This is a genomic window from Pseudovibrio sp. Ad46 (assembly GCF_001623065.1).
Taxonomy (GTDB): Bacteria; Pseudomonadota; Alphaproteobacteria; order Rhizobiales; family Stappiaceae; genus Pseudovibrio.
The window spans coordinates 114,836-345,521 of the sequence record NZ_LMCG01000050.1; the positions used below are offsets into that span (position 1 = coordinate 114,836).

Sequence of the window (230,686 nt, forward strand, 5' to 3'; positions counted from 1 at the left end):
GGATCGGCGAGGTCTCACTCAGACCATATCCTTCAATGATGTGGTGACCGGTAATCTGTTTCCACTTATCCGAAATCGCCCGCTGAATGGCTGATCCACCGCCCATGGCAAATTTGTAGTTGCTGAAGTCCAGCTCATCAAAGCCCGGGGTATGCAGTAGACCATTGAAAAGCGTGTTCACCCCGGTGATCACGCTGAACTTCCACTTCTTAAGTTCTTCGACAAACCCCGGCATATCGCGTGGATTGGTGATCAGCACGTTGCGGGATCCTAACCAGTAAAATGACACGCAGTTCACCATCAACGCGAAGATATGATAGAGCGGGAGCGCCGTAATCACGATCTCCTCACCAGCCCGCATAAACCCGTCTGTCGCCGCATCAAACTGTGCGATATTGGCAACCAGATTGCCATGGCTCAGCGCAGCGCCTTTAGAAAGGCCCGTGGTGCCGCCCGTATACTGCAGGTAAATCAGATCACTCGGATTAATCTGCGGCGGCGTAAAGTCCAGCTGCTCACCTTTTTCAAGAACATCTGAGACTGTCAGGCGGTCTGCAAACATCTCGTGTGGAGGCGGTGAGGGCATGTCCACACCAGACGCATCGCCCACATTGGCAATCACCACATTTTTGATTGGTGTATCCGCAACAACCTCTGCAAGCGTCGGGCTGGAGCCCGAGAAAATAAAGATCGTATCAGTGTCCGCATCGTTGAGCTGGTGTTTCAGCTCGCGCGGTGTGTACATAGGGTTGACGTTCACCTGCACCAGTCCGGCGCGCAATATGCCGAACATGAGAACCGGAAACGCCAGAATATTTGGCAGCATAATGGCGACGCGGTCGCCTTTCTTCAGGCCCAGCTCATTCTGCAAATAGGCAGCAACTGCGCGAGACCTCTCATCAACGTCTTTAAATGTAAGTGACTGGCCAAAATTGGTGAAGGCGACATTGTTTGCAAATCGGCCATTGGCCTCTTCAAATATCTCGATCACAGACCTGTAACCGTTCACATCAATTGGCTTGGTGAATACAGTAGGTGTCCAGGTTGGAGCACTAAGTGTATCAGTCATAATTCCTCCCAAAATTAAAACCTATACGCGTATATTAGAATATTCTTTCAGCTTACGCTTTAGGAATATCGTTCATCATTCAATATCTTATGAATTTTTTCTTTTTCCTCTTCAAAATCCCTAGGAGGAGCAAGGCCAAGTGAGCCCATAGCTGCCATGAAAAGCATATCAACCATTGCCTGCGATCCAAAACGGGCAGGGCCGGCATTGCGAATGGCTTGATTGGCGGTGAACCCGGTAATGAGCTGAACCGTCTGCCGCACCTGCATCTCCCAGTCCTCAAATGGAATCTGGTCCTTATAAGGGGTGCTGAGTTCAAGAATACGCTCTGCTGTCATGATGGTCAGCTGCTGGAAGCGCTTCCAGGTCTCAGGCTCCTTTGCTGAGATTTCATGAGCGGCGCGATACAGGCCAACATTCTCTTGCAGCAGTTTGTGGTTCAGAGCTGTCACAAAGTAGATAGTACTCTCAAGCGAGCCGAGGGGATCCTGCAGATCCTGAATAAGGCGTTGAGCATGCTCCTCGTAAATCTCAAAAAGGCGCTCGAACAACATTTCCTTGTTCTTGAAGCGAAAGTAGAAATTACCCGTAGACGAACCTGCAAGTTGAACAATGTCTGAAACCCGCGCCCGCGCCACACCCTCTTTGGCAAAAATCGTTTTTGCAGCTTGCAGGAAATTCTGCTCCGCCTCATAGCCTCGTTTTTGTTTTGGCTTATAAGATTTCATTTTACACTCAAACTAGACGATAAGTTCTGTTTTTGATAATGATAATTGTGTTGCCAAACTATAACATCTCTTGGCTTGGGGCCACTGATAATAGCAGAATGCATGTGTGATTTGGGAACATATTGGGGGGACTATGAAATTACGCGAATTATTGCTGGGGGTGGCCTTTTCATTCACTGCATTTGTGGGCGTGGCACAGGCTGCCAAAGAGCTAAAAATTGCAACCAGTGCGCCTTTAGGTACCCCATGGGTCAACCATGTGGAGGCCATTGCGAGCAAAATATCGGCCAACTCAGACGGGGCAATAAGCGCGAAATTATTTCATGCAGGTCAACTCGGTACAGAACCGGTTATGGTCCAAAAAGCCATTCGCGGAAGGATCGATATTCTCGGCAGCTCCATGACGGCGTTCTCCACGGTTGTCCCGGAAATGGCTCTCATGGGGGTTCCGTTCCTGTGGGACAGCTATGCGCAAATTGATTGCGCAATGGACAAACACCTGACGCCTGTTTTTGAACCTCTCTTTGAGAAAAAGGGTTTCAAGTTCCTGCAATGGAATGAGTTGGGCTGGATTCATACCTTCAGCAAAAAACCATTTCTGGCTCCTAGTGATGTGAAAGGCGTGAAAGTACGTGCAGCACCTGCCAAATACTCGGTCAACTTCTGGCAGGGTATGGGCGCAAACGGTGTCGTTCTACCACTTGCTGAAACGCCGTCTGCACTGCAAACCGGCATGGTGGAAGGCGGAACACTGCCAGCCATGACCTACGTGGCCATGGGCATGGGCAAGATGGCTCCACATCTCACGCTTTCTGCGCACCTACACCAGTCCGGAGCACTGGTCATGAGCATGCGCACTTGGAAAAAGTTGAGTAAGAACGAGCAGGACAGCATCACCAACGCTCTGGTGCCTGTCCAGGGTCTTCGAGATGAAGTCCGCTCCATGGCAAAGGACATGCTCGCAGGTTTTCAGGAAAAGGGTGGGCACGTCCATAAGCTTTCAGCCGAGCAACGCGAAGAATGGAAAACAGCCGTCCTGCCATTGCGTGAGGAACTGGTAAGCTCAATCGGCGGGCAGGCACAAGAAGTCTGGCCTAAGATTCTAGAGGCAAAGAAAGCCTGTCTGCTTTGATTCCATGATACCTGAAAGGAAGAGCCCACTACATTTTGAGGGCTCTTTTCAATTTGCATGAAGCGATTTTTCCAGCTGCTGTACCGATTTGAAGCGACACTTGCTGCTCTGGCCTACATTATCGTGGTGTTAGCCATGCTGGCTGATGTCGTTGCACGAGAGTTTTTTGATCTCTCATTGATGCACAGCAGCAAGATCGCGCTGTTTGCAGCTATTTTTGCTGGCATGCTGGGCCTTGGCCTTGCAACATTCACCGGCAACCACATCCGCCCCAAGATCACTGACCAGCTGTTGCCGGCAACATGGCAAAACCTTCTGCAGCGACTGGGAGACGTTTTGAGCGGGGCGCTCTTCCTGCTCGCGGGCTATGTCTCGTTTGGGCTCGTGCAGTCCTCCTATGAAATCGGGTTCCTGGTGCCCGTGGTGGATTGGCCGCTCTGGTGGTTCCAGTCCATCATGCCCTACGCCTTCTGCTCCAATGCCCTCAGATATTTCGGCTTTGCGCTGTCGCCCTCTTTGAAGCCAGAAGAGGCAGATGCGGCATGACCTATGCGCTCCTTCTCACACTCGCTGTTCTGGTGATGCTGATCTTGCGGCAGAACCTCATTGTTATCTTGATGGTGCTCGGCGGGGCAGTACAGCTCCTTTATAGCGATGGCGAGCTGATGTTCATGGCGGAGGACTTTTGGGCCGCGCTGGATCGCGAAGCGCTTCTGTCCATTCCCGTTTTCTTGCTGTGCGGCTCCATCATGAGCCGCGGTGCCATTGCGGAGCGGCTCGTCACAGTCCTCAAAGCATTGACTGGATCTTTGTCAGGAGGTCTCGGTGTAGCAACAATCCTCTCCTGCGCTTTCTTTGCTGCAATCTCGGGCTCCTCCATGGTTACGCTGTTGGCGGTTGGGTCTGTGCTGTACCCGGCACTGCGAGAGCAGGGGTACTCCACCAGTTATTCTCTGGGTGCGCTATCGAGTGCAGGAACACTCGGTGTTGTCATCCCGCCCAGCATTCCCATGATCATTTACGGTCTGGTCACAGAAACCTCGATCACTGACATGTTTCTGGCGGGCGTCATTCCAGGGCTTTTGCTTACCATCGCTTTGGCGATCTATTCAGCCTGGGCCAACAGAACGATCCCGCGCACAGGCTTTGACGTGAGCGCAGCAGGCAGTGCAATCACCAACGGAATTTGGTCCCTGCTCATGCCGGTCATTCTGCTTGGGGGCATTTACTCCGGATACTTCACAGCCACAGAAAGTGCTGCCATCGCCTTGGCCTATGCGCTCGTTGTCGAGCTGTTCATTTATAAAGAGCTCACACTGGCCCAGCTCTGGGATGCTGTCATTCACACAACCCAGATGCTCGGTGGCCTGCTCCCAATTCTTGCCATCGCCGCGACTTTGAACATGGTGCTGACAACAGAGCAGGTGCCAAGCCAGCTGGCACAATGGCTGTCCGCGCACGTGGAAGAAAAATGGATGTTCCTGATCGGCCTCAACATCCTTCTGCTGATGGTTGGGTTCTTTATGGAGATCATCTCTGCACTGCTGATTATGGCACCCATTCTGCTTCCCGTCGCAACAATCTACGGCATCAATCCAGTGCATCTTGGTGTGATCATGATCATCAATCTGGAGATTGGCCTGCTGACACCACCTGTCGGCATCAATCTCGTGGTTGCTTCCCAGGCGTTCAGGGAAAGCTTCTGGACTGTCACAAGGTCAGTCATTCCATTTGTCCTGATCATGCTCTGCGTGCTGCTGCTCGTTACCTTCCTGCCTGATCTCTCACTCTTTCTTGTAAGCTGAGGAACTCGTAAATGATTGAAAATATCTTCAAAATGACGGCAATCGAAGTTTCTCAAGCAATCCGTGACAAGCAGATCACATGCAGTGAGGTGATAGAGCAGCATCTGACGCGCATTGATGAAACCGCGCATCTGAATGCCATCACCACCCGCTTTGATGATCAGGCCCGTCAGGCAGCAGAGCAGGCAGACCAGGCGGTGCAGCGCGGTGAGCCGTTAGGTCCACTCCACGGCATTCCCGTCACCATCAAAGAAAACATCGATCAGGCTGGCGCCTCCACAAACAACGGTGTGAAAGCATTTGCTGGCCTGATTGCTAAGCAGGACGCTCCCCTTGTCCAGAGATTGAAACAGGCAGGAGTAATTCCGATTGGGCGCACAAACACACCAGAAATGTCATGGCGCTTTCATACGGACAACACTTTGTTCGGCCAGACCCTCAACCCGTGGAATACATCCCGCACACCAGGCGGTTCAAGCGGTGGAGCAGGGAGCTCACTGGCAGCTGGCGTCGGATACATCGCCCATGGGTCCGACCTCAGCGGTTCCATACGCCTGCCAGCCTTTTGCTGCGGTGTGCTGGGCTTGCGCCCCTCTCATGGACGCATACCGTTTTACAATGCCACCGGAGCTGCAGAACGCCCAATCACCATCCAGCTCTCCTCAGCACAAGGACCACTCGCACGCTCGCTTGATGATCTCAAACTCGCTTACGATGTGATGAAAGGCTATTCCGATCTGGATACATGGTCACTGCCGGATATGATTGAGGATAAGATCTTCCCAAACAGGGTCGCACTCATCACACCACCGGATGCTGACCCGAAAATCAATGAAGCTCTGAAGCAAGCAGGCGAGGTACTGGCGCAGCAGGGGTACAAGGTGGATAACACCAGCATTGATTTTATCGAAGAAGCCTACACACACTACACATCGCTTTTGATCACCGAAGTCGCACTCCAGAAGGAGAGCGTGATCGACCGTTTTGGCTCAGAGCAACTACAGGCAATATTTGAGTACTACACGCAATTGGTGCCGCCCATGGACTATCACGGTTATGCGCAGGCTTTGGCCGCTAGATCGCACTACCATCGCCTGATTGACCAATTTCAACGCAAATATCCCGTAATCCTTTCACCCGTTTGCACAAAAAACGCATTTGAGGCAGGTGCAGATATCAAATCCGTTGATAGCCTTAAAGAGATAGCAAAAACAAACACCTACCTCGGCTCTGTAAACTTTTTTGACCTTCCCGCCATGAGTATCCCCACACGTGACACCCAGGACGGCATTCCAATCGGTATCCAGCTCATCGGCCCGCGTTATGGCGAAGAATACCTCTTTATAACGGCTAAGATTTTGGAGAATAACGGGTTTATCTCTTCTAAACTGGCGTCGGCAACAGAGGTGATGGCGTAGCCAATACGTGCGATTTTGAGGTCAATAATACAAAACAGAGCCAGAATTGCCGTGGTTTCCGGAAATTTAGAATAGAAAACAGGAAGAAAAGAGAGGCGCTGATCCATAGTTTTTCATCAAAGGACAGCTCAGAGACGCCCGTCTCAAGGCTGTCTGGTTATCCCCTCAAGAACTATGCAATCTGAAGTGCTGGCGAGCTCTTCAGAAAATGGGAGAAAAGCATGGCCCGAAACCCCAAAATCACCTTTATTGGTGCCGGTTCCACCACGTTTATGAAGAACATCATCGGTGATATTCTGCAGCGTCCAGCGCTCTCTGGAGCGCATGTTGCTCTGATGGATATCAACGAGGAACGCCTTGGTGAATCTGAAATTGTAGCGCGTAAACTGATTTCGACGCTGGGAGTGAGCGCAACAGTTTCAACGCACACCAATCAGATGGAAGCGCTTGATTCTACTGACTTTGTAGTCGTTGCTTTCCAGATTGGTGGCTTCGAGCCGTGCACGGTCACCGACTTCGAAATTCCAAAGAAATACGGCCTTCGCCAGACCATCGCGGATACCCTCGGCATCGGCGGAATCATGCGCGGCCTGCGCACCGTTCCACACCTCTGGAGTATCTGCGAAGACATACTCAAAGTATGCCCGGATGCGGTCATGCTTCAATACGTGAACCCAATGGCGATCAACACCTGGGCCATCGCGCATAAATACCCACAAATCAAACAGGTAGGCCTCTGTCACTCTGTTCAGGGCACTGTCAAAGAGCTGGCGCACGACCTTGATATCGATCCTGCAAATATCCGCTTTAGATGTGCAGGCATCAATCACATGGCGTTCTATCAGTATCTGGAAGAGATCAAAGAAGACGGCACATTTGAGGATCTCACTCCAAGGCTGATAGAAGGCTACCGTGAAGGCCGCTATCCGAAACCATCCACGTGGAACCCACGCTGTCAGAACGTAGTGCGCTACGAGATGTTGACCCGTCTTGGCCATTTCGTAACGGAGAGCTCAGAGCATTTTGCTGAGTATGTTCCGTGGTTTATCAAACGTGACCGCCCAGACCTGCTGGAGAAATTTTCCATTCCGCTCGACGAATACCCGGTCCGCTGTGTGGAGCAGATTGAACGCTGGAAATCTCAGGTGGAAGACTACAAAAATGCAGAGAGCATTGAAGTAGAGCGCAGCCATGAATACGCCTCAACGATCATGAACTCCATCTGGACTGGTGAGCCAGCAGTTATTTACGGCAACGTACAAAACAAAGGCTACATCACCTCGCTGCCACAGGATTGCGCAGTTGAAGTGCCGTGTCTTGTGGATCGCAACGGCATCCAGCCAACGCACATTGGAAAATTGCCAGCGCAATTGGCTGCTCTGATGCGTACAAACATTGGCCCTCAGGAGTTGACTGTTGAGGCACTCATGACGGAGAAGCGCGAGCATATCTATCACGCTGCAATGCTTGATCCGCACACCGCTGCGGAGTTGGATCTGGACCAAATCTGGGCCATGGTGGACGAGCTTCTGGAAGCGCATAAAGACTGGTTGCCAGCTTGGACGCAGAAGCAAGTGCTTGAAACTGCATAGCAAGTGCGCTGCCAATTAGAGAATGCGATGACATAAGCGGTTGCCTGAAACGAGGCTGCCGCTTATGTATATTCTGATATATCAAAGATGAGTGCCAAGCACTCCCTGGGGGAATAAATGTCTGGGAACGTCACCTTCCATGATCTGAAGGACGCAAGTGTGTTCATCACCGGCGGCGGAGCAGGGATCGGCGCAAGCCTCACTGATGGCTTCATGCAACAAGGTGCCAAAGTCGCCTTTGTACAACGCTCTGATGCTTCAGAATTTGCCGAGCAGATGAAGGAAAAACACGGTGTCGCACCTTTGTTCATCAAGTGTGATGTCACCGATGTTGATGCTCTTCAAGCTTCCATCAAACAGGCGGAAAAGGCCCATGGCCCGATTACCGTACTGGTCAACAATGCTGCCAACGACACTCGCCATACCCTTGAAGAATTTACGGTAGATCAATGGGATGCGTCTATGCATGTGAACTTGCGCCCTCATTTCTTTACCGCTCAGGCCGCTGCCGCAGGCATGAAAGCAGCTAGTGGTGGTTCCATTATCAACTTCTCATCCATTTCCTACATGATGGGCAACGCAGGTTATCCGGCTTATGAAGCGTCCAAAGCAGCCATCACTGGTCTGACCAGAGCTTTGGCGCGTGAGCTGGGACCAGACAACATCCGCGTCAACGCTTTGATGCCGGGCTGGGTCCTCACACAGCGCCAGAAAGACCTTTGGGCAACACCGGAAGATCTGAAAGCCCATCTGGGCCGTCAGTGTTTGAAGGAGCATCTGGAACCGGACGATATTATTGATGCAGCACTGTTTTTGGCATCTAAAGCCAGTCGTATGATGACCAGCCAAGCCCTTGTCATTGATGGCGGCGTTGTCGTGACAGGTTAAAGAAAAAGTAGCGGGTAGGCAGCTGCCCGCTATATCTTGCCAATGTTTCTGGCCTTTTTGCGAAACGCAGCTGGAGACGTGCTGAAGTGGTTTTGGAACGCCTCATAAAAGCTCGAAAGAGACCTGAACCCGGCATCCATAGCGATGGACAAGATCTTCATTTCAGACTCAGCAAGCAACATGCGTGCATGGGATAGCCGGACGCGCGTCAAATGTTCCTTGATCGGTAGCCCTACAATGCGCTTGAACAAAGTCATTGCATGGCTCGGCGATAAGCCAACACATTCAGCAACATCAGAGACAGAAATGTCCGAGGTGTGGTTCTCTGAAATGAACCGCAACATCTCTTCCACATGCAACATGGACTTTCCGCGACCAACCACCGTGCTGGACTGACGGTAGTCATGATGCAGTGTGTTCCAACCGTCCAGCGCCAGACGCGTAAACCGCGACGAGATCTCACTCAGAACCAGTTTGCGCCAGTTGATGTCATCTCGTTTGAACTCGCTTGCCCAATGGCCAAAGCGCACCGCATCAATCGGGCAGGGCGCCTTGTTGCAAATCACATCTCCTGAAATGAGTGCATCAGTGATGCGTGTGGGCAAACCCCACTGCAATATTTGTGCAAAGGAGATGTAGAGATTGACCATATCGCCATCCCCGCGCACCCCAACAACACCGTGCGGCGCGGCGCCCCAGAAGCAAATCATGTAACCGGGGTGAACAGTCACATGACTTCCTGAGAAGGAATAGTCCATTTCACAGTTAATCAGGAAGTTCACTTCAATAGAGGCATGGTGATGATAAGGCCTTTTGGAGAATACGTGAGGCTTATGGCGCATAATCAGGAAATTATCTGTCGAGGGTATGACACTCTGATCCAGATATTGGCGATATATGTCATCGCTAATACTCAATTACACATCCTCCTCTTGCGTCAATATTTGAAAAGCCGAATGAATCGATATTAATACGAGAGTTCGGCTCTCAATATTCTCCCATGTGTATAGTATAGAGAAATACGCAGTTTAAAAGCATCTACGAAGAAAATCGGAATTTATGAATAGAAAGCCGGAGGAAAAGAGACGGCGCGGGTGGCCATGATGGTGTTGGGAGTAATGAAATGGGGGAGGAATTGATGTCTTCAACAAACCTTGTGTCTAAACTTTGCTTAGCAGCAGGTGTAAGTGCCTGTGCAATCGCGGCAAGTTCAGCACTGGCCGACAAAATGCCGGTTGAGCAGTCCATGTCCACATTGGAATATGATCTGCTGTCTCGCAGTGATTTGTGGACCTATCAGAAACTGGAGGGCTATAGCGAAGCCCCGTTCCTGAGTGGACTGGTCAAGGCAGGCAAGTTGCCACCTGTTGGCGAGCGACTACCAGCAGAGCCGCTGGTTATGTCAACCAAAGCCATGTCTGAGGGGATCGGCGTTTACGGCGGAGTATTCCGTCATGTCATCGGCGGTCGTCCGGAAGGCTGGAACTGGCTCGCTGGTCAGCATCAGGGCTGGGGCGGCATCAATATGGCCATTCAGGAATGTCTGGTACGCAACGGCCCGCTCTGGCAGGTAAAGGCAGAGGAGCAGTCCGGTCCGCTACCAAACCTAGCTAAAAGCTGGGAGTGGAGCGACGACAAAACCGAACTGACCATGCATCTGGTTGAAGGCATCAAATGGTCCGATGGTGATCCCTTTGATACAGAAGACATCCGTTTTTGGTGGGACGACAACGTTCAGGATGAGAACATTGCATCCCGTCTGCCAAAAGGTGGCCTTGGTGAGGGTACAACGCTTGAAGTGATTGATGCTTACACATTCAAGTTCACTTTCGCCAAACCACAAGGCCCGGAAATCCTGAAATCTCTGGCCTATATTCAAGGCTGCCCCGGTCCCTCGCACACACTCAAAACGAAACATCCCAAATACAACAAGGATGCCAGTTACGAAGACTATCGCAATGCAATGCCTGCGGACGCAGTTCCACCAGTTGTTCTGGGAGGCTGGGTGCCAGTGCGCCACAAGGCGGATGAACTGGTGATCTTGCGCCGTAATCCGTTCTATTGGAAAACAGATGAAGCTGGCAATCAGCTGCCATACCTGAACGAGATGCACTTCAAACTGTCCACTTGGTCAGACCGCACAACGCAAGCTGTCGCCGGGACTGCTGATTTTTCCAATATGGAAAACCCGGGCAACTTCGTGGAAGCACTCAAGCAGACATTGTCTGCAGATGCACCGGTTAAAGCCAACTTTGGCCCACGTGTTCTCTCGTGGCGTCTGGAACTGAACTTCTCTGAAACAAACGGTGTTCAGGATGAAGTGGACGCTGAACTCCGCAAGTTCTTCCGGCAAAAAGACTTCCGCGTTGCTCTCAGTCATGCGCTTGATCGTCAGGCGATCGGCCAGTCAGTAGCGCGTGGTCCGTTCATGTATCCATATTCTGGTGGCTTCTCCAGCGGATCTCCGTATTACGATTACGACAGCACCGTCTACTACCCGTATGATCTGGCAAAAGCCAACGCCATGCTGGATGCTTTGGGCCTCAAAGACACCGATGGCAACGGCATTCGCAACATGCCAGGCTCAGGGTCTGATCTGGAAATCGACATGATGACAGATCGCAGACAGGTCACTGAGAAAAAACAAGCAGATGCCATCATTCTGATGCTGGCAGAAGCAGGCATTCGTGTGTTGATCCGCAACGTGGATACAATTGATACAGCGTCGAAGAACGGCGACTTCAACATGTTGATACGCCGGAAAGAATGGGCGCTTCCAACTCGTGAAACCTGTTTCCATCTGCCAATCGCAAACAGCTGTCCTGACCGGCATCTTCCAGGTTCAGATGGCACGCGCAACCTGATGGATTTTGAAATCGAGATGGTCGATGCCTATCAGACCATTCTGTCCACCTGGGATGCGGTTGAAGCAGCTGATGCAGCCAAAACCATCCAGCGTCTGTGGACTGAGAATGCCTACACCATTGGCACCGTTCAGGCTCCTGCTGCGCTTCTCGTCAACAAACGCATCAGGAACGCGCATCCGGGCACACCCGTCAACATGTTTGAATGGGCAGAAGATGGTGTTGTGCGTGAGCGCCTCTGGACACCAAAGGATCAGCAGTTGAAAGAACTCCTCCCAGGAATGATCGCTGAATACTAGAGCGCGTTCCGTTTGATTGGATTCAATCAAACGACAAGAATTCGCTCCAACAAAGATGTTAGAGCGCGATGCATGAATGTAAATGAACGCGACGTGCACTAAGGCAGGCAAGGCGGGTCAATTCTGGCCCGCCTTCCAACGCAACAAGCAATAAATGCTCAATAGCTGGGAGGGCTAGATAAATGGGCTTGTTACGCTTTTTAGCGCAACGTGCAGCTGCAACACTGGTCTTGTTGGTCGGGATCTCCATTGTTTCCTTCGCGATCATACAAGCTGTTCCAGGTGACTATGTTGACATGTGGATGGCGACAACTGCCGCCCAAACCGGACAGTCACGTGCAGTTTTGGAACCTCAGGCGGAAATTTTACGCACACAGTTAGGGCTGGATCAGCCCGTTGTCGTGCAATACTGGCGATGGATTGTCGGCATCGTCACTGCTGGCAATTTCGGAGACTCGTTTTTCTTCTCCAAGCCGGTCACAGAAGTCATCGGTCTGCGTCTGCCGCGCACACTCGCTCTGGCCTTCACTGCCATGGTGCTGGCTCAGTTCATTGGCGGTGCGCTTGGTGTTTACGCAGCCATGAACCAGTACAAGCTCGGCGATACCATTTCGACAATTGTTGCCTTCCTTGGCATTGTTATTCCGAAATTCGTTATCTCTCTGATAATTCTGTATTATCTGGCCTTCGTCTGGCACTCTCCTTACATCGGAGCACTGCAATCACCCGAGTATCTCCTGCAGGACTACTGGTCACTCGACAAGCTCTGGGATTTCTTCAAACACGTCTGGCCAATCTTGCTCATCTCCATCTGGGCCGGGCAGGCTTATACCTTGCGCATGATGCGCGGCAATCTGCTGGATGTGATGAAATCTCAATACATCGAAACAGCTCGCGCCAAAGGCCTGTCTCGCAGTCGCATCATCTTGGTGCATGCCATCCCCAATGCGCTGCACCCTGTCATCATGAACATCGGCAGCCGCTTTGAGTACATGGTCAAAGGTGAGATTGAGATCGCAATCGTTCTGGGCGTTCCAACCATCGGCCCGCTGATCCTCTCCTCAGTTGCCGAGCGCGACATGTATGTGGTCGCTGCAATCTTCATGCTCGTTGCCACCATTATGGTTGTCGGAAATCTGGTTGCGGATTTGCTACTAGCTCTCATTGATCCGCGTGTCCGTCAAGCTGCTATGGAAGGAAATGCGTGATGACCCAGATCGACACCGACGCAATCGAACACGGCAGCGTAGACGCTCAGCAATTGGCAGAAGATCGGCCCTCTATTTCCTATTGGGGCCTCGTTGTTCGCCGCTTCATCCGCAACAAATACGGCATGGTAGGTTTCATCGCCTGTATGCTGATCTTCCTGACAGCGATCTTCGCTGGTTTCATCGCGCCTTATGGACCGCAGACTGCCAACCGGGCAGCACTGTATTCACCACCGCAAACGCTCCATTTCTTCGCGCCTGATGGCAGCCTGACAACGCCGTATGTCACGGGCTTTAAGGAAGAAATGAACATGCAAACCTTTGAGATCACGTTTATTCCTGATTTCGATAAAATCTCGCATGTTGCTTTGTTCGTGGAAGGAGAACCCTGGCAGTTTCTGGGTCTCACCTTTACAACACACCTGTTTGGCACAGCAGATGGCAGTAAGTTCCATATCCTCGGCACTGACAATCTGGGCCGTGACGTCTACTCACGCATGATCTTTGGCACACGCATCACGCTGCTCATGGCGCTCATGGTGATGGGATCTGCCTGCGTGATCGGGATCATTCTTGGAGTGAGTTCAGGATACTTCGGTGGCCTGTATGATCTTGTGGTTCAGCGAATGGTCGAGTTCATCAAGGCCTTCCCCGATCTCCCACTTTATCTGGCTTTGGTCGCCTTGTTGCCGCGCCGTGCGGAGCCGGTCACGATCTTCATCATGTTCGCCTGCATCCTCGTCTTGCTCAGATGGGCAGATCTGTGCCGCGAGCTGCGCGGGAAGGTCTTCTCCATGCGCAATCTGGAATACGTCCGCGCAGCAGAAGCCGTTGGAGCCTCAAGCAGCCGTATCATTGGCGCACATATCGTTCCCAACACATCTTCGCACATCATTGTCTGGGCAACCTACCAGCTGCCCGAGATCATTCTTCTGGAGAGCTTTCTGTCGTTTCTGGGCGTGGGCATTCAGCAGCCGATGGTGTCCTGGGGCAGCATGCTCAACCAGATTCTCGACTTCCAGTCGTTTAGCGCTGCGCCGTGGATGATGGCGCCAGTCGGCATGATCATCATTTCCGTACTCGCCTTCAACGCCGCTGGCGATGGCCTTCGTGATGCAATGGATCCCTACAGCAATGCCTAGTATCGACCAAACACAACACAAAGACCTGCTCACCATCCGCGATGTGGCCGTCACCTTCAAAACAGTGATCGGAACCGTGGAAGCGGTGAAAGGGGTGAGCTATGCCGTGGCAAAAGGCGAGACATTGGCCATTGTCGGGGAGTCCGGTTCCGGTAAATCTGTGACTGCCCGCGCAATCATGGGCATGCTCGCCGAAAACGCGACACTGGCTCAAGGTTCTATGATCCGTTTCGAGGATCGAGACCTGACGACCATGAGTGAGTTGGAGCTGCAAAAGATCCGCGGCAATCGCATCTCTATGATTTTTCAAGAGCCTCTGACAAGCCTCAATCCAGTGTACCGTATTGGGGACCAGATCATTGAGATGATCCGCTCACACCGCAAAATCTCCAAGGCTGACGCTAAAAAAGAAACGCTCCGGCTGTTGGATGAGGTGAAGATCCCAGACCCAGAGGCCAGATTCAGTCAATATCCGCATCAGCTTTCCGGCGGTCAGCGCCAGCGTGTCATGATCGCGATGGCACTGGCAAACGAGCCTGACCTGCTCATTGCAGATGAACCAACCACCGCTCTTGACGTGACTGTCCAAGCTGAAATCCTCAAACTCATGCGAGAGCTGCAAGAGCGTCACCGCATGGCGATCATCCTCATCACACATGATCTGAATGTGGTGCGTCAGGTGAGTGACCGTGTCTGTGTGATGCGCGCAGGAAAGATTGTTGAAACCGGACGCACCCATAAGGTCTTTGAGACACCATCTCATCCATATACTAGGCACTTGATTGAAAGTGAGCCATCCGGTGTGCCAGATAAACTGGAGGAGGGCCTCGATGAGCTATTGGATGCAGATAAGGTCCGTGTCACGTTCACCTCAAAACATGGTGGCTTGTTCAGGCGCAAAACCAAAGAACTGGTGGCCGTCAACGACATCTCGCTCAACATCAGATCAGGCGAAACGCTTGGCATTGTTGGCGAGTCAGGTTCCGGAAAGTCCACATTGGGCATGTCCATCCTTCAGCTCTTAAAAGCAGATTCTGGCACTATCACCTTTGATGGAAACAGGGTCGACAACCTCACCAGAAAAGAGCTGAAGCCTCTCAGAACTGATCTGCAGGTTGTGTTTCAAGACCCGTTTTCCTCGCTTAATCCCCGCATGGTTGTGGGGGAGATTGTGGGTGAGGGCCTTAAGGTCAACGGCATCGGTGGAAGCCATAAGGAACGGCAGGTCATGGTGGCCGAAGCGCTAGATGCTGTGCAGATGCCACGCAGCACCATGGACCGCTTTCCCCATGAGTTCTCAGGAGGTCAGCGCCAGAGGATCGCTATCGCACGCTCCATCGTTTTAAAGCCGAAATTCATACTGCTGGATGAGCCGACCTCTGCGTTGGACCTGTCCATTCAGGCGCAGATTATCGAGCTGCTGAAAGACCTGCGAGAGAAGCTGAAGCTGAGTTATCTCTTCATCAGTCATGATTTGAAAGTGGTGAAAACACTCTGTCACAACGTCATGGTGATGCAGCACGGAAACGTTGTCGAAGCTGGCAATACGCTCGATGTTTTGCATCGGCCGCAGACAGAATACACACAGCGACTGGTCTCAGCGGCTTATCTGTAAATGTTCAGGATGGCGGCGATAACCGTCGCCATCAAACTCTAGTGTGCTGCTTTCAGCCTTCTCAATGCGTACCAAAGCACACCAACCACCAGCGGCACAGATGCGGCCATACCAACAGCCGGATCAAGCGGGGAGCCAACAGCCTTGGCACCTTTCAAAGCGTATCCGATCAGGCTGATGACGTAGTAAGAGATAGCAGCAATCGAAAGCCCTTCCACCGTCTGCTGCAATCGAAGTTGAAATTTTGCACGCTGATCCATCGACTTCAGTAAGTCTCGGTTTTGTCGTTCAAGCTCCACATCCACCCGGGCGCGCAACAGGCCGACAGCTCGTGTCAGCTTTCGCGAAAGGTTGGCTTGTCGCTCTTCAATAGCACGGCACGTCTGCATAGCTGGCGCGAGCCGCCGGTTGAGAAACCGCCCGATCATGTCGTAACCAGAGACGTTGCTCTCCCCAAGAGTGTCCAGACGCCGCCCGACAATATCGGAATAGGCCCGTGTTGCCCCAAACCGGAAAAGGCTTTCCATCGCAGAAGCTTCCAGATCTGCCGCAAGAGAAGAAAGATCTGCCAGCAGCTCCTCGTTATGCGCCAGAGAATGTGCTTCTGCGTCTCCTGAATTGCGCAGTTGAGCGGTTATGCCCACGAGTTCCTGCTCAATGCGGCTTACAACGATCTGCTGCTTCCGCGCTTCATAAAGCCCCAACAAAGAGAGAGTCCGGTAAGTCTCCAGTTCCAGAACACGCCGCACGGTTGCTCCCAGTTCCAACGGAGACAGCCCATGATCCAGCAGCAGAAACGAAACAATGCCATCATCACCGGCCTTGAAGTCGGTGACCAGCGTTGCACGTCCTTCAATGATTTGGGAAACACTCAGGCTTGCCAGATCAAACCCATCAGACAGATCTCCAGCCTCGGGATGTTCCGCAGCTTTTATCGTAAGCTGAACGGCTGCAATCAGTTGCCCCGGAGGGTTGAGCTGGCCCTTGGCAAAGAGAGCAACATCTTGTGCGCGAAAGCTTGAGGGAAGAGGCTGTTCTACAGCATAGGTAGAAAACTCGCTGTGTTGCTCCCAGCGTAAAGAATAGCCTTCAAAGGCCTGATGCAGATAGTGCTCTGAGGCTTTTGAAGTGGTGCTCGTTTCCTCTGAGATGAAACGAAGCACAGCTTGCTGTTCTGCTTGCTTGTTATCCTGTTCGACCATGAAGGCATATTGCAGAATTTGCCACTCCCCATGCATGGGGACGAAGGGCCGGGCATGAACTTCTGCAAGAATGGCCTGGCGCAGCGGATGTTCGGGAAGGTGCCGCGCAGTACAAGGCTCCTCCAACATGTCATCAATCTTACCCAAAGCGTGCCCCTCATGGTTTTCAAGCCAGAAAGTCCAAGTGTGAAGCAGGCAACTCTGGTGATCTACATAAAAATACGTATTGCGCCGGATTGTCGCAGAAGGAGCCGGAGACGTTGCAATCAAGATGAAAACTAACTCGAATTCTTCCTGTTCAGCACAGCTAACCCTAAGAATTGTAAAGTACACACTGCGCCCGAAACATCACCTTTTGAGGATTTGAAATGAAAACGCCACTTGTTGCGCTCCTGCTGGCCTGTTCCGCATCCTATGCTTCGGCAGAGACTGATTTCCCTCAAAAAAACAACAGATGGTTTGAGGCCGCAGAGACGGAGATTGAGAGCAAACTTGCTCAGCAGCCGATCACCAAACCGGCTAAAAATATCATTTTGATGATCGCGGATGGCAACGGCATCTCAACAAACTATGCAACGCGGGTCTTTCAGGGGCAGCAAAATGGATTGCTGGGCGAAGAAAATGTTCTGCCACAAGAGGCCTTTCCGCACAGCGCACTGGTCAAAACCTACAATGTGAACGCCCAAACGCCAGATTCTGCGGGAACCGGTACAGCATTCCATTCAGGCGTGAAGACCAAAGCCGGTGTCCTCGGTGTCGATGAAACACTAAATGTTGGTGACTGCTCGGCTGTCGAAAGCGCCAGTGTCGCAAGCATTGCAGAAGTGATGGCTGCAGAAGGCAAGGCGGTCGGCATCATCTCAACTGCAAGCCTCACGGACGCAACACCAGCCTCAGCCTACGCCCACGTCGCCAGTCGCAGGTTTGAAGACGATTCTGACGTGCCAGAGGGATGCGATGTGCCGGATATTGCAGCGCAGCTGCTTGAGCAGATCAAGAACGGCACCATTGATATCGCTTTTGGAGGAGGGCAGCGCCATATGCTGCCTGAAACCAAAAAGACCATCGAGGGCACTGCTGGAAATCGCAAGGATGGACGCAACCTGATCGAGGAAGCCAAGGCGTTTGGTGCATCTTATGCTTGGAATGAGGCTTCCTTTAATGATCTTGATCCGTCTGGAGATAAACCTGTCCTTGGCGTCTTCGCAGCAAACCATATGCAGTATGAGTATGACCGGAAAGATCAGCCCTCCCTGGCCGAAATGGTGAAATGGACCATCGAAGCGTTGCAGGATAATGAAAACGGCTTCTATCTTACGGTAGAAGGTGGTCGTGTCGATCACGCCAATCATGCCGGAAATCTCTATCGTGCCCTCACAGACGGTGTCGCATTCGCGGACGCTGTCGCCATGGCCAAAGAAATGACCAGCGATCAGGACACTCTGATCATCGTCACTGCGGATCATGCCCATACTTTGTCGTTCAACGGCTATTGCGGACGCGGTACGCCGATCAACGGGCTGTGCATGGGCATCGACAATAATGGCGTCAAACACACCAATGAAATGCACCTGATGCTGGATGGAAAACCATACTCTGTCGCCAGCTATCTCAATGGTCCCGGCTCAATTCTCACAGAAGAAAACAACTGGTTCGGCACGCGTTCAGTGTTGTCACAGGAAGAGGCAACAGACCCAGACTTCAAACAGCAATCCTTGCTTCCAACGCCCTCAGAAACCCATTCGGGAGAAGATGTTGCGGTCTATGCAAGAGGTCCATGGGCGCACTTGTTTGATGGTACAATCGAGCAGAATTACATCTTCAATGTCATGAACTACGCTGCAAACGCTAAAAACCGCTAGCATGATAAGGAAGTGTTGTCGTGATGCTTGGTTATATCATGTAAGCGGCGATCGTTAACTTCAGTCTGAGCCCGCGGAATTTTATCGGGGGTTCAGACCAGTTTTGCCTCGAAATGCACACTGACCTGACGTAGGTTTCGGGCTCATTTGATAACTGTGAGTTCCGATGATTGAGTTCGAAAAGAATTTGGAAGCGGCGCTGAAAGCGCACGATCAGAGTGATGATGCCAGCCATGATCTGTACCATGCACGCCGCGTAAAACTGGCAGCGCTGGACATCGCTCAGCGTCGCGGTGAGGGCGATGAGGAGGTGCTGATCGCAGCTGCCTACTTGCATGACCTGGTCAATGTCCCCAAGAACTCTCCGGACCGTGCAAAGGCTTCCAAGCTGTCAGCTGATGCCGCTGAACCGATCCTGATTGAGCTGGGTGTTTCAGCAGCAAAAATCGAGAAGATCAAGCACGCCATTGAAGCGCATAGCTTTTCAGCTGAAATCGAGCCGCAAACGATTGAAGCCAAGATCCTTCAGGACGCGGATCGCCTGGAATCCCTCGGGGCAATCGGTATTGCCCGCACCTTCTATATCGCCAAAACCATGAACTCCAACCTGTTCCATGGCGGCGACCTGTTCGCCAGCGACCGCGACCTCGACGACAAGACATTCGGCGTCGATCATTTCGCACTCAAACTGCTTAAACTGCACAAAACCATGCAGACCAAGGAAGGCCGTGAAGTCGCACGCGAACGCACCGACTACATGATCGGCTTCCTGAAGCAGCTGGCCGCAGAAACAGGTTTTACCTATCCGGAAGGCGATGACCTCTGGATCGAAGAGGAAGCACCGAAAGTCGCGTCCTGAGAACTCAGTCCTGATAGGATTTGAGAGCTGGGAATGTGATGTCCGGGTCCTGGATGGTCTGTTCAAACGGACCGTCCGGGTGCAACATCGTCTTCAGCAGATTTGCTCCCAGCAAAGCACCGGCCTGCCGAATATCCTCGCTGATATTGTCGATCTGTGAATCAATCTGATGCAGCGTTTGTGAACTTGATTTCACAACCGCATCAAAATCACGCCCGCGCTCTTTACCTGCCTGCCGGTACCCGTTCGCAATCGCAAGGAAAGAAGTCTCACCTGGGCAGATAAATCCATCCGGTGCATCACTTGTCCCGGCAATCGTCTGTGCCCATTCAAAAATCTCAGGCATATCTGAATCAAGGTTGATGCCCTCAGGAATGTAGCACTGCAAACCTTCTTGCCGAATAGCCCGCATATACCCGTAATTCAGATGCTGATGGAACGTAAAATGGTTGGGCGGTAGAATAACGCAAATCCTACGCCGCCCTTTTTGCATCAATCGCAAGACAGATTCGTAAGCGAACTTCTCGTTGTCATAATCCACATATGAGTGTTGATAGCCGAATTCAGTGCGTCCATGTGTGGTGAACGGAAAGCTGCGCTCCCTCAAAAAACGCACCCGCTCATCAAAAGGCCTCGTCCGCGAAAAGATGATTCCGTCAGCCAGCTTGTTGCGAACAATGTATTCAACAGGCTCAATCGGATCACCGCCAAGGAACTGTGGTGTCACATTAAGATGGTAGTCCGTACCAGCCAATGCATGAGCCACACCTGTGATCAGCGAGTTCCCAAACCCCAGAATCTCGTTATGGGGGTCAAGAATCAGTGAGATTACTTTAGTCTTTCCGGTGCGTAATCTTTGTGCCGCGCGGTCCGGAACATAGCCGATTTCTTCAGCAACTTTACTTACGCGCAGCCGGGTTGCCTGTGCAATCTTTTCATCACCCTGAAGTGCCCGCGAGACAGTTGTCACCGCAAGGCCGGTGATCTCCGCAATTGTCTTCTGCGTAGGTTTCGAGGTGGTATGAGTGGAGGAATTCGGCGGTTTTTGTGTCGACATGTGAAGCCAGTTACCTCCCGTAAATCAGTTAGATCTTCGTTATAACGATACAACAAAATAGGTGAGTATCATTTGATACAAAAAAGATCATTCAAGTCAATGGGTTCACTTTTTGCATTGACAGATCCGATATTTGTAACGTTATAAGTACTATGTTAGTCGTATTTTTGTGTAGAAATTTTAAGTTGTGATCGGGAGGCAACACATGCACAAACTACTAGTAAAAACCACATCGGCTCTGGCTCTGTTGGCAGCAACAGCTGCTCCATCTTTGGCAGCAGACGTGGAAGTCCTGCATTGGTGGACAGCAGGTGGCGAGGCAGCTGCGCTTAACGTTCTTAAGCAGGATCTGGAAACTCAGGGCATTGGCTGGGCGGATATGCCTGTAGCTGGCGGCGGCGGCGAAAGCGCAATGACTGTTTTGCGTGCACGCGTAACCGCTGGTAACGCGCCAACCGCAGTTCAGATGCTTGGTTTCGACATTCAGGACTGGGCAAAAGAAGGCGCTCTGGCAGACCTTAACGCTGTTGCAGCCAAAGAAGGCTGGGACGAAGTTGTACCTGCAGCACTTCAGCGCTTTGCAAAGTACGATGGCAAGTGGATTGCTGCGCCGGTAAACGTACACTCCACCAACTGGGTATGGGCAAACAAAGCAGTGCTGGATGCAAACGGCATTGCAACTCCAACCACTTGGGAAGAGTTCACCGCAGCGCTTGAGAAGCTGAAAGCAGCTGGCGTAACGCCGCTCGCACACGGCGGTCAGGCTTGGCAGGATGCAACTCTGTTTGATGCAATCGTCATGGCCACCGGTGGTGCAGACTTCTACAAAGCTGCCTTCATTGATCTGGACGAAGCTGCTCTTGGTTCCGACACCATGAAGGAAGCGTTTGATCGCATGTCTGTTCTGCGTGCAAACGTAGACGACAACTTCTCTGGTCGTGACTGGAACCTTGCAACTGCAATGGTCATCAACGGTGAAGCTGGCTTCCAGATGATGGGTGACTGGGCAAAAGGTGAGTTCCTCGGTGCTGGCAAAAAGCCAGGCGAAGACTTCCTCTGCTTCCGCTTCCCTGGCACTCAGGACAAGGTAACCTTCAACGCTGACCAGTTCGCTATGTTCGATCAGGGCGGTGAAGTGTCTAAAGAGCAGGCAGCTCTTGCAAGCGCAATCCTGTCTCCTGCCTTCCAGTCTGCATTCAACGTGGTCAAGGGCTCCGTTCCTGCACGCACAGACGTTTCCGACGAAGCGTTTGATGCATGTGCAAAACAGGGCATGAAAGATCTGGCTGCAGCTGCTGCAAGCGGCAACCTTTACGGTTCCATGGCACACGGTCACTCTGCACCAGCATCAGTTAAAAACGCCATTTATGACGTTGTAACAGCACACTTTAACGGTGAGTTCGATTCCGCTACCGCTGTTGATGAGCTGGTAGACGCTGTCTCCATCGCTAAGTAATTTTAAGTGGGGCCGACGATGTGTTGGCCCCATTTTTCCCAAAACAACATAGAATCTGGGGGCAGGGATCATGGTCGATCAGACCAACTCATCCGTTGCCATGGCCGCTGACTATGCGACGCCAACGGCAGTAAAACCGGACCTGCGGACAAGACTCCAAAATCTCATTCCCAAACTGGTGTTATCACCCTCGTTGGCTTTGATCTTGGTCTTTGTCTATGGATTTATCATTTTCTCCGTATACCTTTCCTTCACAGGAAGCCGTATTCTGCCAGTTTATGACTGGGTCGGACTGGAGAACTATGAAAAGCTGTTCCGGCTACGGCATTGGTCCATTGCCATCAAAAACCTTGGCATTTTTGCAGGTTTGTATATCGCAATCTGTACAGCCATCGGCTTGGGCCTTGCGATTTTTCTGGACCAGAAGATCCGCGGAGAAGGCTTCTTGCGTCCAATCTTCCTGTATCCGATGGCACTCAGCTTCATCGTAACGGGAACAGCATGGAAGTGGTTTCTCGATCCGGGCATCGGCCTTGAGCACACAATGCACTTGTGGGGCTGGGAGAGCTTCGAATTTAACTGGATCAAGGACCGTAACTTCGCCATCTATACGGTTGTGATTGCAGCTGTCTGGCAAACAAGTGGCTTCGTTATGGCCATGTTCCTGGCCGGACTGCGTGGCATCGACAACGAAATCCTGAAGGCCGCACAAATTGACGGGGCATCCAACTGGAACATGTATCGCCGGATCATTATCCCGCAACTGCGTCCAGCCTTCCTGTCTGCTTTCGTGATCCTGTCTCACCTTGCCATTAAGTCCTACGACCTTGTCGTGGCATTGACGGGCGGTGGACCGGGCAGAGCGACGGAAGTACCGGCAACCTTCATGTATTCCTACACCTTTACCCGCAACCAGATGGGCATTGGCGCCAGCTCCGCTGTTATCATGCTCATGACCATCGCTGCGATTATGGTTCCTTACCTTTATGCCGAACTGCGGGAGAAGAAATAATGTCCGTAGCCTCGACAGATAATGCCATCAGCACAGGTCGCATCACCCGTGCATTCATTTACCTGATGCTGATCCTGTTCGCGACATTCTACCTGCTGCCGTTTGGCATTATGGTACTCAACTCCGTTAAGCCTCTTTCAGAGATCACTGGCGGAAATATGATGTCACTGCCGCAGGTCTTCACGCTGGAACCCTGGTTTAAAGCCTGGAACAGCGCACAGATCGGCGTAGAACCTACAGGTCTGAAGCCGTACTTCTGGAACTCCCTCAAAATGGTGTTTCCGGCAGTTACGATTTCAACCGTATTGGGGGCTTTGAACGGCTACGTGCTGACCAAATGGCGCTTCAAGGGCGATACCATCCTGTTCGGTCTGATGCTGTTTGCCTGCTTCATTCCATTCCAGATCGTTTTGATCCCAATGGCGCGTGTGCTTGGCTTCCTCGGCATTGCAGGGTCAACGCCGGGTCTGGTGCTGGTACATGTGGTTTACGGCCTCGGCTTCACCACGCTGTACTTCAGGAACTATTATCAGGTGTTCCCGACAGAGCTGATCCGTGCAGCTCAGATTGATGGGGCAGGGTTCTTCCGCATCTTCTGGCGCATTATGCTGCCAAGTTCCGGTCCAATCATTGTTGTTTCTGTCATCTGGCAGTTCACCAACATCTGGAACGACTTCCTGTTCGGTGCCTCGTTTGCTGATCTGGATAGCCAGCCAATGACGGTTGCGCTGAACAACCTCGTCAGTTCGTCAACGGGCGTCAAAGAATATAACGTTCATTTTGCCGGAGCGATCCTCGCCGCATTGCCGACACTGCTCGTGTACATCGTGGCTGGCCGCTACTTCGTAAGAGGCCTGATGGCCGGATCGGTGAAGGGATAAGACCTATGAGCTTTCTGAAAATCAACAATGCGACCAAGTCTTACGGCTCAACCAAGGTGCTTCACAACATCGATATCGACGTGCAGGAAGGGGAATTCCTCGTGCTCGTCGGGCCGTCCGGTTGCGGAAAATCCACTCTGCTCAACATGATTGCCGGTCTGGAGGATATCACCTCCGGCACCATCGCCATCAAAGGGCAGACCATGAACGGGGTACACCCGTCCAAGCGCAACATCGCAATGGTGTTCCAGTCCTATGCTCTGTACCCGAACATGACGGTCGGTCAGAACATCACGTTCGGTCTGGAAATGCATGGCGTTGCCAAGCCAGCGCGTGAAAAGGCAATGAGCGACGTTGCCGAGATGCTGCAGATCAAACCGCTGTTGGATCGCAAGCCGGGCCAGCTCTCCGGCGGTCAGCGCCAGCGTGTGGCCATGGGCCGTGCATTGGTGCGTGATCCGGATGTGTTCCTGTTTGATGAGCCACTCTCCAACCTTGATGCGAAACTGCGCGTTGATATGCGCACGGAGATCAAGAAGCTGCACCAGAAGCTTGGAACAACCATTGTTTACGTGACCCACGATCAGATTGAGGCAATGACGCTGTCCACGCGCATTGCTGTCATGAACGGCGGGTACGTGCAGCAGTTGGGCACGCCAAAAGAGATCTATGACAACCCGGCAAACCTGTTTGTCGCCAGCTTCATGGGCTCTCCAAGCATGAACCTTGTTCCAGCTAAGGTTGTTGCCAACGGTGATGGCATCTTCGCCCAGCTTCCAACGGGCCTCAGTGATCAGGTGAACCTCAAGTTCTCCAATCCGACCGAAGCTTTGAAAGGCTTTGATCAGAAGGAAATCGTGCTGGGCATCCGTCCAGAAGCGATTACCGACCCTGAAGGGGCTGACCGCAAGGCAAACCACATCGAGCAGATCACAAACCGCGTCATCGTAACGGAGCCAGCTGGTTCTGATACCTACGTAATGTCATCTCTCGGCGGCAAAGACTGCAATGCACGCATGCGTGCGGATGCGCAGGTCGTTGCCGGGCAGGAAGTGCCATTCGCGATCAATATGGACAAAGCCATCCCGTTTGATCCTTCCTCAGAAATGCGCATCGCGTAAGTCTCAGGAATGCAGAATTCTGAAAGCCGGGGTGGAAACACTCCGGCTTTTTGCATCAGCGTTCCAGCTCTGCAATCTTCTCATCCATCAGAGCGTGCCATTCAGGCTGGGTGACCTCAACAATCTCATAGTTCCCCATGGCGACACTGCAAAAGATCACATCTACCGGCAGGTCCCGCAGGTTTTTCAGTGAGGTGACGAGCTCTTGCTTGTTGCCGCCATCACTGGACATGATCAGTGTTTTGAAACGACCATTGTCCAGATAGATCGTGTCACCGGTAAACAGATAATTCTTGCCAGTGGGTGAGGGGTAATAGAAGCAAAGGTTGTTGTCCGTATGCCCCGGAGTGTAAATCGCCTGAAATCCGTCAGAGCCCACAAATGGCCCTGAACCCCTTAAAAGCAAATCTGGCTGGACATCACCACTAAAGAACTTCTGAATGTTTTCATGTCCGATCAGCGTTGCACCAAGAACGAACTTCAGCTCGCTTAAACCCTCACTGATCTCGTGATTGTGCGTGAGATAATGCTCATTGACCCCACCTAACTCGCGCAACTGCGCCGCCTCATCCAAATTCTCAAAGGCTGAGACAAGGATGTTTCTGGATGGCGTTTTTAAAAAATATGCATGCGAGAGGAGCGTTCCGAACCGCTTTTCGAGCGGGACTTGCCACAGGTCCGCGTAAATAGTGTTCATCTGCCATTCCTTATTGGGTCTTGATTACTGTCATGATCTCTTCTAATTCCTCAAGTATTGTTGAGGTCAAGGCGAAAAATAGAGGAATGACAATGGTCTCCTTGCAAGGATTAACCGTCGGGCAGGTCGCAGAGCGCAGTGGCATTGCAGTCTCTGCTGTTCACTTCTATGAGGAAAAGGGGCTCATCAGCTCCTGGCGCAACAACGCAAACCATAGAAGATACTCCGCAGCTGTCCTGCGTAAGATCGCTGTGATCAAGGCCGCGCAAAAGCTGGGCGTGTCTCTTAAGGAAATCAAAGCGGCCATGGATCAACTGCCCAACGAGAAGAAGATCTCGGCAGCGGATTGGGCCAAACTTTCCACGTGGTGGCAGCAGGATCTCGACAACCGCATTGCAGAGCTTCAGGACCTGAGAGCAGGCCTTGATGAGTGCATCGGCTGCGGTTGCCTCTCCCTGACCGACTGCCATCTCCTCAACCCGGAAGACAAACTCGGCAGTGATGGAGCAGGCGCCCACTTACTCGGGTGGCGTCGGAGAATGCTGGCAGAAGAACACTGACTCAGCGGCATCAGACATGTGCAGTCATGAGCTGAATCTGATTCAGAACTTTAACTGCATGAAATTACAGCAGGGCAGTTCCCACACTCATCCCACCACAGACAAACAGTGTCTGCCCTGTGATGAAGCTGGACTTGGGATCGGCAAAGAACATAAAGGCATTGGTGATGTCCTCCACCGTGCCGATGCGGCCAATAGGAATGCCATCCGCCAGCTTTTGCTCCTGTTCACTGCCCTTAGGAATGATGCCCCAGAAGTTATCTGTCTTCACCGGACCCGGCGCCACCACATTCACCGTAATCTGATGCTGTGCCAACTCCAGAGCCCACGTGCGCGCCATGCCAATCATACCAGCCTTGGACGCACTATACGCCGTCCGTGTCTTTGCTCCCAAAGCAGCACGGGAACCGTTAAACAGCACGCGCCCGAACTGATTGGCCTTCATGCTCGGCAAGAAGGCTTTGAGCAGCGTTAATGCTGACCCCAGATGAAGCTGGGCAAGTCCGGTGATATCGTCAGCTTCCGCTTCTTCAATCAGGTTCGGGAAGATGAGCCCCGCATTGTGAATGAGATGCGTGACTTCATGCTCATCTGCAATCGCCTCAGCCGCAGCGCTCACTTGCGCCTGATCCAGCAAGTCCGTCTGATGGAAATGCAGTTTGGGATGCGTAAACTCAGGCTCGCGGCGAGATAGGCAGATGACCGTATAACCAGCCTCCAGCATCTCTTGAGCCAAAGCAGCCCCAATGCCCTTGTTGCCGCCTGTGATGACCGCTGTGAAATCTTCAGACATCAACGGCCTCCCTTCGGCACCAGCGCCAGAACGCGCAAGGGGCTGCCTGTCCCATTTTTGATCTTCAACGGCGCACATAAGATCATGGCACCCGTGGCGGGCAACTGGTCCAGATTACACATGCATTGCAATCCATACTTGCCAGCTCCGTGCAGATAAAAATGCGCCGGATAGGGCGGCGTATAATGCACACCTTGGCCCGCATCCGTTCCCACAGTCTCAGTCCCAAACCCGCGAATGCTGCGTTCTTCAATCAGAAACCGAATTGCGTCCGGCGTAGGTCCAGGCGAATGCGGCCCGTCATCGCGCATATTCAGATAAGCCGCACCACTGCGCTTACTCCAGTCCGTGCGCATAAACACCCAGCTGTCCGCCGGAATCCGACCATTTTCAGCTTCCCATCCTGCAATGATCTCTGGTGTCAGCTCAAAGTCATCATCCTGCGCAGATCCTTGCGAGCAATCGATCACCACCACAGAACCAACAAAGTGCTCAGGGGGAATGGAGTCCACCGTGTTATTGGGTAAGTCCTTGCCAGAAATCCAATGGATCGGCGCATCAAAGTGCGTGCCTGTGTGTTCAGAGCAAGTGAAGGTGTTCCACTTCCACGCCGGACCGCGATGATCATAGGCGGAGATCTCTTCCATGCGAAAGCGCGCGCACTGCCCAAATTCGGGCGGTAGCACGATCACGGGAAAATCCGGATCAAGGGTGTGCGTCAGGTCCACCACTTCCACATCACCGGAAAGCAAAGCAGAGCTCAGAAGCTCAACCGGGTTCACCAGTTTCTCTTTCAAGGCTTCCATGGTCAAAGCGCCTCCAGGCTTGTCATTTCTTTTTCAAGCACCTTCGGGCTCTCCATGAACTTGCGCCGGATGTCCTTGGCAATGTCACCCACATACACATCTTCCAGCCCTGCTTGCAGCGCCTTCACCAGCTCCCTTGCCAGCGCACCCGCAGGCACCTTGGGCGGTGGCAAAGGCTGATGCCATTCATCCTCGGTCGGTCCGCAATAAACATTCACCACCCGCACACCAGAGGATGCCATCTCCGCTCGCAAACACTGTGAGAGCGAATGCGCTGCTGCATTGGAAGCTGAGAAGCTGCCAAAGCCGGGGTTGCTCACCAACGAATAGGCGGAGAGCATATTCACCCACGCCACAGCACTGTTCACCCCATCCGCACTGCGTCCGGCCATGGCAGGGGCAAAGGCCCGCGCCAGGCGCATCATACCGAAGTAGTTGACCTGCATCTCATCCATTGCAAAGCCCACGTCCCCACGACCCTGAATACCACCGGGCCGCACAAAGCGGGCATTGTTGATCAGAATATCGACCTTGCCGCCAAACTCGCCTGCAAGCTCCTGAACGGAGGAAGTGTCAGTCACATCTAAAGAAACCAGCTCAACACCCTGAAGAGACTCAAGTTTGGCGCGGTCTGGGTAGGGGCGCCAACTCTCAGCCTCTCCAACAAACACCGCAGAAGCTCCAGCCTCCAGCAGGCTCTTTGCCAGCGCATAAGCATTCGGATTGCGGGCATCCGTAATCAGAACACGCCGGAACTTCGGATCACACGTCAATTCACGAAGCTGCATATCATCCTCCTGCAACTGGCCTTTTTCCAGGGGCAACGCCAACAAAACGCTCTGTCCGGATTTATCGAGCCGGTTGATCAGCTGCACCTCATCCCCCACTGCTACCTCACTGTGAAGGTGACACATAACGGAGGGGCCAATCTCAAGATACACCGTCCCAAGCCGCCACGGTGTCCGCTCACGGAAATAAGTGTTGGTGCTCGTACGCACGGTAGATGTCGCAATCAGCTTTCCGCGCGAAGACACATCCTGCCAAACGAGCCGATCAGACAAACAACAACTGCAAGCATCCCGCGCAGGATATTGAACTGCCGAACACTCCGGCTCAGCACAAACCTGCAGCATAAATCTGCCTTCAGCCGCTGCTGCCGCCATAAACAGCGCAGATCGGCTACGATAATGCGAAGGCAAGGTCGGCACACGAGTGCGGACCTGCGGGTTCTTTCTCGGAGGCTTTTGAAGCGGTGTCACCATCAGCTCACCCCTTCCAAAATCGCCGCACTGGTGCACACGCCGCGGTCGTAATTGATCACCCCAAAGCCGGAAACCAAAGCCCGCTTGGCATCCGCCACCTGCGTTGCCCCAGCCGTGTCCGTCACCTGCCGGATGGCCTCAACAAGTCCAATAAACCCACCAGCAGCCCCGGCCTGACCAGCAGACAGCTGCCCGCCGGAGGTGTTGTGCGGAAAGTTACCGGAAACCGTTAGGTCCTTATCTGCAATAAACCGGGCCGCTTCGCCTTTTGCGCAAAAGCCCAGATCCTCCAGTTGCATCATCACGATGACCGGATAGTCATCATAGGTCTGCAACAGATCCACGTTCTCCGGTCCATGGCCCGCCATGCCGTAAAGCTCATCAATATCCATCTCCCAGCCACCACGCATCTGGATTGGATCTTCAGCAAAAGCATTGTGCCGCTCAATGGTCGCGCTGATACGCGCATGCGGAATCCCAGAGGCGACCGCATCTTCTTCGCGCATCACCAAAAAAGCCTCAGCACCAGCAACAGGCATCACGCAGTCAAACAGGGTAATTGGATCACTGATCTCACGCCCTGCCAGATAAGCCTCCATGGTCAGTGGCTTCTTCATCACCGCATTCTCATTACGCAACGCATTGTCCCGCTGAGAAACGCAGATCCGACCAAAATCTTCGCGGCCCACGCCAAACTCACGCATGTAATAGTCAGTCAGCAGCGCAAAACAGGCATTCGGCCCGCCAGCGCCGTAAGGGTAAGAGGCATCCTGCGCGAACCGAGAAAAGCTGGAAAGCATGCGCCGGAAACTGTCCACGTGGTTGGTATCCCCGGCAACGCACGCCACCACAGAGGCATCTCCACATTGCACGGCACGAGCAGCCCGGCGCAGTGCACTGGGCCCACTGGCGCCGCCCTGCGGAATATGATCCAGCCAACGCGGAACAAGCCCCAGATGCTGAGTCAGGCCAACAGCCGTATCAGGAAACAGCGAGAAACTGGCGACAGAAAACCCGTCAATATCGCGCGGTTTAAGACCGGCAGATTTGATCGATTGCCGCAGCGCTTTGGCAATCCACCAATGGGCGGTTTCAGTAGAATAGCGTTCATAGGGCGTGCTGGCAGGTGCTGCCACGACAACCCCGTCATACCCCATGCGTTTGCGTGGCTTGATCATGAAACCAACTGCCTCCGCTTCAAATGGATGGTGTCGAACGCCTCTGATGCTTCAAGCAGTTCAAGTGCCATCTGCTTTTGGGCTGCCCGCTGGATTTTCTGCGTGCCAGTCAGCTTCAATGAACTGCAAAACGCGATGTAGCCGGGCACCTTGTAATAGGCCATTCGCTCCAGCCCCCATCGCACAATCGCTTCTGCGGCATCCTTCGTTTGCTCGCCGCGCCAGACAATAGAGGCAAACACCTCATCCCCGCGAATGGCGTCTGGTACCGGACAAACAGCAACCGCCTCAATGTCCGGATGTTGCATGAGAACAGATTCCACATCCACTGCGGCAATGTTCTCGCCACTGCGCCGGATCACGTTCTTCTTGCGGTCCACGAAGAAGAAATCTCCATCCTCATCCCGCCGAACAATATCGCCCGTATGAAACCAGTTGGCTTTCCATGCCTCATTGGTCGCTGCATCATCCTTGAAGTAATGGGAGAAGAACCCGACACGCGGATCATCGCCCTTGCGCCGCACCAGCAACTCACCGGGGTCGGTTCCTGTAACAGGCACACCGTCATCACCCATGATGCACACATCCATCTCAGGTCCGGGCTTACCAAGGCAGTTCATGCCGCGCTTACGAGGCTCCTGGTTGGCCGCAATCACAGATCCAGCGCCGGTTTCCGTCATGGCCCATGCTTCCACCAGAGGAATACCAAAGCGCTCCTCAAACGGAACATGCAGCTTTGCATCAATACCCGCCCCAAAACCAAAGCGAACCGAATGGGCTTTGTCTTCCGGCGCTTCTGGTAGGCTCATCAGGATCGATGGCATAACGCCCAGATAATGCAGGCAAGTCGCGCCACTATCCCGCACATTCCGCCACCAGGAACGGGGGTGGAAGCGGTCCAGAACTGTCAGGCTCCCGCCAACAGCAATCATCGCCATGGCAGAATATGCCATTGCATTCATATGGAAGATCGGCAGCGGCGTAATCATCCGCTCGCCATCCTCATTCAGCGCACACGTGCCACCTGCATTGGCGTACCAATGCCCCGCTTCCAGAAAGTAGCGGTTAGCCAGCACACAGCCTTTCGGGCTCCCGGTGGTGCCAGAAGTGTAGAGCATCGCCGCAGGGTCTTCTTGCGCAGGCGAATAGACCTCATCCGAAGGCGTGCGCACAACGGGCAGGGCATCATCCAGTGTGGCACAGGCAAAACCTTGCCCGCTCTCACGCGCTGCCTGTTCCATATCCGCTTTGCGCTCACACGTTGAAATAGCCAGAACAGGCTCTGCATGTCTGCCGATGTATTCAAGCTCAGAGCTTTGCAGGTCAGGATTGATCGGCACGATAACCACGCCAAGAGCGTTGAGGGCCAACCAGTGCAGAAAGAAGGCAGGGCGGTTTTCAAGCAGAACCAGAACACGGTCTCCAGCTTGAAGGCCAGCTTGCCGATAGCGCGTCACCGCACCCTGCGCCTGAGCCAATGCTTCTGCGTAGGAGGTCTCTCCAGCCTCAATGCCGTAAAGCTCGGCAGTCTCAGCCAACACATTCACAAACGGACGGTCTGGCCACTTTTCAGCAGTGGCGCAAAATGCATCGAAAACAGATTTATGTTCAATCATTCAAACAACCTGTTTTCTCAAATGAACAGCTGGATGTTGCCAAAGGCAGCATCACAGTTGAGCAGATCAACCCGCTTCAGCTTAATTTTCAGCTCATCCTCCACCATCTCAAAATGATGATGAACCGTAGCCGCCAGCAAGAACTGGTCATCGAGCCGCGTCTCCACATAATGAACGGCAGTGCGGGTGATAAACTGGCCCGCCTTCGGATCAAAAGCCTCGATGCTTGGACGGTTTAAAACATGAGAGCAGCGGCTCTTAGGTTTTTGCGAAAAAGTGCGCAGGCCATTGAGGCGCTCAACACGAAGCTTCCGCAAAAAGGCATCCTCATACATAAGCGAGGTCATGTTTTTTGGATTGTCCTGCTGATAATCCAGCGGCATCCAGTAGTAGCTGTCAGAGCCCCAAAGCTCCAGCCACTCATCAAAGCGGCCTTCATCAATCACCCGGGCTTCATGGTAGACAAAGTCGATCAGGTCATCACGCGTCGGTAAGGTCACGAGCTTCGGCCTCCATGCTTGCAACAACAAACTTCTTCCAGGCATGGAACTGATTGCGCATCTGGCGTTCCGTCGTCCCGTTCTCAACGGCTTCGACATCCAGGTCTTCGTCAGCATCATAAAGGCGCTGCACATTCACCCACTCAAGTTCCTGAGAATGCAGGCCTTCCTGCGCACGCTCATACATCTCCAGATCATCGTGCCCAACAATGGAGGTTGGTGCGTTGATCAGGCGGTTGTACATGGCCGTGCGCTCAAGCAGCATGTCCGGTGCATCAACAAGGCGGAAGATATAGCTTTCAACCAGCGTCTTATTGGCGGCCAGTGGAATGAACACACGCAACTGCTGGATAGGGCCTTTGATCATGATGTTCGGAAAATAGACCGTGTTATGCCGGTTCTCACCCAAAATGACCTTGGCACGTTCTTCGCCGTAGGCCTCCACCATCATCTCCAGATAACCCGGAATAGCAGAGTAATCCGAGTGAATGGAATGATGCACACCTGTATGACCATGACCATTCGGCCAGGTGCGAATACCCATATCCTCAAAGAACTCGTAGGGCGACATGAATGGCGCAATCACCTCCATCGCCATAGGCGTTTTGGTGTTCTCGTCCTTGTCTATGCTCTCCCAGATCTCAACCGCGGTGCCAGCGGAACTTTCATGAGCAACCATCGGGTGACAGGTGTCTGTCTGGTTATCGACCAGCATCTTCCAGTTGCAATTGTGCATGTAGCGCAGCGGCGGGCCAGCTACCTCCAGCTTACCAATCGGAGAGCGGTCCACCATATTGTCGAGAGAGGAGAGGGAGCCGCCGAAGTACTCCTCAAAGCTGATGCCCTCTTGGTTCATGCGCACAAAGATAAAGCCGCGATAGTTCTTCACCGCGCCCACTGGAGGCAGACCGCTTTGCCCAGCCTCGCTCTGCTCAAAACCGGTGTCTTTGTACCCCTTCTTCAGCGGGATCGCGAGCAGCTTGCCATTGGTGCGGAACGACCACGCATGGTAAGGACAGCGGAAAAACTTGCCCGTGTTGCCAGAGCGATCAATGACGATCTTGGTGCCTTTATGCGGGCAGCGATTGTGCAGCACATACACTTCGCCATCCGTATGCCGTGCCAGCAAAATAGGCTGAGCAGCAACATCGGTCGCGAAATAATCACCAGCATTGGGCACCTGACTTTCATGCCCCACATAAACCCATGTGGAGGCAAACAGATGCTTCATCTCCAGGGCAAACACTTCATCGTCGATGTAAAGATCACGATGAACCTCAGCGGGGCGCACAAGGTTGGCCACCGCCTGCGGGTTATCTTTGTATTTCATGGTCATAAGCTCCCCTCCCAAAAAGCTTAGAGCGCATACTGACCGGAGCTAAAAATGCGTCCCTCCGGAAAATACGCGAAATTATCTTTTACAAATCCAGCACCAGTCGTTTGGACTTGGCACGCGATACGCAAATATGCATCACGTCACCAGCCGCTTTCTCATCATCACTCAGCACTACATCCCGGTGGTCTGGCTCACCCTCAAGCACATCCACCTGACAAATCCCGCAGTCCCCGCGCTGGCAATCGTAAACAAGGTCTACGCCGCCGTCTTCCAGCACATCCACGATGGATTTATCCTGCGGCACCCAAAACACCTCGCCAGAGGATTTAACCTCCACCTCAAACCCGCCGCTGACATCATCGCCTGAAGACGCAGCGCTTGCAAACAGTTCAAAGTGGATCTGCTCTTTGCCAAAGCCAGCAGTCAGCGCCGTCTCGCGCACGGCTTCAATCATTCCCTTCGGGCCACATACATAGATATGGCTGCGAGTATCGAGCGTTGGAATGAGAGCGCCAAGATCCAGACAGCGCTCAGGATTGTCATCACTATGGATGTTCAAAGCATCACCGCAGAGGTCTGCAAGCTCATCCTTGAATGCCATCCCCTCCAGCGTGCGGCCAGAGTAGTGCAGGGCATAGGCTTTGTCTGCGCGCTTCAACGCAGCAGCCATGCTGATGATCGGCGTCACACCAATGCCGCCTGCAATCAGAACAACCGGTCTGTCGTCTTCAATCAGCGGAAAATCGTTCTTTGGTACGTCAACCTGAACAGCGTCGCCCACCTGCAAAGAGTGCATGTAAGCCGAACCGCCACTTCCGTCTTGCTCCAAAAGTATACCGAGCGTGTATCGCTGATTCTCGTAGGGTAAGTTTTCACCAAAATCGATCAGAGAATATTGACGAGAAGAGCCATCCTTAAGTTGAACTGCGATATGTGCACCAGCTTCAAATTGCGGAAGCTGCGCATTATCTTCGGCTTTGAGAACAAACTGTTTGATTTTTGGGGCGGCCGTCCGAACCCCCTCAATAATAAGTGTTTTCATGCTTTTTGGCGTCCTCCCTCAGAGCCAAAACAAGGAGAGTCTCCTCTCGCATAAATGAGAAATATAATATGCGATATCATATAAAACAATGTCAATGCATGAACTGGAAATAGTTTCCATTTCATATTTGTGCTTGATTAACCCACGGTATGTGTGCACATTTTTCTCATTCATCCTGTATTCTCTGGGGAGGGAGAACATGAATAAGAAACTCAAGATATTTGCAGCTGCAACTATTGCCGCGCTCTCTGTCAGCGCATCTGCCATGGCGCAGGAAACCGTATTGCGCATGTCCAGCTGGCTGCCGCCGGCACACCCGATCGTAAAAGGCATGATGGTGCCTTGGGCGGCCAAAGTGAAGGAAGTCACAGAGGGACGCGTCTCTGTGCAAATCCTCGACGCACCGCTCGGCCCGCCACCAGCCCACTTTGACCTCGCCGCAAACGGCATTGCGGATCTCACATACGGCGTGCACGGTTACACACCGGGCCGCTTTAAACTCACACAGATCGCGGAATTGCCTTTCCTTGCAACGGACGCCACCAGCCTGTCCGTTGCCTACTGGCGTCTCTATGAAAGCACGCTGGCAAAAGCCAACGAGCACCGCGGCTCAAAGGTTCTGGGTGTCTTCACCCACGGTCCCGGCCTGCTTTACACAACCGACCGTGCCGTCTCACCTTTGAGCGAGCTGAAAGGCGCAAAGATCCGCGTTGCTGGTAGCATTACCAACCAGCTGGTTCAGGCTATGGACATGGTGGCCATCCAGGCACCAGCACCGCAGTCCTATGAGATCCTGTCCGGCGGCATTGCTGACGGCATCGTGTTCCCGACTGAATCCATCCCGTTCTTCAAGCTGGATGGCCTGCTTAGCAACGGCCTGCGCGTAGAAGGTGGTCTGTACAACGTCTCCTTCTTCTTCATCGCCAACAACGCCAAGTTCTCCAGCTTGTCAGAAGCGGATCAGAAAGCCATTGAGGCCATCTCTGGCGAAGCCTTCTCCCGTCTTGCGGGCGCCGCATGGAATGCTGCGGATGCATGGGGTCTGGAGCAGATGGAAGGTAAAGTGACCATTCACGATGCCACCGCAGAAGAGCGTGCTCAACTGGAAGAAGCCACCCGTCCAATGTTTGACGGTGTTGCCAAATCCTACGGCGAAAAAGGCATCGACTTTGAAGTTGCCATGGACATGCTCCAAAAAGAAGTTGCAGCGGTTGCCTCTGAAAAATGAGTGGGAATCTGGTTGATCTAGCAGCGCGCGCCCGACGAAAGCTTCGTTCGGGCGCCTCTGTTCTCTGCGGAATACTGCTTCTGGCGCTGGTCGCAGTAACGGTCATTGATGTGATTGGCCGTTACCTGTTTGCAAGCCCATTGCCCGGAGCGCCGGAATATACAGAACTGCTGCTCATGGCGGTGATTTTTACAGGCCTTCCAGCGGTGTGCCTGGATGATGGGCACATCACGGTAGACCTGTTCACCTCCAAGTTCAAAGGCGGAGTAGCCGCCCTGCAAATGTTCTTTTCACGCATGTTTGTAGCTGTGGTCCTGTCCGTTGTGGCCTGGGAGCTCTGGCAACACGGAACGCAGCTTGCGAGTTATCAGGAAGTGACGGTGTATTTACGCATCCCTCTTGCTCCATTTGCAAAAGCAGCCGGTGTCATTTGTGCGTTTTGCGCATTCATCACATTCGTGCTTGCCGTTTTGAGAATTCCTAGAGGTGTTGGGGGCGGTTCCTGATGGAATGGTATCTGGGTCTTGCCATCCTGATGGCATTGATTTTTGTAGGCGTGCCAATTGCTTTTGCAATGGCAGCCGTTGGTTTCTTTGGAGTGGCCTCCATCATTGGATTGCCACCTGCATTTCACCTTGTCGGACAGGTCTATTTTGACAGCGGTCGAAGCTACACCCTGTCGGTCGTGCCCCTGTTCCTGCTCATGGGCAATCTCATCGTCCAGTCTGGCATCGCCAGCGACATGTATACGGCGGCAAACGCATGGCTGAGACACCGTAAGGGCGGTCTGGCCATGGCAACCATCGTTGCCTGTGGTGGCTTTTCCTCGGTTTGCGGATCATCTCTGGCGACCACCGCAACCATGGCACGCGTCTCTCTGCCAGCCATGCGCCGGTTTGGGTATTCGGACCGCTTGGCAACATCTTCCATCGCAGCAGGTGGAACGCTGGGTATTTTGATCCCGCCCTCCGTCATTCTTGTCATCTACGGCATTCTCACGCAGCAAAACATCGGCGCGCTGTTCCTGGCTGGCATTTTGCCGGGCCTCGTCGGTGTCATCGGCTATATGCTTGCCGTGCGCTTGTCGCTCTTCATGTTTAAGGAGGAGCTGGAAGTTCAGAGCAAGCTGCCCCTGATAGAGCGGATCATCGCTCTGCGCGGTGTGTCCTGGGCATTGCTTTTGTTCGTCTGCGTGCTGGGAGGCATCTATCTCGGCGTCTTCACAGCCACTGAAGCGGCTGGCATCGGAGCAGGCGGAGCACTGGTTCTGACTGCAATGCGGGGCAAACTGACTTATCGGGAGACGCTCAATACCTTATTCGAGACAGCCAAAACCACAGCTGTAATGTTCTTCATTCTGTTCGGGGCGCTCTATTTCCTGAACTACGTGAACATTTCCGGTCTGACGACGGACCTGCGCACATGGGTAAACGCCCTCGGCGTCGGGCCTTATGCCATCATCACCATGATCGTGCTGATCTATCTGGTGTTGGGGTGCCTGCTGGAAAGCCTGTCCATGGTCACGCTCACAGTGCCGATTCTCTTTCCAATCGTCACAGGTCTTGGGTTTGATCCAATCTGGTTCGGTATCTTCGTCATTATCGTCACGGAAATGAGCTTCATCACGCCTCCAATCGGCATGAACGTGTTTGTTATGCGCTCAGTTGCGCCTGAGGTGCCGGTTGAAAAGATATTTGTCGGTGTAGTTCCATTTGTTGCTATGGATGTTGTGCGCTTGATCCTGCTAATTGCAGTTCCGGGACTCGCACTTATCATTCCGTACTCAATGTAGCGCGGCAAAAACAAAAGAAGAGGCTGGCCGGTGGACGCAGACCTGAATGAAATCGACACGCATGAAAAGGAATCCGGCTTTGTAGACGGGTACCTTTTGTATCTGCTGGCATCGGCAAGCCATCTGGCCAGCGGGCAGTTTCACGAAGAAATCCGGGGCGCAGGCGTACGCGTCCCGGAGTGGCGCGTACTGGCGTGTCTTCGAGACAATGACGGCCAGATGGTCACTCAGTTGGCCCGCTTTGCTTTGATGGAGCAATCTCACCTCACCAAAACCATTGATCAGATGACAGAAAGAGGGCTGGTGACACGCCGCTCTGATGAAGCAGACCGCCGCCGTGTCCGCATCTTTTTGAGCGAGAAGGGCAGGGAACTCGCCGGTCAACTCGTCACGCAGGCCAGTGCTCATGAAGAGCGGTTGATCCGTCAGCTTGGCATGAATGATATCGCGCAGGTGAAAGGTTTTCTCTCTCGCATGATCGAGACTCTCGAAAACAATGAATGATCACATATTTACGCTATAATCTACAGGATTGCAGTTGATATAAATATGTAAATGCATATAATCATTTTCAAGCTCTACGAGAGAGGTGGGGCTTGTTCAAAAAAGAAAGAGTGCACCACATGAACGAGATTCTCGGTGATCAAGCTCCCGAAACTGAACAGGACGGACAACACTCAAAACCAGTATCCACGCCGAGATCTCTGGGTGAAGTCGGGCTGGGCCATTTTGCGCCCTATCTGATGAACCGGATCATGGGCAGATACAACGAGAGTCTGCGCGAAAAATTGAGCAGATCAGGGTTGTCGGTCGCCAAGATGAGAGCACTTGCTGTGTTGTCAGTCGTGGACGGGCTGATGATCAACGAACTCTCGGTTTATTCGGTGATCGAGCAATCGACTTTGAGCCGCACGCTGGATGCGATGGAAAAGGAAGGTCTGATCCACCGTAAAGCGAGCGAGCAGGACAACCGCGTGCGCCATATTTTTCTGACTGAGGCTGGACGGTCTGCCTTTGCAGAAATGTGGCCGCATATGCGCGATGAATACAGCACAATGTTCACTGGCGTCTCGCAAGCCGAGCATGACGCCTTTTTGGTGACGCTGCGCAAGGTGCTGGCAAACATACGAAAGCACGACTTCTAGGGCGCGTTTCTCTTCATTGAGCTCGCACCAACTGGATCTGTCATGCTTTCTGGGGAGAGAGTATGGCAGAAAGATCTTTTGTCAAAGAGGTCGAAAAACTTCGCGCAGGTGAGGGCGAAGTGTTCCGCGGTGAAGGCATTCTGGCCATCACCAAAGCGCTGCTGGAAAATGGCGTAGGCTATGTTGGCGGCTATCAGGGCTCGCCAATCAGTCACCTCATGGATGTTCTGGCTGATGCGCAGGATATTCTTGGCGAGCTTGGTGTGCACTTTGAAGCCAGCGCCAGCGAGGCTGCCGCCGCCGCCATGCTGGCCGCGTCTGTTCACTATCCCATTCGCGGCGCAGTCACCTTCAAGTCAACAGTCGGCACCAATGTTGCCTCTGACGCATTGGCAAACCTGTCGTCCGGTGGTGTCACCGGTGGTTCCCTTGTTATTGTCGGAGAAGACTACGGCGAAGGCTCTTCCATCATGCAGGAGCGCAGCCACGCCTTTGCAATGAAAAGCCAGATCTGGCTGCTCGATCCGCGTCCCAATCTGCCGTCCATCGTCAAAGCCGTTGGCGATGGTTTTGAGCTATCCGAAGCCTCCAACACACCGGTTATGCTTCAGGTGCGCATCCGCAGCTGTCATGTCCATGGTGAGTTCACCACCAAAGACAACCAGCGCCCATCCATGAGTGTGGCAGACGCGCTGGAGAACCCAAAGCGTGACCTGAACCGCATTGTCTTGCCACCAGCCTCCTTCCTCCATGAGCAGGAGAAGGTAACAAAGCGCTTACCTGCCGCGCTGAATTATATTCAAACGCATAAATTGAATGAGTTGTTCGGACCAGAGGGCCGCAATGTCGGGATTATCCTGCAAGGCGGTATGTATAACGGCGTCATCCGCGCATTACAGCGTTTGGGCCTTGCCGACATCAACGGCGAAACGCAAATCCCGCTCTACGTCATGAATGTAACCTATCCGCTTGTTCCAGCTGAAATCAACGAGTTCTGCCGCACCAAAGAGGCCGTGCTGGTGGTGGAAGAGGGCTATCCTGATTATCTGGAGCAAGCCGTCGGCGCCATGCTGCAAAAGGAAGGCCTCACCACCAAACTGGAAGGAAAGGGGCCATTCCCCGAAGCTGGTGAGTATACCGGACAGGTGATGCTGGACAGCATCCAGACCTTCCTTGCAACCCACTGCGATGCGTTGCCCGGCAAAGGACGCGCACCAAACACACCTGGAGCCCTGCCAGATATCAAAGAGCTGCAAGAGGTCGTTCCCATGCGCCCGCCCGGGTTCTGCGTGGGGTGTCCGGAACGCCCAATTTTCGCTGCCACCAAACTGGTGGAAGATGAACTTGGCCCGCATCACATAGCTTCCGATATCGGCTGCCACCTGTTCTCCATCATGCCCCCTTTTGGCATTGGCTCCACCACCATGGGGTATGGACTAGGCCCGGCCTCGGCCTCTGCATTCAACACAACAAAAACGGATCGCAGGTCCATCTCGTTCATGGGAGACGGCGGCTTCTGGCACAATGGCCTGACCACCTCTATCGGCAATGCGGTCTTCAATCAAAATGATGGCGTGATCGTCATTGTCGACAATTACTATTCAGCGGCCACAGGCGGGCAGGACATCCTGTCCTCAAGGGCAAACAACAAAAGCAAGTCCACCAAACACCCGATCACCGAAGCGGTGAAAGGCGTTGGTGTCAAATGGGTTCGTCAGCTTGACCGCACCTATGACGTCACCCAGATGCAATCGGTCCTGAAGGAAGCGTTGACCACCGATATCAAGGGACCAAAGGTCATCATTGCGTCCTCGGAATGCATGCTCAACAAACAGCGCCGCGAAAAGCCAATCATCAATCAAGCCGTGAAAGAGCAAAAGCGCGTCGTCAAAACCCGCTTCGGTGTTGATGAAGATGTCTGTACAGGGGATCACGCCTGTATGCGCTTGTCCGGTTGTCCCTCTTTGACAGTCAAAGATCTGGACGACCCGCTACGCGATGATCCCGTCGCGCATATTGACCAGAACTGCGTGGGTTGCGGCAATTGCGGAGAGGTTGCGGACGCCGCCATCCTCTGCCCATCCTTCTATCAGGCCGACACCATTCACAACCCAAGCAAATCCGAACGCTTCTTCAGTAATATACGCGGTCGCATCATTTCTGCGCTGCAAAACTGGCGAGAGCGACGATCTCTGATCATTGAGGAGGCATAAGTATGGATATCGACACTCAATGGCAGGCTTTGGGAACAGGCGAGGATGAAACCCGCACCATCACGAAAATCGCCATCTTCGCCGTTGGCGGGCAGGGCGGCGGTGTCCTCACAGACTGGATCGTCAACTTAGCTGAAGCCAACGGCTATAAAGCCCAGTCCACCTCTGTCGCAGGTGTCGCCCAGCGCACGGGCGCAACAATCTATTACGTCGAAATGGCACCTGATACTGGCAAAGCCCCTGTCTTCTCCCTCAGCCCAGCGCAAGGCGATGTCGACACCGTGATTTGCGCCGAACTCATGGAAGCAGGCCGCGCGGTTATCCGTGGTTTCGTGACTGCTGATAAGACAACGCTCATTGCCTCATCTCACCGCATTCTGGCAGTCTCGGAAAAGATCGTGCCGGGTAAAGGGGAGCAGGACAGTGATGTCGTCCTCTCTCGTCTCGGAAATGCCTCCCAAAAACTGGTCGCCTTCAATATGGAAGAAGTCGCTGCAGACAATGGCAGCGTCATCTCCTCCAGCCTGTTCGGCGCACTTGCCGGTTCCGGCGCATTGCCATTTCTCAAAAGCACCTATGAAGACACCATCCGCAAAGGCGGTAAAGGCGTCAAAGCAAGTCTGGCGTCTTTCAATGCGAGCTTCGAGCACGCCCAGTCATCAGCTGCTGCTGGAAGCGCTGGTACCAAGCGACCAGAACAAACCAAGTCTGAGAAGATACTCACAGTCCGCGGGCCTGAGAAAAAACGCGCAGCCTGGCAACTGCTTTTATCCCGCATTGAAGCGCTCCCCAAACAGGCTCACGAGATGGCGCTGGCAGGGCTGCGCAAGACCGTTGAGTTTCAGGATCTGGAATACGGTGAGGAGTATCTCAATCACCTCGAGATTGTACTCGCAAGTGATACCGAAAATGGCAACTGGGAATTCACCAGAGTTGCGGCCAAGTATATCGCAAATGCTATGTGTTATGACGACACAATCCGTGTTGCCGACATAAAAACGCAAAAAACACGCTTGCAACGCGTTGAAAGGGAAATCGGGTTAGGCGCAGAAAATCAGCTGGAACTGACCGAATATCTCCACCCACGCATGGAGGAAATCTGCGGAACTCTGCCAGTTCGACTTGGCAAATGGGTCGAAGCCCGTCCTAAAGTGTTCAACTGGTTGGATAGAAGGGTGAACAAGGGGCGACGCATAAGAACGCACTCCGTTCGAGGCTTCCTCAGCCTCTGGCTCATCAGCAGCCTGAAACCCTGGCGCCGCAGTTTTCTGCGCCATGAAATTGAGACAGAACATCTCCAAAACTGGCGGGATCTTGCGATTAAGACCGTGCATTCGGACTATGATCTTGCTGTTGAGATCCTCACTTGTCGCCGGCTCATCAAAGGATATTCGGACACACATAAACGCGGGCACTCCAAATTCGACCGGGTTCTTTCCTCTCTCACACTCCTGAAAGACAGAAAAGACGCCGCAGATTGGCTCAGACGTCTCAGAGAAGCCGCGCTTTTGGATGAAAAAGGCGAAGCTTTGGAAGGTGCAATGAAGACAATTCAAACCCTCTGATTGAAAACAGGGGGAAAGAATGTCGCATTTGAAATTTTTCCTCCGATTATAATTAATGTATGCATTTGTGTGCCTTAGCGAAAATACGGTGTTTTTCCGAGCGCACAAAATGCGCGTGCAAGGGGCATATTGTCATCATTTGAGGACAGGTGAACGCATTAGATTCAGGCATACACCTGAATGCAATTTTACTTATGCGAATTACTCAAATGACGCCAAAGTACCTCTAGGTCAGTGATATACGCTTGGGAAACAGTGTGTTGACTGCATATATTAGAATGCGCGTATATTGTGTGAACTGTAGGTTTGACGAAGAGCCAAAGCTGATTAATAGGAGTTCGGTGAAAAATCCTATTTAATATAATTATTTACAGCGCCGCGGCAGATTGTTGCACGCGCACTGGGGGCTCGCGCTATTAAACTGAAGTCGTATTCAGTATCGCTGCGTTATTATGGCGCGCAGGATGTGTATTAAAACGTATGGTCTTAAAATTTTAACATAAGTATATCAGGTCCCCGTCCTAGAGAGATTGGGAAATTCTCCTAGGGCACATGAGTGGCACATGGGGAAATAAAAGAAATGTCAAGCATCAATGCGACCGAAGTCGAAGTCGCCCCGAAAGAAACGGTTAAATATACAAAAGAAGATCTTACCTGGTCTTTGTCCATGTTCGGTACCGCCGTCGGTGCCGGTGTTCTGTTTCTTCCAATCCGTGCAGGTCTTGAAGGCTTCTGGCCGCTGATCCTGATCGCAGCTCTCGTAGGTCCAATGACCTACTTCTCTCACCGCGCATTGGCTCGCTTTGTTCTTTCCTCCAAGAACAAAGACGCAGACATCACAGACGTGGTTGAAGAACACTTTGGTAAAGCAGCTGGCCTGCTGATTACCTTCTTCTATTTCTTCGCGATTTACCCAATCGTGTTGATCTACGGTAACGCGATTACCAACACCATCGACAGCTTCATCGTCAACCAGTTGGCAATGCCTGCAGTTCCACGCTGGCTCCTCTCTGGTATTCTCGTTGCAATGATGATGGGCGTAATGATCCTTGGTCGCCGCCTGATGCTCGTCGCAACTGAGCTTCTGGTGTACCCACTGGTGATCATCCTGTTCGGTATGTCTGTATACCTGATCCCATCCTGGTCTTTTGAAGCCATGAGCTTTGATATGATCCCAGAAACCGGCACTTTGTTGACAGTGGTGTACCTCACCATTCCAATGCTTATCTTCTCCTTCAACCACAGCCCAGCCGTCTCCTCCATGGCTCTGGCTCAGCGCGAAGCACATGGCGATAATGCGGTGGCAAAGTCCGATATCATCCTGAAGCGCGCATCTGTGATGCTCCTCGGCTTCGTTATGTTCTTCGTATTCAGCTGCGTTCTTGCACTGACACCTGAACAGCTGATGGAAGCAAAACAGCAGAACCTGCCAGTCCTGTCTTACCTTGCAAACGTGTTTGACAGCCCGCTGATCTCCTTCATGGGCCCACTGGTTGCGTTCCTTGCAATCTTCTCTTCCTTCTTCGGTCACTACCTTGGCGCAAAAGAAGGTCTTGCAGGCATTGCTAAGAAAGCTGCTCCAAAAGCTGTTGAAGGCTTGGGCGAAAAGAAATTCAACACACTGCTTGTTGCATTCTTCTTCTTCTCCGTCTGGGGTGTTGCAATCATCAACCCATCCGTTCTTGGCATGATTGAAGGCCTGGGTGCTCCGTTCATCGCAGCAATCCTGTTCCTGATGCCAATGTACGCAATCAAAAAAGTCCCAAGCATGAAGAAGTACGACGGTGCGCTGTCCAACATCTTCATCACCATCATGGGCATTGTCGCAATCTCTGCGATCGTAAAAGGCCTCTTCTAAGAAGGCCAACTAACAAAAATAAACCGGTGTCTTCGGACACCGGTTTTTCTCTCCCACTGAGGTTCACGTTATGTTCAGCGTTTTTGACATCTTCAAAATCGGTGTAGGTCCATCCAGCTCCCACACAGTCGGGCCTATGAAAGCGGCAAAGCAGTTCATTGATAGCCTGCGTGCTCAGGATAAACTGCGTGATGTGACGCGTATTGCAGTTGACATATACGGCTCTCTGTCTCTGACAGGCAAAGGCCACCACACAGACACAGCAATTATTATGGGGCTTGGTGGCAACTCTCCGGAAACCGTTGATATTGACAGCATTCCAGAGTTCATTCAGCGCGTAGAACAAACCGGTCGCCTCCCGGTTGGCATGCATTGCCACGTGGTTGACTTCCCGAATGATGCAATCACATTTAATCGTCCAGCACTTGAGTTGCATGAAAACGGCATGTCCATCCATGCCTTTGCAGGTGGAGAAAAGATCTTCTCCAAAACCTACTATTCCATCGGCGGTGGGTTCATCGTGGATGAAGAGAATTTCGGTAAGGCTTCAGAAAACGAAGTTTCGGTGCCTTATCCATACAAATACGCTTCAGAATTGCTGGAGCATTGCCGCCAAAACGGTATGAGCATTTCCGCGCTTGTTCTGGAAAACGAAAAAGCATTCCGCAGTGAAACAGAACTGCGTGAGAGCTTTGGTCGTATCTGGAATGTGATGCGCGATGGCATAAAGCGTGGCAGCAACACGGAAGGTCTGCTGGCGGGTCCGCTCAAAGTCCCACGCCGTGCAGCAGCACTACGCCGTCAGCTGACGGCGACAGAGCGCAGCAGCAACGACCCGATGGCGACGGTTGACTGGGTCAACATGTTCGCGCTGGCCATATCAGAAGAAAATGCAGCAGGTGGCCGCGTTGTAACAGCACCAACCAACGGTGCAGCAGGTATCATTCCTGCGGTTCTCGCGTACTATGACAAGTTTATTGAGCGTCTTGAGCCTGAGCACTACACAAAATTCTTCCTCGCCTCAGGCGCCATTGGAGCGCTGTATAAGACCAATGCATCCATCTCCGGTGCAGAAGTTGGCTGTCAGGGTGAGGTTGGTGTTGCGTGCTCCATGGCAGCAGCAGGCCTTGCAGAGCTGCTGGGTGCGAGCCCGGCTCAGGTCTGCATTGCAGCTGAAATCGGTATGGAGCACAATCTGGGCCTCACATGTGACCCTGTTCTCGGGCAGGTTCAGGTGCCTTGCATCGAGCGCAACGCAATAGCCTCTGTCAAAGCGATCAACGCAACACGTATGGCTATGCGCCGAAACTCAGATCCATGTGTTTCTCTCGATAAAGTCATCGCGACCATGTACGAAACCGGCAAGGATATGCTGGCAAAATACAGAGAAACCTCACAGGGTGGTCTTGCGCTTAAAGTGGTGCCGGTCGCAGCAGAGTAAGCAGCAACCAATGTGTTTAAGATAGGAAAGCTGGCCTTTAGGTCAGCTTTTTTTGTTTTGCTCAGCCATTTTGCGGAAACACTTAAAACTGCAAGAACACTCGGAACGGGCCACTAACCCATGTTTGGTACTCCCAAAAGAAAAAAGGGAGAAACCCATGAAATCCTTGCTACTGGGTGCAACGATCATCGGATTGGCCATGCCGACAGCCTTTGCTCAAGACAAGCCTGTCACGATCGTCAGTTACAACGTGCAAAATCTCTTCGACACCATTGATGATGAGAACAATCCACGAGATGACACCTACCTTTCCAAAGAAGCAAAAGAAGCCCGTGGTAAGGATCATGAAGACGCGTGTGAGAGCTACAATGATAAAGGTTCTCACTATTACAAACAATGCATTGAGCTGAACTGGGGCGAGGAAAGCTACAAGCAAAAATTGATGACACTGGGCGCTGTCATTCGTTCCTTCCCGGAAACGCCGGACATTTTGGTTTTACCTGAAACAGAAAACAAAAAGGTGCTTGATGATCTGGTCAATAAAGCACTGGCCGGTCTGGACTACACCTCAGTCATTCAGCTGGACACCTCCAACAATGAGCACAATCGCGGTATTGATGTTGGCATCATCTCGCGCTTGCCGCTTAAGGGAGAACCGGAGACAATTAAAGTGTTTGGCGAAGATGGCGACAATCCCCACGATTGCCATCCAACCCGTGATATTGTGAAAGCTCAGTTTGAGATGCCAGACGGCGAAACAATGCATGTCTTTGGTGTTCATTTTCCATCTGGCGCGGCCTATCAATGCCGGAAAGATGCGATGGAAGTGCTGAACAAAGAACGTGCAAAGCTTCCTGATGACGCAAATGCGGTTGCTGCTGGCGACTTCAATTTTAATTGCACAGACATTCAAAATGGTGAGTTTCAGGCCCTGGCGAGAGAAGGGAACTGGAGTTATCCGCCTGAGATAGTCGGGTGTGCAGCCCCGGGCAGTGCATTTTACTATAAGGATCAGAGCTGGTCATTTTTGGATATGATCCTCGTTTCCGGTGCATTGCGTCCCGATCAGGACAGCAACAGTACATGGTTTGCTGATTTGGGTAGCTTCCACACAGTTGTCACGCACCCGAGCCAGTACGCACAGGATGCAAGAAACAGAGTACGCCCAAAGCGCTTTAATCCCGACAATAATCAGGGCGCCAGCGATCACTGGCCAGTCTTGATGCGGTTCCTGAAACGTTTCTGATAGCCGCTTACAACACTGCAAAAAAAAAGAACCGGCCTGAAAGTTCAGGCCGGTTCTTTGCTGTTTACGTTACGGGGTGGATCAGGTCTTATAGAGCTTCAGATCTGCCGTGATTTCACGGTGTACGAGCTCAATTTGAGCTGACATCGCATCAACAACGGCTTCCATCTCTGAATGACGTTGCCCTGCTGACCACTTCTCGATCTTGGGGTTTTCCGGCTTGTCTGTCACCGGAGAGTAGGCATCCAAAGCCTTCTTCAGGTTATCCAGCTCTGTATCAACCTGTGTGGCATAATCAAACACCGCTTTCATACCATCCGGTTTGCTCAGTTGCTCATCCCGCACCTCTGGGTACTTGAATGGGTCGCCATTACAAAGGTTATGCAGCTCCTTGATGGAACGATCAATGTTTGGTGTCAGACAACTGTCTCTGGCCATTCGTGGATAGGCTCGCGTGGTAGCTGCCTTCTTGAACAAGAACCAGGACTTCAGGGTCAGATCAGGCGTACAAGGATGCCAGTTCTCCACCTTTGGCACTCGGCGCAGTACAACAGGATCATCGCTGTAAAGCGTCTCAAAGTACCGCACAACTGCAGAACATACATCTGTGCTGGAAACCAGCACCTCCGGCGTCAAACCACTGTTCCGGCCAACCTGGCGGGCAATGGGGTCTTTTTCCTCCACAATTCCGTAGGCGAGCACACACTTGGCAAGCGTGGAATTGCCTGCAATCGCAGCACGTGCCGCTTTACGGTTTGCAGGGTCCATCCGCGCTTCCTGATACTTCTTCCAGCCATAAATAATCTTCGCGCGGCCATAGGTTTTATAACCGAAATCAGATAGCGCACGGCCCATGTTCATACCTGCCGAGATGCCGGCAGAAGCCTGTGTTGCATCAGCCAAGCGCGCAATTTCAGCGGCAACACCAACAACGGAGAAGAAGGTGTTCAGCGTCTTCTGGCTCACCTGAATAGCGGCCTGTGTATGTCGCTCTTTGATTGCATGGTAATAGACCGAGTTACTCGCTTCAGCCATGTTGACGTTCTTGCGCCATTTCTCGACCTCAGCAGATTTCTTCGCCAACGCGATTGCATCCATGGTCAATTTTCTGATCGCTTCTGCAAGGCCTGTTGCAGGGAAGATCGTTGTGACTGCCTTTACACCACCACTCGCAATGGTCTCGATCATCTTGATCTTCATTTGAGAAGCTTTGATATCAGCAAGCAGAGTGTCGATGGCCTTCAAAGATTTCTCGACGGCCTTTTCATCATTCGGGTCATCAGGTGAGGAAGCTTCTGCAATAAGATCTTGCAGAGCCTTGTGCTCCTCATCTGCGCGCTTCTCGATTTCATCCATGTATGCTTTGCGCTCTTTAGGATCAGCAAGCTTTTCCTTCAGACTAGCAAGTGCATTGCCTGTTTTTTCTTCTTCGATCTTTTTCAGCGCAGCTGCTGTATTCTTCTTGACGATCTCAGCGTCTTTTTCATCGCGGCCTGGCTTCTTGAACTTATCGAGACCGCCGGTCAGCAAAGCGTTGACATTTGCCATGATGTCTTCGTCAGAAAGAAGCTCCATGCTCTTCTCAACGCTCTGGACACCCGCGCTTGGACCAGCAAGTTTCAGCTTTTTCTCAAGAATTTGCTGCGGTGTCAGGCCTTCAGTCTCAGCTTCGCCTTCTTCTGTCAACTCACCTTGATCTGGCTGAATCTTGCTCGTGATGGCATCACCAATGGCATCAGAACCAGTAGTACTGGCGAGGTTTGCCAGGCCTCCTGTGAGGGCTTCTGCAAAGGCTTGATAGTCGCCATCAATCAACGCTTTTGTCGCTGTACCGGCATCAGTCGTTGCAATCATTGCAGCTTTAAGCGCTTCACCAACAATCTCGGGAGTAGTGGATTCCGTACCGCTCAACTGCGAGCCCGACGAAATTGCCGTGGAGAGGGAATCTGCAAGTGTTCCGATGATGGACATCACCGCTTCTTGCTTGGCGTCTTTGTCAGGAGCTTGTGTAGCCTGCAAAATTTTCTCTGAAACGCGCCCGCCAGCCATAGCAACATCAATCAGGCCAGAAACACCTTCAAAGATATTGCCGTGGTCATCCTCGCCTTTGCGGTCAGACGCGGATTTGTCAAAAGCAGCGCCAGCAGAGAGAACCTTTTTGATCTCTTCACCAATCATCTCGCCAGCTTCGTTCGCAAAGCTCAGCTTATCTGCGGCTGTTTTGCCTTTCTGCTCTGAAAAGACAATACCTTTTTCCGCAGCTGCAAGACCGGTGTCGAGCAATGTAGTCGTTGCAGTAAACAACGCACGCTGTTCAGCCACCCAATTGGCGTCCTTTGAGAGATTTTCTCCCAGCGAGTTTAAAGCTGAATCAATATTGGTTACCTTCTGAAGCTGATCTCCATACTTCCCGGCATCTTTTGCTGCTTTGATGACATCCTCTGAGCTTGCATTCGCATCCATTCCAAGCGACTTGCGCAAATCGCCTGTTACCTGGCCTTTCTGGTTGTTCAGGACATCCTGTTTGGCAGAAATCTGGTCTTTGTCAGGCGCATCACCCGCAACTGTATTCAGATTGGCCAGAGTGATTGCATTGGATCCGATAGATGAGGCAAGCGTCACGACATCACGCGCAAAACCAATGGCTTCTAATGTATTTTCGTGTTTGGAAGCGGTTTCGCTATGTTCATCAAGCTTTTGCTCATAGATTTTTGCACCACCCTTGAACATCTTCTCAAACTGGCTGTAGCGGGAAGGGACCAGGTTTGATGGAATGATCCCTTCACGAACCAGCGGAGTCCAGAGTTCGCGTGTGATGTCCTCTTCAGAAAACATCTCGTTGCCATCTTTATCTTTGGCCGCAATCATCTCGGCTTGTCGTGCCAAAATGCGTTCAAAGGAAGCGTTGAGCTTCTTCAAAGTCTCAGCATTAATTGCCCCGCTATCGGCACGAATATCAGCGCGGGTGTCAATCTCTGTCTGCATATCCCCGGTCATCCAGGGCATTTTAGTACCCGAGCCGGGGAGCTTGAACCATTTTTCATTCCGCGCCAGCGTTACTTCAAAGTTCTGTGCCTCGCGAATGGTTTCTTTGTCTCCATCCAGCTTGGTCATAATGTCATTCAATCGTCCAGCTTTGGCTGCAACACGTTCGGCATTTTGTTCAAAATTGCCGGCGCCTTGTTGCGCTGTTTTGAGCCAATCGAGCTGTTTTCCGGTAAGGGGCATGACAAACTCCAACGTGTTCAGGAGAACGGGTTAAGAACTATAAGTCTTCACATCTGCTCTGGCATCGCGGAGGATCAACGTTGCTTGTGCTCGCAAAGAATCCGCGACTTCCATCATTTCGGTATGTAATCGGCCACCCGTCCAAGCCTGTGTCTTCTTGTCTTTTGGTTCAGCAGTGACTGGGCGATATCCCTTGAACTCCAGTTCAAGAGTCTCAAGATGCTTTTGAACATCCTGAGCGTAGGTCAGGATCTTTTCCTGCCAGTTATCTTCGGAAATCATGTCATCCCGAACAGAAGGGTAGTTGAACGGATCTCCACCACACAAGGTGTGCAGTGCCTTCAAAGCTTGCTCGATAGCTGGTGTCTTACAGCATTCTTTAGCCATCAAAGGATAGGCTTTCTTGGTCGCTGCACGTTTAAAGCTGAACCAGCTCTTGAGTGTCAGATCCGGTGTTCCAGGGTGCCAGTTTGCGACCTTCGGAACACGTCGTAAGACGACAGGATCTTCACTGTAAAGCGTCTCAAAGTACCGCACCACCGCAGCACAAACATCACTGTTTGATACCAAGACCTCGGGTGTCAAACCGCAGTTGCGGCCAACTTGCTGTGCGATAGGATCTCGTTCTTCAACAATGCCGTAGGCAAGCACACACTTGGCAAGTGTCGAGTTCCAAGCAATTGCCTCGCGGGCCTTCTTGCGGTTCTCTGGATTTTTGCGGGCATCAAGATACTTCCGCCATCCAAAAACGACCTTAGTGCGTCCGTAAGTTTTATAGCCAAAATCAGAGAGCGCCTGACCCATGCTCTTTGCAAGAGAAAGCCCCGTAGAGGCTTGCGTTGAATCTGCCAGGCGCGTGGCCTCTGTAGCCACGCCAATGATAGATAGGAAGGTATTGATTGTCTTCTGACTGACTTGAACCGCTGCCTGTGTATGACGCTCCTTACAAGCGTGGTAATAGGGCGAATTGGCGGTTTGTGCCATTTTCACGTTCCTGCGCCACTTTTCAACTTCAGCTGCTTTCTTACCAAGAGCAACTGCGTCAAACGCAAGTTTTCTGCAAGCCTCAACCATGCCCGTTGCCGGAACAACACGCACCAGAACCTGAACACCACCCTTAGCAATCTTTTCAATCAGCTTGTACTTCATTTCAGAGGCTTTGATGTCAGCAATCAGTCTTTCGACCGCTTCCATTGATTTCTGAAGAGCCTTCGTGTCTTCAGGATCAGGAGGAGGGGAAGCCTCCTCAATCAGGTTTTTCAGCGCTTTTGTTTCTGCTTCCACATCCGCTTCGAGTTTTTCCATAAACTCTTCGCGTTCTTTCTTGTTGGATTGCTTCTTCTTAAAGTCGGCAAGTGCGTCCCAGGATTTCTTCGCTTCCATCTTCTGAATGGCAGCATTCGTTCGCTTTACCGTTTCAGCATCCATCTTCTTCTTGTCATTTGCCTCACGGAAGGCATCTTGCATTTCACGCATATTATTCGTGATTTTGTGCAAGTATTGTGGATCTTGAAAACCATCAAGAAACGCCTCGCGCTCCGTTCGTTTAAACGTACAACCAGATCGTTCCAGCTTCCGATCCATAAGTTCACGGGCTGAGAGCTCACTAAGTTCTTCTTTTTCCTCATCAGTGTTGAGAGGAAGATCAGGCTTGGCCATTGCGGCGAGGGGGCCTGTGGTAGCAGAAGAAGCTAGCTGCATTAAACCTAGAACAAGGGATTCAGAAAAGGCTTTGTAATCCTTATCTTTGAGCGCTTTAACAGCAGTGCCGGTGTTGACACCTAAGACAAAAAAAGCCTTGATTGAAACACCAATCAGTTCGGTCTGGTCATTTTCATTTCCAGGACCAGGCGCAGGGTCACCGTAGGCATATGCTTTGCTTTCATCCTTGAGAGTCAGTGCAGAATCTTGTTTACCCGTATCGACATGGCCTTGAACGTCACCTGCTGCAAAAAAAGCCTCAGCAAGGGAGTCTGCGATAGACCCAGCAATTTGCAAAACTGCATTCTCTCGCTCTTTGTTCGTTTTTGCTTGCGTTGCTAAGGCAATCTTCCGCGCAATTTGGTTGGCTTCAATAGCGACACTCACAGCGCCTGCAGCATAAGAAATATTCTGGAGCGTATCCTTATCTGCAGCGCCTTCAAACTCTATCTGGTCTGTGGTTTGGTGCTCTTCTTGCTCGTAGGTTTTGCCTGTTGCTTCCAATGCAAGCTTAAGTTGGCCAGCAACGATATCAGCAGCGTCTTGGGCAAAGGCGAGTGTGTTTCTTGCGTTCTTTTGTCTCTCCGAAAACTGGATACCTTTTTCTGCCATGGCAAGACCGCCATCCAGCAACGACGTGGACATCGTCAGTAAAGCTTTTTCCTCTTCGAAAAGCTTGTTTTGCCCCATTAGCTGCTCAACGAGCTGTGATTGGGCTGCTTCTACATTCTGGTAGCTTTTGATCTCGCAACTATATTCACCACGTCGGGCAGCTTCTTCCAGCACCTCTGCATCCGAAGTGTTTGCACCCATTTTGAACTCAGTCCGAAGGTCTCCGGCAATCTGACCCTGCTTCCCCTTCAGAACCTGACGTTTGGCTGCAATTTCGCGTTTTTCTGCTAGTGAACGAGATTGGTCTTCAAAGTTGGCAATGGTCAGTGCGCTACTGCCAAGACTTCCGGCCAGTGAGACGACATCACGGGCAAACCCAATGGCTTCAAGCGTGTTCTCATACTTTGAAGCCGTTTCACTATGTTGCTCCAGCTTTCCCTCATAGATCTCAGAGGCACCCTGGAACATCTGCACAAATTGACTGTATTTATCCGGCACAATGTTGGAGGGAATGATCCCTTCGCGAACCAGCGGAGTCCAAAGTTCCCGGGTGATATCTGCATCACTGAAAAGCCGTGTCTTCTCATCCTTCTTCTTCGCCGCAATCATTTCTGCCTGCCGCTCGAGGATTTTGCCGAAAGCGGCATTGAGCGCATCAACATTTTCAGATTGAATGAGAGGCGTTTCAGAAGTCACGTCCGCGTAGGAATCTACCTCGGTTTTCATATCACCGGTCATAAAGTCCATTTTGCTTTTTTGCAGCTTGCGCTTAAAAACATTTGGACTTCGGGCGAGCTCAATTTGAAAATCCTGAGCTTGGTGAATAACCGACTTATCTGCATCCAATTTAGCTAAAATATTGGTCAGTTCTGCAGATTTCTTCTCTTCGTTTTCACTATCAGATTCGAAGTTCTCCACGCCGCCTTGGGCCTGTGAGAGCCAGTCAATTTGAGACGGAGTTAACGTCATGATAAACTCCAGTGTGGGATCGTTTTCGATCCTTCTTGTTGTATCTTAGCCACCAAGAGAGAGCAGCTTCACTTCCAGCTGAATCAGCTCAGGACGCAGTATGTTCAGATCATTCGGCAGATCGCTGAAGGGGTGTCGCATATAGAGCTGAATAGCCTGACTGTTGTCCAGTTGCGCAATCAGTGGCCGCACTTGCCTTAGGGCATTTTCGCGGGCTTTCTTGCGCTCTTTCAGGTCTTTTGATTTGTCAGCAATAGCTGCAACTTGCTTTGGCAACTCTGCAAGGGCCAACGGTTGAGAAATGCACGACGAGAACTTTCGCAAAGCAGCGACATCCACCGCTTCTTCACCGGCATCCTGCTTGTCTTTCACTGCATTGACAAAAGAGCTGTCGATATACTGCTTGGCTTTGATCAGGCGTGCGATGCATTTATCAGAAAACGTTGAGATGTCTCTCGCAATGTCCTCTCTGAAGCCCGTAATTTCACCACGCATTGCATCCAGAGCACCTTCCAGCTCTTTCAGTTTAGCAAGGTTTTCTTTGTGCGTATGAGAAGCGTCAGACTGATCTTCCAGCTCCGCGATTTCCATGCGAAGTTCTTTCAAACGAGATGTATCAAACTTGCTGGGGTCAACGCGATCAACACCCTTGTAGTAAGCAAGGATACGCTTGATGGAGATATCTTTCGACGTCATCATATCCAGCTCATCTTTAAGCGGGCCGGATTTGGTGAGGAAGGCGTTCTTAGCTTCCTTCTGATCTTTCTGTCGGGCAACACCCTTCTTGTAGTCGACTTCCAGTTTTTTGAAGTACTTCAGCTCTGCCTTACTGAAGCGATCTGCATCTGTGATTTTCTCGCCTTTCTTCTCCATCTCAGCAAGCTTGTGAAGATGGCTCAACTGGCCTTCCAGTTCGTGGACAAAACGGTCGACGCGGAAGATCAGGCGGTTCGCCAGATCAAGTGAATGGGCAAGTTCGTCATTGGTGGTTGCGTTGTAGGCAAGGTCTTTCGCTTGATCGAAAAAGACATCCAGATCACCATGATATTGCTTGATCTCATCTGGCGCGAATAGAGAACCAACCATCTTGGCAAGGCTGGGATCTGCTTTCCCCATTTGTGCGAGCAGTTTTGGAATTTCTGTAAACTGGTTCTCGATGATCTTAACTTTGGTGTCGAACAATTCTCGGTTTTTGACAGCCTTGCGAACACCTTCTTCGAGTGGGTGTAATTGCTTGGCTTCCATCTCAGTGCATGAAGCCAGTGCTTTTTCGATGTTCATGGAGAGGGCTTCTTCTTCCAGTTCATCGATGTCATCCGTGAGACGCAACCGCTCTTCGATGTAATAAGCACCTTCCTTGCCTTTCGAGATCTTGTCGATTTTCTCGCGTAGCTTATCTAGGTTTTTAGTCAGCTTTTTATAGGCACCGGGATCCTTCTGAATACCGGAAAGGATTGCTTCAGCTTTCAGGAACTCCTCAACAGCAATATCTTCCACACCTGTCACACCGGATGCTTTCAACTCATCAAGAAATTCAAAGGTTTGAAGAAGACTGTCGATGGTTTTGCGCGGAATTTCCTTCGCATCTTTGGGGCGACGTGGAATTTGGATCATCACGTCCTGATTCAAGCCAGGGACATCTCCCGCACGTTTGATTGCACGACGTTCATCAGGTTTGGTGACCAGATTTCCCTGCTTGTCGTAAAGGACCAGTTTCTTCAAATCATCGCGGAAGCGCTCTGTACGCTCACCAAGCTGCGCTGCATCCCACCGCGCTTCTTTTCTCATGCTGTTCTTGTGTGCTGCGGAGGCTTTGAGTGAACTAAGCAAACTGCGAATGGTCGGGACCGTTCTGGAGGCGTCCGACATGTAATTATCAAGTGTGGTTTCAATGTCGCCAGCAGCGTCCGCAACACCGGAGTTGCGCAAACTTGTCGCCAGCTTTTGAATATGGTTCTTGAGCTGGTCAAACTCCCCAACCGCAGCCATGGCCATTTCATTCTCATAAAGTAGAATTTCCCAGGCAGGATCGTCTTTGGGCACCTTCGCTGCTCTGACGTCCTTCAAGGTTTTTCCAAGGCGTGTTGCTGGTCCGGAAAATCCAATGCCGGTCATCGATTTGATACCTTGACCAACTTCCATGACATATGGCTTCAACTCAGCCGGAACAGGAGGTTCTGCTGGTTTGCTCTTGGCCGCGGCTACAACGCCTTGCCAAAGCGTCTGCATATCATCAACGGTGGATTCGGCATCTATCAGGCTGTTATGTGCACCATCCGTATCTTTGGTTTTGATCTCCAAAGCAGCGGTTTGAATGAGCGCTTTCGCATTTTCATAGCTTTTATCAAAAGCAATCGCTTCGCTTGGATAATTCTCAAAATCCTTTTTATGTCCGTAAATAGAGTTGAGACGTTCCAGAAGCTGCTTACTCTGGCTTGCAAGCGCTGCCAGAGCATCAGCATCGGTGTCTTCATTCTCATGAACAAAATGATCTTTAACGTCGGCCTTTAACTCAGAGAGTTGCGCAGTGACATCTTTGAGTTTTTCATCACTCTCTGCCTTTATGCGCTCAGCAGTTGCTTCTGTAACAGCCGCTTCGACTTTTTTGTCGTCTTCAGCTTTTGTCTTAGCTGTCGCCTGTGCAATCTCTTTCTCTTCTTTTTCTTTGATTGCTGCGGCTGTCTCACGCTCAGCCTCATCCTGTTCCTTAAAGGTCCAGCCGAGTGCTCTATAAACTGATTTCACCCACTCAAGTTGTTGGGGCGTTAGTTGATCGTCAGACATTCGAGGCTCCAATTGGTTTTATTATTATCGAGAACCACTAAACCTGTATTTTAGGTATTGAGCTCCTTAGGACAGGTGAAATTCTGAAGCAGCCTGGCTGAGAATGGATTGTTCACGCTGTTGGCCATGAGGTTGAAGGTGGCAAATCGATTTCCAAGCGTAAATCTCACCTTGTATTGATCGGGTAGCTCAGTTTTTGTCACGCTTGCCTTTTCCAATAAACGAAAGAGGGACCATGGTCCGCTGAGATTTATGGAGTTCGGTTCTCCGGCAATCGCAGGGAAAAATGCGAGACTTGCAGCTGGTACACCTTCGCCAGGCCAATTCAACTCAATCGGGCGTGTTGGACCATGCGCATAGCTCACTGTTGTCCCATCCACGGTGAGGGCAACTCTGGTTGATCCGACGTCCAGATCCAAGGGTGTCATCGTGAATGCAACAGATGGTTTATCCCCCCCATTTGCGAAATATGCGTTGCGAATATTGTTAGCTTTTTCGAAGACTTGAAGGCTGTCTTTTGAGACATCAATCTTGGCATTGTCGCTCTCTCTCCATTTCCACGGTGTGGAGGAGGTGTCGACGAATGATTTGATGTTGGTATTGAAAAACGCTTCAATCTTGCCACCCGGTTTGAACAGGGTCGAAAAATCGTCCAGCATCACCGAGGCTTGCTGACCATTTGCCACCGGATAGCGGCCAGAAAGAGCATTGCTGCACAAAGGTAAAACCTCTGAATCCCAGGTTGCATTGATGGCTTTTTGAGCATCGTTTACGGTAACTTGTGAGGAGAACTGAAGCATTTCCAGTATCCAACTTTGCAGCGGCATAGGAACGTTAGGTGCTTCATCCTTCAGTGTTTTAACCGCATCACTCCCGCCGCCAAGAATATAGCTCAGGGCGTCTTGCTGAGTGTTGTTAGCCAGCAAAATCCGGTTAAGTTCACGATAAAGATCAGTGACCTTCATCAACAAAGCGTCGAGCGGAGTGGTGCCACTCCCTGACCCTAATGTGAAACTATCAAGAGGCTCAAAGCGCGCCTGCACAGAAGTGCCCGGTGGAACCGGTTTCGGGCCACCTTCACTCGTCGGAACAGCTTCACCAAGCACTTCAACAAGCTGCTGCTGTCTCAGGTTGGTGGTCGCGCGGGCTTCTTCCTGCGCAATACGAGCTGCTCCGCCTGCAACGTTCTGGGCAACGCCGGTAGCGCTGGATGGAGCTTCAGTCCGTGTAAGCTGAGTTTGCTCAGCCACTGAAACGAGAAGATTACGGATAGGTGAATTCGGGCCGGAAGCCGTATTAATGACGTCTGTCGCCTGCGACAGGCTTGTAAACTTCACAATGCGCAGGTCAGCCAGCATCGCATCCCACATGCGGGCGTAGTCATCCAGATAAAGCCCTAAAACGCCACGTTCGATACGGGTGACAGTCTCTTCTTTGTTTTCCAACTGACCGTTTGGACCGAGCACCCAGCTTTCTCGAACGAAGCTCTGAATGCTATCAACCAACTGAGGAAGGAACACACCACGGAAACCTTCATAAGTGTAAAGGCCAGGAATACCTTCGCTCAAAGGTTTGCCTGAGGATCGTGTGAAGACCCGAGTTACAGCAGAGCCTGCAGCTTCGTCAGGACGCCACTCCGGAAGACTTTGAGCGGCTTGTCCTGCTTTGATAAAGGAATAAGCCAGCTCCGCGATTGGAGTTGCATTCAGAATCTCTCGAACCTGACTAACCAACTCTGTATTCACATCAATTCGGACCTTAAAGGGCTGGTCCAGCAACGCTGCAAGATGATTTGAAAGTTGGTCACGCTCTGTCACTTGCCGAGGGTCACTGTAAAGGGACTGCCAATCAGTTTCTTCCCAACGCTGAATAACTTCCGGTTCCAGCGGACCTTTATCCGCCAGTTCCAGATAAATCCGTAAGGCTTCAAACAGGAATTCTGGATTGTCTATGTTTGCGACCATTTGCTGCTCAAGGCGGAGCATCATGCGTGGTCGCAAATAGCGCTCCAGTCCGTTGTGATAAAGCGCATCCGCATCCTCTGAAACATTCGGAATCTGGTTAAGGCCCCAACGTTCATTTTGAGGCGGTTTTTCTTGCTGATCCGCAAAACCACCTGGCAGGTCTCGAAGGTAGTTTAGCAACGGCAACACAGATAGATAGTTGGCATCATTGACGCGCACAGCATCAATTCGGTCAGCAAATTTGGGGTATTCTTTCAAGTCAGCTTGGGCGCGGTTGATGATGTTTTCCTGGTTCATCTCATAGCTGATGACCCAAACCGTTGTTAAAAATGCAAGAACGATCACACAAGCAGCAAAAGAGAGGCGTTTGCGGATCTTCTGCTTGCGCATCACTTGCTTGCTCTCGCCCGCAAGGTTGCCTTCGCCAAAAATCAGGTCAAAGAACAAGCGCTCCAGAAAATACGCGTGTTTCTCGTAGGGAGCAGAGGGAAGTGCCTGTCGGCCAATCCCATAGGCATGCGCAATCGAACCTGCAAGCAAGTCAACAGGTTGACCTTCCTGGGTGGCAGAGGTGAAATAAACCCCACGCAAAAAGCTGCGGTCCTCATAACGATTAGGACGGAACATCTCGGTCAGGAAATCATTCAGCACGGTTCGCAGCGAGGCCATTTGTTGCGGGAAGCTGAAGATCAGACTTCTGTGCTGTATGTCCGTTTCTTTATTCAGGTAGTCGTAGACGCGCGAGTTGAGCTGCTCCATGAGCAACTCATATTCCTCATCGAAATGACTGATCGCATTCTCGGAGGATTTGCCGTCATCAACGGGGAAAGTCATACCCCAGGCTTGGTGTCGCTCATCTCTGCCAAGGACTTGGAAGTAGTCGGCAAAACCGGCGATCAAATCAAGCTTAGTGAACATCACGTAGATGGGAAAGCGAAGGCCCAGTTGCTTCTCAGCTTCCTTGAAGCGTTGTTTGACCGTCCGCGCCATATCCAGACGCTGATCCGAACGCATTGTTGCGAGCTTTGCAAGATTGATCGCAATGATCATGCCGTTCAGCGGCTGACGGCGGCGGTTTTTCTTAATCAATGAAAGCAGTGTGTTCCAGCCAGAAGCATCGATGACCTCATCTTGGTCCTGCATGGTATAACGGCCAGCGCTGTCAACGATGATCGCGTTGTTGCTGAACCAGTATTCGCATTCTGCAGTGGGCTCAATCGTCGCTGCATCCACTTTCTGGCCCAGTTTGTGAGCCAGTGGAAACTTCATTCCAGAACGTAAAAGAGCAGTGGTCTTGCCAGATTCCTCTGGCCCAATCATCAGATACCAGGGCAGCTGATAGATCACCTTACGGCCTAGTTTACCATCGACACTTGCCGTTTTGAGAATGTTCAGACTCTTCTCAACCTTGCCAGAGACCAGCGCTGCTTCATTCTTCGCCAGCTCTTCAGGATCGACTTCAGGCTCTTCTTCTTCCTCTTCTTCTTCGTTCTTGGCTTCTGCTTCTCTTGCTCGCCGGGAAAGGCGTCCAATATTGATCGCGGCCCAGATCATCAAAAGGCCCATGACGATCAGCATACGAACGACAGCCATCGCAAAAGGTTTTGCGCCGAAGATCGATAGACTTGGGCCATAAATCCAGATGACCGCACACAATATTAGTGTGATGAGGAGCGTAACAAACCAAAAGGGGAAAAAGCGTTTGAGTTTCTTCATTGCTGGCCTCCCTGGCCAGAAGGCGGAATAAGCGTAATATCAATGCGCCTGTTCTGAGCACGCCCTTCAGCTGTTGCATTGGTCGCAATTGGATCAGCTGATCCTCTGCCGATGGCTTTGACACGTGTCCTGTCTGTCAGTCTGACCTTGATGAGATCTGCAACTGTTTGAGCACGCGCCTTGGAAAGTGCAACATTGTTCGGATAACGGGCATTTCGAATTGGAATATTGTCTGAAAAGCCAACTACATTGATGGTACCAGGCTGCGTGTTCACCGCTTCAGCGACACGATTGACGACTGGAATAAAGCGGGCAGTGAGCGTATCTCTAGCAGTTGCAAACATGCCAGAACCTGTCAGGCGTATCACCACGTTGCCTTGCACATCCATCACGACGACAAGACCTTGCCGGATCTCAGGAGCAAGGAACCTGCTAACTTGCAGATAAGCAGGCAACGTGCTGTTACGAACGACTTGAGGTGAGGAAGGTGTTCCAGGTGCTGCCTGTTGTTGTGGCAAGTTCGGTAGAGCTGCTCGTGGCGGAGCAGGTTGGTGAGTCAGATCAATTGGGCTTGTGTTGATTAAAGACTCATACTGGAACGCAATGCGCTCACTTTTCTCTCCAAGCCAAAGCGCAAGCACAGCATAAATCAGCAGGGCGAGGAGTGCTGCTCCAAAGAAGATACCCCATACAGGAATAGACCACTTTAAAGGTCGATACGCATCTTCAACACCTCTCCAGTGAGGTGATAGATCAGTTTCCTGATCTCCTCGCAGCGAGCGAATGAGGCGTGATATGCCATAACGCAGGCGCGACATCGTATTGCTGCCTTGCGGCATGATCCGCAAGCGACCTTCAAACCCCAAAGAAATACAAAGATACAATAATTCCAGAAGATCTTTGTCACGACTTGGGTTGGCCTGCGTCTTCCTCAATAGATCATAAAATCGATCGCCACCGGACACGTCCTTGTGGAAGTTACTGACAAGGCTTTGCGTTGCCCAAATGCTGCGACTACCCCACGGAGTATTGAGAATTATGTCATCAAGGGTTGCACAGACCACATATCTGGCAATGCGAATGGTCTTAGAAGAAAGACCGTTTAGCATAGCGTTGTGTTCGAAAGAGCGGATCTCGGAAATAACATGAGAGCGCAGGGCATTCACATCACGATGCTGAGCGTGATTTCGCAAGCGGGCAGCTAAGGCCAACAAACTGGAGGCTGCTTTGATAAGAGGATTATTCCCAAGTGGGACAAATTGAATATCGTCAGCGCCAAGGAACCAATAGCCTGCAGGCGTTTGCGCCGGAAGGTTGGTACTACCTGCGTCAGGATGATCAGGATTGGGTGCATCAGTCGAGATGACAGTGTCGACTGAGTCCACCGAAAGGGCAGTGAAATCCTTCTTTGCCATAATCTCAACTCCTCAGTCCGTTAGCCGCTTATTGCTCTCTGATCGCCCAGAGTTCCATCACAAGTTTCGGGAAATCACCCGCGACATGCATCGCTAGACCGCCAGAAACACGGATTTCGTCCCAATGTGATGAGGCCGGATCCAGTTCGAAATATGCTGTGCCCGTGTGGTACGGGATCTGTCTTGGCGCGACTGGCAGTTGCTTCACTGCGATGCCGGCCAAAGCGGAATTCACAAAGTCTCGGATCTGTTCGACAGATCCAATCGTAATCTGCCCCGGGAAGTGTCGATTGATCACTTCCGATGGCAGGTCAGCACTAACAGCAAGCACAAACCGAGCCGACTTGATCAGGCTGCGATCGAGCAGCATGCCAACACGAACGCCGTACTTGCGCTCTTCCAGCGGTATCGGCACGGCAGTCTGTTCCAGAACAGCAGAAAGGTGCTGTCGCAAATGAGCAATCACAGGAGCAAATGTCTCTGTCAGGGCTTCGTGCCGATAAGGCTGAAGTGTTGAGGGGCGCCGTGCTGCCGCTGTAAATGTTGCAAGCTCACCAACCAGCTGGATCGAAATCCGGTACAGCGCTTCAGGATGGAGCGAGGGTGTTTGCGCAAAGTGGGCGTAGAGTGGTTCATAGCGATTGACGGTCTGCAAAAGCAGAAAGTCCGAAATCTCTGCAACACCCTTACTGCCGGAGTTCGAAACACGCCCTGCAAGTGCATCTGCCCGGTGGCTCAGCATGCCCCAGATCTCGCGAATGTATCCATAAAGCACTGAGGAGGAATGTGAGGCGAGGCACGTGGAGATGTACTCGTCATCTAAAATAACTTGCTTATCTGCCCGTACTTCAATCACACGAGCGATAGGCAAGCAGATCCAGCCTTCCAGATCCTCAAAGTCGAACTTAAAAGAGAACCGTAGCCGACCAGTTTCCATCTGGACGCTGGCGTCACTGCCGGTGATTGCATCTCGCGCCTCGGATTCATGCACCACATAGCGCGCAGCGGTTTCTTGCACACCTGGATATTCATATTCGTAGGCACCAGGTTGGCGAATAGGCAATGCAAGATAAACGACCGAGTTTTTTACGCTTTCAGGAACTGGAATAGACGCAGGAGCGTCACATTCCTGTGGCATTTTAAAAGGCGTACCATCCGGCATCAGACCGCTGGCAAAATTGAGTGCAAACTGGCCCAGTTTCAGGGCTTCCTGATTTATTTTCATCTCTGTATGGCCCCAGGGGTGAGGGCGAATGCTCGAGATAGTGTCACTGACCAGCTGTTCCAGATAGCGATCATGCTGCTGAAAGTGCTGCGGCTGTAGAAACAGACCTTCTGACCAGACAACTTTGTTATGAGTGGTCATTAATAGAACCATCCTTCTTTTACTGTCTTGTCGGGCTGCAGAGTAATTTCAAGCTTGCTCAAATACGCAATGAGGCTCGATGGCTGATTGTTTGGAACCATAATCACCGAACTCCATGTTCCTGTATCCACTTTCCGAAAGGCACCGAGCACAGCGACAAATGCCACACTGGGGTCAACCTTGACTGCTACCTTCATGATCTTGTCGGGAGCTATGAAAACTTCCTTCATAGCAAGCAGGTTTTTGCCGAGAACCTGGTCTCCTTTTTCAAACAAAGTGAAAAAGTCATGAGTTTTAAACTCGGCATCAGACGTAAGGTAAAAGATCTTCACCTGAACAGGCGTCGACATCCCATCTGCGTTCTGGTTCAACTCCTTGTCCGCGATGACTGTCGTCGTGATCATGACAGGCATCGGCATCTCGGCGGAGCAGGAGGCCAGACCGATACTCAAAAGCAAAATGTACGCAATGCGTTTGATGTGGCTAATCGTCATTTGGTTTACGAGCTTTGTTCTGAATGTCTTTTTTCGGGGCTACATCCCAGTCCTCAGGAATGGTCTGGTGATGCGTTCTGGGCAATTTAAATGAATCGGATTCCGTGCGGTTGTGATCCCACGCACTTGCACCTTCCTCACTCGAAATGCCGCTTTCACTTTCAAACGGTACTGAGCTGGAATATTTGTATCCTTCAAATCCATAACTAACTGGCGGAATAGGTTCTTTCCCAGCGCTGGCAGGGTAGGAGTCCAGTGTTTCAGTCGCTTTTCTGAGAATAGATTCTGGAGACTCCAGTGGGTCATTCAGAACCTCGGAAAGTTCGTCTTCAGGGGTAACGATCTGGTCATCGACCCAGTCGTCATCCTCCATGTCGAGTTCTTTAGGAAGAAGATTTGCAAGTGGATCAGGGTTCTCAGGTTCTGCAAGAAAGTCATCCACTTTCAGACGGGCATCAGCATCTTCTGGCAACATTTGTGCGCTGATGTAATAGTTTCCGACCCTGATAACATCGCCATCCTGAAGGCCACAGGCCTCACCGTTGGGAACTGGTTCGTCCCAATCATTAACAAAGGTTCCATTGGAGCTGGTATCGACGACGCGGTAGGCCCCGTCGTTCCACTCAACGACACAATGACGGCGCGAAAGCTGGTTTGCAGGATCGGGAAGAATCCAATCCGCACTGCTTCCACGTCCAATGACGCAGCGTTCCTGTCGCAGTATGCGCGTGCATTTTCCTGTGTCGACCAACTCATGCCCCTTGGTCAAAATGAGTACTAAAACCATGCTCGTGTTATCAGTCATATCCTTAGCCCCCGATTAAAACTGTGGGCCAGCCAAGGATGATGGTGCCGCCGTGAGCAGTGACATCCAGCATGCGCGCCGCCGGCAGTCCGGCGATCAAAGTGGTGACACTGCCTTTCATAATTGTATCTGGAGGCCCAACACACACGCACATGTCAGTCATGCGCGCCGCTGGTAAGTTTCCGATCAAAACCGTCGGTGCTCCAAGAGATATCGGGCCTCCTACGTGAGGAACGATACCGGTCACCATTGGACAGACGTGCATGTCTGTCATGCGTGCTGCTGGGAAACTCATAGGGCCTCTATTTCATTATCTGCGAGCGCTCGTCCCAACTTGTAAGCTTTGACTAAGAACTCTTCAGGGTCCTCCACGTTACTGTCGTATACAGACAAAACTATAGATGACCCTACAGCAATACTAGTTAGGTTTTCTGGGGGAGGTGCAGGGTCAAATTCGGGAGATCCCATACTACCGCCACTCCAACCAGCCGCTGCCGCGGCAAGAGAAGCGGCGCTTTTATATCCTCCGTCATCAGCAATTTTCATTGCTGCACGGCGCATGTCTTCTTCGGGTTTGCGGACCCAATCCTCGGCGGCTTTCAGCGCTATTTCGTCTTTATCGGGTGGTTGACTGCCTTCCGGAAAGGTCGCTCTGCTGACTTGACTGGCCCACCACACTGCACGTGGTTTACTCAGGGCGTGAGCAAGAACCTTAATGGCGTCAGACATGAGCTCCGCTTCTGCCAAGGTATCCACAACTTCGATAGAAGGCTTCTGTCCCTCTATCAATGGTACTGCTTCATCTCCAAGTTCTAAAGGTCTTTTTTCCAGTAGATCCTTGTAGGAGTTGAGGAGCAGTGTAGTATTTGTCACGATATTTTCCATAATGCGCCTCAGTTAATCTTGACGAGAGCACCTTGTACCGTCGTGATGCCAGCACCTTTTAAGGTGGTCAATGTCCCGTCAACGGTCGCCTGAACATCACCTTTTACGGTCACCATCAAGCCTTTCAACTCAGCCTGAGCGGCCTCAAGTTTGAGAGAGCTAGGGCCAGCGGTAAGGGTGATGGACATGGGATCCATTTTGATCGAGCTGCCACCACAGGTGAGCTCAATGGCTTGGGTTCCGGAGACCTTCACAGATCCTGCAGATGCGTCCACTTTCACATCGCCGGTTTGCGAGGTCACACCGATGTCTTTCATGGCTTCAACAGTCTGCGCACCTTGCTTCATGGAGATGCTCTGGTCACCGCTCTCAACTGTAATAGTGTGATTGCCAGACTTGACTGAGAGGGCATCGTCTTTTTCGACAGTTGTGGTTCGGCCACCGGTCTTGATTGTGTAGGTCTCGTCACCCTGATCAACCGTCAGATTGCGATTGTTATAGACCTCGATTGTCTGGTCACCATCTTCTTGCTTGTCGAAACCAATCTTGACGGTTTCATTGTTTTTAACGGTGCGCTCGTAGTCCTTCTCAGCTGTGAGCTGAACGAGTTCCTCATCTTTCTTGTCTTCAAACAAGAACTCGTTGTTCCCGCCGCCTTCCTTGGATGTCTCGCTCTTAAGTGTAGACTTTGTGGCTTCACCGGGCAGGTCATAAGGAACAGTCTGCTCTCCATTGTAAACGCTGCCCACAACAATAGGTCGGTCGGGATCACCATCTAAGAAATCAACGAGGACTTCCTGCCCAACACGGGGAATGTGGAGACCGCCCCAACCTTTACCTGCCCACATTTGCGCTACACGCACCCAGCAAGAAGATTTATCATCGTTCTGTCCGTCACGATCCCAATGGAATTGCACTTTGATCCGGCCATACTCATCGGTCCAGATCTCTTCACCATCCGCGCCAGTAACAACTGCGGACTGCAAGCCATTCATGTTAGGCCAGGGTGTAGTAGAGGCTTTACGGTATTGAACGCTGGAATCGACCGCCTCAATCTCATAGGTGATTGCGTCATAAAATTCCTGCTCTTCATCGCGCGCAAACTCGATTGAGACCTCACAGATCGCCTTCGTGATCAGGTATTCTTTTTCCTGACTTGGGTCGTCTGAAAACTGATCCAATTTGAAAAGGTATCCGGGTCGCAATCCACGTACGTTGCCGCGCGCATATACCTTAGCGTAAGCCGCACTGGCTTCTTCAACGCGCACCTTGGCTCGCTTTTCACCTACACTGACTTCCTCGTAATGGCCGGGATACATGTAACGTGTCCGGCCAGAAAGTTGGTGGGACTTCTTTTCGCTAGCATTAGCTTTCAGATCACTCGTGGGCTTAGTGAAATCATAGTCATTGATTTCAACTTCATCCGTCTGGATCTCTTCATTGTGTCGCCAATCCCAAAAGTGATCAGCTCCGCGACGGAAATGGTCTTCCTCAGAATAGAAGGGAAGGCTGGACTCGCCTTTGATGTCTTCATGAGCGCTATAGGAATCTGCCAATACCATCGTGTGTTGGCCATCCTCATGCTCAAAGTAATAATAGATCCCTTCCTGCTCCATCAGGCGGCAGATAAAGTTAAAATCGGTTTCTTGAAACTGCGCGCAATAGGGCCGAGGATCATAACTGTCACTCAGCTTGTTTTTGAAGTCGGTAAAACCTGCTTCCTGAAAGACTTCCTTCAAGATATCTGGCGTCGACTTTTCCTGAAAAATCCGGCAGTTGCTGGTAAGGGTCAAAAACCAAAGCCACGGGCGTACAATAAGCCGGTAAGTTGAATAGCCATGATCTTGTCCCGTATAGATGGCTTTGGTTACAAACCCATTCAGATACTGGTCAGAAGACAGGCTTGTGCCGGACACTTTTTTCATTTCAAGCGTAAGCGTCTGCCCAAGCATCTTATCAAGGCTCAGGTCATGCTCGAATGATCGGCAATCTACGACCATTTCGTAGAGCTCACTCATTTCGCTGGTCATCTTCATCTTCCAAAGGTGGAAGCTGTCATCTCCACCATCGAAGCTGATCGTGAACAGCCGATTTTCAGTTACTTTGCTCGCACACATTCCAGGACCTGCCTATTTCTAAAACGTTTCTCGTTCGGTCTCAGGCGTTGAAGCTGTCTGAGGTCAGTTTGCGATTGTCTCGTTCCATCCGTTCAACAATGCTGGGATTGAGGATCCAGGGCATGGAGCCCCCGGTATTCTCCCAATTCACGAGAACCTCATCCCAGGTTTTGACGGATTTGATGAGTACGGGGAAGCTGAGTGGCTCTTTGCCAAACAGGATTTGGTCAAGGTAAGCAGCGCCGCGAACAAGGTAATAGTTGCCGCCGTATTCCATGACGTAAATCTCAGGTACTTCTTCTATCTCAATGAGTTCGGCCATTTGAAACTCCGTTATCAATTGTTACAGATCAGCAAGCAGTGCTTCGAGTTCCGGATCCATACCCTCTTCATCCGCTTCTTCTTCATCATCTGCTGAAAGATCGGCTAGGAGGTTGTCCAACTCTGTTGTGTCATGGACAGGTGCAGGCGGGGCAGCTGCTGCGGCTGGCGCAGGTGCTGGTGCCTCTTCAACTTCGTCTTCTTCGTCCTCTGCCGCTTCAGGTTCACTCACCTGAGGTTCTGGCGGATCAGCCTCAATTCTGAAGATGGTTTCTGGTGTTTTCTTAGGATCAATGATGGTCTCGACAACAACAGCACCTTTTGTTGCCTGAATGCCTGGGGTTAAGCCGTCGCCACCACTGATGCTGACACGCGCACCAGCACTTGGGCTTGGTGCCTCGGCAGCTTTGGTCACTGCAATCTGATCGCACCAGCGTCCAGAAATCGTGTCACCGGCCAGGCCATTAAGAGAGGCTATGCGAACTTCGGGCTGCCCCTTCATAGACACAATGGGCATCCAGCTCTGTCTCATAAGTGGCTCGACGCTGCGATGACTGATCATGCGATCCGTACAGGGCAGGGCAACCTGATCACCATACTGGTCGTGAACGTAGTGGAAGGGCATTTCGTTGAGTGTCAGGATCGATCCTGGCTTCATGCCGCCGCCATTGGTCTCATAGTCTTTTGCAAGCACAAGACCAATCAGGGCTGCAGGGTTGCCCCACAACATGGCTTTCAGGCCAACTTGCTCGTCAAACTCTTCAAAGCTGAATGCATCAATTGGGTCGGTCTTTGCGCCATAAGGCATTCGAAGCATGAAGCGTGGCAAGCTCAGGCCAATGTAATTGCTTTCTGGCATGGCACGCAGACTCTGCCACGTCTTTTCGGTAATCTTAGGAAGCTCAGCAAATTTTCTGGTGGCATTGTTGCGGTCCAGGGATGTCAGGAAAGGTGCGTGCGCATGCGCACAGATCTTTGACATACGCCCCAGAAGCTCTGCGTGAGGTGGCGTCATGTCGAATGTGTAAAGGCCAACAATAGCACTCGGCGTGCCAACACCTTCATCCTGCAACGCATTTTCTACGAACAGACGATACAAACCTGTTTCTTCAAGCTTGTTGGTGGCGCTGAGGTCTCTTGCAAAATCTTCCGCAGAAATGTCATAGAGCGTTATCTTGAGCGCCGTTGAGGTCTCAATTCGGCGTGACAACATATCAATAACGCGCCAAACACTCTCCAAAGACTGGAAGTCAGCGTTTTGAAGGATTTTACGCAGTGTTGTGGTCATCACAGCCTCGACGATCTCAAGGTAATCATCGAGCTGTGGGTTGTCGGCTGGAGTAATGTGGGGCGAGACAATCTTACCAATCAGATCTGTAAAGTCGTCGGCCTCTTCATGTTCTTCAACGGGGCGATCAATGAGAGCTGAAAAGTCACTCAGCTTCTTGTCAACTGGAATGACTGATCCACGCGAGTTGCGCTGTGAGACAGGCTTTTCGCCTTTGTTCTCCAGCCACTCATCAATGGTTGCAGCCGCATTGCTGAAAGTTCCGGGGTTCTTGAGGGAAGAACGCAGCGCCTTCAGCTCATCAAATATCTCGAATTCATCGATTATTTCGTCAGGGTGGAAGTCTTCAATGCAGTTCGGTTCAAACCGAATGACTTTTTCATCACCAGCAAGGTCAAGTTCAATGTTGATCTTGAATCGGGCAGGGAGATCTTCTGCAGTATCGACATCAACATTATGCCCCTTGAGCACAGCAAGCTCTTCAGCATCGTAAAGAGCCATACGGTTGGCACGACCAGAAAAATCACCGATCACAGCAAGATGGAACGGACTATCCAGCGTGATGTTGAGCTTTGGGGCTTCACATGTGACCTCGCCAAAATCTGGCTCAAAAACACTTGCAGATGCACCTTCAGCGGTTTCACCTTCTGTGGGAGCATCACTTTCCTCTATGATGTCATTGAGCAGTGCATCAAGATCATCGTCCTTGTCAGAGTCACTCATCAGAATCTCTCTTATTGGTTTCTATCTGGTCCTCAAGACGTTCGAGGGTTTTGATTACCTGTAACTGCGCAGCTTCCAATTGAGCGGCGATTGCACGGTTTTCTGCGGATACGAGGAGGCGAAGTCGTTCGACGTCTTCACTGTGTTCTTCCTGATAGATGCCCTGCATGGAGCTGACGATCAGACCGATAAACAGGTTGAGCACCGCAAATGCAGTCAGGAAGATAAAGGGTATGAAAAGAGCCCAGGCGTAGGGATAGATCTTCATTACGGGACGCACGATCCCCATGGACCAGCTCTCTAACGTCATGATCTGGAACAGCGAGTACAAGGATCGACCAATGTCCCCGAACCAGTCCGGGAAGCTTGCGCCGAACAGGCCAGTCGCCATCACCGCAAACACATAATAAATCAGCGCCAGAACGATCATCACGGAGAACATGCCGGGCAGCGCGTCCAACAGCGCCTGCATCACTTGCCGGTATTGTGGCAGGAAGGACAGGACACGCATGGCCCGCATAACCCGAAGGGCACGCAAAACGCTGAGATAACCCGACTGTGGGAGCAGTGAGAAGCTAACCACTGAAATGTCGAAGATGTTCCACCAGCTTTTGAAAAAACGCGTGCCAAAAGCCATGATTTTCAGAACAAATTCCAAGATGAAAAGTCCGATAATCACATCATCAAAAATGATCTGACCATCTCCGGTCAAGCGTCGCACGGAGGGAGACGTTGCCAGACCCAGGCTGATGGCGTTGACAACAATCAAGATGAGAAAGGTGTACTGAAAGGCATCAGAACGAACAATACGGCGCAAAGTAAGACGCCACGCAGGAATGCGTGTCGACCGTCTCCTCGCCGATTGTTTAACTTTCTGCATCGTTGGACTCCTCGTCACTTGGAAAAGTAGTTCCGACGTGTTTTGTTTCAGTTAGTTTCTGTGGTAAAAAAAGTAATAAGCCTATGTTTTGATTTTGCTTTCAGATTTATCTGAATGGTCTGTGAAAGGCCTATTTCTTCTTGTGTTTATCTTTTTTAGCCACAGGTGACTTCTTGAACTTGTAATCAAATGCATCACCATCAGTCAGAACCTTGAGTTCTGTGATCTTCTTGTCTTCACTCATATTCTTCAGGAACTCTGTACTGATATCCGGGAGAAGGGTGTTGGTCAGGATCGCATCGATCATTCGGCCGCCACTCTCAATTTCCGCGCATCTGCTCTCAATCAAGGCAACAACTGAATCATCCCAAGTAAACGTCACATTGTGGTTCTCAAGGATACGATCACCAATCCGGCCAAGCTGTAGATTGATGATTTTATGAATGACAGGTGAACTTAGCGGGTAGTAAGGCACGGTTACAAGTCGGCCCAAAAGGGCTGCCGGAAAGGCCTTCAGGAGTGGGGGTCTTAAAGCCTTGGCAATTCCCTCTGGATCCGGTGTCAGATCTTCGTCTGCGCACATATCCAAAATGAGGTCACTGCCCACATTGGCGGTTAGCAGGATCAAAGTGTTCTTGAAGTTGATCTTCCGGCCTTCGCCATCCTCCATCATGCCCTTGTCGAAGACCTGGAAGAAGAGTTCGTGCACATCAGGGTGGGCTTTCTCCACCTCATCCAGCAACACAATGCTATAAGGTCTGCGGCGCACAGCTTCCGTCAAAACGCCGCCTTCACCGTAACCCACATAACCTGGAGGAGAGCCCTTGAGCGTGGAGACTGTATGGGACTCCTGAAACTCACTCATGTTGATGGTGATTAGGTTCTGCTCACCGCCATAAAGGGTCTCTGCAAGCGCTAAAGCTGTCTCGGTTTTACCAACACCACTTGGGCCAACCAGAAGGAACACACCAATAGGACGACTTGGGTTATCAAGATTAGCGCGGGAGGTTTTTACGCGGCGAGCGATCACCTCCATGGCGTGATCCTGACCGATGATCCGTTTCCTCAGGATATCGCTCAGATGCAACACAGTCTTAATCTCATTAGAGACCATGCGCCCGGTTGGGATACCCGTCCAGTCAGAAACAATCGTTGCGACAGCTTGGCTATCTACTTCAGGAAGAATGAGGGGATGCTCACCTTGAAGTTCGGTCAGTTCCTCAAGTTTCTGATCCAGCTCTTTCTTGATTGGAGCCGTATCTGCATTCTCATCTCCATTGGTCTGGCGGAACACCTCACGCAGCTTGAGAATTTCTGTGACAAGTGATTGCTCTTTCAGCCATTCTGCTTCAAGAGCCTCGCGTTCTTTCTCAAGCTCTGCAAGCTTCTTGTGCACGTCAGTTAGCTTGTCTCCAACATCAAACCCGGACTGCGCTTCTCGTTCAAGGATATCTCGCTCCGTCTCAATCATAACGAGACGCTTACGGCAGTCGTCTACCGCGGCTGGGGTCGCATGCTGTGAAAGAGCAACCCGGGCACACGCTGTATCAATCAGGCTGATTGCCTTATCTGGTAGCTGCCGTGCCGGAATAAAACGCATCGCCAAATGTACGGCAGCCTCAAGCGCTTCATCTAGAATCTGGACCTGATGATGCTCTTCAAGCATCGCAGTCACACCGCGCATGATAGCAACGGCTTTATCTGGATCAGGTTCTTCAACCAAAATGTTCTGGAAGCGGCGAGCAAGGGCAGGATCCTTCTCAATGTGCTTCTTGTATTCAGACCATGTTGTTGCGGCGATCGTCCGAAGCTCACCACGGGCAAGGGCTGGCTTCAAGAGGTTGGCTGCATCACCGGTTCCCGCAGCACCGCCTGCACCGATGAGCGTGTGAGCTTCATCAATGAACAAGATGATCGGTTGCACAGAGGAGCGCACCGCATCCAGTATCTTGCGCAGGCGATCTTCAAATTCACCTTTTACGCCAGCACCAGCCTGCAATAACCCGACATCAAGCAATAGAACGCGCACATCCTTGATGGATGAGGGCACGTCGCCCTCTGCAATGCGGATGGCCAAACCTTCAACTACGGCCGTTTTACCAACCCCGGCTTCACCAGTCAGGATCGGATTGTTTTGACGACGGCGCATCAGCGTATCGATGATCTGGCGAATTTCTTCTTCACGGCCAATAACCGGATCCAGCTGTCCAGCTTTTGCTTTTGCCGTGATGTCTGTGCAGTAGGCGTCTAACGCCTCATCAGCAGACTTGAGACCCGGAGCAGTGGCTTTCTGTTCACCAGCATCGAGTTGCGTTCCATCCTTGGCTTTTCCCTCTTCAGGAGAGCCTTCTGTGATCTTTTTGTATCGTGTCGAAACATCATCAGCTGAAATGTTCTCAAACAGACGCGAAATGCCAAAGAGCGTATTGCGAAGGCCCGGTGTCTTTAGGATGCCAATCAGAAGGTAACCGCTGCGGATGGCATTATCACCAAACATCAAAGTGGCATAAACCCAACCGCGTTCAACGGCCTCTTCCACGTGCTGAGACAGATCGCTGACAGAACTGGCTCCTCGGGGCAACTTGTCCAAGGCTTTGGTGAGATCACTCGCGAGCCGGGCCTCATCGATCTCTGCATCCCGCAAGATGCGGTGCAGATCTGAATCTTGACCACTCAACAACTGCTGGAACCAGTGCTCCAACTCCACATAGGGATTGCCACGCATCTTACAAAAGGTCGTAGCGCTGTCGATTGCCTGATAGCAGGTCGGATTCAATTTACCGAAGAGGGACGCTCGTTTGATATCACTCATGGGAACTCCTAGGCAGCCTTCGCACGATTGTTGTTGTGAACAGATGCTTTTGATTTTTCAGTGACTTGTCGTGGGCGTAAATTGAGATCTCGAACCGGATCGCCTTGTTTTTTGGGTGACAACCAGGTGGTCCAACCAAGCTTCCCATATTGTCCAAGCCGGGTAGTCGGCACCTGATTGCGCTTAAGGACAAGAGCTACGTCCCACTCCAGCTCATCGCCGCAATAGGCTCTGACGGCTGAAAGCAAACGCGGCATGGAAACACCATCAGGAAGCAGACCTTCATAGTCACGTAAGCTCAGAGGACCGAACGCCACACGGAACTTTGTGTCGCTGGACCAAACACGCCCTCCCAGTGCAGCTCCAACACCGAGAAGACCGGCATTGCGAAAGCCGTTGAGGGCAGTCACTTGATTTTTGGGAAGATACAGCCATTCTCCGATGAACTCTTCCAGAGCGACGGGAAGGTTGAAGTAACAGCTTAAAATAGCCAGTAATCCATCAGCCCCGCGCGTTTGCAAGGCGAGACGGCCTGCGAAGTGGTACTTCACCACATCCGGCAAATCATCACGATGCCGAAATTCAGTCGGTCCAAACCCCGCGAGTGCTCCGGTATAGATCGAATACCGGTCTTGTTCGGGGCGATCAAAGCTGAACGCGGGCTCCCCCGTAATCGCCGCGCGGTAAAATAAGCTCAGGATACGGTGGTGAAAGACATCCGCGAATGCACGCATAGTTGTATCGCGGTGTTGATGTTCCCGCTTAAAGGCATACTCAGTCAGATGAAGCGGCATTGGACCGTTGGGTCCAAATAGCCCTAAAAACCTGCTGGTTAACCGGCTGGGTTTTGCTCCAACACCTTGCTTGAATGCTGTGATCGTTGAGGCTTCAAACTGCAAATGCGGTTCATGAGAAAATCGAACAGGATCATCCTGACAGCGCCGTGACGTTCCGATCCGAGGCATTTCCGGGTTAGAACACTCAATAAGCCGCACCAAAGGCAAAAACTCGTAACTGAGGTAATCTTTCTCAGCCGAGCGCAAACGCTGCTTCCACAGAGCTTCAGGCGTTACGTCTGCCTTAACCGGTACGGGCAGAGTGCCTTGCCCATCGCGAGGTTTGGGTGGACCAGAAGAGCTGGGAGGGGGCGGTGTTTGCGAGCCGGTCATAGTCTGTGACGCCTCCCGATCTGGCAGGGCCAGCGCATAACTTCACCGCGTACGTTGGATCTGATCACCGTCTCGGTGAAGCTGTTGATCGAAACGTAACGGGCAAAGAACTCATTGAGCACAGCACCAAGCAAGAACACACCCGTGCCTTCAAAGGCGGCTTCATCAAGCGTAATATTGAGCTCAAGTCCGCGCGCCACGGATGAAAGGCCTTGTCCAGGGAGGCGGCGAACAGCTCGTGTGGAGTTGATTGAGCGTACGCCGTCGATCTGTTGTGTTGTGGAACTGTCACCCAGTGGTGCATACAAATGTAGGATGGAACGCAGTGCTTGCGCACCATCAGTATCGTTGTTGTCTGCAATGCTGAGGTAATTCAGTGAGAGATGATTGATGAAACGCCATGCGGTCTCACCAAAGATGTTCGAAGGACGTGGCCGACTAGGACCATCAATGCATTTGACCGCTTCAACAGGCCCACCTTCTGGAAGGGAGAAATCCGACTTTCCCGCACCAATCGGCATCATCAATGGCAGATCCCGGTTTGTACAAAGCGCGCGGATGCCCAGCTGGTTGAGTGCCAGATTATAGGGGGCATCTTTCGCATCTACGAGACTGACAAAAATTTCGGTGCCAAGATAATTACTCCGCCCACCTGTCATCTGACGTTTGGCCGTCGCAAGCCGCTGTTTGCGGTTCACTGTGTAGTAGGCGCCTTCACTTTGTAAGTCTTGCGTACTTGATAGGCTGTAGAACGGCTTAAAGATCTGTGGGGCATCGCCTTGCGAGCTGAACCCTTCAACCTCTTGTAACTGATAAATCTCGTAGTCCAGCGGTTTCGATCTGTCTGGCACCACATGATGATCACTGCGCTTGTCGTTGATATGCAAACGATCAAGGCGCGTTGAGAACAGATTGATTGCAGGCGTGCAGAACAATGAGATGTTGGCGCGATCAACAGCACGTTCCAGATCTTTGTCAATCCGATCAAAGAGCAGGAAGATATCCATTTCATCCGTCTCGCATTGACGAACGGCAGGTTGCAGATTGGTCAGTTCAACAAACAGGAAACGATGCGGAAATGCGAAGTACTCCTGCAACAGACGGTACCCGCTGAAGGATTGTGGACCATAAGGAAGAAGCGCATCTTCGTCTCCATATCCACGCGTGTTCACGATCTCGGAGGAAAGGCTGATTTCCCAGGGAGTAGGCAAACTTGTTGGACGGATCGAAACGCCAGTGCAATTGCCAATGATTTGCTCATAAAGCTTCACCGGTTGCGAGCCTCCACCGCGCAGATACAGCGGCAATTCATCCAGTGCGAGCTCATTAAACGGGATGTTGCCAACCGTTTTTAGTCGAATACGAAGTCCAGCTTTTGCTCCATTTTTCACTTCAACTTTCTGAGCGGCCAGTTCACTTGGGCTCGCCAGATAATCGATGGCCTCTATCGTAATTGGCCAAAGGGTTGTTTCATGGGCAGTGTTATAGATGCAAGGCGTCGCTCCGCGGGCACTCTTGCGGCTGCGTAACTGCGTTCCGCGAGGGATCACATACCCATCCTTCAGGGAGCCTTGCGTCATATCCGGCTCTAAACTTGCGATAAGCATGGATGGAACTGGCGCCAGAAAGTGAGGATACACCATTTCCAGAAGGTGCTGCGTAAACTGAGGGAATTGAGCGTCCAGCTTGTATTGAACACGCGCAGTCAGGAATGCAAAGCCTTCCAGAAGACGTTCAACGTACGGGTCTGCACAGTCAAAACCGCTCAACCCAAGGCGTCCGGCGACTTTGGGGTAAGCCTCTGCAAATTCAGAGGCACTTTCGCGAATATGCTGTAATTCTCTGTTGTAATACGGAAGCAGCCAAGGCTTCATGTCAAGAACCTCGCTGGCGCGGTTTAGCTATTTGCACCGCATGCACATCAAGGTCGAACTCAGTGCGCAGGTACAAGGCTTGTGGCAAAGGTTGAGACCACAGCTGCCCCTCAATCTGGAAGTCCAGACGATTGGAGCGGCGTGGCTTATTAGGTTCAACGATAGACACCAAAAGACTATCTGCGATAAGGCGAGGCTCGAAATGTACGATTGCCTCATGCAAGATGTCTTCAATCTCTTCAGCACTTTTGCTTGTCATCGCGCCTAGGTCTGGAATTCCAAAATTTAAGACGGAGGACTGGACTTCGGGATAGGGTGTTAAATCAATGTCTGATGCCAGGCGGGTTGTGTTAAAAAGCCACTCCAAATCACGTTGAATGGAATACCGAAGATTAACCGAACTGGTGACACGGGCTTCACGAGGCTCCACCTGCTGAAACGGGTTGTCATCTGTAAGACGATCCAACAAAGACGGGACTAACCGATCAGCAAGAGGGCGTTCAGCCATGGCCTCCCTCCGTCGAAGATGCGGCATCATCTGCGCTCGTTACGGGGCCAATGTCCTTATGAATATCCAGTTCAGTGTCGAAGTTGATCGCTCGCACCTCAAGCAGAGGGATCTCTGCGCTTTCATGCGCAAACATACGTTGCCCGATCGGTCTGTCTTCGTTCCAGGTGGTTAAACGGGAAAGCTTGAGGTTTGGGTCGTCTGAATGAACAGTCTCAACGTAACGTGTTGGAATGAAACCATTTGCAGGGCCACCATTGACCCAAAGAAGGTTCACAGGTGTCCAGCACATGTCCCGCAGATCACGAGGCTCTGGAATTCTGATGGATTTGATTGCGGAGTACGGAACCCAGTAATAGGCGTTGCTCATCATAAGCTCAAGAACGGGGCCAAGCCGCGGGTCGGCATCTGCCAGCCACTCGAACTTTTCACCATTGATGGTTCCGGAAATAGCGTCTGCTTCTTCAAAGGCTTTATCCCGAAGCTCAATTGCCGCTTGTTCGTTCTTCTCACTATCGAACTTGAGGGCTTGAACCAGGAAAGAAAGCCATTCTTTGGGTTCACCAAAGAGCAGGGGCGTCTTGTCGCCTGAAAAGACTTCTTCGCGCAATTGCTCCATATCCAGCAAGCGGGAGTAAGTCTCCACCATAGGCACGGCACTTTCATCAAACTGCCGGATGATTGGAAGTTGTTTTTTGGCTTTGAGCCAGTCTCCATTGACGCAATAGAGCTGGAAAAGGAGGATGCGTTCTTTTACGTCCTCAGGCTTTTTTCGCACTTGCTCCTGAGTGATCTTGAGCGCTTCTTGTAAATTACCTGTGGCTAGATGTTCCTTCGCAGGCATACGGGATCACTCCAGACTATTGCGATGAGGAAGGTTTGCCGGGGAAACCCCGGCAAACAGATAAGGTAGGAAAATACTCGATTATTTGACGACGAGGTCGCGAGTATTCTTGATGCGGCTCCACTTTTCGGTAAGTGTCTTGCCCATCGCACCAGTGGTATCCATCATGGTGTAATCAATCTGAACAGCACCGTATTCCATCTGGATGGATTCTTTACACTCTTCGTCGTTACCTTCCCAACTGATTTCCTTGATGGCAACCAGCTTCATTGTGAAGGTAAGGAAGATCACACCAGCCTTACCGGATGCACCACCTGAACGGCGAAGCAAAAGTGTCACGGTCTCGTAAATACCACCGTTACAACAAGCAAGGAAAAGGCCTGGCGAACCGCGGTCACTTTTCTTTTCAATCTGGAATTCTTTAAACTTCACGCGACCAGCGCCAGAACCGCCACGCATGGAACCGATGTCCATAGTGTTTTCAGCACCCATGCTGAAAGTGGCGATTTCGAAGGCCTTTTTTTTGGCCATTTCGTCATCTTGTGTTTCGCCTTCAATGGCGATAGCACCGGCACCGGGCCCCTCGAAGATTACATATGCATCAATTGACATGACGCTTGCTCCACTTTTTGTTGCTTACGTTGTTGTGGCACTAAACGGCTTGCCGCATGAGGCGTAGTGCCGATTAACAGCGTTTTGGATGGGTTGATAAAAAACGCTGCCGTCTTCCGCGTCAGCCTGAGGTTTATCCTCCCTTGGCTGACGGAAGCTTTGAAACCAGTCGCAAGGAAACCGTCAGACCTTCTAACTGGTAATGAGGACGCAGGAAGAACTTCGCGCTGTAGTAGCCTGGGTTTGAATCGTCGGCTTCGACGACCACTTCGGCTGACGCCAAAGGCTTTTCCGCCTTTGTCTGCTCACTGGAACCTGCAGGATCGCCATCTACGTAACGCATGATCCAATCTTGCAGCCAGTTCTGAAGATCCTGACGTTCTTTGAACGAGCCAATCTTGTCTCGAACAATACATTTTAGATAGTGAGCGAACCGACAACTTGCAAATAAGTAAGGTAACCTAGCTGCAAGGTTCGCATTTGCTGTCGCATCAGGGTCCGTATACTCTGCTGGTTTCTGCAAAGACTGTGCACCAATGAACGCGGCTAAGTCTGAATTCTTACGGTGTAACAATGGCATCATGCCATTCTTTGCAAGTTCAGCTTCACGGCGGTCAGTGATAGCAATCTCGGTTGGACACTTCATGTCCACGCCGCCATCATCCGTTGGGAACGTATGTGAAGGCAGACCTTCAACAGCACCACCAGATTCAACACCTCTGATGCGGGAGCACCAGCCGTACATCTTGAATGAGCGGGTGATATTGGTTGCCATTGCAAAAGCAGAGTTGGACCAGACGTACTTTGAGGAGGAGGCACCTGATGTGTCCTCTTCAAAATCAAACTCATCCACTGGCTCAGTAAGCGGACCATAAGGCAGCCGGGCCAGAAAACGCGGCATTGCAAGACCGATATAACGGGAATCTTCAGATTCTCGTAGTGATCGCCATGCGGCATATTCTGGTGTCTGGAAGATTTTGGTGAGATCGCGGGGGTTTGAGAGTTCTTGCCAGGATTCCATTTGGAAGAGGCTAGGGCTTGCACCTGCAATGAACGGAGCATGAGCCGCCGCGGCGATCTCTGCCATTTCGTTCAAAAGTGCCACGTCTGGTGGCGTATGGTCGAAGTAGTAATCACCAATCAGCACACCATAAGGCTCACCACCGAACTGGCCGTATTCTTCTTCGTAGATTTTCTTGAAGACCGGGCTCTGATCCCAAGCCGTACCCTTGTATTTTTTCAGGGTCTTACTCAGTTCTTTTTTGGAGATATTCATCACCCGGATCTTCAGCATTTCGTCAGTCTCAGTATTATTGACGAGATAATGAAGTCCGCGCCAGGTACCTTCCAGGCTCTGGAAATCTTCGTGGTGAAGGATCGTTTGAATTTGCTCGGAAAGCTTGCGGTCAAGTTCGGCAACAATTGACTCGATTGACTTCAGCGTATCGTCTGAAATCAGCGTCGTGTTTGCCAAAGCCTGCTCAGCCAGTGTTGCCACTGCACCTTCTACGGCTTCTTTTGCGCTGTCTGACTTGGGTTTAAATTCTTGAGTGAGGAGAGATTCAAAGTTATTGGGATCAATAGCTTCAACCTGTGCCTCTTCGGCTTCGACTTCCGGTTGTTTTTCAGCTTCAGCCATTATTTTCGTCCTTCTCTTCAGCAGCAGCATCACCTTCCTTCGGTGTGGCAGCTAGTGTTTGCAAAAGGGCAGGATCATTCAAAACCTTACCGATCAACTCCTCGGCACCGGACTTACCGTCCATATAGGTCATCAGGTTTGCAAGTTGAGTACGGGCTTCCAGCAAGGTACGCAAAGCGTCTACTTTGCGGGCAACGGCTGCTGGAGAAAAGTCGTCCATACTCTCGAAGGTCAAATCAACACTGAGATTGCCTTCGCCTGTGAGGGTGTTGGGAACCCGGAATGCCACACGTGGCTTCATCGACTTCATGCGTTCATCGAAGTTGTCGACGTCGATCTCAAGGGCTTTACGATCCCCTACAGGAGGAAGTGGATCTTCGGGCTTGCCAGAAAGATCAGCCATCACGCCAGCCACGAAAGGCAGCTGGATGGTCTTCTCTGCACCGTACAATTCAACATCGTACTCAATTTGCACTCGAGGGGCTCTGTTCCTCGCTATAAATTTCTGACTACTTTGTTTTGCCATGTGATCGGGTTCCCGGTACTTTTGTTCTTATTCAGACCTGGGTTATTCGATTGAACCAGAATGCTCGTCATCGTCGTCGGGGCGTACCCCTCTGATATTCAAAACTTGTGCTTCCCCATCTGGAGCGAGGTCCTTGATGATGGAATAAAAGTCGAGATCAACAAGACGTCGGGCCCGACCCAGTAGAAGTGGAACCGGACTTGAAGGTTCGCTACGCTTGTAATACGCACAAACTTCATCAAGAGCCCTTAACACGTCAGTTCGGTTTATAACTGTTCCAGTAAAACTTGCGCTTTTCTTGCCTGTTCGGGCTTTGACTGGTCCATCTTCCTCAGAGTCAGGTTCTCCATCTTCCTCCTCCTCTTCCTCTTCGATTTCCAGTGCTGGAGCCAATAAAAACTGCGCTTGACGCAACTCTCGCAGCAGGTCGTCAAGGATCAGGCCACCGTGCTGCGCGAAAAAATCCCGGATATGCTCGGATGTTTTGATCGCGGTTTCGATTGCATTAACAACCTCTGCAATGTTTTCGCGATCAGTCTCTCTGAGAGCAGCGTCATAAGAGGCAATGTCCGGCCTATCACGACCATCAGGCAGTTCAGTCTCCCCGCGGGCAATAGCGATCTCGTTGAGAGACCATGCTCCGAAGATACGAGACTGAACTAAAGCGGCATTTCTGATCAAAGCAAGCGTTGTGCGTCTGTCGTTGAGAGCGGAAAGGACATTCGCACGCATGATCGGGTCATGCCCCTCTGCAGGATCAAGTTCTGGATGTAGCGTATCCCAGAAAGAATCCAGCATTTGTGCAATGAAATCCATGCCTTTGGCGAAGCCTGGATATCCTTCAATTGCAATTAGAGATTGTGCGTGAATGATGGCAACGCGAAGATCGTAGGTCCGTGTAAGCAGTTGGGTGGAGAGGCGTAGCGCCTCCTTCCAGTCAGGCTCTTCCCCTTTGATAATGGCTTCCCCGATCTGGTGATCTTGGGTGCCACTGGCAGCAGTCTCCATCGTCAGGAAGTCAGGATCGTATTCAAGATCCGGCCCGCAAGGTGCATTCTCCTCAATAGGTTGAAGGGAAGCCGTTGGATCCATTCGAAATCTATCCCGCTCTGCTACTGCTTATTGGGACTGGAAGTCCGATCACTACCAAGTATTTGCGCATAGGATTGGTAGAGGTTGCCAAATGAGTGGGGCGACCACTCGAGATGGGCCTATAATATTCCGCAAGATCATTTCATTGTGTGTACAGTATAAGAGGAACTGGTAATATCGTTATTAACTCGTTGACTTGATAGGGAAAAGTATCTCTGCAACCAGAACACTCTGACAGATATGAGGATATTGTGTTGGAACCTGCAAAGAACACATCAACAAGCACTGTCAGGTTTTACAAGTGCCCGTCGACAAAACGCATGTTGGCAGAGAAGACGCTCATCTCACCATCTGCTCCGCAGCAACTTTTTTTTAGAGAAGCAAAAGCCCTGCAGCGCCTGTCAGGCACCATTGCGCCAAAGTTTGTGGAGCTGAAATCCGAAGACGGAAACATCAAGCTGGTGATGGAGTTGGTGGAAGGCCAAACTCTTGCCGAAAAGATGAGTAAGGCGTTGCTGTCCTCAAAAGAATGTGTCCAACTCTGTAAACAATTGGTTCTGACGATCAATCATCTCCATAACGCAGGGATTGCTCACCTGGATCTCGCTCCCAACAACATCATGCTAAGCAACCAGGGAGAGCATGGCTTAGTCATTCTGGATTTTGCCTATTGTGCCTTTACTGACGAGCTGCCGTTTATAAGACCCCGTAGCAGTTTTACTGGTCATTTGAACTATGCCGCTCCAGAACAACTCGGGTTAGGCACGGATCAAATCACCGAGAAAGCAGACCTGTATGCACTCGGCTTGATTATACGCGAGATGTTTGGAAATCGGGATCATATCAAGGACACATATGAAGCTGCCATTGCGTTTCGGCAGAGCAATCCCGACCTCAGAAAACTACCGCCAGACTGGCGGCAAATGGTTACTCAACTGCTGAAATTTGTGCCTGAAGAACGCGTTAGAATATTAACGCACAGCGACTACAGCACCTAGTCGTGGGCTTGATGTTAAGAGCTGCGGAGAGCGCATAGGCAAGCCCAATGGCAGCCTCCGTTCGGGCAAATAAACCCGCATTGAGGCGTGCGGATGCTCGAAGTGATGCGCGTGCAGATGCCCTCATGGAAATACGGTTTGCATTGCGAAGCCAGTCAGCCTGACCAATGTTCAGGTCAAGATCACTCAGATCCACTTTCGCTGTCGGCAGTTTCAGGTTCAGCTGTGGTAGTAATCTGGAAAAGAGGCTTAGCTTTGCAGTAATGCGGGCCCAGGCTTTGACGTTTCCTGAAAACAGGCTTTCGCCAAATGCCAGCTGCAAAAGACCAATGATGTTCAGAGCTGCCAAAATTTTGAATGCTGCTTTCAAATCGAACTTGAAGCCAAGGTTCCAGTTGCCAAAGTCAGCCAACATCTTAGCAAGAGCCTTCAGATCAGCCTGAGCGTTCATATTCAAATTCTGCTTCAGACCCAGATCAACGAGCCCAAGCAAAGGCAGATTGATTTTGGCCTTCGGGAGAATGAGATTTAGCTTGCCAAGATTGAGATTAAACGGGTTCAGTCCGAGCCCCTTAATCTGAAGGATGAGTTGCGCGGCAAGCCCCAGCTTTGCAAGGATATGGCCGGGAAGGGAACCAAGCTTCAGCGCAAGAGGGAGTGCGAACTTCGCTGAGGTTTGCGCAAGCTTTTTCAGTTTTAGCTTGGCAGCGGGAAGTGTCGCAGACTCCGTCACCCGAAGAGCCAGGTCGGCAGCTGCAGTTAGGCGATGATTGATGCTGGCGTTCAACGCCAAAAGTTGCGCAAGGCTCAGGAAGTTGAACGGACGAAACCGCATGAACAGATGGGGGGATGTGACACGAAGAGAAGGTCCTTTGATACGCGGCAAGGCCGTCGCTTCTCCTGCCTTCAACACAAGAGGAACAAGCAGGTTGAGGTTGATGTCGGGAATGATATCTGGACAAAAACAGAAGCAAGGCAATGCGGGGTGCTCCTTCGGCTTGTTCCCGAAAACAAAGGTCGCCCCATGCTACAAAGACCGCAGCATGGGGCGTTTAGATCAGATAGAAATCTTCTGTTCGATATCTTTCAGCGCAGCTTCAATCGGCTTCTTGATTGAAACAGTTACACCGAGTGGATTTTTCTCGAGCAAGTCGATCAGTTTATCTGAGGCCATATGCTTGTTGAGCGTTGTGATACTTGCAGAGAGTTTTTTCGCAACAGCAACTTTCTGCTTTGGATCAGCTGCGCCCCAGTCTTTCAGACCAGCGAGCACCGCATCCAGATTCCCTTGCAGGACACTGGCTGCACCAGTCAATGCTTGAGAGGGTCCCTTAGCCTGAATGAGCTGCATCCGTGGGTCTGAATGTGCTTTTAGCTTGGCAAGGAGGCTACCAATTTCTGTTTCAACATTTGCACGTTGAACCTGAAACTCTTTGATCGCGGCAAAGACCTCTTTCTGGTCGACCTTCTCTGGTGTTGGAGCTTGCGCCAACAGAGCAAGCATCGCTTTCACACCTGATTGCGTACCGGGATCGTCCAGCGCATTGACGGAGGCTTCAACCGCTGCAAGTTGCTGCCTCAGCTTGCCATCATATTCTTCATCTTTGCCGAGAGCTTTCTCAACTTTATGGGTGAGTGCAGCCAGGATCGACGTCAGCTTGTCACGTAGTATTTCTTCTTGTGCTGCGTCTTCCGCGGCAGCTGCTGCGGCATCTTCAGCAGATGTGTCCTCGTCGTCTTCAGTGTCTTCCAGACTTTCGCCGCTGGCAGCCAGTTCTTCATCAGTAAAGGCTTCGTCACTGCCGGAGTCTGAAACTTCATCAGTTTCATGAGAGAACGTATCCAGCATATGATCTGGAGTCTCTGCACCTTCTTCCTCTGCGTGATCAGAGTGAACGGTGTTGCCCTCTTCATCTTTTACATGGATCTTGAAGTTCAGCTTTTGGCTGATTAGGAACTTACGCATCATCTTGATAAGCCCTTGAGTAGGTGGCTTACCAACGCATTCGATGGTCATTTCCTTACTTTTGATGGTCACAACCCCACACATGCTCTTGGGGTTCTGGGTCTCTTTCTTCACCGCGACCAAAAGCATCTTTGGCTTTTTCCGCGGGTGAATCATCAAAGCGTCGTCTTCCTTTGGATTCTTGTTTGGCGAATACGCAAAGTTGACTTCTTGCTTACGTGCCTTCTGAATGCCTGCTTTTAGCTGTTGTAGTTCTTTGGGGTCCATTGGGTAACCTCGACGTTTGATCTTCCGACTACTTACTAAACTTCCTTTTATGTACTTTACATAAAACAGGTCTCGACGGTTTTAAATAAAGAGTACTGTCTGGGCGCACGTCATCAGTGTTGAGCGTTTCAAAATCAAACATGGTACACAATCGCGCGATCACTTTAATTCCAAGGAAGGTGACGTAGCTGGCGCCCGTACACATTCTCGGGCCCAAACCAAAGGGGAAATAGCTCCCAAGTGTTGCTTTCGCTTCTCCGCGCGAAAATCGATCAGGATCGAACATATCTGGATTTTCCCAGAATGAACGGTGGCGATGAACAACCCATGGACTGATGATTACCATGGATTCTTTAGGGATTAGAGTGTCCCCAAGTGTCGTGTCTTCTCGGGCAACGCGGGAAAGATAAAGCACGGGTGGATAAAGACGCAGGACCTCTTTAAAGACGTCACGTGTAAAACGCAGACGGGGCAGGTGCTCATAAGAGATACGGCCACAAGCTGTCACCAGCTGCACTTCTGTTCGAATGCGCTCAACTATCTCTGGGCATTGCGCAAGAATATAGACAGACCAACACAACGCTGCAGATGTTGTTTCGTGGCTGGAGAGGAAAATGCTAGCGACCTGGTCAACAAGTTGTGATTTCGTAAAACGCTTGCCGGTCGATGGAACACGGGCATCCTGAAACACTTGAAAGAAGTTTTGAGAGTTCGGAGGCTTGTTATGCATGTGCTCGTCAATGATCTGCGAAATGACAGCACGCACGTCTTCTGCGGTCTTCAAGGCAGCTTCTGTAAACACCGGCTGTGATCGACCGGTAAAGCGCTTCAGATCTAACGCTGTCCCGGCAACTTCCTCCTCATATTTCATTATGGAGTCGAAACATTGATGCTCCAGCTGGATCTCAATGGGCTTTGAGAACACACAGCGGAAATTAACATCGGCAACCAGAAAGTTGATCTCTTCAGCCAGTTTGACGGTTTGACCAGTCTCAGCGTGTTGCTGAAAACGCTCAACAAAGGAGCTTAGTGCTTCTTGCAGATAGCCAAACGAGATGCGGACGCTTGTGTTGGAAAAGATAGGCGCAACCATTTCATGCTGGTCTTGCCAGTCAACACCTTCTGCAGAAACCAGACCATTATGCAGGATCGGCTTCAATAGCTCTGCAATTCCGCCACCTTTTGGGAAAATCGCTTGTTGCTCTTCCAGGACTCTGGACAGCAACTTGGGCTCATTTACGAGGAATTTACGCGGGTCATCATCGTCAAACTGAAAAATCGCGCACTCGTACAGCTCCTTTGGGATGACACCAAGAGGGTCAGAGCTCAAATAATTACTGAAGTTTCTCCAGCCTTCTGCGGCTTCTCCCGGATAGGGTGCTGGCGGACGATATAATGAAATCTTGTTTTCCATTATCTACATTCATGTTGCGGCGGAAATTGGAATACTTCCGCACATTTCCCAACATCATCAGCGCAAGCCGATAGGAGAAGTAGGTGAGAACCCATGCGCAATAGTGCTTTGCGGGAATATAGAACAGCCCTCTTAGAGATTTGCTTTCGGGACGCCGCAAATTTTGTTTGATTGCTAATCAAGAGAAAACACTCTGAGTAACCAATGGTTTTGGTCTCATCAGACACAGCGGTAAAAGTAAGAGCTATAGGGCTTTAGGCCTGATGTGATGACAATAAAAAGCAAGGTAAACCCGCCAAAATATGGCTGCAGAAAACGTCTTCTAACCTTACTTGAATCTAAAAGAGGTCCCCTAAGGGAACGTGTTGGCGTGTTATGACTTGGAAAAAGACGAGTTTGGGATGCCCGTACTGTTGCGCAGGATCAAGCGGCACCCAAGCTCCACGCGGCGCGCACTGCGCTCGCTATCAGGCAGGGTTAAAGCTTCTTCCAACAGATTCAGCGCGACGTGACCGATCTCTTCCATGGGAACGTGGATGGTAGAGAGGGAAGGGCTGGACAGTTCGCCAAACAATGCATTGTCAAAGCCCATAATTGAAACATCGTTGGGGACAGAGTAGCCGTGGGTCTGTAGGGCTTTCATCGCACCAAGCGCAACGTTGTCTGCTGAGCAAAAGAACGCTGAGTAAGGGGAAGGACCATTGTGTTCGCTCAGCCATTTGCTGAAGTTGATCTCCACCACATCCTGCTGATAGTCGCCAACATCAATAATATCGGAGACAGGAACGTCGAGCCCAGCTTGTCTGAAGGCATCCAGAAACCCTTCAGTCCGTTGTTTCGCAACCCGCCGATTGCCCCAGGTGAGCAGCGCAATCTTTTTATGGCCCAGCTCCAGCAGGTGATCAGTCGCCAGCTTTGCCCCAAAACGATTGCTGGGGGCAACAGTATCCACTCTCATCGACTGATCCTGCCCACTCAGGATAACGGAGGCAGACGGCAGTTTGTAGAGCATATCGATGAGACATTGCCTGTCATCCTGCATGACTGCGATGCCTTGGGGGCGGTGTTTTGCAACGGCCTCTACAATATTGTCCGGATTGATTTCATTTTCTTCCTCGATCTGAGGAATGAGGCGAATACCACGGCTTTGGCATTCTTTCCTGAAGGCGTTCAGCATGGTCCAGGCCACGAAGTTGCGATCAGACTTAGGGAAGGCTTTCTTAGTGCCAACCAGTAGCACTGTAGAGAGCAGGGAGATAGAAGCTTTGCGTCTCCGCTTGGCGAGGTAACCGGTCTCACGCGCGATGCCCAACACACGTTCCTGCACTTCACTGCCGATGGGAGCAGAAGCGTTTAAAACGTGGGAAACAGTGCTGATTGAGACGTTCGCAAGTTTTGCGATCTGCTTGATACCCGTTGCCACGCGACTTCCACCATTCATCAATAGGACAGGCAATTATTGAATGAAAATCTTTTCATGTGCAACGCCTACGTGCGTGCTGCTGTGTATCACTGAAAGGAACTGATTGATGAATATTACTTATCCAATACGCATTTGATACTCAGACAACTTCGCAGTCGCATTCGTGATTATGATCTAAGGTGATGAATAAATTTAAGAAAATCTGCATTGCTCAACTTTTGGTGGCAAATGAGCCAGATTGAGTGATGACCTTCAAGTAAGTTGAAGAACCAATCATGAAAAAGTTTTCATAAAGGCGCCTTGTTGTCAAACGGTGCTCCTGTCATCTTTGCCAGGTAACCGATTGTCAACAAGGTCATATTCGGGCTGCCAGGTGCAGTGGGGTGGGCTTGTTGCATTAATAGAAGTAATGCGTTTTGGCGGGGAGGATCTGGCAAAACGTGTTGGGGGAGAATTTGATGAAGAGCGTTACACTCACGTCGATTGCTGCTTTGACGCTGCCGTTTCTGGCCGCCAATGGCTGGGCCTATAACGAGGCGCCCATGCTCAAGCAGTTGGTTGAAGCTGGTCAATTGCCACCGGTTGAAGAGCGTCTGCCGAAAAATCCACGCGTTATTCCTGTCTACGACAGCATCGGCACCTATGGTGGTGTCCTGAAGCGTGCGTTCAAAGGCCCGAGTGACCGTTGGGGGCCAACCAAGCTCATGGAAGAGCGTGTGGTTGAAACCTACATGGACGGCGACAAGAACCTGTCTCTGGTTCCAGGCTGGATCGGCGAATACTCTGCAAGTGAGGACGCTCGTGAGTTCACCTTTACAATCCGCGAAGGTCTGCGCTGGTCTGACGGAGCACCCGTCACCACCCGCGATGTTCGGTTCTGGTATGAAGACGTCTTCCTCAATGAAGACCTGATGCCCTCCATCAAAGCGCTGTACACCTCCAACGGTGTGCCAATGAAGCTGTCTTTTGCTGATGATTACACCTTCACTGTTTCCTTTGAGAAGCCATACCCGCTGTTCCTGACCGTTCTGGCCAAGGAAAGCACGGGCCGTCCGGGTCTGGATCGTCCTGGCTTCATCGAGCCCTTCCACTACCTCAAAGACTATCACCCAGCCTACGCTGATCCTGCCAAGCTGGAGGCAGCCATTGCCAAGTATGGCGCCAAGAAATGGACAGATCTCTGGGATTCCAAAGGCCAAATTCAGGCGTGGTGGTTCAACCCGAATATGCCGGTTCTCACCGCATGGCGCGTGAAAACACCGCCGCCTGCTGATACCGTGGTCATGGAGCGCAATCCTTATTACTACGGCGTGGATGCAGAAGGAAACCAGCTTCCTTACATCGACCAGATCGAGCACCGCCTGTTCCAGGATCCACAAGCCATCAACTTCATGGCGATTCAGGGCGAGATTGACCTCCAAAACCGCCACATCAACGTGGCCGACTTCACGCTCCTGAAAGAGAACGAAGCCAAGGGCGACTACACCATTGAAAAATGGACCAAGGCGCTGACATGGTCGATCATTCCGAACCTCAATTCCAAAGATGAAGTCAAGCAGGCTCTGTTCGAAGACATTCGCTTCCGCGAAGCACTAAACATCTCAGTTGACCGCGAAACCATCAACGAACTGGCGTTCTCCGGTTTAGGTGAGGCGCGTCAGGCTTCGCCGATCTCCGGCTCTCCATTCTACGATGAAGAAGCTGAAGCGCGTTGGACAGAGTATGACCCGGACAAAGCCGCAAAGCTTCTGGATGCGATTGGCCTGACCGAGCAAGATGGGGATGGCTATCGTCTGATGTCAGATGGCCGTCGCCTCAGCCTCGTGCTGGAAACTCGCTGGGACATCCAGGGCGAACTGCTCGAAGTGGTCCGTACCTACTGGCAGGATGTTGGCATTGAAGTTCTGGTGCGTATCATCGACCGCACGCTCTACCAGCAGCACGTTGATACGGCGGACTTCGATATGGTCCTCGACACGTTTGATCGTTCCTCCGTCATTACAGCTGACCCGCTTCGGTTCCTTGGTCGCTATGGCTTTGCACAGAGCTACTTCAACTGGTGGAGCACCAACGGTAAGGCCGGTGAAGAGCCGCCGAAAGATCATCCGATCAGAGAAGTCTGGAAAGCATGGGAAAGCGCCCAGACTGCACATAGCCTTGAAGAAGCTAATACCTATGCGCAGCAGATGGTGACCTTGCACAAACAATACGGTTGGCATGTGGGGCTCGTTGGTGAAACGCCTGCAATCTACGTGCGCAAAAACAGCCTGAAAAACTTCCCTGCGGGGTTCGTCCACGACGACGCGTTACGCGGCGTTGGCCTCGCATATCCGCAGCAGCTCTATTTCTCCCAAGATTAACCTGCCTTGCGGTTGAACTGGCGGTGGCGATCCCGATGCCGCCGCCAGTTCACAACTTCAATGCGTCCTTACAAGTACAATAAAACGGAAAAGGGATATGGCAGGTTATATTGCGCATCGCCTACTGTGGTCGATCCCGACATTGATCGTTATCACGATTGCCACATTCGTTATCATTCAGCTTCCACCGGGTGATTATGTAACAGCATACATTGCAGAACTGGTAGAAACTGGTGAAGTTATTGATGCGGAAACAGCTGCTCACATTCGTCATGAGTTTGGTTTGGACCGTCCAATGTACGAGCAGTTCCTCACATGGATCGGCGGAATCCTGCTTCATGGTGACTTCGGGCTGTCTCTCGACTGGAAACTTCCGGTATCTGAGCTGATCTGGGATCGTATCGGTCTCACCCTGCTGATCTCCATGCTCTCATTGTTGATGACATGGACGATCGCTATTCCAATCGGCGTATATTCCGCCACGCGTCAGTATTCATTCCTTGACCATCTGTTCACCGTTCTTGGCTTCCTCGGGCGCGGTATTCCAGACTTCCTACTCGCCTTGGTGCTGATGTGGATGGGCTTCCTCTACTTCAACTTCCACGTTGGCGGATTGTTCTCGCCAGCCTACGAAAATGCACCGTGGTCCTTTGCCAAATTCGGCGACCTTCTCTCCCACCTTTGGGTACCCGTTCTCGTACTCTCTACCGGTGGTGCAGCTGGCCTGTTGCGCATCATGCGCGCCAATATGCTGGAAGAGCTGGGCAAACCGTATGTTGAGACCGCCTATGCACAAGGCTTAAGCGAACGACAGGTCGTCTGGCGCTACCCGGTGCGCGTTGCTCTCAACCCGTTCATCTCCACCGTAGGTTGGGCATTGCCTGCACTCATTTCTGGCGATGTCATCACAGCAGTGGTGCTGAACCTCCCGACAACCGGCCCACTGCTTCTGCGCTCCTTGCAGAACCAGGACATGTATCTGGCTGGTGGCTTCATTCTCATACTGAGCGTCTTCACCATCATCGGCACGTTGCTTTCAGACATCCTGCTGGTGCTGACCGATCCACGCATTCGTCATTCGTGAGGGCACTATGTCAGAGCAAACTTTAAGTGATACTGTTGTTGAACCTGCAGTCGAGGTGAAGGAGAACTCCTCCTACACCGCCAAGCCACTGACCCTGATGTGGTGGCGTTTCAAAAAACATAAACTGGCCCTGTGGTCTCTGGGCGTGATCATCCTGCTTTATCTGGTTGCTGCATTCGCTGGTTTTCTGGCGCCGTATGATCCATTCAAGCACAACAGGCTTCACCCGTTCGTGCCGCCGCAGTCCATCCACCTGTTTAGCGAGGATGGCACGTTCCAGGGCCCGTTCGTCTATGGCCTGAAGCGCCAACGTGATCCGGAAACCGCTCGTCTTTCTTTTGAGGAAGATACCAGCAAGATCAATCGCATTCGGTTCTTCGTCGAAGGTGACAAATACAAGTTCTGGGGTCTCGTCCCAACCAAACTGCGCTTGTTCGGCGTCGAAGGTCGTCGCAACCGGGTTTACATCCTGGGGACAGACAAACTCGGTCGTGACCTGTTCTCTCGTTTGGTCTATGGCGCTCGTGTCACGCTCTCCGTTGGTTTGATCGGCGTGTTCTTCTCCTTCGTGATCGGTATTACACTCGGCAGTCTGGCAGGTCTCATCGGCGGAACAATTGATACCGTCATCCAGCGCATGGCCGAACTCGTCCGCTCCATTCCAACCATCCCGCTCTGGCTTGGTTTGGCAGCTGCTCTTCCGGTGAATTGGGATCCGATCCTCGTTTACTTGCTCATCACGGTCATTCTGGCATTAATCGGCTGGACCAACCTTGCCCGTGTGGTGCGTGGCCACTTCATGACCATCCGCAATCAGGATTTCGTGCTGGCAGCTCGTCTGTCTGGTGCTTCCAAAACCCGCATCGTGACCCGTCACATGCTGCCATCCATGACGTCCTATGTGATCGCAGCAATCTCATTGGCAATCCCGGAAATGATCCTCGGTGAGACAGCACTCAGCTTCCTTGGTCTGGGTCTGCGTCCTCCGGTCATCAGTTGGGGCGTGCTGTTACAGGATGCTCAGAACCTGCGCTCAATCGCTCTGGCTCCGTGGCTCCTCATTCCTGGCGTGGCGATTGTAGTGACAATCCTTGCTTTCAACTTCCTCGGCGATGGCTTGCGTGATGCTGCCGATCCCTATCAGAAATAAGGAGAACGGATCATGCAGGATGAAACCATTCTCGAAATCAAAGATCTCAACATTTGCTTTGAAATGCGTGAGGGGACCGTCAATGCCGTTAATGGCGTCAACTTTTCGGTCAAACCAGGTGAAGTGCTCGGCATCGTAGGCGAAAGCGGCAGCGGAAAGTCCCTGAGTGCCCGCTCCATCATGAACCTGCTGCCCCGCAACGCAACAGTCACCAATGGTTCTGTAAAGTTCCGCAAGAGCGATGGCGAAGTTGTCGATATCCTTGCTGAAAAGCGAGAAAGCCGGAAGATGCGTGAACTGCGCGGTGGTCATGTAGGTATGATTTTTCAGGAGCCTATGACAGCTCTCAGCCCGGTGCATTCCATCGGCAAACAGATCATGACCACGCTAAGCCTGCATACGGACCTTCCCAAAAAGGCGCAGGTAGAACGGGCAGCAGATCTGTTGGCTATGGTGCAAATGCCAAAGCCTATGGAAATGCTGAAAAAGTACCCACATCAGCTCTCTGGCGGCATGCGTCAGCGTGCCATGATCGCCATGGCACTCTCCTGTAACCCAAGCCTGTTGCTGGCTGATGAGCCCACAACCGCGTTGGATGTGACCACTGAAGCGCAGATCCTCGATCTCATCATGTCCTTGCAGGACGAATTGAACATGGCGGTGATCTTCATCACCCATAACTTCGGTGTGGTGGCAGAAATCGCAGATCGTGTCTCGGTTATGTATCTGGGCAATGCGGTGGAAACGGCTGCCGTAGATGACATTTTCTACAATCCAAAGCACCCGTACACCCGTGCACTGCTGCAATCCATCCCGCGTTTGGATGGGCAAAAGCGTCGCCGTCTGCAAACAATCGAAGGCATGGTGCCTGATCCGTTCAACCTGCCAACAGGCTGCGTGTTCCACACGCGCTGCGCTGAAAAGGTGGCAGGCAAATGCACCAGCCAGATCCCTGAGCTGACGTATTTTGAAAACGATCAGATGGCGCGCTGCCATCTCCATCAGGCATAAGGGCGAACTCTCATGACAAATATTCATGTACCTGATGATGCGCTGATCAGTGTTGAAAAACTGCAGATGCACTTCCCGATTAAAAAGGGATTCCTGGGCAGAGAGCAGGGCGCAGTCAAAGCCGTAGATGACGTGTCTTTTTACATCAGAAAAGGCGAAACTCTGGGTATTGTGGGTGAAAGTGGCTCCGGAAAATCCACCACCGCACGTGCTTTGCTGCGAGCTTATGAACCGACCGGCGGGAAAATACGCTTCAAAGATCCGGATGGTGTCTGGCATGACCTGACGCACAAGTCCGAAGCTGAAATGCGCAAGTTACGCCAGCACATGCAAATGATCTTTCAGGATCCTTATGCATCGCTCAACCCACGTATGACACTGCTGCAATTGGTCAGCGAACCGCTCGTCAACATCGGCTTGACCAACAAGAGCGAACTGGAAGACCGTGTTGCGGATCTGTTAAGCAAAGTGGGCCTGCGCCCTGAGAACATGAGCCGCTATCCTCACGCATTCAGTGGTGGTCAGCGCCAGCGCATCGGCATTGCCCGCGCCTTGGCACTGAACCCGACATTCATCGCAGCTGATGAATCCGTATCAGCTCTGGATGTGTCCATCGCCGCGCAGACCATCAACCTGCTTCAGGACCTGCAAGAGCAGATGGGGCTGACCTATCTCTTCATCACCCATGATCTGAGCATGGTGGAACACATCAGTGATCGCATTGGCGTGATGTATGCTGGGCGCTTGGTGGAGGTAGCAGACACAGCCAGCTTCTTTGAACAGCCGCTGCATCCGTATTCGGAAGCTCTACTGGCCGCTATCCCAATCCCTGACCCAAAGCGTGCCCGTGCCAAGAAACGTGGCCTCGTGAAAGGGGAGGTAGCTGATCCGGCGAACTTGCCAGTGGGCTGTGCGTTTGCCAGCCGGTGTCCGCATGCATCTGAGCATTGCCACATGTCCAATCCGGAATTGACTGAAACAGCAGGTGGTCGGTTCGTCCGCTGCCATCACTCTGCTGACCTGAAGCTACAAGGGGCCAACTATGACCAATAAAAACGGAAGCCTCATTGCCTTGAGGCAGGGTCTTCAGGAAACCGACGAACTTAACCTTGCGCGTAAATTTGCACCAGTGCTGCGACTGGACAGATCAGAACCATGGCGCCCGACCGCTATCGGGTTCACGGTCTTTTTGGAGGCAGGCAAGTCTCCAAGTAGCAAGTTTGAGATTGCGCCTAAAGCTGACCGCGTCATCGAATACGCGATCTTCTGGGACTATGACATTCAGCATCTTTACGACCTGGAACACATCTGGATTCATCTGGGTGCAGACGATCAGGTTGTCGCCGTTGAAGCATCTCAGCACGGCAAGCGCGTTGAAATGAAGAACGGTGACGCACTGCCAATTGAAAATGGCCGAGTCACGCTTTGGGCGGAACCTGGCAAACACGCCCACTTTGCATCCTGTGACGCCATGAAGGAACGCGAAGCTCACACCCGTTACGAGTGCTCGTTGGGGGCGGGGTTACATGGTGTTCATATGGGGAATCCATTCTCGCAAGAGTTTGGTGAGGTCACTCCATATGAACACCGCCTCGCACGCCTGCAAATGCAACGTTTGGTGATGGAACCATCCTACGGCGAAACTCTGCGCTGGGATTGTGCTGAAGACGATCTGGTGCCATGGGCTCGTTCGGAGAGCTGGATCCCTGAGCGGGTGAAACACCTCATCAACGACCTGCGCAAAACCCTTCCGCATCTCAAAGCCATCTTTCTGGATTGTGGTGACACGCTCATCGATGAAGGCACTGAGATTAAAAAGGAAGGCAGTGATGTTGCCTACGGTGCTGAGCTCCTGCCACATGCCCGTGAAGCGCTGAACACGCTGGTTGCCCGCGGTTACCGCCTTGCTCTCGTGGCTGACGGCCCACGCGCAACCTTTAAGAATATTCTGGGACAGCACGACCTGTGGGATCATTTCGAAAGCCACACCATTTCAGGTGATGTGGGTGTTCTGAAACCAGATTACAGAATGTTTGAGTGCGCCATGTCTTCACTCGGGCTGAGCGAAACAGATGCTGGCAGTATCGTTATGGTTGGCAACAACCTTGAACGTGACATCAAAGGTGCGAACGAAGCAGGTCACAAGAGCATCTTCCATAAGTGGACGCAGCGCAGAAATGTGGATCCGCAAGACGCCAGTGAAGAGCCTACTCGGATCATCGCTTCGCTTCACGAGCTGGTCAGCTGTATCGAGCAAATCGAGCTTTCGCTTACCTGAAGTCCCATAAAAGATACCCCATTTACAAGGAGTGGTTTTGTGCCAAAAACACAATTCCCCTGGCAGATCAAAAAGGGTGAGCCCTTAAGCTATTGGGAGGTCTCTGGGCTGACGGAGACACCCTTTGCTGGCGAGGCAGATACTTTGCCCGACAAAGTGAACTACACCTACATCAACGGTTTTACCGATGTCGGCGACCTCCCATGCCGCATTGCCTTCTGGAATGACATGAAGGGCAGGGATGTTCCGTGTCCGCATGATTCCCAACTGGCTGAAACTCGCATCCAGTCGTCACAGTCCGTGTTGGACTTCAGCGGCTTTTGGTTCTGTCCAACCCATCTGCAACGCGTTTTGCGCTGTGTGGTGAACGCACCAGCTACAGGGAACTATCAGTTCCGCGTCCGCACAGCCGGCGGTGTACGTGTCTGGTTGAGCGGTGAGCCCGGTTTTGCATTCGAGCCTCTGGTTCGCAATAAACCGCAGGAAAGCCTCGAAACGCTTGCTCTGTTCAAAGGTGCGAATGAAATCATCGTGCATCTGGAAGACATTGCCGAGCGCGACACCGTTTATTCTCTCGAGCTCCTCTATGAGGGCTCAGAGGAAACTGACGCTGATTTGCAAGTCGGCCTCAGTACCACATACGATGCAAAGGCCTTGAGGGTAGCTGAAGCGTTTATCTCCAGCATCCAACCAGACAAGCTCTATTACTCTGAAGGAGATGTGGAACTGCAGTTTGAAGGTTCCTTGCCAGAAGACGCTCAGGTCCACGTTGAAACTCTGCCACTGCTTAAACCAACTCTGGCGGGCAGCAAGGGCACCTATACCTTGCCCAAAGGCGCAAATCGTCTGGTCGGTCCACGTGTCGATGATCTGGCTCCGACCACCAATCTCGTGCGGGTCACCTTGTTCACCCAAGGCCTTGGTGTTGCACGGGAAGTGGGCGTTGTCTGCCTGAAGGATCTGGAAAAGGGCACTGGCTCAACACTGGAAGAGCGCCGCAATGAGCTTTTAACAGCCAGCGCACAGACTGGCGAAAGCCATCTCTCCCATGCTTTGGCAAAGCTACATGCGGGCATTGATCTGGACACAGCCAGGAAGCTGCTTCTTGAAGCGCTAAGCAAGATTTCCCGCCGCGAAGATTGCGCCGACTTTGCGTTCCTGCCATTGCTCTGGATCTGGAAAGATCATGCATGGACAAAGTTCACAGAGCAAACCTGGCGCCGTGTCCGCTCTACAATCCTCGGCTTCCGCTACTGGTTTGATGAACCGGGCAACGATGCCATGTGGTTCTGGAGTGAAAACCACACGCTCTGCTTCCATGCCTCCCAGTACCTTGCTGGAACCATGTTCCCGGAAGATCTCTTCCTCTGCTCTGGCAGACAAGGCCAGCATCAAAAGCAGGTTGGCTATGAGCGGCTGTTGATGTGGTTTGAAACCGTGGAACGGGACGGTCTGGCAGAGTGGAATTCTATTCCATACTACCCGATCGACTTTATCGGCCTGACAGCACTGTATCATCTGGCACCGGATGCTGACATCCGTGATCGCTCCAAAGCGCTCATGGACTCTATATTCCAAATGATGGCCCTGCACACCCAGTCCGGCCTGCCTGCTGGCTCCATGGGGCGGTGTTACGACAAGGATATCTTCGCAGGCCCGGCAAGCGAACTGGCAACACTCTGCCATTTTGCATGGGGTAACGGCTTCGTGTCCTCCGGCAACTTCGCCTCAACGCTGATTGCGCTGAGCGACTACGTACCGCCGGAAGAAACCAGCACATATGCGTCGGTACCTGAAGGACGTGCTCTGGAAACCAACTACACGCAGGGTCATGAACACGCAGGTAAGCTTAAGCTTTATAAAACTGCGGACGCACAGCTTTCCACCGTCGTAGACCACAAAACCGGGCAACACGGCCACCAGCAGCATGTGCAGGATGTCATGCTCGCAGGCAATCCATACGCACGGTTCTGGATCAACCATCCAGGTGAAACTCAGGTCTGGGGCAGCGGGCGACCTTCTTACTGGTCCGGCAACGGAACGCTTCCGCGTGCGGATCAAACGGGCCCGGCGGGTCTGATGATTTTCAATGCCGCCGAAAACGAGGTTGACTTCACCCACCTCTATGCGCCTTTGCACATCTGCGATGAGCATGAGCTCACTGGCAACTGGCTCTTTGCTCGCGTCAAAGACGGTTTCACCGCCTTCTACACCGCAAATGGCATGGAGCCACTGCAAACCGGCTGCTTTGCCGGTGTTGAGTTCCGCAGTTCAGGGCGCCGCAATGCGTGGGTGACTGTAACAGGCTCAGCTCAAACCGAAACCTTCGCAGAGTTCAAGGCACGTCTGCTCGCCAGCAACATCAGCTGGAATGCAGAAACATTGTCCTTAAGCGTTGAGATCAACGGGCAGGGCAACCTCTCGCTCAACTGGGAAGGCGAGTTGCTCGTCAACGGCAAGCAAAGTGTCTTCGAAAACCTCAGCCCGGTTCCACGCATCGGTCTGAAACGGCTTGATCAGTCCAGCTTAACTCAGGAGGCAGCTCATGTTTGAGACATCCAGGCTTGAAGACGCTCTGGCTCTGACTGCAGATGGCTTCCGCAGTCTGAAGGGCATCAACGATACCCCGTCAGAACTCGACAATGACGGCTCCATTCACTTTGATGAATGGGACTGGGAAGTCGGTGTAGGTCTCTACGGCTTTTACAAGCAGGCTTGCAAGACCGGCGATGAGCGCATGAAGCGCAACCTCGCCAACTGGTATGACATGCAGATTGCCCGTGGCCTGCCATCGCGCCAGATCAACTCCACAGCCCCCATGCTCTGCCTTGCTTTGTTGGCTCGTGAAACCAACAACCAGCGGTGGAAGCAGATCGTGACCGATTGGGCTGAGTGGTTGATCAACGATATGCCCAAAACCGTTGATGATGGCTTCCAGCATCTGGTCAAGGAGCGCGAGAACGACGGTCAGCTCTGGGATGATACGCTGTTCATGGCAGGTCTGTTCATGGGGGTGGCTGGCGATTGGCTGAACCGCCCTGATTGGGTGGAAGAAGCCTACTACCAGTTCCTTGTCCATGGCCGGTACCTGTCAGATCCGGTGAGCGGCCTCTGGTATCATGGCTGGACCTTCCTGGGGAACCACAACTACGCCGAGGCCTTCTGGGCCCGCGGCAATGCGTGGATCACGATAGCCGTGCCGGAACTGTTTGAGCTGGTTGGTGAACGTTATGGTCCGGCAGCGCGCCAGATCAAGGCGCTCTACTGCCGTCAGGTGGAAGCCTTGCTGCCTCTCCAGTTGGAAGACGGCATGTGGCCAACTCTGTTGGATCAGCCGGATTCCCCACCAGAAACCTCCGCCACCGCAGGCTTTGCCTACGGTCTGCTGCGGGGCGTGAGAACAGGCATCCTGCCGGAAAGCTACTTGCAACCCACACTCAAGGCTGCGGCTGCGGTTCTGCAGCGGATAGATGCAGCTGGGATCGTGCAGGAAGTCTCCGATGGCACGGCCATGGGGCATGATTTTGAGTTCTATCGGAACATTCCGAACACTCCCACACCATACGGGCAGGCACTGGCAAGCCTTCTTTTGATTGAACTTCTTGCCGCTGAGGAATTATTGCAAGATGTCGCTTAATACACACCATGTCACTGTCACAGACGGCGAAAAAGACATAACGCAGGCCGTCCAGCAAGCAATTGACGCAGTTCACGCAGCTGGCGGTGGTCAGGTCGTGCTGCCAAGAGGGAAGTGGGTCTCAAAGGCGCTGAAACTAAAGTCTTTTGTAGACCTGCACCTGCCAAACGGTTGTGAGCTTTCCTGCTCCACCGACTATGCAGACTATGAAGCCGGCAAGGTCTCCGTCATTGCGGAAGATTCTGACCGTGCTTTCATCACAGCGCGCGATCAGCAAGGCATCTCCATTTCCGGCAGCGGTACCATTCATGGCCACAGTGCAAAATGGTGTGGTCGTGAAGGTCTCTTTGAAGGGACGTTCTGGCCCAAGATGCTACGCCCGCGTATCGTCGTCTTCGAAAACTGCAAAGACGTCAGCCTCACAGGCATTTCTATTGTTGAAGCGCCTATGTGGACCATCCACCTGATCGCCTGTCATCAGGTGAAGGCAGAAGGTCTGCGCATTCTCAATGATATGCGTATGCCAAACACCGATGGCATCAACTTCGACAGCTGCACCGATGCCTCTATCTTCAACTGCGTGATCCGCGCAGCCGATGATGCGGTTTGCGTAAAAACCTGCCGCAAAGAAGATGAAAGCCTCAATGGGCCGGCAGAGCGGATCATCGTCAGTAACTCCATCCTCTCCTCAAAGTCCTGTGCTTTGAAGATCGGCACGGAAACCTATCAGGATGTGCGGGATGTGCTGTTCACCACCTGCACAATCACCGAGTCCAACCGCGCCTTCGGCATCTTCTCCCGCGATGGCGGAGATATCGAGCGCATTCGCTTCTCCAACTGCACCGTTCAATGCGAGCAGACACCAGACGGGTTCTGGGGCAGCGGCGAGGCGATCACCATCAATGCCCTGCCGCGTGTCGCTGGCGACGTGCCGGGTTACGTGCGTGATGTATCTGCTGATGGCATCACGGGCCGGGCACAAGGGGCCATCAACATTGTCGGTCACGAAGCCCAGAAGATCGAGAGTGTTTCGCTCAGCAACATCCAGCTCACACTGGAAACCGGCAAGTTCTCGGATTCCTACTATCTCGACCTGCGCCCAAGCCCGCACGATGTAAACCTACTCGATAATCCCGAGCAAGGCCGCCGCAACGCATGGGTCAAAAACGAGGCAGGGCAAGTCCTTGGCCTTGAGCCCTATCCGAACGGATTGCCGGGTCTCTGGCTGGATCATGCCAACAACGTCCGTTGCAACGATGTTGTGATCCACAGACCCGCACCGCTGCCGAAAGGCTGGTCGACGGAAGAGGCGGAACTCGGCCACGTCTCCAACGTTTGCTTCAGCAAACCTGCAAGTTCTCACAGTGTTGTTTAGGAATAGGACATATGCTGAAACAGTTTGATTTAAATGGAAAAACCGCAATTGTAACCGGCTGCGATACAGGTCTCGGTCAGGCCATGGCCGTTGGCTTGGCAAAGGCGGGCTGTGATGTGGTCGGCGTCAACGTGGTCGAGCCAAAAGAGACAGTGGACTTGATGGCGGATACTGGCCGCAAGTTCTTCGATCTGCGTGCCGACCTGAGCAACAAGGAAGCTCTACCGGGCATCGTTGCTGATGCTGTCGCGGCCACTGGACAGGTTGATATTCTCGTCAACAACGCAGGCATCATCCGCCGCGAAGAGGCGCTGGACTTCTCAGAAGACGACTGGGATGCGGTGATGAACCTCAACATCCGCTCGCTCTTCTTCCTCTCTCAGCTGGTTGCAAAGCAGTTCGTGAAGCAGGGCACCGGCGGCAAAATCATCAATGTTGCCTCCATGCTTTCCTATCAGGGCGGCATTCGCGTGCCATCCTACACCGCCTCCAAAAGCGCAGTTCTGGGCCTGACCCGTGCATTAGCAAATGAGTGGGCAAAGCACGGCATCAACGTCAACGCGATCGCACCCGGTTACATGGCAACCAACAACACCGCAGCGCTCCGGGCGGATGCTGATCGTAATCAGGCCATTCTGGACCGCATTCCGGCGGAGCGCTGGGGCGAACCGACGGATGTCGCAGGACCATGTGTCTTCCTCGCGTCTGAGGCAGCCTCATATGTCAACGGCTTCACCATTGCTGTCGATGGCGGCTGGCTCGCCCGCTAACTGAAACACAAAACCAAAAGCAAACAACGCGCAGTTGAAAAGTTGAGCGACTGGAAAAGTGTGCTCAATTGCCGAATTTTAGGAGATCACCATGGAAGTAAGACAAGCAATTCACAGCGACCACGCTAAAACATTGGATACAGAAGGCTTGCGCCGTGAGTTCCTCATCGAAAGCATATTTGCTGCCGATGAAATCACCATGACCTACAGCCACGTAGACCGCATCATAGTAGGTGGTGTGATGCCGGTGAACACAGAAGTCGTCTTGGCGGCAGACTACGGCAAGAAGCTGGGCGTTTCCTACTTTTTGGAACGCCGCGAAATCGGTTTCATCAACGTGAGTGGCCCGGCTGTCATCACAGTAGATGGTGAAACCTACGAAATCGCACAGGAAGAAGCGCTTTACATTGGGATGGGTGCAAAAGATGTGTCTTTCAAAAGCATCGATAAGCAGAACCCGGCCAAGCTCTATTACAACTGCGCCCCTGCTCATAAAACCTATCCAAACAAGAAGGTAACTCTGGCAGAAGCCTCTCCGGTCACTCTGGGCGATGCTGAAAACTGCAATGAGCGCACGATCAATAAGTACTTCGTGCCGGATGTACTCCCAACCTGTCAGCTGCTCATGGGCATGACCAAACTGCATCAGGGCTCCATCTGGAACACCATGCCAGCGCATACCCATGATCGTCGTATGGAAGTATATTTCTACTTCAATATGAAGGAGGATGCCGCAGTGGTGCATATGATGGGCGAACCGCAGGAAACCCGCCACTTGTTCGTTCACAACGAGCAGGCAGTGATCTCCCCAAGCTGGTCCATCCATAGCGGTGTCGGCACCCAGTCCTACACCTTCATCTGGGGTATGATCGGTGAAAACCAGGAGTTCACCGACATGGACCACATCGCAGTTCCTGATCTGAAGTAAACAACATCTAATCTTTGAAATGCCACAAGCCCCGCTCTGAAAAGGAGCGGGGCTTTTTGCTTGCCTGAAGGATGCTTGGCTCAATATCCCCAAGATCTAAGTATGGAAAAATAGGCGCAAATTGTCTCAGTTGTCGGGCAGGCTCTTGCCTTTAGCGTGCTTCGGGTGGCCAGAGTGCATCCGCAATAAAGCCATATAACCTCTGATATTTTTGCACTTACCTCTCATTGTTCAGGTCAGGCGCTCTTTCAGTATGCCTGAATTAAACTGGAAGAATTCTAGAAATTGACTCGCGCAAACGTTTGCGCAAACGGTTGCGTAACCCATACGCGCATGCTAACGTCTCTTCAATCGAGACAACGCGGAGGAACTGCTGCAATGAAGAAGGGCGTACTTTTAAACGCTCCGGTCTCTAGCATTATCTCTCATATGGGCCATGGGGATGGTCTGTGTGTTGGAGACGCCGGGCTCCCAATTTCCAAGGATGTCGAGCGCATCGACCTTGCCATTACAAAGGGTTTGCCAGGCATGCTGGAAACGGCAAGCGCGATCACAGCTGAGATGCAGGTAGAGCGGGTTGTCATTGCTGAAGAGCTGATTGAACACCAGCCAGCTTATCACTTGCGTCTGCGTTCACTCATTGCCGAAATCGCAAAGTGTCAGGGCAACAGCGTAGAGACCACAACTGTCTCTCATGAGGAATTCAAGGCATTAACTGGTAAATGCCGGGCGGTGGTGCGCACGGGAGAATGCACGCCCTACGCCAATGTGATTTTTTATTCAGGCGTAACGTTCTGAGGGAAATCTGAGATAATTCGGGCTTTGGGAGAGGACACCCAGTGACAACCCTTCTTGAACTTCAGGGAATTGAAAAATCCTTCTCCGGGATCAACGTGCTCAAATCCGTTGATCTGACGATCCGGGCTGGGCGCGTTGTGGCGCTGGCCGGTGAAAACGGAGCCGGTAAATCAACCCTGATGAAAATTATATCGGGCATCTATCAGCGCGATGCAGGCACGGTGATCTATAAGGGCAATGAGGTCAAATTCACCACAGCACGTCAGTCCATGGATGCCGGAATTGGCATTATCCACCAAGAGCTTAATCTGCTGCCTGAACTGTCCGTTGCTGAGAACATCTATCTGGGCCGGGAACCCACCAACCTGGGCAAAATCCAGTGGGATGTGATCGAGCGGGAAAGCAAAAAGTACCTCGCTCAGCTGAAACAGGATATCGATCCTAAAATGCCACTGGGCAAGCTCTCCATCGCGCAGCAGCAAATGGTAGAGATCGCCAAAGCGCTCTCGCTGAACGCTGAAGTGATCATCATGGATGAGCCAACCGACGCGCTCACCGATATTGAGACAGCAATCCTGTTTGAAGTCGTGGACGAGCTGCGGGCGCAAGGCAAAGGTCTCGTGTTCATCTCGCACCGTTTGGGTGAAATTTTCCAGATGTGTGATGACATCGCCATTCTGCGCGATGGTGAGATGGTCCATCAGGGGCCGGTCTCTGAAATCACCGAGGACGACCTGATCCGCCATATGGTGGGCCGTGAACTTTCCGATCAGTATCCTTTCGTTCCAGCCGCTCCGGGTGATGTGCGTATCGAGGTTGAGAAACTGACTGCGCACGGCGCAAAAGAGGTCTCCTTCACAGCCAATGCTGGCGAAGTTGTCGGGTTCGCAGGCCTTGTTGGAGCAGGGCGAACAGAACTTGCCAAGGCAATCTTTGGCGCAAACCCAATCGACAGCGGCACAGTTAAGATCGACGGCAAAGAGATCCGCCTTAAATCACCACAGGATGGTGTCAAAGCGCAGATTGGCTACGTCACTGAAGACCGCAAGCAGGAAGGTCTCGTCCAGTCACAGGAGTTGAGCACCAACATGTCCCTCACAGGGCTGGACCGGTTCTGCAACGTGCTCGGGTTCGTCAACAAAGCCTCTGAAGCAGTCACCATCAGCGAGTACATCGAAGCGTTTGCCATCAAGACCAGAGATGCAAACACCATCATCTCCAATCTGTCCGGCGGCAACCAGCAAAAGGTCTCCATCGCCAAGTCATTGGTGCCGGAACCAAAGGTCCTCATTCTTGATGAGCCCACGCGCGGCGTGGATGTAGGCGCAAAACGCGAAATCTACACACTCATCAACAAGCTGAAAGCAGAGGGTCTTTGCATCCTGCTGATCTCCTCCGACATGCCAGAGCTTCTGGGTATCTCTGATCGCATCCACGTCTTGTCCAGCGGCAAGTTGACCGGATCGTTCTCACGAGCCGAAGCCACTCAAGAAAACATTATGCGCTGCGCCGTTGCTGGCCAAACGAACGGGTAAAACAGATGAAGCTCAACGACTTTATCAGTGAAAATAAGTCTCTGATTGGCCTGATCATCCTGATGGCCGCAGTGTCCTTCGCCAATGCCAACTTCCTTGGCATCGATAACATGCTCAACATCCTGCGTCAGACCTCGATCAATGCAGTCATCGCTATGGGCATGACCTTTGTGATCCTGACGGCGGGCATCGATCTGGCGGTTGGTTCCATTCTGGCCTTCGCTGGTGCCATCTGCGCAAGTCTCATTGGCATGGATACGCCGCTCATCATCGCACTGATCGCCACCATTATGGTTGGTGCGGGCCTTGGTGCAACAAGTGGCGTAATTATCAGCTACTTCAACGTTCAGCCGTTCATCGCAACACTGGTTGGCATGACCATGATCCGCGGCGCGACACTGGTTTATACGCAAGGCCGCCCAATCTCTACGGGTTACTTTGATGTGGCCGAAAGCTTCTACCAGTTCGGCGGCGGCTACATTCTCGGCATTCCGAACCCGGTGATCCTGATGGTGGTCATCTTCGCGCTCTGCTGGTTCGTTCTCAGCCAGACCCGTTTCGGTCGTTACGTTTACGCCATTGGCGGCAATGAAAACGTGGCTCGTCTGTCCGGTATCAATGTCAAAAAAGTCAAAATTCTTGTCTACGCCCTCAGCGGAGCGCTCGCCGCACTGGCAGGCATCATCCTGACAGCACGCCTTGAATCTGCCCAGCCAACAGCTGGTCTGGGATACGAGCTCGATGCGATCGCAGCCGTGGTTCTCGGCGGCACAAGCCTTGCTGGCGGTAAGGGGCGGATCTTTGGCACCATCATCGGTGCCCTCATTATCGGTGTATTGAATAACGCACTGAATATTATGGATGTTTCATCCTACTACCAGATGATCGCGAAAGGTGCGGTTATCCTTCTGGCGGTTGTCGTCGACAGCCGTGGCAAATCAAACGCGTGAGCAATCAAACTGAACCTCGGGAGGTTTCTATGAAAAAACTAGTAAGTTTGGCAGCAGGTGCTGCTCTTCTTCTCGGCTCTACAGCAGTATCAATGGCACAGGACACACTGGCTCTGGTCGTGTCCACCCTGAACAACCCGTTCTTTGTGACCTTGAAAGAAGGTGCTGAAGCACGCGCAAATGAGCTCGGCTACAAAATTGTTGTTCTCGACAGCCAGAACGATCCAGCAAAAGAACTGGCAAACGTGGAAGATGTGCTGAGCAAGAACGTTTCGATCCTGCTCATCAACCCAACAGACTCTGACGCTGTTTCCAGCTCCATCCGCGCTGCAAACCGCAAAAACGTACCAGTGGTCACTCTGGACCGTGGTGCAGCACGCGGCAAAGTGGAATCCCACGTGGCATCCGACAACATCCTCGGCGGCGAAATGGCTGGTGAGCTGATTGTTGAAACTCTGCGCGGCAGCGGTAAGATTGTTGAGCTGGAAGGTGTTCCAGGAACATCTGCTGCGCGTGATCGCGGCACAGGCTTCAAAAAAGCAATGCACGGCGCCTCTGGTATTGAACTGGTTGCAGTTCAGCCAGCAGATTTCGACCGCACCAAAGGCCTGAACGTGATGGAAAACATCCTGCAGGCACAGCCAGAAATCAACGCTGTTTTCGCACACAACGATGAAATGGCTCTGGGCGCAATCAAGGCAATTGAAGCGGCAAACCGCGACATCCTCGTTGTTGGCTTTGATGGTACTGATGACGGCGTAAAAGCTGTTGAAGAAGGTACAATGCTGGCAACTGTTGCACAGCAAGCTGGCATGATTGGTTCCATCGGCGTCGACACTGCGGACAAAGTCCTCAAAGGTGAAAAAGTTGATGCGTATACCCCAGTTGCGCTGAAGCTTGTTACCAAGTAAGTGCAAGTAATCTGAATAAGATCGGGTTTGGCGTAAGCGCCAGACCCGACCCTTAAAACCGGAGCGGAAATGGTCAGTATCAAGGATGTTGCACAAGCTGCGGGGGTATCCGCATCTACAGTGTCTCACGTGATCAACGAGACGCGCTACGTTGCACCCCTGACCAAACAAAAAGTCGAGGAAGTTATTCAGGCTCTCGGCTTCCAGCCAAGCATGATGGCGCGCGCGCTCAAGGTAAAGCGCACCAACATCATCGGTATGCTGGTTTCAAGCAGCTCCAACCCTTTCTTTGCTGACGTTGTGCGCGGTGTGGAAGAGGGGTGCTACCAACACAATTTCAGTCTCATCCTGTGCAATTCAGGTCATCAGTCCGACAGGCAGCTGGCAAACCTCAACACCTTGCTTCAGCGCCGCATTGATGCCCTCATGGTGATGACCACCAAGACAGACCCGGCGCTGTACCAGCAAATCAGCAAGCTCGGCAAACTGCCCAAAGCCATTCTGGATTCCGCCCCGCACCCAAACGCCTGCACTTTGCAGGATGACTCTGTACTGGGCGGCAGATTGGCTACAGAACACCTGATCAAGCGTGGCCTGACCAAAATCGGTTGTCTTATGGGGCCGGAAGATCATCCCCGTTCTATTGAACGCTACAAAGGTTTTGAAAATGCCATGTACGCTGCCGGGTTGCCGGTAGAAAGCAAGTGGCAAGCCGCAGGCCTTCTCACCGCATCCAGCGGGTATAAGGGCATGAAGCAGATATTGGACGCCGATAGCCAGCCCGAAGCCATCTTTGCCTTTAACGATTTGATGGCAATGGGGGCGTACCGCGCCATTCACGAACGTGGCCTGCGCATTCCAGAGGATATCTCCGTCATCGGCTATGATGATGTCGAGTACGCCTCCTACATGGCGCCAGCGCTCACAACCATCAAACAGCCCAGCTTCGAGCTTGGGTTGAGCGCTGCAGAAGCGCTGATCAATCATCTGGAAGAAAAGACAGAAATGCCACCAGTCATCCAATTGGTGCCTGAACTGATCGTCCGCAGCTCTGTTGTTAACTAGGAAGTATTCATGTCCATCGTCATTGTCGGTTCCATCAATGTTGATATCACAACCCGTTCTGACCGGCTGCCACAGCCGGGCGAGACGCTGCATGGACACAGCTACGCTATCAACCTGGGCGGCAAAGGCTGCAATCAGGCCGTTGCAGCATCAAAGCTGGGTGGTGATGCGCAACTGGTAGGCCGCATCGGTAAAGACGGGTTTGGCGACATCGCAGCCCAGCACCTGAAAGACATGGGCGTCTCAACCGAACATGTGCATCTGGATGAAAACCACGGCACCGGCATCGCGGTGATCGGTGTGGATGCAAATTCCGAAAACAGCATCACCGTGATTGGTGGCGCAAATCTTGCTATTGACGAAAGCGATCTGGAACGCACGTCAGATGTGCTGAAGAACGCTAAAATCATGCTGATGCAGCTGGAAATTCCGGTCGCAACGTGCCTGAGCGCCGCTAGAAAAGTCCGCGCCTCAGGCGGTAAAGTGATCTTCGATCCAGCGCCTGCACCCGTGGATGGTTTGCCCGAAGGTTTCCTGCAAAACGTAGATGTTGTAACGCCCAACGAGACAGAAACCGAAATCCTCACTGGTTTCCGCCCATCCAATGCAGAAGAAGCAGCCCATGCTGCAAACCTGCTGCGTGAACAGGGCGTTGCAGCTGCCGTTGTGAAACTGGGCGCACGCGGCGTTTACTTCAAGGATGAGACAAGTGAAGGATTCGTGGAGCCGTTCAAGGTGAACGCGATCGACACTGTGGCAGCAGGAGATTGCTTCAACGGCGGTCTGGCGTATGCGCTGGACAGCGGCAAATCTCTGGCTGAAGCAGTCCGTTTCGCAGCAGCGTGCGGTGCACTCTCCACCACCAAACATGGTGCAGCCACATCCGCGCCAACACTGGTTGAAGTCGAAGCTCTGATGGGTGCATAGAGCGCGTTCCATTTGGTTGAATTCAATCAAATGACAAGAATTCGCTATGCTCTAAGGCCTTTCAGAAAAGCAAAGTTGGGGTTGGCAGCCTTTTCGCAACCCCAACTGAGTACATCCTAAACAGATATTTAGCCGCGACCGCGATAGGTCGGCACGCCCTGTTCTGGAATCCAGACGCCTTTTGGCTCTTCGCCGGTCTGGTAGAACACATCAATCGGAATACCACCGCGCGGATACCAGTAACCGCCAATACGCAGCCAGATCGGGTTCAGTGTGTCCACCAGACGCTTACCGATGGACACAGTACAATCCTCATGGAACGCACCGTGGTTGCGGAAGGATGTCAGGAACAGTTTCAAAGACTTGCTCTCAACCAACCACTGATCCGGCACATAATCAATCACCAGATGAGCAAAATCCGGCTGATTGGTGATCGGGCACAGGGAGGTGAACTCAGGTGCTGTAAAGCGAATTGCATAAGGCGTGCCCTGCTGCGGGTTTGGAACCCGTTCCAGAACCGCTTCTTCAGGGGACTGCGGCTGAACAGTATCACCGCCCAGCATGGTCAGATTTTTATAGATATCGTCGTTGCTCATTGTTCTCTCGAATTCTTCGTTCTCATGCATTTCCGTCATCAAAGACTGATCATCAACTTGCCGGAATATGCCTTAAACGCCGCGCTTGTTGCCCCACAGCAGCACATGCAGCTGTGGCAGAATGCGTGGCTTGAACCATTGGTCGGAAACAGTTTTGTCCACCAGCCAGTGCATGCGATCCATGATGCCGTCCATGTCAATGGTCGCATCATCATCCTCGGGTGGAGGAGGGGTATGGTTCCCCGGTTGCAGGTACATCGGCAGATAAGGGTAGCGCTCACCAACGTCCTTGGCCCAGTCGTAATCGACGTCATCAAACACAACCACTTTGATCACACAGGTGGCCGAGTTGAGGGCTGCATCCAGACAGGCATCAAACTTGTCCCAATTGACAGTTTCACCAGAGGAAGGCGGCTTCGGGCTCAGCACCAGCGTGTCCAGATCTGCAAACCAGTCCCGTGCAACTGATCCTTGCGTCTCGATTGCGAATTTGTAACCCTTCGCTTTACCGAGTGAGATCAACTTTGAGAAATCCTGAATGGCAGGATTGCCGCCAGAAAGGGAAACCGTGATCGGTTGATGACCGGACAGTTCCTCAATCTTGTGCCAGACGTCCGCACTGTCCATCTGATCCCAGGTATGACGATAAGCGCTGTCCACCGCATGCAAGGTATCACACCAGCTGCAACGATAATCACAGCCGCCAGCGCGTACAAACACGGTTGGCTCACCAATCAAAGCACCTTCACCCTGAATGGTTGGTCCAAAGATCTCACTGATACTGAGTTTACTCATGGTCGGTATTCCGCCCATGTTTTCGGCGTTTCACTCACACGCACAGCGCAGGTCTCCACCCAGTGCCCTTTGCAGAACTCGTAGATGGTCCTGGCGAGATACTCAGAGGTGACCTGATCGTGTCCGAACACCTCATTCAGGTGGCGGTGATCCAACTCATCATCAATGAAACGCTTGAGCGGCTTCAGTTCAGTGAAGTCCACCACAAAGCCGTGTTCATCCAGATCCTTGCTGGCAAGTTCAATCACCACAATGTAGTTGTGGCCATGCAGGCGCGCACAGGGATGTCCCTCCGGCATTTCGCAGAGTTGATGCGACGCCGAGAAGTGAAATTCCTTTGTGATTTTGTACATTATGGTTCCGCTCGTTCCACCACGGATTTCCAGTAGTCGGGATCCGCGTATTCTGTTGGGTCCTCAACACCTGCCAGATCAAAGGCTTCTCGCCGTTCGACACAGGTGCCGCACCGCCCGCAATGTTTCTCTCCGCCTTTGTAGCAGGACCACGTGTCCTCAAACGGCACGTTGATCCGGGCACCTTCTGCAACGATGGTACCTTTGGAGATTTCTACAAATGGCGTGTAAAGGCTCACATTGGCATAGCCGTCCAGAGCCAGCTTCTGCATGGCTTCAAAGCTTTTGATAAAGCCAGGGCGACAGTCCGGGTAGATGAAATGATCACCCCCATGAACCGCCGCAGCCACAGCATCGGCCTGCTGAGCAGCCGCAATGCCAAAGCCGATAGACAGCATGATTGCGTTTCGGTTGGGAACCACAGTGACCTTCATGTTCTCTTCGGCATAATGGCCGTCGGGAACATCAACATCATCGGTTAGAGCGGAGCCACTTAAATGCGCTCCTATCTGGCTCATGTCCAGAATATGATGTGGCACACCAAGCTGCTTTGCAGCATGTGCTGCATAGTCCAGCTCTTTTTTGTGCCGTTGGCCGTAGTCAAAAGAGACGAGGCCGAGCAATTCGTTTTCACGCGCAACCTTGTAGGCAAGCGTGACCGAATCCAATCCGCCTGAGCAGATTACGATAGTCTTCATAAGGTTTAGTCCTTGTTTTCGCTGTTGCCGGGTAGGCTGCGACCGGCACTCATTGCTGAGCAAATCGGTAACTACCAGACTAAAACCTCAAGGAAAAGGACTAATTCACCCTCTGCATACATCTCATGGATAACCTGCTGAGTATAAATGCAAATCACACTTTAAAGTTGCGTGTAATGTGCCCCGCGCCCACATGCAGTGCCGCAGGGTTCGTATGCATCAGGACGCGAGAGTCAACAATTTAACTTCAAGCTGCACCAGAACGGGCCTCAGGACATTTATGTCATTGTCCAAACCGAACGGATGGCGACGATAAAGCTTGATGGCCTTGTCGCTGTCTAGCCGTGCCAGCAAAGGCCGCACAAGGCGCAAGGCATCTTCACGGGCCTTCTTACGCTCTTGAAGTGATTTCTTACTGTCACCGATGATCTGCGCGTATGTCTTCAATTCACCCGGTACAATTGGTTTTGATACGCAGGTGGTAAACCGCTTCAAACTACTGGTATCGACGTAGTTTTCATCAGCCTCCTGCTGGCCGGCAACGCCGGTGATGAAGTCGCCTTCAGCAAAGGTCTTCGCAGACTCCATACGAGCAATAGCCTTTTCAGTGGCCTTGACCACATCCTTGGCGATGTCCTCTCTAAAGCCTGTTAACTCGCCGCGCATGGCATCATACATGCCCTTCAGCTCTTTCAGCCGCCCCATATTTTCTTCGTAAGAGGAGTTGACCGCACTTTCCTGTTCAAGCAGCTTCACTTCTTCCAAGAGATCCTTGAAACGGGTCGGATCATAGTTAGTTGTATCAATACGTGGGAACCGTGTCAGAAGCGCCTTTGCCCCTTTCCAGCTCTTTGCCTTTGCCGTGAGCATTTCCAGCTCATTCTTCATAGGACCAGAGGTTTCATTGAACTTACCCTTGGCAACCTTGCGGTCAATCTCAAGCTGAATACCATTTTTGTAGTCTTCTTCGATCTTCTCAAAGAACTCATCCTGCTCTGGGGTGGTGGCAGGTCCATCCACATCTTCGCCGAGCAGCGCAATGCGAGCTTTTAGTTCTTCAACATACTTATCTGCTTTAATCTTAACGGTGTTCACCTGTGAGATGGCTTCTTTCAAATCATCGACGGTGGCAGCGTTATGAGCGGTCACTTTGGCCTGTTTCAACTCCAGTTCCAGCTCACCGTGATAAATTTTTTCTTGCTTGGGCTGCCAAACCTTTTTGAACTTCATAGCAAGCTCTGGGCGGGCTGCTCCCAACTTAGCGAGCAACCTAGGAATTTGCTTGAAAAACTTCTCAATCGGATCGACTTTCATGTCAAAGACTGCTCTGAAGCCGACGGCTTCATCGAGTTGTCTCAAGAGTGGCTGTAATCGCGATCCTTTCAGGTTACGACACCGACCAAGAGCCTTGTTGATGTTCAAATCGGGTGCTTGCTCTCGCAAAAGACGAACATCTTCTTCAAGGTTCATCTTGGCTTCGATATAATAGATCGCTTTCTTACCGGATTTGGTGGCAGCAACCTTATCGAGAATATCCTGGGTGTCCGTCTGAAGGTCGTCATACCCGGTCGGATTAGTATTGATGCCTTCCAAAATGTCTTCTGTCTTGATGAACTCTTCAAGGGCAATGGCTTCCATGCCAGTCACACCAGATGATCGTAACTCATCCAAAAACTCAAAAGATTCCAGCAGCTTGTTAATCGTTGCACGGGGAACTGCCTTAATACTCCTATCTCTGGGTCGCTTTGGGATGGTTGCCATCACATCCTTGTTCAGCCCTTCAGTATGAACGGCACGTGCACGAGCTTCCGTTTTGCTCTCTTTCGTAACCACCTGGTGGTCTGCATCGAACACGACGAATTTCTCAAGCTGTTTTCGATAGGCTTGGGTACGTATATCCAGATTTTTCTGTGCCCATTCGTCTTGTTTGATCCACCTTTCTCGGCGGGTCGCTACGCCCTTCAAAGTTGTGACAGCACGCAGGGTTGCTGACAGATCGCGAGAACTGTCACTTTGATAGTCGTGAAGATCATCAAGCGTATCTGTTGCCGCAGTGGTTGGCTGCGCCATGGTCATGCTTTCACACAGGGTCTCAATAAACTTGGCCGAATTACGGAGTTCCGGCAGCGCTTTTTTACAGGCCTCCGCATCAGACATAAGCTCTGTCCAGCGCGCATCGGATGGCCGTGACACCGCATCCTGATACTGGTTCATTTCAATGAGCAGGCTTGTTCCCAATCCAGTATAACCAGCGTCCTGCAAATTGAAGATGATCTCCTTCACCTTCTTAACATCCTGACCAATCAGAACCTGATCTTCGTTACTGACATAGGTTGCTGGATGCACTTGGGCATCTCGAAGAAGATTTTTCATGTCTTTGAGCTTGCGTTCCATCTCGGACAGAGTCACTTCGCAAGCGGCAAAGTTGTAAACGCCGCTTTGAATATAGGCTTTGTCTATAAGCATCCCAACCAGCTCATTAGCGGTTGTGAAAGCCAGCTTCTCAGCTTCCAGACCCTTAAAGACCTGAACTTCCAGAAAAAGTTCTTCCTTCTGCAATTTGAAAGCTGCGATCTGATCGATGATCACCTTACTCAGCGACATGTCAGGTGAATCTGGCATGTCGATCGCTTCCATGGGATTGGATTCGAGTATGGTCATCTCATTTTTAAGTTCGAAGAAACGTTCACTATCCTCAAATGCCAATGTAGAAGCAGCATCGTGTCGTAACTCCTGCTCAGCCTGACGACGGTCATCTTCATCCATTCGGGCTGTTGCCTGTGCAAGCTCTTCCCGTTCCCGTTCTCGTTCTGCTTCATAAACTTCGCCAAATGCATCTGCCCAGGTTGGAAGCATTTCGCCCCATAGCTTATAGATTTGCTGAGCCCAGGTTTCTTCGCTCTGGTTCATTTGGTCTTCTGCAGGAATAGGATTGGTGTCAGTGCCAGTATCGGTATTTTGATTTCCGGGCATCGGAGGTTCACTCACCTTAATTATGAGAGGTACACAAACAGGAAAACCAGCGGGCAGACGCACATGGCATCTCCGCAAGGCTCCACTCCAACAAGTCGTCGCGCGCACGCGCACCAGATTGTTATGACGGACCCAGATGAAATATGCGTTGTGATAAATGGTTCGGTTTTCTCTTATTCTTGATCTAATTCTGCAGCGCACAGCAACAACGGGGAACCGCAAACACCACGCCAGACTTTCTTAGGACAACAGCGTATAATCTGAGCACAATCCAAGCCTGCGTGAGAAGGAATGCCCTCATGAAAGCAATGGTTCTGACCGAAATTGGAAAGCCACTTGTCTTGCAGGAACGTGCTGCGCCGCCAACACCGCGCACCGGCGAAATCCTGATTGAGGTTGAAGCTTGCGCGGTTTGCCGGACAGACCTTCACGTCGTGGATGGCGATCTGACGAAACCAAAGCTCCCGCTCATTCCCGGTCATGAAATTGTCGGCAGGGTGCGTGCATGTGGGGCAGGTGTTGATGACCTCACAATCGGCACGAGAGTGGGCATTCCCTGGCTTGGGCATACGTGCGGCTGTTGTTCCTTTTGTCAAAGCCATCAGGAAAATCTCTGCGATCATCCCATATTCACGGGCTACACACGCGATGGCGGCTTTGCGACCCACACCATCGCAGACCGACATTTTGCATTTGAGCTGGATGAAGACGCAGATCCGGTATCGCTTGCGCCACTTCTGTGTGCCGGCTTAATCGGCTGGCGATCTTTAAAGAAGGCTGGCAAAGGCAGAACGATAGGTATTTACGGCTTTGGTGCCGCCGCCCATATCATCGCGCAGATCTGCATCTGGCAAGGTCGTGATGTCTATGCCTTCACCAGATCAGGAGACACACAGGCCCAGAACTTTGCAAGAGAACTTGGTGCCATTTGGGCAGGAAGCTCTGAAGACCAGCCACCAGAAAAACTGGATGCAGCCATCATCTTTGCCCCCGTGGGTCCACTCGTTCCAGCCGCGTTGAGTGCTCTGCGCAAAGGCGGGCGTGTGGTGTGCGGTGGCATTCATATGAGCGACATCCCGCAAATGCCCTATGCATTATTCTGGGAGGAGCGGGAGGTTGTTTCCGTTGCCAACCTGACCCGAGAAGACGGGCTGGAGTTCTTTCCCCTCGCCAAAAAAGCAGGTGTGAAAACTCACTGCATTCCCTACAGGCTTGAACAGGCCAATCAGGCACTGGAAGATTTGCGAGAGGGACGACTATCCGGCGCAGCTGTCCTCGTGCCGTAACACGAAAAACAACTGCCACTGGCCAAATCAAACAGGATCAGGCTTGGTGCCCGCCTGCATAACCGCTGCGTTTTGCGGCGGACCAGCCTTTCAAACTACCCTCTTCCGGTTTGAAGATCTCGACAAGAAGCGGATAGCACGGCGTATTGTCATCAGAGTGACTGCTGCCGCAATCACCACCCGGACAGGTAGAAAGCGCGCCCAGAAGATCGATCTCCGCAAAGAACTCAATAAAATCACCCGGACGAACAGGGCTGGCTTTCATGAAATACTGGTGGGTATCGCGGGTAAAGCCCGTGCACATGAAGACGTTCATCACATCATGCACATGAGGCTCAGCGCCATCTATCGAGAGACCCTTTGCATCTGCCAGTGCGCGGGTCAGGTTAGAGTGGCAACAATGGTTGTAATCCACGTTCTTGAGCATATGGTTGGTGTAAGGGTCGCAGCGTGTCCCAATCACATCATGGACGCCCGCACCATCCTCATCCCAACCGTACCAGTCCAGCGTATCCTGTGTAATCGTCGCCATCGGACGCAGATACGGCATGGTGCTCCAGAGCCGGTCTCCGGTTGAAAGGTGCGAGGCATGCAGCTGACGGGTCTTGCCGCTGAAAAACCGCTCATTAATGTCATTGGCATTCCACAAATTGAGATCGCCAACCTGCGGGCCTTCAACGCTCACAATCCGGAAGAAGTGGCCAGCAGGCACCTTGAAATGACCGCCATCACGAGGTGGCACCACAACTTCCCCGATCTTCTCCAGACTCTCCTTTGCCTGCTGATAAAGCTCAGCGTTATAGGCAGGCAAATGATCGACTTCGTAACAAACAATAGGAGACTTGGAGCGACGATCTTCGGAAGGAGCAGGGATGTCGGTCGTAATCGAGCGGGAGGCGATTTTTGTCATGAGCCAATGATCCTAAAAAGAGCAGAATTATTGGTTCTGATTGAACCCTCCAAATCTCAATTAATATATTGATTTAATTTCACTGATCCCTTCAGTCCCGGCACCTTTCGAAGGCACCATGAAGCCAGAGAACTAAACCTTGCACCTAGCTTGAAGGAGCGGATCGCCGCACCGCCAGGCAATGCAGCGATCCTCATGTTGGCCAAGCTCTACTTGGCCGGGGCGAACTTGCCGGAATGCCGGTTAACTTGCTGAAGCAGAAACTTAAACAGCTTTCGAAAACCAAGGCCGGAGCGCATCTGGAATTCTTCATAATGAAACAAGCGCATTGGGTACTTCAGGGCTTTCAGATCCCGTATCAACGCTTTGCGCATAACTTCTGGACCACAAAACGCAATTGGCATCACATCAAAGAATTTTCCCTGCAGGATTTTCAGCAACCGCGCGTCGATGTACTCACCCATGTCAGACTCAAAGTACTGTACATGAAGGTTCGGCAGACGGCTTTGCAGCGCGTCCAGCTCCTCCTCAAACGGGTTCTCCAACCGGTTACGGACGCCATAGTAAAGATAGAACTGTCCGGTCTCATCCCCGCTCAAAGTCTGAGCCCACGACAGGAAAGGTGTGATCCCGACACCGCCCGCAATCCAGATCTGGTCCCGATTGGAAGCAATTGGGCGGAACCCGCCATATCCCTTGCTGATTTGAGCTTTTGTGCCGACTTGGAGCTTGTGCACACGAGATGTGTAATCACCCAGCGCAGAAATGCAGAACCGCAGTCTTCCGTCTTCGCGCGGTGCAGATGCAATCGTGTAAGGATGCACTTCGCCCATGCCCTCCTGATCAAAGGAGAGGTAAGCAAACTGACCGGCATCATGAGAAATTGGCTTGCCTTCAGGTTTCAGTGTCACACTGGTGATGCGCCCGTAAATCTGAACATCTTCTACCTCATAGGTCTTTGTGCGCCCGGCCATGCCTTTGTAAGTCAGGTACAAGAAGGACGCGACACCGGCAAAACAGAAGAAGGCGACGTAAAGTCCAAGCGGATCACTCCAAGAGAACACGTTGGGGATCATCAGGAAGTGCGCAGCAGCAAGGGCGAAGAAAATACCGATCAAACGGTGGGTCCAGCGCCAGATATTATAGGGGATGAAGGTCGCCAGAGAACCAAGGCCGAGGATTAAAATACCATTATACCCGATCTCACCCAGCTCTTTCGCCAGTCCATCCGTATCGCCGCTTGAAAGCGCATCTGCATCAATGCTTTCATGCAGGAAAGCAGCAGCAATTGCGAAAATAGCCAGCCATTTATGCAAGACATACACACGGTCCAGCGGGCCAAACAGAGCCTCAACGCCTTTCATCCGTGTGGCCATCACCTGAACCAGCCCCATGAAGATCAGTGAGACCATGCCAAAATACTGGCTCAGCAAAGCACCTGAGTCTGCTTGGCTACCAAACTGGGAGAAGATCAAAAGGGGGACTAGGATGCTGGCGATAATGAAGGTCAGGCCAATCGGTTTCATTCCGGTACGCTCATCTGAGTTAACGATGCGCACTCAGATGAAACTCTGGCTATGAAAGGTGAGTGACACCGTTGGGGGGCATCGCACACCATTCATAATCAGATCACCCCAAATGAAGCTACAGATGCAGCCTCGGAGTAGGTTTCAATCTGAGTGCTTCCCCTAAATTCACTTGGAAGCTGAAACCTACCTGAAGTTTACGACACTACCTTTTCAGTTTGAGCATAAAACAGGCTCCGCCCAGTCGTTCACTATTGCCAAGGGAAATCTCGATCCCATTGCGGCGACACAGAGTTTGCGTAATAGACAGGCCAAGGCCTGCACCTGAACTTGATTGCCCCGGCATGCGGAAGAACCGCTCAAACACCTTCTCACGGTATTTCTCAGGCACACCCGGTCCGCTGTCTTCAACACTCAGTTGAATATGATCATCACCGCGCTCAAGAACCACGATAACCTCACCATCAGACGGTGTATGACGGATTGCATTGCCAATCAGATTACCAAGCACAGCGCTCAGATCTTCCGGATCAACAACAGCTGCCACATGTTCTGATTGAAGCAGTTGCAGCTCCACATTTTTATCAAGTGCCGCATGGGCCTGCTGTGCAAGGCTTTCCTGAAGAACAGGCAGCAAGTCGTGCTCTGTTATCTCTTTGTGGGCATCCTGACCTGCACGGGCATGTTCCAAAAGCTTGGCGGCCAGATGTGTAGCCCGGTCAACGCCTTCAATGATGTTGTCAAACCGCAGCCGTGTCGCATCATCCAGCGCGTCCCGCTCAATCACCTGACATTGGGCCTTCACCACGGTCAGCGGTGTTCTGATCTCATGCGCCGCATCATCAATAAACCGCTGCTCGCGGGCAAGGTAGTCTTCAATCTTGTCAAACAGCATGTTCAGGGAGTTCACAATCGGCACAAGCTCATCTGCCTGCTTCTCCGTTGTCAACTTGCCAAGACTCTCAGGCTCCCGAGTTTGCAGTGTCTCAGAAAGAGTGGTGAGCGGACGTAACCCGCGTTTGACGATGAAAACCGTTGCGATGATGGAAAACACCAGCACCAGCCCCAAAGGGATGGAAACGGTGGCAACAGTCTGGTCGGCCAGCTCAATGGCTTCATCAAACACGATACCGATGATGTATTGCCTGTCAGTCTTTTCACCCGGAAAACTCCAGATCACCCAGCTGTCGCCCTCATGCTCAATTTCCTGAGCACCCGGCCTGAGATACTGGGGTAGCTGTACTTGGTCGGATGACTTATATAAATCGTTGCCGTCTCCATCGCGGATGACCACGAAGTAATCATTAAGTTCATGATGATCATCCAGATGCTTGGGAGAAATGGTGTCCCCCTCCAGCTGTGCAATCGCGCTGACAAGCTGAAAGGCTTGCGCATCATGGGTCTCGTAAAGCTCTTCCTCTGTCATATTGTAGACAATGGCGGAAAAGACGCCCCAGACCACAAACAGCAGCGGGATCAGAAAGATGAGGATGCGGCTGCGGATGGAGGACAGTTTCATGCCGGTATGTCCTCATCAACAATATAGCCTACGCCGCGGATGGTCCGGATTAGTTTGGACGTGGTCTTCCTGCGGGTTTGCGAGACATAAACCTCAAGCACATTGCTCTCCGCATTCTCTTCCCAGCCATAAAGCTTTTCCATGAGATCAGACTTGGAAACTACACGGCCCCGCCGCTCCAACAAAATGGTCAACAAGCGAAAGGCGAGGGGCTGCAACACCACCTCAGCCCCGTTGTAGCAGGCTTTTTTCTGGTCCAGATCTAGCGTCAGCGCCCCATGCTGCAACAACATGCGCGTACGCCCAACAGAGCGCCGCACCAGCGCGCGGCAGCGGGCCAGAAGCTCTTCCATGTCAAAAGGCTTGGTCAGATAATCATCTGCACCCAGATTAAGCCCGTCAATCCGGTTCTTAGTGGTCTCCCGCGCAGACAGGATCAGGATAGGTACATCTGCCTTGTCATCACGAACAGCCCGCAAAAACTCCAGACCATCCTGACCCGGCAACCCCAGATCCAGAACAACCAGGTCGAACTCTCCGGTTCTCAGAGCGTCTTCTGCCAAAAGACCATCATCGACCCAGTCCACTATAAATTCATGCCGCTCTAGAAAAGCCTTGATCGCATCCGCAATCAGCCGCTCATCCTCAACCAACAATACGCGCATGTGTTCCTTCCACTAGGGCGAAGTATACCCAATATTTGCCTCAACTCTTTCACATCTACAAAGAACATGAAACTGAATTGTGCCTGAAGAAATCGCATAAGCGGTTACAATTGACGGATAATTGGTAGCACGACATATGGTTGGTCAAGGCGGCCCAATCGACACGCTCAAAGCGGCCTTGGCGCAAAACACCTCACGGATGAAAGTTTTGATACTGCGCGGTGGGCGCCCGCAGATTGTAGAAACGGCATCCGTTGTGAAGTCCCCCCAACCACTGCAATAGGCCTGCGCATAATCGCGAGAGATGCCTGCAATCCACTCATCCCAACCCGCACCAACAATACCATCATACACATCCTGCGGCATGACAGGCACATAGGTGATGGTGCGCTTGAGTTCTTCGCTGAGTGCCGACGCAACATCAAAATAAGAAAGGCTCTTTGCTCCCGTTACCTCAAAGATGTTGCCGTTGAAATGATCACTCAGCACGCATTCTGCGGCGCACTCAGCCACATCGCGTGTGTCTACCATCCCCATCCGGGCATCACCCATGCCAAAGAAGAAGCTGCTATGTTCTGCTATGGTTTGCGTTGCCAGAAACATGTTCTGCATAAAAAGGTTAGGCCTCAAGATTACATACTCCATCTTTGAGCGAACAAGCTCATCCTCGGTTGCTGCATGCAACACAGTGTTCGCTGTTGGCCCAGTAGCACCTGCCTTGATGGCCGAAATGCGAACCACTTTGCGCACTCCGCTCTCCAATGCCGCATGAAGCACAGCTGAGGCCTGTTGTGCTGCCTGTGGGTTGGCCGAAGTGATCAGTACCAGTGTGTCAATGCACGCCATCGCCTCAAAGAGAGAAGGCAGATCAGAAAAATCTCCCCGAACCGCCTCAGCGCCCATGGATGAAACCAGCCGTGCATTTTCCGCACTGCGCACCAAAGCACGCACATGCCACGGTGTTTGCTTTAACTCTCTGAGGAGATGCAGGCCGATTGTCCCGTTGGCTCCGGTGACCAAAATACGCTTGTTCATGACGAAGCCTCCGTCCACACCGCAAGTTCGTTCCCGTTGGGATCTGCAAAATGAAACCGCTGCCCGCCAGGGAACGAATAGATGTCCTGCAAGATCGCCGCACCAGCTGCACGGACGGCCTTTAGCGTGCCCTCAAGATCCGCCACATAAAGCACCACCAGCACACCGGGAGCCTGAACCGGTGTTCCACTTTCTCCATTAAAACCGCCTTCCACACCAGCACCGGAAAAGCTGATGTAGCTTGGCCCCCAGTCTTCAAAGACCCAGCCGAACACAGAGCTGTAGAAGCTCTTGGTTTCTTCATTTTTCAGCAGAGGAAATTCGATGTAGTTGATGGATTTATCCTGGTTTCCCATCCCGCGTTCCTTTCATGTTTTGATTGGAACGCATTCTACTATTCTTCTGAATGTGGTAATATTGCTTGAAGTGGGAATGATAATTCCAAATATGGGAATATGATGCGAGACCTGAATGCAATCGCGATATTTGCTGAAGTTGCCAAAGCAGGCAGCTTTTCCGGAGCTGCCAAGGTGTTGCGCCTGCCGCTCTCAACCGTCAGCCGAAAGGTGGCGGATCTGGAAGCGCAGATGGGCGCAAAACTGCTGGAACGCACGACGCGGCGCATGCGCCTGACGGAAATCGGCGACCAGTTCTATCAAGCCTGCCTACCGGGATTGGAAGCCTTCAAAGCAGCAGATCGCGTGGTGGAACAGCGCCAGTCAGCTGTGTCGGGAGACCTGAAGGTCACCGTGCCACCCAATCTGGCCGAAGCTCTCTTCATTCCCGTTATCGGGCAGTTTCGCCTGCAATATCCGCAGGTACGCATCCACATGATCGTATCAGAGCGCAATCTGGACTTTATCGAGGATGATGTTGATCTGTCTTTCCGCGTCGGTCCAAAACCAGATTCCGGACTGACACTCACAAAGCTCGCCGCCTACCGCCACGTTCTGGTCGCTTCGCCTTCTTACATCGCAGAGCAGGGAACTCCGCAGCGCCCTGAAGACCTGACGCAACACGCCCTGATCGGCTTCGGGTTCTGGCAAAAGCCGGAAATCAGCTGGCAACTGAGCAGGAAAAGCGAAGAGCGGACCATTCGCTTTGCACCAGACATCGCCATCAACGACTACTCAGCGCTTCAATCTGCGATTAGGTCCGGCCTGGGAATAGGGGAGCTGCCATCCATTCTCTGTCAGGACGCGTTGAAAAGGCGCAGTCTGGTGGAGGTGCTGCCGGAGTGGAGGTTCCCTGAAATAGACCTGCACGCCATGCACACTGGCAAGCAAAATCAGTCCCGGCTCACACGCCTGTTTCTGGAAACCTGCGTGAGCATGATCCGCCCGAAACTCCGCCAGTTTGCGTGAGAGCTTCAATAAGACCCGTAACGCACCAGCTGGCTGAAGGCCTCAACGATCTCTTCGACGCTTTCCTCGACAGGTTTTTCAAAGGTGTCGACCACAAGGCGGTGCTTTTTCCACGGCTCATAGCGTCGCCGCTGTACATCCTCCCAGCTGGGCAGGGACATAGCGGAGATATCGTTGTGTCTGGTCTCAACACGTGTCTTGTGCTCAGCCTCATCAGAGCAGATCACCTCAATGTTGAGCGCTTTCACCTTAGCGCCAAGCGCCGCTTCCAGCCAGATGTTGCGGGTAATCTCGATCGGATTCACCGCATCCGCAATCACATTGTTGCCCAGCAGCAAATTGTCTTTGGCAACGGCTGCTGCTGCAACATAACCGGCATCTTCTGCTGGTGAAATCGCAAGAACGGAGGTCTTGAGGGCAGCCTCAAGTGAATCAATACGTAAATGAACGGCTTGCAGGCGCGGAGAAAGGGCCTTTGCCAAGGTCGTTTTACCAACACCAGGCAATCCCGAAAGAACAAATAGAATAGCCATGCCGGGCTCTTACCAGCCCAAGGTTTCATGAAGCTTTCTTCATGAGAGGCTAAATTAGGGCGCCCTTAAGCAATCCCACGCACTTCCATCGGCGTCTTACCTGTCCAGCTGTGAAATGCGCGAAAGAACGAGCCGGTATCCTTGTACCCAAGCAGATAAGAGATTTCCGGAATGCTCAGCTCACTACGCACCAGATAGTGCTGGGAGAGTTCAGCGCGGGTTTCACTCAAAATATCCTGAAAGCTCTTGCCTTCTTCCTTCAGCTTGCGTTGCAAGGTCCGCTTGCTGGCGTTCAGGTTCTGGCTGATCACGTCAATGGTGTTCTGCCCCGCTGGCAGGCTTTCCAGCAACGCATTCTTCACCCGGCGGGACATCTCGTCAGAACTGCCCGTGCTCTGTAATTTCTGGCGCAGCCCATCTTCAAACGTGTCCCACATGCCTTCCATCTGTGTGATCAGCGGACGAGTGGCATCCTGCAGGGAAAGGGTGATGTGCGCCACCGGAGCAGGGGTTGCCTTCACCCCGCATTCCGCTTCAACAGCAGACCAGTCCAGATCTCCAACAGGGCCTCCCACACTGAGCGGCACAATCTGCTCTCCGGTAAAGGTGCGGCTGCAATTGGTGAAGTAGACAATCTCGAACTGAGCCAGAATTTCAGGAAACGGTTCCGTCGGATCGCTGGAAGTAAACAAGATTGACACTGTGCTGTCCGTACGCTCAACTTCCAGCCGGATCGGCGCAATCAAAGGCTTAAACAGCGCAAGACGCTTCACGCCTTCCTCAATGTTTGGACTGCAGGAAAACGCAAAGGCGTGTGGAACAAAACTGCCCTGCTTGATGGTGTGCCCAAGTTTGATTGCCAGATCGTTGCCGCCATATTCCTGATGCAACGCATGCCAGATGGCGAAATATTGCGCCTGCGTGATGCCCTTGGCCGCCGGACCCAGCTGCTCAATGGAAACTCCGGCACGGCGCATCACCCGGTCAACAGATAGGTCAAGGTACTGAATGATTTGCGCCATCATGGCAGCGCCTGGGTAAAGATGTGCGTGTTTTGTCATGCTCGGCTCGGTCTCATTGGTGTTGCCACTCTTTCATCTCGAATTTTTGCTAGGTGTGCCAGTACCAATTTACATAGTGGCGCGATATGGCAGTACTTTGGCGCGATTTGCCACTGAAAGCGAGAGAGGCGAGTGCTAGGGATAACTACAGATCATTTGTTTCAGGCTCAAAAAGCAGAAAAGCGCATTCCGCATACAACACTGTCCCATTCAAACAATGCCTGAGATTATTGCTGACCCAGCCAACCGCTACGGATCAAAAAAGGGATTTTTTTTGATGGCAATTTCTTTAAAGCTGAACGGCCAGACGCATAAGGTCGATGCCGAACCAGGAACCCCGCTTCTTTGGGTGATCCGCGATGAACTCAAGCTCACCGGAACAAAATTCGGGTGTGGTGTCGCCTCATGTGGGGCGTGCACCGTTCATCTGGATGGCGAGCCGGTCCGCTCCTGCCAAACGTTTATTGAAGATGTGGAAGATTCTGAGATCACCACAATTGAAGGCCTGAAGTCCACGCCAGCACAAGCCGTGCAACAGGCATGGACAGAGCTGGACGTGGTCCAGTGTGGTTACTGTCAGTCCGGCCAGATCATGTCTGCCGTTGGCCTGCTCTCTGAAAACGCAAAGCCGACACTGGAAGAAATTGACGATTACATGGACGGCAACGCCTGCCGATGCGCCACCTACCAGCGCATTCGTTCCGCTATCGTACGTGCATCAGAAATTATGGAGGCTTGATATGAGCGTGTTGTCCTCTCGTCGTGGCTTCCTCAAAGGGGCAACAGCCTCTGCTGCCGCCGTTCTTGTTATTGGTGTGGCCCCATCCGGCTCTATGGCCGCTGCAAATGCTGCAGACACCACCATGCTCAATCCGTTTGTAAAGATTGCAGCAGATGGCACCGTGACTGCGATCGTCAAACATTTTGAAAAAGGGCAGGGCCCGGCAACCGGCCTCACCACACTCATTGCAGAAGAGCTGGGCGTCAGCATGGATGCGATAGAGTATGAGTTCGCCCCATCCAACCCGAAGCTTTACAACAACACGGCATTTGGACCTATTCAGGGTACCGGCGGCTCCACCGCCATGTTCAACAGCTTCAAGCAGTATCGTCAGGCAGGTGCTGCCGCCCGTGAAGTGCTTTTGCAAGCCGCATCCCTGGCATGGGATGTGCCCGCCGCCCAGCTCAAGCTGGAAGATGGCGTGATCTCAGGTGGTGACAACAAAGCGCCAATCGGCGAGTTCGTAGCCGCCGCGAGCAAGCTGACAGCCCCTGAAAACCCGCGCTTGAAAGATCCATCCGAGTTTAAGTTGATCGGCAACGCCAGTGTGCGCCGCAAGGACACACCGCCAAAGATCAACGGCACCGCCAAATACGCGATGGACATCCAGCTTGATAATCAGATGGTCGTCACCATCAAACGGGCCACCCGCAAAGGTGCAACTGTCACATCCTTTGATGACAGCGCCGCGAAGGATGTCAAAGGCTTCATCCGTGCAGCCACACTGCCCAACAAGGCGGGCGTTGCGGTTTACGCAGAAAACACATGGGCCTCTCTTCAGGCACGTGAAGCTCTGGAAGTCACCTGGGACAACTCAGCAGCTGAAAGCCGCAGTTCTGAAGACGTCTACAAAGAGCTGATAGCTGCGCTCAACACAGCGCCGGAATACAACCTGACCAAAAACGATCAGGCCGAGATTGCAGGTGCGATTGAAAACGCAGACAAGGTGGTGGAAGAGACCTTTTACTTCCCACTGCTCGCACATGCGCCAATGGAACCGCTCACCTGCACCATTGAGGCGACGGAAGATGGCGGTGTGATCCTGCATGACGGCTGTCAGATGCCAACCTCACCACATGCAGCGATTGCGCAAATCCTTCAGGTGCCAATGGACAAGGTGCAGGTCAACACCATGTTCGCTGGCGGCTCGTTCGGTCGCCGTGCAACACCAACGGTTGATTATCAGGTAGAAGCAGCGCTTTCCTTTGTGATGACGGATCGCCGCCGCCCGGTCAAACTGGTGTGGTCCCGCGAGGATGACATCACCGGTGGCTACTACCGCCCGGCATTTGCGCACAAAGTTCGTGTTGGTCTTGATGCAGATGGCAACATCGCTGGATGGGATCACCGCGTTGCAGGTCAATCCATCTCCAAGGGCACCCCGTTTGAGGCGTTCTCGGTTCATGATGGGGTCGATCATCTTTCCGTAGAAGGCGTCACCCCGACGCAGTACTCCATTCCGGGCATGTTTGCTGGCCTGACGGACATCAAACCAGCCACAACCGTTTTGTGGTGGCGCTCCGTTGGTCACACCCACACCGCCTACGTCATGGAAGCCATGATGGATGCCGTTGCAACAGCAGCGGGTCGTGATCCGGTTGAGTTCCGTCTGGCACATCTGGCAGGCGACACGCCAGATCAAAAACGACTGACGGGCGTTCTCAAACTGGCTGCTGAAAAAAGCAACTGGGGCAAAGGCGCTGAGGGGCGCTCTCAAGGCGTTGCGGTCCACAAATCCTTTGGCAGCTATGTTGCCGAAGTTGTCGAGATTTCAGGTGATGCAGAAAACGGCGTAAAGATCGAAAAAGTCACCTGCGCAGTTGATTGCGGCATCCCGGTCAATCCGGATGTGATCAAGGCACAGATGGAAGGCGGCATCGGCTACGGCCTTGGCCACGCCATGCGCGATGAGATCACGCTGGAGAACGGTGAAGTTATCCAACAAAACTTCCCGGACTACGAACCGCTCCGCATCGGGGATATCGGCGAGATTGAAACGCACATTGTCCTCTCCACCGAAGCCCCAACAGGCGTCGGCGAACCGGGCACACCACCATCCGCTCCAGCACTGGCAAATGCCATTGCAGCAAAAGGACCACGCGTGACCGAACTCCCAATGACCAAGGCAGGCGTCACCTTCGCCTAAACTGATTTGACAGAGCAAACGGCAGGCTGAGTATTCATCAGTCTGCCGTTTGCGTGTTTAGCAAAAAAACGCAGCTCACACGTAAAAAACGCAAACCAACGCACAAAAACACGATCATTTTTCAGCTCACAAGGCATTTAGTGTGCAATGCGCACTAACGATCTGATGTTACTTAGTAATTTCAAGAGGCCTCAGATTTGTGAAGCAAAATCAGCTTCCGGCAGATGAAACTTTTTCAGCTCACTTTGTGAACCTTCAATTGTCGCAAATTGAAGCCTGCCTGCACCCTATGTTCCCCTTAAAAGCGCGGAGCAGTGCTCCCGAATTCTGTCTTTATCCCCGTTGATGGAATGGGCTTTGGGAGCTGAGCAATGGATTTCCTGCAACAAACCTGCAAAAGCCTTTATCTGGCTCCAAACTCTGGCGACAACGCCGGTGGTTTTGCGTTTGTTGTCAGCAAGGTAGCCTCCCGAAAAGCCAAACTCCCCAAGCGCATTTCGCTCAAAGACGCGCTCACCAGCAAAACCTACTCCGGCTCCTTCATCTACTGCCCGGACCCGCTGGAATGTGGAGGCAAAGAGAGCAGTCAGCAGGACCTGGTATCCGGCCTGCATGCCTACTTGCAAAGCATGAATGTATTGCGCGGTTTCATGTGGCTTCCCAGAGACTTAACGCCGCTTCCAGTCCCTCATGACTATACCGGCCAACGCCCGGCCTTCTTCTCCATTAATGCAGCGGGAACAGTGACAACCAGCAGTCTGTCCTACCTTCTGGCACCCGAACTCACCATCGAGTTCTATTCAAGCGCTTACATTGGTGTTTCTGAAGATGAAGAGAACCTCCAACTCTCGGAATCTGCCATCCAGTTGGGAGGATATCTCAGTCCGGACACGGGGTCGGTGAGCAAGGCAGACATCCGCTGCTCCGGTCCGGATCGCGGTGCCATTGTGTTTGATGCCGAGTTCGAGCGCGGCGCCCTTCATGATCAATGGAATCTGGGTTTTCAATGGGTTACGAAAGATGCGGAGACCAAAACCGGCGTCAATGGTCAACGCTTCGCCTTGGGCACAGGCGAAAATGACAGCCGTAATCCTCTGCCTATGACGCTCATTGTGGACGTCACCGACGCGCTGAACATCTATCCGACGCACAATCGAACAGATCCCAACCGCTGCGCCTTCTATTTCCGCGCCGAAGAGGAAAGCGGGCAGGGTCCAACCCTGAACAGCTTCTACCGGACCACCTACGGCGCTCCTGTTGTTTTACAGAGTATCACCGCTGACAGTCATATGACTGATGCACAGCCTGCAGGAATTATACTCATCCCGAGCTACGAGAATACCTCATCGCTTCATAGCTTTATCGCCAGTCCTGTTGGTGATTTCCTCGTCTGCGCACCGGCCGCGAAAGACGATACAAAAGCCCGCTTCATGTGCGGATTGGGCGGCACAGAGTTTCTGGAAGTCCCTGGCGCAGCAGAACACGCGCTCTCTGAGGGAGCACGGCTGCGGTTTATACCCGATCAGCCTGCCTACGCACCGGTTTTCCCGTTGCCTTTGTCATCTCCCGTTGGGCGCCCCGCACCCAAAGGAGCCCCCCTCAAAGGCAACTACAAAACGTCGTATGTACAGGTGTTCCCGCCAGATAACGCCGCAGAAAAGAGTGAGACATCCATCACCTATGTGGCGCAGCCCCACGGCAGCGCACTGCACGGCTATGACAATGAAATCTGGCAGGAAAACAAGGAGTTGCTGGGTACTGTCAGTCCTGCCTACACACTGCCGTCAATGGAAGATCAGGCCTTCCCCATGTTCCCCTACGCCGGCACGGATGAGGGCGACCCGAGTTATTCTCAGTGTGATGTCGCCCTGTTTGAAAAAAGCATCATAGCGCCAACCCGCCGCAAGGTGATCGCATCTCTGACCAACGCTCAGTCCAACGCCAGAGAGGCTAAGGCGCAAACAGGAGTGGGGGATGCAACCCTGACAACCCCACTAGGTGTGATCGCCACGTTGCAATCACCCACAGACGCCAGTCACTGGAAGGAAGTCAAGCTCGCTCAAATCAAAGTACCAACACCTTCCGATTTTGCCTTCAAAGACTTATCCCCCAAACTCATAGAGGCCTTCCAGACCAATCAGCTGTTTCTGGTGGCTGCAAACCCATCAGAATTAGGTGAAGCAGGCTCAACCTTCCTCAACACGCTGAACATCGAAGACTGGCAAATCGAAGCCGACGTCGGCAATTCACCAGATTTCGGCGACTACGCCAACATATTGATTATTAAAGGAATACGCGGCCCACTCTTTGACCCGAAGGGCAGTGAAAAAGACAACCTCATCTCCAATCCGCAAAAATGGACCCAAAAAGAAACCTTCGCCGCTCCAACAACCGAACGCCAAAACACACCAGACAAAGCCCAGCTGGTCAATGTCTCCTCATGGCTTCAGGACTACTTCAAAGCAGCCTATGAAAACCCGGCAACAGAGTACTTCGAAAGCTTCAACCAGACTGCCGCTGATCCCAACTGGACCGGCGTACTTATGCTACGCGCGCGTATCAAATCACCGCCCGAGCAATTGGCTGGGATTGTGGCTGGCGTGCGCGATCCGGCAAAGTTTTATGCCCACCACCTCGCCATCCGCATCAATCAGATCAAGGCAGGTGCAAGTGGTGAAAAAATCGAAATAAAGAAGCAAAGCTCAGTCTATGGGCTGATTTACTATGAAGACAGTGATCTCATTGTACCAAAGGGAGCGACAAGCCCGGAGCCAGTTGTGCCCTCTGCAACGCGCACATATGATTTCATCCTGCTCTCGCTCAAAGTGCTTTTTGAGAACTCGGCAATAAAGAAGTTCTCCTCCTTCGCACAGCTCTCCATGACCAGGATTTTTGGCAGCGAGACCGCCAGTTCAAAGCCCGTTTTACCGACAGGCCAACCACAGCCCAAAGGCAGCCAGTACAAGTCGCTGATTATGAAAGCGAGCTATCAGGACAACAACAACCACCCGTCCTACACCATGGCTGCAACCCATCCCTATCTGTTCACGGTCGACAACAACATCCTGGAGCAAACAGAGTTCACATCCGCGCGAATGAACACCATCTCCAAACACGAAAAAACGCAGGAAAATCAAACAGAACCACTCATCCGCTTCGCCTTCACAGGCTTCCTCGATTTCGCGATCCTCAGCGCAGGCAAGAACAAGCCAGTTGACTTATTCTCCTTTGGCAATGAGCCAGACCAGCAAACCAGCCAGAATGGACTGGCGTTTAACGAACTCGGCCTGCAAATGAGCTTTGCACAAACGAGTGCCTACGAAAGCCAGAAGATCACTTGGGACAGCGCTCAGCTGACATTCGACAGCAAAAACAGCACGCCTCGCAGCGGTAGCCTTGTTGCCACTATGCCATTGCAATTGAAAGGGTTTGTCAGCTCTGACAGCGCAGGCAAGACGCCAGCCTCCATGGGATATTTGGATGTTGTGACCAGCGTCCGCCAGCAAGGCCTGTCAGACACATGGAACGGCCTCAAGTTCGAAGTCAGCCTCGGCACCGCCGGAGACCTCGCAGGCAAACTGGGCCTCACCGCTGATTTGCTGCTGGCATGGTCACCAGACTCCACGGGCGAAACCTACAAATCCAAGACTGCCATTCAAATGCCGGGCTCCTCAAACGGTGCCTCGCTCATCAGCTTGCAGAACGTGCTTTCCATGTCCTACGGCCCGATCCAGCTGCTCTACACGGAAAACCCAAATAGCAAAGAGCCTGATGCCAGCAAGCAATACATGTTTGTTCTCAATGAGATCGCCATCAAGTTTCTGGGGCTGGCCAAGATCCCGCCAAGCGGCGCCACATCGTTCTATCTGTTCTCAGACCCAGATGAGAGCAACGAGGGCTCGGCCAAAACCACAGGTCTGGCCTGGTACGCGGTCTACAACAACGAGCCCGCCGACAGCAAATAAATCACTCCTTCAATCAGCACTGGTGCAGCAAGATGAACGAGCACAGTCCAATCGAACCACTCGAGCGTGTAGCCACGCCAGACGAAGAGAACCTGTCCTCAGAGCTTGCCAATCTGGTGCAACTGTTTGCCTCCGCTGCCCAGGATCTGAATGCAACGCTCTCCAGTGGTATCATCGGGCGGCTCACGGATTTTCTGCTCGGCAAAAAACTGCGTTATTTTCTGTCACAAGACCCAAGATCAGGCAGTGCCGCCAACACCATCAACCTTATGCGGCGGATGATTTCCCTTGGGTTTCAGGTAGATGTGGACCTGATTTACGACAGTGGCCAAAAAACACTCCTGCAGGAGCTGGCGCAGCTGCTACCCGGCTTTGACCCGACCACCCGCGCATCAATGACGCTGGACGGCGTTACAATCACCTTTCACGCTTATCAGGAAACCACCGTTGGCGAGATAACCCATCGTTCCGTACCAGGTCTGTCTGGCACGATGCCGCTATGCCTATGTGGCGGCGGTAACATTCCCAACATAGACAATACAAGCATCGCGACTGCAGTGAAATGCAGCTACTTTGTCCTGCTACAACCCTATCTCTGGACAGCTGAAACCTGCACGCAGGCTGGGAAGACCTGTTCCGCCAACTCTTTAGTGGTGCTGCCGGGTCTCAAGCAGACCATAAATCTCGATGACCAGCTCGTTCTGCAAGGCTCACAGTTTGCTTATCGCAGTTTCAAACAGGACCTGACTACAAAGCTCAACTGGGCGGACCTGAGGAAGATCCCCGAGGTCAACACCAAGGCATTGAGTGCGGCGCAGAACATCAGCAATGCTCTTGGAAAATCAGGCCAATCCGGCATCGAGTTCTTTCCGGTTGCGAGCCTGCCAGGGTCATCGACAGACAAAACATCGCTTGTCGGCAATACAGAAGGGATTGCCTTTGAACTCATCGCTGCAGCCGCACTCCTGCAAAAGCAAAAGGGCTTTACCAAAAAGCCGGTTGTCATCGCTGTTCTAGATGATTTGAGCAGTTCCACATGGCAAACACTTGCGCGATATTTTCCCCAAAAGAACGCGGCGAAGCAGGGCACAAGCACGTCTCGTGATGAGCAGACAAAGAACATCAACGCTTACTGCAAGAACCAGCAAGTGTTCCGAAATACCTCTGGCTCAGGTGCCGATATTTACCTGAATAAGGACCTGTCAGGCTCTGCTGGGGCTGCTTTCCTCAGCAAACTGAAACCAGGTGCAACGGTTGTCACCACCTTGTCTGATCTGCCGCCAGACGCGATTGACTATTTGTATGGCGCAGCCACATTGCCAAGCGTTCTGGAAGGCACTCAAAGCGCCAATCTGGCTGTGAACCTGGGTAAGCCGTTCTTCAAACTCGGCAATTTCACGTCCAACCCTTATCCAAGCACATTTGGAAACGGCAAGGGCAAAGCCGCCAGCAGCACAACACCAACCACCGCTACGCTTTTAGATAGCTCTAAAAACCAGATTGCTCTCGGAACATCTGCGTTTCAAGAGGGCTACAAAGCAACCATGCCGCCCAATGAACTGGTGCAAACCATATCGGATATGGTGACCCAGTTTCGCTCAGAAAAGGGCGAGTACTTCGAGTATTTTGACGGCCTCAAACAGTATTACACCGCACCTCAAAACGATAAGCTCTTACAAGCGCTCGGGTTTTTAGCTGCCAGATTTGCTCTCGTTTCAGTCGCAAGTGGCGTCTCCGACAGTATTTTTTCTGATCTGCAAACACTACAAACCACGCTGACGGACAATACAAAAAATGGGATGCTCGCTCTGATCCCCAATGTGTTGAAAGAGGGACCGTTCCACACCTTCCTGCAAACAGTGCTGGGCTCAGGCGGACTGACAATTGGCTCGGTAAAAAGCCCCGTGACGATCAAACCTGTCTACACCTCAAAAAAGCTCAGCAAGATCATCGTGCAGGGAAAGACCTCGGATTTTCTCGGCACAGAACTGGAAGTCACACTTACGGTCTCCAGCTTGGGGCGAGCGAGTAAAAACCAAAGCAATTACAAAGCCCAACTCCAAATCTCGCTGGAAAAGCTTGAACTACCAGGCGTTGAATGGTTCGCACTGGAAGACACAGGTCTGTCCGTCGAGTTTTCCAGCAATGGTGCGCGGCTCACAGGCGGTGTGCAAACCTCTATTGAGGTCGGCGACACGCTCATTCCATTCCACATGGATTTCCCAAGCTCTTCCAAAAACAAGATGGTGGTGCAGGGGGCATTTGCAGAGGAGGCTGCCCCTTCACTGAACTCCATATTCACGCTCATAGGCGGGATGAATTTTGCAAACTCAATACCTTCTGAGTTCGCCGACCTGAATGAGCTGAATGTGGATGGCCTGCGCTTCAACTATGACCAAAAAAACAAGAGGATAGAAAGTTTTCAGGTTTCCCTGAAAGACAGCAAGGAATGGGATCTGTTTGGTGGATTGAATCTGAAGAACCTGAGTTTTGAGATCACCGCTTCCCAGCCAACCGGCAAACGTCAGATAAGCTGGGTGGCCTCCACAGATGCTATGATCGGTTCAAGCAGTAACCCAGCAATTCTCGACGTTTCTACCACCTATCCACAAACCACAGTAACGGCAACACTTAGCCCGGATGGGGCAAACCTGCCTGTCTCGGACTTCGTGAATGCATTACTGCCGAGCGGCTATCACCTTGACGTTGATGCCGATATTGCAAACCTGTCACTGGAATATTCTCCCGGACAGAACAAGAATAGCAGCTCTTATTCCGTTGAGGCTGGCGTAAATTTGAAAGGCTGGCAAATCACCTTGCCACCTGCAAAGTTCGAGCTCAACGACATCTACATCCAAGTCAAAGGCGTTGGAACCAACTCGGTAGGCTCCATCAAAGCCTCAACAATGCTGTTTGATGGTCTGCCGAATGTTCAGCCCGTCCCAATTAATGTGACAGCTACATTCGACACGCAAAACCATCTCTGGACGTTTACCGGAGAGCAGGGTGACACGCCTATCAAGGTCAGCCAGATCATTGATGCCTATTTCGGCAGTAACTGGGCACCGGATGCTATCGATGTAGACCTCTCAGATCTGAATGTAACCTTCTCAACGGGCATCGGAACATCCGCGGCCAGTTATGAGTTTGGGGGAACAGTGAGCCTCAACAAAGACGTGAGGCCAAAATGGCTCCCGGATGTGACCTTCACGGCAAAAATTGGAGATACGGGCGGAAGTGAGCTTCTGTTACCCGGCAGCAAAGCGCGCATTCCGGTGCTTGATGACCGCGAAGAGATTGTCTTCATTGAACCAGCCAAATCATTGACCCGTTATGAAACCGCAAAAGAAAACAGCAAATACGCATTGCTGACAGCCGACGTGCTTTGGGAAAACATCGAGCTCACCGTATTTTATGAATATGCCAAAATGCATTCACATTTCGGGATCACATGGGGCGTGTTCTCGGCAGAGGTATTGGCTGATCAATGTGCTACGATCAGGTTTACAGATACCACCACACTTGGTGCCATGGTCGAAACCTTTGTGGAATGGATGACCGGAACAAAGTTTGGGCTCGCCGCGCCATTTGACCTGTTAAATGATGTCAAACTTTCTGATTTTGAACTCAAATGGAATTTTAACACCGGAAGCGTTAAATTTGATGTGAAAATTGGTCCTATCGACCTTTTAATCGCCTCAGTGACCGGCATTTCGCTCACCTATAAAAAGAAATCAGGCGTTTTCGTGCAGCTGGAAGGTGATTTTCCCTGGCTGTCTGATAGCGAACTGGAAGCAACAAAGCTGCCGCCATGGCGTGCAGATCAACCCTCCACAACGCCAAGCCCCGGCGGTGCTGGCAATAAGTATCTTGACCTGCGTTTACTCGCTGGTGGACAGTATGTGGACGTCAAAGGCCTGCAAGACGTCACCACCGTGCAGCAAGCTGTCGATATTCTGGGAGACCTTCACAAACCCTCAGTGAAGAAGGTGCCCGACATCGGCTTTGCTGGTGATATCAACTGGCTGTTTGCAACGGACTTCGGTGTTCTGAGGATCGATTCCAGCAAAGAACTAGGGCAGGAACATCAAGGCGACCTTGAAAGCACCGGTGCCAAGTACACATTCACCTTGCAAGTGGTTCTGACAGACCCAAGTCTCTATGCACTGCGCATCGCCTGCAATGGAAAAGCGGCTAAGGTCTTCTCCGGTCTGGATTTTCAGGTCATCTATAAAAAGGTTTCACCGGGCCTCGGTAAGTTTTCAGCCTCCATCGAACTGCCGGAAATCATGCGCCGTATTGATGTTGGGGCCGTGACAATCACACTGCCCACATTCGGGATTGAGGTCTACACCAACGGTGACTTCCAGATTGATGTCGGTTTCCCCTGGAACAACAATTTCTCGCATTCTTTCTCAGTTGAGGCCATCGTACCGCCGGGTATTCCGGTGAAAGGCGGAGGAGGGTTCTACTTTGGCAAGTTGCCTGCCGCTTCTGTCAAAGGGCTGCCAGTCTCCACAAAAGGCTTCTTCAACCCCAATCTGGTCTTCGGCTTCGGCGCGCAGCTGGGGCTTGGAAAGTCTGTTGATATGGGCATTCTCAAAGCGGGCTTCAGCCTCACCGCCTTCGGAATTTTGCAAGGCATCCTAGCAAAGTGGAATGCCTATGAAGATCATCACTCAGGCAGCAGCGATGCTCTGTCACTGCAGGGTGAATATTTCTTCTCCCTCACAGGCACCTTTGGCATCATCGGTAAGCTGTATGGCACCATAGATTTTGCTATCATCAAGGCCTCGGTCAATATCAGGATCGAGGTCAGCGCACAGATCAAGCTTGCCTCATACGAGCCGATCCCGCTCACAATTGCAGCTAAGGTGGATGTCCGCGCCTCTGCGAAGATTGATCTTGGCCTGTTCACCATCAAAGTGAGCTTCAGCTTCTCTGCGCACGTTCATACCACCTTCAAACTAGGAGCTCTCCAGGATCCGAGTAAAGCTCCCTGGCTTGATAGTTCTGAAGCCTACGAAGGCTTGCTTGCTGCACCATTAGCGGACCGCCTAGCGCTCTACAGCCGCTTGCCAATGCTGACGGGAGCCTATGAGGCAGCTCCAGTAGAGTTCAACTGGGCAAATCTGCAACCTGCTGCTGATCCCTCTCAAAACTCGCTGGAGATCCATCTGGGTTACGGTTTAACTCTGGCAAAGGATGAGAACTGGTCGTCTTCTGAAGAGGCCCGAGCACCACAGTTGCCGTGTTACGTCGCCAACCTGTTCATTTCAGCACCCGCACCAGCAACTCCGGAAGATGCGGAGCTTTATGAGAAGGCCGCAGGGCAGCAAACAGACACTGCATTCGAGGCTCTGGCCAAGATGGTAACCCGCTGGCTTGTAGCCGCGACCATGGGTGATGAAAACCCCAGTGCAGTCCAGGTCGATAACCACGTAATCAGCGCGATTGAGATCAACGCCATACTGAACAGGCTGGGTGAGCTGGAAGGCTCGTCAGACGCACTGACCCAGCAGGACATCACCACGTTCCTGCAGCAACAGTTCATGCTCGATATTGCTTTGCCGTCCCGTTCAGGAGAGGCGCAAGCGACCTATTTCCCCATGTTGCCATCACTCAGCATCGCGCTGGAACAAGACAGCAAAACATCGCTCTCCTATACTTTTGCAGACTACAATTCCATAACCACCGAATACCTGGCAGACTTAACAGTTTACTTTAACCAGCTCAGTGTTCAGGTGGAAAAAGAGAGTGGGAAATCTCCCTCTGAGATTGATGGAGGTGGCAGTAAAACATCAATAGCATCATATATATATGAAAATTACTTCATGCTGATTATGAAGCAGATGATGCAAAACCTCCTGAGCGGTCTACGCGACTTCAATTATCCGCTCCCAGCTGGAAAAACATCCAGTTGCATTGTGAGTTGGGTCAACAGCCAAGGTGCATTCTCCGGAGCAGACTTTACCCTCGCAGACCTCTTCAAAGCCAACAACAGCCACCCTTTGACAGCAGGCCTCAACGTCACAATACCGACTGCACCGCTTGTGATCCCTGCGAACAGTTCCTTCCAAAAATTAGCCAGCAACAACCCATATAATGCGACTGTCGAAGCCTCTGACCTCATGAGTAAAAACAAGACAGTCGCGGGCCTTTTGCGCAGTGGTGCTCAGATTGATTACACCGCATCAGATGGAACTCAGAAGAAGCACACAGTCTCTGGTGGGCAAACATTAAATGCAGTCGCAACAGCTCTTGAAATTACAATCGACGAGTTGACCAGCAGCAGTGCTGTGCAAGCCCAGCAGGACTTTCTGGTTGTCGGCTCTACGCTACAGATGCCAGCGTTCACGCAAAAGACAGCGGATATGGATACCCTCTCATCCATCGCGCAAAAGTTTGACGCTGATGTTGAAGCGCTGGCAATCACCGCAAACGGACAGCTCACCGATCTGTTTGCGGGCGCCACGGGCTCCAACGCAGGATCAGATGCCGGCAGTTTGAGCATCGTACATCTGCCTCAGTTCCCCGTTGGAGAGCTCATCAAGGAAGTGCAGCGAACGGGTGGCATCACCCACCTGTCAGGCATGGCCTCACGCTATTACTTCCACGGTATGCGTCTGCCAACGGATGGTATTACACCACTTGTTGATGGCATCTGGGTTGAAAAGGATGAGGCTGGAAAGCTCAACCTGCCGAATGAGGTTGGCTTGTTTGCGCTGTCCGGTCAGCAGATCGCCATCCCAACGCCGCTGACAAGCAGTCTCTCCTTGCTGCTGAGCAAGCCAAAGGATGCAGATTGGATCACACTTGGAAATGACCAAACCACTCTGAAATACGAGGTGGATGTACCGTCAGACAATGAGGCGACTGCAAGCAAAGACTATCAACGCATTGAAGCCGTCAACGCCTACGGGAAGACAGAGTACCTGTCAGCCGGACCAGAGGAACTATCTCTCCTTGCAAAGGTTGAGCAGCAACCAAGTGCCTTCCCAATCCCGCACTTCATCAATTGGCAAAGTGCAGAGCCAATCAACGTTCCCACAAACGATCCTCAAAAGCCATCCAACACCCAATATCTGCGTTTGTGGACGCTTTCTGCAGCACTAACGACACTTGGTGCCAACAGCGCACAAAACAGCGCTGTTGTACCTCCTCAGCTCCTTGTTGAGCAGGTGTCGATGGATGCTGCAACTGGAAAGGCTATCAAAACCCCGCTGACGAACTATGGCTGGGCATCAACAATTGAGTTCTCCATCAAGAAACTGCCAGCTCAAACATCGAGCGCTCCAGCGGCGGAAGTCAAAGCGACGCCGGATGCGGCCTTGAAAACAACCTATGAGCTGAATGGGGTGAGTTCAGCTGGCGTCGTAATTCTGGAGCGATTGCTGCAAAGCCTGCCTGAGGATCATAGCTTTGCATCTCTCACGCTCGGTTACAGCAAGGGCTCACAAAGCAGCGGTACACATTTTGTGGGTGAGGGCGGCAGCAATGTCACCTTCGGTCTGTCGCAAACCAACCTCTCCACGGTGACCAATCCAAGCGGAGAGCTGTTGTCTGAGGCGGCAAAGGAGAGCCAGAGCTCGACGCTTCTCAACACGCCCATGTCACTGGTCAAACTGCTTTGGGAAGCTGGCATCACCAACTCGGGTGGCTTCTATCTCTATTACACCGCTGATGACGGGCAGACCGGATTACCGCCGGATATCTTTAACGAAAAAGGCGAGGCGACGCTGTCTCTGGTCATCATCCATGAAGATCAGGAGTACATGCACGCCTACGTCAACGGGCTCGCAACTGCACAGCCAATCGCCGGCTCAGGTACATCATTGACGGCCGCTGCCAAAGGCGAGTTGGTGGAGCACACGACCACTGATGATGATACACTGGCAAGTATTGCGCTGCGCTATCACTCCAACCTCAACTCACTCATCGCCAATACTCTGACTTCTGATCAGGAAACATCAGCGAGCGGCAAAATCCAGCTGATACCGGGCAAAACCATCAGCATCGAGCAGGGCACCTATCGGGTTCCACAAAGCAGTGATGCGTCTTTTGCAAGCATAGCATTGCGCTTTGGGACAAGCGTTGAAGAGCTAAAGCAGGTAAACCTGCGTCTGACTGGCGAAACAGTTCCAGCTGGCGCACCAATACGGTTGCCTGTGATTGATTTGACAATTGGCTCCAAGACTTTGAGCAACGACTTGTCGAGCTGCACATGCCTGTCAGATATTGCGGATTACTTCGGCACAGAGCCCATCGTTGTTGCCAGTGCGAACGCAGAGATGGAGCAACTGCTCGTCACCGGTCAAACACTCACTCTGCGTGCTGGCCCGCTAACTGTTCAACCCGGAGAACATCCCGGCGTTCAGGCGCTAAATGCACAACGTGAGCAGGCGCCGGAGATACCCAAGGGTGGAACAGGAGATGACTACGCGACGGCCTTGCTTCTCAACAACTACAGCCTGCTGGCCTATAAGATTCTGGGAAATCAGGACTTCAGACCAAGCAACATGGGCCTGCCCATTGGTGCCTCAGGCAAGTCTACCTCGCCCAATGAGGGAAAGATCCGATATGTTCTGGAAGCGTCTGCTGGCGATGCGGAAATGTATCATGGCGTAATATCGTATCTCAGCCTTGTAAAACCCGGAAACGCCTCAGAAGGGACAGCACTGAACCCGTACAGCGCCAACGGATTGCTCCTGCAAACTCAACTCGGATGGAACGACTATTACGGCAATACGATCCTATCAACACTGGACGAGCCCACAAAGCCCGCAGGAAAGTTGAACAGAAAACCGGCGCTTCAGGGCTACACAGATCAGATCATCCCGCTCTCTCAGTGGCCCTCGACCTCAGCAAACTGGACAGTGCAGCCTGAGGGTAGCGCCGAAACGACCCCAGAAAACTTCACGATCCTCATCACCTTCAGCTTTGATAGTGGACCCTTCTTCCCGCAAAAAGGCCAAAATCCGGAGATCGCACAGCAAAGAGCGCACTCAGCACTGGTTATCGTTGAAGATATGCTGGCCCAGTTTAATGACCCCAACGGTTTTGCAATAGAGGCCAACTCGACACTCTCGCTCAACACCTATCAACTCTCAGTACACGAACTTGAACAGCTGGTCGGCTGGTGGCAAGACATCGAGCAATTCCTGATCAGGCAAAGCACCCCGGAAGAAACCGATACTTCTGAAACAATTCCGCCGCTCTCATTGCCTGTAACAGTGCCAATGAGCAGCCTCAATCAGGAACCAATCATTGAGCTCACAACACAGCTTGTCTTCAAACGAACCCACGGCATAGCGGTCGGTGATTACGCAGCCGATCCGTTGACACGATCTGTTGCCAACACCATAGCAATCAGAACCACCGTCAGTGCCCCGAAACCTAAAAAAGGCGACGCAGACTCCGAAAAACCGACGAAGCCAAAGCCAGACATTCTGGCAGAGTTTGCGCAATGTGTAGCGCAGTCTATCCATGGTCCGGATTTCACGATGATGGTCGCCTCCGGCATCAACCGATATGCGCCATCCGTTGGCGTATCTTCCAATGCAACCTGGGGCGTTCGTATCGGCACAAAGCAGGGAGCTCCAATCTCCTTCCACATCACAGATGAAAGCCAGCCAGAAATATATGCACCGCTTCCAGTCAGTAACACGCTGATCTCCCGCAGTGCCTCGGTTTATCCCTATGCTGGACTGGATGACTTTGACGCAAGCACAGGAAAGTTCACAGGCAGTCCGGTTCAAAGCACCTTCTCAAATGTTGAGATGGACGTCTGGCTGAAACAGTATTTTGAATTTTTTGACGCGCTGCTGTCTCCCAAATACTCCTCCTCAATCCTGTTCATCGACAAACTCGCAGCCAATAAACCGCAGAATATCTCCTGCGCTGGTGAGTGCCCTGCAGTTGTAAGCGGCTTTATGGAAGCGTTGACGGAGCAAAAGAAGAGCCTTGCACAGATCACGGCACGCATGCTGGCACCCATCTATCAGGATGGCACCAGTACACGGCTAACCTCCGCGCAAGAGACCTTCAAACAAACGCTGCTGGAGGAGCTTTCCAATCTCTACACAACCCAGGCTGTCCTCTCGTTCGGGGCGGACATAACCGCCAACATTCCGCTGACAGGCGATGAAGAAACTCCGCAGCTTTACGGCAACATCAACCTGAACAGCGTGGCAGATTGCCCACCGGATGCACAGGAAGCCGCGCAGGAGCCAACACCCGCAAAATCTCTCTCAAGCCTTTTCTCGCTCACGTCTGCCAAACTGAAATTGCAAGATGGTGCAGAGCAACCGCTCACCTTCCTGCTTCAGGCCTCAGAAAAACTGGGAGAGACAACGGAATGCCTCGCTCTGGATCTGAGCTACAAAGTCACGTCTCTCGAACATCAGACCAGCCCGGTTCAGGGAATAACCGACTACAAAGCCTCAAGCTGGCTCTCTCCGATTCAGGCGGAAGGCACTCCTGTTCTTGAAAAGCCGCTTGGGTCTTTCAAAGTGCCCATCCTGCTGCGCAGTTTCCCGGAAACGCCGCGCATGGTCTCTCAAGCTGGCCCTGCCTATGACACGAAGGCTAAGAAACTCTCCCAGATCACCAAATGGAACTACGAGTACACTTATGGCCTGAACTTCCATTACCTTCAGGACAAAGCTCATGGGCAAATCCAGTTCAACCTCAAAGACAAACCGCAGGGTGAGCTTGCCGGTTTCATGGATGCCTTTGCCGAACTCGCGCAGTTCATCACCATCCAGAACAACCTCACCGCCACGTTGGATCAGTACGTTCCAATCATAAACGCTGGCAATCAGGCGGCTGATGCCATCGAGAAGGCGGCACAGGCTCTGGCTGTGATCATCAAGGTCAACGAAGATATAATCTGCAAAGCAAACGCAAGCAGCTTTGCGATGCTTGCAGCAACCTCACAAAAAGAGGGCAGCGAAACAGTCTGTTTCAGCATTCTGGAGGAAAATCAGGACTATAGCACTCCAACGGAGCAAACATCACAGCGCTGGGTCGTCAAACTGATACTGGAGGATTGCAATCCGCCTGCAGGACTAACCGGAGACCCTGTGGTCGAAATCCTGAATTGGACAAGCCATCTGGACAGCAGTGCGTGTGTTGAGGGTAAACAGACTTACACCTACTATTACACCCAGAAAACGAAGAGTAAGCAGACCTATCTGACACAGGATATTGCTCAGCCCTTGAGTGATCGTCAGGTCGTCATGCCGGGCATGCAGGTGCTCGCGCGGCAAGATGCGTTGGCTTCCATGTACATGATCCGCAACAGCTACATCCACGGCAAAATCACAGATGGCTTCGTGTTCAGAACGCCGACGGCCACCTTTAAAAACCCGTTCCACCCAACATTGTCCAGCTTTCAGCCACTCAACATTGCATACCTCGGCAACCCCACAAATGAGCCTTATCAGCGGAGCTTGAAGGAGCATCTGAAACATCTCTTCTACATGCTGTTTCATGGTGAGTATGCTGGCGACATTACGCTGCAGCTTAATATCGGATACAGCTATCATCTTGCCCAAGGCCTCACAGAAGAGCCAATCGATCTGCCAATCGCTCTTCTGCCGCCAACCCCCGTCACCATCCAGAACAACGGCGAACTTGAGGGCGAGATCCTTGAAAAACTTGCCAACTCAATCAAGGCGTGGGCACAGGCGCATAAACCATCCTGCAATGCAGCTCAGCTGAACATTGCCATGAACATCATGTCTAATCTGACGGAAAACCCCATGCCCTTGCTCAACCTGCAAAACCTCTACCTGTGCACCGATGACATCATTCCAACTCTGCCATCTTATGAAAGTGAAATGGAAGGGGGGTGAGACACTCAGATAAATCCGGGAAAGGCGTGCCGATGCGCCACTGAGTGTGCCATGCTGGCAAGAGTGATGATATCAAACACAGGTCGATTGATCCGCGCTTGCAGCTGATGCGCATATGGCGGCAGATCAGTGCATTCCAAAACCACGGCACCAATATCCGGTGATCGCTCAATCATGTCATCTGCCGCAGCAAACAGCTCTTCTGTCACCTTGCCAAGGTCCATCTGCGTGCGTTCACCGCGTAAGATCACCGCGGAAAACTCAGGGGCTTCATCCAGCCCCTGAACCACAATCGGCACATGGGCAGCACCCACACCTTCCAGATGCTTGTCCGTCAAAGAGGCTGCGGACGCTGTGATGACTCCAACGGGTGCATTGGTCATGTGGTAGGCAAGGGGAACCTGTATGAGCGAAGACACGAAAACTGGAACAGAAACGGCTGCTGCGATCTCCTTTTGAAAGATCGCCAGAAAACCGCAGGACCCGGTGATTGCGTGTACGCCCTGATCTTCAAGACGCTTGGCGGCGCTGAGGATCGGCTCAAGCAACTCAGGTGAGGGATCAGCCAGCAGTTTCTGAACCGTCAATCCATGCAGGATCTCGTAGGTCGTTGTAAACGGCAGGCTCGACGGGTTCTTGATGTGACCGGGAGGTTTCGGGAAATAACTTTCCAGTGAAAGAACGCCGATTGAAACGCCGCAAATGTTCTGGCCACCAGGATGAATGGTCATGCGAAATCCTTTAGTACCGTGTCACGTGATAGGGGGTCATATTGATGTTGGGGGTGGTGCCGGTCACCAGATCGGCAACCAATCTTCCAGTTTTTGGGGCCATCATCAGGCCGTAATGACTGTGTCCAAACGCGCCAATCAAATCCGGAAATCCATCAACTTCGCCAATGCAAGGCAAACTGTCGGGCAAGCTGGGGCGTTGTCCGGACCATGTGCTGATGTCATCCATCCGCAAATCTGGCAGCAGTTTGCTGGCAAGCCCCACCAAACCATCCAGCCGCTTCTGATTGATTGGCGCATCAAGCCCGGCAAACTCAGCCGTTCCGGCAACCCGAATGGCGCTCTCCATGGTGGAGGCGACAAACTTCATGTCCATATCCATGATGGAATGCGTGAGGGCAACACCGGGATTGCTGAAGGACACATGGTAGCCACGCTCAGCCTCCATCGGCACCTTGACCCCAAGTGGTTTCAGCAGCTTGGCAGACCAGACGCCCATGGAAAGCACCAGTTTCGGTGCAAAATGCTCACCTGTCTCTGTTACATAGCTCCAGCCGCCGCCGTCGTTTGGCGTGATGGAGTGCACCTCGGCTTGCTCAATGGTTCCGCCCATCTGGCGTAGCTTGTCGGCAAGCACTTCACCGATTTTACCGGGAGAGACAGCCCGGGCCTGTCCCTTGATGAGAACGGCGGCCTCAAACTCATAGGTTAAAGCAGGTTCCAGATCTCGTAAGGCCGCAGCGCCAATCTCCTCAATCTCAGCCCCCACAGCGCGGCGCATGGCATAATCCGGGCCATCCAGATCAATCTGGGAGGCATCGCGAAATGCATGTACATACCAGCTGTCTTGCAGCAGATTGTCGTGCCCTGTGCCGGTAAGGTGATGGCGGTAAAGCTCAATGCAGTCATGATTGAGAGCATGCATGGCATCGCCAATCGGCTGAATGCGCTCCTGTCGTCCCTCATAGAGAAACCGCAGGCCCCATGTGGCCACGCGAGGCAGGTAACTGGGCTTGATCGTCACCGGACCTTGCGGATCCATAAGCCAGCCGGGCACCTTCTTCCAAAGACCCGGCATGGACTGTGGCACCACAGACCACGGCGAGATAATCCCCGCATTGCCAGCAGAGGTGGCCTGACCGGGAGCATCCCGGTCAACCATATGCACGCGCAAGCCTTTCTCCGCCAGAGACAGAGCACAGCAAATGCCAACCAACCCCGCACCAAGCACAGTGACATCAGGTACTACAGCTTCTGTCATTGTGTCGCCGCCTGCAAATTGCGTTGGCTGGAAACCTGCTGGAACAAGACAGGCGCGATGATGAGAATTGCAGCCAGATCAGACCCCAGACTTGGAGCAACCAGCATCAATCCGCCAATAGCCATCAGCACACGCCACAGACCGTTAAGCGGAGCCATGAAGTAACCGGAAACGGCTGTTGCAATAGCAAACACACCCAGCGCACAGGTCAGCGTGACCTGCAAGAACGAGACGAGGGTGAAGTACTCCGGCAAAACAATCAGCATGGTTGGTGCATAGACGAACACCATCGGCACCATGAGTTTGCCGAGCCCTAAGGTAAAGGCACTCACACCAGTCCTGAACGGGTTCGCCCCTGCAATGCCCGCAGCAGCATACGCTGAGGCGCAAACCGGCGGTGTAATCTCGGAGATAACACCATAATAAAGCACGAACATATGCGTTGCCAAAGCAGGCACGCCCAGTTGTGCCAGAGCCGGTTGAGCTACCGCGACAAGCATGATGTAAAGCGCCGTTGTTGGCAGACCAGCACCCATCAAAATACAGGCAATAGCGATCAGAACCAGAGACAGGAACTGCTGAATGGAGGCTTGCCCGAACACTTCCAGAGAGGTCCAGTCAAGCAGCGGAGCTAGTGACGCCGCCATATCTGCAGCACCGTTGGTGACCATAAAGCCAAGACGGAAGCCAACACCGGTGGTATTGATCACACCGACCACGATGCCCACAGCAGCAGAGGCAGCGCCCACGGCCAGTGCGTATTGCACGCCCACATGGCAGCTGTCGAACAGGTCTTTAAAGCTTTGGCGTTCATTGCGATGCAAACAGCCTAGCAAGGTCAGCGCGCCAAGCACCCCGGCCATCGTTGGCGAGAACCCTTCACCGGAATAAGGCGAGGCCTTCCAGAAAATGAAACCCAGCAAGGCAAGTGGCACAGCCAGAGACAGCGGCTTATCGATGGCACAAAAGCCAACAACAACACAAAGCGAAATGCCAATAAACGCAGCCATGTTGGGCGAGTAGCCAGAAAACAGCACCACGAGCAACCCGATCAGTGGCAGCACCGTAAACCAGCCCTCACGCCAAACCTGCACAAACTGCGGGATCTGGTACTTAGGGTAGGCTTCCAGCCCAAGGCGTTTTGCGGTGAAATGCACGATGGACATGACGCCGATATAGTGCATCAGAGCAGGCACAATCGCTGCAATCACGATAGTGGTGTAAGGCACTTCCAGATACTCGGCCATCAGGAAGCTCGCAGCCCCCATGATCGGCGGTGTTATCTGACCGCCCGCACTGGCCGCAGCTTCAACACCGCCCGCAAAGTGACCTGGATATCCAAGCTTCTTCATGTTGGGAATGGTCAGTGAACCGGTGGAAACCGTGTTGGCGATGGAAGAGCCGGAAATAGTGCCGAAGAAAGCGGAGGAGACAACGGAAACCTTCGCAGGTCCGCCTGTATAGCGTCCGGCTAGGATCATCGCATTATCAACGAAGAACTGCCCAAGCCCCATGCGCTGCGCCACAACACCAAACAGCACGAAATGAAACACAACAGTTGAAACGACCCAGAGCGTAACGCCAAAAATGCCTTCAAACGGGAAGTACATGTTGTTGACGAACTGCCGCCAGTCCACGCCCGGATGCTTCAGGATCTGGATTGGAATATATGGCCCCAAAAGCGCATAACCGATGAAAACCAGAATAATCAGCGGCAGCACGATACCAATGGTTCGGCGCGCGATCTCCAGCACTGTTAAAATGATGATGGTGCCGAAGAAGATATCCGGTCCGGCTGGGTTGCCTTGCCGCAAAGCCTGCTCAGAAACCTGAATGCCAAAAAGGTCAAATCCACGCCAGCTGAACCACAGATACAGCGATCCCATCATCGCCAGTATCATGATCACCCAGTCAAGCAGCGGCACATTACCAAAGCTCAGGAACTTACCGGGCGTATTGGCCAAGGCACGATCAGATTTGAGGAAGGGGAACGCCAGAAAAATGAAGAAATACAACCCGGCCAGATGGATGCCCATGTGAACATAATCAACCGGCGTGCCAAATCCGGCGGTCCAGAAGTGATAGAGCGCATAGGCAATGGTCGCCCAATAAACCACTTTTGTCAGGATTGGCCCGTTGTCACGGGTATGGAGAGCGGAGTCATACTTTTTCTCCAGCTCTTCCAGAGCCTTGTTATCAAGGTGCGATTGTAGGGGCATGGAACCCTCCCGGGTCTGGGGTGCGTCATGCGGTGGTAGGAGCGTGTTGGGCTATCTCTTCCCAATACCAACAGCTGCGCAAACAAAAGCATGCGGCAAGGCTGAACCACCGGTGGCGACAGAAGGCAGCGGAAGAACACTCCCGCTGCCGTTTTAAGTCAGACTGTGATTAATCGAGCAGGCCAACTTCTTTGTAGTAACGCTCAGCACCCGGGTGCAGCGGCACGCCAATACCATCAATGCCATCAAGCGCGCTCTTCATGGTGATGACCTTGCCCTTCGGATGTCCATTATCCAGCAGTTTACGGGCGGTCTTGGACCAAAGCGCCTTAGTGATCTCGTAGACCAGTTCCTCATCAATATTAGCATTGGTCACAAACATGCCGCTCACTGCCACCGTGTTGGTGTCATGCGTCACGCCCGGATAAGTGCCAGCAGGGATGGTGGAAGGAATGTAGTAGGGAACAGTCTTGTTCGCCTGAGCAACTTCAGCCTCAGTGAAGGAATAGAGATCCATGCCCTTGGTGTTATCCAGCTGGATCATGGCAGCAACCGGGGTTCCCGCAGCATAGAAGTAGGCATCCAGCTGACCATCAGCTGTCCGCTCCGCGCTTTGAGAGTTGTTGAGTTCAGCTTCATCAATATTGTTCCGATTGACGCCGTGATCACCGAGAATGAGCTCAACAGCAATCTGCGTTCCAGAACCTGCCTGCGCAATTCCAACCCGTTTGCCTTTCAGGTCCGCTAGGCTGTCCAGCTCACCACCCTTTGGCAGTACAAGATGCAAGTCTTCAGGGTAAAGGTTTGCAATCACACGAAGGTCTGGTTTGGCGTTGCCCTCATACTTGCCAGAGCCGTGATAGGCGAAATGAAGTGTCGCAGCACCTGTCAGACCTGCTTCCATCTGGCCCGCCTGAATAGCGTTCACATTGTGTGCTGATGCGTTGGTTGACTGCGCGATCGCCACCAGATTTGGAACACCGCAGTTACCGCCCTGATCACACGGACGAGAGCCGGGTGGGTTGGAGATAGCGTTGGCAATGATCCCGCCAATCGGGAAGTAGGTTCCGCCAGCACCACCTGTACCAATGCGGAAAAATTTGATGTCCTGCGCAACTGCTGCACCACTGATCATCGTGCAAGCAAGCGCAATCCCGGCGCATTTACTGAATAATCCCATGAGTATCCCCCCTCTAATAAATTCAGATAAGCCCAATTCAAGGTGATAGGTATTTATAATTATTGGCCTCATGGTGATTAGCCTTATTCATAAAAGCAAATTCGAAATATTATGGTTATGATAGATTTTGTTTATATATTGAGGTGCCCATGAACCTGCAGCAACTGGCGGTTTTCCGCGAGATTATGAAAACCGGATCGGTCAGCCACGCTGCACGAAACCTTCATCGCACCCAGCCCGCCGTCAGCGCATCGCTCAAAGCACTGGAAGATGATTTGGGGATGCCGCTCTTTCTACGTGAAGGCCGCCGACTGATTCCTGTCCCGGAATCCCATTATTTGCTCTCGGAGGCCTCAGGCATTCTGGATCGTTTGAAGACGGTTGAGCAGAACCTCAGCAACATGCGCGATCAGGTGCAAGGCTCGTTGAGTATCGTTGCCATGCCCGGTCCATCCTCCTATCTGCTGCCCGAGTTCATCAGCAACTTCATCGAGGACAAACCGCAGGTGAAGGTCACTCTGGCAACCCGCAGCTCACCGCAAATCCTCAACCTGATCGCCGCACAAAGCTTTGACATCGGCTTTTGTGATGCAGCTGTAGGCACGGAGCAGGATGTCTTGTCTCACAACACCACAATCCCATGCACCTGCCTGTGCGCTGTCCCGAAAACATCAGCACTGGCAAACAAGAAGGTGATCCACGCGAAGGATCTGGACGGTGTGCCCATGGGCGTGCTCCAGCCCAGCCATTCCACCTTTGAGGCCACCAAAGCCGCGTTCCAATCCAGTGATGCGCATTTTGATATCCGCATTGACACTCAATACTTCCTGCCGCTGTTCCATTTTGTCGAAGCCGGGCAGATCTGCGCAGTTGTCGATGCTTTGAGTGCGGTCAGCTATCAGCGCAGCCGCGGGGATGCCTCCAAAATCGTGTTTTTGCCCTTCGAGCCCACAGTGCCTTTTGGCTACTCCATCCTCGTGCCGCACCAGCGTCCACTGTCTCGATTGGCAAGCTCCTTCGTCTCCTCCTGGCAAAACTGGGTGGAACAAACCATCAATCAGCCAATCAGATAGCAAAGAGCAGCTACAGTTAGCGCTCCAACAAGGACCACGCAGGCAAATCGATCTACTTTGCCATCAAACACTCATATCGGCTGGAAGGGCGTAATGGACGAGGTTTGCCAGAAAGAAAACGAGACTGCAGAACGGGTCTATCACCAGCCTGTCTCTCCCTGGGCATTGGAAAATCTGCCCGGTGATCCCATGATGTGGATCCTGATCGTCAGCGAAATCCTCGTGTTCGGCGGAGCGCTGTGGGCCTTCGCCGGCAACGAACTGCTCAATCCGGAGATCTACCGTGAGGCACGTACGCACCTCAATGTGCCTCTTGCTACCTTGAACACAATCATCTTGCTCACCTCAGGCCTGTTTGCTGCCATCGCGGTGCGTTTTGCCAAAATCAAAGAGATCGTGAAGACAAGATTGGCATTGCTGGGGGCAGGAAGCCTCGGTGTCGTGTTCATCGCGCTCAAGATTTTCGAGTACAAGGAAAAGCTTGCCCTTGGCCTCAATGTTGAGACCAACACATTCTATACGCTTTACTATCTGGTCACCGGATTCCATTTGGCGCACGTGATCTTTGGCCTGATCATACTCGGCATCATCGCCCTGTGGCCCACCGAGGACAACATGGAATCGGGCACAGCCTTCTGGCATATGGTTGATCTGATCTGGGTCATTATTTTCCCCATTTTCTATCTCATGGGGCAGGGGCTGTGATCATGGACACCAACAAAACACCCTCTAAAAGCATCCAGATGAATGATCTGCTCAAAGCCTGGGCAGTCTTGGTTGCACTCACTCTGCTCGGCTACGGCCTCAGCTTGTTTAGCAGCGAATTGCTTGTTTATGTGGGCCCGCTGATCATCGCTGCGCTGATCCTGTTTAAGGCGCGGATCATCCTGACCCGATACCTTGGCCTGACCAGATGCCCTGCATGGCTCTCCATGCTCACCTCAATGATTTTCACTTTAACAATGATTTGTGCAGCCCTGCTCACCTACGGCTCAGCAGCGCTTACGCATTAAAGACCTGAGCAAGACACCAAAAAGCAGAAACCCCTCACAAGGCCTGAAGCGCTGTGAGGGGGTTCCATTAAAGCATATCCCTGATGTGTGGGCCCCTACTATGGGAAAGGGATATACGTTTATAAGTAATCAGCTCGGCAGGAACTCTCGGCCCCAACCGGTGCCAGCAATCCGCCGTTCAATCATGTCGTCCACCTGCTCATCGCTGTATCCAACACCGGCAAGCACTTCGCGTGTGGAATTGCCGTAAGCCTCAGTGCTAGGCAAGGCGCGGATAGCGGCTTCTTCCGGGCGGATGGAGTAATGGTCGATCAGCGTCACGCGGTGCCCACTTGGGTGATCCTCATAGGTGGAAAATGCGTAACTGCCACGATCAATACCAACCGCACCATCAGCCGTACGGGTGTACGTGTCACGCAGATGCTCGATGCCCAGAGGTTGAGCCGCTGCAATATCCGCTGCTCTCAGCTTCTCACACCAGCTTTCTGCAGTGTCCTGTTCAAAGGCAACTCGCAGGAACTCAGCGGTGTCATTGGCTTCTTCCACACCGCTCAGACCTTCAACCTGTGCAAGGTCAATAAGCTCGTGGTCCTCTGCATCCATAAAGATCCAACCATCAGAGGCTTTATAGAAGTGCGAGAGTGCGTGGTTGCCAAGGGCATCACGTCCGGAGGCTTCATCAAACGGGGCACGGCCTTCATAATCAAACGCAAACTTGATCTGCGCCAGATTGGTCACCGCTGACAGAGAGGTCCGCGCACGGGAGGTCTGACCGGTTTTGTGCTTGTGATAAAGCGACAACGCCATACCAAGACCAGCCGCAAAGCCACAGTTCACGTCCAGCGTACCAAGATGCGCATGCTCTTCCGGTGTATCAACGCCGCCAAACCGGCTCATGATGCCGCTGTTGGCCTGAATGATATCATCATAACCAATGTAGTTGGTCTTTGGTCCCGGCTTTGGTCCACCAAGGCAGTCCAGACGGCAGAACAGAACGCCCGGATTGATCGCCTGCAAACTGTCATGGTCAAGGCCAAGCGGCTTCATCTGACGGTCAGGGGCATTGATCACCACAAGGTCAACGGACTTCACCAGACGCTCAAAAGCCTCACGGCCTTCGCCCGTAGTAATGTCCACCAGCGCACTCTTTTTGCCAATGTTGGTCTGGAACGTAAACAGCGTACCAATCAGCGGATCGTAAAGCGGCTTCACCGGATCCAGCTTGATCACCTCAGCGCCAAACCGACCAAGGAAGGCAGTGGAATGCGGACCCGCAATCACGTTGGTCAGATCCAGAATACGCAGATCATTGAGCCAGCCGTCTTTGTCTGCCGCTGGAGCTGTTGGGGCAGGCAAAGAGCCCGTGTCGCCAACGGCTTTAAGAGTTGCCAAAGCCTCTTCAAAGGTTACGTTCTCGCGGGGTTTCGGAGTGAGCAGGTAGTCTACAATCTCCTCAAACCACACAACAGGACCGGGCTGTTTCATCAGGCCGTATTCAGGGTCGTTCACTTCGACAATCAGACCGGACGTGTTGCAGTGCTCGCTGTTCACCCATTCCTGCGTGGTGCGATGTGGTGCACCTGGAATCTGGCCTTCACCAAAGATAACGCCCCATTCATCAGAGGTTTTAGTGAGGAACACCTTCTTCATTTTCACGGAAATGATATCAGCCCACTTTTTCGGAAGCGGATACACACCAATGGACGTTTCCCCGTCCCACTCTGCAATTGGCAGGTGCAGGTTGTTTACCTCAGGCAGACCTTCAGCAAGCAGCTCTTCGTAAATACCGAGAGCCTGCAGGCAGCGGCGGGCGTGGTTGCGGTGAGACGGGCAGACCGCATAGAAATAACGGCCATCTGCACACTCATAGGTCCGGTAGAACGGATCGAGATATTCCTGCAGATCCTCATAGGAAAGATCCATCTCGATATCATTTTCACGGCGATGAGTAATCTCGTGCTCGCGCATGGTCATGTAGCGCTCTGGCATGCCTTCAATCACGACAGAATTGTAGGAGAGGCCTTCCATAAGAGCAGCTGCGATCGGCACTTCAATCGTATCGCCACGGCCTGTCTTCTCACGGGCAAGCAGAGCCATCACAACAGAGCTGGCCGCCATTGTCGTGGCATAAGAAGAGCCCAGTGGAAGCGGTGAGAAGCTTGGGTTCAGACCCATAAGAACACGGTTGAAGCCCATGTCGGTGAACGCGCCTGATGTGGCGGCCACGATAGCTTCCGTTGCTTTCCATTCACGGCGCAGCTCATCATTGCTGGCAAAACCCGGGACTGAAAGCGTAACCAGCTCAGGGCGTTCAGCACGCAGCGCAGCAAAATCGACCCCAAGGTCTTTCATCTTGCCAGGGCGGAAGCTTTCAAGCACCACGTCGGCTTCTGCAATCAGGTCAAACGCCTTTTGCAAGCTAGCTTCTGACTTCAGATCAAGCCGGATGCATTTCTTGTTACGATTTAAAATCGCATTTGCCGGGTGATCCCACTGAGGCCCTTGAGGCGGATCGACGTGAATAACAGTTGCGCCCATATCCGCAAGGATCATAGCAACAGCTGGACCTGCAATCTGCTGACCGAAGTCAACAACTCTGACACCTTCAAGGGGAAGTCTTTTTTCCATGCAACATCATCCTCAGAAACCGCCCATCGGCAGTTCTCAGTTTATTCCAGACATAATTATGTCTTTGATTTCAGGTTGTTATGGGTGAAATGCTTCGCAGCAACGGTTCACTTCATTGGAAAAACAATAGGCAGGCACCTACGTAGAAACCAGCAATTTAAATTTCGGTGCAGGCATAAAAATTTTTGTAGCTCGTCTAATTCTGAACTGTTTGATTTTGCCTTTGCCGGACTGGTGGAAGCTGAAATTTCTTCCACCAAACCTGTTTCATGCCGCCTGTGCAGCGGGGACAGTGTCCTGCCCAAAAGGGAGATTACCCCTCATGTATTACGTTCAACAGCCAGTTTCTGAAGGTGACAGCATGCGGGTGCTCAAGGCTTGTGTTGGAGTAAACCAGATAAAACGCTTCTTCCGTCGGAACGCGATTTTCCAGTGGAGCAACCAGCTGGCCGGACTTCAGTGCATTTTCCACAAGACTTGTTCTGCCCAAAGCAACGCCTTCTCCTAAAGCTGCCATTTCCAGAGCCGTGACAAGCGTATCAAACTGATAACTCTGCCGCAGTTCTACATCACTGTGCTTGGTCTGCTTCAGCCAGTATCCCCAGCCTTCCTGATAACCAATCACATGCAAAACACTATGATTTGCAAGGTCTTTTGGCGACTCCAACGGCCCGTTTTCTTCCAGATAACAAGGGCTGCAAACCGGAAATAACTCGTCTCGTGTCAGTCGGTCACATTGAACTGACGGCCATTTTCCCCGCCCGTAGCGCACTTCCAGATCGCAGTCACCAGAGGTTTCTTTGTTGTCCAGCCAGATATTGGAGGTGACACGCAGGTTGATCTTTGGGTGCAGCTTGCGAAACTCTTTCATACGCGGGGCAAGCCAGCGCATGAAGAACACCATGTTGATCTTCACAGTCAGCAGATTGTTTTGCCCCTGACCGAAGATTTCCTCCGTTGCCGCCTTCAGGCGCTCCACGGATTCGTGGACTGCCGGCAAATACGCCGCCCCCGCATCTGTCAGCTCCAGGCCACGCGGCAATCGTTTAAACAGCACAGATCCCAACTGACTCTCCAGGCCTTTGATCTGGTGACTGATCGCTGCCTGCGTAAGGTTGAGCTCTGTTGATGCATGCGTAAAGCTGAGATGACGCGCCGACGCTTCAAATGCCCTGAGCCAATTGAGCGGGGGTAAATTCTTCTTCATTAACTTCTCCCATTCGTATGGGTAGAATTTCATACTCTACGTAAAACTATTCATAAATATTTTTATACCATTGGGTCTTTTTTTGTTGATTGATAACAATTTAACCCTCCGGCAAAAATTCAACCTTCAATCAGGACAGCAAAAATAAAGCTTGAGGGGGACAAATGTATAATAACAGCAATACTGAAAGAAGGACGGGGGAGGGCCTGTTTACAGGTGTAAATCCTGTTATGGCTGTCGGGTCTACAGTACTCGTCATTGCGTTTGTTTTATTTACTGTAATGGTTCCTGAAACTGCTGGCTCACTTTACAATTCAGCTAAAGGTTTCATCGCAAATAATCTATCTTGGTACTATATTGGTCTGGTCAGTTTTTTCCTGTTTCTGGCTTTCGCGATGACCATGAGCCGTTACGGCAATATTCGCTTGGGCAAAGATGACGAAAAGCCGGAATACAGCTTCTTTTCCTGGTTCTCGATGCTCTTTGGAGCCGGCATCGGTATCGGGATTCTGTTCTGGAGTATCGCAGAGCCGATCTACCACTTCCAAAGTAATCCGTTTATCGCAGAAGGGCAGGAAAGCTCCGTAGAAGCCGCTCAAATTGCAATGCGGATCAGTATTTTCCACTGGGGTTTGCATGGTTGGGCACTGTTTGCACTCTCCGGTCTGGGACTAGCTTACTTCCACTATCGCAAGGGCCTGCCGCTGTCCGTTCGTTCAGGGCTCTATCCGATTTTTGGTGATAAGATCTACGGTCCAATCGGCCATGCTGCCGATCTGCTTGCTGTTTTCGGTACAGTCTTCGGTATTGCGACATCTCTTGGGTTGGGAGCCCAGCAGATGAATACCGGCCTGAACTACCTGTTCGGCTTTGAAGTCAGCATCACCAACAAGATCATCATCATCGCGGTTATCTCCGTACTGGCAACCATGTCCGTCCTGAGTGGCGTGAACAAGGGCATCAAAATCCTGAGTGAATTCAACATGCACCTCACCATGGTGATGCTTGTGTTCTTCCTCATTTTTGGCCCGACCGTTTACATTCTCGGGTCATTCGCAACCAATCTGGGCGACTACCTGACCAACGCAATTCCGCTTGGTTTCTGGGTTGAAACGGATCCGGGCAACAGCTGGCAGGGTGGTTGGACCATCTTCTACTGGGGCTGGTGGATTGCATGGGCGCCATTCGTTGGCATCTTCATCGCGCGCATCTCCAGAGGTCGTACCGTCAAGGAATTCTTGCTCGGCGTCCTGCTGGCACCAACACTGCTCTCCACATTCTGGATCACCACCTTCGGCAACACCGCAATGTTCCTTGAACTGTTCGGCGCTGGCGGGGTGACAGAAGCGGTGAATGCGGACATCACCTCGGCTCTTTACACAACCATCGAACTGATGGATCTGGGCTCCACGCTCACCATCCTCGGCGCGGCGATGTGTACAGTTCTGCTGGTGACGTACTTTGTAACCTCTGCGGATTCCGCGACGCTCGTGATCTGCACCATCTTGTCCATGGGCGACGAGAATCCGGCCAACCGCTACCGCATCTTCTGGGGCCTTTCCATTGGCGCCGTGTCAGCGGTGCTATTGTTCGCCGGTGGCTTGCGAGCCTTGCAGACAGCTTCGATCGTGGCGGCTCTGCCGTATTCCTTCGTGCTGATCCTGACCACGTGGGGATTGCTCAAATCACTCCACCTCGAGGTCTCAGAAATCATCTCCACCATAGATGACGAAGAGCATCCTTATTCAGCTGGCAATGCAGCCCCTGCTGCAGCCCCGGCCGAGTAAGGCGCTCTCACCCCGAACCATCTGGGATGTTCCCGGCATCCCAGATGGTGACAATAACCAAAGGTTCATTCTCATGACATCTCAGATCATTCTGCCGCGCATCATGCAAGTTGGTGCGGGAGCCGCCCTTCAATTGCCTGCAGTTCTGGCAAAAATCGGCTGCAAAAAGCCTCTCATCGTCACAGATCCCATGATGGTTCAGCTGGGATATTCCGAATCTATGCAGGAAAGCCTGAAGGCTGAGGGCATTGAAAGCGAAGTTTTTGCAGACACTTTGCCTGAGCCAACCGTCGCCTCCATCCTTCCGGGTGTGGAAAAGGCGCGGGAAGACAGCTATGACTGCATCGTAGCCCTTGGTGGCGGCAGCCCGATCGACAGCGCAAAAGCCATTGCGATTCTGGCAAAGTTTGGCGGGGAAATGCGCGACTACCGCTTCCCACGAGACGTCACGGAGCAGGGCCTGCCAGTTATTGCCGTTCCTACAACTGCTGGCACCGGCACAGAAGTAACCCGTTTCACCATCATCACAGATGAAGAGCGCGGCGAAAAGATGCTGTGTGTCGGCATCGGCTTCATGCCTGTTGCCGCCCTGGTGGACTACAAACTCACCATGAGCCTGCCAGCACGCATCACCGCGGACACCGGCATTGATGCCATGACCCATGCACTCGAAGCTTATGTCAGCAAAAAGGCAAATCCGTACAGCGACAGTCAGGCACTGGCCGCTCTGAAGCTGATCGGCCCGAACCTGCGTGAAGTCTACCACACAGGCAACAACGAAAAAGCACGTGAAGAGATGATGCTCGGCTCAACCCTTGCAGGCGTTGCGTTCTCAAGCGCATCCGTTGCTCTGGTGCACGGCATGAGCCGCCCGATTGGCGCGTTCTTCCATGTGCCGCACGGACTTTCTAACGCGATGCTTCTGCCAGATGTGACAGCCTTCTCAATTCCAGCTGCTCCAGAGCGTTACGCTCAGGCTGCACGCGCATTGGGTTTTGCATCCCAGCAGGATGATGATGCTATGGCAAATCGCAAGCTCCTGATTGAGCTGCGTGCCTTGAATGATGAGCTCTCCGTGCCAACACCGGAAGAGTTTGGCATTGATCGTCAGGAATTCATGGACCGCTGCGAAACCATGGCAGAGCAGGCGCTCGCCTCAGGTTCTCCGGGCAACAACCCGGTCACGCCAACCATTGCTGAGATGATGGAAATCTATCAGGGCTTGTGGGATGCCCGCGGCTCCGACAGCGAGTCTGTTGCAGCTGAATAAACTGAAACTCCTACGCTCCCGAGAGGCCAGCTCACGTCCAATGCCGTGAGCTGGCTTTTTTATTGCGGCTCTGGCGAATTAAGCGCCAATCTCCACCACAAACCGGGCGCTAAAATCACCTTCCCACCACATCGGAAAGTTGGTGCCCCACTTGTTGTTGTAGATGTTGAACCAAAGGCCCTGATCATAAGCAGGTGCCCTGTGCTGGAACGGCATAAACGGCAGCTCGGCAGGTGCCACAAGCGGAGTATCCAGCGGAACAATGCGGATCTCCTGATCTGCTTTTGCTCTCGCCCCAAAGATCGCCTGCAACTGACCACCGCTCATATCCGGCAGGTCATGGGCATCCACCCAATATCCGGTCTTATCGAACTGCCAGCGTGCCGCACCATCCGGCGCAAACCGCAGGAACCCAGCCTCGGGCATCCGGTTGGCAATCTTACCGTAAAGCCGCAGCGTGATCTCCAGCTTGTCGTTTGACCCATTCAGTGCCAGCTGAATGTTGGAGGTTGCGCCGGGAATATCCGAGGCCATCACATAGGAAAGAACGACGTGATCGTCGGCAACCGCAAGCCCTTCAAACTTCGGGCAATGGCTTTTGGATGTCGCAGTCCCAGCCTTATCCAATCCCGGTTTAATGTGATCCAGAATGGCCCATTCTTCTTCGTGGGTCAGATAGGCATCCATATGCGCTTTGACATCGCTGGCATCATAGGTTTCATGGGTAAACGACAGCAGATTGTCATCCAGCCCAAACAGATCAGTGCCATCCGGAGTAGTCAGTCGTTTGATCGCACCGTTATCGCTGTCGATCTCCATGGACCAACCGCCAAACTCAGCCTCATTGATAATCTCAAACGGACCTGCATGAGGAAGCGGGCAGCACAGTTCTTTAAGCGCAGCCCTGGCAATCTTCTGGTCATCCTTATCAAGCGCAGCAACGGCATCCTTACAATAAGCCCGCTGTTCAGCCCAGGACGCTTCAGCATACTGAAAGCGCGGATCGTTTTGGCGCGCAGCGTCAAAGTCACCACGATCCCACGCCTGTTCGTCGCGTAGATAGGTTTTGATATCTACGCCGCACGTATGCTCTGCCACCATGGAAAGCTTGCGACCAAAGGAAAGTCTTTGAGCCGTGAGGCTGTCTTCAGCAAACTGATCATAAACCCGCTGCAATGCCCGGTACTGTGCTGACTTTACAGGATCAGTCGCACTGCCATGGATCCAGCTGTCGCCGATTTCCTGCGTTACAACGGGAAAGCTTTCCCGGTGAGGCCACAGCACCTCGGCAAACTCATCCAGCGTCGCTGCCTTGATCTGATAATCCGGATACTGCCGCTCCATCGCACGGTACACATTCACCGTCTGTCCGATGTTCTGCGGCCCGATATTGTCTTCCGTATGCGCAAAGCTCAGGCCATCAGAAACACCCGGAATAAACTGCGTCGCACCATAGGAGTTTTGGTAGAGCACCAGAACCTCCTCACCGGAAGGGGCCTGCCAGCGGAACACGTCCGGCAGCTTTGGTGTCGGAGAGGCGGTGTTGACCCCCAGATGTAAAAACTTGATGCCAGCTTTCGCCATCAACGGCACAATACCAAGCGTATGTCCGGGAACATCTGTCATCTTTGCGGCAATGGTTTTCACCCCAAACCGCTCATCCAGTTCTTTGGAGTAGGAAAGGCCGGCCTCAAACAGGGCTGGTGACATCAGCTCAGAATGTGTCGTGAACGGCAATCCGTGCCAGCGGATCAAACCCTTCTCAATCGCAGCTTCCAGACGCTTTGCTTCAGCAGCTGACGCCTCGTTCAGATAGTCCCAGATCAGCCATGCGCCCGTGGTCCATCGAAATTTCGGGTCCTGCGGGTTTTCAAAATAGAAATGCTCCGCCGTATCAAGCGCTTGCGGCAAAAAATAGGAGTGATAACGCTGCCGGACCTTCTCCGCATGATCAGTGAAACCGATATCCAGGTGGGTTTTGAAAATCAGGTGAATAGTATTTGGGGACATATTTCTTTGCTTCTTATGAGCCAACAGTACCGCGCACAATCAGGCGGGTCTGCAGTGTCTCGGTCATGGCTGGGGCATTGGGGTCTTTAAGGCGCCGCAAGATAAGCCGTACGAGAGCCCGGACACGATCTTCAAGATCAATTTTCACAGTGGTGAGGTTGTAGCTCAGCCATCCGGACTGAGCGATGTCATCAAAGCCAACCACTTTCACATCCTCAGGAACCCGCAGGCCCAGCCGAAAGCGCAGAGCATCAATCACACCAAATGCGCCAACATCATTTGCAGAGAAAATGCCATCAACGCCTTCGCCAACCTTGAACAGGTCCAGCGTGGAGGCGAGGGCGGTCTCATAGGTATAGTCGCCCTGCAACACCAGCGGCTCTGGCAAACCACGCTCTTTCATAATGCATTTGAACGCGCGCTCACGCTCTGTATTTGCAAGGGATGTGGTCGTACCGCCAAGATAGGCAAAGTTCTTGCAGCCATAAGCCTGCATCAAAGCAACAGCCTGATCGATGCCGGTCTTCTGGTCCACAATCAAGCGATCAAAGACGGATGTGGAGCCCGGCTGGTTTGGCAAACTGCCATCCTCCGAATAACTCACGTAAATCGGCACGGCACGGCCCAGCGAATGGGTCAGTGTATCAGGTGAAACGTTCTCGGCAAAAGCGATGATGCTGTCTAGGTTGAAGCCTTTCATATAGGTCAGCAACCGCTCATCCATGCTCTGGTCAGTGCGTGTCTTGAAGAGCAACGTGGCAAACCCTTCCCCTTGCAGGGCAGTGGTCAGCGCGTCGATCTCCTGCGATTCCCATGGACTGCACACATCTGGTACGATCACCCCCACCAGATGGGATCGGCGTGTCACTAGTGCACGTCCTGCCATGTCTGGCGTGTAACCCAACTCCTTCGCGATCTTGAGAATCAGATCACGCTTTTCCTTCTTCAAAGAGGCATGTGGATTGAAAGCGCGTGAAACAGCGACTCGCGATACGCCTGCAAGTTTGGCAACTGTATCTGCCGTCGCGCGTTCGGGGCGTTTCGCCTCTTGGATGTTTGGATGCTCTGACACTCAAAACCACTCAATTTGTGAAAACGTGTTCACTATTAATGCCGTATATAACCCTAGGATGTCAATCGAACATTCTTTATGCACGACGAAAATATGACAGATTTGTGCCGTTTCTGTAAAATATTTGCTGGCGTAATATTTTAGAATCCTCTTGATTTTCTCTTGAGTGTTGACGAATAATGAAAACGTGTTCATTTTAAATTCACTGATCGATTTCTCAAGATTAGTGACAAGGCACACCAACACAGGATGCCCTGGGGGGATAATTTAGATGAGTAAATTGCGTAGTTATGCATTGGGTCTTGCAGCTGCCACAGCATTGGCCGGGCCAGCAATGGCAACGGACGTCACCATCACTTGCCGTTGTGTGGAAGGCGGCGTGAACAGTGCAGCTGCTGTCTGGCTGAAAACAAGCGTCATTCCTGGTTTTGAAACCATGATGAAAGCCACAGGCAAAGACGTAAAAGTGATTTTTAAAGAGTTTGCCGGAAAAGACGAGCAGCTGACACAGCAGCTTGCTCTGGACTTTTCAACCGGTGCTGGCGCGGACGTATCATCGTTCGACGGCTTCCTTATTCCAAACTTCGTAGACGCCGGTCTGCTGAAGCCATTGGAAGAGGTTGCTGGCGCAGAGGTGAACCAGTGGGAAGGCTGGTCTCACATTTCTGATGGCTCCAAAGAGCTGATGTCCTACGGCGGCAAGGCCTACGGTATCGCGCTTGGCACTGACAGCCGCATGATCTTTGTGCGCAAAGACATCTTCGCACAGGCAGGTATTGACGCTGACACATGGCAGCCAACATCCTGGAAAGACGTTCTGGATGCAGCGCGCACCATCAAAAAGGCAATGCCTAAATCCGCTCCGCTTCAGCTGAATGCGGGCGTTTCCATGGGTGAAGCAACCACCATGCAGGGTTACTGGATGGCCATTCTCGGCACCGGTGAAGGCATGCTGGACGAGAACGGCAAGTGGATCGTTTCCTCACAAGGCATTCTCGATACGCTGAATCTTTATAAGACCATCTACGTTGATGAAAAGCTTGGCGACAAACGCGCTCAGCTGCTGGGGGATGGTCGCAACCGCACATTCGCAAACTTCCGTGATGGCAAAACAGCCATGCTGGTTGAAGGCGACTGGTTCTACCGTTCAGTCACCAAGCCGGGCGCTGAATTTGAAGTCAAAGACCGCGACGTCAACATGACCTGGAAGAAGATGCCAGCTCAGGAACCAGGCAAAGGCTTCCGCGGTCAGGACTTCGTGACCATGTCCGGTGGTACGGGGTTTGTGATCAATCCAAACTCCAAAGCTCCAAAAGAGTCATGGGCGCTGTTGTCCTATATGAACTCCAAAGAGCAGCTGGATGCATTCCAGGCGATCAACCCGCGCGTTCGTATTCGTGATGATGTCTGGATTCCAAACTCTGACTTCCTGACAGAAACCTCTCAGACACTTCTGCCACTGACCACCGCGCGTCCAAACAACGCCTACTACAACAAAGTATCTGTTGCAGTACAGCGTATGACAGAAGCAGTTGTCTCCGGCGAGCAGACACCAGAGCAGGCCATGGCGCAGTACAAGTCTGACGTTACCGCCATTGTTGGTGAAGAAAACACCGTAAGCAAATAAGGCTTACCCCAACTCCGGGGCAGGGCGCGCTCCTGTTGCGCGCCCTTATCCTCTCCCTGATCTTTCGATCCAGTAATCTCCCTTCTTGGGAAGGTGTATTTTGAAGAACTTCTCTTTGTTGTCTGTGCGCGCGGGAACGCTGTTTTTCTCGCCCGCTGCGGCTCTTGTCGGCGCATTTGTGATCGTTCCCTTCTTCTGGGTGATCTTTGTCTCCTTCACCAACAGAACTCTGCTTGGTAAAACAGCTCTCAACCCCGAGTTTGTCGGGTTTGATAATTACGTCGCCTTGTTCAACATGGAAACGTTCTTCACACGAGGCCAGTTTGGGTTCTCGCTCATTCTTACAATTCAGTTTGTGCTGCTCTCCGCTCTTATCGGGCAGGCACTGCTGGGCATGATCCTCGCATGGTTGCTGCAATCAACCCCCAAATACGTGAAGGTCTTCTCTGAATCTGCCGTCATCGTGGCTTGGATTCTGCCAGAAGTCGTAATCGGTTTCGCCTGGTTTGCCTTCCTTGATTACGACAACGGCACCTTGAATATGCTGACAACAGCACTCGGGCTGGAGCCGGGGGACTGGTTGCTGGACAATCCGTTCTGGGTGATCGTGTTCTTCAACACCTGGCGCGGTGCAGCGTTCTCCATGATGCTGTTCAACTCCGCGTTTGCCTCTCTTCCGCCAAGCTATTTTCAGGCAGCCGATGTTGCTGGCGCGACGTCTTTCCAAAAATTCAAAGACATCGCCTTGCCGCTCATCAAAGGGCACGTGGTGACAGATCTGATCCTCATCACCATGTGGACGTTCAACGTGTTTACCCCGTTCCTGCTGACGCAAGGCGGCCCGTCGTACCGCACCGAGCTGCTGTCCATCTACACGTATCGCGTCGCCTTTAAAGACTTTGAGTTTGGCAAAGGGGCCGCCGTTGGCGTGGTCATCATGTTGATCAACCTTGCCTTTGCTCTGTTCTATCTGCGCATCGCAAAACAGAAACATAAGGGAGCGGAATAATGACCCTCTCATTCCAGCAAATTCTGTCTCGTATCAGCTTCTCTGTTCTTGCAGCCCTGATCGGCATCTGCTTTGCCTTGCCTTTGATCTGGTTCCTGTTCGCTCCCTTCAACGCGCGTGCAGAACTCGGACTGGAAATTCCAAGCCCGTTTACGCTGAAGAACTTCTTCACCGTCTTTGAAAACACCTTCGCAATGCGCGGATTGCTGAACTCGTTCATCCAAAGCATTGGCGGCGTGGTTCTTGTCGGTTTCGCAGCGACTTTGGCAGCCTATGCTTTGTCACGCTCGGACATTCCCGGCAAAAAAAGCATCACATACCTGTTGCTGCTTTTCTCCTCCGTGGTGTCTGGCAGTGCGGCAATGGTTCCAATCTTCCTGATCGTCTCCAAGCTCGGCCTCATCGATACCCATGTCGCTGTAATCCTTGTCTTTGCTGGCGGTCTGCTGCCAACAGCCATGTTCATCCTGCGCGACTTTATCGACGGTATTCCCAAGTCCTACGAGGAAAGCGCGATGGTCGCCGGGGCGTCCTCCATGCAGGCTTTCCGTGATGTGGCACTGCCAGTCATCCGTCCGGGGATCGTGGTCGTGGTGGTCTGGGCGTTCGTCAACATCTGGGGCAGCTTCCTGATCCCGTTCATTTTGCTGCGCTCTGACGAGTTGATGCCTGCCTCTGTGGCCATCTACTCCTTCTATTCGGAAGCTGGAACGCCAATCGTCACGCTGCTTGCAGCCTATGCGCTGATCTACTCGTTCCCTGTCATCTCTCTCTATCTGTTCGTAAACTGGAAGTTTGGTTTCCGGTTCTTCGGCGGCATTAAAGCATAATCGGAAGAACAAAAATGGCTTCTATCTCCTTTCAAAACGTCACCAAATCTTTCGGCGATTTTAATGCAGTCTCCAATGCCAGCTTTGAGATCAACGACGGCGAGTTCATCTGCCTGTTGGGCCCGTCCGGCTGCGGAAAAACCACCAGTTTGCGCATGATCGCCGGGCTGGAAACGCCAACCAGTGGCCGCATCTATATCGGTGATAGAGATGTAACCGGCCTGCATCCGCGTGATCGCAAAATCTCCATGGTGTTTCAGGATTATGCACTCTATCCGCACATGAACATCAGCCAGAACATCTCTTATCCGTTGAAAGTACGCGGTGAGAATGAAGCCACCCGCGGCGAGCGGGCGCAGGAAGTGGCGGATGTTCTGAAGATCGGCCATTTGCTGGACCGTTTGCCAGCGCAGATCTCTGGCGGCCAGCAACAGCGCACGTCACTTGCCCGTGCACTGGTAAACCCGAGTCAGGTCTACCTGTTTGATGAGCCGCTCTCCAATCTGGATGCCAAGCTGCGTTTGGAAGCGCGCGGCTTCCTCCACCATTTGCAGCACAGCATGGGCATGACCTCGGTTTACGTCACGCACGATCAGGCCGAAGCCATGGCGCTCGCCACCCGCGTTGCGGTCATGGATCAGGGCCGGATTGTTCAGTTTGCAACTCCAATGGAAATCTACCGCAAACCAGCCACCACCTTTGTGGCAAACTTCGTCGGCAACCCGCCCATGAACCTGTTGCCAGTGGAAGCGATGGTGGAAGACAACAGCCTGAAGGTGAAAGCTGATGGTCTGGAAGTTGTGGCCTTGCCGATGCATAAGTCCTTTGCAGAAGCCGTTGCCATCAACCCCAACATCACGCTGGGGGTCCGCCCGGAACATCTGCGTGCAACAGCTGAAGAAGAAAACGTGGTGCGCGGCAAACTGTTTGCCAATGAAAACATGGGCGCCGAAAAGCTCGTCACCATCGAGCGTCCGGATGCTGCCCGCTTCACAGCCCGCATCTTCACAGATGACGACATCATCCTGTCAGAAGATGTAGCTCTCGGCTTTTCCAGTCAGCATATCTCCTTGTTTGATGCAGACGGAAACAGATTGGCATTGGACAATGAGTGACACTCTGGACCACCTCAATTTGCAGCACCACACCACGAAGGCGGATCAGCTCAAAGATCCGTACTTCTATCTGGAATTTGAGGTGCCGGAAGGAACGACACGCTTTGACGTGTTGCTGAACTACCCCAAGGCCAAGGATTGTATCATCGATCTTGGATGCCTTGATCCCGAGATCACGCCGTTTCCGGCAATCTCGGGGTTTCGTGGCTGGAGCGGGGGCGCCCGCGACAGCTTCTTCATCGCGCTGGATGATGCAACACCGGGTTATGTGCATGGCCAGATCCAGCCGGGCACATGGCAGATTATCCTGGGGCTCTACAAAGTGCCGGAAAACGGCGCTGACATAGAGCTCTCCATTTCCTTTGATCAGACATCCAGAAAGCTTGCGCCACAGCCCGTCACACCCAATCCGGTGCGCCAAGGGGCAGGGTGGTACAAGGGGGATCTGCACTGCCACACCTTTCATTCCGATGCACGCGGCGCGCCTGAGCTGCTCCACGCCGCTGCAAAACAGGCAGGGCTGGATTTTCTGGCAATCGCGGACCACAACACCACCACCCAGCGCAGATATTTCCACCCGCATTCTTCACAGGATCTGGTCTTCGTAAGGGGCATGGAAGTCACAACCGCAGTCGGCCACGCCAATGTCTTCGGCATTGATGACTGGCTCGACTTCCGCATGACCAGGCCAGATCACGCCCACATCGTCGCCAAAGCGGCTCATGACCGCGGCGGTCTGTTCTCCATCAATCACGACAAACCGCCGATTGACTGGACCTACGAGCTGCCAGAGATCGACTGCATGGAGGTCTGGCAATCTGCATGGCTCATGTACAACTGGGTATCACTGGCACGCTATCAAAAGCGCCTCAGTGAGGGGCATCAGATTTCTTTGATTGGTGGCAGCGACTACCATCAACCCGACCAACTGTTACCGGAAGGGCCGCTTGTGCTGGCTCGCCCGACGACAGTGCTCTGGCTGGATGAACTCAGCGAGAAAGCTGTTCTGAACGCCATGAAAGCAGGGCTCGGGTATGTGACCGAAGGGCCAGACGGCCCGCACCTGTCGCTCACCTCCGGTTTGGTGCGCATGGGGGATAAAGTGCCAACAGGTACCACAAGTTTCTCCGTGCACGTCAAAGGCGCCAAAGGGGATGTGTTGCGCTGGGTGGATGCATCCGGCTTGCGGAAAGAAGATGTTCTCATCAATGATGAACAGCAGATCTCCTTCAACCAGCCAGCTACAGGATTCCTGCGAACTGAGATCGTTGCGCGTGAAAACCACACCGAGCTGCTTGGAGAATTTTTAGGGGCGTTCAAAGGCAAAAAGCTTCCTTTGGGGCTCACTGAAGCAGACATACTGGAACAGCCCATTATCCGGGCTCTTTCCAATCCAATATACATAGTAACGGAATAGGACAGCACGGCATGTTGATCGGGAATGCACCGTGTTCATGGGGCGTCTGTTATCCAACAGGCAACGCATACACGCCAGAGGAGTATCTGGCAGAGGTCGCAAGCGCAGGCTACAAGGGGACTGAGCTTGGCCCGCTCGGGTACCTGCCAAAGGACACAGAAGCGCTCAAGGCCATGCTAACGAGGCACGATCTCACCTTGATCGGCGCAACCCACGTGCACACGTTCTCCCAGCCGGAAACAAGTGCCCGGTTCCATGAAGACATGCAGGCACAAGGTCAACTCCTGTCATCCCTTAGCGCTAAGCATCTGGTGGTGATGGATGAAAGCAACGTCTATCCGCCAGAACAGCTCGGTGTGATGACACAGGCCGCGCGCTCGCAAATGTATGAGGACCTCACAAAGGCCCATGCAATGCTTGCTGAAGTCTACGGTGTTGCGCTGAGTTTCCACCCCCACATCGGCACATGCGTTGAGCTGGAAACTCAGATTGATGACTTGTTGCAAAACACGCCACTCAACCTGTGTCTTGATACAGGCCACCATGCGTTCTGGGATCAGGATCCACTGGCGTATATGCAGCGAAAATGGGATCGCATCGACTACATGCATCTGAAAAACGTTGATCCAGCTGTACGCACGCGCGTTCTGTCTGGCGAACTCAGCGTTCCTGCGTCTCTGGCTGCAGGTGTCATGTGCCCACTTGCAGACGGAGCCGTTGATATTGCGGCGGTTATGGACGTCCTGCGGGCAAGGGATTTCCGGGGACCGGTTGTTGTTGAGCAAGATATTGCTGATAACGCAAGCGAAACACCTCTGGACCTCGCCCGCCGCAACTTCTCCTTTATTGCAAAACTCGCTTAAGTCTGAGGAAGAACAATGTCACTGTCCGTCGGAATTATTGGCTTGGGCGAAGTCGCTCAGTTGATGCACCTGCCACTTCTTGCAGATGATGCCCGCTTTACCATCTCGGCCATCAGCGATGTCTCTAACGAGCTTATGGAGTACATCGGCGACCGCTATGGCGTCGCAAAGCGGTATGCTGCAGCCTCAGACCTGGTTGCAGACCGCTCGCTGGATGCAATCTTCATTCTGACACCGGATCACTTGCATGCAGATCTCCTGTCAGAGGCGATGAAAGCTGGCAGGCATGTCTTCATCGAAAAGCCGGTCTGCCTCAACAAACACCAGATCCCGCCATTGCTGGAAGAGCAAAAAAGCAGCAGCAGCGTGGTGTTCGTTGGCTACATGCGCAGATATTCCCGCAGCTTCCTCGCTTTGAAGGACCGCATGCCGGATCTGGCAAACATCCGCCATGTCCGCATCCGTGATATCATCCGCGAAGCGCCATACTTCACCCGCCAGACCCGCCCCGTTGTCCGCGGTAGCGATGTCCCGCAGGAGATCATCACAAAAGGCCAGCAGCGCACCACAGCCATGCTTCGTGAGATCATGGGGGAGAACGCCAGCGAAGATCAGTTGCGCGCCTATCAGGTCCTGACCGGGCTGTCCTCACACAGCTTCTCCGCCATGCGTGATCTGCTCGGCATGCCAAAGGCGGTGAGCTACGCCAAGCAGCATGGTGGGGAAACGGTGATGGTCCTGTTTGATTATGGTCACTTCACCGCGCTGTACGAAGCTGTCATCTCTGACATTGCTGAATTCGATGCAGGCATCGAAGTTTTGACCCAGACGGAGCGGTACCATGTGACCTATGATACGCCGTACATTCGTAATCTACCGACACAACTTAGTATCACTCGTTCAACCGATGAACAGACCACCAAAGAGGTGATTGGTCCGTCCTATGAAGACCCGTTCCGGATTGAGTTGGACGCCTTCTATAAAGCTATAGTGGATGGAGAGTTTTACGAAACAACGCTAACCGACGCAGCAAACGACTTAGCCTTGTTTGCCGATGTTGGAGCAAAGTTTACAGATGTAAGCTGAAGGTTATTCTAGTTAAATCAGTGTATTAACAGGCATTCCTGAATCTCTTTCTCAAGAATGCCTGTGAGCTTTCAAACCGTTACAATCACATTTCAACGCAAACCAACGCAAGGCCAATTTCCGTTGTGTGCATTGCGTAATAACCATCGCATTTTGTGTATTTAAATCTTGCCTCAAATACAAATCCAGGCTGGATCTAAACTTACCTTAACTTAACCAAGTATCGGCAACGAAATTTTCAGCGAAAGACTTGATTTTTCCCATATCCGAAGAGCGACAACGCATAATTATGCGCAGCGCGATTAAAGTGTGAAACAGCAGTTTCCAGAACTTCGGAGTTTCCAAATGCCTGAGAATAGCCTCCCTCCAGAGCACGAAAACTGGGCGCATGCAGTCTTAAAGACGATGAAGGTCAGGTTTGAGCTACCTGATGATGATGATCAGGTGCCGAACAGCGAAAATGGGCAAGGTGGCGAAACAGTCTCTGTTTCTCAGGCAGAACAACCCCCGCAAGACAAAGCCGAAGAACAGCAGGCTGTTCTGGATCTGGCAGAACGCAAGCGTATTCATCAAAAGGAATTGTCTAAAGTAAGCAGGAACTTAAGGTCTCTTGCTAAAGCAGTACATATAGCTGGCAAGCGAACCGATGTCTTCATTGAAGACGTCACTCAGCGGGTGTTTGAAGATGCCAAGCAGTTGGCTGAAGCCAATGTAAAGCAAGCCAATGACATCATGAACAAGCCAGACAAAAAAGGCTTTGTTGACCTTGGTAAACTGCAGGCCTTCATGGACCGTGGAGAAGAATATCTCCGCGTGATGCAGTCCAACTTCAAGGAAGGCCAGGACATCACTCTCGATAGCATGAGGGGGATAGCAGCTGAAGCCAAGAAGAAACTGGATGATGTCCATAAGCAACGCGCCAGTATTGAAACCTGGAACATTGATCTGTCTCGCTTTGACGGGGCTTACGAGCAGGCTGCTGAAAATATTAGGGATCTGAACACGGCATTGAACAGCAACAGCATCTCTGTTGCCAAGCAAAGTCTACAAGCCGCATCTATCAATCTTGCGGTGTTGAAAGACCTGCTGAAGAAAACGCAAAAACACGCTGCAAACGCGAAAAAAGATATCGAGAACCGAGTTCAATCAACCGAAACAGCAGCTGCTGATCTGAGTACACGTAAATCCGAAATTGAGCATAATCCCAAAGACCTGGTAGAATTTGAGAAGCTTCATGAGGCGGTCGTAACTAACTGCAAGCAAGCAACATCTCTGGTCGCTGCAGGCAACGGCATTGAGGCCGAAAAAGCGGCTGAGAGCGCTGAAAACGGCTTCATCGAAATGCAGCAAGTTATGTTGCAAAGCATTGCGTCTTCTGAAGGGACACCTGAAGAGGACGATGATGACGAGAACGAAGTGAAACTGCTTGCTGGTGATGCGATTGAGCTGACAAAGAAGGCGGATGAGCTGGCCTCTCAGGAAGGGTTGGTGAGCGAGTACAACGGACTTTTGCCCGTCTTCAGGAAGGCGGATAAGTCTGCGCGTAGCGCTATTGCAGAGGCGCAATCTGACCTATTGAAAGGTGAAGTGCTGTCCGCAGAAGATAAGCTTGAAAAGGTCAAGCTTGACCTCACAGAGATGCACGAGATTGCCGTGGAGGCACAATCGGCTCTTGAGATTGCACAGGATCAGATCGCTTTACTGCAAAAACAAGCCGATATTTTGCTCTCCCGTCGCTCTGAATTTGTGAAATTTGCAGAGGTAGATGAGAGAAAAGTCATTTACCTCAAAAGGTTCGATACTATTGTGGGCGAAGTTGAGTTCAACCTTAATCGAGCAGAAACAGCGGTGAAAAATGAAAACCTGAGCGAGGCTAATCAGGTCACCGCCAACGCTCAGACCTCCATTACAAACCTGCAAAACCATGTCGACAAATTGCAGTACTTTCAGGGGATCAGAACAGCTGCCACTCAGGAGGAAAATACCGAGCTCTTCATGCAGACATTGGACAGACTGCGAGAAAATATTGCCGAGTTCAATGATCGCAGCGATGTCTTCAAAGACAAAGAAGAAGAGGCAATTTTCGATAATCTATACGATAGAGCTGTCGAGTACTCTGATCAGGCGGAAAATCTCTTCAAACGTAAGAAATACGAAGACGCCGACGATGCAATCGATAACACCCAGATTGCTCTCAGCGGCCTCGAAATCGCCTTGGAACGCGGCGCAAAAACCGCAGCCAAAGTCGCAGGCCTGAAGATTGAAGTGCAAGAGGCCTGGGGCAGAATTCAAGCCTATGAAAACGTTGCGAATGGCATTGTAAATGATGAACTTCGTGGGGAATTTCTCAGTTTCAGGATGATCGCCCAAGGCTACGCCAAAGAAGCCTTCGACTACATCAGCCAAGGCCGCATCACAGACGCCAGAGGCGCGCTGGCAGACCTGAAGCAATCTATGGTCAATCTGGACGCTTTTGTCGCCAATCCGCCAAAACCAAAGCAACCGGAAAGCTATCAGGCAGGTACGGAAACATCTGAAGTGGAAGAGGAAGCTCTAACTGTAGAGCAACTGGCGGAAAAAGAAGAGCAGGAAGAAATTGCACTATTCGTCAGGGAGTTAAAGCAGCTTCGCGTTGAGGTCGAACAGCTGAAAAACGCTGTCAAAGAGGGGAATAAAGTTTGGGAACGTTTCTGTGAAGGAGACTACCTCAACCGGTTCCAGAACTCATTCCAACTGGCAAACGCCTCAATCGATGAAGCGATGGATTGGCTTACAGGCGCTGACCAAATGATGACACCTGGCCCACGGATGAAAGTCAATCAGGACCTATTCATCACGAGCATACGAGAGCCAATCACAGAGGCAAAAAAAGCCTACCGTGACATGGAAAATGCATTTGATGTCAGCAAGCAAATCGTGATGTCGCAGCTCAACGGGATCTCTGAGGGAGCCAAATACTACCTTGCTGCATTCGAAGATATCTACAAAGTACGTGAAAACTTGGGTGGCTGGGCGATTGATCTGTCCGCATTAGATGATGCCTATCTGACAGCAATGGACAATATTGCGGAACTCAAAATATCCGTAGAAAAACAAGATGTTGCAGCATCTCGAGATGCTTTGGATCTGGCTGAAATACACCGGCAGAGCATGAGACAGGCGAGTGAGGCAGCGGAAAAAGCAGCACTAGACGAAGAACTTAAGATCTTCACGTCATTTTCTGACTTGCTGACTGACTACATTAAGCTGTCCGAACTTGTAGACACGGTTGCAAAATTTCCAGAGATTTTGAAAGTTTTTGAAAATGCAGATGCCACTGCGAGAGCTGGTCTGGATAAAGCTCATGAACTGGCAAAATCTGGAGAGGGAAAGGCCGCAGTACTGCAGTTTTCAGAGATCGAGAAAGCTATGGACGTCATGCTCGATGCTCTCGGTGACGCAGGTGTTGCTGCTGTAAGAGCAGAACTCGACGCCCAGGCACAACGCGATGCTGATATCACGGTCTTCGGGATTCAAAAAGAGGAGATCCTTGCCGAAGTCGAGACACTCTCTGATATCATCGAGGCCTCCTACAGTGATTGGATTGACTTCTGTCGCGGAGATTTTGAAGCCTCGTTCAATGACTATTTCGAGTCAGCAAAGCAAAAGCTTGAAACAGTGATAGCTCTGTCCAATCCACCCGAAGGTGGTGACGTAAACGGCATTATGGCTAAGATGAAACATGAGCTGGCAGAAGCACAGTCCTTCTACAAAGCTATGGATGGAATTCACAATGTAAGTGAAAGCATCGCCACCTTTAAACTACGGGGCATGAACCAACGTGCTGAGCACTTTCAGGATAAGATTGACAAAATCAGTGAGGGGCTCAACCAATACGTTGATTGGGATTTGGACTTCTCTGAATTTGACGTAAAGTACAATGAAGCCAAAGACTTGATTGAGAAACTAAGAGGAGCGGTCCAAAAGAAGGATTACATCAATGGCGTTGACATCGTCCATGAAGCGCAAGCCGCTGTGGATGTGGTTGATGGTGAAGTGCAACGCTACGCAGACTTGTTTGTAGAAGCAAAAGCAAACTTCTACAAAGGCTTTGGGGTTTATCGCGAAAGGATCGCAGAGCTTGTGAAGCGCAGGCCCGAGCTTGAGAACATCAAACATCTTGCAACGGCTTTTGATGATGCTGAACGCTCAGCTCTTCAGGCTATTGATCGAGCTATTGCCCTGATCAGGAAAGGAGACCGCTTCGGTCCTGACAAGGAAAGTGAATACATACTCAGCCAGGAGGATCGCATGCTTGAACTGCTCCAAGAGGCAGTGCCACTTGCTAAAGATCCAGAAAAGCTCGGTGCCACGATAAAAGAGAGCCAGCAAAAACTTGCCGAGTTCGAGGTTCTGAAGAAAGACATTCAGGATGGCATGGACCGTGAAGTCTTTGAAGCAATGCAGGTGCGTGGTGCTGAACATGCAGCAGAGGCACAAAAGCTGATGGAGCAGGAAAACTTCGAAAAGGCCGAGTTTGAGCTATTTGCTCTGCGCGTTGTTAATGAAGCTCTGCAATCAAGACACGATTCCGGTGTAGCCATAGCAGACAAAATTCCTGAGCTGGAACAGGAAGTTGAGGATGTAACAACAGACCTTGCTGATCTCAATAAACTAAGCCCCACGATCCAGAATGCCGATGACGCAGTAAACTACGGGAAGTATCATTCCATCGGTATCCGAACGGCCTTTGAAGCGAAAGACTTTCTCCTCAAAGGCGAGATCAGACGTGCTCAGGCAGCGTTAAATACACTCCAGTACTACCTTGATGAAATGGAGGAACTTCTCGACAAACAGGGTACGAAAGGTCCTAAGCGCAGGTCTGGTTCGGTGCAATCGAAATCAGAGGATCAACCTGAAGAAACACTCAAGCCATCAGAAGAGCTGGAGTTGGAACGTGAGGACAGCTTCGGCCCAGCTGATGATGAAGAGCAAAAAGCCAACCTTCAAGATGCAATCGCGTCCACTGACCAGCTTCTGGAAACAGCCAAGGCAAATGTTAAAGACCTGCTGGATGCATCAGAAGCAGAGTATTACGGGATGATCCTCCAGAAAGCCGAAGAGCACGCCGCCGCCGCAAAAGACCACCTCGCGAATGCCAGATTAGACGACGGCGATGAAAGCATCGAATACCTCAAGGTTGCCTTGGACACTCTACATGATGCGCACCGCGTAGGTCTCGCAACCTCGCAACTTGCGCCGGGCTATGAAAAAGAGATCGATGAAATTGGCCAAAAACTCATCCTGCTCAATCTGAAACGCAACACGATTAGCGAAGCGAAGGCTCAGGCTGAGTTTGATAAGGTCCGCGACGAAGCGAGCGCATCAGTTTATCAGGTCGCACGCTTGCTCAACGACAAAAACATCCGCAAAGTTAAATACGAAATGGACACCCTGCGTGAAAAAGTCGGCAATCTGGAAAAAATCCTGAACAGCCACACCAGCAGACGCGCAAAACTGAAGAATCTGCTGAAGCGCAAGAAGTAAAATGCGTTTGCGAGCGATGAGGAGCATTCTAGTCCGGATAACAACACGCACTGCAAGTCTGAGTGGATCAACCTAGGTTACTGCCTTAGTGACTATCCGGCGGTAACACTCTTGCTTCGCTTATCAGGCAGTCGAGATCAGGAGAGGTCAGGCTTTGCAGAAAGGCTTCGAGGTCTTGTTTTTCAGCTCCTGTGAGACCAAGCGGGCGGATGCGTGGGTCTTGACCACTCAGTTGTGATCCGCCTTGGTCGTAGAACTCAATAACCTGCGAAATCGAACTGAGATGGCCGTCGTGCATATAAGGTGGCGTTACTGTGAGGTTGCGCAGTGAAGGCGTACGAAATCTCCATCTGTCAACTGGGTCCTCTGTTACCTCATAGCGCCCTAGATCAGCTTCGCGTTCAGCGCTAACAGATCGGATTTTTGAAAATTCCATCTGATGCACCACTCCGGGGGCAACTTGCACAGGAATGCTTGTCGGGGGATTTTGGCGCTTCTCTTCACGCATCTGACCATATCCGGTGTCATGGAAAAGCTCATCCGTAAAGAGAGCGTGATCATCTTCGATCAGATGGCAATCACTGCAGCCCGCTTTGCCGTTAAATACCTGAAAACCACGCCTCACATCGGCACTGACTGCAGTTTCATCACCACCAAAGTACCATTGATCAAAGGGACTGTTCCCCGCAAGGATTGTTCTTTGATATGCGCCAAGGGCCATCCCAATCCTGTCGAGAGACGCCTGAGCCTCAAAGGTATCCTCGAACATCTGCGCATAGTCCGCAAGCTCCCTCAAAAGAGCAACAACACGTCCCGCAGACGGATTTGCCATTTCATTTCGTGCGGTTAACGGACCGATAAACTGTGTCTCCAATACATGATCCCGGCCATCATGAAACAGCACATCCAGGTATCCAACATTCAAAATGCTTGGCGAGTTTCGCTTAAGACTGCGCCCTTCAACGCCGATGGCTGTGCTCAGCTCCCAATTGGTGAACCCTTGCTCTGGAACATGGCACATGGCGCAAGACATGGTGTGGTTGATTGACAAACGCCGATCGAAAAACAACTTCCGGCCCAGCTCAATCTTCGCAATACTAGGTGGGTTGTCATGTGGATGCGGGACGGGCGGAAGTCCAAGCGGGGTAGAAAGGCTCCGCTTCAAAGCCACTACAGACCAGTTTTCCGGGTCTGCTATGCAATGCGATTGTGCATGTGCGCCATCTGTCCAACACAAGAGACTGCCAATCAGACATGTAAGAAACCACTGGCGCATTATGACCTGCTTTCTTCCAGTAAAAGTGTCTCCACATCAGTGATCAGGAGCCTCGGGTCGATGGTTCCAAGCCCATAGACGTTACGTACAACGCCTTCGCGATCAACCAGATACATCCGTAAAAGATGATTGATGACCTCCTGATCGTTTGACTGGTCAATGACTTGGCCAAAGCCATCCAGAATAGGCTGCAGATCTGTCATGCCTGAACTTGTAAGCACGTGCCATTTCAGCTTCTGATCGGCATTCGCGTCGATTTGAAGGGGGTATGCAAAGGAGTTGATGGCCTCGACCGTATCGCGGGCAGGATCAAAGCTGATCGTGATCAGCTGAACGTCTTCTCGTAGTCCGGGCAGCTTCTCGCTGGCATCGTGAATTTCAAAGAGCGTCGACATGGCGATAGGACACCCATTCTCATCGCCGCACATCAGATAGACAAAGCTCACCAGATTGATCTTGCCTCTGGTCAGCGCTGCAAGTGAATGTGTCTTTCCATTTACATCCAAAACCTGCCCATCTGGAGCTGTCTTAAACCTGTTCAGTGTGTAAGAACCCGGCTTGGGAGGATCAAACTGAAACTCTTCATGAGGGGTAAAGGCATCTGAAAATGGGCGAGTGGGAGCAGCTTGTCCGGCCATTAAGGTATACCAGAGTGCTGGAAGTGTTGCTGCAACACCACTGAAGACCAGGAGCTTTTTCAATACACGCATGCATCAGACCTAATGAGTTGGAAAAGCATGGGGCAACACGCGTGCTGCCCCAAAACGAGTTTGATCTAGCTGGTGTACAGCTCAGAACTGCCAAAACGCATGATGTGCGCACGGCCAAGGCCGAGCTTGTAAAAATCGATATCAAAGTCCTCGATCAGCTCTTTCCCATCCCAGGTGTATGCACGCAGATATTGCACATCGTCGTCACCCTTTTTGTCCCAGTTTGCCAGCAAGGAAGAGCTGAAGTAGACCCGTTTCCCATCCCAGCTCTGGCTGACCATGTTGACCTGACGGTCGATGGTTTTCTCATAAATTTGAGAGGGGTTATGCGGATCGGAAATATCAAAGAGCCGCGTCTTGCCATCCATGAAGCTATTGACCCACAGTGTCTGATCATCAGCAGCTATGGAGATATCGACGGGAAGCGGAATGTCCGCAGGGTTTCCAATATCCGCTACATCTTTGGCCTGCCATTCCCCACTGTCGTCCTCATAAATCAGCCAGAGTTTGGAGGTGAGAGCGGTCGTAGAGAATGCATAGTTCGCATTCGGGCCCCATGGGAAGCGGATCTCCAGCGGAGCGCCCGGCACGTTGAAGACCTTACGCGGCTGACGAGTATGCAGATCCCATTGAACGATCGTATTGCCAAACCGCTTCATCGCGTCGGCATCTTGCAGCATCTGCCCAAAATCCATCATGTAGTTTGACCAGCCAGTAAAGGAGGAGGTCAACATGATGTTCTTGCGAATGAGTGCGCGAATGTCATAACCATAACCGTCCGCAACAGCATCCCCCACAGCAACGGCACCCTGCATGTCACTAGCGGTTGGCATCCAATAAGTCGCCACGTAATCGCCGGCATCGTTGTATTCAACCAGTGCCGTACGCCCCCCGTGATCATCATCATTGGAAAGCCCGGTGATCATCATGCTGCCGGGAAGGGCAAAGAATGTGTGTGGCCCGACAACGCCCCCCGAATCCTTGACAAAGGTCTCAATAGTTTTGTGGAGGGAAGGTTTTGATGGATCGCTATGTACGTCGAAGATGAAGATGCGATTGGTATCCAGACCACCAGTCCAGAAATAGCGACGATCTGCTGAAAAGCCACCATGATGTGCTTCATTCCGTCCGCCGACAGAAAGACTGTTGATCACCTGACCGCGCATGGGCGAGTCTGGCCGCAGATCAATGGTAACAAGCTTATCTTGCTCGTCACCCATTCCCTCAACGCCGAGAGTCCAGACATAAACGAATTCTTCCTGACCTGTAATCTTGGGCATATAAGGTGACTGACAGGTTTCATCAGCAAAAGCTCTAAACGGTCCGGCAGCCGCTGCAGCAGCAACAACCAGTGTACCAAATTCTCTTCTATTCATAAGATCCTCCCATAGAAATTAATTAATGAGTATTTCGAGTTGCCTCCAACTCGCCGGAAAGAGCCTCCAAATTTGCTCTCTCGGCATCAACAATTGAGCAGTGCTGAATGGCAGCTGCAGCGCGTATGTTTTCTTCTTTGAGAACTGGCAAAATATGCGTGTGAAGTCGCGGCTTTATGCGGTTTTGGGGACCGACAACACCCATGCTGAAGAGTGCTCCAAGTCGGTCAACCATAATGGGCACGGCAATGCTGGTGACACCGTCATCAATCTCGCCATCACAAAGCGCAAAGCCATCGCGCCGCACGTTCTCCAGCTCAGAAGCGATATCAGAACTGTCAATGAGAGTGGCTTGCGTAAATTGCACGCGTTCGGTTCGCAGCAGTTCATCTCGCAGTTCGGGCAATATGAAAGCAGCAATGGCTTTGGCGGAGGAGCAAGCATGAACAGGCCGGGTCCCGAGGCCGGGGTAAATATAAGATATGGATGGATCATTGGGAGGCTCAACATGGATAAGGTCCACACGGCCACCACGATACCGTGCCAAAAAAGCCGTCTCACCAAGTTCAATCACCAGCCGGTGGATCATAGCAGAGACAGCTTTGATCACATGTGACTCTGATTTTCCTGTGAGGGCAATTTTGATAAACCGGATACCCAGAACATATCGTTTGCCGTCCTCAACCTCATCCAGAAAGCCGCAGTTAAGCAGAGACGACAGATTCCGATAGATCGTTGCTCTGGGAAGTTTGGTCATCTGCGCAAGATCGTTCGCACTGACCGGCTTGGCGGCTCCAGCAACAGATTCCAGCAGCTGTATCAAACGTTCCTGCATGAGATTCTCACAATATGGACGTTTGAAGCGTATTCTGAGAAAAGTTTATCCGACAACCCGTGAAATTTGACAGGGATAAGGCGCCTTTTTGTAGCTTACGTATTACGAATATGCGTCATTGAACGTCCGCTAGGTTTGCAGACATCAATCAAACGCCTCGTTGCAGCAAAAGAAATAGCAGGTTAACGTTGCCCCTCACTCTTGGATGGAGGAGCCGTCTCTATGTCGTTTCACTCAGCAATAAAGTCGAGAATTGCAGAATACATTACAAGTGAAACCAGAGTGCAGCGAAAACGGGCCTCCTACGAAAAACAACGAAGCCGACGAGGTGAGGCGCATGAAGTACACTATTTTCATCATGCCGCAGATCCATACGCTCACCTAACACTTCAAATGCTCGGCGACTTTCAGCAGCACTATGCAGTCACCCTGAAGATCCATCTGATCTCCGGCCCGCCTGATTGGGCCGTACCAGAAAGGTCAGCGTTGGAAGCATATGCTCGAGTGGATGCGGCCTTCCTTGCCAAACATTACGGCCTGACAGGCAGGCCTTTTGAAGCTCCAGATGAAGCCCAAATCAGTCAAGCTGAATCGTTAATGGCAGAGGAACTCTCCAACGATGCGTGTGTTAGTAGGCTGCTGGAAATAAGCACTAAATTGTGGTCTGGAGAAAAACTCCAATCTTCAGTGGAGGGCGACAAGGTTGATCAAGCCAAAACCTGCGGTGATGCGCTCCTCGCAAAATACGGGCACTATCTCGGCGCGACCTTTTATTATGGCGATGAATGGTATTGGGGCATCGACCGGCTACACTATCTCCAGGATCGCCTGCATGAACTTGGACTTGGGCCTTCCGCTCCTAAGTTGGCGCCAGCGGCAAGGCAAAGCCGACCAGCTCATACATCGCCAACGCATCTGGAGGTCGACTTTTTCCTGTCGTTCCGGAGTCCATACTCGTACCTGGCGTTTGACCGCACCTGCACTCTGGCTGATCGGCAGGGGGTAAAGCTGAACATTCGGCCCGTCTTGCCTATGGTCATGCGCGGCTTGCCAGTACCGCCTATGAAGCGGAAGTACATATTGGCTGATGCCGCGCGTGAAGCCCGCTTGCATGCCATTCCATTTGGCCGGATTTGCGACCCACTGGGAACAGCAATCGAGCGAGGCTACTCACTCCTCGAGTTTGCTGAGAAGAATGGCAGGCTTAGAGAGTTTTGCAGTGCCTTTATGACCGGTGTATGGGCGAAAGGTGTTAATGCAAGCACAGATAAAGGCTTGTCACGTATCCTCGCAGATGCCGGTCTGGATTGGCAGCAGGCACGTCTGGTCGTCGACAATGAAGATTGGCGTGCAAGAACAGAGCAAAACCGCAAGGAACTTACAGAACTCGGGCTTTGGGGCGTGCCCAGCTTTCGAGTTGGAGCCACCGGTATATGGGGGCAAGACCGCCTCTGGGCGGTGGAGGACGCCATATGCGATGCCACTCTAACTGTCGAAAACTAGATGACGTTCTCATCAGGTATCATTTGAGAAGCAAAACCTGGTAGAAATGCCAAGGCAGCCACGGGATGCAGGAGGATCCCATGGCTTGATCAATCAGGCTCGTTTAGGCGTTACCAAGGAATGCTTGAAACGCATTAACGCGTTCTGCATGCTCACGTGGGTTAGCAGAATGTTTGACGAGTTTAGCAAGCAACTCGGTACAGGTCTGACAATGCGCACGCAGGGCATTGTCTTCCTCAGTGATCTCATAACCGTCGAGTTTTTCGTTTTCTTCCAGTGAAGAGACCGCATGAGCGGTGCGGGCAATGGCTTGTGCCAGTACTTTATCCAAAATCACTTGTGCTCGTCCTTCAAACTCATCCTTCTTGGTGAGGTTAGAAAGGTGAGGGCACATGAAGGTGATGTCCTCCGCAATAGCACTCTTCATCGTGAAGGAAACGTGCTTGAGCGCCTTTGAGACAACTGGAGGCATGCGGCCAACCGAAATGTCATAGCCCGCCATCAGCAGCGAATTTGGCAGGTTTTCAGAGTATTGCATCAATGCCAGATAGAAAAAGCCGGAGCACTGGAACAGATCAATCGCGGCTCCCTGCGCCACTTCACTCTTTTCAGTCTCGCGATCCAGCAATGCAGCCAGTTCGCATAATGCAGTAAAACGCTCTTCCATACGTTTTTGCGCATCCTCTAAGCCATTCGCAAAAGCTTTAGGTGACCCACTGGCCGTTGGAAACAGAGGACTGGAAGTGTCAAAGAGATCAGCCAGTTTTCTGGCCGCATTTTCGATTTGTTCAGACAAGGTGCATCCCCTGATCATAAGAGCCGAGCATTCAGCTTCCTACATCACAAATAAACCGGGATGCAATGTGTAGCAGTTCAGAGTAGCAAGAGATTGCATAGTAACGCACTGATAAATCGTGGCTCAGGGAAATGGGCGGACTTGAAGCGATATCGCAGTGTTTCTGGAGAGTTGAGAGCACCCTCCATGGTCAGTCCTGCTAGACCATGGAGGGTAAACTTACTTGGCTGTCCTGGCTAATCGATCACTTATAATAGCCGTATCCATAAGACGCCTGGTGTTTGTTGAGTTTGGCTTTGCTCACATCGAAATTGTTCAAAATGACTCCGAGGGTCTTTCCTGGAGTTTGATCCAGGAGGTCTTTTGCCTGCTCAACTAAACCGCCGTCCGTATGGTTCCATGAGGCAACCAGCACGGTTGCGTCGACGACATGAGAGAGCACACGGCTGTCAATCAGTGGCAATGTTGGTGGACTATCGATGATGACCAGATCAAAAGACTTACTCGCTCCATCCAGCAGCGTTTTCATTGCTTTGGAAGAGAGCAATTCAGCTGTCTCCCAGAGTTCTCGGTGACTTGGAGCAGGCAAATAATAAAGGTTTGAGCCTTCTTCATGTTTGGTAGCCTCAGCAAAGGTCACTTTTCCTGTCAGGACATCTGCAAGGCTCTTTTCATTCAGATCTCCCGGCGCATCTGCCGAGATCTGACGACGCATATCGGCATCAATAAACAGCACCCGCTCTCCAGCCTTCGCAGTGTAGTGAGCCAGATTGCGTGAAATGGTGGATTTACCTTCTCCTGGAATGGCCGAGGTAATCAGCAGTGTCTTGATCGGGTTGTCCAGACGCGAGAATTTGACCCGTGATCGCAGTTCGCGAATGGATTCCGCGTAATGGCTCAGTGGGTTTGCCGATGCAAACTGGGTGATCTCATTATTTAATGCGTCGTTGTTTTTGACGCCTCGTGCGGAACTTGCATGTTTGCTCGCAAAAAATCCAAGGAATGATTTCAGTTTCGAGGTAGATGCACAGCCATCAATCAAAGGCACCTGAGAGAAGAGGGGGAGGCCAATCCGCTTTTCAACATCCTCTTTTGATTTCAGCGTGTTGTCGAACTGCTCAATGAGAAGAGCAAGCGCGGTGCCTATGATCAGACCCAGAACTGCAGAGACGAGAAGGAACAACTTCTTGTTAGGAAAGCTTGCGTTGTTTGGAATCTCTGCAGGACTCAATATACGGCTGCTGACAGAGTTCATTTTCTCAAATTCTTGAGTTTCTTTCAAACGAGCAAGGAAGGATTCATAGAGGGTTCTGTTTGCTGCTGCCTCTCGTACCAACTCACGCAAATACACCTGAGCATGGTTTTCTGTGTTGGTGACATCACGCAGTTCTTCAAGGCTGCCTGCGATGGAAGCCTCACGTCGTTGTGCGACGGCCAGCTCATTTTGTGCTGTGTCCACAATGCGCTGCAGTTCTTTCTCGATTTGCGCGCGAAGATCAGTCAACTGCGAGCGAACACTCACAACAGCCGGGTGTTTGTGGCTGTATTTTACGGTAAGAGCTGCTTCCTTACGTTCCACTTCAGAAGCTTTAGCGCGCAGCTGGGTAATCACAGCTGATTGGGCTGCGTCGGCAAAAGAAGACGTAGAACCGCCGCGAACAAGCACTTTCTCAATCTGATCTACTCTTGCCTGAGATTCAGCTGTTTTAGTGCGCGCAAACACGAGTTGCTGGTTCAGCGTCGCGACTTGTTTTTCGTTGATCGTTCCGCTACCTGCGAGTTGCAGGTTGAACTCATTCCGGAACTGTTCAACAGCTTGCTCAGAGCTGCGGACCTTAACGCCAAGTTCGGCCAAACGGATGCTCAACCACTCGCTTGCCTGGCGAATTGAATCAAATTTGGTTGCCAGCTTGTCAGCCAGATATGCCTCAGCAAACCCATCTGCCAACTGAGCTGCCATCTCTGGAGTACCTGCCTGATAGGAGAGGTCAACAACAGTTGTATTACGGTTCAAAGTAACATGAAGTCCGTCGAGAACCCGCTGCTCAAGACTGGTTGTTGCAGGAGGTTCCCCGGTAATTTTTGCAAACAATTCCGCCAGATAAGAAGGAACTTGTCGAAACTCTGGTGAGTTTTCCAGGTCGTGATCATTGATAACGCGCTTTGCAACCCCGTTTGACCCGATGATTTCAATCTGGCTTTGCAATAGTTTGTTATCAGAGCCAAACCCGCTGAGAATAGCTTTCACATCAACGACATTTTCCGCGCGTGTCTCGATATAAACAGAAGTCACGGCCGTGTATTTAGGCGCCGCAAAGAATGCAAGAGTGACGCCAAGGATGGTGACAACGCCTGTGACACCGAGGATCAGCGACCAATAGTTGCGCAAATACTGAAAAACCAGTCGAAGATTGATTGTGTCTTCTGGTGTGGCATTCGATGCTAGGGAATTTTGCATGGATCTCAATACTCTACTCTTGCGTTGATCCCTATCAGATGCCGGCTGTAGCTGCTTGCAGCTTCAGTAGACTTGAGCCTCTCAAAGTCATAGTAGGCACCGAACTTCAGGTTGCGGTTGATGAGATGTTTTGTTTCCAGTCTCGCACGCAGTGTATCGTCGCGGCGGCTGGTGCCTGCGAAGTCCTCGCGTTTGAAAGAGAAAATTGGTGAAATGACAAAGTTCCGCCGGAGCTCGTAATCCATTGAAACTTTGGCGGTTGAGGTGAGTTTGCTGACATATCCGCCAAGTGAGCTCTCTTCCACCGCTTGGCGCCCGTCGAAGTTTACGACCAGGAGCGGAGAGGGCATCCATTGAACATCAACATTGAAAGAATAGGTTGAAATGTCTCCGCGGCTGCCCAGATCATAATCCTGTCTGAGATACCCGATACCAGCAGCGCCGTGCAGATTGCCGCGTTTATCCAGCTCTAGTCCCGTCAGAAACTCAAACCCATTTGAGTCCCGATTTTCTGCACCGGTCGCCTTCCAGTCGCGCACATCAAATTCCGCGCTAACAAAAGCGCTGAACCCCGGCGAAAAGGCATAATTGATTTTGCCTAGCAGATTATATCGTGTGCCATCGCGTGCGTCTTGATCAATGGTGCCGCCATCCTTGGCCTCAACGTCATGGTAGTTGTAATGATTTACAGAACCGCCGCCAATGAACCTCAGGCGATTGAAGACCTTTGAAACCCGGGCAGAGGCGGAGTAAGCATCACGCCTAACACCGTGTTTTGCGTCTGAAGAGCCATCTGCATCACCCAAACCATACTGTCTAGATTCAATGCTTGTGCCGAGGTCCAACGCAAAATCTTTAAGGACCTCAAGTTGTGCTCCAGCTGAAGCGCGTCCTGACAACGTGGAGGCATCTGAATTGGAAAATACCTGCTTACGTTGCCCGGACAAGCCGAAGTGAATGCGATGACGTGACATGTCTGAGTTGATCGCAAGCGCTGGAGCAAAGACGCCCACCATGCTGCTTTCTTGATGATCTCTCGTTTTATAAAGATTGCTGTCGAAAGAGAGCCCAGAGGTCAGGGATGGCATGAAAACCCAGTTTGCATGCCGAATACCTTGAGCATTGTATTCCGGGTGAGAGCGCAGGCTATATCCGCCCCCGTTTTGCAAGAGAGCGCTGGAAAGATCTGAAGCCGTCGCAGCATCAAGAGCTGAAACGGCCATGCAGGCTGCAAAAGTGAACTTCATGCCATTCATGTAAGCACCAAGGAAAGCAGATATATCTTTACGCTACACATTTGATTGGAACTCATTTTTTTGTTCTGTGACGGGCCCAGACCGACGAGAGAGGCTCGTGCTAGCTCGATGCCTTTATGTCGTGTCTAATGAGATGAAAGTGACGTTCTGTGCGCCTGCATGTTCTGGGCGTTGCGTGAACGATTTTGACCTCACCACCGAGGAAAAGAGCGGAACTTAACCCACTCTTTTCACTCGCAAAGTTCAGTCCTTCTGCGACACCGAAAGTTGGCTGCCCTGAAATTCTGGCATGGTTGCGTGCCCCGCAGCGCTAATGCCTTCTCTACGCAGAACGATGATCATGGTCATGAAGATGATTTTCATATCGAGCCAAAAACTCTTGTTCTCGACGTACCAGACATCCAGCTCGAATCTGGAATCCCAATCGATGCTGTTGCGTCCGTTGACCTGTGCCCAGCCAGTAATTCCTGGTTTCACAAAGTGACGCATCATTTGACGCTTCGAATAGTGCTTCAAAAAGCCAGCATGTTGAGGACGAGGCCCAACAACAGACATTTCGCCCTTCAAAACATTCAGGAAACCTGGAAGCTCATCAATGCTTGTTGCACGCAAGATACGACCGAATAAAGTTAGTCGCTGATCGTCCGGAAGAAGTTTGCCAGATGCATCACGTTCCTCGGTCATGCTCCGAAACTTGTAAATTTTGAAGACTTCGCTGTTTAGTCCGGCACGATCTTGCTTGAAAATGATTGGGCTGCCCAGTCTGGTGCGTACCAAGATAGCTACCAAGATCATGATGGGTGATACAATCAGCAAGATAGCAAAACTAAAGACTACATCGAATATTCTAATCATGGTGCACTTCTAACTACTGTCGCTCACGGAAAGAAATACTTCATCCCGCCATGGTCTCAATTTGAGCAAGCCCCCAACACCCTCAGAAGAGCTACCTCACGAACTGTTTGCGATACAGCATGTCAGTCTTGCTTTGCCTATATCCCCTGCAAAGCTCAACCACCTGCTGAATGACGCAACAGAAAACCAGATCTACGCATCGCATTAGTTAGAGTTTTCGTAGAATTCTTACCAATGCTATTCTGATTTCAATTGGGGTAGGTATTTGATTCCAAGTAATAAAGTCAAGATTATAAATATAGATTGTCACATAACTTAATTTATAAATATACTTATAATAGTTTAACTATTTTAAGGTGCGATTATATGAGAATTTTAACTAATATATACTTTAAATGCATTGAGGTATGTCTCATAAAATTTCCATAAAATGCCGTTCAGTTGCATGTTGTGTATTTTTTGGCGGAAAACACAGGTTTTTGCGCTTCAATAATATGGGAATTAGATGACCCATGCACGACTACTGGGTTTGAAAAATTCAATCGATCTTCTCAATCTCGCAGAGTATTCGTGAGGTGTGTTAAGAGAAAAGTACTGTAATATAGTAGATAATTTATTATAATTAGAATGAAATGGTAATGGTAATTTATTAAGTTAGATTTCAATTTGCGTAATCCTCACAATACTTTGCAAAATCATTTTATTGAATTGACTTAATTGCTTCTTGTAAAATATTTACGTCCTAGGTTGCTTTGGGTGCCAAGTGTTCACTGGGAATGTTCAGTAAAAATTTAATCTTACAGCAATCGTGCTCAGGCACTGCAGTGCAGGCCAGCATGGATCAGAAATCAACTTGTATTTGGGTTGCTCAGTCGCTCTGAAGGGGCAGCAGCAAGGGCAGGTGGGTTTGTTGTTATACCTAGTTTACTTGATTGAACAAGACAAATGAGAATACTTCTTGTTGCCAACAGCAGCTTTAAACTAATCAACTTCCGGCGTACTTTGATTGAGCAGTTACTGCGAGAAGGGCACGAGCTGATTGCAGCGGCCCCTCGCGATGACTACACGCCAGATTTCAAGAAAATGGGTGTGACATACATAGAGCTCCCCATGGATGCCACGGGAACCTCTGTTGTCGCTGAACTAAAGCTGCTTCTGCGGATTTTCGGCATTACACGACGGTATCGACCCGATGCTGCACTGGGCTTTACAATTAAGCCCAACATTTACGGAGCTCTGTCTGCGCGCTTGCTCGGTATCCCGTTTATCCCGAATATTACAGGAATGGGCAGTGTCTTTGACCGTGATGATCTGTTCGCCCGTCTGATCAAAGGGCTCTATCGATCTGCATTTCGCAGATGCCCGCGGGTTTTCCTTCAAAACCCTGAGGATCTTGCCTTCTTTATCAAAACAGGCCTGATTTCAAAAGATCAAGCCTGCCTTTTGCCTGGATCAGGTGTTGATCTTACAAATTTCCATTCAACGGCTCTTCCGGGCAATAGTCATCGCCGAACTTTTACACTCGTCGCGCGGATGCTACGCGAGAAGGGGGTTATGGAGTTTGTCGAGGCGGCTCGTGCTCTGTCTCCCAACTTTCCGGATGCCCGCTTCGTCTTATTGGGTCCGTCAGGCTCCGGAAAGGCCGGTGCATTAAGTGAAGACGATATGAAAAGACTGACAGCCGATGGGGTCGTTGAATACCTGGGCTCAGTAAAAGATGTTCGTCCGGTTGTCGCTGATGCAGATTGTGTTGTGCTTCCTTCCTACTACCGGGAAGGCACACCAAGGTCGCTGCTTGAAGCCGCTGCTATGGGCCGTCCCATCATCACAACGACCATTCCCGGATGCAAGGACGTGGTTGATGAAGGCCAGAATGGTTTCCTCTGTGAGCCAAGAAGCACGCAATCAATTGAAACTGCAATGCGGCAGTTTCTTATGATGAGTGAGACCGCAATAAATGAGATGGGTCAAGCCTCACGCAAAAAGGCTGAACAGACCTTTGATGAGAGAATTGTAGTTGACCACTACACATCTATTTTGCAGGCAACGGCCTAGGTCAAAACCTCAGTACCGTAAGCGTTTCAGAAGGCCTTTAAAGTCCATTCCAGATTAACTTTGGTACGTAAAATCATCGGTTTACTCTTTCTTGTCCGGCATTGGTTCGCAACCACGCCAGCTGCAGGATGAAAGAGAGTTGAGACAGAAGAAAAGGGAATTGGTGTGAAGCAAAAACTGCTCAATGGCTTAACAGGTCTCGTTATCCTTGGCCTTCTGCAGGGCTGCGCTTCGGGCGAGTTCGCAGAACACAACACGCAAAGCCAGATGGCATCTGGCCGTGTCTTTTCACAGCCTGAGTTGTATCGGCTTGGTCCAAGTGACAAGCTGCGTGTCATGGTGTTTGGAGAACCTGATCTCTCAGGTGAGTTTGTTGTCGATGATCAGGGGAAACTCGATCTACCTCTCATCGGTGATATTCCAGCTGGCAACAGCAGCGTAAAAGAGCTGGAATCCCGCATCATCACCGCACTCAAAGACGGTTATTTGAAAGAACCGCGCGTGAGCCTGGAAGTTATAAGCTCACGCCCGTTCTTCATTCAGGGAGAAGTCGCACGGCCAGGAGAGTACTCCTATAAGAACGGGTTGACCCTTCAGGACGCCATCGCTGTTGCTGGTGGATATTCTTATCGCGCGAATACATCAAACATCTTCATTCGGCCAGTTGGCAGCAACTATGAAGTACCGGTAAACCTGACAGGTGCACGCCTTTATCTGCGCCCTGGTGATAGCATCCGTATTCCAGAGAGATATTTCTAAGCCCGTGCAAACCAAAATGAAAACCATGCGACTGGCTTCTAAGTCAAAACGGTTCAGGTGTTCTGAAAAGGAACCACTGCTATGATCGCTCGCCTGCTCAGACATCAGGCTGGCATCAAGGTGCTGGCCCTCAAAGGCACTGAGGCCTTGGCAGGTGCTGCCATGACCATTTATCTGGCACGAATACTTGGACCTTCGGCTTTTGGCGTCTTTGCGTTCGGGCTCGCAACAATAATGTTGCTGGCAATCCCGATCAAAAACGGCGCATCCACGTTGATCACCAAGCACGTGGCCATTGCCAGTGAACGCAGCGGAGCAGAGCAGGCCGGACCTCTTCTGGCAACAGGACTTCGCTTGTCGCTTCTTTATGCAGGCGTGCCAATGGTGTGCCTTTGGACAGCTGTTGCACTAAGTGAAAGCTCCAATGTCTTTGTTGTAAGTGTCGCATTCTTTTCTCTGGCTCTGCCATTCCTGTGCCTCACAGGCTTGATGGAGGGGGTTCTGCGCGGCAGCTTCCGGCCTAATGCAGCAATCCTTGTCGGAACCGTACTTGTGCCATTGCTCGTCCTGGCAACTGCTTTTTTATTGACAGAGCAAATGCAGGCACAAGGCTGGAGGTTTGCTGTTGCAGTCTACATCGCAGCCGCAATCGCGATCACAGTAGTGAGCCTGGTACTTTCCCGCCCATATCTTGGCAACCTGCTACCGGTCCCAAAAGAAGACCGTATGGGTGGCCGTGAATGGCTACACCTCGTCGCTCCCTTTGCAATTGTGACTGGACTTCTGATCTTCAATCGGCAGATCGACACGATACTTCTGGGTGTGCTTGCCGGAGAAAAAGAAGCTGGAATCTACCGCATCGCCGCTCAGGCATCAGTGCTTGTCACATTCGGCGTGCAAGCCATTGGTCATCTTTACGCGCCCTATCTTGCGACAGCAGACAGATCGGCAGCTCCCTCGAAAATCTCAGGATACCTTCGCAAAAGTGTTCTCTTCTCAATCGCCTTTGGCCTGTTTGCTCTCGTGGCACTCGCAGTCTGGGGAGACGAAATTATCACCTTGTTAGCAGGGCCAGAATATCTGGCAGCCTATCCGGTGATGCTCATCCTTTGCGCTGCTAATCTGGCTGTGGCCGCAAACGGAGCAACTATGCAAGCGCTTTATATGCAAGGACACCAGAAGCGCACAGCATGGATCTTCTTTGCATCGGGTGTTTTCTCCGTTGCTGCAAACGTGACGTTGATCCCGTACCTGGGCATCAACGGTGCAGCGATTGCATCCTCTGCAGCCATTCTTTCATGGTCACTGGGCCTTCGCTGGTTAGCTTGCGGAGTGTGGCGACTTTCTTATCTAACACTCTCACCTCGTGACCAGGAGTGACAGCTCATGAAGCTACAAAACTTCCTTCCAACCGGACATTTCTGGGATAACGCACTTTCTGTCTTAAACGCACGGAAACGCTTGGGATATTTCCCGAACCCGCGGAAACCACGCAGTTTTAACGAGCATATCCTTGCACAAAAATGGGATTTTCGGGGGGATCTTGCACTCGCAAGTCGGGTGACCGACAAGGCCGAAGTCAAAAAATGGCTCGCTGAGATTGGTATGGAGCATTTGATTGTACCAACGCTCGGCGTATTTAAAAATACTTGGGATATTGAAGCGTTTCATTTCGAAGGTGAGCTTATTGCCAAGTCCACCCATGGCAGTGGTGAAGCTTTAATCAGGACTGCCCAGAACGGTCGAGCCTTCTCTATGGAAGACTTGGAGATTTTCCGTAGTTGGTTCTCAGAGGATTATTACAAGCGCAGCCGTGAACCTAACTACAAAGGACTTAGCAAACGGATTATCGTAGAGCCTTTACTACGTGATGAAACAGGCAACCCACCTAAGGACTTCAAGTTCTTTTGTGCAGATGGGGAGCCTTTTGCTGTTCAGGTCGATCATGGCCGGTACACCCATCACACGCGCCAACTGTATGATACGAGTTGGCAGCTTCTCCCTTACTCAATGTGCTATGAGCGCAATCCGATCCCAATGCGCAAGCCAGCCTTACTTGATCATGCCCTTGAGGCAGCACGTCAGCTGTCAAAAGGCTTCGGATTTGTCCGCGTCGATTTCTATTTCATGCCAGCAGGTCTCAAACTCGGTGAGATGACGTTCTTCCCTGGAAATGGCGCTGAGCGTTTTTCTCCAGCAGAAGGAGATGCTCAGTTGGGAAGGCAAATCAGGAAAGTCAGCTTTACTGCTGACCAGACAGCCGGAATGCAAAAGCGAAAGGCATAAGACCTATGTGGCCATACGTCATCATAAGTGGGGTTGTGTATTCAGGTAGTATGTTGTCCGTTTTTGACAGACGCACATCTGTCGTAAGCTGGGCTTTGCTGGCGTCCTTTGCGATTGCCTTGAGCGTTTTTATAGGTTTTCGTTTTGAGGTTGGAAAAGACTGGATACAGTACAACTACATCTTCAAATTGATAACTGAACTACCTTTTATGCAAGCAATGGCCTTTACAGATGCCGGTTACGGTTTTTTGAATTGGCTCTCCCATCAGATGGGGTTGGGCATCACTGGTGTCTTTTTCTTTTGCGCAGTAGTTCTGGTTGTTGGACTAGTAATGTTCGCTGCTCTAACGCCTTATCCTTGGGTAGCAGTTGCAGTTGCGATGCCGCACATCGTGACGATCATGGCAATGGATCACGTGCGTCAAACCACTGCGCTCGGATTCATATTGATTGGACTTGCATTTCTGGCGCGAGATCGTGTGTGGACATTCGTAGTCTGCATTTTGATGGGAGCATTATTTCATCGAACCGCGATTATGTGCCTGATATTTTGGCTCGTACTCGCGCAAAAAAATCGAATCTTGCTATATCCAGCGATATTGGCCATCTGTGCGCTCCTAGTGGAGTTCTTGTTGGCAGATCGTATCGGTGTCTACGTTTTGCGTTATGTTGAAACGTCTGCCGGATCTCGAGGCGCGCTGATAAGGTTACTATTTAACGCTTTGCCTGCGGCTGGTTTCCTACTTATCAGAAAAAACGTGAAACTTCCCCAAAAGTTCGACAAGGTTATGAACTTGATGGCATGGATTGCCGTATTTTCACTTCTACTATTGCCGATGCTTCCCTCAGCTGTAATCGTTGATAGGATCGGAAAATACTTCCTCCCAGTCCAAATTCTGTTCTACCCAATAATCATCTCTCAAATACGCGGATACGCTTTGCGTTTCACTGCAGCAGCTCTTATTTGCGCCTATCTGTTTCTGACGCAGTTCTATTGGCTCTACACAAGTGAACTGGCAGATTTTTGGGTGCCTTATAAAATGGCTCAATTCTGAGTGTGCCTAACTACATAAATACGGTTGGTACTTATCTTTTGTCGTCAAGCGACTGACAGATAAATGGAAACTGACCGTATCACAATGGCATCCCGAAGTTTAAAACAGCCTTGTGAAGAGCGACACAGATCTATCCGAGATGGTTGGTCTGACAAAAAATAGGCCTTCAATAAGCACGCCATAACAGCACCGAATACCGATATAATTCATTTGTATTTGCCATGAGCTTACGCGCTTGCGATTTTGGGGAGAGAAGAGGGCAAAGGGCCTGTAAGAACTTGGACCCGCGTTCGCGTTCACATCGCAAACTGTTACAGATGCCTTCCAACCTGGTTGGCTAATCCTTCAAGTTTTTGATTGCGTTGGAAAAAGCGGCCTGCCGATTGATCTGAGCGGGCCGGGATGCTTAGTCTGGTTTTGTGCGCGCATCTGACTACAAGTGTGGAGACTTATATTTTGGACACGATCCAGTTCAAATTGACTGCTGAACAAATTGGTCATCTGACAGATGTTCGGCAAACACTGCATAAAGCGCCGGAAGCTTCTGGTGAAGAAGAGCAAACTGGTCGCTTTATTGTCGGGCAACTCGAGCGGATTGGGGCTGATCATATTGTTTCCGGGCTTGGCGGTTTTGGGGTGATTGCTGAGTATCGTGGCGCTGCAGATGGGCCAACTGTGATGATCCGGTGTGAGCTGGATGGGTTGCCGATTGAGGAGATCTCTGAGGTTCCTTATCGCTCACAAATCCCGGACCGTGGCCACCTGTGTGGGCATGACGGGCACATGACGATGGTTCTTGGCGTAGCACATTTGCTGTCCGCACGACGCCCGAAGCAAGGGCGTGTCGTGTTGATGTTCCAGCCAGCTGAAGAGACTGGAGCAGGGGCGGCGGCTGTGATTGAAGATCCGAACTTCGCAGAGTTCCGACCCGATTTCGCCTTCTCACTGCATAACTTACCGGGACGCCCCATGGGAGAAGTCAGCATCTGCCGGGAGTATGCCAATTGCGCATCCCGCGGAATGCAGATCAACCTGCGCGGAAAGAGCTCTCATGCAGCTGCACCGGAAGATGGTTTTTCTCCGGCCTCGGCAATCTCTGTGTTGATGGAGCAGCTTGCGAAGCTGGGTGTCGGCGGGGAAATGAATAATCAATTCACACTCAGCACATTAACTCATGCCCGTTTAGGGGAGCCAACGTTTGGGATTGCACCCGGGTTTGGAGAGCTGCGTGTCACACTGCGGTCCATCAGTGATGCATTGATGGAAGATATGATTGACCGGGCACAAGAAGCTGTCACGCAGGCAACTCCTGATCTGGATGTTGCCATCACATGGCATGATATTTTCCTTGCTTGTGTCAATCACCCAGAAAGCTGTGATCAGATTATTCAGGCAGCAAAACGGGTCGGCACCCCATTGAAGGAACTGGATTATCCGATGCGTTGGTCAGAAGATTTTGGCCGATTTGGATTGGATGGCGCAAAGTCTGCCATGTTCTTTTTGGGCTCTGGAGAAGCGCAGCCTCAGCTCCACAATCCTGACTATGACTTCCCGGATGAGCTGATCCCGATCGGAGCAGACCTGTTCGTTACGATCATTGATCAACTTTTGGGTCTTGCTGATTAAAGCCCATCGACGAGCTTGTAGCCCCATCTCTCCCAGAGATGGGGCATTCGTTTGCCCCCCAGTGGTCAGGCCTAGTTCAGGTAACTTCTGTCTTCCAGAGGCACTTTTTTGATTTCATCCCGCAAGATTTCAATAAACGCTGCCTCCGCTGCATTGTGCCGGGTCTTTGAGTTCGTAATGAGTGCAATGTCGTAGACCGGCAGGTCTGCAAAGTCGGTAATGCGCCATAAACGCTTTGCCTCGACGTAAGGCCGGGCCACATGGACCGGAAATGGGCCGACGCCGACGCCAATCTCGATCAGTCGGCGCAACTCTTCCAAATGATAGGACCGGCCAACAGGGGAATGCTCAATGCCCAGCTTGTTGCGTGCCATGGCAAACTCACTCATTTCTCCGCCGGGTTCATCAGTGGGGAAAGTCACATAGGGCTCATGGGCGAGCTCTTCCTTGCGAATATCATCACGCCCAAACAGCGGGCTGAGGCGACCACAATAAAGCGCAAATCTCTCACGGTAGATAACCTCATAGGTCAGGCCAGGTTGACGAGCCGTGGTTAGGCCTATTCCGCAAGACGCCGTTTTGCGCTTCACCTGTGTCACCACATCACCACTTGTTGCAACCTTGATTGAGAGCGTCGCCTTTGGGTGCGTCCTGTGAAAACGGACAAATGCAGCATCAATCACAGGCGACTCCGCATGGGTTGCAGTTGCGATGGAAACGTGTCCGGTCACGTCCTCGCGCACGTCTTTCAGGACTGCTGCAATGCGCGAAACACCGCTATAAATCTCAAGACATTCCTCATAGAGAAGCTGCCCGGCTTTGGTCAGTGAGAACTCACCTGCATTACGGTCTATCAGCATGCAATCAAACTGATTTTCCAACCGTTTCAAGGCATTGGTAATGGCTGGTTGTGTCAGCAAAAGTCGCTTTGCTGCTTTGGTAACCCCTTTCTCTTCAACAATGATGAGAAAGGTATAAAGCAAGTTCCAATCGAGGTTTCGACAGAAGCGTTCAAGAGAGGTTCGATTCATATGACATTACTCAAATTTATATCTACATTAAATATATGAACTTGCTTAATGCGTCTACTCTTGGTCCTATGAATTTATGCGTAGGTTGTTAGTTGCAGCAAAAAGGGGTAGCGCACACAACCAGCACTCGGCATACGCAAAAAACGATTTTCCGGAGGAGAGACACTTGACCAATTTCACAAAATTCGCAGTTGCAACTGCGCTGACAATCGGCCTGACAAGCGGCGTTTCTGCTGCAACCACCTTGAAGCTTGCCGGTGTTGTACCAGTTGAGCACTACGGCAACACACTGCTTGAGCAAATCAAGACTGATATTGAAGCTGCCAATGTTGATTTAAAAGTAACCGTGTTCCCGGCAGGCCAGCTTGGTGCGGGCGAAGAACTGTTTGAAGCTGCTGCACGTGGAAACGTAGATCTGGTGCATTCTGTGGTGTATGCGCACAGTGATCCGGTTCTGGAAATCAACTCTCTGCCATACCTTGTGAGCAGCTGGGATGAAGCCGAAAAAGTCTATCTGAACAAGGGCTCTGCCTTCAACAAAATCTTTGCTGAGCGTCTTGACGGCTTGGGTCTCAAGCTACTGGCAAACGCACCAGAAGGGTTCATCGGTGTTGTAGCAAATGATGTGCCTGACAATGCAGGCAACACAGGCGACAAAGGCATGAACATTCGTGTCTGGAGCTCTCAGGTCATCAAAGCGACAGTTGAATCAATTGGGTTTAAAGCCACCACAATGAACTGGGGCGAAGTCTTTCCTGCCATACAGGCGGGTACGGTTGATGGAGCGATCTGCTGTACAGCGCAGTTGGCTTACAGCGCATTTGCAACCTCTGATGTTGGCAAGGCCTTCATCCCGTACAACGCTGTAGTTGAAAACACCACCTACTACGCCTCTAGCCGCACGTGGGACAAACTCTCCCAAGAGCAGCAGTCAGCTGTCCAGTCAGCTTTTGACAAAGCCGCACGTGATTATGCCGCCTGGGGCAGAAACAACGAGGCACAATACGTCACAAAGCTTCAGGAAAGCGGTTATCAGGTTGTGACTATATCTGATGAGGACCGTGCTGCTATCGCTGAGAAAGTGCGTGCGGACGTATGGCCACAAATCTCTGAGATCGTTGGCAAAGACACCATCGATGCTCTGATGGCAGATAAATAAGCACAAAGACACCTATGCGAACGGGTGGTCTGTTGCTGCCCGTTCCTTTTCCTGAAGTTAAGCCAGAACTATGAGCATTCATGTCTGAACTCTCACAACACCTCTCACCAGGCTGGTCTCGATTTGTCGACCGCCTGGTAACGATCAAATCCTGGTTGCTTGCCATCGGCTGCATCATCATGGCTGGCACGTTCTTCCTCGTGGTGATCTTTCGCTATGGATTTGGCTCAGACCTGTTTGCCTATGAAGAATGGCTGCTGATTATCTGTTTCTGGATGTATTTCGCAGGCGCCGCAATGGGAACCTACGATGGCTCTCATGTGAATGCAGACTTGCTGACCTATGTGATCAAGGATCCACGCAAAGCACATGTACGGGCCCTCGTTATTGGTTCGATTGAGTTCATCATTGCGATGGCACTGGTTTACTGGTCCGCACTCATGATCATTGATGAGATCGACAGCTATCCCCGGTGGCGCGCAACAATTGCCCTTCGAATTCCGTTCTTTGTCCCACGCCTTGCCATGCTGGTCGGCTTTGCAACCATGGCCTTCTACAGCCTGCTGCATCTGATCGTGCTCGTCAAAACCGGCCCAGCCAAATCTGCGGCACAACCAAATGTGCAACAGCAAGATGATGTGTCGCTTCCACCGGTCATGCCAGAGACAACAAAAACAAAAGAGCCAGCACTATGATTATTCTGGGAAGCCTTATTCTTATCTGCCTCATGCTGGTGATTGGTGTCAGCGTCCCAATGTCCTTTGGCGCTGTTCTGCTATTCATCGCGCTCTTTGGCGGGCACGACGTCAGCGGCTTTATGCCAACAGGGCACTGGAAGGTAAGCTCACTGGTCCTGCTTGCAATTCCATTGTTCATCCTGGCTGGTGCAATCATGGAGCGAGGCCGCATCGCGGCGCCTCTAGTGTCCCTTGCTGAGCTTATGGTGGGCAACGTACGTGGTGGGCTGAGTGCTGCCGCAGTTGTTGCAAGTGGCATCTTCGGAGCCATCTCTGGTTCTGCTGCTGCTACGCTGACCTGCATCGGCTCCATCATGATGCCGCATCTGCGCAAAGCCAACTATCCGGAAGGCATGGCAGCGGCGTTGATCGTGAGCGCTAGTCCATTGGGCCTGCTCATCCCGCCCAGTTCCTCACAAATTCTCTATGCCTGGACCACACAGCAATCCGTACTCAAGTGCTTTCTGGCAACCGTTATTCCAGGGGTCATTCTCATCGGTTTCCTCTGCATCGTGAACTTCGTGATGCTACGGAATGTAAAGGACCTGAAGACCGAACGTGTGGGAGGCAAGTTCACGTTTGAACTGCGCACCAGAAGCTTCAAAGCTATGCCTGCGCTCTTGATGCCTGTGATCATTCTGGGTGGCATCTATGGTGGTGTTATGACGCCAACAGAAGCTGCCGGTGTCGCTGTGATCTACGCAATTCCGATCGGCTTCTTTATCTATCGCGGTCTTGATAGGGAGAACTTTTTCCCAACGCTGCGCTATGCTGGCACAACCATTGGCGTTGTTATGATGATGGTACTTATGGTGCTCATTGTCAGCCAGTTTCTGGTGTTTGAGAACATTCCGGCAATGGCAAAGGATCTGATTTACTCAGTTTCTGACAACCCGATCATTATCCTGCTGATGGTCAATCTGGTCATGATCCTCATTGGCATGCTGATGGATGATATCTCCGGCTTGCTGTTGTCCGCGCCGCTCTTGCTGCCAATCGTGCAAAGTGTTGGCATGGAACCGGTTCACTTTGCAGCGGTGCTTGGCGTCAATCTGGGCATGGCAAACATCACGCCCCCAACAGCACCATTGCTTTATCTTGGGGCTCGTGTGACGGACGCTCCGGTCAACAAGATGATGAAGCCGACGCTGATAATGATTGCATTCGCATGGCTGCCAACGCTGGTAATCACGACCTTTATTCCACAGGTTGCGCTTTGGTTGCCAGAACTGGTGTTCGGCTGATCAGAGTTTAGCCTCAGCTCACTCTAATGAGCTGAGGCAGCTCTCTACTGTTACTTTCACATCGGCATATATGAAGATGGCAACACCAATGTATTCATCTTGGTGCGAGATTTCGTGCACCCAAATTGAAGCGAATTTAAAGATTGCGCTCGGGCTTTTGCCCGACAAAACCAAGTTCTGTGCAGTTGTCAAAGCAGATGCCTATGGACACGGTATCGCGAACGTCATGCCAATCATCCAGCGCAACAACGTTCGTTACGTCGGCATCACGTCAAACGCAGAAGCGCAAGCTGTTCGCGACACCGGTTATAAAGGTAACTTGCTCCGGTTGCGGGCAACAACGCGCGATGAGGCTGAAGCTGCTTTGCCTTTTCAGGTTCAGGAGCAAGTGGGCAGTCTTGAGGGCGCCTTGGAACTTGCCAGTGTCCGCAGGAATGACAGCACCCCTGCAAACTACCATCTCTCGTTAAATGCAGGGGGAATGTCTCGGGATGGCTTAGAGCTTTCCTCCCTAAAAGGCAAAGAGGTATGCCAGCGTATCGTAGATTTGCTTGGACCGCACATCATAGGCGTGAGTACTCATTTTCCCTCAAACCTACCTGAGGAACTTGAGGTGAGCATCGCGCGCTATCACAAGGACGTGGATTGGGTCGTCACCAATACGTCTCTGCATCGTGAGAACCTGCTGGTCCATGCCGGCAGCACGCTGACACTTGTCTCCTCATGCAACCCTTACACAGGCATGATGCGCTGTGGTGCGGTGATGTACGGCATTGTAAAGCCAGAGCTTGGCTTTAAGACCACCATGACATTAAAGGCGAGAATAATAAGTCTTGGAGAATTCCCCGCTGGCAGCACGATTGGTTATGACCGTGCGACGGTGCTGAATGAAGACAAGCGACTTGCGACAGTATCATTGGGATACGCCAATGGATATCTGCGACGCTTTGCAGGACTAAGCAGTGTGCTTGTTCAGGGCAAAAAACAGCCCGTTCTTGGGAAGATTTCCATGAACACCATTGTCGTGGATGTGTCAGATCTCACGGGCGTTACATTGGGAGAGGAAGTGGTTGTGTTTGGCAGCCAGCAATCTGCTGAAATCACAACTCAAATGGCAGAGGCGTCTTCAGGCACCATCATGGCTGATCTTTATACAGATTGGGGGCAACGCAATCCGCGCGTCGTAAAACACACTCAGGATGTCTCGAAGAAAGAAACGTTGCTCATCTGACTTCAGATAATCTCTGCAATTGATACAAATACGCCCGCCGGAGGGTCTCTGGCGGGCGTATCTCGTTTTGCGAGAATTAGTTGCGCGGGGACAGGTGAAGACCTGCAATTGTGCAGCGCACAGAACCGCCAGCCAGCTCAAGCGTTGGGATAGCAAGCGGCACCAATGTTGCGGTCGCTGAGATCCTGTCGCGTTGCTCTTCTGTCAAAATATCATAGGCAGTTTGCGAAAGTGCGAGCAGGGGGCCATCCTTGCCCATCAGCTCAATTGCATTTCCGGCAAAACCTGAGATCTGAGCATTGCTCAGCTCAATCACATCCCGACCAGTGGCTTCAAGGCGTGCCACAACTTCTGAGCGCCGCGCCGTATCTGTGATCATGTCTGTACCGATCAGCGCAAAGTTGGTTCCAACACACATCAGCACGTTGGTATGATAGATCGACGTGCCTTTGTCGTCTTCAGCTGCAAACACCATCGGCTCAAAGTTGAAGTGCGTGCAAAAGCGTTCCAGCGCGATTGGGTTGGTTCTGTCGCTCTCCACCGCATAGGCAACACGATCAATATGATCGAGCACCATTGCGCCAGTTCCTTCAAGATAAAGCCCATCCTGCTCAAGGCCGGAATAGTCGATGACATCTTGAACACGGTAGTCGGACTTCAGCATTTCAAGGATGTCGTGACGACGCTCCAGACGGCGATTTTCTGCTTTCATCGGGAAAATCGCAACGTGTCCACCAGCATGAGTGGAGAACCAGTTGTTAGGGAAAACACAATCTGGAAGTCCCGGAGTATCTCCCTCAAACACATGAACGCGCACACCGTGAGATTCAAGCTGCTCCACCATTGCGGTATGCTCATCATAAGCCTGCTTGGCGTGCTCTGAATCTGTTGTGATCTCAGCCTGAAAAGCGTTGTCAGCAGCAGTCTCCGCATTCACTGAAAAGTGGTGCGGGCGAACCATGACGACGGCGCCGGGCGCTTGAACGGATGTACGGTTCATGCAGCGTCTCCGCTTTCCGGTTCTGCTCGCATCACCATACCGAACAGGTCACGCGGATCATCAGGATCGGCCAGCATATCTAGGTCATGGTACAAGCCAGTGCCCTTAAGTTGGTCACGAACGTAGCGAAGGGCGGAGAAGTCTTCAGTTGCAAAGCCTACACCGTCAAACAGCGTGATCTGACGCTCGTCTTTGCGGCCCTCTGCCTGACCCGTGATCACTTTCCAGATCTCAGTAACAGGGAAATCTTCAGGCATCTGCTGAATTTCGCCTTCGATGCGCGTCTGAGGTGGATACTCCACGAAAACATCAGAGCGGGTCAGGATGCCACTGGCAAGCTCAGTTTTGCCTGGACAGTCGCCACCAATTGCGTTGATATGTACGCCAGTTCCAACCATATTGTCGGAAAGCACGGTGGCATTCTGCTTGTCGGCGGTGCAGGTGGTGATGATCTGTGCGCCAAGAGCCGCTTCTTCTGCGCTTTTGCAGGACTGCAAGGTCAAACCGCGACCTTCCAGATTGCGCATGAGTTTTTCGGTCGCTTTGGGATCAACATCGTAAAGCCGCAGGGTTTTGATCCCGCAGATTTCCTTCATCGCCAAAGCCTGAAACTCTGACTGTGCACCGTTGCCGATCATCGCCATGGTATGAGCATCTTTAGGAGCAAGGTATTTTGCCACCACTGCTGAGGTCGCTGCTGTGCGAAGCGCTGTCAGCACGGTCATTTCAGTCACAAGGACAGGGTAACCGGTATACACATCTGCCAGAAGACCAAACGCAGTAACAGTCTGCAGGCCTTCCTTAGTGTTCTTTGGATGCCCGTTGACGTATTTGAAGCCATATGTCTCGCCATCCGAGGTCGGCATCAGCTCGATAACACCTTCTTTGGAGTGGGAAGCCACCCGGGGTGTCTTGTCAAACAGCTCCCAACGACGAAAATCTTCTTCGACGTAGTCGGCGATGCCCGAGAGCATTTTTTCAATGCCAATGTGATGGACCAGCTTCATCATATTGTCGACACTGACAAATGGAACGAACGCGAGTTCTGACGGGGCAGGGGCTGACATGAGCTTTCCTCAAGTAATTACAGTTTCCCTAGTATCAACTGTGCAAATTGCAAAAAACATATCAATCTTGCTAAGTATGAGAGATAGTTTTTGACAGATTGCTAGGTTAATTTTATATTATTGCTAAACTTATGGGTTGAGAGCACTTATGAAGCAAAACCATACGGCGAAACATATTTATGATGAACTCGACCGGCAATTAATCAGCCTTCTGCGTTTGGATGGCCGTGCTCCAGTCTCCAAACTTTCACAGATTATGGGCGTTTCGCGCGCAACAGTACAAACACGCATGGACCGACTGCTGGAAACAGGGGCTCTGCTTGGTTTTACGGCACGAGTGCGTGAAGATTATGACAGCGGCGAGATCAGAGCTGTCATGATGATCGAAGTGATGGGACGCAACACCACCCAGGTCATCCGCAAACTGCGCGGTCTGCCTGAACTGCAAGTCCTTCACACCACCAGCGGTAAATGGGATCTGGTCACAGACATCCGCGTCGAAAACCTCTCAGAATTCGACCGCGTCCTGCGTGAAGTCCGCCTTATCGAAGGCGTCATGAACAGCGAAACAAGCATCCTGCTGTCCAGTGTTTGACTGCTAACGCCTACAATCCATGCAGCAAGGCCTTGATGAACCACTCGACCGCTTGTCTGTGCGCTTGGGATTTGCGTGAGGCGATGTAAAACTCTGATGTCCAGGTCAGATCTGGATGTTCCAGAAGGCGCATTTCGCCGGTGTTGACCCATTGGGTGGCGTAGTGATCGGGGAGGACACCGAGGAACTTCCCACTCAAAATGAGAGCCGCGGCTGCTTCCATATTCGTGACAATCGCTTTGGGCTCTGGGGCCTTGGCATCCCGTGCAACGATCATGTCGTAGGAACGCTGACAAACGGCATGATTGTTCAGGATGTCCGGCGAGATTTCATCGGTTTCACATGCAAACAAGTCATGCGCCTGACCGCAGTACATATAGTGATTTTCGCTGCAGACTTTGATGTATTCAAGCTCATCGCGCTTTCGTTTAAACGGTGCGATCGCGATATGCAGACTTCCCGTAATCAGCCCTTCTTTCAAGTCATTCGGAGAGGCAACAACCAGCTCCAGATTGACGTCGTTCTCCTTTGAGAAAAACCGCTGCAACGCAGGGACTAGCGGAAACCCCGGAAGGCTGATCACCGTGTCGACAATGCCAATGCGCAGCTGTCCGGTAATCGTCCCACGCAACTCAAGCAGTTCAGCGTCGAAATCCTCAACAAGGCGGATAATTTCGCACGCTTTCTCATAGGCGATCTTACCGCGTTCAGTGAGTTGGAAACCACTGCGACCGCGCTCACAGACGCGATATCCAAGCGCAAGTTCCAGATCCCGGATGCGGCAGCTGATCGCCGATTGAGATATACCCAGCCTGAACTGCGCCTCAGAAAAACCGCCACATTCCACGACAGCACAAAATGCTTCGAGCAGATTGTTTCGGAGAAGTTTCATCTAATGATCTTCCTGTTCTCAGATAATTTAATTACATTGATATATTTCATGTAAACATAACTTATTTGATATTTTTTCTAGGTTCAACATCTAGTGTGCTAGCGGCGAGGAAGATTGGGAACTAGTTCTGTGGGAGGATGAAATGAACTCAATTCTTAAATCGCTAAAGACACTAACAGCTGCAATGGTTCTGGGCACAGTCCCGCTAAGCGCTTATGCAGAAGACTGGAAATTCGCCATCGAGGAAATTCCAGGCTCCATCATGGATGCCTATGCACAGGAGTTTAAGAAGCGTATTGAAACCAAGACCGATGGGGACGTGACCATCACGATCTACCCGATGGGAACGCTTGGCACACCAACGGATACGGTAGAGCAGGCGACGGATGGCCTCATCCAGTTCACCAACGTATCCATCGGTAATCTGGGCACCATCGTCCCGGAAAGTCAGATTTTTCTGCTGCCATATCTCTTTCCATCTGATGCCAAAGCAGTCTCAAACATTCTGAACAACTCTGAGACCATTTACGGTGATCTGAATGAGGATTTCCGCAGGCGTGGCCTGGAAGTCCTGACCATGTATTCAGAAGGACCTCAGGTCTGGACCACCAACAAAGAAATCCGCAATCCGGATGACTTCTCCAACTTCAAAATGCGCGTTATGGTCTCTCCGATTTTATTGGAGACCTACAAGAACATGGGTGCGAGCCCAACACCGCTGCCATTTGGTGAGGTTTTTGGCGCTCTGCAGCTTGGTGCGGTAGACGGTCAGGTAAACCCTGTTCCAACCATCGAAGAGATGAAGTTCTATGAGGTTACGGATTACCTGATCTGGGCTGGCGAGCAGGAACTCGTCACCACCGTTGTTGCCGGAACTGACTGGTTCGACACACTCTCTCCAGACCGTCAAAAGCTTGTTAAAGAAACAATGGCTGGAATGTCAGGTTTCATTGATGGTGTGGTCTCTGACTTCAACCAGAAACGTCTCGACACCATTAAGACGAACAAGCCTGAAATCAATCTGGTGGTCCTCTCAGAAGAAGAACGCAACGTCTTCCGCGCTCGCAGTGAAGCAACGGCCAGTGCCTATGTAGACGCTGCCGGATCTCGCGGCGAAGAGCTGTTGAAGGCCCTGAAAACTGAGATTGCATCAACTCATCAATAATAGGAAGTCCCACATCTCATCTCTGAAGGTGGGGTGTGGGTACACTGGAGGAGGGTAAAGATGGAACCCCGTTCTGTCCCCTTTAAGCTCCTCGGGAAAGTTGACGGTGTGATTAGCAAGATTGAGGTCTTCATCCTCAGTTGGGGCGTTATCGCCATGGCCGTCAACACCATCGCAAATGTGTTCGGGCGCTATGTCTTTCACCAGTCGATCTATTTCTCCGAAGAGCTCAATGAGTTTCTGATCGTTATCATCACCTTCATGGGGCTGGGTTACGCCACACGAAAGGGCATCCATATCCGCATGTCGGCCATCTATGATGCTCTGCCTCAGAAGCTTCGCAAGATCCTGATGATTTTGATCACCATAACAACCGCAACCATGATGGCGACGCTGACCTGGTATGCCGTTGAATATGTGGCGAAAGTTGCCAGTCGGGGCCGGGTTACGCCTGCGCTGCAGGTGCCGCTTTATCTAACTTACATCTGGGTGGTTATCGGGTTGGGCTTAGCAACCCTCCAATATCTCTTAACAGCTTTGCGAAACCTCGATCTGTCGGAAGAGGAAATCTACGTCTCCTATCTGGAGGTCGACAGTTATGAGGATCCGGAAACGGCCGCCGCAGTTGCGCGCTTCGTTGAGAAGGAAGAGGAGACCGCAAAATGACAGAGCTCATGCTAACGGTCATGGTCGTTCTGCTGCTGTTCGGATTCCCAATGAAAATGCCGTTGATCTCGGCAGCCTTTATCGGGTTCCTGATCTACTTCCCAAACTTTAGTCCGCAGATACTGGTCCAGCAGATGATAGGTGGGGTCAAACCCTCTGCCTTGGTCGCAGTCCCAATGTTCATCCTTGCCGCTGATATCATCACACGCGGGCACTCTGCTGATCGTCTGATTGATGTGGTGATGCGCTTTATGGGGCACATCAAGGGCGGGCTGGCCATCTCGGTAACCAGTGCCTGCGCACTGTTCGGGGCGGTTTGTGGCTCTACGCAAGCAACCGTTGTTGCGGTTGGCGGTGCGATGCGGCCACGTATGTTGAAGTCAGGCTATTCAGATAGCTTCACCATTGGGTTGATCGTCAACGCGGCTGATCTGGCTTATCTCATTCCGCCATCTATCGGCATGATCATCTATGGTGTTGTGTCCGGCACATCGATCTCGCAGCTTTTCATCGCTGGCATCGTTCCGGGCCTCATCATCGTGGTGTTCTTTTCTGCCTATTGCATGTGGCATGCGTACAGACACGACATCCCCGTACTGGAAAGGTCTGACTGGGGAGAGCGGTTTGATGCGGTAAGGCGCGCACTCTGGCCCATGGGCTTCCCATTGATCATCGTCGGTGGAATTTATGGCGGTGTCTTTTCACCAACAGAAGCTGCGGCCATCTGTGTGCTGTACGCCGTTGTTCTGGAAGCCTTGATCTTCAGATCCATCCGTCTGCGTGATCTGCCAGATATTGCTCTGTCAACGGGGGCCATCACCTCGGTGGTGTTCATCCTGATCGCAGCGGGCGCGGCCTTCTCCTGGACCCTATCCTTCGCACAGGTGCCTCAGACAATCATCAGTTCGCTCGGGCTGAATGAAGCTGGACCGATAATGACGCTGACGGCGATCATTTTGGCGTTCTTCATCGGCTGCATGTTTGTCGACTCCATCGTGGTAATTTTGATTTTGGTGCCAATCTTTGCCCCACTGATCAAATCGACGGGTCTTGATCCGGTGCTGGTTGGAGTACTCATCACCCTGCAGGTTGCCATTGGAGCCGCCACGCCGCCATTCGGATGCAATCTGTTCACGGCAATTGCTGTTTTCCGCCGACCATTTGTGGATGTTGTCCGCGGAGTTCCCCCATTCTTGCTGATCTTGCTGCTGACAACAGGGCTTGTGATGGCATTCCCACAAATTGCGTTGTTCTTGCCAGAACTCGCCTACAGATAATGAACTAACGGAGAAGAAATATGTCTGATCACGGCTATAAATCCGGGCGCCTCAACCTACCATTCGTTGGAATCTCGACTTTTGGAAAAAAAGAGTATGTGTCGGATTGGGATCAAATTGATGCGGATGTAGCGGTTCTGGGTGCACCGTTTGACTTTGGCGCACAATGGCGCTCAGGCGCACGTTTTGGACCACGTTCCGTGCGCGAAGCGTCCACGCTGTTTTCATTCGGCCATGCCGGTGCGTACGATCATGAAGATGACGCCACCTATCTCAGCAGCGATGTCCGTATCGTTGATATTGGAGACGCGGACATCATCCACACCAAGACCATTGAAAGCCATGCGAACATCGAGTTTGGGGTCAAGAAAATCCTCGATGCAGGTGCTCTGCCTGTGGTGATTGGCGGTGACCATTCAATCAACATCCCATGCATCCGTGCTTTCGAAGAAGATTGTGCTGAAAAAGGCCCGATCCATGTAATCCAGATCGACGCACACCTTGATTTCGTTGATGAACGCCATGGCGTGACGGAAGGCCACGGCAATCCTATGCGCCGTGCGATTGAGAAAGAGTATGTCTCAGGAATGACCCAGCTGGGTATTCGCAATGTATCCTCCACCGCTAAGGAAGGGTATGACGATGCCCGCGCAAGAGGCTCTGACATCCTGTCGGTCCGTCAGGTGCGCGAGCTGGGAGCAGAAGCTGTACTGGAACGCATTCCGGCAGGCGCGCGTTACTATGTGACAGTCGATATCGACGCCTTCTGCCCGTCCATCGCATCCGGTACGGGTACCCCAAGTCACGGTGGCTTCCAGTATTACGACGTGCTTGAAATTCTGCAGGGCCTCAGCAAGCGCGGTGACGTGGTTGGCATGGACCTTGTGGAAGTAGCTCCTGCCTATGACCCATCTGAATCCACGCAAATTCTTGCAGCCCAGCTTATTTTGAACTTCATCGGCTTCATCTTTCACAACAAGAAAGCCGCGGTAAGCACACCAGAAACTGAAACTGCTTAAAGCCGATAGAAACGACGCCCATCGCGGCGCGAGTTAACACTGTGCACGACAAGAAAATGGCCTCGGATCTTAATCAGATCCGGGGCCATTGCATTTCTTCAAATCTTTGCGTGCTCAACGCACAATTTAGCTTCGAGGCTTCAGGTTTTCCGGGTCGTAGAGCGGCGCATATCCCACTCCGGCGACTTCAACCGGATAGATTTCATCGAAGTAGGACACCTCCAGCTGTCGCCCTTCCTCGCAGTATTCCTGCGGCAGATAGGCGAGGGCGATGTTTTTGCCGATGCTCGGTCCATAAGCAATGGATGTTGTATAAGACCGCCGTCCCAGTTCATCCATGAGCGTCTCGCCTGTGTCCGGATGCATAATAGGCAGGTTGCCAACGGGGTACCGCGCAACGCCGTCTTTATCGGTATTGTCGGTCATCACCAGCGTACACAACATGGCAGGTTGAGCCTCACGGGCGCGGTACTCCACATGCTTGTCTTTGCCGCGAAAGTCTGCGGCTTTCACCTTTGGCCGGGAGAGATCGGCTTCAAAAAGATTGTACTGCGTGTGCAGGTCTGCATTTTGCAAGCGTAATGACTTCTCCAGTCGCCGCGAGTTTGCATAGGTCTCGACACCCACCGCAATCACGCCGATCTCGCGCAAAGCATCCCAGACAGCCAAACCGTCTTCATAGCGCATATGCAGCTCCCACCCTTGCTCACCCACATAAGAGATGCGGAAAGCAGAGACGGTTTTGCCAGCAATGGTGATCTCGCGAATAGCCGCAAACGGGAAGTTTTCAGATGTAAGTGCGTCAGGGTCCTCAACGACCTTCTGCAGGTTTTCACGAGCGTTTGGCCCCCAGATACCAATGGTCGTGTAATCCTCACTCACATCTGTGATGGAGACATTCCAGCCATTATCATCTGCAACACGCTGCATATAGACAAGATCACGCGGTCCAGCATCTGCTCCATTCACCAGTCGGCACAGGTCTTCCATACGAAACACCGTGAAATCGGCCCGCACATGGCCATCATCATCCAGCATATGCGTGTAAATGCCTTTGCCAATATTCTTGTCACCGCCAATTTTGGCTGCGCACAGCCATTCCATCAGGTTAACGTGATCTGGACCCGAAATGTCAGTCATGTGAAAATGGGAGAGATTGATGATGCCGCAATCCTCACTCATCTCCAGATGTTCAGCATTGGAAACACGCCAGAAATGGCGCTTGTCCCATTCGTTCTCACGCTCAGGCACACGGTTGCCATGCTTGTTTAGCAAGTGCTCATTGGCGGCATAGCCATGGGCACGTTCCCAGCCTCCAAGCTCCATGAAGTAGCCCCCAAGCTCAACTTCCCGCTCATAAAACGGTGAACGACGGATACCACGGGCATTGGCGAAAGGTTCGCGGGGATGAACAGGTGGATTGTAGATCTTCTTCGCAGTCTCCCAGCACCGGTCATGGATGTACTGCTCCTTGAGCTGGAACTCGTTGAAGCGGGAAAAGTCCACCGAGTTATGGTCCACATGGGTTTTGCCATAGGTCATCCAGTCAGCAATCAGCTTGCCCATGCCAGGACCGTCTTTAATCCAGATGCCGACAGCATACCAAAGCCCGCGCAACTTCCGGCTTTCTCCCATGGATGGACCACCGTCAACAGAGGCTTGTAAAAGCCCGTTGAAGGAATGGCTTTCATTGAATCCGAGCTCAGCCAGAACCGGCGTCAGCTCCATCGCCTTTTCCAGCGGCTCAATCACATCCTCAAGCACCAGATCTCGCTGGGAGGGAGACAGACGAGCCTGCTCTTTTTCCAAAATGTCACGCGGATGCACAAGGCGAGGATTTTCCTCGTAATAGTAGCCCCATTCAATCTGCCCGCCCTCGGTACTCTTCGGATCACCCGTATCACGCATATAGGCAGAGTTGCCCTGATCCCGCAGCAAAGGCATGCCGATCTCAGCGCCAGTGCCTTCAAACTCATTGTAAGGGCCGAAGAAAGTGAGGGGATGGTCCACTGGCATGACAGGCAAATCTTCGCCAGCCATCTCCGCAATAAGGCGCCCCCAAAGGCCAGCACACACCACAACATGGTCAGCATGGATGGTCCCGCGCTCTGTCTTCACCCCCGTGATACGGCCATTATCTGTGATGAGCTCCAGCGCCGATGTGTTGGCAAAGATCTTGAGCTTCCCGGTCGCTTCACCCAGATCAATAAGCTTGCCAGCAACAGTTTGAGAGCGCGGAACAACAAGACCGGCATCAGGATCCCACAAGGCTCCCTGGATCTGATCTTCTTCCAAAAGCGGGAATTTCTCTTTGGCTTCAGCAGCACTGATGATGCTCACATTGGTGCCAAAGGCTTTGCTTGAATCCACCCGGCGCTTGAGCTCGCCCATGCGCTCATCATCACCCACACGCGCAACTTCCAACCCACCGATACGGGCGTAATGACCCATCTTCTCGTAAAAATCCATGGAGTACATGGTGGTCCAGCAGGTCAAAAGATCGTGGCTGGTGGCATAACAGAAATCAGAAGCGTGAGCTGTCGATCCGATGTCTGTCGGAATGCCGGATTTGTCGATGCCGACAATATCGTCCCAGCCATTTTCAATGAGATGATGGATGACGGAAGCTCCAACAATGCCGCCAGCGCCAACAATCACAACTTTCGCTTTGTTAGGAAATGCGGACATGTTTTCGATCCTTTACTTCTATGAATTCTCGGTGCGTTGACAGAGCCGTGTTGGGTTTGGGGAAGTGGCCGCTAGGAGGTAAAGACCACTGTGCTGTTGTTGTTCAGCATGACGCGGCCCTCCAGATGAAATTTGACGGCTCGTGCAAGAACGCGGGATTCAATATCCCGGCCTGCAGCCACAAAGTCTTCCGCCGTCATGCCATGCGTCACCCGTTCAGTTTCCTGCTCGATGATCGGACCTTCATCCAGATCCGGTGTCACATAGTGAGCGGTCGCTCCAATCAGCTTCACTCCGCGATCATGAGCCTGATGATAAGGCTTTGCCCCTTTGAAGCTTGGCAGGAACGAATGGTGGATGTTGATGATCATGCCAAAGAACTTGCTGGACATCTCATCGCTCAGCACCTGCATGTAGCGCGCAAGGATAACCAGTTCCGCATTCGTTTTTTCAATAAGATCACTCAGCTTGGCTTCCTGCTCAAGCTTGTTCGCCTTGGTGATAGGCCAGTGATAAAACGGGATCCCCTCGTGGTCCGCAACGCCTTGGCTGTCCGCGTGGTTGGACACAATGGCGACAACATCAGCATCAAGCCAACCCACTTTGATCTGGTAAAGCAGATGCAGCAGCGCATGGTCAAATCTGGAGACCATGATGATGACCTTGGGACGACGTGAGAAATCTTCCACCTTCAGCCGCATTTTAAACCGGTCAACGGCGGGTGACAGGGCCAGCTCAAGCGCTGCTTTGTCGATGTGCTCAGGCACACGCACGGCAACCCGCAGGAAGAACTGGTTTGTCTTGCGATCACAAAACTGGTTCGCCTCAACAATATTTGCACCGCGAGCAGCCAGAGCTGACGTCACTGTCGAGACAATGCCCGGCTGATCCACACAGGTGAAGCGAAGGATGAAGGATGTATCACTCACTAAACAGGTCTCTCCCAATCAAAATCTCAAATGAAACAAAGCGTTTCGCTGAACTCTTCGCGTCTTCAAACTATCAATTTGGAGAGGTTTTACGCTCATAAATAGGAGATTTGCGTCAGATAGGGATTACCCCTACGACATTTGATTGAGCATCCATCAACACATCACGTCTGATCAATTTTTATGCGAGTGCAGATGGAATGCGTAGCCAAGCTGACTCAAATTAAGTATAAATACTGCATGGGCTTAAGCGTGGTCGCCAAAGCCCATAAATCCGGCCTCCTAACGCAGGTTAGGAGACTGGGCATGATGACGAAATTCGAGAAAGACGCAGGCCAGCATGGTCAGACCAACTGGAAAAATATGCCGCTGAAGACACGCTAAAACTGACCTGGATTGGATGGGCTCAGGCCCGCAGACAGGCAATGTAATCATTGCAGTTTGTCGGCCTGAATATAAAGAGAAGCATCTCGTATGACACAGGCACTATCGCATCCGACCAACGCTTTGCGTAAACCAGTTCCCAAGCAGGAAAAGACCCGTCTTTCTGTTGGGTTCATTCTCGCCAAACGCTTCACCCTTTGCGCATTTGCCAACTTCGTTGATGTCCTGCGCCTCGCGGCAGATGAGGGGGACCGAAGTCGCCCGATCCTGTGCAATTGGACCGTCCTGTCAGACACCATGGACCCAATCCCATCCAGCAGCGCCGTCTCAGTTCACCCCAAAGAGCGACTAGGAGATCCGCGACGTTTCAACTACATCGTTGTTGTGGGCGGTCTCATTGATGAGAGTACGGAGTTCAGCCCGGCCTATCAAAACTTCCTGAAAGAAGCTGCCGCCGCCGGAATTCCCCTTGTGGGCGTGTGTACCGGTGCGTTTTTGCTTCATCGGTCCGGACTGCTGGACGGCTACAAAAGCTGCGTCAGTTGGTTCAGCCACTCTGATTTTAAAGAGCAGTTTGATGGCCTTGATCCGGTCACCGACCAGATCTTCGTCGTTGATCGTGACCGTCTCACTTGCGCAGGTGGTGTAAGTTCCGCCCATCTTGCCGCCTATCTGGTGGACAAACATGTAGGCCGCGCACATGCCAATAAAAGCCTGCACATCATGATCATTGATGATGCCCATCAGGCCGAAAAGCCTCAACCCGGCATCCCGCTTGATCTGAAAACTCAAAACCCCATTGTACAGCGCGCTCTGCACATCATGCAGCAAAACATTGACACGCCGATCTCCATTCAGGAAATTGCGCAGCGCATGGGCAAGAGCAAGCGCCAGATAGAACGTTACTTCCGCCTGTCTTTGGAAACATCGCCACAGGTTGCTTTCCTCAATATTCGGTTGGATTTGGCGCGCCACTTGATCGAGAAAAGCCAAAAATCTGTTGCACAAATTGCGGTTGATTGTGGTTTTTGCGATTCATCCCACCTCAGCCGCATGTTCCGCCGCCGGTACAGCTGTACGCCGCAGGTCTTACGACGCGTCTCTGTGACAGAAGAGAAAGTCGCCTAAAAAAATGCCGCCGAACCTGAAAGGTTGCGGCGGCATTGAAAGTTAAGAGGCTAAGTTATCGCGATAACCTAGCGCGGCTCGCTTGCAAGTCCTCTCCAAATTGCAACACACATGATAAGCAAGACGATTGTGAAAGGCAGTCCGGTGGAGATCACCATGGACTGCAAAGACTTCAGTCCGCCTGCAGAAAGCAGCAGCACGATCGCAATCAAGCCTTCAAACAGACACCAGAACACACGCTGAGGAACCGGCGCATCCACTTTGCCGCCTGCAGCAATCGTATCAATCACCAAAGAACCGGAATCGGAAGAGGTGACAAAGAAGACGATCACAAGCACGATACCGACAAAGCTTGTGATTGTTGCCCATGGCATAGCTTCCAGCATTGTGAACAGCTGAACTGGCAGCGCAGCTTGCTGAACAGCAGTGTAGCCATCATTGACAATCTGGTTGATCGCAGCACCACCAAAGATGGACATCCAAAGCACGCATACCAATGATGGAATGAGCAGAACGCTAATCAGGAACTCACGAACAGTACGACCACGGCTGACACGGGCGATGAACATGCCCACGAAAGGTGACCAGGAAATCCACCAAGCCCAGTAGAAGGATGTCCAACCCTGCATGAAGTTGACATCTTCACGACCAACCGGGCTGGAAAGTGCAGGAAGATACTGCAAATAAGCGCCGAGGAAGTTCAGAGCATCTGGCAGCAAGATCAGGCCCGGACCCGCAATAACAACAAAGAGCACCAGCAGAGCAGCCAGTCCCATGTTGATTTCGGAAAGCAGCTTCACACCCGCTTCAAGACCGCGCACAACGGAGACAAGCGCAATCGCAGTGATTGCAGCAATCAGTATGACCTGCCATGTGCTGTCAATTGGCATGCCAAACAGCTTGTTGAGGCCGGAGTTCGCCTGAACAGCGCCCAGACCAAGAGAGGTTGCGAGACCAAACAGGGTTGCGAAAACGGCAAGAATATCGATGATATGTCCCGGCCAACCCCAAACACGTTCGCCGAAAATCGGATAAAAAGCAGAGCGGATTGTCAGCGGCAAGCCTCTGTTGTAGCTGAAGAACGCCAGGCTCAATCCAACAACAGCATAAATCGCCCATGGGTGTAGACCCCAGTGGAAGATAGAGGCAGCCATACCCAGACGGATCGCTTCTTCCTGTGTGGCAGCTGCACCAAGCGGCGCCCAATCGGTTCGCACGCCATCAGCACCAACAGTTGTGCCACCCAATGAGGAGGCAAAGTGGCTGATCGGTTCAGAAACACCGTAGAACATCAATCCGATGCCCATACCAGCTGCAAACAGCATGGAGAACCAGCTCAGATAGCTGAAGTCCGGCGTAGCTTCCTTGCCACCAAGGCGCACTTTGCCGTAAGGGCTCACCACGATTACAAGGCAGATGATAACAAAAATGTCGGCAGCGCCAATAAAGAACCAGTCAAAGCTCTTCGTGACAGTAGAAAAGAGCGTGCTGAAAACGGAGTTTGCTTGCTCTGGTAAAAGTAAGGTGTAGGCAACAAATGCAACGACAGCTAATGCTGAAATAGCGAATACTGGATTGTGAATGTCAAACCCAATGGGTCCAAATTTTCCTTCAATGTTATCTTGGCCAAGACTGTAATCCGAGTCTGCCATGTCGTCCGATGGACTATCCATAATATCCGCCGGAGGCCGGTCGGAATTGCGTAAATCAGTCATGAAGCTTCTCCTGTGTTGGACCGTTTATCTTGTGGTCAGGAGAGATCCTTGGGCTGGACCCTTCTTATCGTTCTTATTGATTTAGATACACTTTTTTATTGTCACTTATCAATGGATGGGGGAGTGCCAAACACTAAAGGTCCACTTCAATGTCTGACAAAGGTGTTGTGCAGCAAATCAGGATTTTACCCTGATCAATTTCCCGTTTTCGAATGCCTCCGCCATGTTGCATGTCGGTTTCACCCGAAACCAGTTGAGATTTGCATGTACCACAAATACCGCGTTGGCAGGATGCCATCGGCAAAATACCAGCTTCACGCGCAGCAGAAAGGATTGTCATGCCCGGCCCACACTCAACCACGTGACCGGTCTTGGTGAAGGTGACCCGATAGGTTTGGTCGCTGATTTCCGGCGCAGAAATCTTATCCTCAAAGGTACCTGCTGTCTCAGCCCCAAAGTCAAAGCTTTCTTCATGGTAGTTGGCCATGTCGAAGCCTGCTTCCTGCAGCATGTTTTGCACGCCTTCCATGAAACGGGCAGGGCCGCAACATAAGATCTTCCTGTCTTTAAAGTCTGGCGACATAAGTGACAGCATCTGAAGGCTCAAACGACCTTCAAACCCGCTCCAGCTGTTGTATCCAGATGTCGTGCTGCAAGTAAATGAGAGCTTGAAGGCAGGGTTTTGTGCAGCCAGCAACTCCAGTTCATGTCTAAAGATGATATCCGCAGGTGTGCGTGCGGCATGAATAAAATGCAGATCTGTCGGCTCTGCAAGATCGCAGGCCGTGCGGGTCATTGACATCATGGGTGTGATGCCACTGCCTGCTGAAATGAATAACAGCTTCTCTTCCTGCGTGGCATCAGTGGTGAACTCACCAGCAGGGCCAGAGACATTCACTTCCTTACCCGGCAGCATGTTGTCCAAAAGCCAGTTGGAGCCCGGACCACCCGGCACCCGTTTGACCGTGATTTCAACACGATAGGGCCGCGCAGCAGAAGCGGAAATTGTGTAACTGCGCATGATCATGCCTTCAACCGGAAGCTCGAAGGTCATATGTTGGCCGGGATAGAACCTGAAAACCCGAGGTTCACGTGCAGAAAACAGGAACGTCTTCACATCATGCGTTTCCTGCCGCACTTGTCGGCAGACCAGAACATCATCCACTTCCGGATCCCACATGGGGATCCGGGTCGCTTCGGTGAAGTGTTCTTCATCGTAGTCCTTGACGGTCTTCAGATCATCAAAAGTTACGTTCTGAGTCATGCGTCCGCCATTTCAACATCACCGGCAGGCATGTGCGCTTTGTGGCGTTCAATATACCAGTCACACAGTGCTTCTACATGAGGCTCTGTGTATTCCGAGTATGGGCCTTGCTCATAAGCAGGGTCTTCACTGCCAAGCTGTGCCAGGCGCACCAGATCCGCATCCTGCTGGTTGGTCATCATCCAGACCTGCTTCAGATTGTCGAGGTTGTAATCTTCTCCCTCAATCGCATCCTTGTGCACCAGCCACGTGGTCCGCACCAGCGTACGGTCCGGCGACAACGGGAAAGCGGCAAAGGTCACGATGTGATCACTCATGAAATGGTGCCAGGAGTTGGGATTATGCCAGAAGCTCAAGCCACCAAGCTTGGCGTCCTTGAAGTTTCCAAGCAGCTTCTTGCTGGCGATCTTGGTGTCCAGAGTATGGGACTCGCCTTCGCCCATCAAAGGCAGGCGAATGCAACGGAAACTGGTGGCGTTGGCAAGTTTGTCCACCTCGGCAGAAGGCAGGCCAGCGGCCTCCCAGCGCTTATGCTCGCTCTCAAGCAAAGACAGATATTTGTTGACGTCCGCAGTCCGCCGCTCATCCATTTCATCGGGCGAAAAGCCAAAACCGAATTCGGAGAGTGGAACGGTGAGCTGCGGATGAGTACCTTCGCAGTGATAACACTCACGGTTGTTCTCAAGCGTCAGCTTCCAGTTGCCTTCTTCAATCAGATCAGCCGTATAAGCCACCTTACAGTTGGCAATATCATGAGGAGCAATATAGGTCTCCATGATCTGCGCCATCTCTTCAATGTCTTCCGGAGGGTTCTCCGCAAGGCAAATAAAGATGAGACCTGCAATTGAACGCACATGAACGGTCTTCAGGCCATGACAGGTCTTGTCGAAGTCCTTGCCCATATGCTCGGCCAGAATGAGTTCGCCATCCTCGTTATATGTCCACCCATGATAGCGGCAAACAATATTGCCGATTGTGGCCTCAGGCTCATCAATGAGCTTCGCACCACGATGCCGGCAGATGTTATGAAAGCCGCGGATGTACATGTCATCGCCGCGCAAAAGCAGGACGGATGTCTTGCCGATTTCAACGGTAATGCAATCGCCCGGTTCCGGAAGCTGAGGTTCAACAGCTACGAAAATCCAGTGTTTGCGAAAGAAGACCTCCATGTCCAGATCAAGAATGTCGGGAGCACTATAGAAGGGGGCGTTGAGGCTTTTGCCCTTTTCGCGGTGAGCTATAAGATCTTGAATGTAAGACGGAACGCTCATGTTCAGATACCTCGGCTTAAAATGATGCCTGGGAAGTTGACCGGTGCAGGTTGCTGAGATGATCAGGTGTCTGGCCTGATCGTGAAGAACAAGTCGATAGAACGTCAATCACTTCTGTATGAGGTGATTTGGAATTAGCGTGCTTGTAAAGAGGCTTAGCGTAGTTTGTTAAAGAGAATTCAGAGAACACCAAAGAGGCATGACTTGAATTCAGCCACACATGATCAAAACCGGTGGAATGAACTGAAGCTGGCTCAGCACAGACGAGCCAGGAGTTCGTCGATTTGCGGCAAGGCCTGTGTTTCGCACAAGCATTGGAAAATGCTGACTGATACACTTTAAGCCTCCCTCTTACAGTGTGACAGTTCTCTAAAATTTCATGGGCAGTTTCTTTGCGTCAGGCCCGTGAAACTCGAGAGTAATCAGGAAATCTAGTTCGAATTAATCTCATGGAGGCAGGAAGTTTGAGGCACATTGACAGTAAAAATGCGACGCCTCTACGTTGCTCCCGCTGCAAATTCAAGACAGCCTCAACCACACGGTGAATTGATAGGTTGAATGACAGAGATTCTGGGCAGAAATGCTGCAGAAAATGCTTAGGCATCTGACGAAAACGTCAGGCTGATCCGCAGGAGGTATGAGCAAAAGCTCAAATAAAATTGAAGAGAGACAGGATAAATGCGCTCAAGAAAAATGCGGCCCTAAAGGCCGCATTCAAACTCCGCAACAGCTACCGTCAGCAACCTCATCACATGGGGCACAAACGATCGCCAAACATCCAGCCGAAACTGGTTCTGCTCTTCTCGTGTCAGGATCACCTGCACACTGTCAAAAATAGTCCGCACCCCACGACCACTCTTCAACTCCGCAAGGTTTCGTGGACAGGACGTAGAGAGCAGCTCCTCAGCTTCAGGACCTGAAATTCGGATACTAACTTCCCGACTGGAAATGTCTGTCAGACTATGAACAGCGTCCGGATAGATCGCAGCCAATGATTGCTCGATTTCTGAACGCGCCTCCATTGGACAGGTCAGCATCCACTCATCCGGCCCCAATTTTAGGGCGAACAAGTCGCCTGACTGACCAGTCTCGCTGATGGATGAGGGCAGCTCAAAACCGAGTGCTTTTGACATAGCAACGGTGTTTTCGCGCTTACAACGCAAACTAAAACGGCCCATTGCTGGCAGTGTTTCGACTGTACTATTGAAAGCCATGTGTGCCACTCCCTTACATCTTAATCCGGTCGCCATCAGGATCGTAAAACACGGTCCCGCTGACAGTTGCACGATGGGTTTGACCTGGCATTGGAATATCTATTGAGGTGCCATTCCGCTCAAAACCACCTTCAATCAAAGCCATAGCAATGGAACGCCCCAGTGCTTCACTCCAGTACGAAGACGTCACATGCCCCAACATCTTAGCAGGGATAGCAGTGTCACCGCTCTCAACAATCTGCGCGCCTTCCTCCAGCACAACATTTGGATCTTCCGTCAAAAGACCAACCAGTTGCTTTCGGTTTGGCAACAACATATCAGGCCGCGTCAAGGAACGCTTGCCGACAAAATCAGGTTTCTTCTTGCCAATGGCCCAGGTCAGGCCTGCATCCGCTGGCGTAACAGTGCCATCGGTGTCTTGCCCAACAATGATAAAGCCTTTTTCTGCCCGTAAAACATGCATGGTTTCAGTGCCATAGACACACATGTCATACTTCTTGCCTTCCTGATAAAGCATCTCCCAAAGCGCGCGCCCATGCTCAGATGGAACGTTCACTTCAAAACCCAGTTCACCAGTAAAGCTGACGCGGAAGAGACGCGCTTCAAAACCACCCACAGTGCACTCACGAAGCGCCATATGCGGGAAGGCTTCAGCAGAAAGATCTGTACCTTTTACAAATGGTTCCAGCACCTTACGAGCATTCGGCCCATTCAGCGCAATGGTCGACCATTGCTCGGTCGTAGATGTGAGCCACACATCCAGATCAGGCCATTCGGTCTGTAAAAAGTGCTCCATCATAGTCAAAACACGCGCCGCACCACCAGTTGTGGTCGTCACATGGAAGCGGTCTTCACTGATCCGCCCGATAACACCATCATCCCGAATGAAACCATCTTCACCCAGAAGCAGACCATAGCGACACCGACCAGATGCCAGCTTTGTCCATGGATTGGTATACATCCGGTTCATGAACTCGGCAGCATCCGGCCCGACAACTTCAATCTTGCCGAGAGTAGAGGCGTCAAACATGCCGACAGAAGCGCGTGTTTCTCTGCATTCCCGCGCCACCGCCGCGTGCATATCTTCACCAGCCTTGGGGTAATACCACGCACGGCGCCACAAGGAGACAGGCTCAAACACAGCACCGTTCTCTTCTGCCCAACTATCAATGTTGGTCTTGCGCGTTACTTCAAACAGCTCATCCTTATGATAGCCTGCAAACGTTCCAAATGTCGTGGGTGTATAAGGCGGACGGAACGTGGTCAGGCCAACCTTGGGAGTAGGGCGCCCAAGTTCATTCGCAGCGATCTTCAAACCATTCATGTTTGACATCTTGCCCTGATCGGTCGCCATGCCATTGGTCGTAAAGCGTTTTACGTGCTCAATGGAGAGCATACCTTCGCGCACAGCAAGGCGAATATCTTTGGCTGTCACATCGTTCTGAAAATCAACAAAAGCCCGGCGCGCCAGCTTGTCATCGTTGCTTGGCAGCTCTTCCATAACAATACCAGAGCCTGCTCGATCCCCATCAACATCAACGGAAAGACCCGGCGCATTCTGCCCCAATGAAATCAAAGCTTGCTGAGCTGCATGCACACCATCATCAAAAGCGGCCTGCTGGCTCCATAACCCACGCCCACCACCCGCGATATGACACCGTTCGGTTCGCTCACCAGGCAAGAAGACTTCGTTCTCTTCATCCCAATGCAAACTGCCTTTGGTATGAGAGAACAAGTGAAGGGATGGGGTCCACCCACCACTCATCAAAACTGCATCACAAGGGATGGAAATGATGTCTGTAACGTGCTGATCGCCAGAAATCCTGCCGACTTTCACCCCGGAGACGCGCTTTGTCCCGCTTACTGACGTTACACTGTGACCTACCTTCGCCGCTATGCCGCGTTTTTGGGCTTCCGATTGCAAGTAGTCATTCACAGTGGTGCGTACATCAACAATCGCAGGGATTTTCACACCTGCATCAGCAAGGTCAAAGGCGGCGTACCAGGCTGAATCGTGGGATGTAACCACAACAGCAGCATTACCAACCTTCACGCCGTAGCGGTTGAGATAGGTCTGCGCCGCACCTGCCATCATCACACCTGGACGATCATTACCCTCAAACACCAACGGGCGCTCAAGTGCACCTTGAGCAAGAATGACCTCTTGCGCCCGAACACGCCACATCCGTTCTCGTGGAGCATTTGCAGGCGGGTTTTCCATGTGATCCGTGAGCTTTTCAGCAACGCCCACCATGTTCTCATGGTAATAGCCAATAGCAGTCGCACGGGTCATGATACGAACGTTGTCGCAGGCTTCAAGCTCAGCAATAACTGCTGTAAGCCAGCTCTCGGTGTTCTTTCCATCAATGGCAGATGGAGCCTCCGAAAGCAAAGAGCCTCCAAGCTCCCGGTTCTCATCGACGAGGACCACATCAGTTCCATTGCGAGCCGCCGTTAACGCAGCTGCAAGCCCTGCAGGCCCAGCACCAACAATCAGCAGTTCCGTATGCAGATAACGCGAGGCATAAGTGTCAGCATCCGGTTCGGTTGGGGAGACGCCCAATCCGGCAGACGCGCGGATAACAGGCTCATAAACCTTGTCCCAAAAGCTCTTTGGCCACATGAAAGTCTTGTAGTAGAACCCGGCTGCAAACAGCTTGTGGAGCTTGTCGTTCACAGCACCCACATCAAAGTTCAGGCTCGGCCACTTGTTCTGGCTAACAGTGGTCAGCCCTTCGTAAAGCTCCTGAACGGTAGCGCGGGTGTTCGGTTCAAAGCGACCTGCACCAGAGCGGGATGTTCCAATCAACGCGTTTGGTTCTTCTGATCCGGCTGTCACAGGACCACGCGGACGGTGATACTTAAATGAGCGCCCCATAAGATGAACGCCGTTAGCAAGCAGGGCAGAGGCAACCGTATCGCCTTCATATCCTTGGTAGGAAACGCCATCAAAAGTGAAGCGAACACGCTTATCGCGATTGATGCGGCCTTTGCCCTCAACTCTCCAGTTGTTCATTGTTCTCTTCACCTTCTGCGTGGCTAGTCGGGCAGGCCTGTCCAATCTCATAGGTGGCGATGAATTTGTCGCTCACAGTGTTCCGCAGAGCGTTGAAATAACGCCCACAACCATGTGAGTGTCGCCATTGCTCGGCATGATCTCCGCGTACATTGGAGCGAATAAACAGATAGTCGCGCCATTCAGCATCTGTTTGCTCAGCTGGGTTTTCTGGGCGTGCGATATGTGCTTGCCCGGCATATTCAAATTCCAGTTCAGGCAACTTTTCCTTGCAATAAGGACAGTGGATTAAGAGCATCAGGCTGCCTCCTTAGTGCGCCACGGCAGCAGCTGCTGCTTCATCAATCAAACGACCTGTTTCAAAACGCGAGAGCGTGAACGGCGCATTGATAGGGTGAGGATCATCTTTTGCAATTGTGTGCGCAAAAACATGCGCAGAGCCCGGCGTTGCCTTGAAGCCGCCCGTACCCCAACCACAATTGAGGTAGAGGCCTTGCACAGGGGTCTTTCCAAGGATTGGAGAACGGTCAGGCGTCACGTCAACCACACCGCCCCATTTGCGCAGCATGCGCATACGGCGGAAAATCGGGAACACTTCGCAAATGGCAGCAAGCGTATGCTCAATCAACGGCAAGCCACCACGTTGAGAGTAAGAAACGTACTGATCTGTTCCAGAACCAATCACCAGCTCGCCCTTGTCAGACTGGCTGATATAGGCGTGCACACTGTTGGACATCACCACTTGAGGAAAGATCGGCTTAACAGGTTCAGACACAAGCGCCTGAAGAGGATAGCTTTCTAGAGGAAGCTGCACACCGGCAGTATCCATCACCACAGAGGTTCCGCCAGCTGCAGAAACCGCGATCTTTTTAGCCTTCACAAAACCGCGTGCGGTTTGAAGGCCTGTGACAGATCCGTCTGGTCCTCGTTCGATTGATAGAACCGGACAGTTCTGAATAATATCAACGCCTCTTGCCGCCGCAGCGCGTGCATAACCCCAAGCCACTGCGTCATGCCGTGCTGTCCCGCCACGCTGCTGAAACGCGGCTCCCATCACAGGATAACGAGCATTGGCCGCGATGTTGAGGGGCGGGCACTTTTCTTTGGCCTGTTCAGGAGTGAGCCAGACATTATCAACGCCGTTCAAACGATTGGAGTGAATGTGACGCTTGAAGCTCTGCACATCATGAACGTTGTGCGCCAACATCATCACACCGCGCTGCGAGAACATGACATTGTAGTTCAGGTCCTGACTAAGCCCATCCCAAAGGTCGACGGCATGGTCGTAAAGGCGCGCACTTTCATCATAAAGGTAGTTCGAGCGAATGATGGTCGTGTTCCGGCCAGTGTTGCCGCCGCCAAGCCATCCCTTGTCAATCACCGCCACATTGGTGATGCCATGTTCTTTTGCCAGATAGTAGGCGGCCCCAAGGCCATGCCCACCGGCACCTACGATGATGACGTCATATTCGCTTTTTAGCTCAGCGTCAGACCATTGCGGCTCAACGTTTTTATAGCCTGTGAGCGCTCCTTTCAGGAGCGTCATTGCGGAAAATTTTGACAAGGCTACCTCCTTGGAATTCAAGAGAGATTGCCTGCTATGTAAAAATGTGTATGGTACCCTTGCGAATATTATGAGGTATTTTTGCGCAGGAGGTGCAGGTGGAGAACACAACACGGACCAAGCGGCAGCCCCGACCAGCGCTCAATGTTGGCTTCATTCTGGCCAACCGGTTCACATTGTCGGCCTTCGCCAGCTTTATTGATGTCCTGCGCCTTTCTGCCGATGAAGGAGACAGCAGCAGGCCAATTCTATGCAGCTGGAGCGTCATCGCACCTGATATGGAGCCCATCCGCGCCAGTTGCGGCGTGCGCATTCATCCTGATACCAATTTGATCGATCCAGCTCATTTTGATTACCTGGTGGTTGTTGGAGGGCTGATCGATCACATCGAACGCCTTGATCTTCGCTATGTGCACTATCTGAAATCTGCTGTGTCGAAGGACGTGCCCTTGATCGGCTTGTGTACTGGTAGCTTTATTCTGCACCGTGCCGGTTTGATGAACGGTTATAAATGCTGTGTGAGCTGGTTTCACCGGACGGACTTCCTTGAGCAATTTGATGGATTGGAGCCAGTCTCAGATCGCATTTTTGTAGTGGACCGGGACCGTATTTCCTGTTCAGGCGGAACAAGTGCGGTGCATGTTGCAGCCCATCTGGTAGAGCGTCATGTCGGCCTGCGGCAAGCCCGCAAGAGCCTTCATATTCTGATGGTGGATGAAGCTCAAGATGACAGCAAAGCCCAACCGTTCCTGCCAACGTCGCTTAAAGCCAAAGATAATCTGGTCCAAAGGGCAGTGCTGATGATGCAGCAGGAAACGGAAAATCTGCGCAGCATAGAGCAGCTTTGTAAGATGTTGGGCGTTGGACGACGCAGTCTTGAAATGAAATTTAAGTCTGACCTTGATAAATCCCCAGCCGAAGCACTCAGTCATATACGAGTAGAAGAAGCCAAACGCTTACTGGGAGAAACAGAGGCAACCATCACAGATGTTGCCATACGGTCCGGCTTCTTTGACGCATCTCACTTTAACAAAGTCTTCCAGAAACACACCGGCATGACCGCAAGTGGATATCGCAATTCCTTACCTGCTTAAGAAGGCTTCTTCTTAAGCAGCGAACCAACAAAGCCAAACAATCCTGCCCAAATAATTGAAGACAGCACTGTGAGGCAAATGCGCAGCAGGCCAGACATTTCTCCAAGAGGCACACCCAGCAGCCAACTGGCCGTAATGAAGGGAAACAGAAGAATATTCGCGAGTATTGGCGAAACCTGAAGGCCGATAAAAAACCCTAGAGGAACAGCAATCAATCCGAATGCGGCCCCAAAAATGATGAAGATGTAAATCATGGCCTCAATGAAGTATGCAGTTTGAACCTATCTCCAAGTTTTGTCAGCTCCACGTTTCTCTGTAAACCAGTATTATTGTGAAACTCGCTATTGAAACCTGTCATAAACTTTAGAACCGTAGTTGGATCAAGCTTTTACGCGCATCATTTTAGGATCATACAGAGGTGATAAGTGTACGTCACAGGGTACCAGTTCTGTTGCAACTTCCAGCTCATACTTGCCACCAAGAACAAACTCACGATCGACACCATCGGTATTGCGGACATAGCCCAAGCCGATGGATTTTTGCAACGTATGACCAAAGCCACCGGATGACAGCCAGCCGACCCTTACACCGTCGCGATAAATCGTTTCTCGGCCTGACAATATGATGTCACCATCAGTTACAAAAGTCGCCAGCATCTTTTTGACACCGTGTGTTCGTTGTTCTTCAATGGCACCACGGCCTTTGAAGGCTATATTCTTCTTGAGCTTCACTGCCCAGCCAAGGCCGGCTTCTTCTGGGGTGTGATCGGGACCTATGTCACTCCCCCAGGCCCTGTATCCTTTCTCCAAACGCAGCGTTTCAATAGCTCTGTATCCAGCGTTACGCAGCCCAAACTCCTGTCCGACTTCATGAAGCGCAGCATAGACGGTTGTCGCATACTCAACCGGCAAATGCAGTTCCCAGCCCAGCTCCCCAACATAGGTCACTCGAAGCGCATGAACAGGACAGCCTGCAATGCCGATTTTGTGAGCTTGGCCAAACCGAAAATGATCATTACTCACGTCATCACGGGTTACACGTTTCAAGATCTCGCGAGAGTTGGGACCCATAAGTGAAAGGACCGCATAAGCTGATGTGACATCTACAAGCTGAACATTCATACCCTCTGGAATATTGCGGGAAATCCAATCGAAATCATGAGTGGCAAAACCTGTTCCCGTGACAATGTAATACTCATCTTCTGCCATTCGCACGCACGTCAAATCGCATTCAATACCGCCATGATCGTTGAGCATCTGCGTGTAGATCAGTGAGCCGATCGGCTTATCTACGTCATTTGCCGCAATCCAGCTGAGTGCATCGACTGCATCAGGTCCCTTGAGTGTAAATTTCGCAAAGGATGTCTGGTCGAAGAGCACTGCAGAGGAGCGGGCTGCGTTATGTTCGCGGCCAACAGGTTCGTGCCAATTGGGCATCGCAAACGTATAGATGTCTTTTTGAGCTTCTCCATTTTGAGTATCTGCATACCAGTTGGCGCGTTCCCATCCCAGTTTTTCGCCAAACACCGCGCCATCTACTTTCAAAAACTCATAGAGCGGTGATTTGCGGCAGGGACGGCCGCTTTCATGCTCCTCATTCGGCCACGCCATTGTGTAGTGTTTGGCATAGGCTTCTTTTGTTCGTGTGCGTATCCAGTCGCTATCAAAGTGCGGACGTCCAAAACGCCGAATGTCGACAGGCCACAAATCAAAGGGTGGTTCGCCTTTTGCAATCCATTCTGCCAGTGCCATTCCAGCGCCACCACCAGCGGCGATGCCAAACGCATTAAAGCCCGCATTGACGTAAAAGTTTTTGAGTTCAGGAGCTTCACCCATGATGAAATTGCCATCCGGTGTAAAGCTTTCTGGTCCGTTGATCAGTTCTTTGATACCAGCAGTCTCCAAAGCCGGAACTCGGCCAAGAGAAAGCTCCATCAATGGTTCAAAGTGCCCAAAGTCGCTGTCGAGCAAAGTGTAGTGGAAGTCTTTTGGAATGCCATCCTCGGCCCAGGAAAGGGGATTGGCTTCATATCCGCCCATAACAAGGCCGCCGACCTCCTCCTTGTAATAGGTCAGTCGGTCCGGATCTCGAAGCGTTGGCAAATCTCTGGGTACGCCAGGTATCGGCTCGGTGACCATGTACTGATGCTGCATTGGTACCAAAGGCACATTCACACCAACATGCTTTGCAAAGTCTCGCGTCCATTGCCCGCAGCAGGCAACGACAACAGCGCAGTCAATCCGGCCTCGGCTGGTTTCAACGCCTCTGATTACTCCTTTGTCGACATCAACACGCAGCACTTTCGTGTCTTCAAAAATCTGAGCCCCTGCTAAACGAGCCCCCTTGGCAAGAGACAGTGTAATATCTGAAGGGTTTGCCTGACCGTCACTTGGCAAATAAGCGGCGCCAATAACATCGTCGACTTGCATCAAAGGCCAGAGATCCTGAGCTTCTTTAGGTGTCAGAAGCTGCATATCTAAACCAAAGGAATGCGCAGTCGTGGCCTGACGTTGCACCTCAGTCCATCTCTCATGATTACAGGCAAGGCGAAGACCGCCATTCATCTTCCAACCAGTTGCCTGTCCGGTCTCGTCTTCAAGGCGCTTGTAAAGATCAACGGAATACCCAAGGAGTTGAGTGATATTGGCATTTGAACGCAATTGCCCAACCAGCCCGGCAGCATGAAAAGTTGTGCCAGACGTCAGTTTTTTCCGCTCAAGCAAAACAACATCCCAGCCCAGTTTTGCAAGGTGGTAAGCGGTCGAGCACCCGACAATGCCGCCACCTACGATCACAGCCTTCGCCGTTTTTGGCAATTCTTTCATCTCAACCTCACTTCAACTGCAAATCAGCATATGCATGCTCAAACCGGAGCAAGTTTTCTCTGGTATAGCTGGCGTAATCGAACTGTATTTTGGATGTCTGCTCAGACACCATGCTCCACATACTCTCGCGCAGTAAGGATGCGCATTTCATGGCACTGTATTGGGCCCAAAGTGCATCGGAGATCGGCTCGTCAAAGTATGTTTCGAGCAGTATTTCTTGCAGACCTTCAGACAGACTTGCATTTGTTGCTAGACCTCCCAGATCGAACAACGGAGAGTTCAGGCCAGCGTACTCCCAGTCCACCAGCCAAAGCCGCTCATTCTCATTTAAGATGTTCGCTGGAAGAAGATCGTTGTGACAAAGAACCAACTGCACCTTCCCAACCGCACGCTCAAGCTTTTCAGCCTTGGCCATCAACGCATTGAGGCTCGGCAGATGATCCGAGTCCATAAGGCGAAGTGTTTCGGCATAATCGCGCAGGATGTGAAAGACCCAGAAGGCGAGGACAGGGCCACGTATCAGTTGCGTTGCTTCTTTGTGAACTTTGGTCAGGACACCGGCGATAGAGCGTAGTCTTTGCGGATCTTGGATATCGGCTTCGCTCAATGGTTCAGCGTCAACGTAATCCTGAACCAGCGCACCTTTTTGGAAGTAACGGACAGCAGGAGCAATGCCTGCGGCATGGGCAGCCCGGCAAGCTGAGAGTTCGTTGAACCGCATAACCCCATGTTCTACGATGTCTTCTCCAAGGCGCACCACATAAGTGTGTCCTTCATCAGTGATCTTCACATTGAAGTTCGTAATGCCACCGCCCAGAATTTCGGCATTCATTGGTTTCTTCCAAAATGGCAGTTCAAGGGCTCTTGTTACGGCTAATTCCTTTGTCAGTGTTTCGCTCATGTTGCCAACCCCAATCTTGCTCGAGAGGATTTCGCAAGCGCGGACAAAATCCGATCCGCGATGATTGCAATAAAGGCTACGGCCAAGCCTGCGACAATGCCTTGGCCTGTATTTGCTTTCGTAAGTGCAATGTAAACTTCCTGCCCCAAATCCCGCGTGCCAACGAGGGCAGTGATCACCAGCATGGACAATGCCAGCATAATCGTTTGGTTCAATCCCAACAGCAGTGAGGGAACAGCCAAAGGAAGCTTTATACGCCAGAGCAACTGCCAACGTGTACATCCAGATACCTTGCCAGCCTCAATCACTTGCGGACTAATCTCGCGGATCCCATGGGCGGCGTAACGCAGAGCAGGGGCCATTGCATAAAGCACGATAGCAACCATGGCGGAAAACTCACCAACGCGGAAAAGCATGACGACAGGGATCAGATAGACAAAACTTGGGAGCGTCTGCAGAGTGTCAACCAGAGTGCTGAGGACTCTGTCTGCCCGCTCAGATTGTCCTGCCCACACGCCGAGCGGCATCCCAATTGCTGCTGCTATTAGAACTGAAACACCGCAGAGGTAGACGGTGATCATTGCATCCCGCCACAATCCATTGGCAGCAACAAAACCTGCTAGTGTGGCGCATAACACCCCTAGTCGCCAACCACCAACGCGCCACCCGATAAGCCCGAGCGCTATGATGCCCCAAGCCCAGGGAATGCCTACAAAGAAACGTTTTATCGGCAAAAGAAGGTAGGTCAGTAACGCCGTCTTGATTGCTTCAAAAACCTCAAAGAAGTTGATGTTGATCCATTTGATGGCCTCATCCCAGAAAGAGCCAGTGGTGAGAACCATGGCCTCAGGATAACTTTGAATTGCCGGAAATACCTTTCCAAGAAGTGCTAGTAAAACCGTGAGTGCCAATGCAATGACAGCGTACATCAGAGGCGTCATCTGAGTTACAGATGAACCTTGGGTCTGCGAGTGAACATTCAGCGAAAAAGCTTGACTTAGCCGGTCCAGCGCAATCGCGATCACGACAATTGCCAAGCCAGCTTCAATGCCTCCCCCAATGTCTAAACGACGCAGTGCAGCCAAAACATCGTAGCCCAGCCCACCAGCGCCAATGATGGAGGCGATGATCACCATGTTCAGCGAGAGCATGATGACCTGATTAACACCTACCATTAAGGTTGGCAGAGCAGAGGGCAGCAACACCTTCCACATCATCTGGCGCGACGTACAACCCGCCATGCGTCCGGCTTCATGCAGCGGCTCAGGTACGGATTGTAATGCAACAAGCACCACACGAACCATGGGAGGCATGGCATAGATAATCGTGGCCACTAATGCAGAGACCGGCCCAAACCCGAACAGAAACAAGATTGGCACAAGGTAAGCAAAGATCGGGACTGTCTGCATTAAATCGAGCAAAGGGCGCAGGAACCGCTCAAAGCGCTCTGAACGATAAGCCAGAATGCCAAGCATTAATCCGCTAAGCACACCGAAAGGGACTGCAATAGCAATGGACGCCAAAGTCACCATCGCACTTTGCCATTGACCGAAAACAGCCAGATAGAGGAAACAGCCACCCACCAAAGCTGCAAGTCTCCAGCCACCTGCTTTCACTGCCAATAAGATCAGAAGAAAGGTCACAGCGATCCAGCTCATGGAAGGGAAGATCTCAACGGCTTGTTGACCGAGACCAGAATGAAACCCATCCGCAAGAAAAGCACGCATTGTGTTGTATGGCGCTTCAATTAATGCCGAAAGAAACCGCGTCAACTGGCGAAAAGTGAAAAGACCAAATCCCGCATCTTCCACAAGCCAAGCCATGAAAGTGCTGATCCTTTCATCCAGTCGCCATTGCCAGGCATTTGGAAACTTAATGATCCAGCGGGCATTGAGTGCCTTGTAAAGTGGAAAGGAATAGCTTGAGAGAAGCCAGGTTGAAGCGAAAAGCAAAAGCCAAAAGGAATGAGGGTTGCGCAAGCTGTCACGGAGATGGAAGTTCATTCCACCAACTCCTGCCCAAGCATTACGCTGACAATCTTGTCACGATCGATAGTACCAACAGGTACACCGTCATCGTCCAACACCCGAAATGCACGACTGGTTTTCCCAACCTCAGAAACAACATCTGCAACCTTCATGCTATAGCTTAAATCGCCTGCATATGCCCCGGCAGGACAGCCCGCCTTCATAATCGTTTCAAGTTGAATGACTTTGGTTCTGGGAATATGGTGTGTAAATTCCTCGACATAGTCAGTCGCGGGATTGCTCACCAGTTGCTCTGGTGTCGCGATCTGAACAATTTCTCCGTCTTTCATCACGGCAATCCGATCAGCCAGCCGAATGGCCTCTTCAAAATCGTGCGTGATGAAGAGGATCGTCTTATGGAGTTTGTTTTGAAGCCGCAGGAACTCATTCTGCATTTCTCTGCGAATGAGAGGATCAAGCGCTGAAAAGGGTTCATCCAGAAACCACAGATGCGGATCGCCAACCAATGACCGCGCAATGCCAACACGCTGCTGTTGCCCACCTGAAAGCTCTCTCGGATAAGCCGTTTCACGCCCATTAAGACCAACAAGCTCAATCATCTCATAGGCACGTGCTTCGCGATCTGGTCGGTGAACGCCTTGAACATCCAAGGGAAATGCAACATTTTGTAAAACAGTTAGATGCGGGAGCAGCGCAAATTGCTGGAACACCATGCCCATCTTTTTACGTCGGACGTCGATCAACTCTCGTTCAGACATTGCCAGAAGGTCTTGGCCTTCAAAGTGGATTGAACCGGCAGTTGCTTCTATGAGGCGAGACAGACAGCGTACCAGTGTGGACTTTCCGGAGCCAGACAGGCCCATAATAACAAAGATCTCACCTTTCATAATCTGAAGGTTTGCGTCACGAACCGCACCCGTCAGATTTGCCCGCTCTAAAGCTGAGGTGTCTGGAGAACTGTCTCGACTTTGCAAAAATGTGCCTGCGTTTGCCCCATAGATCTTCCAGAGGCCTTTACAATCCAAAAGCACTGGCTGGTCCATGAAACATCTCCGTAAAACGCTGATATTGGACATAAAACTGAGCTTGCAAAGACAAGAAGGAACAGACCCTCGATCTGAACCTGCTCATCTTGAACGCTCTACTTTATCCAGCTAACCCAACGGTTTTTGTTGGCAGACAGCCACTCTTCAACAACACCTTTGACTGACTGCCCCTCCAGATCGACTTTGGAGATCATAGCGCTCATCTCGGTATTGCTGACATTGAAGTTAGAAATCGCTTGAGCAGCACCAGGCCATTTTTGACTCAAACCTGCCCAGGCAACTTTCCAGATGGGGCCAGTGGGTTTGCCACAATCATAAGCCGCAGATGGATTTACACCGATTGTTGCATCTTGATAGCAAGCAGCAGAGTAGGGCGGAAATTCGATAAATTTGCCCTCATATTTGGCTGGTGCCCAGTGAGGCTCATAAAGCCATAAAATAATTGGCGCTTTTCGTTGATATGCCGATTCCAGTTCTGCAAACAAAGCTGCATCTGTTCCGGCATGGACAACTTCATAGTCAAGTTCAAGTGCCTCAACACGCTCTTCATCAAAGCCGCCCCATGTCACCGGACCGCCAAGATACCGTCCCAAGGGAGCCGTTTCTGCAGTGGCAAATACATCTGCACAGTCCTTGAGCGCTTCCCAGTTTGGCAAACCGGGACAAACCTCTTCCATATAAGAGGGGTACCACCATTCCTCGATGGCAATCATGCCACTTTCACCAAGACTGACAACATTTCCAGTCTCAATGGCTTCATCCATTGCTTCCCGGCCAGTTGTCTCCCAGATCTCCATTGCAATGTGCAGATCACCAGTCTTTAGGCCCGCAAATTGAGCGATGTAATCCGCTTGAACATACTCGATGTTGTAACCAGCTTGCTTGAGAACCTCACCCATAATGGTGGTTGTGATGATTTGACCGGACCAGTCATGAGTGGTGATTTTGATTGGATCTAGTGACTCAACTTCAGCAATTGCTGAGCTAACTCCCCAAGTCATAACCAAAGCAATTGATGGAATTACTGAGTATTTCATTTGGTCCCCTCCCGCAGATGATCCAATTCATCCATCCGCTGCAAGAATTTGAACCCGACCCCAATCAACTCCAGCAACGACAACTTATCTTACGTTGGGGTATTTGTATAAATCAACATAATGACACAATAAAATCTACTAATACCGATTCAAGGTGTGTGAAATTGTGGCTTTATGAGGTGTTTTATGTTTTAGATTGGAGAGCTTAAGCCATGTCTATGCAGGATTAATACGGATTAGATTGAATGGAAAACATCAACAATCAGACACAACGTGAAATCCTGAACGCAATAAAAACAGCAGGTGGCACAAGCCGAATCGTCACACTTGCCACGAAGCTGAAACTATCTGAAGAGACCATTCGAAGGAACATCAAACCCCTCGCGAAAGAAGGTCTGCTTGAGAAAGTCCATGGTGGTGTTCGCCTATTCGCTGAAGAGGACCAAGAGAGCAGTTTTCATGCGCGGATGCAGGAATGTCCGGAGGCAAAACGGAAAATTGCAGCAACTGTCGCCAGTATGATTGAAGACGGTAGTTCTCTGTTTCTTGATGTGGGAAGTACAACAGCTTTTATTGCCGAAGCGTTGCAAGACCATAAGCGCCTGATGGTTGTAACGAACTCGGTCGCAGTTGCTTACAAGCTTGCTACGCGAAACGACAATCGGGTTTTTATGGCGGGAGGTGAACTCCGGGCTCATGATGGCGGAGCATTCGGGGCAACCGTTACGAGCTTCTTTGATAACTTTGAAACAGATTACGCCATTCTGTCAGCAGCGGCGATCAACGCCAGCAAAGGGCTAATGCTGTTCGACCTGGAAGAAGCCCAGATTTCCCGCACAGTTATGAAGCATGCGAAATGTAAGATTGTGGCAGCTGATACCAGAAAATTCACCAGATCAGCACCCATCACTGTATGTGACCCAACGCTCATTGATGTGCTAGTAAGCGAGAAAGAACCCGCAACAGAATTCCACCAAGCCGCAAAAATCTGGCAAGCAAAAATCGTTATCGCAGATTGAGCTAGTG

Annotated in this window: 172 protein-coding genes (1 of these 172 only partly in view); 83 read left to right on the plus strand and 89 right to left on the minus strand. The window is 51.8% G+C overall.

Going from position 1 to position 230,686, the window contains the following annotated elements; genetic code table 11:
• Both PsAD46_RS15155 and PsAD46_RS15160 read right to left on the minus strand, forming a co-directional pair.
• Positions 1-1,069, minus strand: the 5' portion of a protein-coding gene (locus tag PsAD46_RS15155; RefSeq protein WP_063307271.1) for an AMP-binding protein. 566 nt of this gene lie to the left of the window's left edge; the window shows 1,069 of its 1,635 coding nt (coding positions 1-1,069); the start codon lies at positions 1,067-1,069; its stop codon lies off the left edge, out of view.
• A gap of 59 nt (positions 1,070-1,128) precedes the next feature.
• Positions 1,129-1,797: a TetR/AcrR family transcriptional regulator gene (locus PsAD46_RS15160; protein ID WP_063291904.1), complete on the minus strand. Its 669-nt coding sequence runs from the start codon at positions 1,795-1,797 to the stop codon at positions 1,129-1,131.
• 133 nt (positions 1,798-1,930) lie between these two features.
• Here PsAD46_RS15160 and dctP (PsAD46_RS15165) point away from each other — a divergent pair, with 133 nt between their 5' ends.
• From dctP (PsAD46_RS15165) to PsAD46_RS15190, 6 genes are all read left to right on the plus strand, one after another.
• Entirely contained in the window at positions 1,931-2,929 is a 999-nt protein-coding gene (gene dctP, locus PsAD46_RS15165) for a TRAP transporter substrate-binding protein DctP (protein WP_063291905.1), read from the plus strand.
• A 57-nt stretch (positions 2,930-2,986) separates the two neighbouring features.
• Complete coding sequence (locus PsAD46_RS15170; RefSeq protein ID WP_063291906.1) at positions 2,987-3,475, plus strand: TRAP transporter small permease subunit; 489 nt, start codon at positions 2,987-2,989, stop codon at positions 3,473-3,475.
• Positions 3,472-4,734, plus strand: a complete 1,263-nt coding sequence (locus PsAD46_RS15175) for a TRAP transporter large permease (RefSeq protein WP_063291907.1) — start codon at positions 3,472-3,474, stop codon at positions 4,732-4,734. The genes PsAD46_RS15170 and PsAD46_RS15175 overlap by 4 nt, the downstream gene beginning before the upstream one ends.
• 11 nt (positions 4,735-4,745) lie before the next feature.
• The gene (locus PsAD46_RS15180) at positions 4,746-6,152 is read left to right on the plus strand and encodes an amidase (RefSeq protein WP_063291908.1); all 1,407 of its coding nucleotides are present in this window, start codon (positions 4,746-4,748) and stop codon (positions 6,150-6,152) included.
• 221 nt (positions 6,153-6,373) lie between these two features.
• Entirely contained in the window at positions 6,374-7,744 is a 1,371-nt protein-coding gene (locus tag PsAD46_RS15185; protein WP_063291909.1) for an alpha-glucosidase/alpha-galactosidase, read from the plus strand.
• Positions 7,745-7,861: 117 nt separating this feature from the next.
• Positions 7,862-8,632 carry an SDR family oxidoreductase gene (locus PsAD46_RS15190; protein ID WP_063307272.1) on the plus strand — a complete coding sequence of 257 codons (771 nt, stop codon included), beginning with the start codon at positions 7,862-7,864 and terminating at the stop codon, positions 8,630-8,632.
• A gap of 29 nt (positions 8,633-8,661) precedes the next feature.
• Here PsAD46_RS15190 and PsAD46_RS15195 read toward each other — a convergent pair whose 3' ends face one another.
• Positions 8,662-9,549 (minus strand): helix-turn-helix domain-containing protein, encoded by an 888-nt coding sequence (locus PsAD46_RS15195; protein WP_208981861.1) that lies wholly within the window; start codon positions 9,547-9,549, stop codon positions 8,662-8,664.
• Between the two features lie 221 nt (positions 9,550-9,770).
• Here PsAD46_RS15195 and PsAD46_RS15200 point away from each other — a divergent pair, with 221 nt between their 5' ends.
• The 4 genes from PsAD46_RS15200 to PsAD46_RS15215 all read left to right on the plus strand — a co-directional run bounded on the left by PsAD46_RS15200 (position 9,771) and on the right by PsAD46_RS15215 (position 15,760).
• Positions 9,771-11,795: an ABC transporter substrate-binding protein gene (locus PsAD46_RS15200; RefSeq protein ID WP_063307420.1), complete on the plus strand. Its 2,025-nt coding sequence runs from the start codon at positions 9,771-9,773 to the stop codon at positions 11,793-11,795.
• Positions 11,796-11,977: 182 nt separating this feature from the next.
• Positions 11,978-13,003, plus strand: a complete 1,026-nt coding sequence (locus PsAD46_RS15205) for an ABC transporter permease (protein WP_063307274.1) — start codon at positions 11,978-11,980, stop codon at positions 13,001-13,003.
• Positions 13,003-14,145, plus strand: a complete 1,143-nt coding sequence (locus PsAD46_RS15210) for an ABC transporter permease (protein ID WP_057465300.1) — start codon at positions 13,003-13,005, stop codon at positions 14,143-14,145. The genes PsAD46_RS15205 and PsAD46_RS15210 overlap by 1 nt, the downstream gene beginning before the upstream one ends.
• The gene (locus PsAD46_RS15215; protein WP_063307275.1) at positions 14,138-15,760 is read left to right on the plus strand and encodes an ABC transporter ATP-binding protein; all 1,623 of its coding nucleotides are present in this window, start codon (positions 14,138-14,140) and stop codon (positions 15,758-15,760) included. Before PsAD46_RS15210 ends, PsAD46_RS15215 begins: the two co-directional genes overlap by 8 nt.
• Positions 15,761-15,798: 38 nt before the next feature.
• Here PsAD46_RS15215 and PsAD46_RS15220 read toward each other — a convergent pair whose 3' ends face one another.
• The gene (locus PsAD46_RS15220; protein WP_057465400.1) at positions 15,799-17,109 is read right to left on the minus strand and encodes a DUF3422 domain-containing protein; all 1,311 of its coding nucleotides are present in this window, start codon (positions 17,107-17,109) and stop codon (positions 15,799-15,801) included.
• A gap of 221 nt (positions 17,110-17,330) precedes the next feature.
• Here PsAD46_RS15220 and PsAD46_RS15225 point away from each other — a divergent pair, with 221 nt between their 5' ends.
• On the plus strand, positions 17,331-18,824 hold the full coding sequence (locus tag PsAD46_RS15225) for an alkaline phosphatase (RefSeq protein WP_063288509.1): 1,494 nt from the start codon (positions 17,331-17,333) through the stop codon (positions 18,822-18,824).
• A gap of 166 nt (positions 18,825-18,990) precedes the next feature.
• Entirely contained in the window at positions 18,991-19,683 is a 693-nt protein-coding gene (locus tag PsAD46_RS15230) for an HD domain-containing protein (protein ID WP_057465294.1), read from the plus strand.
• Between the two features lie 4 nt (positions 19,684-19,687).
• Here PsAD46_RS15230 and PsAD46_RS15235 read toward each other — a convergent pair whose 3' ends face one another.
• A complete protein-coding gene (locus tag PsAD46_RS15235; protein WP_063304810.1) occupies positions 19,688-20,740 on the minus strand; it encodes a LacI family transcriptional regulator in 1,053 nt (350 codons plus the stop codon).
• A 205-nt stretch (positions 20,741-20,945) separates the two neighbouring features.
• Between PsAD46_RS15235 and PsAD46_RS15240 the strand changes: the two genes are divergently transcribed.
• From PsAD46_RS15240 to ugpC, 4 genes are all read left to right on the plus strand, one after another.
• Positions 20,946-22,196 carry an ABC transporter substrate-binding protein gene (locus tag PsAD46_RS15240; protein WP_057465291.1) on the plus strand — a complete coding sequence of 417 codons (1,251 nt, stop codon included), beginning with the start codon at positions 20,946-20,948 and terminating at the stop codon, positions 22,194-22,196.
• Between the two features lie 100 nt (positions 22,197-22,296).
• Positions 22,297-23,208 (plus strand): sugar ABC transporter permease, encoded by a 912-nt coding sequence (locus PsAD46_RS15245; RefSeq protein ID WP_063296620.1) that lies wholly within the window; start codon positions 22,297-22,299, stop codon positions 23,206-23,208.
• A complete protein-coding gene (locus tag PsAD46_RS15250) occupies positions 23,208-24,089 on the plus strand; it encodes a carbohydrate ABC transporter permease (protein ID WP_057465290.1) in 882 nt (293 codons plus the stop codon). The genes PsAD46_RS15245 and PsAD46_RS15250 overlap by 1 nt, the downstream gene beginning before the upstream one ends.
• Before the next feature lie 5 nt (positions 24,090-24,094).
• Positions 24,095-25,210, plus strand: coding sequence for a sn-glycerol-3-phosphate ABC transporter ATP-binding protein UgpC (gene ugpC / locus PsAD46_RS15255; RefSeq protein ID WP_063304811.1), 1,116 nt, complete (start codon positions 24,095-24,097; stop codon positions 25,208-25,210).
• A 55-nt stretch (positions 25,211-25,265) separates the two neighbouring features.
• Here ugpC and PsAD46_RS15260 read toward each other — a convergent pair whose 3' ends face one another.
• The gene (locus PsAD46_RS15260) at positions 25,266-25,907 is read right to left on the minus strand and encodes an MBL fold metallo-hydrolase (protein ID WP_063304812.1); all 642 of its coding nucleotides are present in this window, start codon (positions 25,905-25,907) and stop codon (positions 25,266-25,268) included.
• A 92-nt stretch (positions 25,908-25,999) separates the two neighbouring features.
• Between PsAD46_RS15260 and soxR the strand changes: the two genes are divergently transcribed.
• The gene (soxR, locus tag PsAD46_RS15265) at positions 26,000-26,467 is read left to right on the plus strand and encodes a redox-sensitive transcriptional activator SoxR (protein ID WP_063307276.1); all 468 of its coding nucleotides are present in this window, start codon (positions 26,000-26,002) and stop codon (positions 26,465-26,467) included.
• Between the two features lie 64 nt (positions 26,468-26,531).
• Here the strand turns inward: soxR and PsAD46_RS15270 are convergent, their stop codons facing one another.
• The 8 genes from PsAD46_RS15270 to PsAD46_RS15305 form a co-directional block, all read right to left on the minus strand.
• The gene (locus PsAD46_RS15270) at positions 26,532-27,260 is read right to left on the minus strand and encodes an SDR family oxidoreductase (RefSeq protein WP_063307277.1); all 729 of its coding nucleotides are present in this window, start codon (positions 27,258-27,260) and stop codon (positions 26,532-26,534) included.
• Complete coding sequence (locus PsAD46_RS15275) at positions 27,260-28,066, minus strand: cyclase family protein (protein WP_063307278.1); 807 nt, start codon at positions 28,064-28,066, stop codon at positions 27,260-27,262. Before PsAD46_RS15275 ends, PsAD46_RS15270 begins: the two co-directional genes overlap by 1 nt.
• A 2-nt stretch (positions 28,067-28,068) precedes the next feature.
• Positions 28,069-29,328, minus strand: a complete 1,260-nt coding sequence (locus PsAD46_RS15280; RefSeq protein ID WP_063307279.1) for an SDR family NAD(P)-dependent oxidoreductase — start codon at positions 29,326-29,328, stop codon at positions 28,069-28,071.
• Positions 29,328-30,506 (minus strand): thiolase family protein, encoded by a 1,179-nt coding sequence (locus PsAD46_RS15285; protein WP_063307280.1) that lies wholly within the window; start codon positions 30,504-30,506, stop codon positions 29,328-29,330. The genes PsAD46_RS15280 and PsAD46_RS15285 overlap by 1 nt, the downstream gene beginning before the upstream one ends.
• Complete coding sequence (locus PsAD46_RS15290; protein WP_063307281.1) at positions 30,503-32,122, minus strand: AMP-binding protein; 1,620 nt, start codon at positions 32,120-32,122, stop codon at positions 30,503-30,505. Before PsAD46_RS15290 ends, PsAD46_RS15285 begins: the two co-directional genes overlap by 4 nt.
• A gap of 17 nt (positions 32,123-32,139) precedes the next feature.
• Positions 32,140-32,622: an aromatic-ring-hydroxylating dioxygenase subunit beta gene (locus tag PsAD46_RS15295; RefSeq protein ID WP_063288520.1), complete on the minus strand. Its 483-nt coding sequence runs from the start codon at positions 32,620-32,622 to the stop codon at positions 32,140-32,142.
• Positions 32,603-33,958: an aromatic ring-hydroxylating dioxygenase subunit alpha gene (locus tag PsAD46_RS15300; RefSeq protein ID WP_063307282.1), complete on the minus strand. Its 1,356-nt coding sequence runs from the start codon at positions 33,956-33,958 to the stop codon at positions 32,603-32,605. Before PsAD46_RS15300 ends, PsAD46_RS15295 begins: the two co-directional genes overlap by 20 nt.
• 82 nt (positions 33,959-34,040) lie before the next feature.
• Positions 34,041-35,000 (minus strand): PDR/VanB family oxidoreductase, encoded by a 960-nt coding sequence (locus PsAD46_RS15305; RefSeq protein ID WP_063307283.1) that lies wholly within the window; start codon positions 34,998-35,000, stop codon positions 34,041-34,043.
• 199 nt (positions 35,001-35,199) lie between these two features.
• Between PsAD46_RS15305 and PsAD46_RS15310 the strand changes: the two genes are divergently transcribed.
• The 10 genes from PsAD46_RS15310 to PsAD46_RS15355 all read left to right on the plus strand — a co-directional run bounded on the left by PsAD46_RS15310 (position 35,200) and on the right by PsAD46_RS15355 (position 47,488).
• Entirely contained in the window at positions 35,200-36,228 is a 1,029-nt protein-coding gene (locus tag PsAD46_RS15310; RefSeq protein WP_063307284.1) for a TRAP transporter substrate-binding protein, read from the plus strand.
• On the plus strand, positions 36,225-36,734 hold the full coding sequence (locus PsAD46_RS15315; protein ID WP_063296609.1) for a TRAP transporter small permease: 510 nt from the start codon (positions 36,225-36,227) through the stop codon (positions 36,732-36,734). The genes PsAD46_RS15310 and PsAD46_RS15315 overlap by 4 nt, the downstream gene beginning before the upstream one ends.
• Positions 36,734-38,020 carry a TRAP transporter large permease gene (locus tag PsAD46_RS15320; RefSeq protein WP_063288524.1) on the plus strand — a complete coding sequence of 429 codons (1,287 nt, stop codon included), beginning with the start codon at positions 36,734-36,736 and terminating at the stop codon, positions 38,018-38,020. The genes PsAD46_RS15315 and PsAD46_RS15320 overlap by 1 nt, the downstream gene beginning before the upstream one ends.
• 30 nt (positions 38,021-38,050) lie before the next feature.
• A complete protein-coding gene (locus PsAD46_RS15325; protein WP_057465275.1) occupies positions 38,051-38,524 on the plus strand; it encodes a MarR family transcriptional regulator in 474 nt (157 codons plus the stop codon).
• A gap of 119 nt (positions 38,525-38,643) precedes the next feature.
• On the plus strand, positions 38,644-39,165 hold the full coding sequence (locus PsAD46_RS15330) for a MarR family winged helix-turn-helix transcriptional regulator (RefSeq protein WP_084404428.1): 522 nt from the start codon (positions 38,644-38,646) through the stop codon (positions 39,163-39,165).
• A 62-nt stretch (positions 39,166-39,227) separates the two neighbouring features.
• The gene (locus PsAD46_RS15335) at positions 39,228-41,378 is read left to right on the plus strand and encodes an indolepyruvate ferredoxin oxidoreductase subunit alpha (RefSeq protein WP_063307285.1); all 2,151 of its coding nucleotides are present in this window, start codon (positions 39,228-39,230) and stop codon (positions 41,376-41,378) included.
• A gap of 2 nt (positions 41,379-41,380) precedes the next feature.
• Positions 41,381-42,943, plus strand: coding sequence for an indolepyruvate oxidoreductase subunit beta family protein (locus tag PsAD46_RS15340; protein ID WP_063307286.1), 1,563 nt, complete (start codon positions 41,381-41,383; stop codon positions 42,941-42,943).
• 580 nt (positions 42,944-43,523) lie between these two features.
• Positions 43,524-44,801 carry an aromatic amino acid transport family protein gene (locus PsAD46_RS15345; protein ID WP_057465273.1) on the plus strand — a complete coding sequence of 426 codons (1,278 nt, stop codon included), beginning with the start codon at positions 43,524-43,526 and terminating at the stop codon, positions 44,799-44,801.
• 70 nt (positions 44,802-44,871) lie between these two features.
• Entirely contained in the window at positions 44,872-46,242 is a 1,371-nt protein-coding gene (locus tag PsAD46_RS15350; RefSeq protein WP_063291931.1) for an L-serine ammonia-lyase, read from the plus strand.
• A 157-nt stretch (positions 46,243-46,399) separates the two neighbouring features.
• Positions 46,400-47,488, plus strand: coding sequence for an endonuclease/exonuclease/phosphatase family protein (locus PsAD46_RS15355; protein WP_063291932.1), 1,089 nt, complete (start codon positions 46,400-46,402; stop codon positions 47,486-47,488).
• 81 nt (positions 47,489-47,569) lie between these two features.
• Here the strand turns inward: PsAD46_RS15355 and PsAD46_RS15360 are convergent, their stop codons facing one another.
• The 23 genes from PsAD46_RS15360 to tssA all read right to left on the minus strand — a co-directional run bounded on the left by PsAD46_RS15360 (position 47,570) and on the right by tssA (position 81,832).
• Positions 47,570-50,716 carry a hypothetical protein gene (locus PsAD46_RS15360; RefSeq protein WP_063307421.1) on the minus strand — a complete coding sequence of 1,049 codons (3,147 nt, stop codon included), beginning with the start codon at positions 50,714-50,716 and terminating at the stop codon, positions 47,570-47,572.
• Between the two features lie 30 nt (positions 50,717-50,746).
• Entirely contained in the window at positions 50,747-53,998 is a 3,252-nt protein-coding gene (locus tag PsAD46_RS15365; RefSeq protein ID WP_063304825.1) for a hypothetical protein, read from the minus strand.
• A 45-nt stretch (positions 53,999-54,043) separates the two neighbouring features.
• The gene (locus tag PsAD46_RS15370) at positions 54,044-56,782 is read right to left on the minus strand and encodes a hypothetical protein (RefSeq protein ID WP_063307287.1); all 2,739 of its coding nucleotides are present in this window, start codon (positions 56,780-56,782) and stop codon (positions 54,044-54,046) included.
• 50 nt (positions 56,783-56,832) lie between these two features.
• Positions 56,833-60,462, minus strand: coding sequence for a type VI secretion system membrane subunit TssM (tssM, locus tag PsAD46_RS15375; protein WP_063307288.1), 3,630 nt, complete (start codon positions 60,460-60,462; stop codon positions 56,833-56,835).
• Positions 60,459-61,877: a type IVB secretion system protein IcmH/DotU gene (icmH, locus tag PsAD46_RS15380; protein ID WP_063307289.1), complete on the minus strand. Its 1,419-nt coding sequence runs from the start codon at positions 61,875-61,877 to the stop codon at positions 60,459-60,461. The genes tssM and icmH overlap by 4 nt, the downstream gene beginning before the upstream one ends.
• Positions 61,878-61,905: 28 nt before the next feature.
• Positions 61,906-63,243, minus strand: coding sequence for a type VI secretion system baseplate subunit TssK (tssK, locus tag PsAD46_RS15385; RefSeq protein WP_063288533.1), 1,338 nt, complete (start codon positions 63,241-63,243; stop codon positions 61,906-61,908).
• The gene (tssJ, locus tag PsAD46_RS15390) at positions 63,243-63,737 is read right to left on the minus strand and encodes a type VI secretion system lipoprotein TssJ (RefSeq protein WP_082597106.1); all 495 of its coding nucleotides are present in this window, start codon (positions 63,735-63,737) and stop codon (positions 63,243-63,245) included. Before tssJ ends, tssK begins: the two co-directional genes overlap by 1 nt.
• On the minus strand, positions 63,727-64,542 hold the full coding sequence (locus PsAD46_RS15395; RefSeq protein WP_208981864.1) for an FHA domain-containing protein: 816 nt from the start codon (positions 64,540-64,542) through the stop codon (positions 63,727-63,729). Before PsAD46_RS15395 ends, tssJ begins: the two co-directional genes overlap by 11 nt.
• 4 nt (positions 64,543-64,546) lie before the next feature.
• Positions 64,547-64,837 carry a PAAR domain-containing protein gene (locus tag PsAD46_RS15400; RefSeq protein ID WP_057465268.1) on the minus strand — a complete coding sequence of 97 codons (291 nt, stop codon included), beginning with the start codon at positions 64,835-64,837 and terminating at the stop codon, positions 64,547-64,549.
• Positions 64,834-65,427 (minus strand): hypothetical protein, encoded by a 594-nt coding sequence (locus PsAD46_RS15405; protein ID WP_063307290.1) that lies wholly within the window; start codon positions 65,425-65,427, stop codon positions 64,834-64,836. The genes PsAD46_RS15400 and PsAD46_RS15405 overlap by 4 nt, the downstream gene beginning before the upstream one ends.
• A gap of 8 nt (positions 65,428-65,435) precedes the next feature.
• The gene (gene tssI, locus PsAD46_RS15410) at positions 65,436-67,544 is read right to left on the minus strand and encodes a type VI secretion system tip protein TssI/VgrG (protein WP_057465266.1); all 2,109 of its coding nucleotides are present in this window, start codon (positions 67,542-67,544) and stop codon (positions 65,436-65,438) included.
• A gap of 40 nt (positions 67,545-67,584) precedes the next feature.
• Positions 67,585-67,866: a hypothetical protein gene (locus PsAD46_RS15415; RefSeq protein WP_063291939.1), complete on the minus strand. Its 282-nt coding sequence runs from the start codon at positions 67,864-67,866 to the stop codon at positions 67,585-67,587.
• A 21-nt stretch (positions 67,867-67,887) separates the two neighbouring features.
• Positions 67,888-69,876 (minus strand): type VI secretion system contractile sheath large subunit, encoded by a 1,989-nt coding sequence (locus PsAD46_RS15420; protein WP_063307291.1) that lies wholly within the window; start codon positions 69,874-69,876, stop codon positions 67,888-67,890.
• A complete protein-coding gene (locus tag PsAD46_RS15425; protein ID WP_057465263.1) occupies positions 69,869-70,756 on the minus strand; it encodes an ion transporter in 888 nt (295 codons plus the stop codon). The genes PsAD46_RS15420 and PsAD46_RS15425 overlap by 8 nt, the downstream gene beginning before the upstream one ends.
• A gap of 130 nt (positions 70,757-70,886) precedes the next feature.
• The gene (gene tssH / locus PsAD46_RS15430; RefSeq protein ID WP_063307292.1) at positions 70,887-73,568 is read right to left on the minus strand and encodes a type VI secretion system ATPase TssH; all 2,682 of its coding nucleotides are present in this window, start codon (positions 73,566-73,568) and stop codon (positions 70,887-70,889) included.
• An 8-nt stretch (positions 73,569-73,576) separates the two neighbouring features.
• On the minus strand, positions 73,577-74,737 hold the full coding sequence (gene tssG, locus PsAD46_RS15435) for a type VI secretion system baseplate subunit TssG (protein ID WP_063307293.1): 1,161 nt from the start codon (positions 74,735-74,737) through the stop codon (positions 73,577-73,579).
• Positions 74,734-76,611 (minus strand): type VI secretion system baseplate subunit TssF, encoded by a 1,878-nt coding sequence (gene tssF / locus PsAD46_RS15440; protein WP_063291943.1) that lies wholly within the window; start codon positions 76,609-76,611, stop codon positions 74,734-74,736. The genes tssG and tssF overlap by 4 nt, the downstream gene beginning before the upstream one ends.
• Before the next feature lies 1 nt (position 76,612).
• Positions 76,613-77,119 carry a type VI secretion system baseplate subunit TssE gene (gene tssE / locus PsAD46_RS15445; protein WP_063291944.1) on the minus strand — a complete coding sequence of 169 codons (507 nt, stop codon included), beginning with the start codon at positions 77,117-77,119 and terminating at the stop codon, positions 76,613-76,615.
• A complete protein-coding gene (locus PsAD46_RS15450) occupies positions 77,112-77,963 on the minus strand; it encodes a type VI secretion system accessory protein TagJ (protein ID WP_063291945.1) in 852 nt (283 codons plus the stop codon). Before PsAD46_RS15450 ends, tssE begins: the two co-directional genes overlap by 8 nt.
• Before the next feature lie 81 nt (positions 77,964-78,044).
• A complete protein-coding gene (locus PsAD46_RS15455; RefSeq protein WP_057465257.1) occupies positions 78,045-78,575 on the minus strand; it encodes a type VI secretion system tube protein Hcp in 531 nt (176 codons plus the stop codon).
• 133 nt (positions 78,576-78,708) lie between these two features.
• Complete coding sequence (tssC, locus tag PsAD46_RS15460) at positions 78,709-80,214, minus strand: type VI secretion system contractile sheath large subunit (protein WP_057465256.1); 1,506 nt, start codon at positions 80,212-80,214, stop codon at positions 78,709-78,711.
• The gene (gene tssB, locus PsAD46_RS15465; RefSeq protein WP_057465255.1) at positions 80,207-80,740 is read right to left on the minus strand and encodes a type VI secretion system contractile sheath small subunit; all 534 of its coding nucleotides are present in this window, start codon (positions 80,738-80,740) and stop codon (positions 80,207-80,209) included. Before tssB ends, tssC begins: the two co-directional genes overlap by 8 nt.
• Positions 80,741-80,782: 42 nt before the next feature.
• Complete coding sequence (tssA, locus tag PsAD46_RS15470) at positions 80,783-81,832, minus strand: type VI secretion system protein TssA (protein WP_057465254.1); 1,050 nt, start codon at positions 81,830-81,832, stop codon at positions 80,783-80,785.
• 320 nt (positions 81,833-82,152) lie between these two features.
• Between tssA and PsAD46_RS15475 the strand changes: the two genes are divergently transcribed.
• Positions 82,153-82,830 carry a protein kinase gene (locus tag PsAD46_RS15475; protein WP_153040748.1) on the plus strand — a complete coding sequence of 226 codons (678 nt, stop codon included), beginning with the start codon at positions 82,153-82,155 and terminating at the stop codon, positions 82,828-82,830.
• Here PsAD46_RS15475 and PsAD46_RS15480 read toward each other — a convergent pair.
• From PsAD46_RS15480 to PsAD46_RS15495, 4 genes are all read right to left on the minus strand, one after another.
• Entirely contained in the window at positions 82,796-83,809 is a 1,014-nt protein-coding gene (locus PsAD46_RS15480) for a hypothetical protein (RefSeq protein ID WP_208980910.1), read from the minus strand. The two genes, PsAD46_RS15475 and PsAD46_RS15480, sit on opposite strands and share 35 nt — an antisense overlap.
• A 78-nt stretch (positions 83,810-83,887) precedes the next feature.
• The gene (locus PsAD46_RS15485) at positions 83,888-85,063 is read right to left on the minus strand and encodes a hypothetical protein (RefSeq protein WP_063288541.1); all 1,176 of its coding nucleotides are present in this window, start codon (positions 85,061-85,063) and stop codon (positions 83,888-83,890) included.
• Between the two features lie 28 nt (positions 85,064-85,091).
• Entirely contained in the window at positions 85,092-86,477 is a 1,386-nt protein-coding gene (locus tag PsAD46_RS15490; protein WP_057465251.1) for a cytochrome P450, read from the minus strand.
• A gap of 373 nt (positions 86,478-86,850) precedes the next feature.
• Positions 86,851-87,900, minus strand: coding sequence for a LacI family DNA-binding transcriptional regulator (locus PsAD46_RS15495; protein WP_208981865.1), 1,050 nt, complete (start codon positions 87,898-87,900; stop codon positions 86,851-86,853).
• A 458-nt stretch (positions 87,901-88,358) separates the two neighbouring features.
• Between PsAD46_RS15495 and PsAD46_RS15500 the strand changes: the two genes are divergently transcribed.
• From PsAD46_RS15500 to rbsK, 17 genes are all read left to right on the plus strand, one after another.
• Positions 88,359-90,260, plus strand: coding sequence for an ABC transporter substrate-binding protein (locus PsAD46_RS15500; RefSeq protein WP_063291948.1), 1,902 nt, complete (start codon positions 88,359-88,361; stop codon positions 90,258-90,260).
• Between the two features lie 97 nt (positions 90,261-90,357).
• Entirely contained in the window at positions 90,358-91,344 is a 987-nt protein-coding gene (locus PsAD46_RS15505) for an ABC transporter permease (protein WP_063291949.1), read from the plus strand.
• A 7-nt stretch (positions 91,345-91,351) separates the two neighbouring features.
• A complete protein-coding gene (locus tag PsAD46_RS15510; RefSeq protein ID WP_063291950.1) occupies positions 91,352-92,494 on the plus strand; it encodes an ABC transporter permease in 1,143 nt (380 codons plus the stop codon).
• A 12-nt stretch (positions 92,495-92,506) separates the two neighbouring features.
• The gene (locus PsAD46_RS15515; protein WP_063291951.1) at positions 92,507-93,505 is read left to right on the plus strand and encodes an ABC transporter ATP-binding protein; all 999 of its coding nucleotides are present in this window, start codon (positions 92,507-92,509) and stop codon (positions 93,503-93,505) included.
• Between the two features lie 12 nt (positions 93,506-93,517).
• The gene (locus tag PsAD46_RS15520) at positions 93,518-94,558 is read left to right on the plus strand and encodes an oligopeptide/dipeptide ABC transporter ATP-binding protein (protein WP_063291952.1); all 1,041 of its coding nucleotides are present in this window, start codon (positions 93,518-93,520) and stop codon (positions 94,556-94,558) included.
• Positions 94,548-95,783, plus strand: coding sequence for an HAD family hydrolase (locus PsAD46_RS15525; RefSeq protein ID WP_063291953.1), 1,236 nt, complete (start codon positions 94,548-94,550; stop codon positions 95,781-95,783). The genes PsAD46_RS15520 and PsAD46_RS15525 overlap by 11 nt, the downstream gene beginning before the upstream one ends.
• 39 nt (positions 95,784-95,822) lie before the next feature.
• Positions 95,823-98,336, plus strand: a complete 2,514-nt coding sequence (locus tag PsAD46_RS15530; RefSeq protein WP_063291954.1) for a hypothetical protein — start codon at positions 95,823-95,825, stop codon at positions 98,334-98,336.
• Positions 98,329-99,420 (plus strand): glycoside hydrolase family 88 protein, encoded by a 1,092-nt coding sequence (locus PsAD46_RS15535; RefSeq protein ID WP_063291955.1) that lies wholly within the window; start codon positions 98,329-98,331, stop codon positions 99,418-99,420. Before PsAD46_RS15530 ends, PsAD46_RS15535 begins: the two co-directional genes overlap by 8 nt.
• Positions 99,410-100,795, plus strand: a complete 1,386-nt coding sequence (locus tag PsAD46_RS15540; RefSeq protein WP_063307294.1) for a glycosyl hydrolase family 28 protein — start codon at positions 99,410-99,412, stop codon at positions 100,793-100,795. The genes PsAD46_RS15535 and PsAD46_RS15540 overlap by 11 nt, the downstream gene beginning before the upstream one ends.
• Positions 100,796-100,806: 11 nt before the next feature.
• On the plus strand, positions 100,807-101,565 hold the full coding sequence (gene kduD / locus PsAD46_RS15545; protein WP_063291957.1) for a 2-dehydro-3-deoxy-D-gluconate 5-dehydrogenase KduD: 759 nt from the start codon (positions 100,807-100,809) through the stop codon (positions 101,563-101,565).
• A 91-nt stretch (positions 101,566-101,656) separates the two neighbouring features.
• Positions 101,657-102,493 (plus strand): 5-dehydro-4-deoxy-D-glucuronate isomerase, encoded by an 837-nt coding sequence (gene kduI / locus PsAD46_RS15550; protein WP_063307295.1) that lies wholly within the window; start codon positions 101,657-101,659, stop codon positions 102,491-102,493.
• A 378-nt stretch (positions 102,494-102,871) separates the two neighbouring features.
• Positions 102,872-103,291 (plus strand): D-ribose pyranase, encoded by a 420-nt coding sequence (gene rbsD / locus PsAD46_RS15555; protein WP_063288553.1) that lies wholly within the window; start codon positions 102,872-102,874, stop codon positions 103,289-103,291.
• A 41-nt stretch (positions 103,292-103,332) separates the two neighbouring features.
• A complete protein-coding gene (locus PsAD46_RS15560; RefSeq protein ID WP_063307296.1) occupies positions 103,333-104,826 on the plus strand; it encodes an ATP-binding cassette domain-containing protein in 1,494 nt (497 codons plus the stop codon).
• Between the two features lie 5 nt (positions 104,827-104,831).
• On the plus strand, positions 104,832-105,776 hold the full coding sequence (gene rbsC, locus PsAD46_RS15565; RefSeq protein ID WP_057465239.1) for a ribose ABC transporter permease: 945 nt from the start codon (positions 104,832-104,834) through the stop codon (positions 105,774-105,776).
• A 29-nt stretch (positions 105,777-105,805) separates the two neighbouring features.
• Complete coding sequence (gene rbsB / locus PsAD46_RS15570) at positions 105,806-106,687, plus strand: ribose ABC transporter substrate-binding protein RbsB (RefSeq protein WP_057465238.1); 882 nt, start codon at positions 105,806-105,808, stop codon at positions 106,685-106,687.
• A 69-nt stretch (positions 106,688-106,756) separates the two neighbouring features.
• Positions 106,757-107,752: a substrate-binding domain-containing protein gene (locus PsAD46_RS15575; RefSeq protein ID WP_063307297.1), complete on the plus strand. Its 996-nt coding sequence runs from the start codon at positions 106,757-106,759 to the stop codon at positions 107,750-107,752.
• Positions 107,753-107,761: 9 nt separating this feature from the next.
• Positions 107,762-108,679, plus strand: coding sequence for a ribokinase (gene rbsK, locus PsAD46_RS15580; RefSeq protein WP_063307298.1), 918 nt, complete (start codon positions 107,762-107,764; stop codon positions 108,677-108,679).
• Between the two features lie 128 nt (positions 108,680-108,807).
• Here rbsK and queF read toward each other — a convergent pair whose 3' ends face one another.
• The 5 genes from queF to PsAD46_RS15605 form a co-directional block, all read right to left on the minus strand.
• Positions 108,808-109,275 carry a preQ(1) synthase gene (gene queF, locus PsAD46_RS15585; RefSeq protein WP_057465235.1) on the minus strand — a complete coding sequence of 156 codons (468 nt, stop codon included), beginning with the start codon at positions 109,273-109,275 and terminating at the stop codon, positions 108,808-108,810.
• A 72-nt stretch (positions 109,276-109,347) separates the two neighbouring features.
• Positions 109,348-110,088 carry a 7-carboxy-7-deazaguanine synthase QueE gene (gene queE, locus PsAD46_RS15590; RefSeq protein WP_063307299.1) on the minus strand — a complete coding sequence of 247 codons (741 nt, stop codon included), beginning with the start codon at positions 110,086-110,088 and terminating at the stop codon, positions 109,348-109,350.
• Complete coding sequence (queD, locus tag PsAD46_RS15595; RefSeq protein ID WP_063307300.1) at positions 110,067-110,423, minus strand: 6-carboxytetrahydropterin synthase QueD; 357 nt, start codon at positions 110,421-110,423, stop codon at positions 110,067-110,069. The genes queE and queD overlap by 22 nt, the downstream gene beginning before the upstream one ends.
• Positions 110,423-111,121, minus strand: coding sequence for a 7-cyano-7-deazaguanine synthase QueC (gene queC / locus PsAD46_RS15600; protein ID WP_063307301.1), 699 nt, complete (start codon positions 111,119-111,121; stop codon positions 110,423-110,425). The genes queD and queC overlap by 1 nt, the downstream gene beginning before the upstream one ends.
• A gap of 219 nt (positions 111,122-111,340) precedes the next feature.
• Positions 111,341-114,094: a hypothetical protein gene (locus PsAD46_RS15605; RefSeq protein ID WP_063307302.1), complete on the minus strand. Its 2,754-nt coding sequence runs from the start codon at positions 114,092-114,094 to the stop codon at positions 111,341-111,343.
• A 299-nt stretch (positions 114,095-114,393) separates the two neighbouring features.
• Between PsAD46_RS15605 and PsAD46_RS15610 the strand changes: the two genes are divergently transcribed.
• A complete protein-coding gene (locus PsAD46_RS15610) occupies positions 114,394-115,380 on the plus strand; it encodes a zinc-dependent alcohol dehydrogenase family protein (protein WP_063291965.1) in 987 nt (328 codons plus the stop codon).
• Positions 115,381-115,417: 37 nt separating this feature from the next.
• Here the strand turns inward: PsAD46_RS15610 and PsAD46_RS15615 are convergent, their stop codons facing one another.
• From PsAD46_RS15615 to PsAD46_RS15640, 6 genes are all read right to left on the minus strand, one after another.
• Positions 115,418-116,290 carry a DUF1989 domain-containing protein gene (locus PsAD46_RS15615; protein ID WP_063307303.1) on the minus strand — a complete coding sequence of 291 codons (873 nt, stop codon included), beginning with the start codon at positions 116,288-116,290 and terminating at the stop codon, positions 115,418-115,420.
• Positions 116,291-116,499: 209 nt separating this feature from the next.
• Entirely contained in the window at positions 116,500-117,816 is a 1,317-nt protein-coding gene (locus PsAD46_RS15620) for a ferredoxin reductase family protein (protein WP_063307304.1), read from the minus strand.
• 205 nt (positions 117,817-118,021) lie between these two features.
• The gene (locus PsAD46_RS15625) at positions 118,022-119,335 is read right to left on the minus strand and encodes an ATP-binding protein (protein ID WP_063307305.1); all 1,314 of its coding nucleotides are present in this window, start codon (positions 119,333-119,335) and stop codon (positions 118,022-118,024) included.
• Positions 119,332-120,000, minus strand: a complete 669-nt coding sequence (locus PsAD46_RS15630) for a response regulator transcription factor (RefSeq protein ID WP_063307306.1) — start codon at positions 119,998-120,000, stop codon at positions 119,332-119,334. The genes PsAD46_RS15625 and PsAD46_RS15630 overlap by 4 nt, the downstream gene beginning before the upstream one ends.
• Before the next feature lie 144 nt (positions 120,001-120,144).
• Positions 120,145-121,035 (minus strand): NAD(P)H-binding protein, encoded by an 891-nt coding sequence (locus PsAD46_RS15635; RefSeq protein ID WP_063307307.1) that lies wholly within the window; start codon positions 121,033-121,035, stop codon positions 120,145-120,147.
• Positions 121,032-121,391, minus strand: coding sequence for a VOC family protein (locus PsAD46_RS15640; RefSeq protein WP_063307308.1), 360 nt, complete (start codon positions 121,389-121,391; stop codon positions 121,032-121,034). Before PsAD46_RS15640 ends, PsAD46_RS15635 begins: the two co-directional genes overlap by 4 nt.
• Before the next feature lie 102 nt (positions 121,392-121,493).
• Between PsAD46_RS15640 and PsAD46_RS15645 the strand changes: the two genes are divergently transcribed.
• Positions 121,494-122,399 carry a LysR family transcriptional regulator gene (locus tag PsAD46_RS15645; RefSeq protein WP_063307309.1) on the plus strand — a complete coding sequence of 302 codons (906 nt, stop codon included), beginning with the start codon at positions 121,494-121,496 and terminating at the stop codon, positions 122,397-122,399.
• 5 nt (positions 122,400-122,404) lie between these two features.
• Here the strand turns inward: PsAD46_RS15645 and PsAD46_RS15650 are convergent, their stop codons facing one another.
• Together PsAD46_RS15650 and PsAD46_RS15655 are read right to left on the minus strand one after the other, a co-directional pair.
• Entirely contained in the window at positions 122,405-122,932 is a 528-nt protein-coding gene (locus PsAD46_RS15650) for an AAA family ATPase (protein WP_057465224.1), read from the minus strand.
• Between the two features lie 65 nt (positions 122,933-122,997).
• A complete protein-coding gene (locus tag PsAD46_RS15655; protein WP_063299244.1) occupies positions 122,998-123,993 on the minus strand; it encodes an AraC family transcriptional regulator in 996 nt (331 codons plus the stop codon).
• A gap of 277 nt (positions 123,994-124,270) precedes the next feature.
• Between PsAD46_RS15655 and PsAD46_RS15660 the strand changes: the two genes are divergently transcribed.
• The 4 genes from PsAD46_RS15660 (at position 124,271) to PsAD46_RS15675 (ending at position 142,743) form a co-directional block, all read left to right on the plus strand.
• Positions 124,271-124,732 carry a (2Fe-2S)-binding protein gene (locus PsAD46_RS15660; protein WP_057465391.1) on the plus strand — a complete coding sequence of 154 codons (462 nt, stop codon included), beginning with the start codon at positions 124,271-124,273 and terminating at the stop codon, positions 124,730-124,732.
• 1 nt (position 124,733) lies between these two features.
• Positions 124,734-126,920, plus strand: a complete 2,187-nt coding sequence (locus tag PsAD46_RS15665) for a molybdopterin cofactor-binding domain-containing protein (RefSeq protein ID WP_063307310.1) — start codon at positions 124,734-124,736, stop codon at positions 126,918-126,920.
• A 371-nt stretch (positions 126,921-127,291) separates the two neighbouring features.
• On the plus strand, positions 127,292-130,885 hold the full coding sequence (locus PsAD46_RS15670; RefSeq protein ID WP_063307311.1) for a hypothetical protein: 3,594 nt from the start codon (positions 127,292-127,294) through the stop codon (positions 130,883-130,885).
• A gap of 32 nt (positions 130,886-130,917) precedes the next feature.
• Positions 130,918-142,743 carry a LysM peptidoglycan-binding domain-containing protein gene (locus PsAD46_RS15675; RefSeq protein ID WP_063307312.1) on the plus strand — a complete coding sequence of 3,942 codons (11,826 nt, stop codon included), beginning with the start codon at positions 130,918-130,920 and terminating at the stop codon, positions 142,741-142,743.
• A gap of 5 nt (positions 142,744-142,748) precedes the next feature.
• Here PsAD46_RS15675 and PsAD46_RS15680 read toward each other — a convergent pair whose 3' ends face one another.
• From PsAD46_RS15680 to PsAD46_RS15695, 4 genes are all read right to left on the minus strand, one after another.
• Complete coding sequence (locus PsAD46_RS15680) at positions 142,749-143,474, minus strand: aspartate/glutamate racemase family protein (protein ID WP_063304859.1); 726 nt, start codon at positions 143,472-143,474, stop codon at positions 142,749-142,751.
• A 10-nt stretch (positions 143,475-143,484) separates the two neighbouring features.
• Positions 143,485-144,735 carry an FAD-dependent oxidoreductase gene (locus PsAD46_RS15685; RefSeq protein WP_063307313.1) on the minus strand — a complete coding sequence of 417 codons (1,251 nt, stop codon included), beginning with the start codon at positions 144,733-144,735 and terminating at the stop codon, positions 143,485-143,487.
• Positions 144,732-146,954 carry a TRAP transporter fused permease subunit gene (locus tag PsAD46_RS15690; protein WP_063307314.1) on the minus strand — a complete coding sequence of 741 codons (2,223 nt, stop codon included), beginning with the start codon at positions 146,952-146,954 and terminating at the stop codon, positions 144,732-144,734. The genes PsAD46_RS15685 and PsAD46_RS15690 overlap by 4 nt, the downstream gene beginning before the upstream one ends.
• Positions 146,955-147,123: 169 nt before the next feature.
• Positions 147,124-148,134: a TAXI family TRAP transporter solute-binding subunit gene (locus PsAD46_RS15695; RefSeq protein ID WP_057465221.1), complete on the minus strand. Its 1,011-nt coding sequence runs from the start codon at positions 148,132-148,134 to the stop codon at positions 147,124-147,126.
• 149 nt (positions 148,135-148,283) lie between these two features.
• Between PsAD46_RS15695 and PsAD46_RS15700 the strand changes: the two genes are divergently transcribed.
• The 3 genes from PsAD46_RS15700 to PsAD46_RS15710 all read left to right on the plus strand — a co-directional run bounded on the left by PsAD46_RS15700 (position 148,284) and on the right by PsAD46_RS15710 (position 150,220).
• Positions 148,284-149,207 (plus strand): LysR family transcriptional regulator, encoded by a 924-nt coding sequence (locus PsAD46_RS15700; protein ID WP_057465220.1) that lies wholly within the window; start codon positions 148,284-148,286, stop codon positions 149,205-149,207.
• Positions 149,208-149,300: 93 nt separating this feature from the next.
• Entirely contained in the window at positions 149,301-149,912 is a 612-nt protein-coding gene (locus tag PsAD46_RS15705) for a cytochrome c oxidase subunit 3 (protein WP_063291983.1), read from the plus strand.
• A 2-nt stretch (positions 149,913-149,914) separates the two neighbouring features.
• Positions 149,915-150,220 (plus strand): hypothetical protein, encoded by a 306-nt coding sequence (locus PsAD46_RS15710; RefSeq protein WP_063307315.1) that lies wholly within the window; start codon positions 149,915-149,917, stop codon positions 150,218-150,220.
• Between the two features lie 129 nt (positions 150,221-150,349).
• Here PsAD46_RS15710 and PsAD46_RS15715 read toward each other — a convergent pair whose 3' ends face one another.
• On the minus strand, positions 150,350-152,848 hold the full coding sequence (locus PsAD46_RS15715; RefSeq protein WP_063307316.1) for a CoA transferase: 2,499 nt from the start codon (positions 152,846-152,848) through the stop codon (positions 150,350-150,352).
• A gap of 313 nt (positions 152,849-153,161) precedes the next feature.
• The gene (gene gcvA / locus PsAD46_RS15720; protein WP_063307317.1) at positions 153,162-154,055 is read right to left on the minus strand and encodes a transcriptional regulator GcvA; all 894 of its coding nucleotides are present in this window, start codon (positions 154,053-154,055) and stop codon (positions 153,162-153,164) included.
• A 164-nt stretch (positions 154,056-154,219) separates the two neighbouring features.
• On the opposite strand from gcvA, the gene PsAD46_RS15725 reads away from it, so the two are divergent.
• Together PsAD46_RS15725 and PsAD46_RS15730 are read left to right on the plus strand one after the other, a co-directional pair.
• A complete protein-coding gene (locus tag PsAD46_RS15725; RefSeq protein ID WP_208981867.1) occupies positions 154,220-155,842 on the plus strand; it encodes a BCCT family transporter in 1,623 nt (540 codons plus the stop codon).
• Positions 155,843-155,915: 73 nt separating this feature from the next.
• Positions 155,916-157,112 (plus strand): iron-containing alcohol dehydrogenase, encoded by a 1,197-nt coding sequence (locus tag PsAD46_RS15730; protein WP_057465389.1) that lies wholly within the window; start codon positions 155,916-155,918, stop codon positions 157,110-157,112.
• Positions 157,113-157,190: 78 nt separating this feature from the next.
• On the opposite strand, the gene PsAD46_RS15735 is transcribed toward PsAD46_RS15730, so the two are convergent.
• Complete coding sequence (locus PsAD46_RS15735) at positions 157,191-159,122, minus strand: DUF5054 domain-containing protein (protein WP_063307319.1); 1,932 nt, start codon at positions 159,120-159,122, stop codon at positions 157,191-157,193.
• Between the two features lie 13 nt (positions 159,123-159,135).
• Complete coding sequence (locus PsAD46_RS15740) at positions 159,136-160,194, minus strand: LacI family DNA-binding transcriptional regulator (protein ID WP_063307320.1); 1,059 nt, start codon at positions 160,192-160,194, stop codon at positions 159,136-159,138.
• A 271-nt stretch (positions 160,195-160,465) separates the two neighbouring features.
• On the opposite strand from PsAD46_RS15740, the gene PsAD46_RS15750 reads away from it, so the two are divergent.
• From PsAD46_RS15750 to PsAD46_RS15785, 8 genes are all read left to right on the plus strand, one after another.
• On the plus strand, positions 160,466-161,821 hold the full coding sequence (locus PsAD46_RS15750; RefSeq protein WP_057465212.1) for an extracellular solute-binding protein: 1,356 nt from the start codon (positions 160,466-160,468) through the stop codon (positions 161,819-161,821).
• Positions 161,822-161,921: 100 nt separating this feature from the next.
• The gene (locus PsAD46_RS15755; RefSeq protein ID WP_057465211.1) at positions 161,922-162,830 is read left to right on the plus strand and encodes a sugar ABC transporter permease; all 909 of its coding nucleotides are present in this window, start codon (positions 161,922-161,924) and stop codon (positions 162,828-162,830) included.
• Entirely contained in the window at positions 162,830-163,660 is an 831-nt protein-coding gene (locus tag PsAD46_RS15760) for a carbohydrate ABC transporter permease (protein WP_063291991.1), read from the plus strand. The genes PsAD46_RS15755 and PsAD46_RS15760 overlap by 1 nt, the downstream gene beginning before the upstream one ends.
• Positions 163,661-163,674: 14 nt before the next feature.
• Positions 163,675-164,775, plus strand: coding sequence for an ABC transporter ATP-binding protein (locus PsAD46_RS15765; protein WP_063291992.1), 1,101 nt, complete (start codon positions 163,675-163,677; stop codon positions 164,773-164,775).
• Complete coding sequence (locus PsAD46_RS15770) at positions 164,768-166,192, plus strand: CehA/McbA family metallohydrolase (RefSeq protein WP_063307322.1); 1,425 nt, start codon at positions 164,768-164,770, stop codon at positions 166,190-166,192. Before PsAD46_RS15765 ends, PsAD46_RS15770 begins: the two co-directional genes overlap by 8 nt.
• Positions 166,193-166,203: 11 nt before the next feature.
• Positions 166,204-167,055: a sugar phosphate isomerase/epimerase gene (locus PsAD46_RS15775; protein WP_084404429.1), complete on the plus strand. Its 852-nt coding sequence runs from the start codon at positions 166,204-166,206 to the stop codon at positions 167,053-167,055.
• Positions 167,056-167,070: 15 nt separating this feature from the next.
• Positions 167,071-168,141, plus strand: coding sequence for a Gfo/Idh/MocA family oxidoreductase (locus PsAD46_RS15780; RefSeq protein WP_063307323.1), 1,071 nt, complete (start codon positions 167,071-167,073; stop codon positions 168,139-168,141).
• Between the two features lie 345 nt (positions 168,142-168,486).
• Entirely contained in the window at positions 168,487-173,667 is a 5,181-nt protein-coding gene (locus tag PsAD46_RS15785) for a hypothetical protein (RefSeq protein ID WP_063307324.1), read from the plus strand.
• An 85-nt stretch (positions 173,668-173,752) separates the two neighbouring features.
• Here the strand turns inward: PsAD46_RS15785 and PsAD46_RS15790 are convergent, their stop codons facing one another.
• The 4 genes from PsAD46_RS15790 to PsAD46_RS15805 form a co-directional block, all read right to left on the minus strand.
• A complete protein-coding gene (locus tag PsAD46_RS15790; protein WP_063291996.1) occupies positions 173,753-174,943 on the minus strand; it encodes a cytochrome c peroxidase in 1,191 nt (396 codons plus the stop codon).
• Positions 174,943-175,653: an SCO family protein gene (locus PsAD46_RS15795; protein WP_063291997.1), complete on the minus strand. Its 711-nt coding sequence runs from the start codon at positions 175,651-175,653 to the stop codon at positions 174,943-174,945. Before PsAD46_RS15795 ends, PsAD46_RS15790 begins: the two co-directional genes overlap by 1 nt.
• A 65-nt stretch (positions 175,654-175,718) precedes the next feature.
• The gene (locus PsAD46_RS15800; RefSeq protein WP_063291998.1) at positions 175,719-177,029 is read right to left on the minus strand and encodes a selenium-binding protein SBP56-related protein; all 1,311 of its coding nucleotides are present in this window, start codon (positions 177,027-177,029) and stop codon (positions 175,719-175,721) included.
• Between the two features lie 22 nt (positions 177,030-177,051).
• Positions 177,052-177,864: an IclR family transcriptional regulator gene (locus tag PsAD46_RS15805; RefSeq protein WP_063291999.1), complete on the minus strand. Its 813-nt coding sequence runs from the start codon at positions 177,862-177,864 to the stop codon at positions 177,052-177,054.
• A gap of 222 nt (positions 177,865-178,086) precedes the next feature.
• On the opposite strand from PsAD46_RS15805, the gene PsAD46_RS15810 reads away from it, so the two are divergent.
• The gene (locus PsAD46_RS15810) at positions 178,087-179,367 is read left to right on the plus strand and encodes a DsbA family protein (RefSeq protein ID WP_063307325.1); all 1,281 of its coding nucleotides are present in this window, start codon (positions 178,087-178,089) and stop codon (positions 179,365-179,367) included.
• Between the two features lie 103 nt (positions 179,368-179,470).
• On the opposite strand, the gene PsAD46_RS15815 is transcribed toward PsAD46_RS15810, so the two are convergent.
• From PsAD46_RS15815 to PsAD46_RS15830, 4 genes are all read right to left on the minus strand, one after another.
• Positions 179,471-180,163 (minus strand): hypothetical protein, encoded by a 693-nt coding sequence (locus PsAD46_RS15815; protein ID WP_208981868.1) that lies wholly within the window; start codon positions 180,161-180,163, stop codon positions 179,471-179,473.
• 244 nt (positions 180,164-180,407) lie between these two features.
• Positions 180,408-182,621, minus strand: a complete 2,214-nt coding sequence (locus PsAD46_RS15820; protein ID WP_063307327.1) for a polysaccharide biosynthesis tyrosine autokinase — start codon at positions 182,619-182,621, stop codon at positions 180,408-180,410.
• Positions 182,622-182,626: 5 nt separating this feature from the next.
• A complete protein-coding gene (locus tag PsAD46_RS15825; RefSeq protein WP_063307328.1) occupies positions 182,627-183,877 on the minus strand; it encodes an outer membrane beta-barrel protein in 1,251 nt (416 codons plus the stop codon).
• A 243-nt stretch (positions 183,878-184,120) separates the two neighbouring features.
• The gene (locus PsAD46_RS15830; RefSeq protein ID WP_063307329.1) at positions 184,121-184,732 is read right to left on the minus strand and encodes a sugar transferase; all 612 of its coding nucleotides are present in this window, start codon (positions 184,730-184,732) and stop codon (positions 184,121-184,123) included.
• 945 nt (positions 184,733-185,677) lie between these two features.
• Between PsAD46_RS15830 and PsAD46_RS15835 the strand changes: the two genes are divergently transcribed.
• The 6 genes from PsAD46_RS15835 to PsAD46_RS15860 all read left to right on the plus strand — a co-directional run bounded on the left by PsAD46_RS15835 (position 185,678) and on the right by PsAD46_RS15860 (position 192,513).
• The gene (locus PsAD46_RS15835; protein WP_082831173.1) at positions 185,678-186,787 is read left to right on the plus strand and encodes a glycosyltransferase family 4 protein; all 1,110 of its coding nucleotides are present in this window, start codon (positions 185,678-185,680) and stop codon (positions 186,785-186,787) included.
• Between the two features lie 165 nt (positions 186,788-186,952).
• Positions 186,953-187,546 carry a polysaccharide biosynthesis/export family protein gene (locus PsAD46_RS15840; protein ID WP_208980916.1) on the plus strand — a complete coding sequence of 198 codons (594 nt, stop codon included), beginning with the start codon at positions 186,953-186,955 and terminating at the stop codon, positions 187,544-187,546.
• Positions 187,547-187,627: 81 nt separating this feature from the next.
• On the plus strand, positions 187,628-188,926 hold the full coding sequence (locus tag PsAD46_RS15845; RefSeq protein ID WP_063307330.1) for an oligosaccharide flippase family protein: 1,299 nt from the start codon (positions 187,628-187,630) through the stop codon (positions 188,924-188,926).
• Positions 188,927-188,932: 6 nt separating this feature from the next.
• A complete protein-coding gene (locus PsAD46_RS15850; protein WP_063288600.1) occupies positions 188,933-189,832 on the plus strand; it encodes an ATP-grasp fold amidoligase family protein in 900 nt (299 codons plus the stop codon).
• 50 nt (positions 189,833-189,882) lie between these two features.
• On the plus strand, positions 189,883-190,887 hold the full coding sequence (locus PsAD46_RS15855) for an EpsG family protein (protein WP_208987880.1): 1,005 nt from the start codon (positions 189,883-189,885) through the stop codon (positions 190,885-190,887).
• A 456-nt stretch (positions 190,888-191,343) separates the two neighbouring features.
• Positions 191,344-192,513 carry an amidohydrolase gene (locus PsAD46_RS15860; protein WP_244273216.1) on the plus strand — a complete coding sequence of 390 codons (1,170 nt, stop codon included), beginning with the start codon at positions 191,344-191,346 and terminating at the stop codon, positions 192,511-192,513.
• A 71-nt stretch (positions 192,514-192,584) separates the two neighbouring features.
• On the opposite strand, the gene PsAD46_RS15865 is transcribed toward PsAD46_RS15860, so the two are convergent.
• On the minus strand, positions 192,585-193,544 hold the full coding sequence (locus PsAD46_RS15865; protein WP_057465186.1) for a LysR family transcriptional regulator: 960 nt from the start codon (positions 193,542-193,544) through the stop codon (positions 192,585-192,587).
• A gap of 166 nt (positions 193,545-193,710) precedes the next feature.
• Between PsAD46_RS15865 and dctP (PsAD46_RS15870) the strand changes: the two genes are divergently transcribed.
• The 4 genes from dctP (PsAD46_RS15870) to alr all read left to right on the plus strand — a co-directional run bounded on the left by dctP (PsAD46_RS15870) (position 193,711) and on the right by alr (position 197,915).
• Positions 193,711-194,703 (plus strand): TRAP transporter substrate-binding protein DctP, encoded by a 993-nt coding sequence (dctP, locus tag PsAD46_RS15870; RefSeq protein ID WP_057465185.1) that lies wholly within the window; start codon positions 193,711-193,713, stop codon positions 194,701-194,703.
• An 80-nt stretch (positions 194,704-194,783) separates the two neighbouring features.
• Complete coding sequence (locus PsAD46_RS15875; RefSeq protein WP_057465184.1) at positions 194,784-195,398, plus strand: TRAP transporter small permease subunit; 615 nt, start codon at positions 194,784-194,786, stop codon at positions 195,396-195,398.
• Positions 195,395-196,684 (plus strand): TRAP transporter large permease, encoded by a 1,290-nt coding sequence (locus tag PsAD46_RS15880; RefSeq protein ID WP_063292005.1) that lies wholly within the window; start codon positions 195,395-195,397, stop codon positions 196,682-196,684. Before PsAD46_RS15875 ends, PsAD46_RS15880 begins: the two co-directional genes overlap by 4 nt.
• Positions 196,685-196,772: 88 nt before the next feature.
• A complete protein-coding gene (gene alr, locus PsAD46_RS15885) occupies positions 196,773-197,915 on the plus strand; it encodes an alanine racemase (protein WP_208981870.1) in 1,143 nt (380 codons plus the stop codon).
• Positions 197,916-197,991: 76 nt separating this feature from the next.
• Here the strand turns inward: alr and PsAD46_RS15890 are convergent, their stop codons facing one another.
• Both PsAD46_RS15890 and PsAD46_RS15895 read right to left on the minus strand, forming a co-directional pair.
• Positions 197,992-198,915 carry an arginine deiminase-related protein gene (locus PsAD46_RS15890; RefSeq protein ID WP_063292007.1) on the minus strand — a complete coding sequence of 308 codons (924 nt, stop codon included), beginning with the start codon at positions 198,913-198,915 and terminating at the stop codon, positions 197,992-197,994.
• Positions 198,912-199,982, minus strand: coding sequence for an ornithine cyclodeaminase (locus PsAD46_RS15895; protein WP_057465181.1), 1,071 nt, complete (start codon positions 199,980-199,982; stop codon positions 198,912-198,914). Before PsAD46_RS15895 ends, PsAD46_RS15890 begins: the two co-directional genes overlap by 4 nt.
• Before the next feature lie 148 nt (positions 199,983-200,130).
• Between PsAD46_RS15895 and PsAD46_RS15900 the strand changes: the two genes are divergently transcribed.
• The gene (locus PsAD46_RS15900; RefSeq protein WP_057465180.1) at positions 200,131-200,577 is read left to right on the plus strand and encodes an Lrp/AsnC family transcriptional regulator; all 447 of its coding nucleotides are present in this window, start codon (positions 200,131-200,133) and stop codon (positions 200,575-200,577) included.
• Positions 200,578-200,587: 10 nt separating this feature from the next.
• On the opposite strand, the gene PsAD46_RS15905 is transcribed toward PsAD46_RS15900, so the two are convergent.
• Entirely contained in the window at positions 200,588-201,469 is an 882-nt protein-coding gene (locus PsAD46_RS15905) for a LysR family transcriptional regulator (protein ID WP_057465201.1), read from the minus strand.
• 142 nt (positions 201,470-201,611) lie between these two features.
• Between PsAD46_RS15905 and dctP (PsAD46_RS15910) the strand changes: the two genes are divergently transcribed.
• Genes dctP (PsAD46_RS15910) through speB form a run of 4 tightly spaced genes read left to right on the plus strand, consistent with a single transcriptional unit; the run spans position 201,612 to position 205,596 of the window.
• Positions 201,612-202,634: a TRAP transporter substrate-binding protein DctP gene (gene dctP / locus PsAD46_RS15910; protein ID WP_057465200.1), complete on the plus strand. Its 1,023-nt coding sequence runs from the start codon at positions 201,612-201,614 to the stop codon at positions 202,632-202,634.
• A 60-nt stretch (positions 202,635-202,694) separates the two neighbouring features.
• Positions 202,695-203,300 carry a TRAP transporter small permease gene (locus PsAD46_RS15915; protein WP_063292008.1) on the plus strand — a complete coding sequence of 202 codons (606 nt, stop codon included), beginning with the start codon at positions 202,695-202,697 and terminating at the stop codon, positions 203,298-203,300.
• Positions 203,297-204,577 carry a TRAP transporter large permease gene (locus PsAD46_RS15920; RefSeq protein WP_063288608.1) on the plus strand — a complete coding sequence of 427 codons (1,281 nt, stop codon included), beginning with the start codon at positions 203,297-203,299 and terminating at the stop codon, positions 204,575-204,577. Before PsAD46_RS15915 ends, PsAD46_RS15920 begins: the two co-directional genes overlap by 4 nt.
• A gap of 20 nt (positions 204,578-204,597) precedes the next feature.
• Positions 204,598-205,596 carry an agmatinase gene (gene speB, locus PsAD46_RS15925; protein ID WP_063307332.1) on the plus strand — a complete coding sequence of 333 codons (999 nt, stop codon included), beginning with the start codon at positions 204,598-204,600 and terminating at the stop codon, positions 205,594-205,596.
• Positions 205,597-205,722: 126 nt separating this feature from the next.
• Here the strand turns inward: speB and PsAD46_RS15930 are convergent, their stop codons facing one another.
• Positions 205,723-208,284, minus strand: a complete 2,562-nt coding sequence (locus PsAD46_RS15930; protein WP_063292010.1) for an FAD-dependent oxidoreductase — start codon at positions 208,282-208,284, stop codon at positions 205,723-205,725.
• Between the two features lie 71 nt (positions 208,285-208,355).
• Positions 208,356-209,213 (minus strand): formyltetrahydrofolate deformylase, encoded by an 858-nt coding sequence (gene purU, locus PsAD46_RS15935; protein ID WP_063292011.1) that lies wholly within the window; start codon positions 209,211-209,213, stop codon positions 208,356-208,358.
• Between the two features lie 474 nt (positions 209,214-209,687).
• Between purU and PsAD46_RS15945 the strand changes: the two genes are divergently transcribed.
• A complete protein-coding gene (locus PsAD46_RS15945) occupies positions 209,688-210,725 on the plus strand; it encodes a GlxA family transcriptional regulator (protein WP_063307333.1) in 1,038 nt (345 codons plus the stop codon).
• Between the two features lie 68 nt (positions 210,726-210,793).
• On the opposite strand, the gene PsAD46_RS15950 is transcribed toward PsAD46_RS15945, so the two are convergent.
• The 7 genes from PsAD46_RS15950 to PsAD46_RS15980 all read right to left on the minus strand — a co-directional run bounded on the left by PsAD46_RS15950 (position 210,794) and on the right by PsAD46_RS15980 (position 220,769).
• Positions 210,794-212,440, minus strand: a complete 1,647-nt coding sequence (locus PsAD46_RS15950; protein WP_063307334.1) for a BCCT family transporter — start codon at positions 212,438-212,440, stop codon at positions 210,794-210,796.
• A 133-nt stretch (positions 212,441-212,573) separates the two neighbouring features.
• The gene (locus tag PsAD46_RS15955; RefSeq protein ID WP_063307335.1) at positions 212,574-213,704 is read right to left on the minus strand and encodes a hybrid-cluster NAD(P)-dependent oxidoreductase; all 1,131 of its coding nucleotides are present in this window, start codon (positions 213,702-213,704) and stop codon (positions 212,574-212,576) included.
• Positions 213,701-214,975, minus strand: coding sequence for an aromatic ring-hydroxylating dioxygenase subunit alpha (locus tag PsAD46_RS15960; RefSeq protein WP_063288615.1), 1,275 nt, complete (start codon positions 214,973-214,975; stop codon positions 213,701-213,703). The genes PsAD46_RS15955 and PsAD46_RS15960 overlap by 4 nt, the downstream gene beginning before the upstream one ends.
• A gap of 701 nt (positions 214,976-215,676) precedes the next feature.
• Complete coding sequence (locus PsAD46_RS15965) at positions 215,677-216,189, minus strand: sarcosine oxidase subunit gamma family protein (protein ID WP_063307336.1); 513 nt, start codon at positions 216,187-216,189, stop codon at positions 215,677-215,679.
• A gap of 13 nt (positions 216,190-216,202) precedes the next feature.
• Positions 216,203-219,205, minus strand: a complete 3,003-nt coding sequence (locus tag PsAD46_RS15970) for a sarcosine oxidase subunit alpha (protein WP_063307337.1) — start codon at positions 219,203-219,205, stop codon at positions 216,203-216,205.
• Complete coding sequence (locus tag PsAD46_RS15975; RefSeq protein WP_057465189.1) at positions 219,186-219,503, minus strand: sarcosine oxidase subunit delta; 318 nt, start codon at positions 219,501-219,503, stop codon at positions 219,186-219,188. The genes PsAD46_RS15970 and PsAD46_RS15975 overlap by 20 nt, the downstream gene beginning before the upstream one ends.
• Positions 219,504-219,515: 12 nt before the next feature.
• On the minus strand, positions 219,516-220,769 hold the full coding sequence (locus PsAD46_RS15980; RefSeq protein WP_063307424.1) for a sarcosine oxidase subunit beta family protein: 1,254 nt from the start codon (positions 220,767-220,769) through the stop codon (positions 219,516-219,518).
• 98 nt (positions 220,770-220,867) lie between these two features.
• Between PsAD46_RS15980 and PsAD46_RS15985 the strand changes: the two genes are divergently transcribed.
• The gene (locus PsAD46_RS15985; protein ID WP_153040749.1) at positions 220,868-221,863 is read left to right on the plus strand and encodes a GlxA family transcriptional regulator; all 996 of its coding nucleotides are present in this window, start codon (positions 220,868-220,870) and stop codon (positions 221,861-221,863) included.
• On the opposite strand, the gene PsAD46_RS15990 is transcribed toward PsAD46_RS15985, so the two are convergent.
• The 6 genes from PsAD46_RS15990 to PsAD46_RS16015 all read right to left on the minus strand — a co-directional run bounded on the left by PsAD46_RS15990 (position 221,860) and on the right by PsAD46_RS16015 (position 229,660).
• Entirely contained in the window at positions 221,860-222,117 is a 258-nt protein-coding gene (locus tag PsAD46_RS15990) for a hypothetical protein (protein ID WP_063304900.1), read from the minus strand. The two genes, PsAD46_RS15985 and PsAD46_RS15990, sit on opposite strands and share 4 nt — an antisense overlap.
• A 126-nt stretch (positions 222,118-222,243) precedes the next feature.
• Positions 222,244-224,688, minus strand: a complete 2,445-nt coding sequence (locus PsAD46_RS15995; RefSeq protein WP_063307338.1) for an FAD-dependent oxidoreductase — start codon at positions 224,686-224,688, stop codon at positions 222,244-222,246.
• Positions 224,689-224,695: 7 nt separating this feature from the next.
• A complete protein-coding gene (locus PsAD46_RS16000) occupies positions 224,696-225,589 on the minus strand; it encodes a phosphotransferase (protein WP_063307339.1) in 894 nt (297 codons plus the stop codon).
• Positions 225,586-227,592, minus strand: a complete 2,007-nt coding sequence (locus PsAD46_RS16005; protein WP_063307340.1) for an ABC transporter permease subunit — start codon at positions 227,590-227,592, stop codon at positions 225,586-225,588. The genes PsAD46_RS16000 and PsAD46_RS16005 overlap by 4 nt, the downstream gene beginning before the upstream one ends.
• Positions 227,589-228,620 (minus strand): glycine betaine/L-proline ABC transporter ATP-binding protein, encoded by a 1,032-nt coding sequence (locus PsAD46_RS16010; RefSeq protein WP_063292020.1) that lies wholly within the window; start codon positions 228,618-228,620, stop codon positions 227,589-227,591. The genes PsAD46_RS16005 and PsAD46_RS16010 overlap by 4 nt, the downstream gene beginning before the upstream one ends.
• A gap of 98 nt (positions 228,621-228,718) precedes the next feature.
• Positions 228,719-229,660 (minus strand): ABC transporter substrate-binding protein, encoded by a 942-nt coding sequence (locus PsAD46_RS16015; RefSeq protein WP_063292021.1) that lies wholly within the window; start codon positions 229,658-229,660, stop codon positions 228,719-228,721.
• Positions 229,661-229,905: 245 nt separating this feature from the next.
• Between PsAD46_RS16015 and PsAD46_RS16020 the strand changes: the two genes are divergently transcribed.
• Positions 229,906-230,679 carry a DeoR/GlpR family DNA-binding transcription regulator gene (locus PsAD46_RS16020; protein ID WP_063292022.1) on the plus strand — a complete coding sequence of 258 codons (774 nt, stop codon included), beginning with the start codon at positions 229,906-229,908 and terminating at the stop codon, positions 230,677-230,679.
• Positions 230,680-230,686: the final 7 nt, after the last annotated feature.

Excerpts from the sequence above, each read along its gene's own strand:
- PsAD46_RS15160 (WP_063291904.1), bottom strand. The coding sequence starts at position 1,797 with ATGAAATCTTATAAGCCAAAACAAAAACGAGGCTATGAGGCGGAGCAG.
- dctP (WP_063291905.1), top strand. The coding sequence starts at position 1,931 with ATGAAATTACGCGAATTATTGCTGGGGGTGGCCTTTTCATTCACTGCA.
- PsAD46_RS15170 (WP_063291906.1), top strand. The coding sequence starts at position 2,987 with ATGAAGCGATTTTTCCAGCTGCTGTACCGATTTGAAGCGACACTTGCT.
- PsAD46_RS15175 (WP_063291907.1), top strand. The coding sequence starts at position 3,472 with ATGACCTATGCGCTCCTTCTCACACTCGCTGTTCTGGTGATGCTGATC.
- PsAD46_RS15180 (WP_063291908.1), top strand. The coding sequence starts at position 4,746 with ATGATTGAAAATATCTTCAAAATGACGGCAATCGAAGTTTCTCAAGCA.
- PsAD46_RS15185 (WP_063291909.1), top strand. The coding sequence starts at position 6,374 with ATGGCCCGAAACCCCAAAATCACCTTTATTGGTGCCGGTTCCACCACG.
- PsAD46_RS15190 (WP_063307272.1), top strand. The coding sequence starts at position 7,862 with ATGTCTGGGAACGTCACCTTCCATGATCTGAAGGACGCAAGTGTGTTC.
- PsAD46_RS15200 (WP_063307420.1), top strand. The coding sequence starts at position 9,771 with ATGTCTTCAACAAACCTTGTGTCTAAACTTTGCTTAGCAGCAGGTGTA.
- PsAD46_RS15205 (WP_063307274.1), top strand. The coding sequence starts at position 11,978 with ATGGGCTTGTTACGCTTTTTAGCGCAACGTGCAGCTGCAACACTGGTC.
- PsAD46_RS15210 (WP_057465300.1), top strand. The coding sequence starts at position 13,003 with ATGACCCAGATCGACACCGACGCAATCGAACACGGCAGCGTAGACGCT.
- PsAD46_RS15215 (WP_063307275.1), top strand. The coding sequence starts at position 14,138 with ATGCCTAGTATCGACCAAACACAACACAAAGACCTGCTCACCATCCGC.
- PsAD46_RS15225 (WP_063288509.1), top strand. The coding sequence starts at position 17,331 with ATGAAAACGCCACTTGTTGCGCTCCTGCTGGCCTGTTCCGCATCCTAT.
- PsAD46_RS15230 (WP_057465294.1), top strand. The coding sequence starts at position 18,991 with ATGATTGAGTTCGAAAAGAATTTGGAAGCGGCGCTGAAAGCGCACGAT.
- PsAD46_RS15235 (WP_063304810.1), bottom strand. The coding sequence starts at position 20,740 with ATGTCGACACAAAAACCGCCGAATTCCTCCACTCATACCACCTCGAAA.
- PsAD46_RS15240 (WP_057465291.1), top strand. The coding sequence starts at position 20,946 with ATGCACAAACTACTAGTAAAAACCACATCGGCTCTGGCTCTGTTGGCA.
- PsAD46_RS15245 (WP_063296620.1), top strand. The coding sequence starts at position 22,297 with ATGGCCGCTGACTATGCGACGCCAACGGCAGTAAAACCGGACCTGCGG.
- PsAD46_RS15250 (WP_057465290.1), top strand. The coding sequence starts at position 23,208 with ATGTCCGTAGCCTCGACAGATAATGCCATCAGCACAGGTCGCATCACC.
- ugpC (WP_063304811.1), top strand. The coding sequence starts at position 24,095 with ATGAGCTTTCTGAAAATCAACAATGCGACCAAGTCTTACGGCTCAACC.
- PsAD46_RS15260 (WP_063304812.1), bottom strand. The coding sequence starts at position 25,907 with ATGAACACTATTTACGCGGACCTGTGGCAAGTCCCGCTCGAAAAGCGG.
- soxR (WP_063307276.1), top strand. The coding sequence starts at position 26,000 with ATGGTCTCCTTGCAAGGATTAACCGTCGGGCAGGTCGCAGAGCGCAGT.
- PsAD46_RS15270 (WP_063307277.1), bottom strand. The coding sequence starts at position 27,260 with ATGTCTGAAGATTTCACAGCGGTCATCACAGGCGGCAACAAGGGCATT.
- PsAD46_RS15275 (WP_063307278.1), bottom strand. The coding sequence starts at position 28,066 with ATGGAAGCCTTGAAAGAGAAACTGGTGAACCCGGTTGAGCTTCTGAGC.
- PsAD46_RS15280 (WP_063307279.1), bottom strand. The coding sequence starts at position 29,328 with ATGGTGACACCGCTTCAAAAGCCTCCGAGAAAGAACCCGCAGGTCCGC.
- PsAD46_RS15285 (WP_063307280.1), bottom strand. The coding sequence starts at position 30,506 with ATGATCAAGCCACGCAAACGCATGGGGTATGACGGGGTTGTCGTGGCA.
- PsAD46_RS15290 (WP_063307281.1), bottom strand. The coding sequence starts at position 32,122 with ATGATTGAACATAAATCTGTTTTCGATGCATTTTGCGCCACTGCTGAA.
- PsAD46_RS15300 (WP_063307282.1), bottom strand. The coding sequence starts at position 33,958 with ATGACCATGAAATACAAAGATAACCCGCAGGCGGTGGCCAACCTTGTG.
- PsAD46_RS15305 (WP_063307283.1), bottom strand. The coding sequence starts at position 35,000 with ATGAAAACACTTATTATTGAGGGGGTTCGGACGGCCGCCCCAAAAATC.
- PsAD46_RS15310 (WP_063307284.1), top strand. The coding sequence starts at position 35,200 with ATGAATAAGAAACTCAAGATATTTGCAGCTGCAACTATTGCCGCGCTC.
- PsAD46_RS15315 (WP_063296609.1), top strand. The coding sequence starts at position 36,225 with ATGAGTGGGAATCTGGTTGATCTAGCAGCGCGCGCCCGACGAAAGCTT.
- PsAD46_RS15320 (WP_063288524.1), top strand. The coding sequence starts at position 36,734 with ATGGAATGGTATCTGGGTCTTGCCATCCTGATGGCATTGATTTTTGTA.
- PsAD46_RS15330 (WP_084404428.1), top strand. The coding sequence starts at position 38,644 with ATGAACGAGATTCTCGGTGATCAAGCTCCCGAAACTGAACAGGACGGA.
- PsAD46_RS15335 (WP_063307285.1), top strand. The coding sequence starts at position 39,228 with ATGGCAGAAAGATCTTTTGTCAAAGAGGTCGAAAAACTTCGCGCAGGT.
- PsAD46_RS15340 (WP_063307286.1), top strand. The coding sequence starts at position 41,381 with ATGGATATCGACACTCAATGGCAGGCTTTGGGAACAGGCGAGGATGAA.
- PsAD46_RS15345 (WP_057465273.1), top strand. The coding sequence starts at position 43,524 with ATGTCAAGCATCAATGCGACCGAAGTCGAAGTCGCCCCGAAAGAAACG.
- PsAD46_RS15350 (WP_063291931.1), top strand. The coding sequence starts at position 44,872 with ATGTTCAGCGTTTTTGACATCTTCAAAATCGGTGTAGGTCCATCCAGC.
- PsAD46_RS15355 (WP_063291932.1), top strand. The coding sequence starts at position 46,400 with ATGAAATCCTTGCTACTGGGTGCAACGATCATCGGATTGGCCATGCCG.
- PsAD46_RS15360 (WP_063307421.1), bottom strand. The coding sequence starts at position 50,716 with ATGCCCCTTACCGGAAAACAGCTCGATTGGCTCAAAACAGCGCAACAA.
- PsAD46_RS15365 (WP_063304825.1), bottom strand. The coding sequence starts at position 53,998 with ATGACGTTAACTCCGTCTCAAATTGACTGGCTCTCACAGGCCCAAGGC.
- PsAD46_RS15370 (WP_063307287.1), bottom strand. The coding sequence starts at position 56,782 with ATGTCTGACGATCAACTAACGCCCCAACAACTTGAGTGGGTGAAATCA.
- tssM (WP_063307288.1), bottom strand. The coding sequence starts at position 60,462 with ATGAAGAAACTCAAACGCTTTTTCCCCTTTTGGTTTGTTACGCTCCTC.
- icmH (WP_063307289.1), bottom strand. The coding sequence starts at position 61,877 with ATGGCAAAGAAGGATTTCACTGCCCTTTCGGTGGACTCAGTCGACACT.
- tssK (WP_063288533.1), bottom strand. The coding sequence starts at position 63,243 with ATGACCACTCATAACAAAGTTGTCTGGTCAGAAGGTCTGTTTCTACAG.
- tssJ (WP_082597106.1), bottom strand. The coding sequence starts at position 63,737 with ATGACGATTAGCCACATCAAACGCATTGCGTACATTTTGCTTTTGAGT.
- PsAD46_RS15395 (WP_208981864.1), bottom strand. The coding sequence starts at position 64,542 with ATGACTGATAACACGAGCATGGTTTTAGTACTCATTTTGACCAAGGGG.
- PsAD46_RS15400 (WP_057465268.1), bottom strand. The coding sequence starts at position 64,837 with ATGAGTTTCCCAGCAGCACGCATGACAGACATGCACGTCTGTCCAATG.
- PsAD46_RS15405 (WP_063307290.1), bottom strand. The coding sequence starts at position 65,427 with ATGGAAAATATCGTGACAAATACTACACTGCTCCTCAACTCCTACAAG.
- tssI (WP_057465266.1), bottom strand. The coding sequence starts at position 67,544 with ATGTGTGCGAGCAAAGTAACTGAAAATCGGCTGTTCACGATCAGCTTC.
- PsAD46_RS15415 (WP_063291939.1), bottom strand. The coding sequence starts at position 67,866 with ATGGCCGAACTCATTGAGATAGAAGAAGTACCTGAGATTTACGTCATG.
- PsAD46_RS15420 (WP_063307291.1), bottom strand. The coding sequence starts at position 69,876 with ATGAGTGACTCTGACAAGGACGATGATCTTGATGCACTGCTCAATGAC.
- PsAD46_RS15425 (WP_057465263.1), bottom strand. The coding sequence starts at position 70,756 with ATGCAGAAAGTTAAACAATCGGCGAGGAGACGGTCGACACGCATTCCT.
- tssH (WP_063307292.1), bottom strand. The coding sequence starts at position 73,568 with ATGAGTGATATCAAACGAGCGTCCCTCTTCGGTAAATTGAATCCGACC.
- tssG (WP_063307293.1), bottom strand. The coding sequence starts at position 74,737 with ATGACCGGCTCGCAAACACCGCCCCCTCCCAGCTCTTCTGGTCCACCC.
- tssF (WP_063291943.1), bottom strand. The coding sequence starts at position 76,611 with ATGAAGCCTTGGCTGCTTCCGTATTACAACAGAGAATTACAGCATATT.
- tssE (WP_063291944.1), bottom strand. The coding sequence starts at position 77,119 with ATGGCTGAACGCCCTCTTGCTGATCGGTTAGTCCCGTCTTTGTTGGAT.
- PsAD46_RS15450 (WP_063291945.1), bottom strand. The coding sequence starts at position 77,963 with ATGCCTGCGAAGGAACATCTAGCCACAGGTAATTTACAAGAAGCGCTC.
- PsAD46_RS15455 (WP_057465257.1), bottom strand. The coding sequence starts at position 78,575 with ATGTCAATTGATGCATATGTAATCTTCGAGGGGCCCGGTGCCGGTGCT.
- tssC (WP_057465256.1), bottom strand. The coding sequence starts at position 80,214 with ATGGCTGAAGCTGAAAAACAACCGGAAGTCGAAGCCGAAGAGGCACAG.
- tssB (WP_057465255.1), bottom strand. The coding sequence starts at position 80,740 with ATGGCAAAACAAAGTAGTCAGAAATTTATAGCGAGGAACAGAGCCCCT.
- tssA (WP_057465254.1), bottom strand. The coding sequence starts at position 81,832 with ATGGATCCAACGGCTTCCCTTCAACCTATTGAGGAGAATGCACCTTGC.
- PsAD46_RS15475 (WP_153040748.1), top strand. The coding sequence starts at position 82,153 with ATGTTGGCAGAGAAGACGCTCATCTCACCATCTGCTCCGCAGCAACTT.
- PsAD46_RS15485 (WP_063288541.1), bottom strand. The coding sequence starts at position 85,063 with ATGGACCCCAAAGAACTACAACAGCTAAAAGCAGGCATTCAGAAGGCA.
- PsAD46_RS15490 (WP_057465251.1), bottom strand. The coding sequence starts at position 86,477 with ATGGAAAACAAGATTTCATTATATCGTCCGCCAGCACCCTATCCGGGA.
- PsAD46_RS15500 (WP_063291948.1), top strand. The coding sequence starts at position 88,359 with ATGAAGAGCGTTACACTCACGTCGATTGCTGCTTTGACGCTGCCGTTT.
- PsAD46_RS15505 (WP_063291949.1), top strand. The coding sequence starts at position 90,358 with ATGGCAGGTTATATTGCGCATCGCCTACTGTGGTCGATCCCGACATTG.
- PsAD46_RS15510 (WP_063291950.1), top strand. The coding sequence starts at position 91,352 with ATGTCAGAGCAAACTTTAAGTGATACTGTTGTTGAACCTGCAGTCGAG.
- PsAD46_RS15515 (WP_063291951.1), top strand. The coding sequence starts at position 92,507 with ATGCAGGATGAAACCATTCTCGAAATCAAAGATCTCAACATTTGCTTT.
- PsAD46_RS15520 (WP_063291952.1), top strand. The coding sequence starts at position 93,518 with ATGACAAATATTCATGTACCTGATGATGCGCTGATCAGTGTTGAAAAA.
- PsAD46_RS15525 (WP_063291953.1), top strand. The coding sequence starts at position 94,548 with ATGACCAATAAAAACGGAAGCCTCATTGCCTTGAGGCAGGGTCTTCAG.
- PsAD46_RS15535 (WP_063291955.1), top strand. The coding sequence starts at position 98,329 with ATGTTTGAGACATCCAGGCTTGAAGACGCTCTGGCTCTGACTGCAGAT.
- PsAD46_RS15540 (WP_063307294.1), top strand. The coding sequence starts at position 99,410 with ATGTCGCTTAATACACACCATGTCACTGTCACAGACGGCGAAAAAGAC.
- kduD (WP_063291957.1), top strand. The coding sequence starts at position 100,807 with ATGCTGAAACAGTTTGATTTAAATGGAAAAACCGCAATTGTAACCGGC.
- kduI (WP_063307295.1), top strand. The coding sequence starts at position 101,657 with ATGGAAGTAAGACAAGCAATTCACAGCGACCACGCTAAAACATTGGAT.
- rbsD (WP_063288553.1), top strand. The coding sequence starts at position 102,872 with ATGAAGAAGGGCGTACTTTTAAACGCTCCGGTCTCTAGCATTATCTCT.
- rbsC (WP_057465239.1), top strand. The coding sequence starts at position 104,832 with ATGAAGCTCAACGACTTTATCAGTGAAAATAAGTCTCTGATTGGCCTG.
- rbsB (WP_057465238.1), top strand. The coding sequence starts at position 105,806 with ATGAAAAAACTAGTAAGTTTGGCAGCAGGTGCTGCTCTTCTTCTCGGC.
- PsAD46_RS15575 (WP_063307297.1), top strand. The coding sequence starts at position 106,757 with ATGGTCAGTATCAAGGATGTTGCACAAGCTGCGGGGGTATCCGCATCT.
- rbsK (WP_063307298.1), top strand. The coding sequence starts at position 107,762 with ATGTCCATCGTCATTGTCGGTTCCATCAATGTTGATATCACAACCCGT.
- queF (WP_057465235.1), bottom strand. The coding sequence starts at position 109,275 with ATGAGCAACGACGATATCTATAAAAATCTGACCATGCTGGGCGGTGAT.
- queE (WP_063307299.1), bottom strand. The coding sequence starts at position 110,088 with ATGGGCGGAATACCGACCATGAGTAAACTCAGTATCAGTGAGATCTTT.
- queD (WP_063307300.1), bottom strand. The coding sequence starts at position 110,423 with ATGTACAAAATCACAAAGGAATTTCACTTCTCGGCGTCGCATCAACTC.
- queC (WP_063307301.1), bottom strand. The coding sequence starts at position 111,121 with ATGAAGACTATCGTAATCTGCTCAGGCGGATTGGATTCGGTCACGCTT.
- PsAD46_RS15605 (WP_063307302.1), bottom strand. The coding sequence starts at position 114,094 with ATGCCCGGAAATCAAAATACCGATACTGGCACTGACACCAATCCTATT.
- PsAD46_RS15610 (WP_063291965.1), top strand. The coding sequence starts at position 114,394 with ATGAAAGCAATGGTTCTGACCGAAATTGGAAAGCCACTTGTCTTGCAG.
- PsAD46_RS15615 (WP_063307303.1), bottom strand. The coding sequence starts at position 116,290 with ATGACAAAAATCGCCTCCCGCTCGATTACGACCGACATCCCTGCTCCT.
- PsAD46_RS15620 (WP_063307304.1), bottom strand. The coding sequence starts at position 117,816 with ATGAAACCGATTGGCCTGACCTTCATTATCGCCAGCATCCTAGTCCCC.
- PsAD46_RS15625 (WP_063307305.1), bottom strand. The coding sequence starts at position 119,335 with ATGAAACTGTCCTCCATCCGCAGCCGCATCCTCATCTTTCTGATCCCG.
- PsAD46_RS15630 (WP_063307306.1), bottom strand. The coding sequence starts at position 120,000 with ATGCGCGTATTGTTGGTTGAGGATGAGCGGCTGATTGCGGATGCGATC.
- PsAD46_RS15635 (WP_063307307.1), bottom strand. The coding sequence starts at position 121,035 with ATGAACAAGCGTATTTTGGTCACCGGAGCCAACGGGACAATCGGCCTG.
- PsAD46_RS15640 (WP_063307308.1), bottom strand. The coding sequence starts at position 121,391 with ATGGGAAACCAGGATAAATCCATCAACTACATCGAATTTCCTCTGCTG.
- PsAD46_RS15645 (WP_063307309.1), top strand. The coding sequence starts at position 121,494 with ATGCGAGACCTGAATGCAATCGCGATATTTGCTGAAGTTGCCAAAGCA.
- PsAD46_RS15650 (WP_057465224.1), bottom strand. The coding sequence starts at position 122,932 with ATGGCTATTCTATTTGTTCTTTCGGGATTGCCTGGTGTTGGTAAAACG.
- PsAD46_RS15655 (WP_063299244.1), bottom strand. The coding sequence starts at position 123,993 with ATGACAAAACACGCACATCTTTACCCAGGCGCTGCCATGATGGCGCAA.
- PsAD46_RS15660 (WP_057465391.1), top strand. The coding sequence starts at position 124,271 with ATGGCAATTTCTTTAAAGCTGAACGGCCAGACGCATAAGGTCGATGCC.
- PsAD46_RS15665 (WP_063307310.1), top strand. The coding sequence starts at position 124,734 with ATGAGCGTGTTGTCCTCTCGTCGTGGCTTCCTCAAAGGGGCAACAGCC.
- PsAD46_RS15670 (WP_063307311.1), top strand. The coding sequence starts at position 127,292 with ATGGATTTCCTGCAACAAACCTGCAAAAGCCTTTATCTGGCTCCAAAC.
- PsAD46_RS15675 (WP_063307312.1), top strand. The coding sequence starts at position 130,918 with ATGAACGAGCACAGTCCAATCGAACCACTCGAGCGTGTAGCCACGCCA.
- PsAD46_RS15680 (WP_063304859.1), bottom strand. The coding sequence starts at position 143,474 with ATGACCATTCATCCTGGTGGCCAGAACATTTGCGGCGTTTCAATCGGC.
- PsAD46_RS15685 (WP_063307313.1), bottom strand. The coding sequence starts at position 144,735 with ATGACAGAAGCTGTAGTACCTGATGTCACTGTGCTTGGTGCGGGGTTG.
- PsAD46_RS15690 (WP_063307314.1), bottom strand. The coding sequence starts at position 146,954 with ATGCCCCTACAATCGCACCTTGATAACAAGGCTCTGGAAGAGCTGGAG.
- PsAD46_RS15695 (WP_057465221.1), bottom strand. The coding sequence starts at position 148,134 with ATGGGATTATTCAGTAAATGCGCCGGGATTGCGCTTGCTTGCACGATG.
- PsAD46_RS15700 (WP_057465220.1), top strand. The coding sequence starts at position 148,284 with ATGAACCTGCAGCAACTGGCGGTTTTCCGCGAGATTATGAAAACCGGA.
- PsAD46_RS15705 (WP_063291983.1), top strand. The coding sequence starts at position 149,301 with ATGGACGAGGTTTGCCAGAAAGAAAACGAGACTGCAGAACGGGTCTAT.
- PsAD46_RS15710 (WP_063307315.1), top strand. The coding sequence starts at position 149,915 with ATGGACACCAACAAAACACCCTCTAAAAGCATCCAGATGAATGATCTG.
- PsAD46_RS15715 (WP_063307316.1), bottom strand. The coding sequence starts at position 152,848 with ATGGAAAAAAGACTTCCCCTTGAAGGTGTCAGAGTTGTTGACTTCGGT.
- gcvA (WP_063307317.1), bottom strand. The coding sequence starts at position 154,055 with ATGAAGAAGAATTTACCCCCGCTCAATTGGCTCAGGGCATTTGAAGCG.
- PsAD46_RS15725 (WP_208981867.1), top strand. The coding sequence starts at position 154,220 with ATGTATAATAACAGCAATACTGAAAGAAGGACGGGGGAGGGCCTGTTT.
- PsAD46_RS15730 (WP_057465389.1), top strand. The coding sequence starts at position 155,916 with ATGACATCTCAGATCATTCTGCCGCGCATCATGCAAGTTGGTGCGGGA.
- PsAD46_RS15735 (WP_063307319.1), bottom strand. The coding sequence starts at position 159,122 with ATGTCCCCAAATACTATTCACCTGATTTTCAAAACCCACCTGGATATC.
- PsAD46_RS15750 (WP_057465212.1), top strand. The coding sequence starts at position 160,466 with ATGAGTAAATTGCGTAGTTATGCATTGGGTCTTGCAGCTGCCACAGCA.
- PsAD46_RS15760 (WP_063291991.1), top strand. The coding sequence starts at position 162,830 with ATGACCCTCTCATTCCAGCAAATTCTGTCTCGTATCAGCTTCTCTGTT.
- PsAD46_RS15765 (WP_063291992.1), top strand. The coding sequence starts at position 163,675 with ATGGCTTCTATCTCCTTTCAAAACGTCACCAAATCTTTCGGCGATTTT.
- PsAD46_RS15770 (WP_063307322.1), top strand. The coding sequence starts at position 164,768 with ATGAGTGACACTCTGGACCACCTCAATTTGCAGCACCACACCACGAAG.
- PsAD46_RS15775 (WP_084404429.1), top strand. The coding sequence starts at position 166,204 with ATGTTGATCGGGAATGCACCGTGTTCATGGGGCGTCTGTTATCCAACA.
- PsAD46_RS15780 (WP_063307323.1), top strand. The coding sequence starts at position 167,071 with ATGTCACTGTCCGTCGGAATTATTGGCTTGGGCGAAGTCGCTCAGTTG.
- PsAD46_RS15785 (WP_063307324.1), top strand. The coding sequence starts at position 168,487 with ATGCCTGAGAATAGCCTCCCTCCAGAGCACGAAAACTGGGCGCATGCA.
- PsAD46_RS15790 (WP_063291996.1), bottom strand. The coding sequence starts at position 174,943 with ATGCGCCAGTGGTTTCTTACATGTCTGATTGGCAGTCTCTTGTGTTGG.
- PsAD46_RS15795 (WP_063291997.1), bottom strand. The coding sequence starts at position 175,653 with ATGCGTGTATTGAAAAAGCTCCTGGTCTTCAGTGGTGTTGCAGCAACA.
- PsAD46_RS15800 (WP_063291998.1), bottom strand. The coding sequence starts at position 177,029 with ATGAATAGAAGAGAATTTGGTACACTGGTTGTTGCTGCTGCAGCGGCT.
- PsAD46_RS15805 (WP_063291999.1), bottom strand. The coding sequence starts at position 177,864 with ATGCAGGAACGTTTGATACAGCTGCTGGAATCTGTTGCTGGAGCCGCC.
- PsAD46_RS15810 (WP_063307325.1), top strand. The coding sequence starts at position 178,087 with ATGTCGTTTCACTCAGCAATAAAGTCGAGAATTGCAGAATACATTACA.
- PsAD46_RS15820 (WP_063307327.1), bottom strand. The coding sequence starts at position 182,621 with ATGCAAAATTCCCTAGCATCGAATGCCACACCAGAAGACACAATCAAT.
- PsAD46_RS15825 (WP_063307328.1), bottom strand. The coding sequence starts at position 183,877 with ATGAATGGCATGAAGTTCACTTTTGCAGCCTGCATGGCCGTTTCAGCT.
- PsAD46_RS15830 (WP_063307329.1), bottom strand. The coding sequence starts at position 184,732 with ATGATTAGAATATTCGATGTAGTCTTTAGTTTTGCTATCTTGCTGATT.
- PsAD46_RS15835 (WP_082831173.1), top strand. The coding sequence starts at position 185,678 with ATGAGAATACTTCTTGTTGCCAACAGCAGCTTTAAACTAATCAACTTC.
- PsAD46_RS15845 (WP_063307330.1), top strand. The coding sequence starts at position 187,628 with ATGATCGCTCGCCTGCTCAGACATCAGGCTGGCATCAAGGTGCTGGCC.
- PsAD46_RS15850 (WP_063288600.1), top strand. The coding sequence starts at position 188,933 with ATGAAGCTACAAAACTTCCTTCCAACCGGACATTTCTGGGATAACGCA.
- PsAD46_RS15855 (WP_208987880.1), top strand. The coding sequence starts at position 189,883 with ATGTTGTCCGTTTTTGACAGACGCACATCTGTCGTAAGCTGGGCTTTG.
- PsAD46_RS15865 (WP_057465186.1), bottom strand. The coding sequence starts at position 193,544 with ATGAATCGAACCTCTCTTGAACGCTTCTGTCGAAACCTCGATTGGAAC.
- PsAD46_RS15875 (WP_057465184.1), top strand. The coding sequence starts at position 194,784 with ATGTCTGAACTCTCACAACACCTCTCACCAGGCTGGTCTCGATTTGTC.
- PsAD46_RS15880 (WP_063292005.1), top strand. The coding sequence starts at position 195,395 with ATGATTATTCTGGGAAGCCTTATTCTTATCTGCCTCATGCTGGTGATT.
- alr (WP_208981870.1), top strand. The coding sequence starts at position 196,773 with ATGTATTCATCTTGGTGCGAGATTTCGTGCACCCAAATTGAAGCGAAT.
- PsAD46_RS15890 (WP_063292007.1), bottom strand. The coding sequence starts at position 198,915 with ATGAACCGTACATCCGTTCAAGCGCCCGGCGCCGTCGTCATGGTTCGC.
- PsAD46_RS15895 (WP_057465181.1), bottom strand. The coding sequence starts at position 199,982 with ATGTCAGCCCCTGCCCCGTCAGAACTCGCGTTCGTTCCATTTGTCAGT.
- PsAD46_RS15900 (WP_057465180.1), top strand. The coding sequence starts at position 200,131 with ATGAAGCAAAACCATACGGCGAAACATATTTATGATGAACTCGACCGG.
- PsAD46_RS15905 (WP_057465201.1), bottom strand. The coding sequence starts at position 201,469 with ATGAAACTTCTCCGAAACAATCTGCTCGAAGCATTTTGTGCTGTCGTG.
- dctP (WP_057465200.1), top strand. The coding sequence starts at position 201,612 with ATGAACTCAATTCTTAAATCGCTAAAGACACTAACAGCTGCAATGGTT.
- PsAD46_RS15915 (WP_063292008.1), top strand. The coding sequence starts at position 202,695 with ATGGAACCCCGTTCTGTCCCCTTTAAGCTCCTCGGGAAAGTTGACGGT.
- PsAD46_RS15920 (WP_063288608.1), top strand. The coding sequence starts at position 203,297 with ATGACAGAGCTCATGCTAACGGTCATGGTCGTTCTGCTGCTGTTCGGA.
- speB (WP_063307332.1), top strand. The coding sequence starts at position 204,598 with ATGTCTGATCACGGCTATAAATCCGGGCGCCTCAACCTACCATTCGTT.
- PsAD46_RS15930 (WP_063292010.1), bottom strand. The coding sequence starts at position 208,284 with ATGTCCGCATTTCCTAACAAAGCGAAAGTTGTGATTGTTGGCGCTGGC.
- PsAD46_RS15945 (WP_063307333.1), top strand. The coding sequence starts at position 209,688 with ATGACACAGGCACTATCGCATCCGACCAACGCTTTGCGTAAACCAGTT.
- PsAD46_RS15950 (WP_063307334.1), bottom strand. The coding sequence starts at position 212,440 with ATGACTGATTTACGCAATTCCGACCGGCCTCCGGCGGATATTATGGAT.
- PsAD46_RS15955 (WP_063307335.1), bottom strand. The coding sequence starts at position 213,704 with ATGACTCAGAACGTAACTTTTGATGATCTGAAGACCGTCAAGGACTAC.
- PsAD46_RS15960 (WP_063288615.1), bottom strand. The coding sequence starts at position 214,975 with ATGAGCGTTCCGTCTTACATTCAAGATCTTATAGCTCACCGCGAAAAG.
- PsAD46_RS15965 (WP_063307336.1), bottom strand. The coding sequence starts at position 216,189 with ATGGCTTTCAATAGTACAGTCGAAACACTGCCAGCAATGGGCCGTTTT.
- PsAD46_RS15970 (WP_063307337.1), bottom strand. The coding sequence starts at position 219,205 with ATGAACAACTGGAGAGTTGAGGGCAAAGGCCGCATCAATCGCGATAAG.
- PsAD46_RS15975 (WP_057465189.1), bottom strand. The coding sequence starts at position 219,503 with ATGCTCTTAATCCACTGTCCTTATTGCAAGGAAAAGTTGCCTGAACTG.
- PsAD46_RS15990 (WP_063304900.1), bottom strand. The coding sequence starts at position 222,117 with ATGATTTACATCTTCATCATTTTTGGGGCCGCATTCGGATTGATTGCT.
- PsAD46_RS15995 (WP_063307338.1), bottom strand. The coding sequence starts at position 224,688 with ATGAAAGAATTGCCAAAAACGGCGAAGGCTGTGATCGTAGGTGGCGGC.
- PsAD46_RS16000 (WP_063307339.1), bottom strand. The coding sequence starts at position 225,589 with ATGAGCGAAACACTGACAAAGGAATTAGCCGTAACAAGAGCCCTTGAA.
- PsAD46_RS16005 (WP_063307340.1), bottom strand. The coding sequence starts at position 227,592 with ATGAACTTCCATCTCCGTGACAGCTTGCGCAACCCTCATTCCTTTTGG.
- PsAD46_RS16010 (WP_063292020.1), bottom strand. The coding sequence starts at position 228,620 with ATGGACCAGCCAGTGCTTTTGGATTGTAAAGGCCTCTGGAAGATCTAT.
- PsAD46_RS16015 (WP_063292021.1), bottom strand. The coding sequence starts at position 229,660 with ATGAAATACTCAGTAATTCCATCAATTGCTTTGGTTATGACTTGGGGA.
- PsAD46_RS16020 (WP_063292022.1), top strand. The coding sequence starts at position 229,906 with ATGGAAAACATCAACAATCAGACACAACGTGAAATCCTGAACGCAATA.